Origin of the sequence: Maritimibacter alexandrii (assembly GCF_005871115.1) — a bacterium.
Classification (GTDB): domain Bacteria; phylum Pseudomonadota; class Alphaproteobacteria; order Rhodobacterales; family Rhodobacteraceae; genus Maritimibacter; species Maritimibacter alkaliphilus.
The window spans coordinates 1-225,880 of record NZ_SWKQ01000009.1 but is presented as its reverse complement, the minus strand read 5'-3'; the positions used below and the strand labels follow the sequence as shown (position 1 = coordinate 225,880).

At 63.6% G+C, this 225,880-nt stretch carries 215 protein-coding genes, 4 tRNA genes and 1 riboswitch (1 of these 220 cut by a window edge); of the genes, 136 read left to right on the top strand and 83 right to left on the bottom strand.

Features of this window, described 5'->3' with window-relative positions; genetic code table 11:
- Positions 1-798: the 5' portion of a YeeE/YedE family protein gene (locus tag FCT00_RS01865; RefSeq protein WP_138421618.1), read on the bottom strand. 267 nt of this gene lie to the left of the window's left edge; only the first 798 of its 1,065 coding nucleotides appear in the window; the start codon lies at positions 796-798; the stop codon falls past the left edge of the window.
- A 186-nt stretch (positions 799-984) separates the two neighbouring features.
- On the opposite strand from FCT00_RS01865, the gene FCT00_RS01860 reads away from it, so the two are divergent.
- Both FCT00_RS01860 and msrA read left to right on the top strand, forming a co-directional pair.
- A complete protein-coding gene (locus FCT00_RS01860; RefSeq protein ID WP_138421617.1) occupies positions 985-2,220 on the top strand; it encodes an MFS transporter in 1,236 nt (411 codons plus the stop codon).
- A 34-nt stretch (positions 2,221-2,254) separates the two neighbouring features.
- Positions 2,255-2,902, top strand: coding sequence for a peptide-methionine (S)-S-oxide reductase MsrA (gene msrA, locus FCT00_RS01855; RefSeq protein WP_008334522.1), 648 nt, complete (start codon positions 2,255-2,257; stop codon positions 2,900-2,902).
- A gap of 79 nt (positions 2,903-2,981) precedes the next feature.
- On the opposite strand, the gene FCT00_RS01850 is transcribed toward msrA, so the two are convergent.
- The gene (locus FCT00_RS01850; protein WP_138421616.1) at positions 2,982-3,419 is read right to left on the bottom strand and encodes a DUF1489 family protein; all 438 of its coding nucleotides are present in this window, start codon (positions 3,417-3,419) and stop codon (positions 2,982-2,984) included.
- 138 nt (positions 3,420-3,557) lie between these two features.
- Here FCT00_RS01850 and FCT00_RS01845 point away from each other — a divergent pair, with 138 nt between their 5' ends.
- The 8 genes from FCT00_RS01845 to FCT00_RS01810 all read left to right on the top strand — a co-directional run bounded on the left by FCT00_RS01845 (position 3,558) and on the right by FCT00_RS01810 (position 11,233).
- Complete coding sequence (locus tag FCT00_RS01845; protein ID WP_138421615.1) at positions 3,558-5,837, top strand: adenosylcobalamin-dependent ribonucleoside-diphosphate reductase; 2,280 nt, start codon at positions 3,558-3,560, stop codon at positions 5,835-5,837.
- A gap of 85 nt (positions 5,838-5,922) precedes the next feature.
- On the top strand, positions 5,923-7,257 hold the full coding sequence (proS, locus tag FCT00_RS01840; protein ID WP_138421614.1) for a proline--tRNA ligase: 1,335 nt from the start codon (positions 5,923-5,925) through the stop codon (positions 7,255-7,257).
- Positions 7,254-7,742, top strand: a complete 489-nt coding sequence (locus FCT00_RS01835; protein WP_138421613.1) for an HXXEE domain-containing protein — start codon at positions 7,254-7,256, stop codon at positions 7,740-7,742. The genes proS and FCT00_RS01835 overlap by 4 nt, the downstream gene beginning before the upstream one ends.
- Before the next feature lie 54 nt (positions 7,743-7,796).
- Positions 7,797-8,291, top strand: a complete 495-nt coding sequence (locus tag FCT00_RS01830; RefSeq protein WP_040885229.1) for a DUF2937 family protein — start codon at positions 7,797-7,799, stop codon at positions 8,289-8,291.
- Positions 8,292-8,302: 11 nt separating this feature from the next.
- Positions 8,303-8,692 carry a hypothetical protein gene (locus tag FCT00_RS01825; RefSeq protein ID WP_008334535.1) on the top strand — a complete coding sequence of 130 codons (390 nt, stop codon included), beginning with the start codon at positions 8,303-8,305 and terminating at the stop codon, positions 8,690-8,692.
- 72 nt (positions 8,693-8,764) lie between these two features.
- Entirely contained in the window at positions 8,765-10,012 is a 1,248-nt protein-coding gene (locus FCT00_RS01820) for a lipoprotein-releasing ABC transporter permease subunit (protein WP_008334536.1), read from the top strand.
- A complete protein-coding gene (locus FCT00_RS01815; protein ID WP_138421612.1) occupies positions 10,005-10,688 on the top strand; it encodes an ABC transporter ATP-binding protein in 684 nt (227 codons plus the stop codon). The genes FCT00_RS01820 and FCT00_RS01815 overlap by 8 nt, the downstream gene beginning before the upstream one ends.
- Before the next feature lie 71 nt (positions 10,689-10,759).
- A complete protein-coding gene (locus FCT00_RS01810) occupies positions 10,760-11,233 on the top strand; it encodes a L,D-transpeptidase (RefSeq protein ID WP_235888921.1) in 474 nt (157 codons plus the stop codon).
- 155 nt (positions 11,234-11,388) lie between these two features.
- Here FCT00_RS01810 and FCT00_RS01805 read toward each other — a convergent pair whose 3' ends face one another.
- From FCT00_RS01805 to FCT00_RS01780, 6 genes are all read right to left on the bottom strand, one after another.
- Positions 11,389-11,832 (bottom strand): DMT family transporter, encoded by a 444-nt coding sequence (locus FCT00_RS01805; RefSeq protein WP_008334539.1) that lies wholly within the window; start codon positions 11,830-11,832, stop codon positions 11,389-11,391.
- On the bottom strand, positions 11,829-12,197 hold the full coding sequence (locus FCT00_RS01800) for a PaaI family thioesterase (protein ID WP_235888920.1): 369 nt from the start codon (positions 12,195-12,197) through the stop codon (positions 11,829-11,831). Before FCT00_RS01800 ends, FCT00_RS01805 begins: the two co-directional genes overlap by 4 nt.
- Before the next feature lie 75 nt (positions 12,198-12,272).
- Positions 12,273-12,872, bottom strand: coding sequence for a PAS domain-containing protein (locus FCT00_RS01795; protein WP_171042852.1), 600 nt, complete (start codon positions 12,870-12,872; stop codon positions 12,273-12,275).
- Between the two features lie 75 nt (positions 12,873-12,947).
- On the bottom strand, positions 12,948-15,521 hold the full coding sequence (locus FCT00_RS01790; protein WP_138421609.1) for an HWE histidine kinase domain-containing protein: 2,574 nt from the start codon (positions 15,519-15,521) through the stop codon (positions 12,948-12,950).
- Positions 15,518-16,096: a heme oxygenase-like domain-containing protein gene (locus tag FCT00_RS01785; protein ID WP_138421608.1), complete on the bottom strand. Its 579-nt coding sequence runs from the start codon at positions 16,094-16,096 to the stop codon at positions 15,518-15,520. Before FCT00_RS01785 ends, FCT00_RS01790 begins: the two co-directional genes overlap by 4 nt.
- An 82-nt stretch (positions 16,097-16,178) precedes the next feature.
- Entirely contained in the window at positions 16,179-16,766 is a 588-nt protein-coding gene (locus FCT00_RS01780) for an exopolysaccharide biosynthesis protein (protein WP_235888919.1), read from the bottom strand.
- A gap of 126 nt (positions 16,767-16,892) precedes the next feature.
- Between FCT00_RS01780 and FCT00_RS01775 the strand changes: the two genes are divergently transcribed.
- Entirely contained in the window at positions 16,893-17,414 is a 522-nt protein-coding gene (locus FCT00_RS01775; protein WP_008334554.1) for a pyridoxamine 5'-phosphate oxidase family protein, read from the top strand.
- Between the two features lie 30 nt (positions 17,415-17,444).
- Here FCT00_RS01775 and FCT00_RS01770 read toward each other — a convergent pair whose 3' ends face one another.
- Both FCT00_RS01770 and FCT00_RS01765 read right to left on the bottom strand, forming a co-directional pair.
- Entirely contained in the window at positions 17,445-18,014 is a 570-nt protein-coding gene (locus FCT00_RS01770) for a hypothetical protein (RefSeq protein WP_171042851.1), read from the bottom strand.
- A gap of 89 nt (positions 18,015-18,103) precedes the next feature.
- The gene (locus tag FCT00_RS01765; RefSeq protein ID WP_008334556.1) at positions 18,104-18,499 is read right to left on the bottom strand and encodes a hypothetical protein; all 396 of its coding nucleotides are present in this window, start codon (positions 18,497-18,499) and stop codon (positions 18,104-18,106) included.
- Between the two features lie 114 nt (positions 18,500-18,613).
- Here FCT00_RS01765 and FCT00_RS01760 point away from each other — a divergent pair, with 114 nt between their 5' ends.
- Positions 18,614-19,009 carry a c-type cytochrome gene (locus FCT00_RS01760; protein ID WP_008334557.1) on the top strand — a complete coding sequence of 132 codons (396 nt, stop codon included), beginning with the start codon at positions 18,614-18,616 and terminating at the stop codon, positions 19,007-19,009.
- Between the two features lie 46 nt (positions 19,010-19,055).
- On the opposite strand, the gene FCT00_RS01755 is transcribed toward FCT00_RS01760, so the two are convergent.
- The 7 genes from FCT00_RS01755 to FCT00_RS01725 form a co-directional block, all read right to left on the bottom strand.
- On the bottom strand, positions 19,056-19,352 hold the full coding sequence (locus FCT00_RS01755; RefSeq protein ID WP_138421605.1) for a hypothetical protein: 297 nt from the start codon (positions 19,350-19,352) through the stop codon (positions 19,056-19,058).
- A 439-nt stretch (positions 19,353-19,791) separates the two neighbouring features.
- On the bottom strand, positions 19,792-20,433 hold the full coding sequence (locus tag FCT00_RS01750) for a hypothetical protein (RefSeq protein WP_138421604.1): 642 nt from the start codon (positions 20,431-20,433) through the stop codon (positions 19,792-19,794).
- A complete protein-coding gene (parE, locus tag FCT00_RS01745; protein WP_138421603.1) occupies positions 20,430-22,382 on the bottom strand; it encodes a DNA topoisomerase IV subunit B in 1,953 nt (650 codons plus the stop codon). The genes FCT00_RS01750 and parE overlap by 4 nt, the downstream gene beginning before the upstream one ends.
- Before the next feature lie 535 nt (positions 22,383-22,917).
- Positions 22,918-23,691, bottom strand: coding sequence for a tRNA pseudouridine(38-40) synthase TruA (gene truA / locus FCT00_RS01740; RefSeq protein ID WP_138421602.1), 774 nt, complete (start codon positions 23,689-23,691; stop codon positions 22,918-22,920).
- Positions 23,691-24,767: a 5-(carboxyamino)imidazole ribonucleotide synthase gene (locus FCT00_RS01735; protein ID WP_138421601.1), complete on the bottom strand. Its 1,077-nt coding sequence runs from the start codon at positions 24,765-24,767 to the stop codon at positions 23,691-23,693. The genes truA and FCT00_RS01735 overlap by 1 nt, the downstream gene beginning before the upstream one ends.
- Entirely contained in the window at positions 24,760-25,248 is a 489-nt protein-coding gene (gene purE, locus FCT00_RS01730; RefSeq protein WP_138421600.1) for a 5-(carboxyamino)imidazole ribonucleotide mutase, read from the bottom strand. Before purE ends, FCT00_RS01735 begins: the two co-directional genes overlap by 8 nt.
- Positions 25,249-25,291: 43 nt before the next feature.
- Entirely contained in the window at positions 25,292-25,510 is a 219-nt protein-coding gene (locus tag FCT00_RS01725; protein WP_138421599.1) for a YdcH family protein, read from the bottom strand.
- 189 nt (positions 25,511-25,699) lie between these two features.
- Here FCT00_RS01725 and FCT00_RS01720 point away from each other — a divergent pair, with 189 nt between their 5' ends.
- Together FCT00_RS01720 and FCT00_RS01715 are read left to right on the top strand one after the other, a co-directional pair.
- Positions 25,700-26,113, top strand: a complete 414-nt coding sequence (locus FCT00_RS01720; protein WP_008334565.1) for an Hsp20 family protein — start codon at positions 25,700-25,702, stop codon at positions 26,111-26,113.
- Positions 26,114-26,175: 62 nt separating this feature from the next.
- Positions 26,176-26,403, top strand: a complete 228-nt coding sequence (locus tag FCT00_RS01715) for a DUF1150 family protein (protein ID WP_008334566.1) — start codon at positions 26,176-26,178, stop codon at positions 26,401-26,403.
- A 64-nt stretch (positions 26,404-26,467) separates the two neighbouring features.
- Here FCT00_RS01715 and FCT00_RS01710 read toward each other — a convergent pair whose 3' ends face one another.
- Positions 26,468-27,091, bottom strand: a complete 624-nt coding sequence (locus FCT00_RS01710) for a hypothetical protein (protein ID WP_138421598.1) — start codon at positions 27,089-27,091, stop codon at positions 26,468-26,470.
- Positions 27,092-27,215: 124 nt separating this feature from the next.
- Here FCT00_RS01710 and FCT00_RS01705 point away from each other — a divergent pair, with 124 nt between their 5' ends.
- Complete coding sequence (locus FCT00_RS01705) at positions 27,216-27,800, top strand: rhodanese-like domain-containing protein (protein ID WP_171042850.1); 585 nt, start codon at positions 27,216-27,218, stop codon at positions 27,798-27,800.
- 124 nt (positions 27,801-27,924) lie between these two features.
- On the opposite strand, the gene FCT00_RS01700 is transcribed toward FCT00_RS01705, so the two are convergent.
- Both FCT00_RS01700 and FCT00_RS01695 read right to left on the bottom strand, forming a co-directional pair.
- On the bottom strand, positions 27,925-30,003 hold the full coding sequence (locus FCT00_RS01700) for a bifunctional sulfate adenylyltransferase/adenylylsulfate kinase (protein WP_138421596.1): 2,079 nt from the start codon (positions 30,001-30,003) through the stop codon (positions 27,925-27,927).
- 124 nt (positions 30,004-30,127) lie between these two features.
- Positions 30,128-31,216 (bottom strand): 2OG-Fe(II) oxygenase, encoded by a 1,089-nt coding sequence (locus FCT00_RS01695; protein ID WP_138421595.1) that lies wholly within the window; start codon positions 31,214-31,216, stop codon positions 30,128-30,130.
- 186 nt (positions 31,217-31,402) lie between these two features.
- On the opposite strand from FCT00_RS01695, the gene FCT00_RS01690 reads away from it, so the two are divergent.
- Together FCT00_RS01690 and FCT00_RS01685 are read left to right on the top strand one after the other, a co-directional pair.
- A complete protein-coding gene (locus tag FCT00_RS01690; protein WP_008334579.1) occupies positions 31,403-31,966 on the top strand; it encodes a fasciclin domain-containing protein in 564 nt (187 codons plus the stop codon).
- A 140-nt stretch (positions 31,967-32,106) separates the two neighbouring features.
- Entirely contained in the window at positions 32,107-32,595 is a 489-nt protein-coding gene (locus tag FCT00_RS01685) for a hypothetical protein (protein WP_138421594.1), read from the top strand.
- 87 nt (positions 32,596-32,682) lie between these two features.
- Here FCT00_RS01685 and trxB read toward each other — a convergent pair whose 3' ends face one another.
- Positions 32,683-33,669: a thioredoxin-disulfide reductase gene (trxB, locus tag FCT00_RS01680; RefSeq protein WP_138421593.1), complete on the bottom strand. Its 987-nt coding sequence runs from the start codon at positions 33,667-33,669 to the stop codon at positions 32,683-32,685.
- Between the two features lie 181 nt (positions 33,670-33,850).
- Between trxB and FCT00_RS01675 the strand changes: the two genes are divergently transcribed.
- From FCT00_RS01675 to FCT00_RS01660, 4 genes are all read left to right on the top strand, one after another.
- Positions 33,851-34,351 carry an Lrp/AsnC family transcriptional regulator gene (locus FCT00_RS01675; RefSeq protein WP_008334582.1) on the top strand — a complete coding sequence of 167 codons (501 nt, stop codon included), beginning with the start codon at positions 33,851-33,853 and terminating at the stop codon, positions 34,349-34,351.
- Positions 34,352-34,448: 97 nt separating this feature from the next.
- The gene (locus FCT00_RS01670) at positions 34,449-35,018 is read left to right on the top strand and encodes a CAP domain-containing protein (RefSeq protein WP_138421592.1); all 570 of its coding nucleotides are present in this window, start codon (positions 34,449-34,451) and stop codon (positions 35,016-35,018) included.
- Positions 35,019-35,281: 263 nt separating this feature from the next.
- Positions 35,282-35,998 (top strand): L,D-transpeptidase, encoded by a 717-nt coding sequence (locus FCT00_RS01665; protein ID WP_138421591.1) that lies wholly within the window; start codon positions 35,282-35,284, stop codon positions 35,996-35,998.
- 96 nt (positions 35,999-36,094) lie between these two features.
- Positions 36,095-36,937: a glycoside hydrolase family 25 protein gene (locus FCT00_RS01660; RefSeq protein ID WP_040885242.1), complete on the top strand. Its 843-nt coding sequence runs from the start codon at positions 36,095-36,097 to the stop codon at positions 36,935-36,937.
- A gap of 458 nt (positions 36,938-37,395) precedes the next feature.
- Here FCT00_RS01660 and pgeF read toward each other — a convergent pair whose 3' ends face one another.
- Genes pgeF through lgt form a run of 3 tightly spaced genes read right to left on the bottom strand, consistent with a single transcriptional unit; the run spans position 37,396 to position 40,096 of the window.
- Complete coding sequence (gene pgeF, locus FCT00_RS01655) at positions 37,396-38,154, bottom strand: peptidoglycan editing factor PgeF (protein ID WP_138421590.1); 759 nt, start codon at positions 38,152-38,154, stop codon at positions 37,396-37,398.
- Entirely contained in the window at positions 38,151-39,209 is a 1,059-nt protein-coding gene (locus FCT00_RS01650) for a class I SAM-dependent methyltransferase (RefSeq protein ID WP_138421589.1), read from the bottom strand. Before FCT00_RS01650 ends, pgeF begins: the two co-directional genes overlap by 4 nt.
- Complete coding sequence (gene lgt, locus FCT00_RS01645) at positions 39,206-40,096, bottom strand: prolipoprotein diacylglyceryl transferase (RefSeq protein WP_138421588.1); 891 nt, start codon at positions 40,094-40,096, stop codon at positions 39,206-39,208. The genes FCT00_RS01650 and lgt overlap by 4 nt, the downstream gene beginning before the upstream one ends.
- Positions 40,097-40,233: 137 nt before the next feature.
- Here lgt and FCT00_RS01640 point away from each other — a divergent pair, with 137 nt between their 5' ends.
- The gene (locus FCT00_RS01640) at positions 40,234-40,500 is read left to right on the top strand and encodes an accessory factor UbiK family protein (RefSeq protein WP_040885244.1); all 267 of its coding nucleotides are present in this window, start codon (positions 40,234-40,236) and stop codon (positions 40,498-40,500) included.
- A gap of 29 nt (positions 40,501-40,529) precedes the next feature.
- Entirely contained in the window at positions 40,530-40,967 is a 438-nt protein-coding gene (locus FCT00_RS01635) for a CAP domain-containing protein (protein ID WP_171042849.1), read from the top strand.
- 83 nt (positions 40,968-41,050) lie between these two features.
- Here the strand turns inward: FCT00_RS01635 and FCT00_RS01630 are convergent, their stop codons facing one another.
- Together FCT00_RS01630 and FCT00_RS01625 are read right to left on the bottom strand one after the other, a co-directional pair.
- Positions 41,051-41,857, bottom strand: coding sequence for an SseB family protein (locus tag FCT00_RS01630; protein ID WP_138421587.1), 807 nt, complete (start codon positions 41,855-41,857; stop codon positions 41,051-41,053).
- Positions 41,854-42,447 carry a uracil-DNA glycosylase family protein gene (locus tag FCT00_RS01625; protein WP_138421586.1) on the bottom strand — a complete coding sequence of 198 codons (594 nt, stop codon included), beginning with the start codon at positions 42,445-42,447 and terminating at the stop codon, positions 41,854-41,856. Before FCT00_RS01625 ends, FCT00_RS01630 begins: the two co-directional genes overlap by 4 nt.
- Positions 42,448-42,637: 190 nt before the next feature.
- On the opposite strand from FCT00_RS01625, the gene FCT00_RS01620 reads away from it, so the two are divergent.
- From FCT00_RS01620 to FCT00_RS01595, 6 genes are all read left to right on the top strand, one after another.
- A complete protein-coding gene (locus FCT00_RS01620; protein ID WP_138421585.1) occupies positions 42,638-43,714 on the top strand; it encodes a Hint domain-containing protein in 1,077 nt (358 codons plus the stop codon).
- A 75-nt stretch (positions 43,715-43,789) separates the two neighbouring features.
- On the top strand, positions 43,790-45,088 hold the full coding sequence (locus tag FCT00_RS01615; protein WP_138421584.1) for a Na+/H+ antiporter NhaA: 1,299 nt from the start codon (positions 43,790-43,792) through the stop codon (positions 45,086-45,088).
- A gap of 195 nt (positions 45,089-45,283) precedes the next feature.
- The gene (locus FCT00_RS01610; protein WP_008334614.1) at positions 45,284-45,943 is read left to right on the top strand and encodes an ABC transporter ATP-binding protein; all 660 of its coding nucleotides are present in this window, start codon (positions 45,284-45,286) and stop codon (positions 45,941-45,943) included.
- Positions 45,921-47,720, top strand: coding sequence for a capsule biosynthesis protein (locus FCT00_RS01605; protein WP_171042848.1), 1,800 nt, complete (start codon positions 45,921-45,923; stop codon positions 47,718-47,720). The genes FCT00_RS01610 and FCT00_RS01605 overlap by 23 nt, the downstream gene beginning before the upstream one ends.
- A gap of 139 nt (positions 47,721-47,859) precedes the next feature.
- Positions 47,860-49,173, top strand: coding sequence for a mechanosensitive ion channel family protein (locus FCT00_RS01600; RefSeq protein WP_138421583.1), 1,314 nt, complete (start codon positions 47,860-47,862; stop codon positions 49,171-49,173).
- A 64-nt stretch (positions 49,174-49,237) separates the two neighbouring features.
- Positions 49,238-49,312: transfer RNA gene (locus FCT00_RS01595), tRNA-Gln, on the top strand.
- A gap of 180 nt (positions 49,313-49,492) precedes the next feature.
- On the opposite strand, the gene FCT00_RS01590 is transcribed toward FCT00_RS01595, so the two are convergent.
- From FCT00_RS01590 to FCT00_RS01575, 4 genes are all read right to left on the bottom strand, one after another.
- Positions 49,493-50,080, bottom strand: coding sequence for a hypothetical protein (locus tag FCT00_RS01590; protein WP_138421582.1), 588 nt, complete (start codon positions 50,078-50,080; stop codon positions 49,493-49,495).
- Complete coding sequence (locus FCT00_RS01585) at positions 50,080-52,065, bottom strand: glycosyltransferase (protein WP_138421581.1); 1,986 nt, start codon at positions 52,063-52,065, stop codon at positions 50,080-50,082. The genes FCT00_RS01590 and FCT00_RS01585 overlap by 1 nt, the downstream gene beginning before the upstream one ends.
- An 8-nt stretch (positions 52,066-52,073) precedes the next feature.
- Complete coding sequence (locus tag FCT00_RS01580; RefSeq protein ID WP_138421580.1) at positions 52,074-53,234, bottom strand: HlyD family secretion protein; 1,161 nt, start codon at positions 53,232-53,234, stop codon at positions 52,074-52,076.
- Positions 53,235-53,337: 103 nt separating this feature from the next.
- On the bottom strand, positions 53,338-54,366 hold the full coding sequence (locus tag FCT00_RS01575; protein ID WP_235888959.1) for a glycosyl hydrolase family 8: 1,029 nt from the start codon (positions 54,364-54,366) through the stop codon (positions 53,338-53,340).
- 147 nt (positions 54,367-54,513) lie between these two features.
- Here FCT00_RS01575 and FCT00_RS01570 point away from each other — a divergent pair, with 147 nt between their 5' ends.
- The 3 genes from FCT00_RS01570 (at position 54,514) to FCT00_RS01560 (ending at position 57,792) form a co-directional block, all read left to right on the top strand.
- Complete coding sequence (locus FCT00_RS01570) at positions 54,514-55,584, top strand: cache domain-containing protein (RefSeq protein ID WP_138421578.1); 1,071 nt, start codon at positions 54,514-54,516, stop codon at positions 55,582-55,584.
- 150 nt (positions 55,585-55,734) lie between these two features.
- A complete protein-coding gene (locus FCT00_RS01565) occupies positions 55,735-56,631 on the top strand; it encodes an MBL fold metallo-hydrolase (protein WP_235888918.1) in 897 nt (298 codons plus the stop codon).
- A 138-nt stretch (positions 56,632-56,769) separates the two neighbouring features.
- Positions 56,770-57,792, top strand: coding sequence for a TRAP transporter substrate-binding protein (locus FCT00_RS01560; RefSeq protein WP_138421577.1), 1,023 nt, complete (start codon positions 56,770-56,772; stop codon positions 57,790-57,792).
- A 226-nt stretch (positions 57,793-58,018) separates the two neighbouring features.
- Here the strand turns inward: FCT00_RS01560 and FCT00_RS01555 are convergent, their stop codons facing one another.
- Together FCT00_RS01555 and FCT00_RS01550 are read right to left on the bottom strand one after the other, a co-directional pair.
- Positions 58,019-59,947, bottom strand: a complete 1,929-nt coding sequence (locus FCT00_RS01555; RefSeq protein WP_171042847.1) for a TRAP transporter large permease — start codon at positions 59,945-59,947, stop codon at positions 58,019-58,021.
- Between the two features lie 117 nt (positions 59,948-60,064).
- Positions 60,065-60,994, bottom strand: a complete 930-nt coding sequence (locus FCT00_RS01550) for a VOC family protein (protein ID WP_138421575.1) — start codon at positions 60,992-60,994, stop codon at positions 60,065-60,067.
- A 112-nt stretch (positions 60,995-61,106) separates the two neighbouring features.
- On the opposite strand from FCT00_RS01550, the gene FCT00_RS01545 reads away from it, so the two are divergent.
- On the top strand, positions 61,107-62,039 hold the full coding sequence (locus tag FCT00_RS01545) for a LysR family transcriptional regulator (RefSeq protein WP_138421574.1): 933 nt from the start codon (positions 61,107-61,109) through the stop codon (positions 62,037-62,039).
- A 66-nt stretch (positions 62,040-62,105) separates the two neighbouring features.
- Entirely contained in the window at positions 62,106-63,233 is a 1,128-nt protein-coding gene (locus FCT00_RS01540; protein WP_138421573.1) for an FAD-dependent oxidoreductase, read from the top strand.
- A gap of 45 nt (positions 63,234-63,278) precedes the next feature.
- On the opposite strand, the gene FCT00_RS01535 is transcribed toward FCT00_RS01540, so the two are convergent.
- The 3 genes from FCT00_RS01535 to FCT00_RS01525 are packed head-to-tail and all read right to left on the bottom strand — an operon-like array spanning position 63,279 to position 65,323.
- Positions 63,279-63,758, bottom strand: a complete 480-nt coding sequence (locus FCT00_RS01535) for a DUF3237 domain-containing protein (RefSeq protein WP_235888917.1) — start codon at positions 63,756-63,758, stop codon at positions 63,279-63,281.
- A complete protein-coding gene (locus FCT00_RS01530) occupies positions 63,740-64,672 on the bottom strand; it encodes an alpha/beta hydrolase (protein ID WP_138421572.1) in 933 nt (310 codons plus the stop codon). The genes FCT00_RS01535 and FCT00_RS01530 overlap by 19 nt, the downstream gene beginning before the upstream one ends.
- A gap of 3 nt (positions 64,673-64,675) precedes the next feature.
- The gene (locus tag FCT00_RS01525; RefSeq protein WP_008334697.1) at positions 64,676-65,323 is read right to left on the bottom strand and encodes a TetR/AcrR family transcriptional regulator; all 648 of its coding nucleotides are present in this window, start codon (positions 65,321-65,323) and stop codon (positions 64,676-64,678) included.
- A gap of 153 nt (positions 65,324-65,476) precedes the next feature.
- Between FCT00_RS01525 and FCT00_RS01520 the strand changes: the two genes are divergently transcribed.
- The 5 genes from FCT00_RS01520 (at position 65,477) to FCT00_RS01500 (ending at position 71,110) form a co-directional block, all read left to right on the top strand.
- Positions 65,477-66,352 carry a shikimate dehydrogenase gene (locus tag FCT00_RS01520; protein ID WP_235888916.1) on the top strand — a complete coding sequence of 292 codons (876 nt, stop codon included), beginning with the start codon at positions 65,477-65,479 and terminating at the stop codon, positions 66,350-66,352.
- A gap of 21 nt (positions 66,353-66,373) precedes the next feature.
- A complete protein-coding gene (dctP, locus tag FCT00_RS01515; RefSeq protein WP_138421571.1) occupies positions 66,374-67,348 on the top strand; it encodes a TRAP transporter substrate-binding protein DctP in 975 nt (324 codons plus the stop codon).
- A gap of 65 nt (positions 67,349-67,413) precedes the next feature.
- The gene (locus FCT00_RS01510; RefSeq protein ID WP_008334700.1) at positions 67,414-67,935 is read left to right on the top strand and encodes a TRAP transporter small permease; all 522 of its coding nucleotides are present in this window, start codon (positions 67,414-67,416) and stop codon (positions 67,933-67,935) included.
- Positions 67,928-69,223: a TRAP transporter large permease gene (locus tag FCT00_RS01505; protein WP_008334701.1), complete on the top strand. Its 1,296-nt coding sequence runs from the start codon at positions 67,928-67,930 to the stop codon at positions 69,221-69,223. Before FCT00_RS01510 ends, FCT00_RS01505 begins: the two co-directional genes overlap by 8 nt.
- A gap of 3 nt (positions 69,224-69,226) precedes the next feature.
- Complete coding sequence (locus FCT00_RS01500) at positions 69,227-71,110, top strand: bifunctional sugar phosphate isomerase/epimerase/4-hydroxyphenylpyruvate dioxygenase family protein (protein ID WP_138421570.1); 1,884 nt, start codon at positions 69,227-69,229, stop codon at positions 71,108-71,110.
- A gap of 3 nt (positions 71,111-71,113) precedes the next feature.
- Here the strand turns inward: FCT00_RS01500 and FCT00_RS01495 are convergent, their stop codons facing one another.
- The gene (locus FCT00_RS01495; protein ID WP_138421569.1) at positions 71,114-71,536 is read right to left on the bottom strand and encodes a Fur family transcriptional regulator; all 423 of its coding nucleotides are present in this window, start codon (positions 71,534-71,536) and stop codon (positions 71,114-71,116) included.
- A gap of 174 nt (positions 71,537-71,710) precedes the next feature.
- On the opposite strand from FCT00_RS01495, the gene FCT00_RS01490 reads away from it, so the two are divergent.
- The 4 genes from FCT00_RS01490 to FCT00_RS01475 are packed head-to-tail and all read left to right on the top strand — an operon-like array spanning position 71,711 to position 75,205.
- A complete protein-coding gene (locus FCT00_RS01490; protein WP_138421568.1) occupies positions 71,711-72,616 on the top strand; it encodes a metal ABC transporter substrate-binding protein in 906 nt (301 codons plus the stop codon).
- An 11-nt stretch (positions 72,617-72,627) separates the two neighbouring features.
- The gene (locus FCT00_RS01485; RefSeq protein ID WP_050771997.1) at positions 72,628-73,521 is read left to right on the top strand and encodes a manganese/iron ABC transporter ATP-binding protein; all 894 of its coding nucleotides are present in this window, start codon (positions 72,628-72,630) and stop codon (positions 73,519-73,521) included.
- A complete protein-coding gene (locus FCT00_RS01480; protein ID WP_138421567.1) occupies positions 73,518-74,378 on the top strand; it encodes a metal ABC transporter permease in 861 nt (286 codons plus the stop codon). The genes FCT00_RS01485 and FCT00_RS01480 overlap by 4 nt, the downstream gene beginning before the upstream one ends.
- Entirely contained in the window at positions 74,378-75,205 is an 828-nt protein-coding gene (locus FCT00_RS01475) for a metal ABC transporter permease (RefSeq protein WP_138421566.1), read from the top strand. The genes FCT00_RS01480 and FCT00_RS01475 overlap by 1 nt, the downstream gene beginning before the upstream one ends.
- Positions 75,206-75,216: 11 nt before the next feature.
- Here FCT00_RS01475 and FCT00_RS01470 read toward each other — a convergent pair whose 3' ends face one another.
- Positions 75,217-76,968: an alpha/beta hydrolase gene (locus FCT00_RS01470; protein ID WP_138421565.1), complete on the bottom strand. Its 1,752-nt coding sequence runs from the start codon at positions 76,966-76,968 to the stop codon at positions 75,217-75,219.
- 164 nt (positions 76,969-77,132) lie between these two features.
- On the opposite strand from FCT00_RS01470, the gene FCT00_RS01465 reads away from it, so the two are divergent.
- From FCT00_RS01465 to FCT00_RS01455, 3 genes are read left to right on the top strand one after another with little or no spacing between them, the layout of a single operon-like run.
- A complete protein-coding gene (locus FCT00_RS01465) occupies positions 77,133-79,271 on the top strand; it encodes a caspase family protein (RefSeq protein ID WP_138421564.1) in 2,139 nt (712 codons plus the stop codon).
- Positions 79,272-79,291: 20 nt separating this feature from the next.
- Complete coding sequence (locus tag FCT00_RS01460) at positions 79,292-80,314, top strand: S1 family serine peptidase (RefSeq protein WP_138421563.1); 1,023 nt, start codon at positions 79,292-79,294, stop codon at positions 80,312-80,314.
- A complete protein-coding gene (locus FCT00_RS01455; RefSeq protein ID WP_138421562.1) occupies positions 80,301-83,711 on the top strand; it encodes a CHAT domain-containing tetratricopeptide repeat protein in 3,411 nt (1,136 codons plus the stop codon). Before FCT00_RS01460 ends, FCT00_RS01455 begins: the two co-directional genes overlap by 14 nt.
- A gap of 134 nt (positions 83,712-83,845) precedes the next feature.
- Here the strand turns inward: FCT00_RS01455 and FCT00_RS01450 are convergent.
- Positions 83,846-83,919: transfer RNA gene (locus tag FCT00_RS01450), tRNA-Cys, on the bottom strand.
- 156 nt (positions 83,920-84,075) lie between these two features.
- Here FCT00_RS01450 and FCT00_RS01445 point away from each other — a divergent pair.
- The 3 genes from FCT00_RS01445 to FCT00_RS01435 all read left to right on the top strand — a co-directional run bounded on the left by FCT00_RS01445 (position 84,076) and on the right by FCT00_RS01435 (position 87,315).
- Positions 84,076-84,729 carry a protein-L-isoaspartate O-methyltransferase family protein gene (locus FCT00_RS01445; protein ID WP_138421561.1) on the top strand — a complete coding sequence of 218 codons (654 nt, stop codon included), beginning with the start codon at positions 84,076-84,078 and terminating at the stop codon, positions 84,727-84,729.
- A gap of 30 nt (positions 84,730-84,759) precedes the next feature.
- The gene (locus tag FCT00_RS01440; protein ID WP_138421560.1) at positions 84,760-86,220 is read left to right on the top strand and encodes a TolC family outer membrane protein; all 1,461 of its coding nucleotides are present in this window, start codon (positions 84,760-84,762) and stop codon (positions 86,218-86,220) included.
- Between the two features lie 111 nt (positions 86,221-86,331).
- Positions 86,332-87,315, top strand: coding sequence for a hypothetical protein (locus FCT00_RS01435; protein ID WP_138421559.1), 984 nt, complete (start codon positions 86,332-86,334; stop codon positions 87,313-87,315).
- A gap of 26 nt (positions 87,316-87,341) precedes the next feature.
- On the opposite strand, the gene FCT00_RS01430 is transcribed toward FCT00_RS01435, so the two are convergent.
- Positions 87,342-88,790: a cobyric acid synthase gene (locus FCT00_RS01430; RefSeq protein ID WP_138421558.1), complete on the bottom strand. Its 1,449-nt coding sequence runs from the start codon at positions 88,788-88,790 to the stop codon at positions 87,342-87,344.
- A gap of 83 nt (positions 88,791-88,873) precedes the next feature.
- Here FCT00_RS01430 and FCT00_RS01425 point away from each other — a divergent pair, with 83 nt between their 5' ends.
- Together FCT00_RS01425 and FCT00_RS01420 are read left to right on the top strand one after the other, a co-directional pair.
- Positions 88,874-89,728 carry an arsenate reductase/protein-tyrosine-phosphatase family protein gene (locus FCT00_RS01425; protein WP_138421557.1) on the top strand — a complete coding sequence of 285 codons (855 nt, stop codon included), beginning with the start codon at positions 88,874-88,876 and terminating at the stop codon, positions 89,726-89,728.
- Entirely contained in the window at positions 89,725-90,402 is a 678-nt protein-coding gene (locus tag FCT00_RS01420) for an aquaporin (RefSeq protein ID WP_138421556.1), read from the top strand. The genes FCT00_RS01425 and FCT00_RS01420 overlap by 4 nt, the downstream gene beginning before the upstream one ends.
- A gap of 60 nt (positions 90,403-90,462) precedes the next feature.
- Here the strand turns inward: FCT00_RS01420 and FCT00_RS01415 are convergent, their stop codons facing one another.
- Complete coding sequence (locus FCT00_RS01415; protein ID WP_008334725.1) at positions 90,463-90,783, bottom strand: DUF6280 family protein; 321 nt, start codon at positions 90,781-90,783, stop codon at positions 90,463-90,465.
- A 218-nt stretch (positions 90,784-91,001) separates the two neighbouring features.
- On the opposite strand from FCT00_RS01415, the gene efp reads away from it, so the two are divergent.
- Positions 91,002-91,565, top strand: coding sequence for an elongation factor P (efp, locus tag FCT00_RS01410; RefSeq protein WP_008334727.1), 564 nt, complete (start codon positions 91,002-91,004; stop codon positions 91,563-91,565).
- A gap of 56 nt (positions 91,566-91,621) precedes the next feature.
- Here the strand turns inward: efp and FCT00_RS01405 are convergent, their stop codons facing one another.
- The gene (locus tag FCT00_RS01405) at positions 91,622-92,428 is read right to left on the bottom strand and encodes a fructosamine kinase family protein (protein WP_138421555.1); all 807 of its coding nucleotides are present in this window, start codon (positions 92,426-92,428) and stop codon (positions 91,622-91,624) included.
- Positions 92,416-93,165: a CAF17-like 4Fe-4S cluster assembly/insertion protein YgfZ gene (ygfZ, locus tag FCT00_RS01400; protein WP_138421554.1), complete on the bottom strand. Its 750-nt coding sequence runs from the start codon at positions 93,163-93,165 to the stop codon at positions 92,416-92,418. Before ygfZ ends, FCT00_RS01405 begins: the two co-directional genes overlap by 13 nt.
- A 61-nt stretch (positions 93,166-93,226) precedes the next feature.
- On the opposite strand from ygfZ, the gene FCT00_RS01395 reads away from it, so the two are divergent.
- Both FCT00_RS01395 and FCT00_RS01390 read left to right on the top strand, forming a co-directional pair.
- Entirely contained in the window at positions 93,227-93,901 is a 675-nt protein-coding gene (locus FCT00_RS01395; RefSeq protein ID WP_138421553.1) for a glycosyltransferase, read from the top strand.
- A gap of 52 nt (positions 93,902-93,953) precedes the next feature.
- Positions 93,954-95,147, top strand: coding sequence for a pyridoxal-phosphate-dependent aminotransferase family protein (locus tag FCT00_RS01390; protein ID WP_138421552.1), 1,194 nt, complete (start codon positions 93,954-93,956; stop codon positions 95,145-95,147).
- Between the two features lie 2 nt (positions 95,148-95,149).
- On the opposite strand, the gene FCT00_RS01385 is transcribed toward FCT00_RS01390, so the two are convergent.
- Together FCT00_RS01385 and FCT00_RS01380 are read right to left on the bottom strand one after the other, a co-directional pair.
- The gene (locus tag FCT00_RS01385; RefSeq protein WP_138421551.1) at positions 95,150-95,548 is read right to left on the bottom strand and encodes a hypothetical protein; all 399 of its coding nucleotides are present in this window, start codon (positions 95,546-95,548) and stop codon (positions 95,150-95,152) included.
- The gene (locus FCT00_RS01380; protein ID WP_138421550.1) at positions 95,545-96,576 is read right to left on the bottom strand and encodes an alkane 1-monooxygenase; all 1,032 of its coding nucleotides are present in this window, start codon (positions 96,574-96,576) and stop codon (positions 95,545-95,547) included. Before FCT00_RS01380 ends, FCT00_RS01385 begins: the two co-directional genes overlap by 4 nt.
- Positions 96,577-96,692: 116 nt before the next feature.
- On the opposite strand from FCT00_RS01380, the gene FCT00_RS01375 reads away from it, so the two are divergent.
- Positions 96,693-97,319 (top strand): lysoplasmalogenase family protein, encoded by a 627-nt coding sequence (locus tag FCT00_RS01375; RefSeq protein WP_171042846.1) that lies wholly within the window; start codon positions 96,693-96,695, stop codon positions 97,317-97,319.
- Between the two features lie 53 nt (positions 97,320-97,372).
- Positions 97,373-98,734, top strand: a complete 1,362-nt coding sequence (ftsY, locus tag FCT00_RS01370; protein WP_138421548.1) for a signal recognition particle-docking protein FtsY — start codon at positions 97,373-97,375, stop codon at positions 98,732-98,734.
- 3 nt (positions 98,735-98,737) lie between these two features.
- On the opposite strand, the gene FCT00_RS01365 is transcribed toward ftsY, so the two are convergent.
- Positions 98,738-99,256 carry a hypothetical protein gene (locus tag FCT00_RS01365; protein WP_138421547.1) on the bottom strand — a complete coding sequence of 173 codons (519 nt, stop codon included), beginning with the start codon at positions 99,254-99,256 and terminating at the stop codon, positions 98,738-98,740.
- Positions 99,257-99,541: 285 nt separating this feature from the next.
- Between FCT00_RS01365 and FCT00_RS01360 the strand changes: the two genes are divergently transcribed.
- From FCT00_RS01360 to FCT00_RS01350, 3 genes are read left to right on the top strand one after another with little or no spacing between them, the layout of a single operon-like run.
- Entirely contained in the window at positions 99,542-100,084 is a 543-nt protein-coding gene (locus tag FCT00_RS01360; RefSeq protein WP_138421546.1) for a hypothetical protein, read from the top strand.
- Between the two features lie 9 nt (positions 100,085-100,093).
- A complete protein-coding gene (locus FCT00_RS01355; RefSeq protein ID WP_138421545.1) occupies positions 100,094-100,996 on the top strand; it encodes a DMT family transporter in 903 nt (300 codons plus the stop codon).
- A 42-nt stretch (positions 100,997-101,038) separates the two neighbouring features.
- Positions 101,039-101,680: an inner membrane-spanning protein YciB gene (locus tag FCT00_RS01350; protein WP_138421544.1), complete on the top strand. Its 642-nt coding sequence runs from the start codon at positions 101,039-101,041 to the stop codon at positions 101,678-101,680.
- A gap of 17 nt (positions 101,681-101,697) precedes the next feature.
- Here FCT00_RS01350 and FCT00_RS01345 read toward each other — a convergent pair whose 3' ends face one another.
- From FCT00_RS01345 to FCT00_RS01335, 3 genes are read right to left on the bottom strand one after another with little or no spacing between them, the layout of a single operon-like run.
- Positions 101,698-102,825, bottom strand: coding sequence for a hypothetical protein (locus FCT00_RS01345; protein WP_138421543.1), 1,128 nt, complete (start codon positions 102,823-102,825; stop codon positions 101,698-101,700).
- Complete coding sequence (locus FCT00_RS01340; RefSeq protein WP_040885257.1) at positions 102,822-103,523, bottom strand: glutathione S-transferase N-terminal domain-containing protein; 702 nt, start codon at positions 103,521-103,523, stop codon at positions 102,822-102,824. The genes FCT00_RS01345 and FCT00_RS01340 overlap by 4 nt, the downstream gene beginning before the upstream one ends.
- Positions 103,524-103,543: 20 nt before the next feature.
- Positions 103,544-104,398 carry an alpha/beta hydrolase gene (locus FCT00_RS01335; protein WP_171042845.1) on the bottom strand — a complete coding sequence of 285 codons (855 nt, stop codon included), beginning with the start codon at positions 104,396-104,398 and terminating at the stop codon, positions 103,544-103,546.
- A gap of 123 nt (positions 104,399-104,521) precedes the next feature.
- Positions 104,522-104,600: riboswitch (SAM riboswitch) on the top strand.
- 42 nt (positions 104,601-104,642) lie between these two features.
- Between FCT00_RS01335 and FCT00_RS01330 the strand changes: the two genes are divergently transcribed.
- The 3 genes from FCT00_RS01330 to FCT00_RS01320 all read left to right on the top strand — a co-directional run bounded on the left by FCT00_RS01330 (position 104,643) and on the right by FCT00_RS01320 (position 107,996).
- Entirely contained in the window at positions 104,643-105,821 is a 1,179-nt protein-coding gene (locus tag FCT00_RS01330) for an aminotransferase class I/II-fold pyridoxal phosphate-dependent enzyme (RefSeq protein ID WP_138421541.1), read from the top strand.
- Between the two features lie 81 nt (positions 105,822-105,902).
- Positions 105,903-107,006 (top strand): GTP cyclohydrolase FolE2, encoded by a 1,104-nt coding sequence (gene folE2 / locus FCT00_RS01325; RefSeq protein WP_008334763.1) that lies wholly within the window; start codon positions 105,903-105,905, stop codon positions 107,004-107,006.
- Positions 107,007-107,030: 24 nt separating this feature from the next.
- On the top strand, positions 107,031-107,996 hold the full coding sequence (locus FCT00_RS01320; protein WP_138421540.1) for an NAD(P)-dependent alcohol dehydrogenase: 966 nt from the start codon (positions 107,031-107,033) through the stop codon (positions 107,994-107,996).
- Positions 107,997-107,998: 2 nt separating this feature from the next.
- Here the strand turns inward: FCT00_RS01320 and FCT00_RS01315 are convergent, their stop codons facing one another.
- Positions 107,999-109,600 carry an FMN-binding glutamate synthase family protein gene (locus FCT00_RS01315; RefSeq protein ID WP_138421539.1) on the bottom strand — a complete coding sequence of 534 codons (1,602 nt, stop codon included), beginning with the start codon at positions 109,598-109,600 and terminating at the stop codon, positions 107,999-108,001.
- Between the two features lie 157 nt (positions 109,601-109,757).
- On the opposite strand from FCT00_RS01315, the gene FCT00_RS01310 reads away from it, so the two are divergent.
- Positions 109,758-111,206, top strand: a complete 1,449-nt coding sequence (locus FCT00_RS01310; protein WP_008334767.1) for a TrkH family potassium uptake protein — start codon at positions 109,758-109,760, stop codon at positions 111,204-111,206.
- The gene (locus FCT00_RS01305) at positions 111,206-112,312 is read left to right on the top strand and encodes a cystathionine gamma-lyase (RefSeq protein WP_138421538.1); all 1,107 of its coding nucleotides are present in this window, start codon (positions 111,206-111,208) and stop codon (positions 112,310-112,312) included. The genes FCT00_RS01310 and FCT00_RS01305 overlap by 1 nt, the downstream gene beginning before the upstream one ends.
- A gap of 53 nt (positions 112,313-112,365) precedes the next feature.
- Here FCT00_RS01305 and FCT00_RS01300 read toward each other — a convergent pair whose 3' ends face one another.
- Complete coding sequence (locus tag FCT00_RS01300) at positions 112,366-114,120, bottom strand: serine protease (RefSeq protein ID WP_235888915.1); 1,755 nt, start codon at positions 114,118-114,120, stop codon at positions 112,366-112,368.
- A gap of 147 nt (positions 114,121-114,267) precedes the next feature.
- Here FCT00_RS01300 and FCT00_RS01295 point away from each other — a divergent pair, with 147 nt between their 5' ends.
- The 10 genes from FCT00_RS01295 to glmM all read left to right on the top strand — a co-directional run bounded on the left by FCT00_RS01295 (position 114,268) and on the right by glmM (position 126,527).
- The gene (locus tag FCT00_RS01295) at positions 114,268-115,206 is read left to right on the top strand and encodes a glycine--tRNA ligase subunit alpha (RefSeq protein ID WP_008334770.1); all 939 of its coding nucleotides are present in this window, start codon (positions 114,268-114,270) and stop codon (positions 115,204-115,206) included.
- Positions 115,203-115,694: a DUF6446 family protein gene (locus tag FCT00_RS01290; RefSeq protein ID WP_138421537.1), complete on the top strand. Its 492-nt coding sequence runs from the start codon at positions 115,203-115,205 to the stop codon at positions 115,692-115,694. Before FCT00_RS01295 ends, FCT00_RS01290 begins: the two co-directional genes overlap by 4 nt.
- 57 nt (positions 115,695-115,751) lie before the next feature.
- A complete protein-coding gene (locus FCT00_RS01285) occupies positions 115,752-116,627 on the top strand; it encodes a DUF1206 domain-containing protein (RefSeq protein ID WP_138421536.1) in 876 nt (291 codons plus the stop codon).
- Between the two features lie 106 nt (positions 116,628-116,733).
- A complete protein-coding gene (gene glyS / locus FCT00_RS01280; RefSeq protein WP_138421535.1) occupies positions 116,734-118,962 on the top strand; it encodes a glycine--tRNA ligase subunit beta in 2,229 nt (742 codons plus the stop codon).
- 84 nt (positions 118,963-119,046) lie between these two features.
- The gene (gene ppdK, locus FCT00_RS01275; RefSeq protein ID WP_138422531.1) at positions 119,047-121,614 is read left to right on the top strand and encodes a pyruvate, phosphate dikinase; all 2,568 of its coding nucleotides are present in this window, start codon (positions 119,047-119,049) and stop codon (positions 121,612-121,614) included.
- Positions 121,615-121,792: 178 nt separating this feature from the next.
- The gene (locus FCT00_RS01270; protein WP_138421534.1) at positions 121,793-122,440 is read left to right on the top strand and encodes a cell wall hydrolase; all 648 of its coding nucleotides are present in this window, start codon (positions 121,793-121,795) and stop codon (positions 122,438-122,440) included.
- A gap of 153 nt (positions 122,441-122,593) precedes the next feature.
- Positions 122,594-123,238 (top strand): cell wall hydrolase, encoded by a 645-nt coding sequence (locus FCT00_RS01265; RefSeq protein WP_235888914.1) that lies wholly within the window; start codon positions 122,594-122,596, stop codon positions 123,236-123,238.
- Positions 123,239-123,295: 57 nt separating this feature from the next.
- Positions 123,296-124,216: a dihydroneopterin aldolase gene (locus FCT00_RS01260; RefSeq protein WP_008334780.1), complete on the top strand. Its 921-nt coding sequence runs from the start codon at positions 123,296-123,298 to the stop codon at positions 124,214-124,216.
- Positions 124,213-125,178, top strand: coding sequence for a dihydropteroate synthase (gene folP / locus FCT00_RS01255; protein WP_138421533.1), 966 nt, complete (start codon positions 124,213-124,215; stop codon positions 125,176-125,178). The genes FCT00_RS01260 and folP overlap by 4 nt, the downstream gene beginning before the upstream one ends.
- 2 nt (positions 125,179-125,180) lie before the next feature.
- Positions 125,181-126,527: a phosphoglucosamine mutase gene (gene glmM, locus FCT00_RS01250; protein ID WP_138421532.1), complete on the top strand. Its 1,347-nt coding sequence runs from the start codon at positions 125,181-125,183 to the stop codon at positions 126,525-126,527.
- Here the strand turns inward: glmM and FCT00_RS01245 are convergent.
- The 3 genes from FCT00_RS01245 to FCT00_RS01235 all read right to left on the bottom strand — a co-directional run bounded on the left by FCT00_RS01245 (position 126,524) and on the right by FCT00_RS01235 (position 129,855).
- Complete coding sequence (locus FCT00_RS01245; RefSeq protein ID WP_008334785.1) at positions 126,524-127,447, bottom strand: DMT family transporter; 924 nt, start codon at positions 127,445-127,447, stop codon at positions 126,524-126,526. The genes glmM and FCT00_RS01245 overlap by 4 nt on opposite strands.
- A gap of 95 nt (positions 127,448-127,542) precedes the next feature.
- On the bottom strand, positions 127,543-128,565 hold the full coding sequence (gene ilvC / locus FCT00_RS01240; RefSeq protein ID WP_040885859.1) for a ketol-acid reductoisomerase: 1,023 nt from the start codon (positions 128,563-128,565) through the stop codon (positions 127,543-127,545).
- Between the two features lie 153 nt (positions 128,566-128,718).
- Positions 128,719-129,855 carry a Hint domain-containing protein gene (locus FCT00_RS01235; RefSeq protein WP_138421531.1) on the bottom strand — a complete coding sequence of 379 codons (1,137 nt, stop codon included), beginning with the start codon at positions 129,853-129,855 and terminating at the stop codon, positions 128,719-128,721.
- Between the two features lie 187 nt (positions 129,856-130,042).
- Here FCT00_RS01235 and FCT00_RS01230 point away from each other — a divergent pair, with 187 nt between their 5' ends.
- Together FCT00_RS01230 and FCT00_RS01225 are read left to right on the top strand one after the other, a co-directional pair.
- Positions 130,043-130,501, top strand: coding sequence for an Lrp/AsnC family transcriptional regulator (locus FCT00_RS01230; protein ID WP_235888913.1), 459 nt, complete (start codon positions 130,043-130,045; stop codon positions 130,499-130,501).
- On the top strand, positions 130,498-130,953 hold the full coding sequence (locus FCT00_RS01225; RefSeq protein WP_008334793.1) for an Lrp/AsnC family transcriptional regulator: 456 nt from the start codon (positions 130,498-130,500) through the stop codon (positions 130,951-130,953). Before FCT00_RS01230 ends, FCT00_RS01225 begins: the two co-directional genes overlap by 4 nt.
- Before the next feature lie 7 nt (positions 130,954-130,960).
- Here the strand turns inward: FCT00_RS01225 and FCT00_RS01220 are convergent, their stop codons facing one another.
- On the bottom strand, positions 130,961-131,977 hold the full coding sequence (locus FCT00_RS01220) for a DUF2125 domain-containing protein (protein ID WP_138421529.1): 1,017 nt from the start codon (positions 131,975-131,977) through the stop codon (positions 130,961-130,963).
- 59 nt (positions 131,978-132,036) lie between these two features.
- Between FCT00_RS01220 and FCT00_RS01215 the strand changes: the two genes are divergently transcribed.
- The 3 genes from FCT00_RS01215 to FCT00_RS01205 all read left to right on the top strand — a co-directional run bounded on the left by FCT00_RS01215 (position 132,037) and on the right by FCT00_RS01205 (position 135,672).
- Complete coding sequence (locus tag FCT00_RS01215; RefSeq protein WP_138421528.1) at positions 132,037-132,570, top strand: gamma-glutamylcyclotransferase; 534 nt, start codon at positions 132,037-132,039, stop codon at positions 132,568-132,570.
- Positions 132,571-132,651: 81 nt separating this feature from the next.
- On the top strand, positions 132,652-133,818 hold the full coding sequence (locus tag FCT00_RS01210) for a biopolymer transporter ExbB (protein ID WP_138421527.1): 1,167 nt from the start codon (positions 132,652-132,654) through the stop codon (positions 133,816-133,818).
- Positions 133,819-135,672, top strand: coding sequence for a peptidoglycan -binding protein (locus FCT00_RS01205; RefSeq protein ID WP_008334800.1), 1,854 nt, complete (start codon positions 133,819-133,821; stop codon positions 135,670-135,672). It abuts the gene before it with no gap.
- Positions 135,673-135,675: 3 nt separating this feature from the next.
- On the opposite strand, the gene FCT00_RS01200 is transcribed toward FCT00_RS01205, so the two are convergent.
- The 4 genes from FCT00_RS01200 to gloB all read right to left on the bottom strand — a co-directional run bounded on the left by FCT00_RS01200 (position 135,676) and on the right by gloB (position 140,644).
- A complete protein-coding gene (locus FCT00_RS01200; RefSeq protein ID WP_138421526.1) occupies positions 135,676-136,656 on the bottom strand; it encodes a M23 family metallopeptidase in 981 nt (326 codons plus the stop codon).
- 30 nt (positions 136,657-136,686) lie between these two features.
- The gene (locus FCT00_RS01195; RefSeq protein ID WP_138421525.1) at positions 136,687-137,280 is read right to left on the bottom strand and encodes a 2-hydroxychromene-2-carboxylate isomerase; all 594 of its coding nucleotides are present in this window, start codon (positions 137,278-137,280) and stop codon (positions 136,687-136,689) included.
- Positions 137,281-137,398: 118 nt separating this feature from the next.
- The gene (gene clpA / locus FCT00_RS01190) at positions 137,399-139,723 is read right to left on the bottom strand and encodes an ATP-dependent Clp protease ATP-binding subunit ClpA (RefSeq protein ID WP_040885264.1); all 2,325 of its coding nucleotides are present in this window, start codon (positions 139,721-139,723) and stop codon (positions 137,399-137,401) included.
- Between the two features lie 153 nt (positions 139,724-139,876).
- Entirely contained in the window at positions 139,877-140,644 is a 768-nt protein-coding gene (gloB, locus tag FCT00_RS01185; protein WP_138421524.1) for a hydroxyacylglutathione hydrolase, read from the bottom strand.
- 89 nt (positions 140,645-140,733) lie between these two features.
- On the opposite strand from gloB, the gene FCT00_RS01180 reads away from it, so the two are divergent.
- From FCT00_RS01180 to FCT00_RS01155, 6 genes are all read left to right on the top strand, one after another.
- A complete protein-coding gene (locus FCT00_RS01180) occupies positions 140,734-141,516 on the top strand; it encodes a class I SAM-dependent methyltransferase (protein WP_138421523.1) in 783 nt (260 codons plus the stop codon).
- 231 nt (positions 141,517-141,747) lie between these two features.
- Positions 141,748-142,308, top strand: a complete 561-nt coding sequence (locus FCT00_RS01175; RefSeq protein WP_138421522.1) for a F0F1 ATP synthase subunit delta — start codon at positions 141,748-141,750, stop codon at positions 142,306-142,308.
- A 4-nt stretch (positions 142,309-142,312) separates the two neighbouring features.
- Positions 142,313-143,854 (top strand): F0F1 ATP synthase subunit alpha, encoded by a 1,542-nt coding sequence (atpA, locus tag FCT00_RS01170; protein WP_008334813.1) that lies wholly within the window; start codon positions 142,313-142,315, stop codon positions 143,852-143,854.
- A gap of 28 nt (positions 143,855-143,882) precedes the next feature.
- Complete coding sequence (locus FCT00_RS01165) at positions 143,883-144,761, top strand: F0F1 ATP synthase subunit gamma (RefSeq protein ID WP_008334815.1); 879 nt, start codon at positions 143,883-143,885, stop codon at positions 144,759-144,761.
- Between the two features lie 20 nt (positions 144,762-144,781).
- Positions 144,782-146,206, top strand: a complete 1,425-nt coding sequence (gene atpD / locus FCT00_RS01160; protein WP_008334816.1) for a F0F1 ATP synthase subunit beta — start codon at positions 144,782-144,784, stop codon at positions 146,204-146,206.
- 51 nt (positions 146,207-146,257) lie between these two features.
- Positions 146,258-146,668, top strand: coding sequence for a F0F1 ATP synthase subunit epsilon (locus FCT00_RS01155; RefSeq protein WP_138421521.1), 411 nt, complete (start codon positions 146,258-146,260; stop codon positions 146,666-146,668).
- An 81-nt stretch (positions 146,669-146,749) separates the two neighbouring features.
- Here FCT00_RS01155 and FCT00_RS01150 read toward each other — a convergent pair whose 3' ends face one another.
- Together FCT00_RS01150 and FCT00_RS01145 are read right to left on the bottom strand one after the other, a co-directional pair.
- The gene (locus tag FCT00_RS01150) at positions 146,750-147,298 is read right to left on the bottom strand and encodes a hypothetical protein (RefSeq protein ID WP_187432407.1); all 549 of its coding nucleotides are present in this window, start codon (positions 147,296-147,298) and stop codon (positions 146,750-146,752) included.
- A gap of 78 nt (positions 147,299-147,376) precedes the next feature.
- Positions 147,377-148,084 (bottom strand): DUF1194 domain-containing protein, encoded by a 708-nt coding sequence (locus FCT00_RS01145; RefSeq protein ID WP_138421520.1) that lies wholly within the window; start codon positions 148,082-148,084, stop codon positions 147,377-147,379.
- Positions 148,085-148,209: 125 nt separating this feature from the next.
- On the opposite strand from FCT00_RS01145, the gene FCT00_RS01140 reads away from it, so the two are divergent.
- The 3 genes from FCT00_RS01140 (at position 148,210) to FCT00_RS01130 (ending at position 150,280) form a co-directional block, all read left to right on the top strand.
- Complete coding sequence (locus tag FCT00_RS01140) at positions 148,210-148,578, top strand: hypothetical protein (protein ID WP_138421519.1); 369 nt, start codon at positions 148,210-148,212, stop codon at positions 148,576-148,578.
- Positions 148,579-148,645: 67 nt separating this feature from the next.
- A complete protein-coding gene (locus FCT00_RS01135; RefSeq protein ID WP_138422528.1) occupies positions 148,646-149,866 on the top strand; it encodes an MFS transporter in 1,221 nt (406 codons plus the stop codon).
- A gap of 63 nt (positions 149,867-149,929) precedes the next feature.
- The gene (locus tag FCT00_RS01130; protein ID WP_040885266.1) at positions 149,930-150,280 is read left to right on the top strand and encodes an H-type lectin domain-containing protein; all 351 of its coding nucleotides are present in this window, start codon (positions 149,930-149,932) and stop codon (positions 150,278-150,280) included.
- 19 nt (positions 150,281-150,299) lie between these two features.
- Here the strand turns inward: FCT00_RS01130 and FCT00_RS01125 are convergent, their stop codons facing one another.
- Entirely contained in the window at positions 150,300-151,313 is a 1,014-nt protein-coding gene (locus FCT00_RS01125; RefSeq protein WP_138421518.1) for a ribose-phosphate pyrophosphokinase, read from the bottom strand.
- Positions 151,314-151,420: 107 nt separating this feature from the next.
- On the opposite strand from FCT00_RS01125, the gene FCT00_RS01120 reads away from it, so the two are divergent.
- Both FCT00_RS01120 and FCT00_RS01115 read left to right on the top strand, forming a co-directional pair.
- Positions 151,421-152,020 carry a 2-hydroxychromene-2-carboxylate isomerase gene (locus tag FCT00_RS01120; protein ID WP_138421517.1) on the top strand — a complete coding sequence of 200 codons (600 nt, stop codon included), beginning with the start codon at positions 151,421-151,423 and terminating at the stop codon, positions 152,018-152,020.
- Entirely contained in the window at positions 152,020-152,838 is an 819-nt protein-coding gene (locus FCT00_RS01115) for an alpha/beta fold hydrolase (protein ID WP_138421516.1), read from the top strand. Before FCT00_RS01120 ends, FCT00_RS01115 begins: the two co-directional genes overlap by 1 nt.
- Here the strand turns inward: FCT00_RS01115 and FCT00_RS01110 are convergent.
- Positions 152,835-153,884 (bottom strand): threonine aldolase family protein, encoded by a 1,050-nt coding sequence (locus tag FCT00_RS01110; protein ID WP_138421515.1) that lies wholly within the window; start codon positions 153,882-153,884, stop codon positions 152,835-152,837. The two genes, FCT00_RS01115 and FCT00_RS01110, sit on opposite strands and share 4 nt — an antisense overlap.
- Complete coding sequence (locus FCT00_RS01105) at positions 153,884-154,336, bottom strand: YcgN family cysteine cluster protein (protein WP_008334834.1); 453 nt, start codon at positions 154,334-154,336, stop codon at positions 153,884-153,886. The genes FCT00_RS01110 and FCT00_RS01105 overlap by 1 nt, the downstream gene beginning before the upstream one ends.
- A 142-nt stretch (positions 154,337-154,478) precedes the next feature.
- Between FCT00_RS01105 and FCT00_RS01100 the strand changes: the two genes are divergently transcribed.
- The gene (locus FCT00_RS01100) at positions 154,479-155,675 is read left to right on the top strand and encodes an EAL domain-containing protein (RefSeq protein ID WP_138421514.1); all 1,197 of its coding nucleotides are present in this window, start codon (positions 154,479-154,481) and stop codon (positions 155,673-155,675) included.
- Positions 155,676-155,805: 130 nt separating this feature from the next.
- On the opposite strand, the gene FCT00_RS01095 is transcribed toward FCT00_RS01100, so the two are convergent.
- On the bottom strand, positions 155,806-156,483 hold the full coding sequence (locus FCT00_RS01095; RefSeq protein ID WP_083783431.1) for a sugar transferase: 678 nt from the start codon (positions 156,481-156,483) through the stop codon (positions 155,806-155,808).
- A 254-nt stretch (positions 156,484-156,737) separates the two neighbouring features.
- The gene (hpaR, locus tag FCT00_RS01090) at positions 156,738-157,211 is read right to left on the bottom strand and encodes a homoprotocatechuate degradation operon regulator HpaR (RefSeq protein ID WP_138421513.1); all 474 of its coding nucleotides are present in this window, start codon (positions 157,209-157,211) and stop codon (positions 156,738-156,740) included.
- A gap of 122 nt (positions 157,212-157,333) precedes the next feature.
- On the opposite strand from hpaR, the gene FCT00_RS01085 reads away from it, so the two are divergent.
- Genes FCT00_RS01085 through FCT00_RS01055 form a run of 7 tightly spaced genes read left to right on the top strand, consistent with a single transcriptional unit; the run spans position 157,334 to position 163,561 of the window.
- On the top strand, positions 157,334-157,720 hold the full coding sequence (locus FCT00_RS01085; RefSeq protein WP_138421512.1) for a 5-carboxymethyl-2-hydroxymuconate Delta-isomerase: 387 nt from the start codon (positions 157,334-157,336) through the stop codon (positions 157,718-157,720).
- A gap of 11 nt (positions 157,721-157,731) precedes the next feature.
- On the top strand, positions 157,732-159,243 hold the full coding sequence (gene hpaE, locus FCT00_RS01080; protein ID WP_138421511.1) for a 5-carboxymethyl-2-hydroxymuconate semialdehyde dehydrogenase: 1,512 nt from the start codon (positions 157,732-157,734) through the stop codon (positions 159,241-159,243).
- 35 nt (positions 159,244-159,278) lie between these two features.
- Positions 159,279-160,133: a 3,4-dihydroxyphenylacetate 2,3-dioxygenase gene (gene hpaD, locus FCT00_RS01075; protein ID WP_138421510.1), complete on the top strand. Its 855-nt coding sequence runs from the start codon at positions 159,279-159,281 to the stop codon at positions 160,131-160,133.
- A gap of 9 nt (positions 160,134-160,142) precedes the next feature.
- A complete protein-coding gene (gene hpaD / locus FCT00_RS01070) occupies positions 160,143-161,123 on the top strand; it encodes a 3,4-dihydroxyphenylacetate 2,3-dioxygenase (protein WP_138421509.1) in 981 nt (326 codons plus the stop codon).
- 10 nt (positions 161,124-161,133) lie between these two features.
- Positions 161,134-161,991, top strand: a complete 858-nt coding sequence (locus tag FCT00_RS01065; protein WP_138421508.1) for a fumarylacetoacetate hydrolase family protein — start codon at positions 161,134-161,136, stop codon at positions 161,989-161,991.
- A complete protein-coding gene (gene hpaH / locus FCT00_RS01060) occupies positions 161,988-162,791 on the top strand; it encodes a 2-oxo-hept-4-ene-1,7-dioate hydratase (protein ID WP_138421507.1) in 804 nt (267 codons plus the stop codon). The genes FCT00_RS01065 and hpaH overlap by 4 nt, the downstream gene beginning before the upstream one ends.
- Before the next feature lie 11 nt (positions 162,792-162,802).
- Complete coding sequence (locus FCT00_RS01055; protein WP_138421506.1) at positions 162,803-163,561, top strand: aldolase/citrate lyase family protein; 759 nt, start codon at positions 162,803-162,805, stop codon at positions 163,559-163,561.
- A 1-nt stretch (position 163,562) separates the two neighbouring features.
- On the opposite strand, the gene FCT00_RS01050 is transcribed toward FCT00_RS01055, so the two are convergent.
- Complete coding sequence (locus FCT00_RS01050) at positions 163,563-164,225, bottom strand: SMP-30/gluconolactonase/LRE family protein (protein WP_328591396.1); 663 nt, start codon at positions 164,223-164,225, stop codon at positions 163,563-163,565.
- A 3-nt stretch (positions 164,226-164,228) separates the two neighbouring features.
- The gene (locus tag FCT00_RS21775; RefSeq protein ID WP_328591390.1) at positions 164,229-164,405 is read right to left on the bottom strand and encodes a hypothetical protein; all 177 of its coding nucleotides are present in this window, start codon (positions 164,403-164,405) and stop codon (positions 164,229-164,231) included.
- A 104-nt stretch (positions 164,406-164,509) separates the two neighbouring features.
- Between FCT00_RS21775 and FCT00_RS01045 the strand changes: the two genes are divergently transcribed.
- On the top strand, positions 164,510-164,995 hold the full coding sequence (locus FCT00_RS01045; RefSeq protein WP_040885271.1) for an RrF2 family transcriptional regulator: 486 nt from the start codon (positions 164,510-164,512) through the stop codon (positions 164,993-164,995).
- A gap of 65 nt (positions 164,996-165,060) precedes the next feature.
- Here the strand turns inward: FCT00_RS01045 and FCT00_RS01040 are convergent, their stop codons facing one another.
- The gene (locus FCT00_RS01040; RefSeq protein ID WP_138421505.1) at positions 165,061-166,206 is read right to left on the bottom strand and encodes a S1C family serine protease; all 1,146 of its coding nucleotides are present in this window, start codon (positions 166,204-166,206) and stop codon (positions 165,061-165,063) included.
- A gap of 206 nt (positions 166,207-166,412) precedes the next feature.
- On the opposite strand from FCT00_RS01040, the gene FCT00_RS01035 reads away from it, so the two are divergent.
- Positions 166,413-167,084 carry a winged helix-turn-helix domain-containing protein gene (locus FCT00_RS01035; RefSeq protein ID WP_138421504.1) on the top strand — a complete coding sequence of 224 codons (672 nt, stop codon included), beginning with the start codon at positions 166,413-166,415 and terminating at the stop codon, positions 167,082-167,084.
- Complete coding sequence (locus FCT00_RS01030; protein ID WP_212747987.1) at positions 167,074-168,417, top strand: sensor histidine kinase; 1,344 nt, start codon at positions 167,074-167,076, stop codon at positions 168,415-168,417. The genes FCT00_RS01035 and FCT00_RS01030 overlap by 11 nt, the downstream gene beginning before the upstream one ends.
- Before the next feature lie 159 nt (positions 168,418-168,576).
- On the opposite strand, the gene FCT00_RS01025 is transcribed toward FCT00_RS01030, so the two are convergent.
- From FCT00_RS01025 to FCT00_RS01015, 3 genes are read right to left on the bottom strand one after another with little or no spacing between them, the layout of a single operon-like run.
- Positions 168,577-171,705, bottom strand: a complete 3,129-nt coding sequence (locus tag FCT00_RS01025) for an efflux RND transporter permease subunit (RefSeq protein WP_138421502.1) — start codon at positions 171,703-171,705, stop codon at positions 168,577-168,579.
- Between the two features lie 6 nt (positions 171,706-171,711).
- Positions 171,712-172,929, bottom strand: a complete 1,218-nt coding sequence (locus FCT00_RS01020; protein WP_235888957.1) for an efflux RND transporter periplasmic adaptor subunit — start codon at positions 172,927-172,929, stop codon at positions 171,712-171,714.
- Between the two features lie 11 nt (positions 172,930-172,940).
- Entirely contained in the window at positions 172,941-173,360 is a 420-nt protein-coding gene (locus tag FCT00_RS01015) for a GbsR/MarR family transcriptional regulator (RefSeq protein ID WP_235888912.1), read from the bottom strand.
- Between the two features lie 289 nt (positions 173,361-173,649).
- Between FCT00_RS01015 and ilvD the strand changes: the two genes are divergently transcribed.
- The 3 genes from ilvD (at position 173,650) to FCT00_RS01000 (ending at position 179,481) form a co-directional block, all read left to right on the top strand.
- Positions 173,650-175,491, top strand: a complete 1,842-nt coding sequence (gene ilvD, locus FCT00_RS01010; RefSeq protein ID WP_138421499.1) for a dihydroxy-acid dehydratase — start codon at positions 173,650-173,652, stop codon at positions 175,489-175,491.
- A 199-nt stretch (positions 175,492-175,690) separates the two neighbouring features.
- Positions 175,691-177,472: an ABC transporter transmembrane domain-containing protein gene (locus tag FCT00_RS01005; protein ID WP_138421498.1), complete on the top strand. Its 1,782-nt coding sequence runs from the start codon at positions 175,691-175,693 to the stop codon at positions 177,470-177,472.
- Positions 177,473-177,582: 110 nt separating this feature from the next.
- Entirely contained in the window at positions 177,583-179,481 is a 1,899-nt protein-coding gene (locus FCT00_RS01000; RefSeq protein WP_138421497.1) for an acyl-CoA synthetase, read from the top strand.
- 61 nt (positions 179,482-179,542) lie between these two features.
- Here FCT00_RS01000 and FCT00_RS00995 read toward each other — a convergent pair whose 3' ends face one another.
- The 3 genes from FCT00_RS00995 to FCT00_RS00985 form a co-directional block, all read right to left on the bottom strand.
- On the bottom strand, positions 179,543-180,193 hold the full coding sequence (locus FCT00_RS00995; RefSeq protein WP_138421496.1) for a HupA family protein: 651 nt from the start codon (positions 180,191-180,193) through the stop codon (positions 179,543-179,545).
- Between the two features lie 255 nt (positions 180,194-180,448).
- Positions 180,449-181,036, bottom strand: coding sequence for an acyl-homoserine-lactone synthase (locus FCT00_RS00990; RefSeq protein WP_138421495.1), 588 nt, complete (start codon positions 181,034-181,036; stop codon positions 180,449-180,451).
- A gap of 82 nt (positions 181,037-181,118) precedes the next feature.
- Positions 181,119-181,730 carry an autoinducer binding domain-containing protein gene (locus FCT00_RS00985; protein WP_008334892.1) on the bottom strand — a complete coding sequence of 204 codons (612 nt, stop codon included), beginning with the start codon at positions 181,728-181,730 and terminating at the stop codon, positions 181,119-181,121.
- A gap of 271 nt (positions 181,731-182,001) precedes the next feature.
- Between FCT00_RS00985 and FCT00_RS00980 the strand changes: the two genes are divergently transcribed.
- Complete coding sequence (locus FCT00_RS00980) at positions 182,002-187,167, top strand: coiled-coil domain-containing protein (RefSeq protein ID WP_138421494.1); 5,166 nt, start codon at positions 182,002-182,004, stop codon at positions 187,165-187,167.
- A gap of 48 nt (positions 187,168-187,215) precedes the next feature.
- On the opposite strand, the gene FCT00_RS00975 is transcribed toward FCT00_RS00980, so the two are convergent.
- A tRNA-Thr gene (locus FCT00_RS00975) sits at positions 187,216-187,290 on the bottom strand.
- An 86-nt stretch (positions 187,291-187,376) separates the two neighbouring features.
- Here FCT00_RS00975 and FCT00_RS21370 point away from each other — a divergent pair.
- The 15 genes from FCT00_RS21370 (at position 187,377) to FCT00_RS00905 (ending at position 196,454) form a co-directional block, all read left to right on the top strand.
- Entirely contained in the window at positions 187,377-187,526 is a 150-nt protein-coding gene (locus tag FCT00_RS21370) for a hypothetical protein (protein ID WP_171042843.1), read from the top strand.
- Between the two features lie 9 nt (positions 187,527-187,535).
- Positions 187,536-188,801: a UDP-N-acetylglucosamine 1-carboxyvinyltransferase gene (gene murA / locus FCT00_RS00970; RefSeq protein ID WP_138421493.1), complete on the top strand. Its 1,266-nt coding sequence runs from the start codon at positions 187,536-187,538 to the stop codon at positions 188,799-188,801.
- Positions 188,798-189,277 (top strand): DUF2948 family protein, encoded by a 480-nt coding sequence (locus FCT00_RS00965; protein ID WP_008334896.1) that lies wholly within the window; start codon positions 188,798-188,800, stop codon positions 189,275-189,277. The genes murA and FCT00_RS00965 overlap by 4 nt, the downstream gene beginning before the upstream one ends.
- Positions 189,278-189,281: 4 nt before the next feature.
- Positions 189,282-190,586, top strand: a complete 1,305-nt coding sequence (gene hisD, locus FCT00_RS00960; RefSeq protein ID WP_138421492.1) for a histidinol dehydrogenase — start codon at positions 189,282-189,284, stop codon at positions 190,584-190,586.
- 72 nt (positions 190,587-190,658) lie between these two features.
- Positions 190,659-191,135, top strand: a complete 477-nt coding sequence (locus FCT00_RS00955; RefSeq protein ID WP_040885274.1) for a UPF0262 family protein — start codon at positions 190,659-190,661, stop codon at positions 191,133-191,135.
- 6 nt (positions 191,136-191,141) lie between these two features.
- Positions 191,142-191,600 carry an arsenate-mycothiol transferase ArsC gene (locus FCT00_RS00950; RefSeq protein WP_138421491.1) on the top strand — a complete coding sequence of 153 codons (459 nt, stop codon included), beginning with the start codon at positions 191,142-191,144 and terminating at the stop codon, positions 191,598-191,600.
- A gap of 1 nt (position 191,601) precedes the next feature.
- Positions 191,602-192,045, top strand: coding sequence for a nuclear transport factor 2 family protein (locus FCT00_RS00945; RefSeq protein ID WP_008334904.1), 444 nt, complete (start codon positions 191,602-191,604; stop codon positions 192,043-192,045).
- The gene (locus FCT00_RS00940; RefSeq protein WP_008334905.1) at positions 192,042-192,440 is read left to right on the top strand and encodes a nuclear transport factor 2 family protein; all 399 of its coding nucleotides are present in this window, start codon (positions 192,042-192,044) and stop codon (positions 192,438-192,440) included. The genes FCT00_RS00945 and FCT00_RS00940 overlap by 4 nt, the downstream gene beginning before the upstream one ends.
- A complete protein-coding gene (locus FCT00_RS00935; RefSeq protein WP_138421490.1) occupies positions 192,440-193,027 on the top strand; it encodes a GNAT family N-acetyltransferase in 588 nt (195 codons plus the stop codon). The genes FCT00_RS00940 and FCT00_RS00935 overlap by 1 nt, the downstream gene beginning before the upstream one ends.
- 24 nt (positions 193,028-193,051) lie before the next feature.
- On the top strand, positions 193,052-193,930 hold the full coding sequence (locus FCT00_RS00930) for a carbon-nitrogen hydrolase family protein (RefSeq protein ID WP_235888910.1): 879 nt from the start codon (positions 193,052-193,054) through the stop codon (positions 193,928-193,930).
- Positions 193,931-194,008: 78 nt separating this feature from the next.
- Positions 194,009-194,227 (top strand): translation initiation factor IF-1, encoded by a 219-nt coding sequence (infA, locus tag FCT00_RS00925; RefSeq protein WP_007205486.1) that lies wholly within the window; start codon positions 194,009-194,011, stop codon positions 194,225-194,227.
- Positions 194,211-194,807, top strand: coding sequence for a Maf family protein (locus FCT00_RS00920; protein WP_138421489.1), 597 nt, complete (start codon positions 194,211-194,213; stop codon positions 194,805-194,807). The genes infA and FCT00_RS00920 overlap by 17 nt, the downstream gene beginning before the upstream one ends.
- Entirely contained in the window at positions 194,804-195,829 is a 1,026-nt protein-coding gene (locus tag FCT00_RS00915) for a ribonuclease E/G (RefSeq protein WP_138421488.1), read from the top strand. Before FCT00_RS00920 ends, FCT00_RS00915 begins: the two co-directional genes overlap by 4 nt.
- Before the next feature lie 83 nt (positions 195,830-195,912).
- Positions 195,913-196,107 carry a DNA gyrase inhibitor YacG gene (locus FCT00_RS00910; RefSeq protein ID WP_138421487.1) on the top strand — a complete coding sequence of 65 codons (195 nt, stop codon included), beginning with the start codon at positions 195,913-195,915 and terminating at the stop codon, positions 196,105-196,107.
- Positions 196,108-196,379: 272 nt separating this feature from the next.
- A tRNA-Phe gene (locus FCT00_RS00905) sits at positions 196,380-196,454 on the top strand.
- A 298-nt stretch (positions 196,455-196,752) separates the two neighbouring features.
- On the opposite strand, the gene FCT00_RS00900 is transcribed toward FCT00_RS00905, so the two are convergent.
- The 3 genes from FCT00_RS00900 to FCT00_RS00890 all read right to left on the bottom strand — a co-directional run bounded on the left by FCT00_RS00900 (position 196,753) and on the right by FCT00_RS00890 (position 201,642).
- A protein-coding gene (locus tag FCT00_RS00900) for an IS5 family transposase (RefSeq protein WP_235888909.1) occupies positions 196,753-197,710 on the bottom strand; the annotation gives its coding sequence in 2 pieces (ribosomal slippage) (positions 196,753-197,370 and positions 197,372-197,710; 957 coding nt in all).
- Between the two features lie 247 nt (positions 197,711-197,957).
- Positions 197,958-200,021: a Hint domain-containing protein gene (locus FCT00_RS00895; RefSeq protein ID WP_138421486.1), complete on the bottom strand. Its 2,064-nt coding sequence runs from the start codon at positions 200,019-200,021 to the stop codon at positions 197,958-197,960.
- A gap of 1,261 nt (positions 200,022-201,282) precedes the next feature.
- Positions 201,283-201,642, bottom strand: coding sequence for a hypothetical protein (locus FCT00_RS00890; RefSeq protein ID WP_138421485.1), 360 nt, complete (start codon positions 201,640-201,642; stop codon positions 201,283-201,285).
- Positions 201,643-202,015: 373 nt separating this feature from the next.
- Here FCT00_RS00890 and FCT00_RS21725 point away from each other — a divergent pair, with 373 nt between their 5' ends.
- The 7 genes from FCT00_RS21725 to FCT00_RS00860 all read left to right on the top strand — a co-directional run bounded on the left by FCT00_RS21725 (position 202,016) and on the right by FCT00_RS00860 (position 210,192).
- The gene (locus FCT00_RS21725; RefSeq protein ID WP_268920894.1) at positions 202,016-202,138 is read left to right on the top strand and encodes a hypothetical protein; all 123 of its coding nucleotides are present in this window, start codon (positions 202,016-202,018) and stop codon (positions 202,136-202,138) included.
- 926 nt (positions 202,139-203,064) lie between these two features.
- Positions 203,065-203,607 (top strand): hypothetical protein, encoded by a 543-nt coding sequence (locus tag FCT00_RS00885; RefSeq protein WP_138421484.1) that lies wholly within the window; start codon positions 203,065-203,067, stop codon positions 203,605-203,607.
- Positions 203,608-204,318: 711 nt separating this feature from the next.
- The gene (locus FCT00_RS00880; protein WP_138421483.1) at positions 204,319-205,833 is read left to right on the top strand and encodes a hypothetical protein; all 1,515 of its coding nucleotides are present in this window, start codon (positions 204,319-204,321) and stop codon (positions 205,831-205,833) included.
- 415 nt (positions 205,834-206,248) lie between these two features.
- Positions 206,249-206,944 (top strand): hypothetical protein, encoded by a 696-nt coding sequence (locus tag FCT00_RS00875; protein ID WP_138421482.1) that lies wholly within the window; start codon positions 206,249-206,251, stop codon positions 206,942-206,944.
- A 1,187-nt stretch (positions 206,945-208,131) separates the two neighbouring features.
- A complete protein-coding gene (locus FCT00_RS00870; protein WP_138421481.1) occupies positions 208,132-208,806 on the top strand; it encodes a phosphatidylserine decarboxylase in 675 nt (224 codons plus the stop codon).
- A 10-nt stretch (positions 208,807-208,816) separates the two neighbouring features.
- Positions 208,817-209,554: a CDP-diacylglycerol--serine O-phosphatidyltransferase gene (gene pssA / locus FCT00_RS00865; protein ID WP_138421480.1), complete on the top strand. Its 738-nt coding sequence runs from the start codon at positions 208,817-208,819 to the stop codon at positions 209,552-209,554.
- Positions 209,555-209,574: 20 nt separating this feature from the next.
- On the top strand, positions 209,575-210,192 hold the full coding sequence (locus tag FCT00_RS00860; protein ID WP_138421479.1) for a class I SAM-dependent methyltransferase: 618 nt from the start codon (positions 209,575-209,577) through the stop codon (positions 210,190-210,192).
- Positions 210,193-210,322: 130 nt separating this feature from the next.
- Here the strand turns inward: FCT00_RS00860 and FCT00_RS00855 are convergent, their stop codons facing one another.
- Entirely contained in the window at positions 210,323-211,435 is a 1,113-nt protein-coding gene (locus tag FCT00_RS00855; RefSeq protein ID WP_138421478.1) for a HAMP domain-containing protein, read from the bottom strand.
- A gap of 330 nt (positions 211,436-211,765) precedes the next feature.
- On the opposite strand from FCT00_RS00855, the gene FCT00_RS00850 reads away from it, so the two are divergent.
- From FCT00_RS00850 to FCT00_RS00840, 3 genes are all read left to right on the top strand, one after another.
- Positions 211,766-212,749, top strand: coding sequence for a response regulator (locus tag FCT00_RS00850; protein WP_138421477.1), 984 nt, complete (start codon positions 211,766-211,768; stop codon positions 212,747-212,749).
- The gene (locus FCT00_RS00845; RefSeq protein ID WP_138421476.1) at positions 212,746-213,072 is read left to right on the top strand and encodes an Hpt domain-containing protein; all 327 of its coding nucleotides are present in this window, start codon (positions 212,746-212,748) and stop codon (positions 213,070-213,072) included. The genes FCT00_RS00850 and FCT00_RS00845 overlap by 4 nt, the downstream gene beginning before the upstream one ends.
- A gap of 409 nt (positions 213,073-213,481) precedes the next feature.
- Positions 213,482-213,892 carry a response regulator gene (locus tag FCT00_RS00840; RefSeq protein WP_138421475.1) on the top strand — a complete coding sequence of 137 codons (411 nt, stop codon included), beginning with the start codon at positions 213,482-213,484 and terminating at the stop codon, positions 213,890-213,892.
- Between the two features lie 27 nt (positions 213,893-213,919).
- Here FCT00_RS00840 and FCT00_RS00835 read toward each other — a convergent pair whose 3' ends face one another.
- On the bottom strand, positions 213,920-214,729 hold the full coding sequence (locus FCT00_RS00835) for an acyl-homoserine-lactone synthase (protein ID WP_235888908.1): 810 nt from the start codon (positions 214,727-214,729) through the stop codon (positions 213,920-213,922).
- Between the two features lie 204 nt (positions 214,730-214,933).
- Between FCT00_RS00835 and FCT00_RS00830 the strand changes: the two genes are divergently transcribed.
- Both FCT00_RS00830 and FCT00_RS00825 read left to right on the top strand, forming a co-directional pair.
- Positions 214,934-216,322 (top strand): sensor histidine kinase, encoded by a 1,389-nt coding sequence (locus tag FCT00_RS00830; protein ID WP_138421474.1) that lies wholly within the window; start codon positions 214,934-214,936, stop codon positions 216,320-216,322.
- A 921-nt stretch (positions 216,323-217,243) separates the two neighbouring features.
- Complete coding sequence (locus FCT00_RS00825) at positions 217,244-217,591, top strand: helix-turn-helix domain-containing protein (RefSeq protein ID WP_138421473.1); 348 nt, start codon at positions 217,244-217,246, stop codon at positions 217,589-217,591.
- 20 nt (positions 217,592-217,611) lie between these two features.
- Here FCT00_RS00825 and FCT00_RS00820 read toward each other — a convergent pair whose 3' ends face one another.
- Positions 217,612-218,589: a site-specific integrase gene (locus FCT00_RS00820; protein WP_138421472.1), complete on the bottom strand. Its 978-nt coding sequence runs from the start codon at positions 218,587-218,589 to the stop codon at positions 217,612-217,614.
- 326 nt (positions 218,590-218,915) lie between these two features.
- Positions 218,916-219,179, bottom strand: a complete 264-nt coding sequence (locus FCT00_RS00815) for a PAS domain-containing protein (protein ID WP_235888907.1) — start codon at positions 219,177-219,179, stop codon at positions 218,916-218,918.
- 396 nt (positions 219,180-219,575) lie between these two features.
- Here FCT00_RS00815 and FCT00_RS00810 point away from each other — a divergent pair, with 396 nt between their 5' ends.
- The 4 genes from FCT00_RS00810 to FCT00_RS00795 all read left to right on the top strand — a co-directional run bounded on the left by FCT00_RS00810 (position 219,576) and on the right by FCT00_RS00795 (position 224,834).
- On the top strand, positions 219,576-220,553 hold the full coding sequence (locus FCT00_RS00810) for a hypothetical protein (protein ID WP_138421471.1): 978 nt from the start codon (positions 219,576-219,578) through the stop codon (positions 220,551-220,553).
- 134 nt (positions 220,554-220,687) lie between these two features.
- A complete protein-coding gene (locus FCT00_RS00805) occupies positions 220,688-221,191 on the top strand; it encodes a hypothetical protein (RefSeq protein ID WP_138421470.1) in 504 nt (167 codons plus the stop codon).
- A gap of 237 nt (positions 221,192-221,428) precedes the next feature.
- Positions 221,429-222,127, top strand: coding sequence for a hypothetical protein (locus FCT00_RS00800; protein ID WP_138421469.1), 699 nt, complete (start codon positions 221,429-221,431; stop codon positions 222,125-222,127).
- Between the two features lie 1,399 nt (positions 222,128-223,526).
- Positions 223,527-224,834: a hypothetical protein gene (locus FCT00_RS00795; RefSeq protein WP_138421468.1), complete on the top strand. Its 1,308-nt coding sequence runs from the start codon at positions 223,527-223,529 to the stop codon at positions 224,832-224,834.
- A 268-nt stretch (positions 224,835-225,102) separates the two neighbouring features.
- Here FCT00_RS00795 and FCT00_RS00790 read toward each other — a convergent pair whose 3' ends face one another.
- On the bottom strand, positions 225,103-225,528 hold the full coding sequence (locus FCT00_RS00790) for a helix-turn-helix domain-containing protein (protein WP_138421467.1): 426 nt from the start codon (positions 225,526-225,528) through the stop codon (positions 225,103-225,105).
- Positions 225,529-225,880 lie beyond the last annotated feature (352 nt).

The following is a 225,880-nucleotide window of genomic DNA, read 5'->3' as shown; positions in this document are numbered from 1 at the left end:
CACCACACCGGGGACAAGTCCGATGTCGAACTCCAGCGCCGGGTTCGGCTCCAGAAAGAACATGAGCGTATTGGCCGAAGGGCCGGTGAACGTGGCCGAGGTGACCGTGACCGGATCGAACGCCACCTGACTGAGCGAAAAGGTCAGCACCCATCCCAAAGCGACGGCGAAGCCGACGCCGGAGGCGAAGACGAGGCGCGCAGCGCCGATCTGGTTGCGCCGCGCCACGACCAGAGCGAGCACCGCGAGCGCGAGGCCAAGGGCGAAGCCCGACCAGTCCGGCAGGCGGAGCGTGTGCAGCAGGTTCACGTTGGTCCCGCCTTCGGTCATCCAGACACGCGCAAGGCGGTCGCGCAGCGGGGCGAGCGAGCCGTGCAGCGACATCTGCGCCACCACGGCGAAGATCAGGCCGGACACGACCGAGCGCAGGTTGCCCGTCGCCGCCAGCACCAGAAGCCGCCCCGAACAGCCACGGGCCAGCACCATGCCGACCCCGAACATCAACCCGCCGATGATCGCTCCGGACCATGACCCGGTGACGGCCATCATCCGGGCGTCCTCGACCCGCATCCATCCCAGAAGCGACGCGCCCTGAACCCAGGCCAGCGCGGTCGAAAAGGTCAAGAGCCACACCGCGACCGACGGCCCCATCCGGCGCCGCGCGAATTCGACCGTCGCGGCGCGCAGGCAAAAGCGCGAGCGTTGGGCCGCCACGCCGAAGACGATCCCGGTGACGAGGCCGAACAGCGCCCCGGTCTGGGTCTCTCCAATCCAGTCTATGAGCGGAACGATATCCATCGCGCGTCCTCCTGTTCGCCGTGTCTTGTGTCACGATCCCGCCCGGCGAGCCTTGATTTGGATCAGACGCATTCGCGGCACTGCATACGTCTCCTGTGCGCGGATGGCTCGGGTCAGCGTCGCACTGTGCGGGTCCGAACAGGGATCGGGTCTCGCCAGAGCCTATGTGCGGCCCTATTGAGGGACATGCGATTTCACAAAGTCACTCTCGAAGAAGCCAAGAGCCTGCCGATCTGGCGCCAGCCCATCGCGCTTCTGGTGGTGACGGCGGCGGCGATGCCGATCGCCTTCGCGACGTGGAACGCGCTTCTCAACAACTTCGTCATCGAGGTCGCCGGTTTCACCGGGGTCGAGATCGGGTGGCTGCACTCGGTCCGTGAAATCCCCGGCTTCCTCGCCATCGGGGTCATCGCGCTCATCATGTTCGTTCGGGAGCAGGTTCTGGGCCTCGTCGCGCTGTTGCTGCTGGGCGCTGCAACGGCGGTGACCGCGTGGTTCCCGTCCTTGGGCGGCATCCTCACCATCACGATGCTCTCGTCGATCGGGTTCCACTACTACGAAACCGTGAACCAGTCGCTTCAACTGCAATGGATCCCGCGAGAGCGCGCGCCGCAGGTGCTGGGCTGGCTGGTGGCCGTGGCCTCTGCCGCGTCGCTCGCTTCCTACGGGTTGCTCGTGCTGACGTGGAAGGCGTTCGATCTGAGTTACAACTTCGTCTATCTCGCGGCGGGCGGGATCGCGACGCTCATGGCGATCGGTGCGCTCATCGTCTTTCCGCAATTCGAAAGCCCGGAGCCGCAGCTCAAGACCTTCGTGCTGCGCCGGCGCTACTGGCTTTACTACGCCCTACAGGCCATGTCGGGTGCGCGCCGCCAGATCTTCGTCGTCTTCGCCGCGTTCATGATGGTCGAGCGGTTCGGCTTCGAGGTGCACGAGGTCACGGCGCTGTTCATCATCAACTTCGTCGCCAACATGCTCTTCGCGCCGCTCATGGGTCGGGCCGTGGCGCGGTGGGGCGAGCGGCGGGCGCTCATGTTCGAATACGGGGGGCTGATCCTCGTCTTTCTCGCCTATGGCGGCATCTATTACTTCGGCTGGGGCGTGATGCTGGCGGGTGCGCTTTACGTCATCGACCATCTGTTCTTCTCGCTGGCCTTCGCGATGAAGACCTATTTCCAGAAGATCGCGGACGTGCCCGATATCGCGCCGACGGCTGCCGTGGCCTTCACCATCAACCATATCGCGGCGGTGTTCCTTCCGGCGCTTCTGGGGTATCTCTGGGTGCAGTCGCCGGGCGCGGTGTTCGGGCTGGCGGCGGGTATGGCGGCGGCCTCGCTGATGTTGGCGATGCTGATCCCGCGGCACCCGGAAAAGGGTCACGAGACCGTGTTGACCGGCACCGCGATCTCGCCCGCCGAGTGATCCGAGCCTATATTGCCGGGCAAAGGAGGACGCGATGTTTGGATTTTTCAAAGACCCCGAGATGGTGACGGCGGCGGATGCGCTGCCGGGCCGCGACCATGCGATCCCCACGGCGGACGAGCACGCGGTGTTCGGTCGGCCCCTGACGATGGACGTGCCCGAGGGCATGGAGGTCGCGATTTTCGCGATGGGTTGCTACTGGGGCGTCGAGCGCAAGTTCTGGCAGGTGCCGGGCGTCTGGCTGACCATGGTCGGCAACGCGGGCGGCCACACGCCGAACCCGACCTATGAAGAGGTCTGCACGGGCCGCACCGGGCACGCCGAAGCGGTGCGCGTGGTCTACGACCCCAAACAGGTCAGCTATGAGGAGCTGCTTCAGGTGTTTTGGGAGGGTCACGACCCGACCCAAGGGATGCGGCAGGGCAACGACCGGGGCACGCAGTATCGTTCGGCGATCTACGCCGTGAACGACGCGCAACTCGCCGCGGCCAAGGCCAGCCGCGAACGGTTCCAGCCGCGCCTGTCCAAGGCAGGCTATGGCAAGATTACCACGGATATCGAGATGGCCGGACCGTTCTACTGGGCCGAGGACTATCACCAGCAATACCTGCACAAGCACCCGAACGGCTACTGCGGGCTGGGCGGCACCGGGGTCACCTGCCCGGTGGGCACAGACGCCTGAGCCGGGGCGGAAACCTGAAACGACAAAGGCCGCGCGGGTTCTTGCGCGGCCTTTTTCATTCGTTCGCGGCGTGCGGGGCTTACAGAATCCCGATCTCGGCCAGCGCGGTTTCCAGCTCTCGCGGCAGTTCGCTTTCACCTTGGCGACCTTTCGGCAGATCGCGCGGCGCGTCCTCGGGCTTGAGGTAACGCCAGCCCTGAAACGGGCGCCGGGGCGCGGCGTGGGTGCGCACGACCTCGCGGTCCAGCACCAGACCGCAGCGGCGGATGCCGTCCTCGCGCACGACCTCGTCCAGCCGCACGACCCGCTGGCGGGCGAGAATCACGCCCTTGAAGACCCAGTAGAGCGAGCCGCCGTTCAGCAGTTCCTCCTCGCGTTTCGGCCACATGCGGGTGACATGGCGCGGCTCGTAATCCGGGTCGCCCCCGGCGCGCATCTTTTGCCACGCGGTCAGCTCATCGACCGCTTCCGCGCCGACGCAGAGTTTCACCAGATTGATATGGCTCACCGTGTTCACCTCTTGTTCATCCCCCAAAATCTAGTGGTTGGGGATGACTCGCACCCATCATTGGCGTAATACTAGGTCTCCCCCGCTGACTGATTCAACCGGGGGCCGCCGCTTAATCCGCCACGCTGAAGATCAAAAGGCCGTGCCATGACCCGTTTCGCCGCCCCCATCGCAGAACAGATCTGGGATATGAAATACCGGCTCAAGGAAGCCGACGGGACGGCGGTGGACAAGACCATCGAGGATACGTGGCACCGGATCGCTGATGCGCTGGCGGAAAGCGAGCCGGAGCGGGCGGGGGAGTTCTATGCCGCCCTCGAGGATTTCAAATTCCTGCCTGCGGGCCGGATCACGGCGGGCGCGGGCACAGCGCGCAACGTGACCCTGTTCAACTGCTTCGTCATGGGCACGATTCCCGACAGCATGGCGGGCATCTTCGACATGCTGAAAGAGGCTGCGCTGACGATGCAGCAGGGCGGCGGGATCGGCTACGATTTCTCGACGATCCGGCCCAAGGGGGCAGGGGTCAAAGGCGTGGCCGCCGATGCGTCGGGGCCCTTGAGCTTCATGGACGTGTGGGACGCGATGTGCCGCACCATCATGTCGGCGGGCAGCCGCCGCGGCGCGATGATGGCGACGATGCGCTGCGACCACCCGGATATCGAGGATTTCATCACCGCCAAATCCGACGCGGCCCGCCTGCGCATGTTCAATATGTCCGTGCTCGTGACCGACCCGTTCATGGAAGCGGTCAAATCCGGCGGCGCGTGGGATCTGACCTTCGACGGCACGACCTATCGCACCGTCGAGGCGCGCGATCTGTGGAACAAGATCATGCAGGCGACCTATGATTATGCCGAGCCGGGCGTGATCTTCATCGACCGCATCAACCAGATGAACAACCTGGCTTATTGCGAGACGATCGCGGCCACCAACCCCTGCGGCGAGCAACCCCTGCCGCCCTATGGTGCCTGTCTGCTCGGGTCGATCAATCTTGCCCGACTGGTGGAGCACCCGTTCGAGGAGGCCGCGACGCTCGACTACGATGCGTTGAGCGACCTCGTTACCACCGCCGTTCGGATGATGGACAATGTGGTGGATGCCTCGCGCTTCCCGCTGGAGCAGCAGGCGCGTGAGGCCGAAGCCAAGCGCCGGATCGGGCTGGGCGTCACCGGGCTGGCCGATGCGCTGCTGATGCTTGGGCTGCGCTATGGCTCGGACGAGGCTGCCGCGCAAACCGAGGTCTGGATGAAGGCCATCGCGCGGGCCGCGTACCTCGCCAGTGTCGAGCTTGCGAAGGAGAAGGGTCCGTTTCCGCTGTTCGATGCCGAGGCCTATCTGGCCTCCGGTTCGCTTCAGCATATGGACGACGACGTGCGCGAGGCGATCCGCGAACACGGCATCCGCAACGCGCTGCTCACGTCGATTGCGCCCACCGGGACGATCAGCCTTTACGCGGGCAACGTGTCGTCGGGGATCGAGCCGGTGTTCGCCTATGCCTACACGCGAAAGGTGCTCCAGAAAGACGGAAGCCGGACCGAAGAAGAGGTCGTGGATTACGCCGTGCAGATGTGGCGCGACAAGTTCGGCGACGCCGATCTGCCGGATTACTTCGTGAACGCACAGACGCTGGCCCCGATGGACCACGTCAAGATGCAGGCGGCGGCGCAGAAATGGGTCGATTCGTCGATCTCCAAGACGATCAACTGCCCCGAGGACATCAGCTTCGAGGGGTTCAAGGACGTCTACATGGAAGCGTGGGAGACGGGTTGCAAAGGCTGCACCACCTATCGCCCGAACGATGTAACGGGGTCGGTTCTATCGGTGAGCGAAGAAACGTCGACCGCCCCCGAAATCGTCGCCACCACCGACGCCGAGCCGCGCCAGCCGCATGGCGACGTGGTCTATATTTCCGAGCCGCTGGATCGGCCGCAGGAACTGGACGGCTCGACCTACAAGCTCAAGTGGCCGGACAGCGAACACGCGATCTACATCACGATCAACGATCTGATCGTGGGCGGGCATCGGCGCCCGTTCGAGGTGTTCATCAACTCCAAGAACATGGAGCATTTCGCCTGGACCGTGGCGCTCACCCGCATGATCTCGGCGGTGTTCCGGCGCGGGGGCGACGTGACGTTTGTGGTCGAGGAACTGAAAGCGGTGTTCGACCCGCGCGGCGGCGCGTGGATGCAGGGCAAGTATATCCCCTCGATCCTCGCGGCCATCGGCGGCGTGATCGAGAAGCACATGATCGCCACCGGTTTCCTTGCCGGCGAAGGTATGGGGCTGAAGTCCGACCCGCAGGCCGACGTGGTCAACATCGGTCATCGCCCCGGCCCGGCCTGCCCGTCCTGCGGCCAGTACACCATGCAGATGATCGAAGGCTGCATGACCTGTTCGTCCTGCGGTCATTCCAAGTGCGGCTGAGCGCGACGCGTTCAACGTAACGACCGCACTTGTCGCCTTGGGGGCGGCGCGATAGGGATGCGCCACGATATCACGTGAGGTTTCCATGCGCCTGTCCCGCTACTTCCTGCCCGTTCTCAAGGAGACGCCGTCCGAGGCGCAGATCGCCAGTCACCGCCTGATGTTGCGGGCCGGGATGATCAAACAGCAGGCGGCGGGGATCTATTCGTGGCTTCCGCTGGGCTACAAGGTGCTCAAGAACATCGAGCGGATCGTGCATGAGGAGCAGCAGCGCGCGGGTCACATCCCGATCCTGATGCCGACGCTGCAATCGGCTGATCTGTGGCGCGAATCCGGGCGCTACGACGATTACGGGCAAGAGATGCTGCGCATCACAGACCGTCACGGGCGCGATATGCTCTATGGTCCGACGAATGAGGAAATGGTGACGGATATCTTCCGCGCCCATGTCGGCAGCTACAAGGATCTGCCGCTCACGCTTTACCACATCCAGTGGAAATTCCGGGATGAGATCCGCCCACGGTTCGGCGTGATGCGGGGCCGCGAGTTCTTCATGAAGGACGGCTACACCTTCGACCTGACCCGCGAAGATGCGCTGCATGCCTATAACCGCCACCTCGTCAGCTACCTGCGCACCTATGAGCGCATGGGGCTTCAGGCGATCCCGATGCGGGCCGACGGCGGGCCGATCGGCGGCGACTACACCCACGAATTCCTCGTGCTGGCCGAAACCGGCGAATCCGAGGTGTTCTATGACAGCGAGATCACCGATCTGAAATTCGGCGACCGCGAGATCGACTATGACAGCGTCGAGGCCTGTCAGGCGGTGCTGGAAGAGTTCACCTCGCGCTACGCCCGCACGGACGAAACCCATGACGAGGAGCTGTTCAACGAAATCCCCGAAGAGCGCCGCCGCGTGGCACGTGGCATCGAGGTCGGCCAGATCTTCTACTTCGGCACCAAGTATTCCGAGGCGATGGGGGCCACGGTGCAGGACAGCGACGGGAACAAGGTTCCGGTCGAGATGGGGTCGCACGGGATCGGCGTCAGCCGCCTTGTCGGGGCGCTGATCGAAGCGAACCACGACGACAAGGGCATCATCTGGCCCGAGGGCGTGACGCCGTTCCACTGCGGGATCGTCAACCTCAAGCAGGGCGATGACGAGGCCGACGCGGCCTGTGAGGCGCTTTACAAGGCGCTGACCGCCGCCGGGCTCGAGCCGCTTTACGACGACCGCAACGAACGCGCGGGCGGCAAGTTCGCGACGATGGACCTGATCGGTCTGCCGTGGCGCATCACCGTGGGGCCGCGCGGGCTCAAGAACGGCGTGGTTGAGCTGACCTCGCGCCGCACGGGCGAGAGCGAGGAACTGGCCTTCGAGGCCGCCGTCGCCAAGGTGCGCGAGATCTACGGGGTGTGATTTCGCGGCGCGAGGTCACCGAGCCGCAAGGGCTGTTTCATCCCTGCCGGGCCTACAGCTACGCGGCCATCGCGTTCATGCTGCATTCGATCGAAGAGCTGGAAGGGCTGGCGGCGTGGGTGGCCGCGCGGAACCTGCCGGTCGTCATCACCGCACCGCAACTGTCGCAGGCGATCACGTGGCTCGCCATCGCGGTTCTGGGTATCCTGATCGTCGGGCGGACGGTGACGAACCGCCCGGTGCAGATCATCGTCGCGGGCGTCGTCGGCGCGCTTTTGGCGAATGTGGCCAGCCATGTGGGCCTCAGCCTCGCGACCTGGACCTATATGCCGGGAACGGGCTCCGCGCTGGCGCTGGTTCTGCCCGCCTGTCTTTGGCTTTATCGGCACATGGCCCTGGCTGACCCGGCGCGGCTGGTGGCTGCGGGCATCGGGGTTCTGGCCATGGCGCCGGTCACGTGGGTCGCGCTGGCGCTTGCCGCGTGACTTGACCGACGCCGCGCCAACGCCCAGACTCGCACCCAAAAAGGAGTGGAGCAGATGCGTATTCTGGCCCTTGCGGGCGGCATCGTCGGTGCGCTTGGCCTGTCGCAGTTTCCCGAGTTCTCGCAGCAGTATGTCCAGCGCCTGTCCGGCGCCGTGGATGAGTTGCGCGCTGTCACCGTCGTGTTCGATGGGGCGGCCAGTGCGGCCGGCCTGACACGTGAAGAGGCGTTGCGCGAAATGCAGTCGGGCAATTCCGGCCTTGTCGCCAGCGTGGGGTCGGGGATCGGCGAGCGGATCGCGCGGTATGAGCGGCTCAATGCCGATTACGAGGCGCTGGCACCCGCCACTCCGGTCGCGCGGCTGGCGAACGTCTGGCGTTTCCGTGATGAGGAACTTGTGGAGCGGACGTGGGAGCATTATCAACCCGCCGTGCCGGTCACCGTGGATGGCGCCATCACGGCGGGGATCGGGTTCGTCGCCGGATGGGCGGTTGTCGGCGGTCTGATCGCGCTTCTGCTCAGACCCTTCCGCCGCCGCCGCTACGCCTGAAAGGAATTGCCATGCCCATGCAGATGCGCTTCGCGCTGATTTCCGCGGGACTTTTGTTCGTCATGCCGCTGCTCGCGGGCATCCTGAAAGCCAGCGTGTTCTGGTGCCTCGCGATCTACGCGGTCTTCATCCTGAACGCGGCCATCGGGGCCAAACGGGTCGGACGCGAAGGCGGGCTGAAATCGATGCAGACGATCCTCATCACGCAGGGCGTGATGATCCTGATCTTCTATCTCATTGGCCGCTTCATCAACCTGATCGCCATGTCGGGCGACCGGGTGGACCTGACGCCGCTGCATTACGGGATCTTCGCCGTGATCGCGCTGGCGGCCATCGGGGCCGGTCTGATCGCGTCGAAAAAGCCCGCGACGCCCGCCGAAACGGACACCAGCGACGCCTGAGGGCACGCCGGTTTCAGATCAGAAAGCCCGACCGTGGCCAACCGCACAGCCCCGTTTTCCCGTTTCGAATGGATGATCGCCTGGCGCTACCTGCGCGCGCGCCGGGCCGAGGGGGGCGTGTCCACGATGACGTGGATATCGCTGATCGGCATCACGCTCGCCGTGGCCGCGCTTATCATCACGCTGGCCGTGCGCACCGGGTTCCGGGCCGAATTCGTCGACACGATCCTCGGCGCGAACGCCCATGTCACCGTCTATACGGCGGGTGAAGTCACGGCGCAGGGAAACCTCGACCGGACGCTCAAGGATTATGACGCATGGGCCGACCGGATCGCCGGGGTCGAGGGCGTCACCCGGGCCGCGCCTCTGGTCAAGGGTCAGGTCATGGCCAACAACCAGGACCGTAACATCGGGGTTCAGATCTTCGGCATCCGCGCCGATGACCTGAAGACCATCCCCGGTATCGTGAACAACGAGACCTCGACCGGGAATATCGACGATTTTCAGGACGGGGTCGCCATCGGCCTTGGCGTCGCGCGGGAACTTGGGCTGGGGCTGGGCGACAAGATCCGCCTGATTTCCCCCAACGGGGTCAAGACGGCGTTCGGCACCAGCCCGCGCGTCAATGTCTACGACGTGAAGTATATCTTTTCCGCCGGCCGCTACGACATCGACGCCACCCGCGTCTACCTGCCCTTCGAAGAGGCGCAGTCCTATTTCAACAAGGAAGGGTCGGCGGACGAGATCGAGGTCATGGTCGAGGACCCGGAAGAGATCAACCGCTATGTCGGTGCGGTGCTGGCGGCGGCTGGCGACGGTTCGCTCGTCTGGACGTGGGAGGACAGTGCGGGGTCGTTCCTGCGCGCGCTTGAGATCGAGGACAACGTGATGTTCATCATCCTGTCCGTGCTCGTGCTCATCGCGTCGATGAACATCGTCTCGGGCCTTATCATGCTGGTCAAGAACAAGGGGCGCGACATCGGCATCCTGCGCACCATCGGGCTGACCGAAGGGTCGGTCCTGCGTGTCTTTTTCCTGTGCGGGTCGGTCACGGGCATCGCGGGAACCGTGTTCGGTGTCATCCTCGGCTGCCTGTTCGCGATCTATATCGACCCGATCTTCGCCTTCGTGAACTACCTGTCGGGCGGCGGGGTCTGGGATCCGTCGATCCGGGGCATCTATGCGCTGCCCGCCAAGCTGCAACTGGGCGACGTGCTGTCGGCCGTGGGCATGTCGCTGGGCCTGAGCTTCATCGTCACGATCTTTCCGGCCCGGCGTGCCGCCCGGATGAACCCCGTGGAGGCGCTGCGCTATGAGTGATGTGCTGACGCTGGAAAGGATCGAAAAGGTCTACAACGCGGGCGAACCGGGCGAGGTCTCGGTGCTGAAAGGTGCGGATATCGCAATCGTACCCGGTGAGGTCGTGGCCCTCGTCGCGCCCTCGGGCGCCGGGAAATCCACGCTCCTGCACATCGCCGGTCTGCTCGACACGCCATCGGCGGGCCGCGTCGCCATCGGGGGCGAGGACGTGACTGATCTGGGCGACCGCCGCCGCACCGCTCTTCGCCGCTCGAAGATCGGGTTCATCTACCAGTTCCATCACCTGCTGCCGGAGTTCACGGCGGCCGAGAACATCATCCTGCCGCAGCTTGCGAACGGGGCCGCGCAGGGCACCGCGAAGGCGCGGGCGGCGATGCTGCTCGACCGTGTGGGCGTCGCGCACCGTGCCAGCCATCGCCCCGCCGAACTGTCGGGCGGCGAGCAACAGCGCGTGGCGTTCTGCCGGGCGCTGGCGAATGCGCCGGAGCTTCTGCTGGCCGACGAGCCGACCGGGAACCTCGACCCCGAAACCTCGGACCGGGTGTTCGGGGCGCTCATGGATCTAGTCCGTGAAACCGGGCTGTCGGCCCTGATCGCGACGCACAATCACGACCTCGCCGCGCGGATGGACCGGATCGTGCACCTTGATGGTGGGATGGTCACACCCAAGACGTGATACGACACATACCTCTTGCCGAATCGAGGTGACCCCCCAATCATTGAGTCGTATTTAGGGGGATACACCATATGTTGCGTAAACGACTTTCCATGCTCGCGCCGATCCTGGCCGCGACGATATTTTCCACGACCACGGCGCCTGCCAGCGCGGAAGAGGTCTTTTCATCATCCAACCAGGCGAACCAACGGATCGTGGTCCGCGTCGACGTGTCGGAGCAGCGGATGACCGTGATCCAGGGCGGTCAGAGGCTTTACGACTGGGATGTGTCGACGGCGCGCGTGGGGAAATACACGCCGCGCGGCACGTTCCAGCCGCAGTTCTTTTCGCCCAATCACCGCTCGTCGAAATACGGCGGCGCGCCGATGCCGTGGTCGGTGTTCTACGACGGCGACTATGCGATCCACGGCACCGATGCGATCAGCCGGCTCGGCGCACCGGCCTCGGCCGGGTGCGTGCGGCTGCACCCGGACAATGCCAAGCTCCTCTACGCGATGATCTTCGAGGCCGGGAAGGCAGAGACCTTCATCGTCGTTCAGGACTAGGTCCGGTTCGAAAACTGTGCGGGCTTGCGCCCGCGCAGGTCTTGCGCCGCCCCGCCTTCGACGGGTCGTCGCGGTTGGGGGAGGCCAGCCTCCCCCGTCTCGCCCCTCGGGGCGAGCCTCCCCCTCCGAGGTATTTGAAGACCGAAGAAGCCGGATCAGGCTTTCTGGGTGAGCCAGACCCCGACCGCCATGAGGGCGATGCCCGCGGCACGGGTCAGGCTGATCGGCGAAATGCGCGCGCCGAAGAGGCCGAACTGGTCGATCAGGGCGGCGGAGACGAGTTGCCCCAGCAGAACGAAGAACACCGCGTTTCCGACGCCGAAGCGGGGCGCGACGAAGGTGATCGAGAGCACGTAGAAGGCCACGAAGAACCCGCCGGTGAGCAGCACTTTCGGTGCATCCCCGAGCCGCGCGATGGCCGAGGGTCCGGTGAGGAGCGCGGCGATCAGGCCGATGGTGAAGGCGAGGCCGAAGGTCACGATGCCGGTGGCGAAGGGATTGCCGATCTTCTGACCCAGCTGCGAATTGATCGCGGCGAAGACGGGGATGCCGATCCCGGCGATCAGCATGGTCAGGGCGTAGCCGGTCGTGCCGTTCATGGGACCATGTAGGTTGCGGTGGCCGTGGCCACGGGTTTGTCGGAGGGTTCCGCGATCATTGTCGCATCGGCGAAGAGCACGGCCTTTCCTGCCCGCACCACGCGGGCGTGGCAGGCGATCCGCTCGCCCGCGCCGGGCCGAAGGAACACCGTGTCGAGGTTGGTGGTCGCCACAGGTTTGAATTCGCCGTAGTGGCCGATGGCGGCGAAGACCATCGCGGTGTCGGCCAGCGTCGCCAGCGCCTGACCCGAAACGATCCCGCCGACGCGGGCGATCTCGTCCGTTATGGGGATAGACAGGGTCGCGCCGTCCGGCCCGATCGCGTCGATGCGCATGTCGAGCGCGCGGACCCAGGGGGCGAACATGTCTGCGAGGATTTTTTCGGCGGTTTCAGGCGTCATGGCGGCCACAATGTCCGTAACGCCCGCGCCGATCAAGCCTCAACCTGCGGAGGTTTCGCTGTCGCGGTCTATGAGGCCGCGCAGATCGTCGATCGCCGCGCTCGCGCGGTCCGCCGCGCCCCCGAGGTCTTCGGCGATCTGGGCGGTCATGTCCTGATCCAGCCCGCGTTTCATGAGCCGGGCGGAGGAGGCCGAGACGTTGGCGAGATTGGCGAAGGCGTGCAGTGCGCTGGGCAGGGCCATCACGATGTCACGGTCGTGTGCGCCTGCGTCGGAGGTGAGGGCGAGGACGGTTCTGACGCCGCTGCCCTCGGCCATCAGGGGCAGGGTGCGCACGGCGCGCGGTTCGTCTTCTCCGGCCAACTGCCCGGTGAAGGTCGCGGTGGCCCCGTCGAGCGCCTGTTCCAGCGCGGCGCGTGCCTCGGGCGCCGTGTTCTGCGCCCACAGGGCCGACCAGGATGCGCCGCAGATGTCTTCGGCCTGCTTTCCGATCAGGGCGGCGCCCCGGCGGTTCACGGCGACCACTTCGCCCGCCTCGTCGACGAGTTTGGCGCAGATGCCGGCCGCGTCTGCAAGAAGGTCAATCAGCGCGTGAAGCACCGATGCGTCGATCGCATTGGATTTGAAGACGAGATCCAACTTGTCCTCCTTGGGCAATAAGTCGGAGCCTCAGTATCGTTTGAGGTGACTAATGACAAGCTTGACGCGAAGATATCAGCGCGACATCGCCTTGGCAAAAGCACCGCGCAGGCTTTCGTTCGAGAAGGGTTTCTGAACGACGGGACAGGGTGGATAGCTTTCGATCAGTTCCGGGGTCTCACCATAGCCCGTGGACAGCACGAAGGGGACGCCGAGTTCCGCCAGCCGTTTGGCCACGGGCACGGATTGTTCGTCACCGAGATTCACGTCGAGCAGCGCGAAGTCGAGTTTGTGGCTTTCGACGATATCGAGCGCCTCTTTCACCGAGGCGGCGATCTTGACGGTCTTCGCCCCGAATTCTTCGAGGATGCCCTGCGCGTCCATCGCGATGATGAGCGTGTCCTCGACGATCAGGCCGACCCCCTGAAGCGTGAGTTTCTGCGCGGCCTTCGACGGGGGCGGCGGCGCGACGGGCGCGTGGTCTTCTTCCTGCACCCCGGCGATGTGGCCCTTGGGAATGTGGAAATGCGCTTCGACGCCGGAAATCTTGTAGTCGATCCGCGCCTCGCCCTTAAGCTCGTGCGGGATGGACAGCTCGATGATGGTGGAGCCGAAGCCCCGGCGGCTCGGCGCCTTGACCGGGGGGCCGCCCGCCTCGCGCCAGTCGATCGAGATTCCGCCCTTGGCATCCTCGGTGATCTGGATCGTGACCGTGCCGGACTGATCGCAGAGTGCGCCGTATTTCATCGAATTCGTCGCCATCTCGTGAACCACCAGCGCGACGTTCGTGAAGGCGGTGGGCGACAGGAGCGCATCGGGGCCGTTCACGATCACGCGTTGCGACTTGGCCTCGGCATAGGCCTCGAATTCGCAGCGGATCAGTTCCTTCAGCGGCGCCGGCTCCCACCGGTCGCGGGTGAGCTGGTCGTGGGCGCGCGCGAGGGACTGGATTCGGCCATCGAGGCGGCTGGTGAAATCCGCGACGCTGCCGGTGTCGGACTTGGTCTGAGACACCAGCCCCTGCATTAGGTTGAGGATGTTGCGCACGCGGTGATTGAGTTCGGAAATCAGAAGCTGTTGCTGTTCCTGAGCGCGCTTGCGTTCCTCGGCGGTGGCGTCCGTCACCTTGAGGAAGATCTCAAGCAGCACGACGCGAAGCTGGTCGGCGGCATGTTCGGCGTGATCGGTCCAGGCCTCGGACTTGCCCTCGACATCCTGTTGCCACGTCTCGAAGCTCTTGCGCGGGGTCAGGCGGGTGCCGTTGGGGCCGACCTCGACCGCCTTGGTCGGGTCTCCGGCCCAGTTCACCTTTTCCGTCACCGGTCGGCGGCACAGGACAAGGTAGTCGCGCGGAAAGCGCGACACGGGAATGGCAAGGATGCCCGCGGCCCGGTCGACGAAGGAGGCGGAAGCGGGCAGGATACGCGACAGGTCTTCGGTGGAGAAGATGCCGGGGGTCGGCGCATCGTCCAGCAACTTGGCGATATGCTCGAATTCCTCGGCGGTGGGGGTCGTCCCCGTCGCACTGAATTCGCCGTCGTGATAGAGCACCATGCCGTCGTGCGGGATCACGCGCTGGATGTCGGGAGAGAGCGAGAACAGGCTTTCGTCAAGCGCCAGACCATCGGCCATATGCGCCATGATCCGGGTCTGAAGCCGCGCGGTATCGTCCTGCGCACGCGACCGGATGCGGGCCTGATATTGACCCAGTTCGAACGAAAAGAGGTGCGCGAACAGTTCGACCGCCGTGCGCCGTTCATAGTCGATGTAGCGGGGCGAATTGTGGTGGCAGGCGAACAGCCCCCAAAGCTCGCCGTCTTTCATGATCGACACCGACATCGAGGCTTCGATGCCCATGTTGTGCAGGTATTCGATATGGATGGGCGATACCGCGCGGGTCACGGCGAGGGACAGGTCGACCGGCTTGCCTTCGGCATCCACACCGGGACGGATGACCGATCCGGGGTCTTCGACATCCGCGATCAGGCGCAGCAGCGCGCGTTTGTATAGCGCACGGGCCTGCACGGGGATATCCGAGGCCGGGAAATTTAGACCCAGATAGCGTGTTTCGCCATCGGACCGGCACTCGCCGATCACGCGGCCCGAATGGTCCGGCTGGAATTCGTAGACCATGACGCTGTCGAACCCGGCGATCTCGGCAAGGCCACGGGCGGCGTCGTCGGCCAGTTGCGCGAGATCCTTGGTCGTGTCGATGTTCTGGATGAGGGGATAGACCTCGCTCATCACATCGCTGCCGCGTTCGGCGGCCTTGGGTTCGAATTCGAGGATCAGGTATTGGTCGCTCTGGTGCAGCGACAGGTCGAACAGTCGTCCGTTGTTCTTGAGTTCGACGCCGAAAAGGCGGACCGCGGTCTGGGTGATGTCGCCCCGCGTCATGGCGGTGCTGAGGCGGGCGATGGCGCTGGCGTCGACGATCTCGTCGATGTTCTGGCCGATCACCTCGCCGTCGTGGTGGTCGAGGATCGTCCCAAGGTTTTCCGAGGCGTGCTGGATGACCCAGTCGGGCGACAGTGCCACGAGCGCGCCGTAGGACTGGACGCGACCGAGCAGGTGGATCGGCTCACGGTCGCAGTTGGTCAGGTCGACGGGCGTGCCGGGATCGATGTGGCGGATGGTGGGTTCGTTCACGTTGCCGCCTTTGCAAAGGTAAGCCTGCCCGCTTGCGCATAAAGCGCATAGCCTGCCCGGGTGTCGTCGATCAAGCGCCTTGCGGCGTCGCTGTCAGGGTCCACATCGCCCAGCTTGGCGCAGACCGCCGCCCATTGGCTCCGGCGGTCGGTCGGCTGGAAGAACCGGGGGAGGGGGGCGATACCGGCCCGCGTCGCGCGCACACGCATCGCGTCCACGCCCATCTGCGAGCCGAGCACGAGATAGGCACCGGCCAGTCCCGACAGCGGTCGCGTTGCCTGCACCGCGGGGGCGCGCTGGCTCAGATCCGCACAGTCTTTGGCGAGGCGGTCGATCAGGTCGGGCAGAATCACGGCGATCTCGCGCGCGTCGGACCGCGCGGTGGCGTCGCGGATGGCCGACAGCGCGGCATGCTGGGCCGCAAGGAACGGCGCCATGTAGGCCCCCGGATCGTCCATGAACGGGGCGAAGAGCCGCTCGGAAGCGTCATGGTCCTCGCGCGTCATCTCGCGCAGGGTCACCCGGAACGAGCGACGGGACGGTGCCTCGGCCGCTACCTTAGTAAGACTGTTCATATCGGGTAGATGTATCCCAAATCCACGACTTCCCCAAGACCAAGCCGCAACAAATGTTATTGTTCCATCCCAAAATCAAAAATTAGGCGAGCAGGTATTGGCCGAGTGCGAAAGCGCCCACGATCGTCGATAGTCCGAGGAGCACCAAAAGCCCGTCCCGCGTCACCATCGCGACCGCCATGACGGCCACCGCGAAGCCGAGAAGGGACGATGTGAAGGGCACAAGCTCCAGCATCGGCATCATCGCCCCGGCCAGCAGGCAGATGATCTGCGGCACGATCAGCAGCGGCGGCTCGACCAACATGCAGACCCGTTGCCGGGTCACCCGGTCGAGGAACAGCGCGGGCGGGCAAAGCCAGTCGAGCGCCTTGCGGATGCGCTCACGTGGCGCGTGGCGCCGCATGATCCAGTCGGGCAGCCAGACGTGATCGCGCCGGGCGATCATCTGGAACGCGATCAGCGCGATCGAAATGCCGCAGATCGAGGACAGGCCGGGGATACCGCTCGCCGGACTCGCCACGATCATCGCGGGCAGCATCAGAAGCGGTGCGAAGGACGCGCGCCCCATCGCTTCGACCACATCGCGCACCGACACCTCGTCCCCGTCCAGCGAAAAGCGCGCCCGGTTGAGGATTCCGGCGACGCTTTCGGGCCGGGTTGTGGGGGTCATGTTCGTGTCTGCGGTCGTCATAGATGCCTGCCTTGTCCGGGGAGTTAACGCCGCCCGCCCGGAACGGTTCCCCCTTGCGGAACCGGCACGACGGCGCGGCGTTGGGACATCGAAAGGAGACATTCGATGTCAGAACTCAAGAAAGCCAAGACCGATCCGACCGACGTTTTCTGGGGCACCGCCGAGGACACGCGCTTTGGAATGCTGGGCCTCAAGGGCAAGGATCAGCACCTTCAGCCCATGACGCATTTCGTGGATCGCGACACCAATTCGCTGTGGTTCATGACCAGCCGCGACACCGACCTCGCAAAGGCCGCGGGCGAAGGCTGGCAAACCAAGATGAGCGGTGACGGCACCGAAGCGTGGTTCATCCTCGTGTCCAAGGGGCAGGACGTGCAGATCTGCTGCAAGGGGCGGCTGCACTATTCCGACGAGATGGAGAAGCACAAGGAACTGTGGAACCCGGTCGCGGGCGCATGGTTCGACGGACCCGAAGATCCGAAGCTCGCCGTCTATCGGCTGGAACTGGAAGAGGCCGCGATCTGGGCCTCGACCGATTCCAGCTTCGTCTTCGCTTGGGAAATCGCCAAGGCGCACGCCAAGGACGAAGACCCGGACGTGGGCACGCATACCGTCATCAACTTCTGAAAACGCGCCCGCGCGCGCAGGGCCGATCCGTTACTGAAACGGGTCGGCTTTTTTCGAGTTTCCACCGCCCTCGAAGGGGTCGGACCGCGATCCGACCGCGTCGAGGTAGCTTTCGGTGCAGGACATGACCTCGTTCATCGCCATGTTCGTGCCGCGCAGGGAAAAATCGCCCAACTCGGTGCCGCGATAGGTCCAGACCATGTGGTTCGACCGCTGGAACTCCCGAACGAAATTCCCGGCGCTGTCCGAGGTGGCGGGGAACAGGTTGTAAAGCCCCCGTCGCCCGTCGACATCGGTGCCGTACATGGTGATGTCCCAGGGCGGGCGGCGGTCGAAGCGGACGACGAGCTGATAGGCTTCGTCCACCGCGATGGAATCCCAGTGGTGGTTGAGGATCGCGATCCGCAGCCCCAGATCGTTGGTCGAGGTGTCCAGACCGAAGAAGACGAAACTGTCGTTGTCGTATTCCGCGATGGCCGCGCAGGCGCCGTAAGCCTCGTAAAAGTTGACGTCCCACCAGCCGATCGTTTTCCACGTGATGACGTCTTGGGCGGCGGCCGGCGTGGCGAAGACGGCAAGGGCGAGGGCAATGGCGCGCATCTGTAGCTCCCGATGGACAAGCGTTTCCATCAGGTTAGCAAGAGTTCGCCGAATCGCCAAACCCGCTGAACGCGGGTCTGGCGGGTGCGTCAGTTGAGCAGGTTCGACACGATGCCGATCGCCTCGACCACCGTCTGCGTGTCGCGGATGATGCTGTAGATCTGGTCGCCCTGACGAACGTAGATCTGGTTCGAGGGAAGCGCGGGGAGGCCGTAGGTCGTGGGCTGTTCGATGATCGTATAGTTGCGGATCACCGTCACGTTTTCCTCGCGGATGATCGTGACGTCATCGTCGTCGTGGCGCTCGCGCTCATAGACGACATCGCCGCCGTTGCGGCAGCTTTCGATCTTCTTGCAGTGACCCGGCGGGATCTTCCCGACGCCCCAGCCAGTGCCGTTGTTGTGGTTGTTCGGTTTCGCCGCGAGCGGGGCGGCCATCGCGACGGCGCAGACGGCGGCGAGCGCGGATTTGGTGAGTGTGGACATGCTGTCCTCCTTTTCCTTTTCGTCTGTTTAACGCAAGGTGGGGCCGAAGGGTTCAGCGGGTGTCCGCGTATGGCGAGGGACCGCCGATGAACCGGGACGGACGGGAGAAGCGACATGAAACCAATGCTTTGGCTGGTCCCCGTGGCGATGTTCGTCGCGGGGTGCGAGATGGACGGGACGGCGGATGGAGCGAAATCCGGCGCCCAGCTTTACGGCGAATACTGCGCGGCCTGTCACGGCCCGTCGGGCACCGGGGGGTTGGACGTGGGCGGCAAGACGACGCCCGACCTGACCATGCTCGCCAAGAACAACGGCGGCACCTTCCCGATGACCTACGTGATGTCGACCATCGACGGCTATGCCCGCGACGACACGCACGGGCCGATGCCGCGCTTCGGTGACCTGATCGACAGCCCGGTGGTCAACTGGGTCGATGAAGAGGGCACACCGACACCCACACCGCAGGCGCTGATCCGGCTGGCGGAATACGTCGAAGGGCTGCAAGACTGAGCCGATCTCGGGCGCGCGCTGTGCGGCGTGAGTTATCGTTGTCTCGTCACTGGGTGACGACGGTCCCCCTGGGCGTCAGGACCGAGGCATTGGCCCGCGCCATGCGGTAGATGTGATCGTCGAACTGCACATACATTTCATGCGCCGAAAGCGGCGGCAGACCATGCGCGGCGGGGTTCGCGATGATGCGGTAATCCTGCTGCGCGACACCCAGCGCCACCTCGGTCGGTTCAGTGGGCCGCTCGGTCGTGTCCTGCGCGGTGGCGGGGATGCCCACGAGAAGCCCGAGGCCCGACAGGCCGAGGCTGAGGGCAATGGCGGAGACGGCGATGGTATTGGTCATGGCTCTTGTCCTGTTGGCAGCGTTTGAGTGCTAACGCCTCGCGGACGGTGAGCGGTTCCATGCCGAGGGGGAAACAATCGGGGCGTGGGGTTTGGGTGACGGTGGGGGCGACGTGCACGACGTGACAGCCTTCAGTGGCGCCAGTGGTGACGCTTCGCCCTTGCCACCCCGTCACTTGTCGGCTTGCCGACAAGTGAGCGCCCGAACCGTCCCCACGGGGCGGGCGCTTCTCGCCCACCCCGTCGGTTCGGGCGGAAGAACTGTATCGCCGACGGTTGTTTGTACCGAAAGAGCTGCGGAACAGTTCCGGTGTTGTGCGACATTTGATTAACGCGACGTACGCGAGGTGTTCTCCAACGCAACAGCAACGATTGGATGATAGAGTGCCAACAATAAATCGCTTGAGAACGTCAACTGGGAGACGTCTATGAAACGAAAGCTATCGCCCTTGCTTACGCTGGAAAGGGTCGCCCTTTTTTGGATCGGCTGTTTTTGGATCAGTTTTTTTTGTAGGCTCTTCGCGCGCCTCTTGGGCATTGAGGGGGCGGCTCTCGAATAACTCCCCGTCCCTCCAGCGGTCATATAATTCATCCGCTGTTACCACACCCTCCATCGCACCAAGAAAGCCCCCGCCAGCCATACCAATTATCCAAGCCAATTTCGTGACAACCTGGATCGCGCCCTTTGGATTGGCTTCCTTACTTGCCGCCGCTACGGCCCTACCTAGGACTGGGTTTATGGCGGAAGCACTGACTTCTAAGCTGGCAGGATCTTTGTTCTTCTTAACCTTGCGCTCAAAGCGTTGTAACTGCTTTTTCGTTAGGTTGGCATCCTTAAGTGTTTCGTAAGTCTTAATAAAGAAGTCGTAAGTGCCGTCTATAATTCTAGCTGCTTCTCCACAGTTCGGGCACGAAACACTTACGTTCTCAAAATTAATACGTCGGTTCTTGGACGCTGATTGAAAGGGAAGCTTCGTAAAGAAATTATTTCCACAATTTTGGCAGATAGCCGGATAGTCAGGGCCGGCTCCACCGAGGTTCCCTACGAACGAGATGCCCTTCATTTGAAAGGTGTCACTCAAACATCCAACTCCTCAACAAACCTAGCATTCTCCTGAATATACTGGAACCGTAGCTCCGGCTTCTTGCCCATCAGGCGTTCCACCAGATCGCCGGTCTCGCCGGGTTCGTCTTCGTCGATGGTCACGCGGATGAGTTTCCGGGTGCTCGGGTCCATCGTCGTCTCTTTCAGGTCCTTCGCGTCCATCTCGCCCAGACCCTTGAACCGCTGGACGTCGATCTTGCCCTTGCCGCCCAGACCCTTGGCCATCCACGCATCCTTCTCGGCATCGTCGGCCACGTAAAGCCGCTTGGCGCCCTGCGTGAGCCGGTAAAGCGGCGGGCAGGCGAGATACAGGTGGCCGTGGTCGATAAGCGGGCGCATCTGGCTGAAGAAGAACGTCATCAAGAGCGCCGCGATATGCGCGCCGTCCACGTCGGCGTCGGTCATGATGATGACCTTGTCATAGCGCAGGTCGTCGACGCGGAATTTGGTGCCCATCCCGACGCCGAGCGCCTGACACAGGTCGTTGATCTCTTGGTTCTGGCCCAGCTTGCTCGACGCCGCGCCGAGCACGTTCAGGATCTTGCCCCGAAGCGGCAGGAGGGCCTGTGTCTTGCGGTCCCGGCCCATCTTGGCCGAGCCGCCCGCGCTGTCGCCCTCGACAAGGAAAATCTCGGTGCCTTCGCGGTTGGTGGCCGAACAATCGACCAGCTTTCCGGGCAGGCGCAATTTCTTGGTGGCCGATTTGCGCTGCGTCTCTTTTTCCTGCCGCCGCCGCAGCCGTTCTTCGGCCCGAAGCACGAGGAAGTCGAGGATTGCGCCTGCGGATTTCGTATCCGCCGCCAACCAGTTGTCGAAGTGGTCGCGCACCGCGCCCTCGACCATCTTGGCGGCAGCCTCGGTCGACAGCCGATCCTTGGTCTGGCCGACGAAGGCCGGGTCCGCGATGAAGGTCGAGACCAGCGCGCAGCCGCCCGTGAGCAGGTCGTCGCGGTTGATCTGCGCGGCCTTCTTGTTGCCGACCAGTTCGCCGTAGGCCTTGATTCCCTTGAGGATCGCGGCCCAGAACCCCGCGACGTGGGTGCCGCCCTCGGGCGTCGGCACGGTGTTACAGTAGGACTGGATGAAGCCGTCGCGCGCGGGCGTCCAGTTGATCGCCCATTCGACATAGCCCGGTTCGCCGAACTTCTCGCGGAATTCGACTTTGCCCGCGAACCCGGTGTCGGAATAGGTCGAGGCGGTTCCCAACACCTCCTTCAGATAGTCCTTGAGACCGCCGGGAAAGTGGAACGTCGCCTCGGTCGGCGTCTCGCCGTCGTCGATGGCCGATTTCCAGCGAATCTCGACGCCGGAATAGAGATAGGCCTTGGAGCGGGCGAGGGTGAAGAGCCGCTTGGGCTTGAACCGATGCGAGCCGAAGATCTGGTCGTCGGCATGGAACGTGACCGAGGTGCCGCGCCGGTTGGGCGCCGCGCCGACCTTTTCCACGGGGCCAAGGGGCAGCCCGCGCGAAAAGCGTTGCTCGAACAGCTCCTTGTTCTTGGCGACCTGCACCACGAGGCTGTCGGACAGCGCGTTCACCACCGACGAGCCGACGCCATGCAGGCCGCCGGAGGTCTGATAGGCCTTGCCGGAGAACTTGCCGCCCGCGTGAAGCGTGCACAGGATCACCTCGAGCGCCGATTTGCCCGGGAACTTGGGGTGCGGGTCGATCGGGATGCCGCGCCCGTTGTCGGTGACGGTGACGGAATAGTCCCCATGCAGCTCCACCTCGATCCGGGTGGCGTGGCCCGCCACGGCCTCGTCCATAGAGTTGTCGAGGATTTCCGCGACCATGTGGTGCAGCGCCCGTTCGTCCGTGCCGCCGATATACATGCCGGGGCGCTGACGGACGGGTTCGAGCCCTTCGAGCACCTCGATGGATGAGGCGTCGTAGTGGTCGGACGGATTGGTGAGGAGATCGCTCATGTGCCGCTGCTCTTTTTGTCGGTTTGTTGCCGGGCATTATGGCAGGGGTGCGGGCCGGAAAAAAGCGGGAAGCGTGATTCGGGTTTGGGCGCCGGATGGTCCGGTTTTCCGTAGTAAGGTTAGCCATACCTGAACACTCCATTTCGGCAGGCGTGGATTGTCGCCGGTTCGCGGATAACGGCGATGCAAATAAGGATAATTTGGGGCAAACTTGCGCGTTTTCGTTGACCGGAGGGGGGCGAAAATGGCACAACACAGGTGTCGCGACGGCTGGCTTGGGGGCTGGCTCGGACCGAAGCGAACGCAGCCTGGTCAGGGGTGCGTGCACATGGTCAGCGACGTTTCCGCGTCAAACGATCCGATCCAGCGTCCCCAGGACGTAAGCCGGCCTTTGGTCAGGACCCGGCACCGGAAAAGGTCGTGCGGAATGACAAGTCTGGTGATTTGGGCAATTTGGCGGTCAGGGGTGTCCGCCGGGGGAGCCCAAGGGGGGAAAGACCGGGGTAGGGGTACCCCGGTCTTTCTTTTTGTAAAATCAGGTATTTGAGAAGGGGTCGACCGGGTATCCGACCCGCGCGAGGTACAGCCCGTCGGGCGGGCAGACCGGGCCGCAGGCGGCGCGGTCGCGTGCCTCGAGCGCGGCGGTCACGTCATCCGGCGACCACGATCCGGCACCGACCCGTTCCAGCGTCCCCACGAAGCTGCGAACCTGATTGTGCAGGAAGCTGCGGGCGCGGACGTGGAAGCGGTATTCGGTTCCGCCCGGGTAGGGCAGGGTTTCGACCCGCAATTCGTCCAATGTCTTCACCGGGCTGTCGGCCTGACACATGGTCGAGCGAAACGTGGTGAAATCATGGCGACCGATCAGGCGGTCGGCCCCCGCCTGCATCGCGCCCGCGTCAAGCGCCTGCACCACGCGCCACGCGTTGCCCCGGTCGTGAACCAAGGGTGCACGGCGCGAAATCAGGCGGAACAGATACTGCCGTTCGATGGCCGAAAACCGGGCGTGAAACCCGTCATCCACGAGCGCGCAATCGACGATGGCGACGGGGTCGGGTTTCAGGTGGTAATTCAACGCCTCGGACAGGCGAAACGGTGTCCAGTCCTTTTGCAGGTCGCAGGTCGCGACCTGTCCCAGCGCATGAACCCCGGCATCGGTGCGGCCTGCGGCGGCGATGGAGGGCACGTCGGCCTCCAGCTTGCCAAGCGCGGCCTCGACAGCGCCTTGGACTGACGGCTGATCCTTTTGCCGCTGCCATCCGGAAAAGGGCCGCCCGTCGTATTCGATCTTGAGCGCGTAGCGCGGCATCAGCCTGCGGGACCGGTGACTCGGTTCACGTGGCCCATCTTGCGGCCCGCCTTGACCTCGGACTTGCCGTAGAGGTGGATCGCATTGGCGCTGTCTTGGGCAAGGTCCGGCACTTTGGACACGTCGTCACCGATCAGGTTCGTCATGACCACGTTCGTATGATGCGTCCCATCGCCCAGCGGCCAGCCCGCCACCGCGCGGATGTGCTGTTCGAACTGGTCGATGGCGCAGCCGTTCTGGGTCCAGTGCCCCGAGTTGTGGACGCGCGGGGCGATCTCGTTCACGACGAGGCCCTGCTTGGTCACGAAGAGCTCGACCCCCATGACACCCACGTAGTCGAGTTTTTCGAGGATGCGGGCGGCCATGCCTTGCGCCTCATGCATCGCCTGCACGGACAGGCGCGAGGGCACGGTGGTCGTGTCGAGGATACCGTCCTTGTGCACGTTCTCACCCGGCGTGAAGCTGGCGAAATCGCCGTTCAGCCCGCGCGCGCCGATCACCGAAACCTCATAGTCGAATTTCACGAAACCTTCGAGGATCGCGGGTGCGCCGTTCATGTCGGCGAAGGCCTGTGCGATGTCTTCCGGCCCCTTGAGCCGCGCCTGCCCCTTGCCGTCATAGCCGAAGCGACGGGTCTTGAGGATCGCGGGCGTGCCGATCTCGGCCACCGCTTCGGTCAGGTCGATCTCGTCATCGACAGCCGCATAGGGCGCGACGGCGAGGCCGAGATCCGCAAGGAAGGATTTTTCCGTAAGACGGTCCTGCGACACGCGCAGCGCGGTGCGCCCCGGACGGACCGGCGTGATCGCTTCGACGATGTCGAGCGCCGAGGTCGGGATGTTCTCGAATTCGTAGGTGATGACGTCGGCGGCTTGCGCGAACGCTTTCAGCGCGGCTTCGTCGTCATAGTCGGCTTTGTGATGGTAATTGGCCACGTGACTGGCCGGGCAATCGCCACCCGGTTCGAAAATGACGGTCTTGAAGCCAAGGCGCGACGCGGCGACGGCCAGCATACGGCCAAGCTGGCCACCACCGAGAATGCCGATGGTCGCGCCGGGGGCGAGGGGATCACTCATCTTGCGGCTCGTCGGGGATGGAAGCGGACAGGGCCGCGCGCCACGCGTCGAGGCGCTGGCCGAGCGCGGCATCGGAGGTGGCGAGGATTCCGGCGGCCATCAGACCCGCATTGGCGGCGCCCGCCGCGCCGATGGCCATGGTCGCGACCGGGTAGCCCTTGGGCATCTGCACGATGGAATAAAGGCTGTCGACACCGGACAACGCCTTGGTCTGGACCGGAACGCCGATCACCGGAACGCGGGTCTTCGACGCCATCATGCCGGGCAGGTGGGCTGCACCGCCTGCGCCCGCGATGATGACGGACAGGCCCCGTTCGACGGCGGACTTTCCATAGTCCCAAAGGCGGTCGGGGGTGCGGTGCGCCGAGACGATCTTTTTCTCATAGGCGATGCCCAGTTCGTCCAGAATGTCGGCGGCGAGTTTCATGGTGGGCCAGTCCGACTGGCTCCCCATGATGATTCCCACTTTCACGTCGGTCATACGGCTCTCCCTCAGGAATGGCCGTTATAGACCCTTCAGGGCCTCATGCAATGATGTCGGGGAGGAGGACGTCTTCGATCCGGGCGATCTTGTCCTTCAGCAGCAGTTTCTGCTTCTTGAGACGCCGGATGGTGAGTACATCGGCCCGTCCCTCGCCCTCCAGTGCCGTGATCGCCTCGTCCAGATCGCGATGTTCGCGGCGCATGACCTCAAGCTCGACACGAAGCACGTCCTCATGCTTCATCTCGTAGGAATTGCTCATGGGTTTCGAGTCGTCCTTCATCGCGCGACCAATTTAACCCCTCGGTGGGTTTTCTCAAAGCTTTTCGCGCGGGTTCGCCTTTGGGCGCCAAGGTCTTGCGCCGATATGCCCCGCCACCCATATTGAAGCTGTGGGTTGCCGCTTCGGGGCCCACGACCTGCACATCGCTTTCAAGGCAAAGGACGTGTGATGACGAAGATGACGCTGGGGGCCCACCCGTATTTTCTGGGCTTCGATCAGCTCGAACGCATGATCGAACAGGCCGCCAAGAGCGGCACGGAAGGCTACCCTCCTTTCAACATCGAACAGGTGAGCGAATTCGCTTACCGCATCACACTCGCCGTGGCGGGGTTCTCGGAGGACGATCTGGCGATCACCATCGAGGACCGCAAGCTGGTCGTGCGGGGGCGTCAGCCGAAACCGGACGACAGCCGCGTGTTCCTGCACCGGGGCATTGCCGGGCGACAGTTCATGAAAAGCTTCGTGCTGGCCGATGGTGTGGATGTGGTCGGCGCGCGGACCGAGAACGGTCTGCTGCATGTCGATCTCGAGCGGTCGGAGCCCGATCCGGTGGTGCAGACCATCCAGATCACGAAAGGCTGAGGGATCATTTCCCTGCCGCGACGCGTTGGGGACGAAACGCCCCCACAGGAAAGGAGTGCGTCATGGATACGAAATTCGAGCAACTGAGCGAGACGCCCGAGACCATCGTCTACGTGCGGGAGGTGCTGGTAGCCGACCTGCCGTCCGATATTCAGGACCAGGTGGAAGGGGCCGAGAAGCTTTACGCCGTGCACTCGTCCGAGGGCGAACGCCTTGCCTTGGTGGGGGACCGCAATCTGGCCTTTACGCTGGCGCGGCAAAACGACCTCTCGCCGGTGGCGGTGCACTGAACTAAGCGCAGGGGCCCATCGGGGCCTCTGTCCTCTGGCCGAGGGCTTCGGCCGTTTCCCAACATTACAGGTCGGGCCAATTCCCTGCGAGCCGCGCCGCCGCGCGGTTTGCGCCGTCGCGGTCGGGGCGTGATTGAAGCGCACCGGGATCGGCGAGGGGCGTCATCTTGCGCCGCGCGGCCTGGACGCTTGTGATGGCCGGGAGATGTGCCGAAATCCACACATCATCCGCACCCCAAGCGTCTGGGGGTGGCTCCGGGATGGCGCGCGCCAGCGTAGACGGGATCAGCGCGCCCGCGAACCCTTGCAGGACCGTTCCACGATAGCCGATGCGGCGGGCATCCCACGTCGAGGCGGCGAGGGCGCCGGTGGCGGTGGCGCGGGTGGCGAGGAACGTCGCGGCCCACTCGGGCGCATAGAGCCAATCGTCGTCGCAGATCAGGATATCCCCGTCGAACTGTTTTGCCGCAGGGAGGAGCTTGCCGATCGGGCCCATGTCCGTCTCGGTCTCGATCAGCGTGACGCCGAAGGGGATAGCGGGCAGGGGTGCAGGGTCGAACCGCGCCCAGTCTCTGGGGATCGTCAGGAAAACCGTGGCCGGGGCCGCCGTCTGGCCGACCAGCGCGGCGAGCACGCGGGGGAGCGTGGGGAAGCGCGGCGGAATGGTCGTCAGCGAGATCGCGTACATGGGGCGAACAGACCCGAAATCACGTGCCGCCGCAACGCACCCGCACACTCGCGCGAATAATATTCCATTTCATGAATATTACGTGCTAGCGTGGCCCCGAACGGTCATGGAACGGGAGGGTATCATGCGAATTCTGACAGTGGCATTTCTGGTGGCGGCATCGACGGCAGGGGCGGACCCGGTGGGGATCACGCCCGACATGATGAGCGTCACGGTGGACACGGCATCCGGCCCCGTCGAGATCATGCGCGAACAGGACAACGACGTGGTGATCGAAGGCGACTTCGCCCGCATCGCGCGGCCCTGCCCGAATTTCTGCATTCAACCCATGGTCCCCGCACCCGGCGTGACGCCGGTCGGGGAGTTGGAAATGCTCGGGTTCCTGACCGACCCGGACGTGGTGGTGATCGACGGCCGCGTGCGCCCCGACTTCGAGACGGGCGCGATCCCCGGCGCGGTCAATGTCCCCTACACCGAGGCCGCCGACCGTCTGGGCGAGTTGGGCTGCGAGCCGGATTTCGACGGCTGGATCTGCGACGGCGAGGGGGTAAAGTCGGCCGCTTTGTACTGCAACGGCCCGTGGTGCGGCCAGTCCCCGACGGCGGCGCGGCGCATGATCGAAGCCGGGTTCCCTTCGGAGAAGCTCTACTACTACCGCGGCGGGATGCAGATGTGGCGGATGCTGGGGCTGACGGTTACGGGGGAGTGAGGGGGTAAGGCCCTGAACGGACATCCAATCCAAATGCGGCGAACGTCCGCCCTCAGCCAATCCCGAACAAAAAACCGGGACCCTTCGGCCCCGGTTTCCATTCTTCCCTAACTCACCGCAGAGCTTACTGCCCCGCGATCAGCCCCATGCTTTCGAGCTTCAGGATCACCTGATGCGCGCAGTTGTCGACGTCGACGTTCTCGGTCTCGACGCTGAGTTCGGGGTTCTGCGGCACGTCGTAGGGGTCTGAGATGCCGGTGAACTCCTTGATCTTGCCTTCACGCGCCAGCTTGTAGAGGCCTTTGCGGTCGCGGCGTTCGCATTCTTCGATGCTGGTCGCGACGTGCACTTCGACAAAGGCGCCGTACTGCTCGATCTCTTCGCGGACGTGGCGGCGGGTGGCCGCATAGGGCGCGATGGGCGCGCAGATGGCGATGCCGCCGTTCTTGGTGATCTCACTCGCCACGTAGCCGATGCGCTTGATGTTCAGGTCGCGGTGCTCTTTCGAGAAGCCGAGTTCCGACGACAGGTTCTTGCGCACGATGTCACCGTCGAGCAGCGTCACGGGGCGGCCGCCCATCTCCATCAGCTTGACCATGAGCGCGTTGGCGATGGTCGATTTGCCGGAGCCGGAAAAGCCCGTGAAGAACACGGTGAAACCCTGCTGCGAGCGCGGGGGTTTGGTGCGGCGCAATTCGCGGACCACTTCGGGGAACGAGAACCACTCGGGGATTTCCAGACCCTCTTGCAGGCGGCGGCGCAGTTCGGTGCCGGAGATGTTGAGGATGGTGACGTTGTCCTTGTCCTCGATCTCGTCGTTCGGCTCGTACTGGGCGCGTTCCTGCACGTAGACCATGTGTTTGAAGTCGACCATCTCGATGCCGATTTCGTCTTGATATTCGCGGAACAGGTCCTGCGCGTCGTAGGGGCCGTAGAAATCCTCGCCCGCTGAGTTTTTGCCGGGGCCGGCGTGGTCGCGACCGACGATGAAGTGGGTGCAGCCGTGGTTGGCGCGGATCAGGCCGTGCCAGACGGCTTCGCGCGGGCCGGCCATGCGCATGGCGAGGTTCAGAAGCGACATGGTGGTCGTCGACTGCGGGTATTTGTCAAGCACCGCCTCGTAGCAGCGCACGCGGGTGAAGTGGTCGACGTCGCCCGGTTTGGTCATGCCCACGACCGGGTGGATCAGCAGGTTGGCCTGCGCTTCCTTGGCGGCGCGGAAGGTGAGTTCCTGGTGCGCACGGTGGAGCGGGTTGCGGGTCTGGAACGCGACGACGCGGCGCCAGCCCATCTTCCGGAAAAACGCGCGCATTTCGTTGGGCGTGTCGCGGCGGGCGCGGAAGTCGTAGTGCACGGGCTGCTGGATGCCGGTGACGGGGCCACCGAGATAGACCTTGCCGGCCGTGTTGTGCAGGTAGTTGACCGCCGGGTGCGCGTCGTCATCGGCGCCGAACACCTTTTCGGCCTCGCGCGATTTGTTCGGCACCCAGTTGTCGGTGACGGTCATGGTGGCGAGGATCACGCCTTCCTGATCGCGCAGCGCGATGTCCTGACCTTCGGTGAGGTTGGCGGCGAAATCCTCGGACACGTCGAGCGTGATCGGGATCGGCCAGAGCGTGCCGTCGGCGGTGCGCATGTTTTCGACGACGCCGTTGTAATCCTCTTCGGACAGGAAGCCCTTGAGCGGGTTGAAGCCCCCGTTCATCAGAAGCTCGAGGTCGCAGATCTGGCGCGGCGTCAGGTCCCAGGACACGAGGTCGGCGGCTTCAACCTTCAGTTTCTGGGCACTTTCGTAGGATACGTAGAGTTCCGGGATCGGGGCGAGGTTATTCAGCATCAGAGTACTCCTGTATTTAATGGGGGTCGGGCCGGCGGGCGTGCCGGTGAGTTCGGCGTGAAGTGCGGCGTATTCGGTGTATTTGCGCGCGAGAAACGGGTCGATGAGGCGGGCTTTGGTGGCCGCGCCACGGGTGGTGAGGGCATAGACGAAACGCTGGCGCCGATCCGGCCCCTTGCGATCGGTGATCTTCACCAGCCCCGCCTCGGTCGCCGCGCGAAGCTGGGCGTTGAGCGAGCCGAGCGAAATGCCGAGCGCCGCCGCCGTCTCGCGCTGCGAGGCTTCCGGTGCAGCGTCGAGTTGACGGAGCAGCAGGAAAAGCTGGTCGTCCTCGGGCAGGTCGGGAAGGGCAGGGGCGGCGGTCATGGCGTGTCGGGTTCAAAGTGTGTTCACGCGTGAACGCATAGGAGATTTTGCAGGTGCAGAAAAGAGGAAATGCGGCGCTAACGTCCCGAATTTCGGGTGTGGCGTGGGACGTTGTTTTGGCCTGTCAGCCCTGCGCCTCGCCCACGAGACCAGCGTTCTGGTTCCGTATCGCCGCCGCGGCGTCGTCGTAGAGGAACGGAAGGAACGCATAGCGGCTGCCGCGCGTCACCGTGGAGACGGCGTGCAAGAGCGAGCAGGAAAACACCACCGCACCGCCCGGCGGGGCCTTGAAGCTTTGCGGGCCGTATTCGGGAAAGCTCACCTCGCCGCCCTCGAAGTCGTCATTCAGGTTGATCGAGACGGCGAACCGGCGATGCGCCGTGCCGGAGGTGGTGTTGTCGCGATGCGGGTTGAAATGCCCGCCTTCCTCGGCGCCGTAGCAGGAGACGATGTAACGCTCCATCCGCGTGACGTGGAACTGATGCACCTTGGCGATCTCGGGCGCGACGCGGTTGACGATGCGGTTCTGGATCGTGCCGATCAAAGCCTCGTCCGTCAGGGTGATGTCGCGCCGGACTTTGTGGCTGGCGTCCTGTTTATAGACGGTGCGCCCGTTTTCCTGCGTCATGAAGCCTGAGCTTTGCCCGCCGGTTTCGTCGAACAACTCGATCAGCCGCGTGCACAACTCCGGCTCGAACACGCGGGGCAGGTAAAGCACGGGGGCCTGCAAGGGTATGCCCGCGAAGCGGTCGGGCGGAGGTTGCTGGGCGAGCAGGTCGAGCGCGGCCTCGTGTCCCGCGCCGTCCGGTCCGAACCGAAGCGAGGCGATCACGCGCAGGGTCGGGTCGATCAAGACCCAGAGGCCGCGTTTGTCGCCGTTGTCGTTGGCGGCGCCGTAAAGGCGGCTGATCGCGAGGTCGAAGTCCCAGAACTGCCGATAGCCCGGAAAGCGGTGGGATACGCGGCCCTCCGCCTCGTCCGCCGGGGAGGTGCTGACGCCAAAGAAGCTGGCGAAGCGGTCGTCGAACAGGTCGGGGCGATCATGGGCGGCCGCCAGCGCGGCGCGGGCGACCGGGTGTGCCGCGTCGTGAAAGAAACACAGCACCAGATAGCGGCCCGCGGAGGTGTCGAAGGTGAAGCGCGGGTTGCGGGTCGAGCGGGCCTTGAAGAACGGGGCGGGGTACCCCGGCCCCGGCGACATGAATTCGGTCACTCAAATGTCCTCGCACTGCCTGCGTATGATCTTGGCGCAACGCGCGGGTCTGTCAATTGCGACGCGCGGGGTCCGGTTTTGGGGCAGGGTCGCTCACGACAGCGTGATGAAACCGCCGCAACTCTTCGCCGTCGGCTGCGTGGCTACAGGCATCGAAACCGAAACAGACCAACTGGAGGAAAACAGATGTTCAAGACAACCGTTGCCGCCGCCGCGCTCGCCGCCATGACCGTTCCGGCGCTTGCCGCAAGCCACGAAGAAGGCGGAAACCCGATGGTAGGTGGCGCTGAAATGTTCGCCGACAAGAACATCGTCGAGAACGCGATGAACTCGGCCGACCACACCACGCTCGTCGCTGCCGTGCAGGCCGCCGGACTGGTGGAGACGCTTCAGGGCGAAGGCCCGTTCACCGTGTTCGCACCGACCAACGCCGCGTTCGAGGCTCTGCCGGAAGGCACGGTCGAAGACCTGCTGAAGCCGGAAAACAAGGAGCAGCTTACGAAAGTACTGACCTGTCACGTGGTCGCGGCCGACGCGATGTCGGACGCCATCAAGGGCATGATCGACGACGACGGTGGCGAGCACCCGGTGCCGACCGTGGGCGGTTGCACGCTGCAAGCCACCTATGACGGCGACGAAATCATGATCGAGGACGAAAACGGCAACGTCGCCAACGTCACGATCGCGGATGTCGACCAGTCGAATGGCGTGATCCACGTGATCGACAAGGTGCTTCTGCCCGCGATGTAAGCCGCGCAGCCCACGCTCACGGCTTAACGGAAGGTCGCCCGGATTATTTGGTCCGGGCGGCCTTTTTCGTTGGTGGCGCCGTGGCGGCGCCGGGCCGAGGGGGCCAAATTTTCGCCACGCTTTGTGACTATGCGTTCACCATGACACAGGTTTCGCATCTTCCCGACGCTTTCGGCCCCGCTCCGCTCAGGACATGGGGATTCTGGGCGATCGTCACCGGCGCGCTGGCCGTCATGGTCGTGTGTTTCTACATCTACGGCCCGACGCTGGAACCGCAGCCCTCGGCTGCACAACAGATCGGTGAAATCGCGGGAGAGATGAAGCGGGCCGCGTGGCGCGCCTTCCTCGGGATGGAGGCGGAAGCGGCTGCACCTGCGCCGGAGCCTTCGCTTTTCATGCGCTACCTGCCGTTCGCCGGCCCTGCGCTTGGGCTTGTCGCGGTCGTGCTCTCGGCGGTCTCGCTTATCCGGCGGGAGGACCGCAAACTTGCCGGATATGGTGTCGCGCTGGGTGGCGGGGCCGTGCTGTTTCAGGTGTTCTGGTGGTTCGCCGCGCTGATCGTCTGCGCGATCCTTTTCGTGAAAATCATCGAGAATCTCGACGGCTTCTTCAGCTTGCCGTGGGACTGACGGGGGCCTGACCGCCGCCGCCCGCGACGAAAAACGCCCCCGCAGAGGATGCGAGGGCGTTCGTGATGTCGTGTCTTTCGCGGGGCGTCAGACCGGGGCTTTTTCCGCTTCGACCGCAGCGGCGGGTTCCGCCTCTTCATGCTCGGCGAGGAATTTCTCGGCGTCGAGCGCGGCCATGCAGCCCATGCCCGCGCTGGTCACGGCCTGCCGGTAGATGTGATCCGTCAGGTCGCCCGCGGCGAACACGCCGGGGATCGAGGTGCGGGTGGTCCCCGGCTCGACCTTCACGTAACCGCCGTTGTGCAACTCGAGCTGGTCTTTCACCAGCTCCGATGCAGGCGCGTGGCCGATGGCGATGAACACGCCCTTGGCGTCCAGTTCGGTCACCGCGTCGGTCTTGACGTTACGGACCTTCACGCCCTCGACGCCCAGCGGCATGTCGGTGCCGGTGACCTCTTCGAGCACGTGGTCCCACATCACTTCGATCTTCGGGTTCTTTTCGAGCCGGTCGATCAGGATCTTCTCGGCCCGGAATTCGCCCCGGCGATGGATGACGGTGACCTTGGAGGCGAAGTTCGTCAGGAACAGCGCCTCTTCCACGGCGGTGTTGCCGCCGCCGACCACGATGATTTCCTGCCCGCGATAGAAGAAGCCGTCGCAGGTGGCGCAGGCGGAAACGCCGAAGCCCTTGAACTTCTCTTCCGTCTCGAGCCCCAGCCACTTGGCGCGCGCGCCGGTGGCCAAGATCACCGCCTCGGCCTCATAGGTCGCGCCGCTGTCGGCCTTGGCCACGAAGGGCCGCTTGGACAGGTCGAGGTCGGTGATGATGTCGGTGATGACCTCGGTCCCCATCGCTTTGGCGTGGGCTTCCATGTTGACCATGAGTTCGGGGCCCTGAATCTCGGTGAAGCCCGGATAGTTCTCGACCTCGGTCGTGGTGGTCAGCTGGCCGCCCGGCTCCATCCCCTGCACGAGGATCGGTTTCAGCATGGCGCGTGCGGCGTAGATTGCGGCGGTGTAGCCCGCCGGGCCCGATCCGATGATCAGGACGCGGGTGTGATGAGTGCCGGACATGACGAATCCCTTCGAATTTCTCGTTTCCCAGCATATAGGGGGAGGGACATGGTGCCGAAACCCCTTGCGACACCTTGCCGGATCGGCGCGCGGGCCCGACAGGATATTGCGCAAGTGCGAAATATTATTGCGCAGCCGGGGCCGTAGCGGTAAGGTTCGCGAAACCGCAGGGGAACGGCACATGGCGCATTCAAAACTCGACCCGATCGACCGGATGATCCTGGCCGAGTTGCAGGCCGACGGACGCATGACCAACGTCGAACTGGCCAAGCGCGTCGGGATCTCGGCGCCGCCCTGCCTGCGCCGTGTGCGCACGCTGGAGGAGGCGGGTTACATCAAGGGCTATCACGCCGACGTGGACAGCCGCGCGCTGGGCTTCGAGGTTCAGGTGTTCGCGATGGTCGGACTTGTCAGTCAGGCCGAAGCGGACCTGTCCCGGTTCGAGCAGCGCTGTCGCGACTGGCCGCTCGTGCGCGAATGCCACATGCTGAACGGCGAGGTGGATTTCATCCTGAAATGCGTGGCACCGGACCTGTCGACCTTCCAGAGCTTCCTGACCGAGCAACTGACGGCGGCCGAGAACGTAGCGAGCGTAAAGACCTCGCTGGTGATCCGCGACGCCAAGGACGAACCGGGCGTGCCCTTCGACGTGCTGGAAGCGCGGATGACGGCGCAGGCGTAAAAGCCACAGGCGGCGATTTGTCCGCAGCTTGCGACTTGTGAGATTGAACGGTCCGGTTAAGGTCATCTGCGGGACGAAGCGCAGAGGGGAACCTGCCTTGAAGAAACTTGTTCGTAATCTGGCCTGCGTCGGTGCCGTCGCGGCGCTTTCGGGGTGTATGGGAACCGGAACTACGTCCGTTACTACCGTAAACAATATTGGCGAGATTTTTGACCCGAATGCGCCAGCTTGGGATCTCAATTCTTACCTCCCAGACCCCAATGAAAACACCGCAGCCGTAACAAACTCGTTTCAGGACACGTCCTTCAAGACCATTTTCGACGGCGTGAGATCTGCGGACAACAAGGCGGTCCTCACTTGGAACGACAAGTTGGATCAGGTTGCCCAATCCTATGCAGGCTACTTGGTGGATACAGGTCAGTTTACCCATCGAGGTGGCGCCAGCGACATTGCCTCACGTGTGACTGCGTCGGGTTACTCGTACCAAAAGGTTGGAGAGAATTTGGCGCGTGGTCAGCAAACTGAAGAGGCCGCAATGACGTCCTGGCAGAATTCTCCGGGGCACAACGCGAACCTACTCGACCCTGCATTTGAGGAATTCGGTTTGGGAGTGTCAGGCACGGGGCAGGATATCACTTGGGTGCTGGTCCTCGCCGATCCGCTGTAACGCGGGCCGCGCGTCAGTAGGCTGATCCAAGGACGATGAGGATGGACGGGTCGGGTTCACGGCTGGCCCATCCCGCCCGTGCGCTCCCTCAGATGTGATCGCGGCGCGTTGCCCCACGAACACGGATTCGGGCGTCGAGGCGAGATTCTTTGGCCATTGCCATTGAATTTCTTAGGCTATTCCCCGTTAACTGGCACGCGGAGAACAGTTTTTTTCGCGCGAGTCGCTCTGTCAGGCGGCGGGCTTATCCGGGGGATGTTGAATTGATTGGCAAGCGTATCGTGAAACTTGTGGCCGGGCTTGCGCTGGCCGGGGTCCTCGCGGCCTGTGAAACCGTGCCCACGGAAACCGCCGTCACCTCGAATGGCGAGGTGCTTCCGTTCGTGTCGCCGCGCACGTTGTCGATGTATCGCGAATTCGACGACGGCCAGTTCGTCGTGCCCGCCGTGCCGCGCCAATACCTGTCGGAAGAGGTCGCGCGGCAATACGTGCCGTATTACTCGCCCTATGCCGAGGGCACGATCGTGGTCGATCCCTACGCCTTCAAGCTCTACCTGATCTCGGGCCCGAACGAGGCGATGCGCTATAGCGTGGGTGTCGGCAAGGCGGGCTTCGGGCTGACCGGCGAGGCGCGGGTCAACCACCAGAAGGATTGGCCCTACTGGACGCCGACCGCCAACATGCTGCGGCGCGAGCCTGAAAAATACGGTCCGGTGCGTGGCGGTATGGAGGGCGGCCTCGACAACCCGCTGGGCGCACGGGCGCTTTATCTCTACCGCGGCGGGCGCGACACGCTTTATCGCATTCACGGCACGCCTTACCCGTGGACCGTGGGCGGACAGGAATCGGGCGGGTGCATCCGCATGTTCCATCAGGATGCCATTCACCTTGCCGCCAATGTCGAGAACGGCACGCGGGTCGTCATCCTGAGCCAGAACCAGACCGGCATGTACACGGTGGCCGAGGACGTGGCCTCCTGACAGCGGATCGCCGCCGGACCCCACGCGAACGTGCGTGCGTGATGGTGGGACTCTGTGTATGATCTGCCGCAAAACATAATGCGAGCAGGCAACCCTATGACACGACCCATCCGGCGGCGCGCCGCCGTCACCCTTTCCTTGTGCGCCGTTCTCGTCCTGGCGGCCTGCGGGTCATCCTCGACACGCGGGCGCATGGCGAACCCAAGGCCGCTTTTACCCGAAAACTATCAGGCTGCGGGCATCCCGTCGCAATTCGGCGACACCGACCCGATCGACTGGACCGAACATGACATCCGGCCCTCGGCCTATCCGGTGCACGGGATCGACGCCTCGCGGTATCAGGGCGACATCGATTTCGCGACGGCACGGGCGAACGGGGTGAACTTCGCCTGGCTGAAGGTGACGGAGGGGGGCGATCACCTCGACCCCGGATACGAGATCAACGCGCCGCGCGCGAGGGCGGCGGGCGTGCCTGTGGGCGGGTATCACTTCTACTACTTCTGCCGGACCCCGGCAGAGCAGGCCCGGTGGTTCATCAAGAACGTCCCGCGTGTGGCGGGCGACCTCCCCCCGATGCTGGACATGGAGTGGAACCACCAATCGCGGACCTGCAACCGTCGCCCGGACGCCGAGACCGTGCGCGACGAGATCCGGCAATACGCGGCCATCGTGACCAGCCATTACGGCACGCCCCCCGTGATCTACGTGACACCCGATTTCTATGCCGAGAACGAGCTGGGCAAGCTTGCCGGGTACGAGTTCTGGCTGCGCTCGGTCGCGGCACATCCGTCGGAGCGGTATCCCGACGAACGCTGGACGTTCTGGCAATACTCCGGGACCGGGGTCGCCAAGGGCGTGAAGGGGAACGTGGACCTCAACGCCTTCGCGGGCAGCGTGGAAAGCTGGGTCGGCTGGCTTACGGGGCGGCGTCAGCAGTAGGCGCGTGGCGCGGCGTGTCGGTGCGATTCAAGATACTAGAATCCTAGTATTCTAGTATCTTTGGCGGGGCATTTTCGGATTTTAAATCAGCGAGTTGCAGCGAAATTCCGCCCGTTTGCTTGGCAAGAAACAAAAAAAGCCGCCCCATGCCGGGGCGGCTCTTTCATCGATATCGACCGCGTCAGGCCGCTTTGGCCCGCAGGCGCACCTGCTTGCGGTTGCCGCGATGGAACGGGAGATCGATCTTCTCCGTCTTGGCGGTTTCGACAATCGACTTGATCCAGCGTTGCTTCGACATATTCGGCCTCTCGTCTCTCGCGGGGTCGGCGCCCCGGCGTGTTTCGTTTCGTTGAGACCATGAAGCGCCTGAAATTGGGCGAGTCTGGGGCAGGTTCGGGGAAAGATACGGCCCGTTTGGGGGCCATTTTGGAAACAATCGCGCCCGACTGTTTCGACTGTCAGAGGCGGATCGCGGAAATCAGGCGGCCGTAGTCGGCCTCGTTCCGGTGAACCGACCGGCGATAGGAATAGAACCGGGCCGGGTCGGCATAGGTGCAGTGCTGGGTCCATTCGGCGTGGCCCACGCCGGCCTCGCGCAAGCGGTGGAGGCCGAAGGCGGGCAAGTCGAACTGCACGCGGTCGCCCGCGCCGCCCGCGAAGAAGCGACCGTTTTCCGGGTCTTCGTCCATGAAACGCTCCATGAACTCCGGCCCGACCTCGTAATTCGGTTGGCTGATGGTGGGGCCGATGACGGCATGGATGTTCTCGCGCTTGGCCCCCAGCGCGACCATCGCATCGACGGTCGCCTCAAGCACGCCTTCGATGGCGCCGCGCCATCCGGCATGGGCGGCACCCACGACGCCAGCCTCGCGATCCGCGAACAGCACCGGCTCGCAATCGGCGGTGAGCACCGTCAGCACGATGCCGGGGGTGTTCGTCACCAGCCCGTCCGCCTTGGGCCTGTCGCCGTGCTGCGGTTCCGTCACGGTCACGACATCGGGGGAGTGGACCTGATGAACCCCCGCGATGTCCACGGGCTCAGCCCCCATGGCCGCTGCCATGCGCGCGCGGTTCATCGCCACGGCGTCGGCCTGATCGTCGGACCCGCCGCCGCAGTTCAGCCCGGCATAGACGCCCGACGACGCGCCGCCCTTGCGGGTGAAGAACCCGTGGCGGATACCGTCCAATGCGCTTGCGGTGATGATTTCGAGGTTCATGTCTCGAGCCCCGGCAACATGGCTGCCCCTTCCGGCACGAATGCGAGTGTCTTGAACAGGGTTCCCATTTCATCGGGGTGCGTCAAGCGGCGATGCGCGGCGACATGGCGGGTGAGCGGTTCTCCCTCCAGCCGGGCGGCGAGGGCTTGGGCGCGCGCCGTGATGCCGAGCCGTTCCAGAAAGACCCCCTGTGGCGTGAGGCGGGAATGGGTGAGGCGGGGGGCGGCCAGCGCCAGTGCCTCGAAATCCACATGTGCGGTCAGGTCCGTCGCGCCGGGATTGGCGAGCGGTTCGGCGGCTTCGTGCTTGGCGACGGCCTGAAGCGTGTCGCCGAGCGAGTGCCAGTCGCCGTAGTCGATGACGAGGGCGGCACCGCCCTGCGCGGCGATACGCCGGTCGATTTCCGCCATGACGGCATCGGCTGCGGGACGCAGTTCGACGAGGTCGCCCGGTTGTGCGTCGGTCCACCGGTCGAGTGGCGCATGGGCGGTCGGGCCGCCGAGGCCGAAGGTGAGCGCACCGTCTTTCAGCCCCACCTGCCGCTCGCGCCAGTCGTCCGCGTCGCGCTGGAACTGGCGCACGGGCAGGGCGTCGAAGAATTCGTTGGCGACGAGGAAAAGGGGGCCGTTTGGCGCATCCTCCAAACTGTCCACCCACGTGACGCCATAGCCCGTGAGCGTCGCCTGTTGGCGTTCGCGCAGACGGGGCGAGGCTTCGACCAGCACGATCCGCGCGGCGTCGTGAAACCCCGGCACGCCCCGCGTGGCACGCAGGATGTCGGCCAGGAGGGTGCCGCGACCGGGGCCAAGCTCGGCCAGAACGAAGGGGGTGGGCGATCCCTGATCCATCCAGCCTTGTGCCAGACACAGCCCGACCAGCTCCCCGAACATCTGCGAAATCTCGGGCGACGTGGTGAAATCGCCCGCGGTGCCGAAAGGGTCGCGCGTCGTATAATAGCCGTGCTCGGGATCGAGCAGGCATTCGGCCATGAAATCGGCCACGCTCATCGGCCCGGTGCCTTCGATCCGGGCGCGGAGTTTGTCGGCGAGGCTCACGTCCGGCTGCGGCGGGCCGCCCAGATCAGGGTGGCGATGCCGACGAGGATCATGGGGGTGGACAGAAGCTGGCCCATCGTGATGCCGAAGGAGGGCGAACCGATGACGTAACCCATCGGATTGTCCAGCGTGATGAACTGCGCGTCCGCCTGCCGGAAGAATTCGACGATGAACCGGGCAAGGCCGTAGCCCAGAAAGAACAGACCTGCGAGCATGGCGGGGCGTTTCAGCCAGCCGCGTTTGAAAGCGAGGTACAAAAGAACCGTGCCAAGGATCACGCCTTCGAGAAGCGCCTCGTAAAGCTGCGAAGGATGGCGGGCACAGACCTCGCCCGCCGTGGCGCAGGCCTGTGCGGCGGGGCCGGGGAAGACCACGCCCCAAGGCGCATCGGTCGGACGGCCCCAAAGCTCGCCGTTGACGAAATTCGCGATCCGCACGAGGGCGAGGGCCGGGGGCGTGGCGATGGCCAGAAGATCGGCGACGGAGGCGGTGACCAGACCGTGCTTGCGCGAAAACAGGATCACGCCGACGACCACGCCAAGAAACCCGCCGTGGAACGCCATGCCGCCCTGCCAGATCTTGAAGATGTCGACCGGGTTCTGAAGGTAGTATCCGGGTTGGTAGAACAGCACGAACCCAAGCCGTCCACCAAGGATGATGCCCGCCACCATCCACGTCACGAGCTCTTCGAGCTGGGCGCGCGTCATGGCGGGGTTTTCGTCACGCCACAGCGGCGGGCGCGAGATCGCCATGCGGATGATCCACCACCCGATCCCGATGCCGACGATATAGCCCAGCGCATACCAGCGAATCGCGAAATGCAGTCCGAACAGATCGAATGCGAACGCCTCTGGCGACAGGTTCGGAAATTGGATTGCAGCCCACATGGCCGTTTGGTGCGCCGGTCGCGCGGCAGTGTCAACCTGTCACGCTCTGTTGAGAATCGCGGCCATCTTGCCCATATAGTGAACAAGCACCGGCCCAAGGGCGTTCATTCATGAGGGCCGGGCAACAGGAGATCGAAATGCAGACGCGAAACAAGGTGCTGGACGACCTGTCTCAGCTCATGACCAATGCAATGGGCGTGGCGCAGGGGGCGCGGACCGAAGCCGAGACGGCGATGAAAAGCTGGATGGACCGCTGGCTCGCCGACCGCGATTTCGTGACTCGCGAAGAATTCGACGCGGTGCGCGCGATGGCGCAGAAGGCCCGCGAGGAGAACGAAGCCCTGAAGGCCCGCATCGAAGCGATGGAAGCGGGGGCTGCAAAAAAGCCCGCGGCGAAAGAGTGATGCCTTACGTCACGGCCCTGGTTGCGGCCGTGGCGATCAGTCTTTCGGCAACGGTCGCTTCTGCCTGTAACCTTCCCCCCAATGCGGCGAGCCTTATGGCCGACGCCGGATCGCAGATGAATTCCGTGCGATCCGCGAACGGGCGCGCGACCCTGAGACGGGATGCGCGGCTGGACCGCGCGGCCCAGCGCCACGCCTGCTGGATGTCCACGAACGGCACGTTTTCGCATCAGGGCGGCGGCAACTCGAGCCCGAGCGACAGGATCGCTGCGACCGGGTATCCCGCGCGCATGACCTCCGAGAATATCGCGCAGGGCCAGTCGTCCGGGTCCGAACTCATGTCGGACTGGATGATGTCGCAGGGCCACCGCGAGAACATCCTGCGCCGCGCCGCGCAGGATTACGGCGTCGGCGTCGCGCTTCTGAGCGGGCGCGTGGTCTGGGTCATGCTCTACGCCGCGCAATAGCCCGCGTTTCACGAAACCCGCATTCGTCAGGCATACTCCGTCGCTTTGAATGCCGTGGCTTGGCTTTTTTCGATCCCGAGCTTCTATTTCAGGATCGGGGGCTTCGACGGGTCGGACCCCGGAGCTTTGCGCTCCACGGGTTCGGGCGCTTCGGGTTCCGGCATTTCGAAGCGCAGGCCGACGCGGGCCAGCCGTTCCGCGACCGGATCGGTTGCATCGAAGAAAGCCACGTCCAGCCGCTGATCGGCCCCGGAAAACGTCATCGCCTCCTGCGCGGCGCGGGCCAGCGGTTCGTGAGCATCCGGGTCGGCGTCGATGAACGCGAGAACCAGCCCCTGGCTGTCATCGTCATACAACGCGCGGGCGAGCGTCGCGTGGTCGCAGAACCGGCCCGCCGCCGCAAGCTTGCCCTGTAGCCCGGTGATGAGCCGGTCGGTCAGACCCGTGGGCGGTTCGAGCGCGCGGACCTGGCTTTCCACCTCTTCCGGTGCGGGGCCAAGCGTCTGGGCGAGCCAGTCGACGGCGGCAGCAGGGATCAGGATGGAGGATGGGGCGGCGCCGAGGTTGACGCCCAGACCGATGCCAGACCCCGCGATCATCGCCGCGACGACGCGACCGGGCAGGGCGGCATAGGGCGCCGGTCCTTCCGAGAACGTGGACAGCCGATCCTCCCGGTCGAACACCAGCACGTAGCGGTCGGGCGGCTCGCCCTCGGCCGCTTCCAGTTCGAAAATCTCAGGGTTCACAGAGTCGCCCCGCGATTCTTCCTTGAGCAGCAGGAACAGTTCGTCATCCGCCAGACGCTCGTAAAACCCGAGCCGGGCGGCATCGTCATCGAGGTCGGCCTGCATCGCCGCATGCGCGATATCGAGCGGTGTCTCTTCGGTCATGGGTTCAACGCCTCCGCCACACGGGTTCTGAGGACCGGAAGAAGATCGGCCTCGAACCACGGGTTTTTCCTGAGCCACCCGGTATTGCGCCACGACGGATGAGGCAAGGGCAGTATGCCCGGCAGATGGTCGCGCCAGCCGCGCACCGTGTCGGTCAGGCTGGCGCGCGTGCCAAGATAGCGGCGCTGGGCATAGGCCCCGACAAGCAGCGTCAGGGTCGGTGCGAGCGTGGCGTCGACCGCGTCGTGCCATGTTTCGGCGCAGACCCGAGGTGGGGGAAGGTCCGACCCACGCGCGTCGTAGCCGGGAAAGCAGAACGCCATCGGCGTGATCGCGATGCGTGCGCGGTCATAGAAGGTGTCGCGGTCCACGCCCATCCAGTCGCGCAGCCGGTCGCCGGACGGGTCATTGAACGGAATCCCGCTTTCGTGAACCCGCAGTCCCGGCGCCTGTCCGATCACGCGCAGGCGCGCGGACGGGTCGAACCACGCCACGGGGCGCGGCTCATGCCCGGTCGCCGTCGCGCGAAATGCGGCGGCGCAAATGCGGCATTTCCTGATCTGATCCGCGAGGGGGTCGGTGCCTTGCATAACAGGAGGTTAAGCGTGACGAGCCGCGTCAACAATACGCCGGACACACACAGAACTTTTCACGAATTGTCCACCGTCGTGCCCCAATTCGGTCCCTAAGGGCAGGTTATCCATAGTGCGTGCCGTCCCGACGGGGTCGGAATTCGTACGAGTCTTTGGGATCGGTTTACCCCCAGGATTTGAGGGCAAAATGGCAACCAGCAGGCTGAGCGCCTATTACATCGGCACCTATGCCGATCTGGACCTCGCAGAGGGCGACACGGTTGCAAAGACCGCCGGTCGGCTCGTGGGGTTTCGGCTTGGCGATGCCCAGCACCCGGCGCATTCCCGCGAAAACACGTTGATCCTGACCGATTGCGGCGAGGATCGCGCGGACACCCTGACCTGGGGTGGACGCAGCGCCGACATGCTGGCTTCGCTCCACATCTCGGTGAAGCTGACCTATACGGATCGTAAGACCGATACGACGTGGATGATCGTGTTGCAGGACGATGCGGGCCGCGTGTTCCTGACACCGTTCGCGGACGGGTCCGAGTTCTCCGAAGCCTTCGTCGAGAAGCCGATCCAGACCATCGAAATCGAGACGATCACGGGCGAACATTACCGCGCGGCGGTCAAGAAGCTGGCCGATCAGGGTTACGTCTGTTTCGGCTCGGACACGCGGATCGAAACGCCTGACGGACTGCGCAAGGTCGTGCGCCTGAAGCCCGGCGATCTCGTGAACACGGTCGACCACGGCCCGCAGCCGATCCGCTGGGTCGCGATGCGCCGTTTGGGGCCGCTTGAACTGCGCGCCAATCCGGCGATCCGCCCGATCCGCGTCAAGAAGGGCGCGCTGGGCCACGGCTTGCCGGAGCGCGACGTGCTGCTTTCGCCGCAACACCGGGTTCTGGTGCGCTCGCGCCTTGCCATGCGGATGTTCGGGACGACCGAGGTGCTGGTCGCGGTGAAATCGCTTCTGGGCCTGCCCGGTTTCGAGGTGGCCGAGGATGTGGGCGGGGTCATCTACGTTCACCTGCTGTTCGACGATCACGAGGTCATCATGGCCGATGGCGCACCGATGGAGAGCCTGTTTCTGGGGACCGGTGCGCGGGAAGCGGTCGGGCAGGAGGCGCTGGAGGAAATCCGCGCGATCATGCCCGAACTGGTCGATATGATGGTCGCCGGAAACGGCAGCCCGGCCCGCCCGTTGACCGACAGCGACCGGGCCGCCGAGATGGGGCAGATCCACCGGCAAAGCGACGTCGCGCTGATCGCGGGGTTCTGAGGCGACACCGGGCGGCATTGAGCCTGACCTGACGTTTCGCTACACGGGCTGAAACCCTGTGGAGACGTCACGCGCATGTATCGGGTCTGGAACTTCATCGCCAATTACTCGGTCCTGCTCGTCGGCGGCGCGTTGATCGCGCTCGTCTGGGCGAACCTCGACACCGAAAGTTACCGCCATTTCATTCACTATCCGCTGTGGTTCAACGGCTGGATCGGTCTCGACCTGCATGCATGGGACGCGGCTTTCGGGCCCGAAGCGGGTCGGTTCGAAACCGGCGATGTCGAGAGCGTGCTGACCGTACAGGGGCTGGTGAACGATTTGCTCATGGCGTTTTTCTTCGCTTTCGCGGGCAAGGAGGTGTGGGAGGCGCTGATCCTGAAACGCGGCGCCCTGCGGGGGCGCAAGGCCGCCACGCCCTTGATCGCGACCCTTGGCGGGATGCTTGGACCGATCGTCGTCTTTCTCTCGTTGGCCACGCTCATGGGGTCCGACATCTATGACGCGGTGGCCCGCGGCTGGGCGGTTCCGACCGCTTCGGACATCGCGTTTTCCTATGTCGTCGGGCGGGTCGTGTTCGGGGCGGGGCACCCGGCGCTCAGGTTCCTGCTGCTTCTCGCCATCGCCGACGATGCGGGCGGGCTCGTCATCCTCGCCCTGTTCTACCCGCCGGGCAATTTCGCGCCGGAATGGCTTGCCGTGTCGCTGTTCGCTTCGGTCTTCGTCTATCTCGCCTTCAACCTCATCCCGCGTCGGATGGATCGGGGCGACCAGACGCGGGCGCGGTCGACATGGGTGCGCCTGCACCTCAAATGGTATCCCTACGCCATTGCCGGGATCGTCAGTCTGCTCGCCTTCACGCAGTCGGGTCTTCACCCCGCGCTCGGGCTGCTGCCCGTCATTCCGGCCATTCCCCATGCCGACCGGGCCTTCGGTATCTTCGCCGAGGCCGAGACGCATCTGCACGACATCCTGAACCAGATCGAACATGCGCTACAGATCCCGGTCGAGTTGATCCTGTTCCTGTTTGGGCTGGTGAACGCCGGGGTGGCGTTCGCGGCCTTGGCCGAGCCGACATGGCTGGTTCTGGGCGGGCTGGTCATCGGCAAGCCCGTCGGCATCTTCCTGTTCGGGCTTGTCGCGGCGCGGCTCTTGCGGCTCGGCTTGCCCGAAGGGATGCGCGTGGCCGATCTTTTCATCGTCGGTATCGTCGCCGCGATGGGGTTCACGGTGGCGCTGTTCTTCGCGGCAGCCGCCTTCGACCCCGGGCCGGTGCAGGACGCGGCCAAGATCGGCGCCTTCTTCAGTCTGGGGGCCGCGATCCTTGCCATTGCACTGGGTAAATTGTTGCGGGTCCAGAAACGCCGGACCTGAATCGGGCGCGTCGTGTACGATCCGGACCAAAGATCACCGGGTATTGTGCCGTTTTCCGGCCCAATTCCGAGACAAAGCGTTGTATTGAAGGCGTTTGATCCGACATAATGACGCCAGATTGGCCTAATATAGCGTATCCTTAACGCGGCCCGGACTACACCGGGCCCTGGGGCAGCAGCAGTCACCGGGGTTCGAATGATCGAATTCGACAATGTATCCAAGTCCTTCTGGACCGGAAAACAGCGCAAGGTCATCCTCGACCATGCGTCGTTCCGGGTGGAGCTTGGCAACTCGCTGGGGATTCTCGCACCCAACGGCACCGGTAAGACGACGATCATTCAGATGATGGCGGGGCTGGAGAAGCCGGACGAGGGCGAAGTGCGCCGCACCAGCCGGGTGTCGTTCCCGCTCGGGTTCATGGGCGGCGTTGTGCCCAAGCTGTCGGCCAAGGAGAACGCGCGCTACATCGCGCGGCTCTACGGGCTGGACCCCGACTATATCGAGGCCTTCACGCGCTGGCTCTGCGGGCTTGAGGAATATTACGACTTCCCGCTCGGCACTTATTCGTCGGGCATGAAGGCCCGGTTCACGTTTTCGCTGCTTCTGGCGCTCGAGTTCGACATCTACCTGATCGACGAAGGGATGCCGCAGACGACGGATGCCGAGTTCAACCGCAAGGCGGGGGATGTGCTCAGGCAACGACTGGAAAATTCGACCGTCGTGGTGGTGAGCCATCAGGCGCAGACACTTGAGAAATTCTGCCGCTCGGCAGCGGTGCTGCACAATGGGCAGCTTTTTATGTTCGATACCTTGGAAGAGGCGAAGCAACTGTATGACTACTCCACCCAAGGCTAAGAAATTCCGCATCCGCCGCCCCGGATCGGACGCCCCGCGTGAGGCGTCCCCCGAAACGCAGCCGAACGCGCAGGGCGCACCGCAACCGCCGCGCGCGCAGGCGCAGACGCTTCGCCCCGCCGGCCAGCAACCGCAGCGCCCGGCCACGCCGCAGGGTCAGCGTCCGCCGCAGGGCGGACAGCCGCAGCCGCGCCAACCGCGCCAGTTGAACGCGATGGAAGAGGCCGCGCTGTCACCGCAGGAGGATGGCTTCGGCGGCGCACCCTTCCCGGGGTCCGCCGCAGCCGACCGGGGTGGGCAGGCCGCGCCGACACCATCGCGGCGCGAACCGCCCGAGGTCGAAATCGGACGCATCAAGCAAGAGGGCCTGACGGGCCGGCAACTGCGCATGGCGCGCCGCGTCGCCCAGAAACACGGGCTTCCGGCGACGTCGGACTATGACGCCGTGCGCCTGTTGCGCAAAGCCGGGATCGACCCGTTCCAGACCGCGAACATGCTGCAACTCGTCTCGTCGGAAGAGGGCGGGGCCAAGCCGCAGCCGCCCGAGGGCGGGGCGCGGGTGCAGCTTCCGCAGACAATCCAGCCGCAGCAGCAGCAATTGCCTTCGACGCAGGTGATGGATGCCGCCGATCGTGCGAAATCCATTCAGGAAATGCAGAACCAGATCGTTCGGCGGCGACGCAAGAAACTCCTGCTACTGGCCACGCGACTGGCCGCGCTGGTGCTTCTGCCGACGCTCATCGCGGGCTGGTATTTCTATGTCGTGGCGACGCCCATGTATGCCACCAAGTCGGAATTCGTGATCCAGAAGGCCGAAAGCGGCGGCACGGCGATGTCGAGCCTGTTCGCAGGCTCCGGTCTGGCGACGTCGCAGGATTCGATCACGGTCCAGAGTTACCTGTCGTCGCGCGACGCCATGCTGCGGCTGGACGAGGAATTGGGGTTCAAGGCTCATTTCTCGAATCCCGAGATCGACCCGATCCAGCGGCTCGACGCGGATGCCTCAAACGAGGAAGCCTACAAGACCTATACGCGCAACGTGAAGATCGGCTTCGATCCGACCGAGGGCATCGTGAAGATGGAAGTGATCGCGGCTGATCCGGCGTTCTCGCGCCAGATGTCCGAGGCGCTGATCCGCTACGCCGAACAACGGGTCGACAACCTGACAAGCCGTCTGCGCGACGACCAGATGGCGGGCGCGCGCGAAAGCTATGAAGAGGCCGAACAGGCGATGCTCGACGCGCAGGCTGAGGTTCTGCGACTTCAGGAAAGTATGGGCATTTTCGATGCCACCTCGGACGCGACCTCGATCATGGGGCAGGTGAACACCTTCGAGACGCAGTTGCAGCAGAAGCGGCTTCAGCTTCAGCAGCTTCTGGACAACCCGCGCCCCAACCAGGCACGGGTCGAGGGCGTTCGGGGCGATATCGCGCGGCTGGAACAACTCGTCGCCGACCTGCGGGCGCGGCTGACGGAAGACGGTCAGCAGGGCGGCGACAGCCTTGCCTCGGTGTCCGGTCAGTTGACCATCGCGCAAACGAACCTTCAGACGCGGACCGCGCTGATGCAGCAGGCGCTGCAACAGCTTGAAACCGCCCGGATCGAGGCGAACAAACAGACGCGCTATCTCGAAATGGGCGTGCATCCCGTGGCCCCGGACCGCGCGACCTATCCGCGTGCGTTCGAGAACACGCTGCTTGCCTTCCTCGTCTTTGCGGGCATCTACCTGATGATCTCGATCACCGCGGCAATCCTGCGCGAGCAGGTCACGAGCTGACCTGACGGGCACGCCGAGTTCGGAACGGGCGCAACCGGGCGCCCGTTTTCATGTCCGGGTGCGGGCAAAGCCCCGGTTTCGGGGGTTCCCAAAAGTCGATGCCGCCGGATACTCTGGGAAAAAATTCCCGGGGACGGACATGATATTTCTAAGACTACTGGCGCTTATCCTGTGCCTCGGCACGCCCGTGCTCGCACAAGAGGGCACCATCACCTCGGGCAACGGCACGAACGCCGAACAGGGTCAGGCCGACGCGGCCATGGCCACGCGCATCCGGGACATCCTGCACGAACTCGACGGGTACGAGGACGTCACCGTGACCGTCAAATCCGGCATCGTCACGCTCCGCGGCACGACGCTCGACCTCGCCCAGTCCGAGGCGCTCGTCGGACTTATCGGTCGGGTCGAAGGGGTCGTTGCGATCGAGAACGAGGTGACGATCTCGACCGACGTCAGGCGGCGGCTGATGCCGATGGTCGAACGTTTTCAGCTGAGGTTCTGGCAGGGCATCGCGTTCCTGCCGCTCGTCGGGATCGCGCTCTTCGCCTTCGGGATCGTGGTCTGGATCGGGTTCTTCATCGCGCGGCGCAAACAGCCGTGGGACCGGATCGCCCCGAATGCCTTCATCGCCGACATCTTGCGCGCCGTCATACGGATCGCCGCGATCATCGCCGCGATCGTGGTGGCGCTGGACATTCTGGGGGCCACCGCGCTCCTGTCCACGATCCTCGGCGCGGCGGGTATCATCGGTCTGGCCATCGGTTTCGCGGTCCGTGACACGGTCGAGAACTTCATCGCCTCGGTGCTCCTGTCCGTGCGCCAGCCCTTCGCGCCGAACGATGCGGTGAAGATCGACGGGCATGAGGGCAAGGTGATCCGACTGACCTCCCGCGCGACGATCATCCTGTCGTTCGACGGCAACCACATCCGCATCCCGAACGCGACGGTCTTCAAGTCGACGGTCATCAACTACACCCGTAACCCGGAACGCCGCTTCGATTTCGACATCGGGGTGGGCTACGGCACCGATCTGGCGGCGGCCAAGCTGCTGGCCGAAGAGACGGTGAAGGGTTTGCCCTTCGTTCTGACCACGCCGTCGGTCTCGTCCTGGACGACCGAACTCGGCGGATCGGACGTGGGCATGAAGGTGACAGGCTGGATCGATCAGCGCGAAACCGGGCTTCTCGCGGCGCGGTCCGAGGCGATCCGTCAGGTTCTGATCGCCTTCGAGGAGGCGGGAATCGAGATGCCGGAACCGACCTATCGCCTGCTGATGAACGAGGCCGGCACACAGGAAGCGGCACCCGCGCCAGCCAAGCCGAATGTCGCCGAAGTCAGCCATGACGTGATGAACGTCGAGGCCACGACGGAACACGAACTCGAGGATATCGTTGACGCCGAGCGCGATACCGAGCGGCAGGATCTGCTTCGTCAGGACGCAACCAAGGAATGAACCGACAGCCCGGATTTTTTGGCTTGCAGCCCACCAGCCGTTTGAGTAGGAACACGCGCACCGTTGGGGTGTAGCCAAGTGGTAAGGCAGCGGTTTTTGGTACCGTGTATCGTAGGTTCGAATCCTACCACCCCAGCCACGCTTTCCGCAGATTCTCGAAAGACGTGCGTCCCCTGCCAATCGGCAGGCCGGTTCGGCACCCGCATCAGGCCTTCTGTACCATGCGAGTTATCGCGTGACGTCCGGTCCCTCGCAGTGGCCCCGCGAATGCAGGCCGCCCGAAGTGGTCGTCGTCGCCGCCCGCGTTCACTCCGCCGCGCTAGAACGTGTTGAGCGAGACCCCGGCGAACACCTCGCGTGATTGAAACCGGTAGCCGAGGCGCAGCCGGGTCGCGTTGTTGGGTAAGCCGTAGGTGGCCGCGATGGATTGGTCGAAATACCCGTCGTCGTCGCCCTGAACCGTGAACTCGAAATCGATGTCGGGCTCGTTGAACCCCACGGTCAGCAAGCCGAAGTATCCTGTGTCGATGGATGTGAACTCACCCAAAAGAAAGACGTGTCCGAACGTTGTGGGGCGGTAGTGTTCGGCGATGACGCGGACGCCGAATTTCGGGGTCGCGAGTCCTTCGTATTGAAAGGCGGGACCGATCCGGAACGTGACGGGGGCCGCATCGCCAAGGACGAATTTGTAGGTGAGCGAAGCGTTCAGATCCGCCCCACCCGTGTAGCCGCTGAGGCTCGTCGCATAGGACAGATTTCCGCGCTCGACGGACAGGACACCCGTCGTCGTGGTCCGCGACGCGTCGAGTTGCGCGAACAGGCCATCCGACAAAGCGGCAGAGGGCAACAGGGCGAACGCCGACATCAGGGATACGCGAAGGAACGCGCGGAGAGGGGCGCGGTTCATCAACCCCGTCCTTTCGTGTTCGAACTGAAGGTAAAGCGCCGGGCGACATCGCGCAGCATGGCGCTCATCCTGACATTGGAGATCCCCGGCGTGTTGTCCTCGGTGTAGAAGCGCAGGAGGAGTGCGGCGCGCTGGGTGTCGTCGGGCAGAAGTTGCAGGCGCACGCCGTCGCGCGACTTGGCGCTGACGTATGTGGCGACCGCCCCGACGTTTTCCAGTTCGATCGTGCCGCGCGTGCCGATCTCGAACTGGCGCCCCCGCAGTCGGGCATGGTCGAGCGTCAGGTTCGTCATCCAGAGGTCCATCTGTTCGCCCCCGAACGAGACGCGGACCTGTTCCGGCGCATCGGCGACATGGCGTTCGCGGCGCGGCAGTTCCACGCAGGCGACCAGCGTCACGGAGAGGACGACAAGGTTGTAGAGCGTCCAGAACAGGATGACCCATTTGCCGTCGCCCGCATCGAAAAAGGCGAACCTGTCGAACAGCACGCCCAGCACGAGACCGCCCAAGGTGATGGCGAGCAACAGGGCGAAGGGCACCATCATGCGCCACTGGACGACGATCTTGCTGCGATCCCCGCCCTTGGCCGTGACGCTGAACGGATGGCCGTAGGGCTTGATGAGACCCGTGATGGCCGAGCGCGCGATGGGATAGGCGCCGATCAACTGGCTCACGTCGTTCAGAACCGGCACGACATGCCCGCGCGACAGAAGGTTCAGGGTCAACAGAATCCACAGGTAATACGCCCCGAAATAGGACACCACATCAGCAAGCTGGGCATTCACGACGGTGATGTTTCCGTACCAATAGAGCAGGGGAAACACGAGCGCGGCGAGGCGGAAGGTGAATGTCGTGAGCCAGTAGAACACCGAGTCGAGGACGCTCCAGCGATCGCGAAGGCGCAGGTTGTTCGTGGCGAAGGGGCCGAGCGACCCGCGCGCGATCTGCATGAGGCCCAGACACCAGCGGGCGCGCTGGGTGACGTATTCCTTCAGACCTTCGGGGGCGAGCCCTTCTGTCAGCGCCTCGTTGAGATAGACCGTTTTCCACCCGCCGTTCTGAAGCGCGAGGGTCAGCATGAAATCCTCGGTGATGCTCTCGGTCGGGAAGCCTCCGATGTCCTGCAAGGCCGGGAAGCGGATCACGGACGAGGTGCCGCAGCAAAAGGCGATCCCCCATGCGTCGCGCGAGGGCTGCATGTGGTCGAAGAAGAACCGCTGCTCGTCCGGGTAGGACCGGCTGACGCCGAGGTTGTGCTGGATCGGGTCGGCGTTGAAAAAGTGCTGGGGTGTCTGGACGAGGCCGACATCGGGGTCGTGGAACAGGGCGAGCGAGCGGCGCAGGAACCCGCGGTGCGGCACGAAATCGGCATCCAGCACGGCGACGAAATCAGGGGGCGTGTCCCATTCGGCGAGTCGCGCGAGGGCATGGTTGATGTTGCCGGCCTTGGAATCCTTGTTGTCGGGTCGGCGCAGGTATCCGACCTCGGCGCTGGCGCAATAGTCGCGCAGCCAGTCGCGGCGCCCGTCGTCCAGCACGATCACTTCCTTGTTCGGGTGCTTGAGCGCCTTGGCCCCGATGATCGACCGTTCGAGGACGTCGAGTTCCTCGTTATAGGTCGCGATCAGGAGCACGACGGACGGGTCCGGGCGTGGCGCCCACCAGTTCGCGTTTTCCGTCGCCTCGTCGGAGCGGGACTTGACGCGCATCATGATAACGAAGGCGCTGAGGGACCCGATCAGGGCGAGCAGTTCCAGCAACAGGAGCGCCCAGCTTGCCGCCCAGTCGAGCGTGAAGCCAAAAGGCGCAACGGTTTCGGTCGCCCGCCAATAGATGTAGCGCAGGGCAAGAACCATCGCGATCGAAAGCATCACGACCCGATGGCTGGTCTTCGATTTGTCGAAGACGAAGGGGATCACCACCGCGATCCCCAGAATGAGGGCCAGTTGGTTGAAGCTCGACCCGAGTTCGCTGGGATAGATCATCGACCGGCCTAGTTCAGCAGCCGGCGCAGCGGGTCCAGGGGCCGGTCCTGAAAGAACACGCGGCCGGTCCGCCCGATGGCGCAGCCGCCCGACATGTCGGCACCGCGCAGATCGGGCACGATGAGCGTCACGTCGTAGCGTTCCAGATGTTCCTTGCTGGGTTTCACGGCCATGTCGTCGTAGACGGTCGCGGCCCCGGCACCGGCGAGCCGCGAGATCGTGCCCTCCAGCGCCATATCCGCGCCGGAGAACCGGAAAATGGCCGGGTCGCCCGTGCGCAGGCGGTTGTAGACGATCTCGGACACGCTGAGCGACACCACCGCCGCCGAACAGTCGGCGACCTTCATAATCGTGTCGCCGCGCTGCACGTTGATCCCGTCACCCACCATTCGTTCCCAGATGATCCCGTCGACCGGCGAGGCGATGTCGCCGCCCGTCAGCCGGATCATGCGCACACGCTCGCGGGCGATGCGGTCGTCGATGGAGGTCGCGATGGCCTGAGCCTCCGCCAGTTCCGCCTCGATCCGTGCGAGTTGCTGGCGCGCCGTGCCGGACCAATAGGCGTAATTCCAGGCCGCTCCCGCCGTGTCGTCGAGAAACAGATCCGTGCGGGCGGTGTCGAGTTGAAGCGCCTTGAGCGACGAGAACGCATCGGAGGCTTGTGCCGAATCTCCCCCGGCGTTGCCGTCCACATTGCTCGCGTTGCGGGCGGTGTTTTCCAGATCCAGATCCTCGAGCTTTTCGGGGTCGGTCAGATCGGGAAGCGGGGCGACCGGGTCTTCGGTCTGGAACGCGAGCTCGCGCGTCCTGGCCGCCGCATAGGCGTCACGCATTTCGGCAAGCCAGACGCTGTGATCTTCCAGCACGGCCTTTTCCGCCTTGAGGCGTTCGACATGGGACAGCGCCAGATCGTGTTCGAGGATGAGGTCGTCCAGCCGGACACCATCGGCGCGGACGTCGCTGATGCTGAACAAGACCGTGTCGGTCGAGACCTGCATCCCGACGGTCCGCGACGGCATTTCGATGTCCCCGGCGACGGGTGCGCGCACCGTGACGATCGGTGCGTTGACGAAGGCGTTGGAACTGGCACCGGTGACGTGTTCAGCCACGAGGACGTAGAGCGCCCCGATGATGACGATGGACCCGATGACGAGGCGAAGATACCGCACGATGTGCCTCCTGCAAGCGCCCACAGCTTCCGAGCTGTGAAGTTGTTTTTTCCATTAACCTTAACACATCAAGACATTGTCGAAAGTATGGAAACACATGCGCTCAACAAAGGCCGCTCTCGCGGCGTGCGACGCTGGACATAAGGCCGAGCGTGGCGGGGTAGTAGGGCTCGCCCGCATCTTCGACGGGGTCGTTCGGGCCGCATCGGATCAGGTCCGCGACGGCGCGGTAGCCCGGATAGGTGCTGCGTTCGAGAACCTCGCCTTGCGGCGTCAACACGACCGGCACGCGCGCCTCGTCCGTCCATATCTCTTGCTTTTGGGTCCGCGCGGGGTGTGCCGCATTGCCGGACCAGTGAAGATAAAGGGCCACCCGTATCGCGTCGTAGCCGTGGTTCGCGCCGAAGCCCTCGGCAGGTCTGAACCCATCCCGCGTGACCAGAACCCAATCCGGGACGAGCCCCGTTGCGGCGAGTTCGGCAAGGATCGTCTCGCCGTGATCGGCGGCACGGATCAGGGCTTCGCGTTCCGTGTAGAGGCCCAGTTCCCGCAAGGCGCGCGGCATGATGTAAGACGGGTTGAACAGGACGCGGTCGGGTTCGCTCATGGCCTCCGCACCGGGGGTCAGGATCGGCTCGTCCGGCGCGCGCGGGTCAGGTTCGAGGCAAAGCGCGGCAAGGGCGTTGGCGATGGCTTCGACCGTGCCGCGTCTGTCTCCCCAGCCTGAAAACACCTCGGCCCGCATCAGCGCCCATGCGCGAAACAGGTCGCCGTCGGTCGCGGTATGCCAGTCGTTCCCTGCCAGTGCGTCATCACGATTTCCCGCGGGCGACCAGCGCCACGCCATCAGGGCATCGTCGCGGATCAGCAGGTGTTCGCGGGTCCAGCCTTCGATGGCGTCGAACGCCTCGCGATCCCCGAAGGCCTGTGCGAGCAGCAGCCCATAGCCCTGACCCTCGGAATGGCTCACCCCGTTCTGAAGGTGGTCGATCACCCGCCCGTTCCCGGCCAGAAACCGGGACTTCCACAAGTCCCAGGCGGCGCGTTCATCGGCGCGAACGGGCGTGAGGAAGGCCATGGGCAACGCACAGCCGGTCAGCGTGGCGATGAGCCTTCGGCGGGTCAGTTTCACGGGCAAGGGTGGCTCCGGGCAAGAGGGGCCTGAGCCGGGAACCGACCGTCAGATACGCGACACCCGCGAGGCGAGAGTCCAAGTCTTGCCTTATTCCTGCCAAAGGTATCTGGCAGATCATGGTTAATATTCCTGCGAGTAACGACCATGTCCCACACCGATCACGATTCGAACCATCCCCGCATCATAAGCACCCTGTTCGCAAGCGCCGGGATCGCATTTCTTCTCGCCATCGTCGTCTTCATCTTGCCGTTCCAGCGGAAGGTCGAGGATGTGGCGATCCGTGCGCAGGGCGATGTGGCACGACATTCGGCGCAATCCATCCAGCTCGCGGTCTCGGCCCTTGTAGAGAGGGAATGGGACAGTCTCGTCGGTTTCAGCGCCTATGTCGATCTCGATGACCATGACGGAATGCGCGTGCTTACGGACGCGGCGGCCATGGCATCGGAGGGCATCACATGGGCCGCTGTCGTGGGGCTGGACGGCACCGTCATGGCCTCGACGCTGGGCAAGAATCAGGGTGCGGACGTTTCGACCGCGCCGTGGTTCAATCAGGGGCTCCGCGGTGACACCGTGCAGACGGCCTCCTCCGGCGAAGGCAGCCGGATTTTCCTGTCCCGGCCGGTTCGGGACGCTTACGGACAGGCGATCGGTCTGGCTGTCTACCAGCTTCAGGGTGCCTGGCTCGACCGGGTGGTTCAGAGCGCAGCCGCGCGTCTGGAAGTGGACGTGATGGTGCTCGACACCAATTCAGAGCCGCTGTTCGCCTATGGCGACTGGTCCAAAGCGGGGCCGTCCGCGTTGATCCGGTCGCGGGCCGAACTGGGCACCGAGTTTGAAGTCATCGTCTCGTCCCATGACGACGCACCGACCGTGTCCGGGGTGTTTCCCAACGTGATCGAGGGCAGCATGCCGCCGTTCGGATGGTCGCTGGTGGTTCAGGTTCCGGTAACGACGGGCGCGACCGCCATGGGCTCGGCAATGTCCTCGCTGATCTGGACGCTGGCCGGGCTGTTCGCCGCAATCGGTGTTCTGGCCATCGTGTTCGCCTATCGCTACCTGCAACCTCTGGCAAATCTCGCGCGGGAGGCCGCGCAGATTGCGAATGGTGAATCGATTTTCCCGTCGGAAGCGACCCGCACCTATGAGGCCGAGCAGCTGTCAAATGCTCTGGCCCGGTTTCAGGCGCGGATGCACCGCGAGCAGGGGGCCGGGTGACCGGCCCCTCCGACGGCTGAAGTCTAGGCGGCCACGCGACATCCTGGCTAAGGCATTCGCGCGATGAATGCGTGCGATTGGTCATCGGAATTTTCCGAATGCGTCACCCCCTGATACCGTCGCGCGACGACGCGCAGACGGAGGCACGCTTTGGATCACTCGACCACATTCGTCACCTTGGGGACCGCCGGCGGGCCGATCCTGCAACCCGGCCGGTCGCAGCCTGCGCACCTGTTGAAGGTCGGGGATCAGGCGATCCTCATTGACTGCGGCGAGGGTGCGCTGGGCCAGTTGACGCGGGCCGAGGTGCCGTTTCGCGACATCCACACCGTCGTGTTGTCGCATCACCATTTCGATCACATCGGCAGCCTGTTCGCTTTGCTCGGTCTGAACATGATGACGCAGCGCAACCAGCCGCTCCGCATCTTCGGCCCGACCGGAACCGCAAGGATCGTGGCCGGGCTGACCGATGCCTGCGACGTGCCCAACGAGATCGGATTTGGCGTGCCGGGCCAGACGCTCCCCCATGCGCGCGATTTCGTCGAGGTGCGGGAGATCAATCCGGGCGACACCGTCGAGATCGGGGAGGTGACGCTGACCTGCTGTGAGAACACGCATTATCGCGGTGAGGCGGACCATGGCAGCGGGTGGTATCTGTCGCTGTCGCTTCGGTTCGACACGCCGGACCGCTCGGTCGTGTTCACCGGTGACACCGGGCCGTGCAAGGCGGTGGAAGGACTCGCGCAGGGCGTCGACCTGCTGGTGGGCGAACTCATGGATGTGGACCTGACGATGACGCGCGTGCGCGAGGCGAACCCCCAGATGCCCGAGGCGCGAATCCGGATGATCGGCGCGCACCTCGCCGACCACCACCTGAGCCCCGAACAATTGGGCGACATGGCCCGCCGCGCGGGCGCGAAAGAGCTGGTCGCCGTGCATTTTTCGCCGGGGATGATGACGCCGGCGCGCGCGCCGGAATACCTTGCGCGGATCAAGGCGGTCTTCGACGGCCCCGTGCATTTGAGCGAAGATCTGGGACGGTATTGAGGGTCGCGAGATCACCCGGTGCATTCAGCGGATCAATTGATGTCATTCATCCAATTCAATTTTCAAACCCATCGGGCGGTGCCTACACTCGCGTAAGCCCGCGACATCTCCGGGTTTGATATCCATAGGGAGGATACCATGGGAAAACGACTTCTGGCCGGCGCGCTTGCCGCCGCCACGGCGCTGACGCCGCTTGCGAGCTTTGCCGAAACGCTGGTCTTCGGGACCGGCAACGTACCGATGCACCCGATCAACAAACTGATCATGGAGCCTTGGGCGGCTGCGGTGAATGCCGACGGGGGCGACGCCGTTCAGGTCGATCCGCGACATGGCCCGGCGCTGGTCAGCCCGAACAACTACGTCGACCGGGTCATGGACGACGTGGTGCAGATGGCCTGGGGCATGCTCGCCTTCGATCCGGGTCGCTTCCCACGTTCGCTGGTCGCCACCACGCCGTTCATCGACGGCTCGGCGGAAGCCATCGCGATGGGGTTCTGCGAACTTTACGAAGCGGGCACGATCGGTGACGAGCTGGCCGATTACCACCCGCTGTTCTTCGTGCCGTTTCCGCAGACCAAGGTGCACCTGAACGGCTCGCCCGCGACCTCGTTCAAGGATCTGGCGGGCAAGAAGATCGCGACAGGTTCGCCCGTGGCGGCGGCCATCGTGTCGGCCAATGGCGGCACGCCGCTGTCGATCATCCTGCCGGAGCAGTATCAGGCGCTTCAGCGTGGCAACGCGGACGGCACTTTCATGAGCTACACGGCATTTCCGGGCTTCAAGCTGAACGAGGTGACGACAGACCACCTCGACGCGCCGCTGGGCGGGGCGATCGGGATGGTGTTCATGCTCCAGTCGAAATACGACGCGTTGTCGGACGAGGCGAAAGCCGTGCTCGACGCGCATTCCGGCTGCGACGTGACGCGCGAGATGGGCAAGATCGTGGATCAGTGGGAAGCGGATTCGAAGGGATTCGTGCAGGCGCAGGGCGATCACACGTTCAATACGCTTCCCGATGCCGAGTTCGAGGCGATCAAGACCAACCTGTTCCCGGTCATCGTCAAGGGCTTCGCCGAGCGCGTGCCGGGCGGCGAAGAGCTGGTCAACGAATGGAAAGCCGCCGTGACCGAGGCGCAGGAACAGATCGACAGCGGGTCGTAATACGCCTGAACGACATTGAAGGCGAAGGGCCGGTCGGGGGTGCCCCGGCTGGCGTTTTTGCTGTTTTGGCGTGATCGGGGCGTGGGTGTTTGCGGTTTTATTTCAGCGGCTTACCGCCAAAGTCCTGCTCCAGAATCCTAGTATCCTAGTATCCTGGTATCCTAGAATTCTGGAGGCCGCGTTCTCCGGCCCGCCGCAGCCCAGAACCCACACTGAACACCCAGCCCTAATTCATCGTCGAAGGCAGCCAGAGCGACAGGGCCGGGAAAGCGATGATGAGGATGATCTTGACGATATCCGCGATGATGAAGGGAAAAACCCCTTTCATCACCGTGGTCAGGCTGATCCTGGGGTCGATGTTCTTGATGATGAACAGGTTCATCCCGAACGGCGGCGTAATCATCCCGATTTCGACCACCACAAGCATGAGCACGCCCCAGAACAGCATGTCGTATCCGAGGTGCAGGATGATCGGCGTCACCACCGGAAGGGTGATAATCATCACGCCGAAGCTGTCCATCACCGAACCGAGCGCAAGATAGATCAGCACGAGGATCGCGAGAACGATCACCGGCTTTGCGTCGATCCCCGAGACCCAGGCGGCAACGAGGTCGGGCGCCTGGCTGAGATTGACGAAGAAGGCGAACATCAGACCGCCGAAGATCAGCGCATAGATCATGGCGACGGTCGTCGTCGTCTCCGAAAACACGCGCAGAAGGGTGGTCCGGTTCAGCCGTCCGCGCAGGATCGCGAGCGCAAAGGCGCAGACCGCTCCGACAGCGGCGCTTTCCGTCACGGTGAACAGGCCCGAATAAAGCCCGCCGATCACGATGGCGAACATGCCGACCACCGGGCCGGCACCGACAAAGGCCGCGCGGATTTCAGAGAATGGCACGCGGGCGGCGGCGGGCACCGTATCCTTCGAGAACGTGACGGTCGCGAAGACCGCGCAGAAATAAAGCACGATGGCCAGCGCCGCGGGGATCATCGCCGCGACGAACAGCGCGCCGATGCTTTCCTCGGTCAGAAGGGCGAACAGGATGATGACGCCCGACGGCGGCACCAGCGCGCCGAGCGTGCCGCCTGCGGCGACCGTCGCGGTGGCAAGCGTGGGCGCGTATTTCAGCTTCTGCATTTCCGGAAGCGCCATGCGCCCGAAGGTGGCCGAAGTCACGACCGAATTGCCGGACACGGCACCGAACCCGGCACAGGCCGCGATGGTGGCATAGGCAAGGCCGCCTCTGAGCGGGCCGAGGATCGCGTTCCCCAGTCGAAACAGGTCGTGCGACACCCCGGCGGCGACCGAGAAGGCCCCCATGATGAGAAAGAGGGGCAGGGTCGCCACCTGATCGTTGCGCAGGAAATCGGCGGAATCGCCGCCGAAGGTGTTCACCGCCGCGTTGGGGCCAAGCACCGCCAGCGCGCCCACGACGCCGATCACGGCGGTGACCGAGGCGAGAGGGATCTGAAGAAACACCCCCAGCCACAACAGCGCGAAGGCGGCGAGTACGGCAAGGCCCGGACTGGCGTACATGAAGTTCGTGACGCCATCCATGTCGGTCACCATCCAGTAGAGGATGCCCAGACAGATCCCCGCGAACAGGGCGGCGAGCACCACGACGATCCCACTCGATCCCGCGTCCTTGGGTGTCGCCACGGCGGCCCGCGTGTCGTTGACGACGTGAAGCAGTTGCACGGCGGACGACGCCCACATCGAAAGCGAAATGACGAAGTAGGCGGGGGCGAGCGGCACTTCGAGCAGCGCGGTGGCGCGGGCCTGCGTGTGATAGCGCAGACCTAGGCCCCAGATGCTCCACGCCAGCATGACGAAAAAGGCCAGCAGCACGACGGACCCGACGACGCTCAGCCATGCCGTCATCCGCGCGCCGGTCAGCGGGGCGAGCAGGTCGATCTTGAGGTTCACCCGGTTCGCGGCGCCCGCCGGAAAGGTCGCGGCGACGGCGACGGCGAAGACCAGCGACATCACTTCGTTCAACGCGAAGACCGAATGGCCGAACAACCATTTGCCCAGCACGTCGGCGACGACGACGCCCGCACCCAGCAGGATGCCGGCGATGGCGACGACGGCGATCCCGCCCGTGGTGTTCCGCATCCAGCGGTCCGCCGCGCGCGGGGTGTCCAAGATGTCCTGCATGTCCTCTCCTCCCATGTCCCGTCCCTGACGCGGAGCGGTTCCCGAGGGGGGCCGCATACCGGTGCCGGACACCTGTTCGACCGGCCCTCTCACGCTGCGCGCGACGGGCCTTCGCGCTTACGACTTGCCCGGCGGGGGGCCACCCGGCGACCACTTTTCGACGTTCTCGAACAAAAACATCTGCGAGGCCTCCGCACTCATCGGCGTTTCACGCATGACCCAGTCGCCATCGTGCAGGTCCATGTCCGCATCGTATTCGATGTTCACGCGCAGCGGTGAGCTGAAATACCAGAACCAGTTGGAGCCGAATTTGTGGCGCCCCGGTCCCCAGAAGGACTCGTAGCCCTTCTTGATCATGCGCGACCCGGCCAGCATCAGGTCGGTCGGCCCGGACATATGGAAGGCGAGGTGTTCGATGCCCTGCATGTATTCGGGCGTCTGGATCATGAACAGCACATGGTGATCGAGGTTCGCCTGCGGGCGCAGGAACGGCCCGGTGTTCGTGAACTTGTCGGTGATGACGAAGCCCAGCCGGTCGATGTAGAAATTCGCCATCCTGTCCATGTCGGGAACGAAGTAGACGATATGGCTCAGGGTGCGGGGGGCGGCCGTGGCCGCTTCGTCGGCGCCGACATGGTTCGGGGCGCGCCCGGGTTTGGCGCCGGGGGCGTTTATCATCTCGGCGGGCATGTCCAGCGTGACGCGGCGCGTGATGCGAAAGGCGATCTGAAACCCTGCGTCGTCCTTGCAGGACAGCGTGCCATCGGCGGCCTTTGCGACGTCGCGGTCCTTCGACAGCTCGGTCTCGATCGCGTCGAGCGTGGCCTGATCCTCGACCCCCCAGATCGTCTGGCGTAGCCAGGAATTGGTGGGCAGGGGGGCAGGCAGGTCGGGGTCGTCGGTGGCGCACAGGCGGATCGCCGTCTTGTCGAGCGCCTCGAACCGACCGTCTCCGGTCGCGGTCAGTCCGAAGTCCGTCAGAAAGGCTTCGCAGGCGTCACGGTTGTCGACGCCAAAGACCAGTTCGTCCGGCCCGATGATGCGCATGTCGGTGTCCTCCTTGCAGCTTCGGGGACCGTATGGGACTTCCAATCATTCGGAAAATGGATATTTTTTATGTTATCCATTGATTCTGAAAATGCACCGAAGAGGGTTCTGCATGCGGTTCAAGAAGCTCGATCTCAACCTGCTGGTGGCGCTGGATCACATGCTGGAGCACCGCTCGGTCACCGAAGCGGCGGGGCGGATGTTCATGTCGCAATCCGCGATGTCGAACGCGCTGACACGGCTTCGCACCTATTTCGACGATCCGCTGCTGGTTCAGGTGGGTCGCCGGATGGAGCTGACCCCGCGCGCCGAAGCCTTGCGGCCCGCGATCCGCGACGTTCTCGTGCGCGTAGAGGCCGCGATCGACCGGGGTCCGCAGTTCGAGCCGGACCAATCGGACCGCACCTTCAACCTGCTGTTGTCGGACTACAGCCTGAGAGTGCTGATGCCGACCATGTTCCGGCTCGCCGATGACCAGAATGCGACCGTGCGGTTCAACCTTCGGGCGCAGGAAATAGCGCCCTACAACCAGATCGAACGGGGTGAGGTCGATCTGTTGATCGCGCCAGAGCCTTTCGTGTCGCCCGACCATCCCTCGACGCTTCTGTATGAGGATCGTTATGTCGTGGTCGCATGGGCCAAGGGAAAATACGGCACCGGCCCGATGGACAGCCGCGCCTATGAGGCCGCGGGGCATGTGGTGATGGTGCCGCCGCAACAGGCCCAGACCGTCGATGGGCGTCTGATTGCGGGGGGCGGGCTCACGCGACGGGTCGAGGCGACGACCTTTTCGTTCGCCTCGCTGCCTTACCTCATCACCGGAACCAATCGGATCGCGACGGTCCACGGACGGCTCGCGGCCCTGATGAAGAACGAGGCCGACCTCGTGTCCTACCCGCTGCCGGTCGAAGCGCCGCCGCTGCGCCAGATGATCCAGTGGCACATGCTGCGCGATGGCGACCCCGGCCTGTCATGGCTGCGCGATCTGGCGCTGGCTTCGGCCGCGACCCTCGACGGCATTGATGCGATGGATGCATTGAATTAAACCTGTCAATTTTCCAAATACCTCAACCCTGCCTAGGGTTCACCCCGAACAGGGAGGAAACGGGTCATGAAGGTAGACAAGGCACTCGTCGTTGGCGGCGGGATCGGCGGGCTGTGCACCGGAATCGCGCTGCGGCAGAAAGGCATCGAGGTCGAGATCATCGAACGCGACCCGGAATGGACGGTCTATGGCGTCGGGATCATCCAGCAGATGAATTCGATCCGCGCGATGCACCAGCTTCAGGTGCTCGACGACTACCTCTCGCGCGCCTGGGGGTTCGACAGGACGACCCTGTTCGTCGGGCCGCAGGGGCACAAGGAAGCCGAGTTCGACGCGCCGCGTCTGGCGGGGCCCGACTATCCCTCGAACGCCGGAATCCTGCGCCGCGACCTGCAAAAGGTGCTGGCCGACAAGGTGGCCGAGGTCGGTGCGACCGTGCGCCTTGGGATCACGGTGACCGCGATGGCGGATGACGGCGACCGGGTCGACGTGACCTTTTCCGACGGCGGCACGGCGCGATACGACATCGTCGTCGGGGCCGACGGCGTGTTCTCGTCCACCCGCCGCATGATCCTGCCGGACGCGCCGCAGCCGCGCTACACGGGGCAATGGGTCTGGCGGTACAACCTGCGCCGCCCGCCCGAGGTCGAGGGCATCCACGTCTTCGCCGGTCCCTGCAACGCCGGGCTGACGCCGCTGAACGAAGACCTGATGTATATGTTTCTTCTGTCGGAGGAGCCTGAGGGGTTCAAACTTCCCGTCGAAGGCTCTGCCGCCGCGATGCGCGACCGGGCCTTGCGCAGCATGGCGCCGCCCCAGATCGCCGCATACCTCGACCAGATCACCGAGGATGCCGAGGTGGTGGCCCGCCCGCTCGAGGTCATCTTGCTGGAGGACGATTGGCACAAGGGCCGCGTCGTCCTGATTGGCGATGCCGTTCACGCGGCGACGCCGCATCTGGCGCAAGGCGCGGGCATGGCGATCGAGGATGCTTTGGTTCTGGCCGACGAACTGGGCAAGCACGACACCCCGGACGAGGTGTTCGCGGCCTTCCGCGCGCGCCGTATGCCGCGCGTGGCCCATGTCGCCAAGACATCGATCCTGATCGGCGACGCCCAGATGGGCAAGGTGCCGCCCGTCGATGTGGGGGCGCTGAACGGTCAGACGATGGGCATGATGGCCCAACCGATCTGACCGCGCTTTCGGCCTATGGGGCCAAGCCCGAAAGGATCGGCACGCTCAGGTGACGATGTAGACGTCGATCCGGATTGTGCGGCCCATCGGGGCGAGAGAGCAGATGAAAAGCCGTTCGGTCAGCCAGCGGTGCGGGCCGGATGGTGCGTCGAACACCGGGGCGGCGCGCATGTAGAACTCAGACGGCTCGACGGTCTCGCCCGACCGAAGCCGTGTACGCACGTCGTCGGATGAAACGCGCAGCCCCTTGTTCACCACGTAGATCGGCGTTCCGTCCTCGGCTTCGATCGTATACCGCGCCTCGATCCGGCTGGTGCCGTCCGGCGCGATCACCGGCCAATCCGACCCGCCCGGCAGGACGCGCCCGGTGAGGCGGGGGCCAACGACCCGGCCGCCGGTGATCGGGATGTGGAGCCGCTCGCCATCGGGCGAGGTTCCTGCCGAAAGCGGCGCGTCGATCTCGGCCTCGATGGTGAAGGCGAGGTCGAGACCGGGCGTGGCGGGTTTCATCGGGCGGCGAGCCATTCGGTCATCTTGCGCAGCTTGGCCTGCGCGTCGTCGCAATATTCCATCGACCGCAGGTAGCCGTGAATCAACCCGTCGCCCTTGTCGAGCACGACGGGAACCCCGGCGTCCTTGAGCTTTTCGGCGTAGATCACGCCACTGTCGTAAAGCGGGTCGTTCTCGGCCACAGCGACGAAGGCGGGGGCCGCGCCTGAGTGATCGTCGGCCACGTAGGGCGCGCAACGCGGATCGTCGCGCAGCATGTGCTCGTTCTCTTCGCCACCCACGAACATCCGGTTGTTCGCCGCCATCCCCTTGGTCTGTAGCAGCGGCGCGTTGGCGTTGGCGATCATCGACGGGCGTTCGAGGTCGAACTCGGTGACGGGATAGATCAGGAGTTGGGCGATGAACGGAAACTCGTCCTTCATGGCGAGCGCCGTGGCCGCGGCCAGATTGCCGCCCGCGCTATCGCCGCCGACGGCGATGCGGTCCGGGTCGATCCCCAGCAGGTCGGCGTTCGCACGGCACCACCGCGCCACGTCGCACATCTGGAGGAACGCGGTGGGAAACGGGTGGTCGGGCAGAAGGTAGTAATCCACCGATACGACCGTCTGCTTGTTCCACGACGCGATCCGCGAGGTGATGTCGGCATGGGTTTCGGGCGAGCCCTGTACGAACCCGCCGCCATGGGCGTAGATCAAACAATCCTGCGTGCCGCCAGAGGTGTGGCGATAGACGCGCACGCGCACCGGGCCCGCCGCGCTTTCGATATGATGCTCGGTCGCATCATCCACGTCCTCGGGCTTGGGCAACGCCATGTTCGCGGCCACGCCTTCGAAATGCGCCTTGCGTTCGGGCAGGGTCGCGCCGGGCTTGAGCGAGGCCCATTCGGACGTCCATTTCGCCATGAAGGCGTCGATTTGGGGATTGAGCATGTTTCACCTTTTCAGAACGTCGCCAAGAACCATCGACACGGCACGCTCGCGCAGCCTGTCCTGTCCTTCGCGGGTGTAGAGAGATTTGCCGAACAGCGATGAAAACGTCGGCTTGTTCGACACGTTGAAAACGGAGAGCGCCGAGATCTGCCAGTGCAGTTCGGTCGCATCGAGTCCTTCGCGGAAATCGCCGGACGCTTCGCCACGGGCGATGAGCGTTTCCAGTCGCGCGATGGCTTTCTTGTTCAGCCCGCGGATCACGGTCGAGGCGTTCAGGTAATCCGCGTGGTGGACGTTCTCGATCATCACCATACGGATGAAATCGGTGTTCTTGCGGTGATGGTCGAAGGTGAACGACACGAGCCGTTCAAGCGCCTCGACTGGGGGCAGAACGTCCAGATCCAACTTTTCCTCGCCCTGTCGGACCTTGGAATAGGCTGCTTCGAGGGCGCGCATGTAAAGCGTCTCTTTGTCCTCGAAGTAGTAGTAGATCATCCGCTTCGAGGTGCTCGTGCGGGCCGAGATATCGTCGATCTTGGCGCCGGAAAGGCCGTTCTGCGCGAACTCGGCCATCGCCGCTTCGATGATGTCACGCTTGACCCGCTCCGGGTCCTGCTTCCAGCCAGACTTTGGTTTCGTATTTTTTTCCAATGACTTGGCCAATTTTCTCCTCCCCGTTTCAGACAGGGTTAGCACGTCAATAATTAAACCCCAAGTTAAAAGTGATTGACAGATTTAAACCGCGATTCCATTTTGGCGCCATGCCCGGACGACTCGTTCGCCGGGCGAGGGAGGATGACTGGAATGAAGCTTGGCTCGGCCGAGACAGCGCAAGACGCGCCGGATGCGACTGCACGCAAGGTGCAGGTCGGTCTGATCGGTCGCGGTATCCAGCTATCGCGCACACCGGCCATGCACGTCGCTGAAGGCAAGGCGCTGGGCCTCGACTACGCTTACGACCTGATCGACCCGGACGCGATGGAAAGCGCGCCCGACCTGAGCGCCTTGATCGACCGCGCCGAGGCGGACGGATTCGCCGGTTTGAACGTGACCTTTCCCTATAAGCGCGAAGTGATGGCGCTGCTTGACGAGCTGTCACCCGCCGCGACCAAGGTGGGGGCCGTGAACACCGTCGTGTTCCGGGACGGCAAGCGCCGCGGTCACAACACCGATTTCTGGGGCTTTGCCGAAAGCCTGCGCCGGGGTCTGCCGGATGCGCCGAAAGAGGCGGTTCTGCTTCTGGGCGCGGGCGGTGCCGGCGGCGCGGTGGCCCATGCCCTGCGCGATGTGGGTGTCGAAACCCTGTTCATCTACGACGCGAACACCGAGGCCGCCGCCGCACTTGCGGATGCGGTCGAGGGCCGCGCGATCACCGACCTCGCCGCTGCGGCGGCCGGGTCCGACGGCATCGTGAACGCCACCCCGATGGGCATGGCGAAACTGCCCGGCATGGCGATCCCGGCCGATCTGATCGAGCCGCGCCACTGGGTCGCCGATATCGTTTATTTCCCGCGTGAGACCGAGCTTCTGGCCACGGCGCGCGCGCGGGGGTGCCGGGTGCTCGACGGCTCCGGCATGGCCGTGTTTCAGGCCGTGCGCGCCTTTGAACTGTTTTCGGGGCTGGTCCCCGATCCCAACCGGATGCGGGCCACGTTCGAGGCCTTCACCGACCCAAACTGAACGCGAAAGGGAGGATTACCAATGCGTTTCACTACCACCATCTCGGCTCTGGCCATCTGTGCGGCCGGTGCTGCGTCCGCGCAGGACGTTGTCGAACTCACCTATTCGGATACCGTGCCGGAAACCGATCCGCGCTCGGCCATCCTGAAGGCCGAGTTCGGCGATTGCCTTGGCGACGGCTTCAACTTCCAGCCCTACCACGGCGCGACCCTGTTCCAGCAGGGCACCGAGCTGACCGCGATGCAGCGCGGCAACCTCGACATGGGCAACCTCGCCATCTTCGACTTCTACAACCAGGTCCCCTCGACCAGCGTTCTGGGCACCCCGTTCCTGTTCCGTGACTACGAGCACATGCGCGCCGTCTACGACAGCGACGTTCTGGCCGATCTTGAAGCCGAGATCGAAGAGAAGGCCGGGGTCAAGATCCTCGCCTATCCCTACATCGGCGCCCGTCATCTGGGTTACAAAGGCGACAAGGAATACATGACGCCCGCCGATCTCGAAGGCATGAAGCTGCGGATGCCGGGCGGCGAAGGCTGGCAGTTCGTCGGTCAGGCCATGGGCGCGACCCCGGTCCCCGTCGCCTTCACCGAGGTTTACACCGCGCTTCAGTCCGGTGCGATCGACGGTCAGGACAACGGCTTCCCGGCGACCGCGTCGATGAAGTTCCACGAGGTCATCAACTACATCGGCACCACGTCCCACCTGATCGCGGCGAACGAGTTCACCATCTCGCTCGACAAGTGGAATTCGATGAACGAAGAGCAGCAGGCGAAGGTGCAGGAATGCGCCGACAACTTCGAAGCCGCGCTCGACGCCTCGACGCTGGAGCTTGAAGAAAGCAAGCGCGCCGAGATCGAAGCCGCCGGCGTGACCGTCTACGCCCCCGACAACGCCGCCTTCCAGGAGCACGTGCTGGGCGTCTATGCCGACAGCAAGTACTCGGCCGATTGGCCCGAAGGGCTGGTCGAGGCCATTCAGGCCGTCGGTCAGTAAGCACACCAAACGCGATACGGGCAGGCGGGGGAAACCTCGCCTGCCTTCACGAGCCGGAGGGGCATATGGAACAGGCGAAGACCATCTGGAACTGGCTGGGCAGGCGGGCCGAGAACATTCTCGCGCTGCTCCTGTTTTCCATGTTCGTCACCTTCATCCTTCAGATCGTATTCCGGTACTTCCTGAGCCTTCCGGTGGGCTGGACCGTGGAATGGGTGACGATCGCGTGGCTCTGGGGCATCCTCTTCGGTTTCGCCTTCGTGGTCCGCGAAACCGATATCATCCGGCTCGACATCGTCTATTCCGTCATGCCGCGCGGCATCCGCCGGGGCATGGACGTGGTGGTGGGTCTGACCATCGCCGCGATCTTTCTCTACACGCTGCCCGCGTCGTGGGATTACATCGACTTCATGATGCGCGAGCGCACGGCCTATATCCGCGTGCCGTTCTTCTGGGTCTTCATCATCTACATTCCCTTCGCGATTTCGGTCGCCGTGCGCGGCCTGATGACCGCGTGGGCGGGCATTCGCGGCACCGGGCCGACCTTCGACACCGAAACGAGCGCGGAGACGCACGACTATGATTGATCCCTTCACGCTCGCGCTGATCCTGATCGTGGCGTTGACGCTCATGGGGGCGTCGGTCGGACTTGCCATGATCGCGGGCAGCTTCGTCTACCTGATCTTCAAGGGCTTCGATCCGTCGATCGCGTCCGAAACGCTGCTTCAGGGCCTCTTCAACAACTACACGCTGCTGGCGATCCCGCTCTTTATCCTCGCCGCCGACATCATGAACATCGGGTCGCTGGCCGACCGTCTGCTCAGGTTCGCGCAGGCGCTGGTGGGCCGGTTCCGCGGCGGGCTGGGGCACGTCAACGTGGTCTCGTCGCTGATCTTCTCCGGCATGTCCGGGTCCGCCGTCGCGGATGCGGTCGGCATGGGCAAGATCATCATCAACTTGATGACGCGCGACGGGAAATACTCGAAAAGCTACGCCGCCGCGATCACCGCCGCCACCGCGACCGTCGGCCCGATCATCCCGCCGTCGATCCCGATGGTGCTCTATGCCATCGTGTCGGACCAATCGGTCGGCTTCCTGTTCGCCGCCGGGATGCTGCCCGGTCTACTCATGGCCCTGATGATGGGCGTGATGAACTACATCATGGCCCGCCGCCACGATTTCCCGGTGGACGAAGTGGTGCCGATGCGCGACCTGCCCGGCATTACGTGGAAGGCGCTTCCGGCCCTGATGCTGCCCGTGATCCTTCTGGGCGGCATCTACGGCGGCATCATGACCCCGACCGAAGCCGCCGCCGTGGCCGCGTTCTATGCGCTGCTCGTCTCGGCGCTGTTCTACCGCTCGGTGTCGTTCAAAGACTTCTATCAGGCGCTTCTGGGGTCGGCCCGGTCGACCGCGAGCGTCGGGGTGTTGGTCGCCGGTGCGATCACGTTCAACTACGTCATCACGCGCGAAAACCTTCCCGTGTCGATCAGCGAATTCCTCGGCCAGTACGAACTCAGCCGCTTTTGGTTCCTGATCGTCATCAACCTGCTGTTCCTCGCCTTGGGCATGGTGCTGGAAGGGGGCGCGATCCTGCTGATCATCGTCCCGATCCTGATCCCGTCCGTGCGGGCCATGGGCATCGACCTTGTCCATTTCGGCGTGATCGTCGTGGTGAACGCGATGATCGGGCTGATTACGCCCCCTTACGGATTGTTGCTGTTCATCACCGCGAACATCACGCAGCAGCCGGTGGGGCGGATCATACGTGATGTCTGGCCGTTCATCATCGCGCTGCTCGTGGCGCTGATGGTCATCACCTTCGTGCCGGACTTCGTGCTCTTCCTGCCGCGGCTTCTGGGATACCAAGGGTAAGCCATGAAAACCTCCATCGCGACCGTCTCGATCTCTGGCTCACTGACGGACAAGCTGGAGGCCATCGCGGCGGCGGGCTACGACGGGATCGAAATCTTCGAGCAGGATTTCATCGCCTTCGACGGTTCGCCCCGCGACGTGGGCCGGATGGTGCGCGACCACGGGCTTGAGATCACGCTGTTTCAGCCGTTCCGCGACTTCGAAGGGTTGCCGGAACCCTACCGTTCCAAAGCCTTCGACAGGGCCGAGCGCAAGTTCGACCTGATGGGCGAGCTTGGCACCGATCTGGTGCTCTATTGCTCCTCCTGCCATCCCAAGGCGCTCGGTGGGATCGACCGGGCGGCGGACGATTTCGCCGAGTTGGGCGAACGGGCGGGGGCGCGCGGGATGCGGGTCGGGTATGAGGCGCTGGCTTGGGGCAAGCATGTCAGCGACCATCGCGACGCATGGGAAATCGTGCGCCGGGCGGATCATCCCAACATCGGCCTGATCCTCGACAGTTTCCACACGCTCGGGCGCGGCATCGACCCCGAGACGATCCGGCGCATTCCCGGCGACAAGATCTTCTTCATCCAACTGGCCGATGCGCCGAAGATCGACATGGACCTGCTTTATTGGTCGCGCCACTTCCGCAACATGCCGGGCGAAGGCGATCTGCCTGTCAAGGCCTTCATGCAGGCGGTCATGGCGGCCGGATATGACGGGCCGATCAGTCTGGAGATTTTCAACGATCAGTTCCGGGGAAGCTCCACGCGGCAGGTGGCGCAGGACGGATACCGCTCGCTCGTCGCGTTGATGGATGACGTGCGCCGGGCCGAGCCGGCGCTGGACATCGACCTGCCGCGCATTCCAGCCCGGGTGCCCAGCCACGGGGTGAGCTTCATCGAATTCGCGACGCGCGGGGACGAGGCCGACAAGCTCGAAGCGCTTCTGGCGACATTGGGTTTCGCGCCCTCCGGCACCCACCGCAACAAGGCGGTCAGCTTGTGGAGCCAAGGCGGCGTGCGGATCGTGCTGAACAAGGAGACCGAGGGACACGCCGCGACCGCGTTCAACGCGCGCGGCACGACCGTCTGCGATATCGGGTTGCGCGTGGAGGATGCCCAAGCCGTCGTCGACCGGGCCGGGGCGCTTGGGATCGCGCCGTTTTCCCAGCCCATCGGGCCGGGCGAGATGGACATTCCGGCCATTCGCGGCCTGTCCGGTTCGGTGCTGCATTTCATCGACGAAGGCACCGGGCTCGAACACGTCTGGCAGGTCGAATTCGGGCAGAGCGAGACACCGGCGGGCGCGGGGATCACGGGCATCGACCACATCGCGCAGACCATGAGTTACGAGGACATGCTGTCGTGGACGCTGTTCTATACCTCGGTCTTCGACATGCGGAAATCGGCCATGGTCGATGTGTTCGACCCGGACGGGCTGGTGCGCAGTCAGGTGGTCGAAAGCCCGGACGGGGCGCTCAAGATCACGCTCAACGGGGCCGACAGTCACCGCACGCTTGCGGGGCGCTTCCTATCCGAAACCTTCGGTGCCTCGGTTCAGCACGTGGCGCTCGCGACCGACGACATCTTTTCGACGCTCACCGACATGACGGCGCGGGGGTTCGAGCCGTTGCCGATGCCGCAGAACTATTATGACGACCTCGCGGCCCGCTTCGATATCGCGCCGGACCTTCTGGCGCGGATGCAAGAGTTGAATGTCCTTTACGATCACGACGAAAAAGGCGCGTTCTTCCAGTGCTATTCCAAGGCTTTCGCAGGCGGATTGTTCTTCGAGATCCTGCAACGCGATCCGGGTTACACCGGCTTCGGCGCGCCCAATGCCCCGTTCCGCATCGCCGCCCAGAAAAGGCAGGTGCGGGGGCGGGGGATGCCTGCCCGCTAGCGGCTAGTCCTTGATCCGCCGGACGTAGAGTTCAAGCTTGTGGCTCACGATCTCGAACCCGTGCTGGCGCGCAATGTCTTCCTGCAACCGCTCGATCTCGTCCGACACGAACTCGATCACGTCGCCGGTGTCCACGTCTATGAAATGGTCGTGGTGGTCGGTGGGCGCGGGTTCGAACCGGGTGCGTCCGTCCTCGAACGTATGGCGTTCGATCAGACCACGCTCGGCCAGCGTGTTCATGGTGCGATAAACGGTGGCGATGTTCACGCCCGGCTCGATCGCGCTGACGCGGCGGTGTAGTTCTTCAACATCCGGGTGGTCGGTGGCGCCTTCGAGCACTTCCAGAATCACACGGCGTTGCCCGGTGATCCTGAGGCCGCTTCTTCGCGAGCGTTCTAGGAGTGTGTCGTCCTGCGAACCGGTCATGTCTCGGTCATATACGTCTGGGGCGGGGCCGCCCATGGCAAAATGATCTCGGGTCACCTTGTTGCAAATGATTTGCACTTGCAAGACGCTTGAGAATCTGTATCCCTAGTTGCAATTCATTCGCAACTGGTGGCGCGCTGGCCGCGCACAGGGCAGCGACGGAAAGGATAGAGGATGAGAACGCGGATAATCGCTTTCGTGGCTGGTGTCGCGGCAAGCGCCCTGATGGGCTCGGTCGCCACGGCTGACGAACACCGGATGAAGGTGGTGACCACCTTCACCGTGCTGGCTGACATGGCCGAGAACGTGGCGGGGGAGGCGGCCGAGGTGGTGTCTGTCACCAAACCCGGCGCCGAGATTCACGGGTATGAGCCGACCCCCCGCGACCTTGTCGGCGCGCAGGACGCCGATCTGATCCTGTGGAACGGGATGAATCTGGAGCTCTGGTTCGAGCAGTTCCTGCGCAATCTGGGCGACGTCCCATCGGTGACGCTGACGGATGGGATCGAGCCGATCCCGATTGCGGAGGGCGCATATGAGGGCAAGCCGAACCCCCATGCCTGGATGGGGCTCGACAATGCGATCGTCTATATCGACAACATCGCCGCCGCCTTTGCGCAACATGACCCGGACAACGCCGCGACATATGAGGCCAATGCGGCCGCCTACAAGGACGAACTCCGCGCCATTCTCGAACCGCTGCGCGAAACGGTCGCCGAGATTGCCGAAGACCAACGCTGGCTCGTCACCTGCGAAGGGGCGTTCAGCTACCTCGCCCGCGATTTCGGTCTGCGCGAGCTGTATCTCTGGCCGATGAACGCCGACCAGAACGGAACGCCCCAGCAGGTGCGCAAGGTGATCGACGGGGTGCGTGACAACGACATTCCGGTGGTCTTCTGCGAAAGCACGGTGAACACGTCGCCCGCCGAACAGGTCGCGCGCGAAACCGGCGCAGCCTATGGCGGCGTGCTGTATGTCGACAGCCTGTCCGAGCCGGACGGCCCGGTGCCGACCTACCTCGATCTTCTGCGCGTCACCGCCGAGACGGTCGTCAAAGGCCTTGCATCCAACGGGGGCTGAGGCGCGTATTCATGCAGGCAGACAAGGCAGCGGGAGTGATGAACGTGGAAGCGCAGACCGCCGGCATAACCGCGCGTGACGTCACCGTGACCTACCGCAACGGTCACACCGCGTTGCGCCATGCGAGTTTCGCGATCCCGCGCGGCACGGTGACGGCGCTCGTCGGTGTGAACGGTGCGGGCAAGTCCACGCTTTTCAAGGCGATCATGGGGTTCGTGCCGGTCGCGGGCGGCGAGATCGAGCTTCTGGGCATGTCCGTCCGCGAGGCCCTGAAGCGCAACCTCGTGGCTTATGTGCCCCAGTCGGAAGAGGTCGATTGGTCCTTTCCCGTGCTGGTCGAGGATGTGGTGATGATGGGTCGCTATGGCCACATGGGGTTTCTGCGCCGCCCGTCGAAAGCCGACCACGCCGCCGTCGCCGCCGCGCTCGACCGGGTGAACATGGGCGACTTTCGCCACCGCCAGATCGGGGAACTGTCCGGCGGGCAGAAAAAGCGCGTCTTCCTGGCCCGCGCGCTTGCGCAGGACGGGCAGGTGATCCTGCTCGACGAGCCATTCACGGGCGTGGATGTGAAAACCGAGGAACAGATCATCGCCCTGTTGCGGGAGTTGCGCGACGAGGGCCGGGTGATGCTGGTCTCGACCCACAACCTCGGCACCGTGCCGGAGTTCTGTGATCGCACGGTTCTGGTCAAGGGCACGGTCCTGAACCACGGCCTGACCGAGACGACCTTCACGCGCGCGAACCTCGAAGCCGCGTTCGGCGGCGTGCTTCGCCACTTCACGCTGGGCGGCACCGACCTGCATGACGACGAGGACGCGCGCCATATCTCGATCCTGACCGACGACGAACGCCCCTTCGTCCAATACGGCGACGAGACAAGGGTGACGGAGCGCAAGGAATGAGCGTGCTCTTCGAGCCTTTCACCTACGGCTACATGACCAACGCGATGTGGGTCTCGGCGCTCGTCGGTGCGGTCTGTGCGTTTCTGTCGTCCTACCTGATGCTCAAGGGCTGGTCCCTGATCGGCGACGCGCTGTCGCATTCGGTCGTGCCGGGAGTTGCGGGGGCCTATCTGCTCGGCCTGCCGTTCGCGCTGGGGGCGTTCCTGTCGGGCGGGCTGGCGGCGGCGGCGATGCTGTTTCTGTCGGATCGTTCCGGGCTGAAGGTCGATGTCATCATCGGGATCATCTTCACCTCGTTCTTCGGGCTGGGGCTGTTCATGGCTTCGGTGAACCCGATGGCGGTGTCGCTTCAGACCATTACCATGGGCAACATCCTCGCCATCTCGCCGGATGACACGCTGCAACTGGCCATCATCGGCTTCGTCTCGCTCGCCGTTCTGATCGCCAAGTGGAAAGACCTGATGGTGGTGTTCTTCGATGAAAGCCACGCGCGGTCGATCGGGCTGCGCCCCGGTCTGCTGAAGGCCGTGTTCTTCATGCTCCTCTCGGCCAGCGTGGTGGCCGCGATGCAGACGGTCGGCGCGTTTCTTGTCATCGCGATGGTGGTGACGCCGGGGGCGACCGCCTATCTGCTCTGCGACCGCTTCCCGCGGCTCATCCTGACCTCGGTGGCCATCGGCGCGGTGACGAGTTTCGTCGGTGCCTATGCGAGTTACTTCCTCGACGGCGCGACGGGCGGCATCATCGTCGTGCTGCAAACCGTGATCTTCCTCGTCACCTTCCTCTTCGCACCGAAACATGGGCTTCTCGCGGCCAGACGCAAGGCGCGTGCGGCACTGGACGGGGAGGCGGCCTGATGGACGTGCTTCTCATGCCGTTTCAGTTCCCGTTCATGCAGAACGCGTTTCTGATTTCCGCGATCGTCGCGGTGCCGACCGCGCTTCTGTCCTGCTTCCTCGTGCTCAAGGGCTGGGCGCTGATGGGCGATGCGATCAGCCATGCGGTCCTGCCGGGGATCGTGCTCGCCTATGTGCTGGGCCTGCCCCTGATCCTCGGCGCCTTCGCGGCCGGCATGGTGACGGCAGCTGCGACCGGGTATCTGTCCGAGAACAGCCGGGTGAAACAGGATACCGTGATGGGTGTCGTCTTTTCCGGCATGTTCGGGCTGGGGCTGGTGATCTATGTCTCGCTCAACACCAACGTCCACCTCGACCACATCCTGTTCGGCAACATGCTGGGCGTCGGTGCCGAGGATCTCTGGACGGCAGGAGGGATCGCGGCGGTCGTGGTCGTGGCACTGCTGGTGAAATGGCGTGACCTCATGCTTCATGCCTTCGATCCGGCACAAGCGCAGGCTTCGGGTCTGCCGGTGGGGCTGCTCCATTACGGGCTGCTCACGATCCTGTCGCTGACCATCGTCGCGACCCTGTCGGCTACCGGGCTGATCCTTGCCGTGGGTCTGCTGATCGCGCCGGGGGCGACGGCGTTCCTGCTGGTGCGCCGGTTGGGCGCGATGCTCTGGGTGGCCGTGGTCGTCTGCCTGATCTCAACGCTGGGCGGCACCTACGCGAGTTTCTTTCTCGACAGTGCACCCGCGCCCACGATCATCCTGATCCTCACCGCTTTCTTCGTCGCGGCCTTCGTGCGCCGAACCATTCTGGTGCGCCGGGCCACGCTGGCCTGACACCGCGCCGCCTAGTGCGCCATCAGGCGTTCCAGCACGGGGGTCAGGCTGTCGAGCAGGAGCGGGTCGCGCACGGTCTGGGTCAGGATCTTCTCGGCGGCGTCCAGACTGGTGACACGGGCCTTTTGCAGATGCGTCATTATCTCGACCAGCGTGGTGTCGTCGCAGGCGCCCGCCTGATAATGCCAAAGCGTGAGCGTCCCGGCCTGTGCGGCACGCGGGGCCAGCCCGCAGCGTTGCGACGGGTCCGCGTTGCGCCAGAACAGCGTGACCAGATCGGCCAGCGCGGAACTGTCGCTTGCGAAATAGGTATGGGCCAGCATGTCGTCGCCAAGGTCCGACATATCCACGCTGTCGAGGTTCGGGTCGGCCAGCAACAGGTCTCCGGCCTGACCCGCACGCGGTGCGCTGCCATGCAGACGGCGGGACGTGGCGAGGGCGAAGTCCCGGTCCGAGGCATAGAGCGTCAACCGTTCGGCCACCGGGCGGATCGTCGGCAACATGCCCGAAAACAGCCCGGCATCCACGTCGGGTGCGGCGAAGACCACCTGAGAAAAGACCGGATCGTCGCCCGTTTCGATGTCGTTGCGCAACGCCATCAACTCCAGCGCATCGGTCAGCGCCCGGTTGCCCATGCTGTGCGCTACGATGTGGATCGTGCCTGCGCCGGACCGGGCGACGAGGTCGTCGAGGAAGTGGGTCAACCGCCGGGCCGACACCCGGACCGACGCCTCGTCCGCGGCATAGGCGAAGGCGCTGCCGCGCGAGGGCCATGAGTAAAGCACGGGGACACCCGGAAAGTTCATGTCATGGGCCATCTGCGCGGTGCGGCGGGCGGCCCTGGCGAACGGCACGTTGAAGCCGTGCACGAAAACGAACAGGTCGTCGGCGGCCCGATCCTCAAGCCGCGTGCGCATCGTGTCGTAGAAGTCGCCGGGTTCGACCGGCACGACGCTGTGAAGCACCACATGCTTCGCCGGGTTCGGCCCGAACTCCAACCGCCAGATGCTCGGCGCTTCGACGAGCGCGGGGGTATGGTCCGGCGGAATGCTCACCATAGCGATGCCGAGTTCCAGCGCGTCCCCCCGCATGCCGGAATAGAAGGTCGACGGCTGGCTTTCATCCCCCCGCGCGCGGTCCGTCGCATAGAAGACCTCGACCTCGTGAAAGCCGCCGTCACCTTCGCCACGGGTGGACCCGAAGCCAGAGGCCGGGGCGGTGGCGGCGAAGTCTGCGGAGGCCGCATAGCTTTCGGCGGCTGCCTCGTCGCCCGCCAGCCGGGCCAGATCGGCCAGACGCGCGAAGGTGGCGGACAGGATATCGCCCGACCGCCCGGAATCGCGCTGTTCGTCAAGGATGCCTTGAACCATCTCAAGCGCGGCGGCGGGATTGCCCGCCTGCACGAACAACGTCGCTGCGGTGTCGTAAAGCGCGACGGGGTCTTCCTCCAGTACCTGACGTTCGCGGGCGGCAAGGGCGCCGAGCTGGGCATAGAACCGCGCGGCTTCTTCGATCCGTCCGGCTTCGACGAGCAGTTCGGCCTTGGCCATCCCGAGGTCGAAGGTGATGCGCGGATCGGCCAGACCCGCCCCGGCAAGCGCCGCATCCACGCGGGCGAGTGCCTCGTCGACCGGCAGCGTCGAAAGGTCGGCGAGTTCGAGTTGCAGCCGCGCAAACGCACCGTCGGTCTGGGCGTTTGCCGGTCGCGGTGCGCTGGTCATCAGGATCGCGACGATCAGAAACGAAAAGCGCAGAAACGACATGATGAATCCCGGTTGCCGAACGTCGGGACATGCTATCGGCTGGTCCGTTTCTGTAAAGCCGTCGAATTGGGTCGTTTGGGAAATGGGCGAAATGGGCGTAGGCTCGGTTCGATAATTTCTCGAATCACAATTGCGCCAAAGTTTCTTTCGGTGGGGGAAGACCCGTGAAAACCGTCGCGCTCGTCATTGCGATCCTGATCGCGGCCCTGTGGCCGAGGTCAAGCCGTGCCGAGGTATCCGCCATTCTGGTGGGGGTTGCCGACTACACCATCGAATCCGGGATCAGAGATCTGAAGGGGCCGCCGAACGACGTGCGGCTTCTGGCGGATGCGCTGACCGGGCGCGGTGTCACCGACATCACGCTCCTCGCCGATCATCTGGAGGGCGGGACGCGACCGACCCGGACCGCGATCCTGTCGGCATTGGCAGAAAAGGCCGCGACCGTCGGCGCGGGCGATTTCGTCTTCATCCATCTCAGCGGCCACGGCACGCGGCAGACCGACCGGGACGGCGACGAAACCGATGGGCTGGACGAGGTGTTTCTGCCTGCCGATGCGGGCCGGGCTGCCGAGGGCACGGGACTGATCGCGAACGCCATTCTGGATGACGAGATCGGGGCCGCCGTCGATGCGATCCGCGCCACCGGCGCGAATGTCTGGCTTGTCATGGATAGCTGCAATTCGGGCACCGGCCTGCGGGGTGTCGGCTCGAACGTCGCCACCCGATTTGTCGATCCCGCCTCGCTCGGCGCCTCGACCGAACGCGGCGCCCGGCGCGAGGATCGTGATGACGCGGGCAGCGCCGACCTGCCCGGTGGGATCATCGCGTTCTATGCCGCGCAAAGCTCCGAGCCTGCGCGCGAAGTCGACATGGGCGGCGAAGATCGGGGGGAGGACTGGTTCGGCGTCTTCACCTCACGCCTTGCCGCGCATCTGGTGGGCGAGGCGACCTACACCTTCCGCCAGCTGTTTCAGGCGGTTCTGTCCGACATGAACGACCAGAGCGTGCCGGGCGCGGCCCGCCTGCAAACCCCGCTATGGGAGGGCGATCTGATCGACGCGACCGTGTTCGGCGATGCGACCACGATCGGGGTGCGGCGCTTTCCCGTCGATGGCGAGTTGATCGGGGCCGGGCTGGTGCACGGGATGACGGATGGCACGCTCGTCGGATTGGTCGACGCGGCCAATGCCTCGTCCGGCGATTTCACGGGCCTCGCCCAGCTTGAAGCCGTGGGGGCGACCGACGCACTCCTTCGACCCGTCGCACCGGATTGCGTGCCGATGGAGGCGGAGTTGTGCGACCTTGCCGGGGAATTGCCGGAAACCGCCCGCTTCGCCGAGATTCTGGCGCGCCCCGTAGACCTTCGTGTCGGCTTCGCGCCGCCGGTCGATCTGGCTTCGGGCGAGCCGCTTGCACCCGACCACCCTGCGGTCGTGGCCCTGAGTGCTGCGATGGGCGATCCGGCCTTTGCCCTCAGCCTGTCCAGCGAAGCCTATGAGGTCGAGACGGTGTGGGACGGCACGGCGCTGTGGTTCGGTCCGCGCGCCACGGTCGGCGGCTTTCCAATCGGCCTGCGCTGGGCACCGGACGACGGGCCGCTCGGCCCGATCGTCACCCGCATCGCCAAGGCCGAAACCGCCGCACGGCTGTTCGGATCGCTTGCCGGGGCGGCCTCGATCCTGAACCCGAGCCCGGTCGATGTGAAGACCGAGGTGCTCGCGGTCAACGCCGCCGACCTGCAACCGGCGGATGCCGGTGTTTCACCCCAGGCCGAATGCCGGGCTGCAATCGGGCGCGCCAATGCCACGCCGTTGCCGCTCGCGCCTCACTCCGAACTCAAACAATGCGACGGGCTGACGGTCTCGGCGCGTGGTGTCGTCGGCGGGGCGCGGGACGTGAACCGCATCCACATCGATTCACACTATTGCATCAACGCCCGCTATGCCCGGATCGAGGATGCGACGGCGGCGCAAAGGGTGGGCGAGGGGATGTTCCTGTGCTCGGACTGTCCGGGCGGCTACGGCGCCGGGGAAGAGCGCATGTTCGTCATCGTGTCCGAAGCGATGGCGAATGCGGAACCCCTGAACCTCGAAGGCCTGATCGAAAACTGCGGGGCTGCCGATGCCGCGACGCGTGGCGGGCCGCAGGTGACGGCGGTGAACGACTTTCTGTCGGGCCTGTCGTCGGGCCGCGTCACCCGTGGCGCCATGTCGGCCGCAGGCGTGGCAGACGTCTGGGTCGAAAGCTGGCGCTGGACGGTCGTGCCCAAACCGGTGGCTTTTCTGGAACTGGAATCGAATTGACCCTTTAGGAGGACGGACCCTTGAAACGACTTCTGATCCTTGCACTCGGCGCTGCGACGCTTGGTGCCCCGGCCCTGTCGCAGGGCCTTGACGGGGGCGAGCGCGCCCGGAGTGTCGACAGTTTGCGCGACTACATCCTCGCCCGGCGGGCCGAAGCGGGCGAACCCGGCGATACGCGCATCGTCGGCGGGCGCCCGGCGGACGAGGGCGAATGGCCCGCCGCCGTGTCGCTGCACGACACCGCCACGCTCGACGAAACCGGCGGCGACTTCTTCCTGTCCGAACTCTGCGGCGGCACGATCATCACGCAGGACTGGATCCTAACGGCGGCGCATTGCCTCGTGGACGAGGACGGTCAGGTGAAACCGCCGGACTCGCTCGTGGTCCGCTCGGCCTCGAACTCGATCTACGACGGCAACGTGAACCTCGCCGCCGAATTCGTCGTGCACGAGGACTACGATCCCTGGACGCTGGACAACGACATCGCGCTCATCCGGCTTGCACAGCCGATCTATGGCGGGGCGGGAACGGATACGATTCCGCTCATCCCGCAGGGGGCCGTGATCCCGAACGCGCCCGCGATGGTCGTGGGTTGGGGGATGCTCGACGACGGCACCTTTCCCCCGGTCCTGATGGAGACCGACATCAACGTGGTTCCGAACGCGACCTGCGATACCGGTATGGCCGAGGAGGCCCGGAAGCAGGTGGGCGGCGTGCTGCTCGACCTCGGCGACATCAACAACATCCCGATGGATGCGCTGGAACAGGCGTTCCAGATCCTCGCCAGCAACATCGGGCCGGCCTTGTCGCAGAACATGATCTGCGCGGGCATTCCATCCGGCGCACGCAGTTCATGCAGCGGCGACAGTGGCGGCCCGCTGATGATGCAGGCGACCGATGGAACATGGGTGCAGGTCGGCATCGTCAGCTGGGGGCGCGAGGCGCTGGATGCCGAACATCGGTGCGCCCATCCGAACCTCTATGCCGTCTACACCCGCCTGTCGAACTACTTCGATTGGATCGCGGGGCATGTCGAAGGCTAGGTCGGCACTGGCCGTCGCGCTTGCGGTTCTTCTCGCGCTTCCCGCGGCGGCTCAGGACCTCGACGCCCTGAACGCGCAGGCCATCGCGGCCTATGGCGCGGGCGATGTCGAAACGGCCCTGTCTCTGACCGAGGACGCCGTGGCGGCGCCACCGGATGTGGCCGAGGCCAATCCGACGGCCTATCTTCTCGCGCTCAACAACCTGACCTTTCTGGTCATGGGGCAGGCTGACGCCCCAAGGGCCGATGACCTGAGCGTGCGGGCCGTGGCTTTCGGCGAGGGGCATGAGATCGACGACCCGGGGGTGCTGGGCACCGCTTTTCTTCAACGCGCACAAGTGCTGGGCCGGAGCGACGGCGCCGGACCCGCGACCGAGATGCTGCGCCGGATGATGCAGACCACACGTGACACGCCCGCGCATGGTTTCGCGGCCAGCGCGGCCGGCGATCTTGCCTTCGACCTCGAACGGTATGTCGAGATGCTCGGCTACTACCGCGAAATGGTGGCGGTGACCGGGGGCTGGACCAGCGCGCATGGCATCGACGCGTTTTACGACCGGCAGTTGGCGCTGGAAGCCGAGGGCGACATCGCGGCGGTCGCCGCGCTGATCGACACGCGCATCCTGCTCGTCGAAACCGCACAACCCCGACTGGCCGAGGAGTTCGCCCACAGCGCCCTCTGGACCAAGTTCTACATGCACTACGAGGCCGAGAATTTCGGCGAAGCGGCGGATGCCCTGACGCTCTGGGCAGGCGTCGGCACGATGACCGAGGACGAGCGCGAAAGCCTGACCGAGATCGCGGTAAATATTCTTGAGCGCACGCGACGCGGTGAACATGCGGAACGCAGCGCGGTTCAGCTTGGCTATGCCGAACTCGCGGTCGCGCTGGCGCGGATCGTCTATTCCGCGAACGATCCCCGCATCGGTGTCGCGCTTCGGGAACGGGCGGATGCGGAAAGCCGCCTTGGCCTTTACGCCCGTGCGGCGGCGACCTTGCAGGAGGCTTTGGCTTATCCCGAAGGCGGACGTGCCGCGATGGGCGAGCGGACCTTGTTGCTGGAAGACCTTGCCAACAACGCATGGCAGATCGGGGCCTATGACCAATCGCGCGCGCTCTATGAACAGGCCGAGGTGTCCTACAACGCCGACCTTGCCGCCGGGATGGCGCCGTTCGCGCCCTTCGACCGTTCGGTGCTGGCCACCAACCGGGCCAAACTGGCGCTCGAAACCGGAGACATCGAGGCGGCGACGGCGCTGCGGGGGGAGGCGGACGCGCTGCTGGGTGAGGCCCGCGCGGCGGGTCTTGGCGACGCGCAAGACCTGCGGCAACAGGTCGAGATCGCCGAGATCGACGCCTATCTCGCCGCCGCGACCGGGCAGGATGGCGTCGCGGCGACCCTGCACTGGGTCGACCTGGTGCGCCGCGGCTATCCCGATGTCCATGCAGATCGGGCGCAGAAACTTCACAACGCCGCCGATCAATTGATGGTTCTGGGGCGTTCCGACATCGCGCTCGACCTTCTGGCCGAGGCTCAGGTCATCGCGGCACAGGCGCTGCCGCCGACCGCACCGCTGGCTGCCGAAATCGCCTTCCGGCAGGCGGTCGATGCCGTCATGCGGGGGAATCGTGACGCGGCCCGGACCTTCGCGGCCCGCACCGTCGCCGCCTACCGCGCGCCGGAGAACCGCGACGAACTCCGGGCGAACCGCTGGACCTTCGACATCTACGCCTGGCTTCTGCTCGATCGAGATGACCCGCCCCCTGATGACATCGACGCGGCATTGGCGGCCGTTCAATGGACGCAGGTCAACCGCGCCGCCGAAGCCGTGGACCAGATGAACGCACGCATGATGATCGAAGACCCGGCGCAGGCCGTTGCGATCCGGGCGCGGCAGGACGTGGTCGAGGCCCTGACCCGCTCCCGCTCGGCCCTGACGACCGCCTATGCGCAAGGTGAAGACCCGGCCCCGCATCTCGAACGGCAGGCCGCGCTGTCGGACGCGCTATCGCGGACCGAGGCCGCGCTGGCCGATGCCGGGCTGGCCCTCACCGGGCAGGCCCCGATCACGCCGCTGACGGTCGCTGACATTCAGGCTTTGCTGACACCCGGCGAAGTCCTCGTCACCTTCCTGCTTCCGGGCCTGAAACCCGACGCGGTGCCGGGGCTCGGCCAAAGCTCGAACAAGGTGATCGCGATCGCGCGGGACGAGGTGCGGATCGCCCCCATCGCCGAAGCGGGGCGCGGCAGCCTTGTCGCGCGAGTCGCCGCCTTCAGGTGTGAAATGGCCGTCAGCGACGGCGCATGTGGCGTTACGACCGGCAGCGCCACGGTGCGCGGCGCCATGCTGTCGCTGGACGAAAATGCAGAGCCGGCGACCCCCGTCTTCGATTGGAACGTCGCCTACGGCCTTTACGCCGATCTCTTCGGCGGCGTCCAAGACGTTCTGAACGGGGCCGATCACCTTATCATCGCGCCGCCCGGCGACCTTCTGAACCTGCCCTTCTCCGCGCTGGTCTGGGCGCCGGGGCCGCATGACCTCGCCTCCGCGCCATGGCTTGTTCGCGAGCACGCGATCTCGGTCCTGCCGTCGATCCCCGCCCTTTCGACGCTTCGGGCGCCGCATGAGGATCAGACCGAGGGCTTTCTGGGTATCGGTGACCCCATCGTCGGCGCGGACGCGGACATTGACTGCGCCGAAGTCGGCTTGGGGCTACTGCGCGGCGGACAATCATCGAATGGGACGGTTCTGGGGTTCGACACAGGCGGTCTGCGCCTTGCGGACCCGCAAGCCCTGCGCGCGTATGCCCGCCTGCCGGACACGCGCTGCGAGCTTGAGGCGATGCAGGATGCTTTCGGCGGGGGCGACCTGATCCTCGGACCTGCCGCCACCGAGACGACGTTGAAACGCCTCGACCGGGAAGGCGCGCTTGCGCGTTATGGCGTGGTCGCCTTCGCGACCCACGGCCTGATCTCCGGTGAGGCCGGAGCGATTGCGCCCGGCCTCCTCCTGACCCCGCCCGATGCGCCCGGCGTGACGGACGACGGCCTCCTCACATCCGCGGAAATCGCGACGCTCGACTTGAACGCGCGTCTCGTGATCCTGTCGGCCTGCAACACGGCCGCGGGCGAAAACCCGGGGCAGGAGGGCCTGTCGGGCCTCGCCGGCAGTTTCTTCCACGCCGGTGCCCGCGCGTTGATGGTGACCCACTGGTCCGTCTTCAGCGACGCCTCCGCCCGCGTCGGATCCGGCATCGCCACCCGGATCGCAGCCAAGCCCGACCTTTCCAACGCCGAAGCCCTGCGCGAAACCGTGCTCGACATGTTGGACGGCGCGCAAACAGATTTCGAACGCCACCCCGCGTATTGGGCGCCTTTCGCGATCATCGGCGGGTGAGGGGATCGCAGCAAGCGCCGCTTCTGGGGGTAGGGCGCAAACGATCATGCGTCGCGCTTCGCTTGCGGGGATTGTGAGAACTGGCCATTCGAGGCGGTCAGGGGCGGGGGACCGGGCAGTTCGTGGGGAGGTATTGGAGGCGAGTACCGGAATCGAACCGGTGTACACGGATTTGCAATCCGCTGCGTCACCACTCCGCCAACTCGCCGAAGGGTGCGGGGGAGATAGCCCAAGGGGCGGCGTGGTGCAAGGGGGTAACGGGAGGGGAGCGCGCGGGCTGCCGAAGGGTCGCGCACCGTTGCGGCCCCCGGGGTTCTGTGGCAAGACCTTGGCCAAGCCGAAGCGCCACACAGGACGGGATCCCATGAGCGATTTTCAGACCCGCCGGACGATGATGGTGGATACGCAAGTCCGCCCCTCCGACGTCACCAAATATCCGATCATCGACGCCATGCTGACCGTCCCCCGCGAGGACTTCGTGCCGGACGACCAGCGCGAGGCGGCCTATACCGAAACCCAGATCGAACTGGCGCCCGGGCGTGTGATGCTCGAGCCGCGCAGTTTCGCGAAAATCCTCGATGCCCTGTCGATCCAACCCACCGAGCTCGTCCTGACGGTCGGGGCCGGGCTGGGCTACGGTGCCGCGGTTCTGGCGCGGCTTGCCGATTTCGTCGTGGCTGTCGAAGAGGACGACGGGCTGGCGGGCGAGGCAGAGGGCCGTCTGGCCTCGGACGGTGTCGACAATGTCGCCGTCATTAAGGCGCCTTTGGTCGATGGCGCGGCCAAACACGGTCCCTACGACGTCATTCTGATCGAAGGTGCGGTGGAAACGCTTCCCGCGACGTTGACCGATCAACTGCGTGAAAATGGTCGCATCGCCGCACTTTTTACCGAGGGCAACCTTGGAATCGTGAAGGTGGGGTACAAGATTGACGGAGCCGTGAACTGGCGGTTCGCCTTCAACGCCTCCGCGCAGGTCCTGCCGGGGTTCACCAAAACCAAGGATTTCGCGCTCTGACGCGATGACCAGAACAGGGACGGGCACCGGATGACACAGAAGCTGACGCTGAAGCAACGGGTGGCGGGGTCGCTCGCGGCCATGACGGTTGCCTTGTCGCCGCTGGCCGCCGGGGCCGAAACGCTGTCGGATGCGATGGTCTCGGCCTACAAGACCTCGGGCCTGCTGACACAGCAGCGCGCGCTTCTGCGTGCCGAGGACGAAAACGTCGCGGTCGCCGTGTCCGCGTTGCGCCCTGTCATCTCCTATTCCGCCCAGACCAACCTCGGGTATAGCGATCCCGATCTGCGCCGCACGTCGCCCACCGGCCTCCCGTCCGAGACGTGGAGCGGCACGCTGGCCCTGTCGGCGCAGCTTCTGCTGTTCGATTTCGGCGCGACCGACAAGCGGATCGAGATCGCGCGCGAAAACGTCATGATGGCGCGCGAGGCGCTGGTCGGGGTCGAGCAGAACGTGCTGCTGAACGCCGTGACCGCGTATCTCAACGTGCTGTCCGCCAACGAATCCGTGGCGCTTCAGGCCAATTCGGTGCGTCTCATTACGCAGGAGTTGCGCGCCGCGCGGGACCGGTTCGAAGTGGGCGAGATCACCCAGACCGACGTTTCGCTGGCCGAAGCCCGCCTTGCGGCCGCGCGGGCGGCGGAAGCCTCGGCACAAGGCAACCTGATGGTCGCGCGTGAGGCTTACAAGGCCGCGACGGGGCATTACCCCGGTCGTCTGTCGCCCCCGCCGGCACCGCCTAGCATCCCGTCGACGGTTGAGGCTGCCAAGGCGCAGGCGCGCGGGCGTCATCCTGATATCCTCGCCTCGCAGCGGGCGGTGAGCATTTCGGACATGTCGGTGGAACTGTCCAAACTCAGCACGATGCCGACGCTTACCGCGAACGTGACGGCGCAGACCGGCGTCAGCACGACGACGACCTATGCCCCGGCACCTGTCGGAACGACGACGTCGAACCGCAATTCGGCGGGTGTCTCCGGCGGCCTCACGCTGTCCGGCCCGATCTATTCCGGGGGTCGCCTGTCCGCCCTCTATCGGCAGGCGCTGGCACAGTCCGAAGCATCGCGGGCCGCATTGCTCGTGACCGTGCAGGGCATCGAACAGACGGTCGGCAACGCCTGGGCGCAACTGTCGATCGCGAGTGCGAGCCTTCAGGCCACCGACCGTCAGATCCGGGCGAGCCGGGTGGCCCTGCGGGGCGCGCGGGAAGAGGCGACGCTGGGTGCGCGCACGACGCTCGACGTGCTGAACGCCGAGCAGGAATTGCTCGACGCGCTTGCGAGCCAGATTCAGGCCCGCTCCGACCAATACGCCGCGATCTACAACCTGCTTGCTGCCATGGGCCTTCTGACTGCCGAGCATCTGCGGCTGGGGATCGCTACGTATGACCCGTCGGCTTACTACAACGCCGTGCAGGACGCGCCGTTGCGCGTGGTCAGCCCGCAGGGCGAAAAACTCGAGCACATTCTGGAAGCTCTGGGAAAACGCTGAGTTTTTAAGGGTTTCCTAACTGAAGCATGGGTTAATGCCGTCCAGCGGATTGCCCGAAGGGCGTCGGGTGGGTATTCTTGGGGCCGAGGCTGATCGAGGCAGAACGAATCCATGTCGGAACCGGTAACCAACGCTGAAATCGAAGACGTGCTGTCCGCAGTGCGCCGGCTCGTGTCGGAAAGCGGTGCGCCGCGGCGTGAGGAACGTCGTCGTGAGCCGGTCGGAAAACTCGTGCTTACACCGGCTTTCCGCGTCGATACGGTGGCCGATCCCGTCGCGACGGACAAGGCGGACCCGGCGGATATGGCCGATGCGCAAGGGAACGAAACGGCCGAGGCCGACACATCGCAGCCTGTGGAAAAACCGATGGCTTCGGTCGAATCGCTCGTTCAGCGTGCCGTGTCCGCCGCACCCGAGCCGGTGGACCAGGACACGGATGAGGACTGGGACGAGCCGGAGGTGGCTTTGTCGTCCGATGAAAGCCAGCCGGTCGAGGACGATGTGCCCGAGGCCGGGTTCGTCGAATTGAACGATGAGGACGAACTCGTCTCGTCGCTCGAAGACCGGATCGCGGAACTGGAATCCGTGGTGACCGACAGCACGACGCAGGATTGGGAACCCGATGGCTCGGAAGAGCAGGACGCTCCGGCGACCGTGATCTTCCGCCACGCCGGGGCCGCCGCAGGACCGCGTTTCGACGAACCGGACCACGCAGAGCCCGTGGACGAGGAGCCGGAGGTCGATCTGCCGGACCCCGACCCGATGGGCGTTGCCGAGGCCGCCGAGATCGACGTGCAGGAGTGGGAGGATGTCGATGACACGCCCACGGCCTATGCGGTGCCCGATATCGACGAGGACGAAGACGATTACGATGCGCCCTATGCGGCGGAACCAGAGCAGGTCATGGGCGACTATGAGATCGGCGAAAACACCGCCGACGACATGGTGATCGACGAGGACATGCTGCGCGAAATCGTCGGACGGCTGGTTCGCGAGGAACTGCAAGGCACGATGGGCGAGCGCATCACGCGCAATCTGCGCCGCATGGTCCGCCGTGAAATCGCACGCGCTATTGCGCTCAAGGATTTCGACTGAACGACGTCATCCTTTCGAGGTAGGGATCAACGCGCCAGCGCGAAGAGGGCGCTGACGTCGAGATGCGTTTCGAGGTGATCGGCCAGCGCATCCAACGTCGCGTCTACCGCTGCGCCGTAGGACATTTCCGATGTCGGCGCCCCGAGTCTCGCCAGAAAAACCCGGCGGAACGCGTCTGAATCGAACATTCCATGCAGGTATGACCCGCGAACCCGGCCCGTCGCATCGGCGGCGCCCTCGGCGTTTCCTGACACGATCAGCCAGCCGCGCGACGTGTCGGGCCCCTCGGTCTTGCCCAGATGGATTTCGTAGCCCGTCAGACCGATCCCGCTTTCGCGGTCGACCGCCTCGGTGAGCGCAAGGCGTTTTTCCGGCTCCAGTGTCGTGACCACGTCGAGGTGCCCCAGCCCCTCGACCTCCCCCGGCGGACCTTCGATCCCGTCTGCGTCCACGATCCGCCGCCCAAGCATCTGATACCCGCCGCAGAGGCCCAGAACGTGACCACCGCGCCGGATGTGGGCGGCAAGGTCGATGTCCCAACCCTGCGCCCGGAAATGGGCAAGGTCCGCGATCGTGGATTTCGAGCCGGGGATCAGGACGAGGTCGGCGTCGCCGGGCAGGGGTGTTCCCGCCGCTATGATCTCGACCGTGACGCCCGGTTCGGCCGCCAACGGGTCAAGATCGTCGAAATTCGCGATGCGGTTCAGGCGCGGCACCACGACCTTGAAGGTTCCGCCGGGGCGGGGGGAGGCGAGGTCCATGATATCCTCGGCAGGCAGACGCCACGCCTCGGCGAACCACGGCACCACGCCCAGCGACGGCCATCCCGTGTGCCGCGTGATCTCGACCAGCCCATCGTCGAACAGCGTCGGGTCACCCCGGAACTTATTGATGAGGAACGCGACGATCCGGTCGCGGTCGGACGCGGGCAGGACGGCATGGGTGCCGACCAGTTGCGCGATCACGCCGCCCCGGTCGATGTCGCCCGCCAGCACGACGGGCACGTCGGCGGCTTCGGCAAAGCCCATGTTGGCGATGTCGCCCGCCCGCAGGTTCACCTCCGCCGGGCTGCCCGCCCCTTCGACCAGCACAAGATCCACATCGGCCCGCAGACGCTGAAAGCTGTCCAGCACGCGGGGCATCAGGTCGCCCTTCATCCGCCCATAATCACGCGCCTTGACGGTGGCAAGACGCTGTCCCTGCACGATCACCTGCGCCCCCGTGTCGGTTTCGGGCTTGAGGAGCACGGGGTTCATGTCGACCACCGGATCGCGGCGCGCGGCCCTTGCCTGCAAGGCCTGCGCCCGCCCGATCTCCCCCCCGTCGACGGTGACGGCGGCGTTGTTCGACATATTCTGCGGCTTGAACGGCGCGACCGATATGCCGCGCCGGACCGCAGCGCGTGCCAGACTCGCGACGAGCATCGACTTGCCCACGTTCGAGCCCGCGCCCTGGATCATGATCGCCTTTGCCATACCCCCGGTTAGCGCGTCCTCGGCGCAAGGGGAAGCATGTAGAATCGCTTGACAGGAATCAAAATATCGGGAAATCCAGAAATATGGATACAGCCCGCGCCACAACCGCCTTTGCCGCCCTGTCGCAGCCGCTTCGCCTCGACGCGTTCCGCCTTATCGTCGCGGCAGGTCCACAAGGCCTGCTTGCCGGTGAGATCGCCGAAGCGATGGGGGCCAAGCAGAACACCATGTCGACCAACCTCGCCCAATTGCGCGATGCTGGGCTTTTGGTGTCGCGCCGCGAGGGGCGGGGGGTGCGCTATGCCGCCGACCTCGTGGCGGTTCAGGGGCTCGCCGGGTTCCTGCTGGATGAGTGCTGCGGGGGGCAGCCGGAGCTATGTGCGCCGGGCCGACCGAGCGAGCTGGGTCGAATGGAGGGCTATGCCATGACCGACAAGAAGAACGTGCTGTTTTTGTGCCACGGCAATTCGGCGCGCTCGCTGATCGCCGAGACGATCCTGAACGCCGAGGCGGGTGACAAGTTCCGCGCCTTTTCCGCCGGGGCCGAGCCGAAATCCGGCCCCCATCCCTACACCATCGACCTGCTCAAGACGCTGGGCCACGACGTGTCCGGCCTGCGCTCGAAAAGCTGGGACGAGTTCGGGCTGGCCGAGGCGCCGGAAATGGATTTCGTGTTCACCGTCTGCGACAAGGCGGCGGGGGCCACCTGCCCGGTGTGGCCCGGCCAGCCGATGAGCGCGCATTGGGGGGTCCCGGACCCGGTCGGGGCACAGGGCAACGAAGCCGAAAAGCGGCTGGCCTTCTCCGACGCATACCGGATGCTGCGCAATCGCATTCTGGCCTTCACCGCCCTGCCGCTCGAAGCACTGGACAGCCTGTCGCTCAAGCGTGAACTCGACGATATCGGAGGCATGGGGGCCGAGGAGCGCGCCACGTGACGCCCGACGTGCCACGCAAGCTTGTGGCCGAGGCGCTGGGAACCGCGCTTCTGGTCGCGACCGTGGTCGGCTCGGGGATCATGGCCGACGCGTTGAGCCCGGATGATGCGGTCGCGCTGATCGGGAACACGCTGGCAACCGGCGCGATCCTCGTCGTGCTCATCACCGTCCTCGGCCCGGTGTCCGGCGCGCATTTCAACCCGGCGGTAACGTTGGCCTTTCTGGTGCGCGGCGGGATCGACCCGAAACTTGCCGGGGCCTATGTCGCGGTCCAGATCGCGGGCGGGATCGTCGGGACGGTTCTGGCCCATGCGATGTTCGAGCTGCACCTCGTGCAGGTGGCGACACAGGTGCGCGCAGGCCCGCCGCAATGGCTGGCCGAGGTCGTGGCGACCTTCGGGCTTCTCATGGCGATCCTCGGCGGGCTCAGGGCCCGGCCCGATGCCGTCCCCGCGCTGGTCGGACTTTACATATCCGCGGGCTACTGGTTCACGGCGTCGACATCTTTCGCCAACCCCGCCGTCGCGATTGCGCGCAGTCTGACCGATACCTTCGCGGGCATCCGCCCGGTCGATCTGCCGGGTTTCGTGGTGGCCCAATGCACGGGCAGCCTGATCGCGGTGGCACTGTTCGGATGGCTCTTGGCGGACCGGCCCCGCGCGAACGCCGTGTGACAAACAGAAAAGCGCGCCCCCCCAGGGACGCGCTTTTCTCGTAGCCGATGATCGTTCGGATCAGGCGGCTTCGGCAGCTTCCGCAGCGTGGCGACGCTCACTCTCTTCACGCGAGAGGGCGACCGAGGTGCGCACACCTTTGCCCACGAATTCCATCAGTCCCGAGACGACGCGTTCGTTCGGGTCGATGCCGGCGCAGGACAACACTTCGCGCCCATCGCGCGAGCGGGCCCAGCGGGCGATCTGCTCAGGACCATTGCCGTATTTCTTGTCATCCGCGATCGCGTCATCGAGCGCGGCAAGAACCACCGCCGCAAACAGTTTGCGTGCCCGGTTCCCTTGTTCATGATTGAAGGCAGTACCGTCGACGTTGTCGAGCATTCCCAGTCCTTTTGTTGTTCTTGTCTTGCACTTGCTGGCGTGCTGGCCAATATGCGGTTTTGTATCCGATTCGATATGGACCTCAGCGCATGGCTGCCATGCGTATAGCGCATACCTTGCCATGAGGACACACTAATTCTAGTCGGCTTGCAGGCAGCCAGTCCCCCGGATATAGGTGCCGCCAAATCTTCGTCAACCTTTTGCCACGGTTTCGCCACATGCCCAAAATCAACGGAAACGAAATTCGTCCCGGTAACGTGCTGGAGCACAACGACGGTCTTTGGGCCGCCGTGAAAGTCGATCATGTGAAGCCCGGCAAGGGCGGCGCCTTCGCTCAGGTCGAACTTCGCAACCTTCGTAACGGGTCAAAGCTTAACGAACGGTTCCGCTCTGCCGACAAGGTCGAGCGCGTGCGTCTTGAGCAGAAAGACATGCAATTCCTGTATGAATCCGACGGGATGCTGACCTTCATGGACACCGAGACCTTCGATCAGGTCGAGCTTCCGGCCGAGATCCTCGGCGACCGTCGCCCGTTCCTTCAGGACGGCATGACCATCGTGGTCGAGTTCCACGATACCGAGGCGCTGAACGCGACCCTGCCGCAGAAAGTGACCTGCACCATCGAAGAGACCGAGCCGGTCGTCAAAGGTCAGACCGCCGCCAACAGCTTCAAGCCCGCGCTGCTCGACAATGGCGTGCGCATCACCGTGCCGCCCTTCGTCGGTCAGGGTGAAGCGATCATCGTGAACACTGAAACCATGGAATATTCCGAGCGCGCCTGACGCGACGGAATGCACGGAATTGAGCGGCCCCGGCACCCTCCGGGGCCGTTTTGCGTTCAGACGCCCAGTTCTTTCAGCAGCCTGTCGACCATGCCGCGATAACTGGCGCCGAACAGTCTGAGGTGCACGAGAGCCGGCCAGAGCGTGTAGACCGTGCGCCGCGTTTCCCATCCCGGTTCGAGCGGTCCATAGGCCTCGTCGAACCCGCGACCGGGGCTTCCGAACAGGTGAAGCATGGCAAGGTCGACCTCGCGGTCGCCGTAATAGCACGCCGGGTCGATAAAATGGACGCCGCCCTCGGGTCCGAAAAGCAGGTTGCCGGTCCACAGGTCGCCATGCAGCAGGGCAGGGCGCGGCGCGGCCGGCAGAAGATGCGGAAGACGTTCGGCCAGATTTGCCAATCGCGGCGCGACCCCGCCGGGCAGATAGGGCGCATGGGCAAGCAGGCGGCGCGAGGCCCAGAAATCGGGCCAGTCCGTCGTTTCGGAATTCGAAATTTCGACGTTGCCGAAGGCGTAGTCCTCATTCCAGCCATAGTTCGCGCCGGTCGCGCCATGCATCTGAGCAAGCGCCTCACCCGCCTTCGCCCAGGCGGTCGGCTGGGGTGCGCCTTCGTCCAGTGCTTCGATCAACAGAATGTTTCGCGCGACCCCGACCACATCGGGCACGGGCGCGCCGGTTTCGGCCATCGCGGTGAGCATCCGCGCCTCGCGATCCACCAGCGGGCCGGACTTGGCGACGACGCGTCCGCCGCCTTGTAGCGTGACGAGGGTGACCGCCGACAGATCGCCGCCATGAAGGGGTCGGCGGGCCGCAATGCGGTCGCCGGTCAGGTCGAGGACCGCGTGGTCTAGCGCGTCCATGTGACGGTCGCGTCACCGGCGGCCATCGGCCGCTCGGCCCGGTCGAACCGCAGATACGCGATGGCCCGGTCGCCCGCACGGGTGTGGAGCACACCCGCCGGTTTCCCGTCGTCGGTCGTGATCTCGGTCCCCGGTTCGGCCTCGCCGTCGACCGCCACGGTCACGAACCCTTTGCGCAGTTCCGTCTTGTGTTTCATACGCGCGGTGACTTCCTGCCCGACGAAGCACCCTTTCTTGAAATCCACGCCGTTCAGCCGGTCGAAACCGGCTTCCAGAATGAAGGTGTCCGGCGTCAGCTCCGCGCCAGAGGCGGGCACGTTCAACTCGACCCGCAGCGCCTCCCAGTCCGTTGTGGGGGCGTCGCCGGGCGTGTCGGAATAAAGCCGCCAGCCAAGCGCCGCGTGGCGCGGGTCGGGGAAGGCACCCTCGGGCATATCCTTGCGCCCGCGCAGCGCGAATAGCTCGGTCGGCTCGATCTGCACATCGGCGCGCAGCTTGTACATCGTCAGCCGCTGGCCCAGCGTCTGGGCAAGGTCGCTGTCCACGTCGATGAGCAGCGCGTCGCCCACATCGACCATGAAGAAATCGGCGATATACTTGCCCTGCGGCGTCTGAAGCGCGGCATAGGCAATGCCGCCGGGTTTGACGTTGTTGGTGACGAGATTGTCCAGAAATTTCACGCGGTCGGCGCCGGTGATCCTGAAAATCTTCCGGTTTTCATGGGTTTCCCCGGTCATCGCTTTCCCCTGTCGGTGTTGCGGTTAATATAGGCGCTCCACCGTCAGGCGAAAGGCCCCGATGCGCGCGCGACTATCCATCGTGATCCCGACCTTGAACGCGGAAGCCACGCTGCCCGCCGTCCTGATCGCGCTCATGGAGGGGGTCGAGGCGGGTCTCGTGCGCGAGTTGATCGTGACCGATGGCGGGTCGCAGGATGCGACGCGCGCGATCGCCGAGGAGGTCGGGGCGATCTGGATCACAGGCGATGCGGGGCGCGGCGGGCAACTCGAACGCGGTTGCGCCAAGGCGGGCGGCGACTGGATGCTGGTGCTGCACGCCGACAGCGTTCCGGGGCCGGGCTGGGTCGAAGCGGTCGAGCGCGGCATGCTGCGCGGCGGGCCGGGATATTTCCGCCTGCGCTTCGCCGCACGGGGCCTCGCCCCACGCCTGACCGCCGGTTGGGCCAACCTGCGGTCCGCCCTGTTCGGTCTTTCGTTCGGGGATCAGGGATTGCTCGTGTCCCGGGCCAACTACATGGCGGCGGGCGGCTATCCCGATGTCCCGCTGATGGAGGACATGGCGCTCGTGCGCGCACTGCCACGCCCGCGCCCGCTGGATGCGTGGGTCGAAACGAGTTGGACGCGCTATCGGGGCCGGTGGCTGGCCCAAGGAAGTCGAAACCTGATCCGTCAGGCGCGCTTCCTCGCAGGGGCCGATCCGGCCAAACTCGCCCGCGGCTACCGGACCGATTGACCTTGCCCGATGCCGGGGCTACCGATTTGGCCTCGGAAAACCGGAGCCTGCCATGAACCTGTCATTCGGCCGCGATTACCTTGCCATCCCCGGCCCCTCGGTGTCCCCCGAGCGGGTGCTGAACGCGATGCACACTTCTGCCCCCAATATCTACGAGGGCGCCTTGGTCGATATGGTGGCCGACATGGTGCCGGACCTGAAGGCGGTCGCGCGGACCCAAGGCCATGTCGCGATCTACATCGCCAACGGGCATGGCGCATGGGAAGCGGCCGCGATGAACCTTCTCGCCCCCGGCGACATGGCGCTGGTGCTCGACACCGGGCGGTTCGCGGGCATCTGGGGCACGGTCTGCGAGAGGCTGGGCGTCAAAACGCAACTCATCGACTTCGGCAAGAAATCCGCCGTCGTCCCGGAGCGGGTCGAGGCCGCGCTTCGCGCCGATACCGAACACAAGATCAAGGCCGTGCTGACGGTGCAGACCGACACCGCCACCGGCGTGCGCAACGATATCCCCCTGCTGCGCGAAGCGATCGACGCAGCCGAGCATCCCGCGCTTCTCATGGTCGATTGCATCGCCTCGCTCGCCTGCGACGTCTACGAGATGGACGCGTGGGGCGTCGATGTGACGGTGGCCGCCAGCCAGAAAGGGCTGATGACGCCCCCCGGTCTGGGTTTCGTGTTTCTGAACGACAAGGCGCGGGCGGCGCAGAACCCGAATGTCAGCTATTACTGGGACTGGGCTCCGCGGATCGAGCCGGAGCGGTTCTACCAGTTCTTCGGGGGCACAGCGCCCACGCATCACCTGCTGGGCCTGCGGGCAGCCCTCGACCTGATCGCGGACGAGGGCGGGATCGAAGCGGTCTGGAAACGCCACGCCGTGCTCGCCCGCACGGCTTGGGCCGCGTTCGAGGCTTGGGGACTAGGCGGACCGATGGAGATCAACGTGGCCGACCCCGCCATGCGCTCCCACGCGGTGACGGCGTTGAGCCTTGGCGCCCATGACGGCAGCCGCCTGCGCCGTTGGGTGCAGGACAACGGCGGCGTGACGCTGGGCATCGGGCTTGGCATGTCGGCGCCGGGCGATCCGAACGGCGACGGGTTCTTCCGGCTCGGGCACATGGGTCACATCAATGCCCACATGATGCTGGGCGCGCTGGGCGTGATCGAATCCGGGCTCAAGGCGCTTTCCATCCCGCATGGCGACGGCGCCTTGTCCGCCGCCGCGCAGGTGATCGCCGAGGCCTGAGGTCAGACGCCCACTTCGGGGCCGAGGCAGAGAAGCGGTTCTTCGCTTTCCCCGGTTTCGTAAAGCTCTTCGTATTCCGGGTTGTTCTCGAACCGGGCGACCAGTGTCGAGCCACGCAGGAAGAACGACCAGCACTGCGGCTCGGGGTTGTCCTCGTAGATGAAGCAGATTTTGCCGTCGTCGGGATACCAGTGCCCGGACTTGCAGCGCCCGTCGAGAAAGGACCAGCGCACGGTTCGACCCGGCAGGTAATCCTCTCCGCCGTAGTTCTGCCCGTCGAAGCCGTACATCAGCGTCTTGCCGGTCACGTATTCCTCGAACTGCTGCGGGGTGAGGCGTTCGCTTTCCGCGGCGACGGCTGTCAGCGGCAGGCAGAAGGCGAGCAGGGCGGCGCGGATCATGCGGGGCGTCCTTTGTATCGGGCGAGCACCGGGTTCATCACCCGACGCCAGAGTTTCGGAAACAGCGCGAGCGCGGCCATCGCGGGCAACGTCGACGGCAGGGTGGGCGCATCGTCGTGGGCGGCCAGCGCCGGGTAGGGCCGCGACGGGTGCGCGTGGTGGTCGGAGTGGCGCGGCGCGTTCAGCATCAGGTGGCGCGAGAACCAGTGGCCGGCGTTCCAGCTGTGCTGCGGGCCGACTGGCTCCAGCTTGCCATTGTCCCGTGTGGCGCGCGTCAACCCGTAGTGCTGGACGTAATCGGACAGAAGAAGCTGGGTGGTCGCATACCACGACAGGAGGAGATGCGCGCCCAGCCCGGCCCAGCCCCAGACGATCGCCGAGGCCGCGACGAAGGCCAAGGCCCCGGCGCAATAGGTGACATAGGGGTTGATCCCGCCCGTGCCCCGTCGGGCGAGGTCGGCCTTTTCCGCGCGATACCCTTCGACGAAGCTTCCGAGCCACGCACGACGCGAAAACGCATAGAACCCCTCATTCTCGCGCGCCGAGTTCGGGTCTTGCCGTGACGCGGCATACCGATGATGCACCTTGGTATGCGCCGAGGTGTGGTGCCCGAACAAAAGCGAGATATAGACCCATTTCCCAAGCTCGAAGAGCGGGCGCCGGGTCCGGTGGATCAACTCATGCGCGTTCGAATTGGACACCTGCCCGAAGAACAGCCCCGCGGCTGCGAACAGCGCGAACCAGGTCGCCGGATGAAACCCGCCGATCGCCAGCGCCCGGATGACCAGTGCCAGCAGCACGAAATGCAGCATGGCGAGCAATGCCGACAGCCCGTCGGCGGCGGGCAATTCGCGGGTCGGGTCGGCGGGCGGGTCCATCGCCCGGATCAACTGATCCATGCCGAAGGTGAAAAGCGTCATGTAAAGGAAAGCGGCCCAGACCCATGCCCCGCCCGCGACCGCGCCGACCGCGATCAACACGACCGGGGTCAGGGTGGCGAGGGCATAGGCACGGACCGGATGGTTCATGCCCAAATGATACCGCCCGTGCCGCGCTGCGGAAAGAGCCTGTTGGGACTGCGGCAAATGAAACCTTGACCTGTGGCGGCCTCTCGCCATTCTGCCGCGCGGGGGAAGGAGACGTCATGATCGCACCTCTGCTCGTCTGGACCGGCATCCTCGCGGCACTGGTCTATCTGCCGATGACCGAGGACGAGCCGAACTGGCCACGCACCGTGGTCAAGGCTCTGCCGCTCATATTCTTCGCCTATGCGGCGTGGCAGGCCGGGAACACCGCCTTTCTCGTCGCGGGGCTGTTCCTGTCGGCGCTGGGCGACATGGCGCTGTCGCGGACCGGGCGTCAGACGTTCCTGTTCGGTCTCGCCGCCTTCGCATTGGCGCACCTGCTTTACGTGTTTCACTTTCTGGTGCTGTCGCAGTCGCCGCTGTGGGAGGCCTTCGTGCTGAACACGCCGATGGCGGTCTTCCTCGTGGCCTACGCGCTGGCGGCCGAGGTGTGGCTCATCCCCTACACGATGGAACTCAGGTGGCCGGTGCGCGCCTATGTCGTGCTCATCACGCTCATGGGCCTTGCCGCGCTGACCATGCCGATGGGGACCGCCTTTCTGGGGGCCGCGTTCTTCATCGCCTCCGACACGCTGCTGGCGTTCCAACTCTTCCGGCTGGACGAGGACAATCCGCTGACGGGCCGGATCGGTTGGGCGATCTGGATCGCCTACATCGCGGGACAGGCGATGATCCTGTCGGCCTGAGGCTTCCATATCGGCGAAATCGCGATTAGGTGAAAACGAACTGCGGAGGCGTCATGTCGTTTTTTTCTAAACTCAAGGACCGGTTGACCAAATCCTCGTCCAAGCTGGAACAGGGGCTTGAGGCGATCGTCGAGGATGGCGGGGTCGAGGAAGAGGCCGTTTCGGCCCAGCCCGAACCGACGCCGCCCCCCGGTCCGACACCGGCGCCCGGGCCGGGGCCGGATGCGGAACCGGAGCCTGCGCCCGAGTCGACCCCGGAACCGGAAAACGTGCCCCAGCCCGATCCGGTGACCCCGCCGACCGAGCCGACGCCGGATACGCCGCCCACCGAGATTCCCACCCCGGACAGCGACCCTGTGCCCGACGCGCCGACCACACCGCCGCCGGGGCCGTCCGAGATTCCGCAAACGCCCGACGTGACGCCGAACCCGACGCCGCTGGAGACGCCGCAACCGGCGGACCCGAAGCCGGACCTCACGCCGATGGAAATTCCCACGCAGAGCCCGGACACGGACGAGGCGCGGGGCGAAAAGCCGGGGTTCTTCGGACGCCTCATGGGGCGCGGCGCGGCCAAGACGACCGTGGTGCGCCGGGTGCTGGACGACGACATGCTTGAAAGCCTCGAGGAACTCATGATCGCTTCGGACATGGGTGTGGACACGGCCTTGCGCGTATCGGCCAACATCGCCGAGGGGCGACTGGGCCGGAAGGTTTCCGTTGAAGAGATCAAGGAAATCCTCGCCAAGGAGATCGCGCGGGTGATGGAGCCTGTGGCCAAGCCGCTGCCGCTTTATCCGAACCGCCCGCAGGTCGTGCTGGTCGTCGGCGTCAACGGCGCGGGCAAGACCACGACCATCGGCAAACTCGCCTCGCAGTTCCGCGCGGCTGGCAAGTCGGTGGTGATCGCGGCGGGCGACACGTTCCGCGCCGCCGCCGTCGAGCAGCTTCAGGTCTGGGGCGAACGCGCGGGCGTGCCGGTGCTGACCGCGCCCGAAGGGTCCGATCCCGCCTCGCTCGCCTTCGATGCGCTGATCAAGGCGCGGGCCGATGGTGCGGATCTGTTGATGATCGATACGGCGGGGCGGCTCCAGAACCGCGAAGACCTGATGGCGGAACTGGCCAAGATCGTCCGCGTCATCAAGAAGATCGACGACAGCGCGCCGCACGACACGCTTCTCGTGCTGGATGCCACCACCGGGCAGAACGCCCTGAGCCAGGTGCAGACCTTCCAGAAACTCGCCGATGTCTCCGGGCTGGTCATGACCAAGCTCGACGGAACGGCGAAGGGCGGCGTGCTGGTCGCGCTGGCCGACAAGTTCGGCCTGCCGATCCATGCGATCGGCGTGGGTGAGCAGATCGACGATCTGGCACCCTTCGACCCCGACGATTTCGCCAAGGCGCTGACCGGGTTCTGACCCTTACGCGTCCTCGGCCGCGAGGTCATGCACCTCCTGCCGCAGGGCCCGCGTGGTGTCCGGGTCGAGCTTCATTTTGCGGGCGAGCCAGTCGACCGCCTTGTCCCGGTTCACAGTGCCATAAAACTCACGCTCGTCCTTCAGCCCGTTGAGCTGTGAATAGATGACGAACAGACGGTGCAGCATCAGCATGGCGAGGTTCGGCACCACCACGGCGACAAGCCCCTCTTTCGGAACGTTCTCATAGCTGCGCCGCTCCATCGCGACCCGCGCGGCATCGCTGGTGCCGGCCTTCACGAACCGCAGGTTTCCACCGTCGATGATGGCGGGAAGGCCGACTTCCATGTCCGGCTCTTCGCCGTTCAGAATGCGTTTCCAAGGGTCGAGCATGTCACGATTGGAATAGGGGGCCGAGACGAGGATATGGATGACCTTGGCGGATTTGAGCAGCCTGAGTTTGTGTATCGTTCGGCTCCTGACGCAAATGACGGGGCGGACGGTCGAACCGGCACGCCGTGACAATAATACTTCCAGTATACATGGGCGCCCGATCACGCTGAATGTTTATCTTGCGTAAATCTTTTGAATCCGAAGGGCGGAATAGCCGCGCGTTTCCCGGCGTGACCATAGGACCAGGCGGGCGTCGGCGGCGGGGATCGGCGCGGGATTTCCCTTGTTAACCGCTTTTCCCGGCGACGCAAAAAAACCGGGACTTCTGCCCAATTGTTTTCAAATTCGACGGCTATGTGCGATATTGTCATCATCACAAGTCAGGTTTTCCTGACCACAACGAGCAGATTTCAGGGCATGGCCCGACGCAGAGCAACAGAACCCACGCTCCTTCTGAAAGGAACCCGCACCGCGATGTCCTTCGTCGCCGAGGCGCGGCGGCTTGCGATTTCCGATCCCTATCCCGAAGACGGGCAGGCCGGGTATTCGGTCATGGCCGACGTGCTGGCGCGGGCCGTCCTGTTTGCGAACTGGGAGGTGGTGGGCGCGGCCGCGCTGATCCGGGCTGGCGATACCGTGCGCGTGGCAGAGGCGGGGCTGATCGGGGCGTTTCGCACCGACGAATACATGCGCCGGCTGACCTGGCGGATGCTGGCGGACGCCGCCCACGAACTTTCCGATACGGTCGAGATACAGGATGCCTGGCGCGAGTCGCTGGATATCGCGCCCTTCATCAACCGCCGCCGCGTGAACCGGGCCGAAGACAAGGCGGCGCGCCCCATGCCGATAGGGCGGCTGACCATTCCCATGGATGCGGCGATGGCCGCGCGTCTGGCCGACAGCGAGCGTCAGGGCAGGGGCCGCGGAATCCCTCGTGCACCTCGGGGAATGTCGCTGTAATCAGCGCGGATGAGCGAATGGATTCGCGGTCTCGAAGGCACCGAGGCCGGACATACGGCGGCCCTCGCGCTCGCGATACTCGCGGCCCTGCTTCACGCCCTTTTCGGTGCGCTCCAGAAGGGGCGGCATGATCCGTGGCTGTCGCGTGGGGCGATAGATGCCTCCTACGGCCTGATGGCCGCGCCGTTCGCGCTTTTCGTCGTGCCGTGGCCCGATCCCTCGCTGATCCCGCTTTTCGCGCTGATCATGGTGATCCACATCCTCTACAAGATCGCGCAGGGCGTGACCTATACGCTGGGAAGCTACACCGTGGTCTATCCGGTCGTGCGTGGCACCGGCCCGCTGTTCACCGTGATCGGGGCGGGTATCCTGTTCGGCGAGCATTTCACAGCAATACAGTGGCTGGGCGTCGCGCTGCTCGTCTCGGCGATCTACGGCCTCGCGCTATACAACCTGAAGCACTGGCAGGTGGGGCGCGACAAGCTCAAGCCCGCGCTGGCCATGGCGGTGGTCACCGGGTTGTTCGTGGCGCTCTACACGACCGTCGACGCCTATGGCATCCGCGCCACCCCCGATCCGTTCACGTTTCTGGCGTGGTTCTTCATGCTCGACGGCATCACCTTCGCCGTCGTCGCCGCGATCCGCTATGCGCGCATGTCCGACCGCCCCGCGCCCGGCCCTCTCGCGCTGCGGGGGCTGACCGGCGGGGTGGTCGCCTATTTCTCGTTCGGGTCCATCATGCTCGCCACTCGGCTCGACGAAGTGGGCGAGGCGGCGGTGCTGCGCGAAACATCGACCGTTTTCGCGGCCCTGATCGGCTGGCTGGTCTTGAAAGAGAGCACGGGGCCGCGACGGGTCACACTCATGGGTTTGATCGCACTGGGGGCTGTAATCGTCGAAATGGGGGGTTAAATAGGCGGTGATCCATCCGAGGCACAAGGGCGCGAACCAACCATGGCCGACATGACCGACACCAACACCCAGGACACGGCTGAGAAAAAGGTGAACCCCTGGCTCAGGGCCGCGCTCGAATACGGGCCGATCATCGCTTTCTTCGTGGGCTACATGCTCGTCCGCGACATGAGCTTCACCGTGGGCGGGCGCGAATATCAGGGCTTTCTTGCGGTCACCGCCGGGTTCATCCCGTTGCAGGCGATCTGCACATTCCTGCTGTGGCGCGTGACCGGCAAGATCTCGGCCATCCAGATCGCGACCGTGGTGCTGGTCGCGGTGATGGGCGGTATCTCGATCTGGCTCAACGACGAGCGGTTCATCAAGATGAAGCCGACGATCCTGTATGTCTTCTTCTTTCTCATCCTGATGTTCGGCATCCTGCGCGGCCAGAGCTACATCAAGATGATAATGGATCACACGGTCCCGATGAGCGACGAGGGCTGGATGATCATCACCAAGCGCCTCGCCATGTTCTTCGCGTTGCTTGCGGTGTTGAACGAGGTGGTGTGGCGCACGATGTCGACCGATATGTGGGTCAACTTCAAGACCTTCGGCCTGCCGCTCGCGATCTTCGTCTTCTTCATGACCCAGTCCGGCGTGTTCCAGAAATACGGCACGGAAGAGGATAAGGCGGACGCCTGACAGGGCGCTGAAGCGGGCTAACCGCCAGACGTTTCTTTCGAGCGCAAAAGCGCCTTGATGCGTGCAGCGAAGCTGCGCTCCGTGCGTGCGCGCTCATGCGGCTCCGGCGCCAGTTGGGCGAGGTAAAGCGCGGCCAGTTTGCGGCCCGGACCTGCCCCTTGGGGCAGGGTCAGACCGGCCTTGGCGACCAATCCGTCCAATCGCACAACCGTTTCAGGGGCAAGCTCTCGCATGATTGGGTCGAGGGGCGCGGCGGTCATGTCGGGCCGGAACGGCGCAACGCCGGCGCGGTAGTCGATACCCGTGTTGGTCGCGAGCCAGTCGAGTTCCGCGTCCAGCCTGTTCGGGTCGATGCAGGCCACGGGCGTCGCGAAACGCGGGCCGTCGATGTTCTGTTTCAACAGGCGCAGGAACCCTTTGCGCGCCTCGGCAAGGCGCGGACGGCCGGTCGAGACGGGCATGGCATCGTTGAAGATCCACAAAAGCCGTGTCACCTCGGCATTGAGGCTTTCGTTCCGCCGTTTTTCTTTGAAAGCATCGGGCGCGATGCGGCAATGCGCGGCGAAGTCCTGCACGGGAGAGCCACCCGCCAGCGCCTCGGGTCGAAAGTCCCGCAAGGTGATCCGCTCGCGCGGAAGGCGGTCGAGCCATGGCTCCAGCCGTTTTCGATACTGGAACGGGTCGAAGTCGCGGGGCAGGCGGTCGAAGAGCTTCAGCCGTTGTTGCAGCGCCGATCCGCAAAGCCCGATGGGTTCACGCACATAGGCAAAGACCTCCAGCCTGCGCCCCGACGCCTCGATCCGGTCCGCGAGCGCGTGGAGTTTGTCGGGCAGCGCGTTCGATATGACCTCGGCGGACAGAACCAGCGTGGGCGTGCGTCGTGCGAGTTCCGTGTCGAACGCCGCATCCCAGCGGGCGCGCCGTGCCTCGACCTGCGTCGGCGAATGCCCCCGGTTCAGGTGCTGGCGCATCCGGGCTGGATCGTCGGACAGAAGCGTCGCGAGCGGCAGGTTGTGAAACAGGGTCTCACCGAACCGCACCACCCGCACCTCGCCCGTGTCCACGCCCGACAGCGACGCCTGTATCGACGACGAGCCGGTCTTGGGCAGGCCGATGTGCAGGATGACGCGTCTCGGCGGCGTCACCGCTTGAACAACACCTTCTGCGCGTCCTTGTCGTCTTGCAGTTTCGACCGTTTCTCGGCACCCACGGCCATGCCGGCCTTCACCGCCTCACGCGCGCCCACCGTGTCCAGCCAGCGGGCGAGGTTGGGTTTGTCGTCCAGCGTCTGTTCCTGACGCTCCCACAGAGACGCCCAGCCATAACAGGCCATGTCGGCGATGGAGTAGAAGTCGCCGCCCAGATATTCGGCTTCGGCCAGCCGCCGGTCCATCACGCCATAGAGCCGCCCGGTTTCGGCCCGGTAGCGATCCTTGGCGTAGGGCAGGTCGTTGGGCGGGTCCATCGCAGGGGCGTAGGTCAGGAAATGGTGCGCTTGTCCCGCCATCGGGCCAAGGCCGCCCATCTGCCACATGAGCCACTGGTCCACGGCGATGCGGTCGCGCTCGGTCGGGCCGCAGAACTGCCCGGTCTTGCGGGCGAGGTATTGCAGGATCGCGCCGCTTTCGAAAATCGAAACGGGCGCGCCGTCCGGCCCGTCCGGGTCCACGATGGCGGGCATCCGGTTGTTGGGCGCGATCTTCAAAAAGTCCGGCTCGAACTGCTCGCCCTTGCCGATGTTCACGTAGTGCACGTCGTAGGGCAGGCCCATTTCTTCGAGCGCGATGGTGATCTTCCAGCCGTTCGGGGTGGGCCAGTAGTGGAGTTCGATGGGTTGTGTCATGTGAGCCTCCTTGTCGGGGGTCAGGATGACGTATTCCAAGCGAAGGGCAAGAGGTGGGCGCGGGAGTGGGTCGGTTCGCCAAGCCACGCAAACGGCAGGTCGCCGCGGATCACGGCGGCGTAGAGTGGGAACAGGCCGGGGCGCAGGTAAAGGCTCCAATGGCAGATTTTTCGTGAGGGCGCGCCGATGCGGTAGCCAAAACGGGCGAGCCGTGCGCGCGTCGCAGGGGTGTCCACGGGCAGGTCGGTCCAGCCTGCGAGGCCGGGAAGCCCCGCACCCAGAGCGCGACCGCGAAAACCCATGACGGCCTCCAGCATCAGGTCGAAGACCGCGTTCTCGCCGCTCGTGACGTTCAGCACATCCGCCAGCCGCCCTGCGGGCGAAGCCATCGCGGCCCTCGCGCGCGACCGCAGCTCGGCCCCCGCGATCAGCACCAGCCGCCCGATCCGACCGGCCGGGGCATGGGCGGTGGCCGACAGCGCGACGCGGGCGCCAAGCGAATGGCCGAGCATGTGAACGGGGCGGTCGAGCGTGGCGATCAGCCCTGCGAGCGCGCGCCCCGCGTCGCCCGCGTTGCGATAGGCCTGCCAGATCGACCCGATGGCGTTCCAGCCGAACGCGATGACCAGCCCTTCGGCCCGGCCTCCGATGCCCAGATGCCGGGGCCACGAGATGACCTTCCAGTTTCTGCGCGGGGCCCGTTCGGCGAGGATCGTCCGATGCGGGCAATGCCCCTCGGTGCCGGGGGCGTATTTGTAGCCGTGGATCAGGATCACGATCGGGGCGTTCGGTGGCAGATCGGCCAGCGCCCGGGACAGCGCGGCGCGGTCGTACTCCAGCCCGTTCTGCCCGGCGTTGACGATGACCTGCACCATGGACCCATGCCCGGTTGCCTCATTCCGCCCCAGAATGCTGCACCTGCGTAAAGGCCCCATGACCCGCGCGTAACGGTGCTGTAAAACATCGGCCACCTTGACCTGACGCGGGTCTGGGGCTATCGCGATTGCCGTGGCGATTTGTCTTCCGGATTGCGGGCCACGTTAATCACTCCGCTAAAGAGGTCTGGGACGATGAACGCCCCCGGCTTTCCGGTTGGGCGTTTTTTGTTGGAGAGGCGACATGGACAAGTATTCGAAACGCACCCGCGCCGTGCACGGCGGCATCCGGCGCAGCCAGTATGGCGAGTTGTCCGAGGCCATGTTCATGACGCAGGCCTTTTCCTATCCCTCCGCCGAAGCCGCCGAGGCGCGGTTCGTGGAGGCAGGCGATGACGAATTCATCTATGCCCGCTACGGCAACCCGACCAACCGCATGTTCGAAGACCGCCTCGCCCAGATGGAAGGGACCGAGGATGCCTTCGCCTGCACCTCGGGCATGGCGGCGGTGAACGGCGCGCTGATGGCACTGACCAAGGCGGGCGACCATGTGGTGTCGAGCCGCGCCCTGTTCGGATCGTGTCTTTATGTGATCGAAGAGGTGCTGGGGCGGTTCGGGGTGGAAATCACGCTGGTCGACGGCACCGACAACGCGGCGTGGGAGGCGGCGATCCGCCCCGACACGCGGCTGGTGTTCCTTGAGTCGATCTCGAACCCGACGTTGGAGGTCATCGACCTGAAACACGTGATCGACGTGGCGCACAGGAACGACGCGCTCGTCATCGTGGACAACGCGATGATTACGCCGGTCTTTTCCTATGCGGCGGATCTGGGCGCGGACCTGATCGTCTATTCCACGACCAAGCACGTGGACGGGCAGGGCCGGATGCTCGGCGGTGCGATCTGCGGCACGAAAGAACTGATCCGTGGCCCGATCGAAACCTACATGAAGCACACCGGGGGGGCCATCAATCCGTTCGCGGCGTGGACGCACCTCAAGGCGCTCGAAACCATCGACCTGCGCGTGCGCGCACAGTCCGACACGGCTTTGTTCATCGCGAACGCGCTGGCCGACCATCCGAAAATCAGCCGGATGAGCTATCCGTTGCACCCGTCGCACCCGCAATACGAGATCGCCAAGGCTCAGGCGCCGTCGGGCGGCACGGTGCTGGCGTTCGAGGTGAAAGGGGGCAAGGACGGGGCGTTCAGGTTCCAGAACGCCTTGGAATTCATCATTATTTCCAACAACTTCGCGGATGCCAAGTCGATCGCCACGCACCCGGCGACGACGACGCACCAGCGGCTGCCGCAGGACCAGAAGGATGCGCTGGGCATCACCGACGGGCTGATCCGGTTTTCCTGCGGGCTGGAAGACCCCAAGGACATCCTGTCGGATATCGAACAAGCCCTGTCGGTGATCTGACGCGACACGGCAGACGTAAACTGGTAAATCCCTGAAGCGGACCCCACATATGGGGCCGCGGACAGTCCGGGAGGGCCTGCCATGAACCATATTCCGTCCAAGGTGCTTGCCGCGCCGGAACTCGACGATGCCAAGGCTGCGCTGGAGACGTTGCGCGACTGGGCGCGCGGCGCGACACCGGAAGAGGTGGCCGCACTGGACCCCGCGATTTCGCGGCTTCTGCCCGGTGGCGAGGTGTCGAACTATCCGGCGCTGTCGCGCACCTACGATCCAGACTTCGAGGCGGATGCGGATTACAAGGCGACGCTCCCCGATCTTCAGAACGGTCCCGCCTCGCTCATCCAAGGCGAACGGCAGGACATTCAGCATGTCGGGATTTCGAACTTCCGCCTGCCGCTGCGCTACCGCACCCGCGACAATGGCGATCTTCAGCTCGAAACCTCGGTCACCGGCACGGTGAGCCTTGAGGCCGAGAAGAAGGGCATCAATATGAGCCGCATCATGCGCTCGTTCTATGCTCATGCTGAAAAGACGTTCTCGTTCGAGGTGATCGAAGCCGCTCTGGACGATTACAAGACCGATCTGGAAAGCCTCGACGCGCGGATCGAAATGTCGTTTTCCTTCCCGATGAAGGTGAAAAGCCTGCGGTCGGGGCTGGAAGGCTATCAGTATTACAACATCGCGCTTGAACTGGTCGAAACCAAGGGCGTGCGCCGCCACTTCATGCACCTCGACTATGTCTATTCGTCGACCTGCCCCTGCTCGCTGGAACTGAGCGAGCACGCGCGCCAGACCCGCGGCCAGCTTGCCACGCCGCATTCGCAGCGGTCGGTCGCGCGGGTGTCGGTCGAGGTCGCGCCGGGCCAGTGCTGCCTGTGGTTCGAAGACCTGATCGAGCTGTGCCGCGCCGCCGTGCCGACCGAAACGCAGGTGATGGTGAAACGCGAAGACGAACAGGCGTTCGCAGAACTGAACGCCGCCAACCCGATCTTCGTGGAGGACGCCGCGCGGCTTTTCACCGAACAGCTCAAGGCTGACGACCGGATCGGGGATTTCCGCGTGGTCGCGAGCCATCAGGAAAGCCTGCACAGCCACGATGCCGTGTCGATCCTGACCGAGGGCGAGACGTTCCGCGCCCAATCGCTCGACCCGCGCCTCTTCTCAACCCTGATCCATCAAGGCTAAGGTCTGTCCCGGGGGAACCGGGACATGAAAGCAGCATTCGCGCCGAAATACGGACCGCCGGACGTGGTGGAAATCCGGGACATGCCACGCCCTGTCGCGGGGGCGGGCGAGGTTCTGGTGGAAATTCATGCCACCACCGTGACGCGGACCGACCGCGAAACCCTTCGTGGCCACCCGTGGTTCGCGCGCCTCGTCACCGGGCTGACCGGCCCGAAACACCCGGTGCTGGGCATTGACTTCGCCGGCGTCGTCGTCGAGGTCGGCCCCGGCACCAGCCGGTTCGCCATCGGCGACCGCGTCTTCGGCCTCGCGCCATCGCGTTATGGATGCCACGCCGAATGGGTGGCCGTGCCCGAGGACGGCGCGATTGGCCACATCCCCGACAAGCTCGCGTTTCACGAGGCGGTGGTGGGCGAGGGCGCGTGGTACGCGCACAGCAATCTCGAAGCCTTCGGGCTCGCCCCCGGGCAGAACGTGATGATCTACGGCGCGTCAGGGGCCATCGGCACGGCAGCGGTCCAACTCGCCAAGGCGCGCGGTGCGCGTGTGACGGCGGTGGTCGGCACGCGCCACACGGACCTCGCGGCCGTGCTGGGGGCCGATCTGGTCGTGAACTACATGACCGAGGATTTCACGGCCCGGCCCGAACGCTACGACCTTGTCTTCGACGCCGTGGGCAAGACGACCTATCCGGCCTGTCGCAAGCTGTTGAAACCCCATGGCGCATATTACGCCTCGGACCTCGGCCCTTGGGGGCAGACCGTCTGGCTGTCGCTCTGGTCCGCCATCACACGCTCGCGCCGCGTGGTGATCGGGATGCCGCGCGACCCGCGCGAGGTCATCGGGTTTCTGGGCGACATGCTGGCGGACGGGCGGTATCGCGCGGTCATCGACAGTCACTATGACCTAGACGACATTTCGGCGGCCTACGCCCATGTCGCCACCGAGCAAAAGACCGGGATCGTGGTTATAGACGTGAAGCCGCGCTGACCTCAGATGGCGGCGGCGAAACTGTCGGCGCGGGCCATGTCCCAGAATTTCGCGAAGGCCGGGTGGGTCACGTTGTGATCCAGCAATTCCCCCGGCTCGACCCAGTCGTATTGCGAGCGTGCCGAGCGCACTTCGCGCGCGTTGATGCGGATCATCAGGTGGTCGGGCTTCAGGTCTTTGGGATGCGTCAGGCCCGAGGCCCCGATCGTCTCGGCCAGCGCCTTCAGCGTGTTTTCGTGGAACTGATAGACCCGCGCGGCCTTGTCGTTCACGTCCAGCGCCCGGTAGCGGCCCGGATCCTGCGACGTGACACCCGTGGGGCATTTCCCGGTGTGGCAGGTCTGGGCCTGAATGCAGCCCAATGAGAACATATAGCCGCGCCCCATGTTGCAGGTGTCGGCCCCAAGGGCGAAGACCCGCGCCATGTCGAAGGCCGAGATGAGCTTGGCGGAACAGACCAGCCGGATCTTGTCGCGCAGGCCGAGGCCGACGAGCACGTTCTGCACCAGCATCAACCCCTCGCGCAGCGGCGCGCCGATGTGATCGGCGAACTCGGCGGGTGCGGCTCCGGTCCCGCCTTCCGATCCGTCGATGGTGATGAAATCCGGGTGCTCGCCGGTTTCGACCATCGCCTTGCAGATCGCGAATACCTCCCACGGGTGGCCGACGCACATCTTGATGCCCACGGGCTTGCCGCCGGACAGGTCGCGCAGCTTCGCGATGAAACCCATCATCTCGACCGGGGTGGAAAAGGCCGAGTGCGCGGGCGGGCTCAGGCAATCGACCCCGATGGGAATGCCGCGCGCCTCGGCGATGTCGGCGGTGACCTTGGCGCCGGGAAGGATGCCTCCGTGGCCCGGCTTGGCCCCCTGCGACAGCTTGATTTCGATCATCTTCACCTGATCGGCGGTCGCACGGGCCGCGAAGGCATCGGGCGAGAAACGCCCAGCTCCGTCCCGGCATCCGAAATACCCCGACCCGATCTGCCAGACGAGGTCGCCGCCATGTTTGGTATGGAACCGGCTGATCGAGCCTTCGCCGGTGGTCTGGGCGAAAGTCCCGCGTTTGGCGCCGATGTTCAGCGCCTCGACCGCATTGGGCGACAGCGCCCCGAACGACATGCCGGAAATATTCAGCACGCTCGCCGAATAGGGTTTGTCGCACTGCCCCCCGCCGAAGGTCACGCGAAAGTCGTGGTCGGTGAGATGCCGCGCCATGAGCGAATGGTTGATCCACTCGTGCCCGACCTGATGCTGGTCGCGAAGCGATCCGAACGGGCGCAGCCCTTCGAGCCCCTTGGACCGGCGATAGACGAGCGCGCGCTGCTCGCGCGAAAACGGCACCTCTTCGTGATCGCTTTCCAGAAAATACTGCCGGATTTCGGGCCGGATCGATTCCAGCAGGAACCGGATGCGTGCCAAGACCGGATAGTTCTTGAGCACCGCGCGCTTGCGCTGGACAAGGTCGTAGGTGCCGACCGCCGCCCCCACCGCGCCGAGCGCGGCGATGACGCCGCCCCAGAACGGCATGGCGAAGGCCAGCGCGATACCCGCCGGGATGGCGAGGACGAGAAGCGCGTAGGGCAGATAGCGGATGTTGGACATGACAGGCCTCCATTGCCTCGTCCCCCAGCCCGGACGCGACACGTTCCTCCCCTGTCCGAGATGAGCGTCGCAGGGGGTGCGACAACTTGTCAAGCATCCCGCGCACGGGCGTTCGCTCTCGCTTGACAGTCCTCGCGGGCAAGGCCAGTGCTTTCATATGTTCGATCTGCGCCCCGTGGTCTACGTCATTGGTTTGGTCGTCGCCGTGCTCGGGGTGACGATGCTGCTGCCGATGATGGTCGATCTGTTCTTCGGTCGCCCGGATTGGACGGTGTTCCTGCAATCCGCGATCATCACGGTGACGTTCGGCGCGGCTATGTCCATCGCGACGGCGAACGGTGTGGGCGGGGGGCTGTCCGTTCAACAGACCTTCCTGCTGACCACGCTGATCTGGGTGGCGCTCCCGCTGTTCGGCGCGCTCCCCTTCATCTTCGGCGAGATTCAGGCGCGCCCGGTCGACGCGATATTCGAGGCGATGTCGGGCCTCACCACCACCGGATCGACGGTGTTTTCGGGGCTCGACGCGATGCCCGAGGGACTGCTCGTCTGGCGCTCGATGCTGCAATGGTTCGGCGGTATCGGGATCATCGTCGTCGCGATGGTGTTCCTGCCGGAACTGCGCGTGGGCGGGATGCAGATCTTCCGCTCGGAGGCCTTCGACACGATGGGCAAGGTGCTGCCGCGTGCCGCCGAAATCGCGGGGCGGATCACGTGGATCTACCTTGCCCTGACGATCCTGAACGTGCTCGCCTATCTGCTCGTCGGCATGACGCCCTTCGACGCGATCAACCACGCCTTCACCACCATGTCGACCGGAGGGTTCTCGACCCATGACGCCAGTTTCGGCGTCTATCAGGGCGCGCCGGAATACGTCGCGGCCGTCTTCATGATCCTCGCCTCGCTGCCGTTCGTGCGCTACATCCAGCTTGTCGCGGGCACGGCCCAGCCGCTGTTTCGCGACAGCCAGATCCGCGCTTATCTGGGCACGATCCTTGTCATCACGCTGGTCATGACGATCTACCGCCTCGTGGCCAATGGCGACCATTTCGAACATGGCTTTCGCGAGGGCGTGTTCAACGTGACTTCGATCATGTCCGGCACCGGCTATGCCAGCGTCGACTACCAGCTCTGGGGCACGTTCCCAATCGTCGCTTTTTTCTTTCTGGGCCTGATCGGGGGCTGCGCGGGGTCGACCGCCTGTTCGGTCAAGATCTTCCGCTACCAGATCCTGATCGCGGCGATCCGCGCCCGGATCATGCAGATCCTCGCGCCCCACGGCGTGTTCACCCCCCGGTTCGAGGGGCGGCCGATCTCCGAGGCGGTGCTGTCGTCGGTCATGGCGTTCTTCGTCATGTTCGTCGTCTCGCTCGGCATTCTCGCCGTGCTTCTCAGCATGACCGGGCTGGACATGGTGACTTCGCTCTCCGGGGCCGCGACGGCGATCGCGAACATCGGGCCGGGTCTGGGCGATACCATCGGGCCGTCCGGCAATTTCGCGACGTTGAACGACACGGCCAAGTGGCTCCTGACCGCAGCGATGCTGGTCGGTCGGCTTGAGCTTCTGTCGGTCTACGTTCTGTTCACCATGCGGTTCTGGAGGGGCTGATGTCCGACGAAAAGCGCGCCGCGCGCCTGCAACACCTGCGTGCCGAAGGGCTGGCCAAGGGCGATCCGCTCGCCCTGCCGCTCACGATGGCGTCCATGTTCAACCTGCCTGGAAACCCCGAGCCGGGGGTGGCGGGCTATGGCCGGATGGACAACCCGGTCTGGGACGCGGTGGAAGAGGCATTGGCATTGATCGAAGACGCGCCGGTCCGCGTGTTCCCCTCGGGCATGGCGGCGATCTCGGCGGCGCTGTTCGCGGTCTTGAAGGCGGGCGACCGGATATTGGTGCCGTCCGACGGCTATTACACGACGCGGCTTCTGGCCGACCGTTACCTTGTCAAGCTGGGGGTCGAGGTCGTCGAACGTCCGACCGTCGCCTTTTCCGGAGGCGGTTATGACGGCTTCGCCCTCGTGTTCCTCGAAACCCCCTCCAACCCCGGTCTGGACGTGATCGACCTTGCCGGGGCCTGCGCGGCCATTCGTGCGGCGGGCGGGGTGAGCGTGGTCGACAACACGACCATGACCCCGTTCGGACAGCGCCCGCTGGACCTTGGCGCCGACGTGGTCGTCGCCTCCGACACCAAGGCGCCCGGCGGGCATTCCGATGTGCTCATGGGGCATGTGGCGACCCGCGATGCGACGCTGCTCGACGAGGTGACGCAGTGGCGCAAGCTGTCGGGCGCGATCCCCGGCCCGTTCGAGGTGTGGCTCCTGCATCGGTCGCTGGAGACTCTGGAGGTCCGGTTCGACAGGATGTGCGTGAACGCTCAGGTGATCGCCGAACGGCTGGCGGATCATCCGGCGGTCGGGCAGGTGCGGTTTCCGGGCCTTGCAGGCGATCCGGCCCATGCCGTCGCGGCGAAACAGATGACGCGGTTCGGGTTTCTGATCGGTCTGACGCTCAAGGACGAGGCGGCGGCGGAAGCCTTTATCAACGGCTGTGCGATGCTCGCGCCGACCACGTCGTTCGGGGGCACCCATTCGACGGCCGAACGGCGCGCGCGCTGGGGGGATGACGTGGCGCCGGGGTTCGTGCGCCTGTCGGTCGGGATCGAACCCGTGGACCCGCTCTGGCAGGCCCTCGACACCGCGCTTTCGGCGCTCTGATACGAAAAACGCGCCCCGGAGGGCGCGTTTTCCTGTTCAAACGGCGGCGCGCCTCACTCCCAGCAGCTGACCAGCACCGACATATCGGCGGCCTTCACCGCAAGCGCGTGGGGCGACAGGGACGACGCCGGGATCACAGGTTCCGTGACCACGCCGTTCGCCTCGAGGAACGCGGCCAGCGCCGGGGCCTTGGTGGCGAAGGACACTTCGTCGGGGAACTGGCGGCTCCCGTCGCTGTCGGATTTCAGCATACCCAGCACCATGCCGGCATTGTCCACGATCGGACCGCCCGCATCGCCATCCTGCGCTTCGAGGTCGAGCCGATAGACATTGTCTTCGCCGTCCAGCCCCTTGATGTCCGCCAACTGGCCGAAGGTGAGCGTGGCCGAGGACAGCCGCCCGCCGAACGAATAGCCCGCGACCGCAAGGTCCGACTTGATGCGCGGCTCGCCCGAGGACAGCGACGCGACCGCAAGCGGGGCAAGCGCCTGTTCCGGCTTCACGATGGCCGCGCCGAGCGCCTCGTCCGTCGCGACGACGCTGGCCGGGTAGCTTTCGTCCAGCGTGATCTGGGAACATCCGGCGACCGCTTCGGTGGTGGTCAGCACGGTGCCGTCGCCCGCCACGTAGAACCCGGTGCGCGCCCGGTCGGCCCGGCGGATTTCCAGACCGGACACAAGGTCCACGCTCTGCATGGCCTCGTCCAGCCCGGCGTTGTCGTCGAGTACGGTCGGCCCGGTGGACGCGAACCCATCCTTCATCGCCGACAGCGCGATGTTGCGGCGCTTTTCGTCGCCGGTGGGCCAGATCAGCATGTAACCCTTGACCGCCCCGTCCACGACCTCGGCATAGGTGTAGCTGACGATGTCGCGGTTTGATCCGGTGATCTCGAAGCTGTTCTCGCCGCGCGAGCGTTCGCCCTGCGTCGGCACGACTTCGAGCGATTGGAGGATGTCGTAAAGCCCGTAAAGCGTCGACTGTCCGCCGGACTGCGAAATCAGCACGACGCGCACGCCCTGATCGCCCTCATAATGGGCGAAGGGGGCCTCGTAACGGTCGAAGTCGACCATGGCCGTCGGCATGATAAGTTCGATGCCCGCGTCCTGATCCATGACCGAGGCGAGCGCGAGGCTGTCGAACACGGCGTTGTAGTCGCCGATCAGTTCGTCGCGCTGTCGGGTCGTCAGAATGCCGGTCGCCTCGTATCCCTTGGCGTCCTGCCAAGCCGCCATCGCGCCGCGCGTGCCGGGGCCGAAGGCGCCGTCGATGCCGGAAGTGTAGAAGCCCTCGAACTGAAGGGCGATCTGAAGCGCCTCGCGCGCTTCGCGGTCAAGCTGGGCTTCCGACTGGCGCGCTTCCTGCGGGGTTTCTTCGGGGATAATCGGCTCGGGTTCCGGCTCCGGCTCGGCCACGATCACCGGCGCTTCTGCCTGCGTTTCCGTGACCGCGGGCGTTTCGTCCGCCTCGGTCCGGCTGTTCGCGCCGACGGGCCAGAACTGCTGACCGAAGGCCGCGCCGTCCGACACATAGGCATCACCCGGCACCGCGCCGCTGCGGATCAGATCGACGAGCACGGCGGCAGCCTCGGTCTCGGAATAGGGGCCGAGCGCGGTGGCATACCAACCGGAGGCACCGAGGCGGAAACCCACCACATCGTCGAGCTCCGCATCATAAAGCCGCGTGGCATTCTGCGCTTCGGTGAGGGTCGTGTTCGCCTCGACCTGAACCCAGAAGGTATCCTGAGCGAAAGCAGACGTGCTTCCCATGAGTCCCGCAAATAGTGTGATCGCCCCGGTGAGCCGCTTCATATGTCCTCTTTGCCCCTTCGGGGCCCCTGCAAATTTCATTCGGATCAGTAACACATGACCCATCCGGCGAGGTCAATATCGGCCCGGTCGATTGACCCTGACCTGTGGCAGTCCTATTGAGACGCGGACATCGCGCGAGGTGACGAAATGGCCGAATTCACGAAACCGAAGAGCTTTCAGGAAATCATCCTGCGGCTTCAGACCTATTGGGCGTCCAAGGGCTGCGCGATCCTGCAACCTTACGACATGGAGGTCGGCGCGGGCACGTTTCACCCGGCCACGACGCTGCGCGCGCTGGGGTCGAACGCTTGGGCTGCGGCCTATGTCCAGCCATCGCGCCGCCCGACCGACGGGCGCTATGGCGAGAACCCGAACCGGCTTCAGCATTACTATCAATATCAGGTGCTTATCAAACCGTCGCCGCCGGATTTGCAGGCGCTTTACCTCGGCTCGCTCGAAGCCATCGGGATCGACATGGCGCTTCATGACATCCGCTTCGTCGAGGACGACTGGGAAAGCCCGACGCTGGGCGCCTGGGGTCTTGGGTGGGAGGTCTGGTGCGACGGCATGGAAGTCAGCCAGTTCACCTATTTCCAGCAGGTCGGCGGGCACGACTGCCGCCCGGTCTCGGGCGAACTGACCTATGGCCTCGAACGCCTCGCCATGTACGTGCTCGGCATCGATCACGTTATGGAGATGCCGTTCAACGACCCGCAGTCGCCCATCCCCCTGAGCTATGGCGATGTGTTCCGGCAGACGGAAGAGGAATACTCCCGCCACAACTTCGACGCGGCGGATACCGAAAAGCTGCTGCGCCATTTCGAGGATGCGGAACGCGAGTGCCAGTCGATCCTGTCGCACGAAGCCGAAGACCCCAAGACCGGCAAGCGCATCGTCATGGCGCACCCGGCCTATGACCAGTGCATCAAGGCCTCCCACATCTTCAACCTGCTCGACGCGCGCGGCGTGATCTCGGTCACCGAACGTCAGGCCTATATCGGCCGCGTCCGCGCGCTCGCCAAACTCTGTGCCGACGCCTTCGTGCAGACCGAGGCGGGCGGGTTCAGCGCGGAGAGCGCGGCGTGAGCGGAAAACTTGTTGCGGGGTTCATCGTCGTGGTCACACTCATCTTCGGGATCGTCCTCTACTACACGCAGGTCTACGCCTATTACGACCGGGTGAACGCGGAAGAGGTGAGCTTCACGATGGTCAACATCTCGACCGGTCTGGCCGAGCCGATCATCGCGGATGACATCGAGGCCATCGACGGCTCGTCCAGCCCGATCCGGTTCCGCGCCTGTTTCACCGCCGGCATGTCCAGCCCGACGATGCAGGAGACATACGTGGCCTATCCCGAGCCGACGCCGCTCAACGCGCCCGGCTGGTTCGATTGCTTCGACGCGCAGGAAATCGGCACCGATCTGGAGGACGGTCAGGCGGTGGCGTTTCTCAGCGAAAAGAACATCCACGACGGCGTGGATCGCGTGATCGCGGTCTACCCCGACGGTCGCGCCTTCGCGTGGCATCAGCTCAACGAGAAATTCAACGACGAGGGCAGCGAGCCGATCCAGTGATCGGAACTTAACGCCGGGGCAGGGGATTGGGGTAGCATCCTCAATCGGAGCTGCCCCATGTCCACCACCCTCGATCTCGACCAACCGCCCGGCTGGGTCGTGCCGCTGATGCGGTTCGGTTACGCCGCGCGCGGCGTCACCTATGTCATCCTCGGTGTCCTCACCTTCCTCGCAGCCTGGACGGGCGGCGAAGCCGAAGGCACCTCCTCCGCCCTCGCGAGCCTTCGCGACCAGCCGTGGGGCGTGCCGCTCCTCTGGGTCGTGGCGGCGGGTCTGCTGGGCTATGCCATCTGGCGCTTCGTCGCCGCGTGGTGGGATCTCGAACTTCACGGGACCGGGGCCAAGGGCCTGATCGCGCGTGCGGGTCTATGCATCACCGGCGCGATCCACGCGGGCCTCGCCGTGTCGGCGGCCCGTCAGGCCATCGGGTCGAGCGGCGGGGAAAGCGACAGCGTGAAAACCCTCGCCTCATGGGTGCTGCAACAGGAGCCGTGGGGCAAATGGGTGCTCATCGCGATCGGCGCGGCCACGGTCGGGACCGGGATCTACTACGGCTACAAGGGGTTCAAGGAGAAATACAAACGCCACATGCGCCAGTCGCCGCGCTCGCAGGCATTGGACCCGGCGATCAAGTTCGGTCTTGTTGCGCACGGCGTCGTCATCGCGATCATCGGCTTTTTCTTGATCGGCGCGGGCTGGACGGCGGACCCGTCGCAGGCCGGCGGGCTGGGTCAGGCGTTCGAAGCCGTGCGGGCGCAGCCTTTCGGGCGCATCCTGCTGGGCGCGCTGGCCATCGGCCTTGTCGGCTTCGCGATCTACTGCTTTGCCGAGGCCCGCTACCGGATCGTGCCGCGCTGCGCGAGCCCGGACACCAAGACGCTCGCAGGCCGCTTCGACACCACGTTCGAACGCGCCATCGCGCGGGTAAGCTGACCCAAGCGGACGTCCCGGGGCCCGCTGCCTCTGGACGTCCCATCCCCCCTTCGGTAACACGGCCCGGACCCCGCCTGATGGCGCCAACAGACCGTGGAAGACCGATATGGCCGATCTCCTGATCGAACTCTTTTCCGAGGAAATCCCAGCACGGATGCAAGGCCGCGCTGCCGAGGATCTCAAGAAACTCGTAACCGACGGTCTGGTCGAGGCGGGTCTGACCTATGGCGGGGCGGCGGCTTTTGCCACGCCGCGCCGTCTGTGCCTGACGCTCACCGATCTGCCCGCCATGTCGCCCGACACGCGGGAAGAGCGCAAAGGCCCGCGCACCGACGCGCCCGAAAAAGCACTGGAGGGGTTCCTGCGTTCGACCGGGCTGACCAAGGATCAGCTTGAAGCGCGCGACGAGAAGAAGGGGCAGGCCTGGTACGCCGTGATCGCAAAAAAGGGCCGCCCGGCAGCCGACATCGTCGCCGAGGTGCTGGAAAAGACCATCCGCAACTTCCCGTGGCCCAAGTCGATGCGCTGGGGGGCGGGCAGCCTGAAATGGGTGCGTCCGCTGCATTCGATCCTGTGCATCCTGTCGGACGAGGGCGGGGCCGAGGTCGTGCCGCTCGACATCGACGGGATCGTGGCGGGCGACACCACGCAGGGCCACCGCTTCATGGCGCCGGGGTCGTTCAAGGTGTCGTCCTTCGACGACTATCAGGCCAAGCTGAAAAAGGCCTGCGTTGTGCTCGACCCGGCCGAGCGGGCCGAGACGATCTGGCATGACGCCGAACAGGCCGCGTTCGCGGCGGGGTTCGAGCTGGTCGAGGACAAGGGGCTTTTGTCCGAGGTGGCCGGGCTGGTCGAATGGCCCGTGGTCCTCATGGGAGACATCGGCGCCGACTTCATCGACCTGCCCCCCGAGGTGCTCCAGACCTCGATGAAGGAGCACCAGAAATTCTTTTCGGTGAAGAATCCCAAGACGGGCCGGATCGAGAAATTCGTGACCGTCGCCAACCGCGAGACCGCCGATGACGGCGCGACGATCCTTGCGGGCAACCAAAAGGTGCTGGCCGCGCGTCTGTCGGACGCCAAGTTCTTTTGGGAAAACGACCTGCGCACGGTGGCGCAACACGGCATGACCTCGATGTCCGAAAGTCTGACCAATGTGACCTTCCACCGCGAGCTGGGCAGCCAGTCCGAGCGGATCGAACGGATCGCCGCATTGGCCCGGCGGATCGCGCCGATGGTGGGCGCGGAACCGGACGAGGCGGTGCTGGCGGCCAAGGTGGCGAAAGCCGACCTCGCATCGGAAATGGTCTACGAATTCCCCGAATTGCAGGGGATCATGGGGCGGTATTACGCGAAACGTGCGGGTCTGTCCGATGCCGTGGCCGATGCCTGCCGCGACCACTACTCGCCCCTCGGCCCGTCCGACGACGTGCCGACCGCCCCGGTTTCGGTCGCTGTGGCGCTGGCCGACAAGCTGGACACGCTCACGGGCTTCTGGGCCATCGACGAAAAGCCCACCGGGTCGAAAGACCCCTATGCGCTGCGGCGCGCGGCCCTTGGTGTGATCCGGCTTGTGCTGGCGAACGACCTGCGCCTGAATCTGGACCCCGTGTTCGACATGCAGCTTCTGCGCCTCAAGGGCGCGCGGGAAGCGGCCCTGCCGAACGATGGCGTCGCTATGATGATCGACGAGATCGCCGACCACGGCGTATTCGCCGCCGCGCTGGAAACCGTTCTGGATGCGTTCAAGGATCGCGACGGGGCCGAAGCTCTGGCCGGGCTCAAGACGGCCGTGCCGGACCTGTCCGACGACCTTCTGGCCTTCTTCCACGACCGGCTCAAGGTCCACCTGCGCGACGAAGGTATCCGCCACGATGTGATCGATGCCTGCCTGAATATGCCGGGCAACGATGACCTGACGCTGCTGGTCAAACGCGCCCGCGCGCTCGCCGCCTTCCTTGCGACCGAGGATGGGGCGAACCTGACACAGGGCTTCAAACGTGCTAACAACATCCTCACGCAGGCCGAGGAAAAGGACGGGGTGGAGTATTCGTTCGGGGCCGATGTGAAATTCGCGGAAGCGGCCGAGGAAAAGGCGCTGTTCGCCGCGCTCGACTCAGCCGCCGGACCGCTCAAGACGGCGATGGAGGCCGAGGATTTCGCAGGTGCGATGTCGGTCATGGCGGACCTGCGCGCCCCGATCGATGCATTTTTCGAAGCCGTTCAGATCAACACGGAAAACCAGATCGTTCGGCGCAACCGTTTGAATTTGCTGGCACGAATTCGCGATATATGCATGAGTGTTGCAGATTTGACGCGGATCGATGGTACGTAAAAACCCGTAGGTCATTAGGACGATATTGTAAGTGGACGTGCTAGGACTATGTTGGAGCCATCAGGAGATGCTGCAGTGCAGAATATGGTGCTCAACAAGGGCTTTGTCGAAATCACGCCGACCGCTTCGATCGACGTGAACCGGCATGGCGGCCGTGCCAAATGCCTGCAACGCTTGATCCGTCTTGAAATGCCGGTGCCGACGACCGTCGCGCTGGATTTCGCCACCGTCCACGACATATCGCAGGGCACGCTGCCCGACATCGGCATGATGCTCGCCTCGTTCGGCGACGCACCGCTTCTGTCCGTGCGCCCCTCGTCGGAAGACCCGGATTGGGGCGGACCGTCCGCGATCCTGAATATCGGGATGAACGACGCGACCTACGAGCGGCTGATCGGCACGCATGGAGAGGTTGCGGCGACCGCGCTTTATCTGCGCTTCATCCGTTCCTACGCCATCCACGTCGCCCGCCTCGACCCCGACGAGTTCGAGATCAAGGCCCCGATGGACCCTGCCGCGATCAAGCGCGCGCAGGCGATCTACGAAGAAGAAACCGACGAACCGTTTCCGCAGGACACGGCGACACAGCTTTCCAACGTCCTGCGCTCGATGGCGCGGGCGTGGGAGGGGACGACGGCCCGCCTGTTGCGTGAGGCGCGCGGCGCGCCGGCGGATGCGGGGCTCGGTCTGGTCGTGCAGGCCATGGCCATCGGGTTCGGGCGCAATATGTCCGGCTCCGGCGTGATCCAGTTCGTCAACGGCCAGACTGGCGAGCGGCAGTTGCGCGGGCGCTATCTGTGCCAAAGCCAGGGGCGCGACGCGCTGGGCGACCCGGATGCGCGGGCGATCATGTATCTGGCCCGCGACGACCGGGGGCGGTCGATCGAGGACGAGCTGCCGCAGGTGTTCGAAGACCTCAAGCGATACGGCGACCTGTGCCGCAACCGCTTGCGCGAAGAAATGCAGATCGAATTCACGCTGGAGAACGAGCGTCTTTATATCCTCGATGCGGTCCGCGTGCAGCGCACGTCGCGCGCCAACCTGCACATCGCCGTGCAACTCGCACAGGACGCGATCATCTCAGAGAACGAGGCGGTGATGCGCGTGCCCCCGCGTTCGCTGACCGAGCTTCTGCACAGCCAAGTCGATCCGGACGGCCCGCGTGACGCCTTTGCCTCCGGCATCGCGGCCAGTCCCGGTGCCGCCACCGGCAAGGTGGTGTTCTCGTCGCGTGCGGCGCAGGCCAGCGCCGCGCAGGACGAGCCATGCATCCTCGTCCGGCGCGAAACCACGCCGGAGGACATTCGCGGGATGCACGCTGCCGAAGCCGTGCTGACCGAACGGGGCGGCATTACCTCGCACGCGGCCGTGATCGCCCGTGGTCTCGGCCTACCTTGCGTCGTGGGCGCATCGAACATGAAGCTCGATGCCAAGAAGCGTGAGATCGTTGCCGCCGATGGCCGGGTGATCCGCGAAGGCGACATCATCACCATCGACGGCTCGGCGGGCGAGGCGCTTATCGGCACCGCCCGGATGCTCGAACCCGAACTGGGTGACGCGTTCCAGACCCTTCTCGCCTGGGCCGACAACGCGCGCGACATCGGCGTGCGCGCCAATGCCGACACGCCGGCGGATGCCGCCAAGGCGCGGATGTTCGAGGCCGAGGGGATAGGGCTCGCCCGGACCGAACATATGTTCTTCGACCACGACCGCCTTCTCGCCATGCGCGAAATGATCTTTGCCGACACGGCCGAGGATCGGCGCACCGCGCTGGAACGGATCGAGCCGATGCAGCGCGCCGATTTCCGCGAGTTGTTCAAGATCATGTCCGGCCTTCCGGTCACCATCCGGCTGTTCGACCCGCCGCTGCACGAGTTTCTACCGCAGGGCCGCGAAGGCATGCGCGAACTGGCCGATGCGTTGGACATTCCGGTCTCCGACGTCACACGACGGGTCGAGGCGTTGAGCGAATTCAACCCGATGCTCGGGATGCGGGGCGTGCGCCTTGGCATCACCGTGCCGGAAATCTACGACATGCAGGCCCGCGCGATCTTCGAGGCCACGATCGAGGCCACCGACGAAGGCGGCGCACCCGTGGTGCCGGAAATCATGATCCCGCTGGTCTCGGCCAAGCGCGAAGTGGAACTGGTCAAGGCCCGCGTCGATGCCGTGGCCGCCGCCGTGCGTATCGAGCGGGGGGTGGATTTCACCTATCGTCTCGGCGTCATGGTGGAAACGCCGCGCGCCGCCCTCAGGGCGAGCGAGATTGCCCAGCATGCCGCGTTCCTGTCCTTCGGCACCAACGACCTGACACAGATGACCTATGGCCTGTCGCGCGACGATGCGGGCCGGTTCATGGGCCGCTACGTGCAGCAACAGGTCTATCCCGAAGACCCGTTCCACATGCTCGACGTGGAAGGGGTGGGGGAGCTTCTTCAGATGGGGGCCGAGCGTGGCCGGTCGGCCAACCCCGATGTGACGCTCGCGATCTGCGGCGAACATGGCGGCAACCCGGAATCCATCGCGTTCTGCCGCAAGGCGGGGTTCGATTACGTCTCGTGCTCGCCCTTCCGGGTGCCCGTCGCGCGCCTGGCTGCCGCGCATCTCGCCATCCTCGACCGAGGGGTGGGGCGTGCGCGCGTGACCCGCTGATTTCACTTGGCAATCCCGAACTTGTCCACACCTTGTGGATAAATCCCGCGCAATGCCAATATGTTGCGTGACGAAGCGAATTTTTCCAAAAACTGGACCGACGGCGGAATTTGGCGTATGACCACCCCCGATAATGAGCGGAAACAAACTCCGCCGAATGGGGGAAGGGGGACGTCTGATGTTACGCAATCTGATCTTCGCCATGTGCGCCGCACTGGCCTGTGCACCGACCGCGCGGGCCGAGGCCGTGTTCAACCCGGCCGAAGCCCTGAACGCTCTGGTCGGTCAGGAACGTGCGAGTTTCGAAACCCTCTCGCCCTCCCGCATCGAGGAAATCACGCGCCTTGCGCCGCAGCGGTCGCTGTTTCCCCGCCGCAAGCCCGCCGCACCCGCCGCGCAGCCCGATGAGGTCTGGCTTTCCAAACAGCCCGTCGCGACCGGCGGCGAACAATGGCGCTGCTTCACCGAGGCGCTCTATTTCGAAGCGCGCGGCGAAACGCACAAAGGGCTTTTCGCCGTGGCCGAGGTCATCCTCAATCGTGTCGACAGCGCGGCCTTTCCCAACGACCTGTGTGGGGTCATCTCGCAGGGAACCGGGCGCAAGCACGCCTGTCAGTTCTCGTTCACCTGTGACGGCTATCCTGAAACGATCACCAACCGCGCCGCGTGGGACCGGGTCGGCAAGGTCGCGCGGGTGATGATGGACGGCGCGCCGCGCACGTTGACCAACGGCGCCACCTATTACCACACCATCCGCGTGTCGCCCGGATGGGCCCGGCGGCTTGCGCACACGGCGCAGATCGGCGTGCACAAATTCTACCGCTAGGCGAAAAAGCCGATCCGCGCGGTGCCCGATCGGCGGAGATATGACGCTTCCGGCCTGATCTTTCCCTCAAAGTGGACTCGCGACCGCTTCTTTTTTACGGCGTCCCGGATTTGACAACCCGCCGATTCGGCAGGGACAACCTGGGACTGACACATGAGGACTATCATCTGCGCCGCCTTCGCGGTGTTCTGTGCTGCGTCTTCGGCCAACGCCGGGATGGACATGCAATCGCTTTCGCCGCTTATGCAAACCGAACGCACCGGGGGCCTGTCGCGGGTCGCGTTGGAACCCGGCGAGCCTGCCGACCACTCTCTGCTCGCGCCCTCCCGGTCGATCCGCCCCAAGGATCGGCCCAAGGCGCTCAAGCAACTCGATGTGATCTTTTCGTCCAAAGGCGGCGCGCCGGAGGAGGAAGACCCCGAGTGGTATTGCCTGACCGAGGCGATCTACTTCGAGGCCCGCGGCGAGTCCTTTCAGGGTCAGGTGGCCGTGGCCGAAGTCATCCTGAATCGTGTCGACAATGATCGCTGGCCGGATACAATCTGCGGCGTGGTCAATCAGGGCACCGGCGAACGCTATCGGTGCCAGTTCTCCTATACCTGTGACGGCCTGCCCGACACGGTGACCGATCAGCGGGCGTGGGATCGGGCCGGGCATTATGCGGCGGCGATGATGAAGGACGGGCCGCGCATTCTGACCAATGGCGCGACCTTTTATCATGCGACCTACGTCGACCCCTACTGGGCGCAGGAATTCGCCATCACGGCGAACATCGGGACGCATCGGTTCTACCGCTGAGTTTCGGCTTTCCATTCGGACCCCCTTGGGGCATTTTCCGCCGCCAAGGAGACGTGCATGAGTTCTGAAACCCGTCTTGCCTTCGAGCACCCCGAGGCCCGCTCCGAAGCGCACGGTCAACCGGCCGCGCCGCCGGATCGGATTTCCCTGCGCGATCACGTGGTCGAGGCCGAAATCGGTGCGTTTCAGCAGGAGCGCGGCACGACCCAACGCCTGCGCTTCAACATCGTGGTCGAGGTCGCGGCCCCCGAAGGGCCGGTGGCGGACGATGTGGACAAGATCCTGTCCTACGACACGATCACGGAATCCATCGCTTTCGAACTGGCCGCCGAACGCCTGAACCTGCTAGAAACGCTGGCCGAACGCGTGGCGGACCGCATCCTTGCCGCGCCACAGGCACAACGCACCTTCGTGAGGATCGAGAAGCTCGACCGTGGCCCCGGCGCCCTTGGGGTCGAGATCGTCAGGACACGCGGGCAAAGCGCGCCGGTCGCCATGTCCGGCGCCGAGATGCCGCATCCCGTGGTGGTTCACCTGTCCAACGCGGCCATCGCCGCCCCCGAACTGATCGGCCTGCTCGACACGCTCGAGGCGTGGAAGGCCCCGGCGATCCTGACCGTGGGCTATGCGGACCAGCCCGTGCCGGTTGCCAATCGCGACCTGCCGCAACGGCGGATCGACCTTCTGTCGCTCGAAATCAATGCGTGGCTCCTTGCCGCGCGCGACCGCCGCTGTGTCGTCGTGGGCACGCGCACCGAACTCGACTGGGCGATGAAACACGGCCAGATCTGCGTCTGGGCGCCGTCCAAGATCGTGCTGGATGCAGTCGATGGACACGACGCAGACGTGACCGACCCGCTGGCCCTGACCGCGTGGTTCGCACATCAGATGCAGGCCCAGGAAATCCTTTCGGTCGGGGGCGCTTTGCCCGAGACCGACATTCCCGCCCGCGCGCTCGGCATCGGTGAGGCGCCTTGAGTCGTTCGGAGCCCATCGCGCGCCGGGGTTCGCGCCCCGACACCGCGCTTCCCCTCGCCGGGCTTCGGGGGGCTTGGTTCGATGAGGTTCTGGGGCCTGACGATGCCGACGTTCGTGCCCGGCTGTCGGCGCTGCGCCCTGATCTTTGCGGCCTGACCCTCGACCGGCCCCGCGTCATGGGCATTCTGAACGTCACCCCCGACAGCTTCTCGGACGGCGGCGACCATGCCGGATTCGACGCGGCGGTCAAACGCGGGATCGCGATGGCGGGCGAAGCCGACATCATCGACATCGGCGGCGAATCCACGCGCCCCGGCGCGGAAGAGGTGGCGGTGGACGAAGAGATCGGCCGGACGGCCCCGGTGATCGAAGCCCTGCGCGCGGCGGGGGTGACCACGCCCATCTCGATCGACACGCGCAAGGCGCGGGTGGCCGAGGCCGCGCTGGACGCAGGCGCGAACATCGTCAACGACGTGTCGGCCTTCGAGTTCGATCCCGAACTCGCCGATCTGACCGCCGAACGCGACGTTCCGGTCTGCCTCATGCATGCCAAGGGCCTGCCCGACACGATGCAGGACAACCCGAGCTACGAGGATGTCGTGGGCGAGGTGATGGATCACCTCGAACGGCGTATCGGCTTTGCGGTGGACCGGGGTGTGAAGCGTGACCGGATCATCACCGATCCCGGCATCGGCTTTGGCAAGACGCTCGAGCACAACCTCGAACTTCTGCGCCACCTGACGCTTCTGCACGACTTCGGCCTGCCGGTGCTGCTGGGCGTGTCGCGCAAGCGGTTCATCGGCACCATCGGCCATGCGCCCGAGGCGAAGGATCGGCTGGGCGGCTCGCTTGCCATCGCGCTTCACGGTGCGGCGCAGGGGATGCATATCATCCGGGTGCATGACACGCGGGAAACGACACAGGCGCTGGCCCTCATGGCCGCGCTGGATGGAGAGGTCTGAGCATGGCGGAAAAACTCTTCGGCACCGACGGGGTGCGGGGGCTGGCCAACAGCCACCCCATGACCGCCGAAATGGCGCTGAAACTCGGCGCTGCGGCGGGGCGGTTCTTTCGCTCGGACGGCAAGAACGACCACCGGGTCGTGATCGGGAAGGACACGCGCCTGTCGGGATACATGCTGGAAAACGCGCTGACCGCGGGCCTGACCTCGACGGGGATGAACGTGCTCCTCCTCGGCCCGGTGCCGACTCCCGCCGTGGGGCACCTGACCCATTCCATGCGCGCCGATCTTGGCATCATGATCTCGGCCAGCCACAACCATTTCACCGATAACGGGATCAAGTTCTTCGGCCCGGACGGCTTCAAACTGTCGGACGAGGCCGAGGCCGATATCGAACGGATGGTCGATGAAGGGGTGGAACTGGCGCATCCCGAAAACATCGGTCGCGCCCGGCGGATCGACGAAGGGCGGCATCGCTACGTCGAATTCATCAAGACCACTTTCCCGTCGGATCACCGTCTGGACGGGCTGAAGGTGGTGATCGACTGCGCCAACGGGGCCGCCTACCGCGCCGCGCCCGAGGCGTTGTGGGAGCTTGGGGCCGAGGTGATCGAGGTCGGGGTGAAGCCGACCGGCACCAACATCAACCTCGAATGCGGCTCGACCGACACCCGCACCGCCGTGAAGGCCGTGCTGGATCATGGCGCGGACGTGGGCATCTGCCTCGACGGGGATGCGGATCGCGTGATGATCATCGACGAAACCGGGCGCGTGGCCGACGGCGATCAGATCATGGCGCTGATGGCGGGGCGATTTGCGGAAAAAGGTGCGCTGCGGGGCGGGGCGCTGGTCGCGACGGTGATGTCGAACCTCGGACTTGAGCGGTATCTTGGCGGCAAGGGCCTGCGGCTCGAGCGCACCAAGGTCGGCGACCGTTACGTGGTCGAGCGGATGCGCGAAGGCGGCTTCAATCTGGGCGGCGAGCAGTCGGGTCATATCGTGATGACCGACTACGCGACGACGGGCGACGGACTGCTGGCCGGGCTTCAGTTTCTCGCCGCTATGGTCGAGACGGGGCAGCGCGCCTCGGACCTCACGCAGGTCTTCGACACCGTGCCGCAATTGTTGAAAAACGTACGGTATCAGGCAGGTCAGACGCCGCTTGACGATGAAAATGTTCGCAAAGTGATCGCGGCGAGCGAGCAGGATCTGACCGGCAAAGGCCGCCTGCTGATCCGCAAATCGGGAACCGAGCCCCTGATCCGCGTCATGGCCGAATGCGAGGATGAGACGTTCCTCACGCAGGTCGTAGACCGGATCGTGGCCGAAGTCGAACGCGCGACCGCCTAGGCCCGCAGGCGCTGGGCCACGCGCACCAACCCCTCCCACTGGCTGATCGCCATGCCGCTGAGGATCGCGACGAGGGCAAGCAGCATGGTCGGCGGCAGCGCCTCGTTCAACAGCGCCGCCCCAAGCGCGACCGAGACGAGCGGGACGATGTAGTTCACGAGGCTGAGGAACGTCGGGCCAGCCGACCGGATCAGCACCGTGCGCAGAAAGTTCGCCGCCGCCGTCGGGATCAGACCCAGCACCGCCAGCGCGATGAAGGTGGTCCGGTCCGGCATCGGCGGCGGGCCGTCCAAGGCGAAGGCGACCGGCACCGTGCCCACCGCACCGACGATCATGATCATCGCCGACAGGCCCAGCGGGTCGATCGGCGGCAGACGCCGCATATAGATCGAGCCGACGCCGTAACACACCGCCGTTCCGAACACCGCAAGACCGCCCCAGAGCGCCATGGGGTCGCTTTGCGCGGTCAGTGTCTCACCCCCGATCAGGATGACGACCCCGGCGAACCCGATCAGGAACCCGATGGTCGAGCGCAGCCGCATCCGCTCGCCGGGGACCATGAAATGCGCCATCGGCAGCACGATGAAGATCATCGACGCCATGGTGACGCCCGCGAAGGCCGATGTGACGTATTGCTGGCCCCATGGCAGAAGCAGGAACGGAAAGGTCGCGGACAACAGGCAGACGAAGATCAGCAGGCCCCAGTCACCGCGCGTCGGTTTGCTTTCGAACAGGCGAAAACCGTTTGCGGCCCAGACCGCGAGCATCAGGATCGCGGCGAAGACAACGCGCGCGGCCGAGACCCAGCCGGGGCCGACGCCCCGAAGCGCGATCTCGACGATCAGGAAGGTCGATCCCCAGACGACCGCAAGCGTGGTGAACATGGCCCAGCTGGCCGGTGTGATGCGCGGTGTCGTCATGCGGTCCTCCGAAAGACGAAAAGACCCCGGCGCAGGGCCGGGGTCAATCAATCCATCGCATTGGCAATACGGCGAAATTCGCCGTTGCCGCCGGATCAGTTCTTCTCTTTGTCGACCATCTTGCCGGCCGAAATCCACGGCATCATGCCGCGCAACTTGGCGCCGGTTTCTTCGATCTGGTGCTCGTCGTTCAGACGGCGGGTGCCTTTGAAGAACGGCTGGCCGACGGCGTTTTCCTGCATGAAGTCACGCACGAACTTGCCGGTCTGAATGTCGGTCAGGATCTCTTTCATCGCCTTCTTGGTCTGCTCGTAGGGCAGAACGCGCGGGCCGGAGACGTATTCGCCGTATTCGGCGGTGTTCGAGATCGAGTAGTTCATGTTGGCGATGCCGCCTTCGTAGATCAGGTCCACGATCAGCTTCACTTCGTGCAGACACTCGAAATAGGCCATCTCGGGCGCGTAACCGGCTTCGGTCAGGGTTTCGAAGCCCATGCGGATCAGCTCGACGAGACCGCCGCAAAGCACGGCCTGTTCACCGAAGAGGTCGGTTTCGCACTCTTCACGGAAGTTGGTCTCGATGATGCCCGAGCGGCCGCCACCGATGGCCGAGCAATAGGACAGGCCGATTTCCAGCGCCTTGCCGGTCGCGTCCTGATGGACCGCGACAAGGCAGGGCACGCCGCCGCCCTTGACGTATTCACCGCGCACGGTGTGGCCCGGACCCTTGGGGGCCATCATGATGACGTCGACGCCCGGCTTCGGCTCGATCAGGCCGAAGTGCACGTTCAGACCGTGCGCAAAGGCGATGGCAGCGCCTTCTTTCAGGTTGTCGTGGACGTATTTCTTGTAGGTCTCGGCCTGAAGTTCGTCGGGCATGGTGAACATGATGACGTCGCACCAGGCGGCGGCTTCGGCGATGCCCATGACCTTGAGCCCTTCGCCTTCGGCTTTCTTGGCGGACGGCGAGCCTTCGCGCAGGGCGACGACCACGTTCTTGGCGCCGCTGTCACGCAGGTTCAGCGCGTGGGCGTGACCTTGCGAGCCGTAGCCGAGGATCGCGACCTTCTTGTCTTTGATGATGTTCACGTCGCAGTCGCGATCGTAGTAAACGCGCAGGCTCATGGCATGCTCCTTCAGTTATCGTTCGGCGGGCATACTAGAAGCAGATGCGTGTTTGTTCGTGCGAAATCGCGATATTTGAAGCCAAGTGTCGATAAATCATTCGTATTTCAGCGGTGATGTGAAAGATCAATGCGTCGGGTCCGCGCCTCAGGCCGCGGCGCTCTGTGTCCGACTCGCCGATTGGCCGTTGCGCGCCAGATGCAGCAGCGCCCGTGCCTCCGAGACCGACAGGGCGGGGCGGTTGAGGCGCATTCTGGCCAGTTCCGTCTCGCTGACCAGCCCGCGAAGCTCCGCGCGCGCCTCGTCGCCAAGGGCCTCCAGCGCCATGGTTCCGGTGAACAGGCTCTCGCTGGCCAGCCCTTCCGAGAACACCATTTCATGCCGGGCAAACAGCAGGTGAACGTAATGCGCCGTGCGGGTCGGCGCCAGAACGATGGAGCGGTCGTCGACCAGCGACTTTGCGGGCACCAGCACGTCGGTATGGCCGTAGTAGAACTCCGCCATGGCGGCGCGGACCAGGATGCGGTGGTTCGGTGACACGCAAAGCGCGCGCCGATTGCCCAACGCCCCGGCCTTCAGCCGGACGGGTGCAAGCGGCCCGTCGCCCGGCACGGTGCTGTGCCCGACCCAACGCAAGGGTTGAAGCCCGTGGTCGAGCGTATGGACGAGATCACCCGGGCGCAGCCGTTCCACCGGCTTCGTGCCCGAGGCGACGTCGATCCGGGTGCCTGCCAGAAAGCACGGCACGGCGATGTCCAGAATTTCGACCGGATCGACCCCGCCCGATGCGTCGAACGTCGACTCGCCCCGCACATACGAAAGCGTCGTTCCGGCGGGCGGCGGGCTTCCCACGAACGCCACGCCGACCACGGTGGTGGTGTAGCCAACGGTGATCGACACGCCGATCATGTTGTAGGCGTTGCCCTGATCGTCAAAAAGCGAGACCTGAAACTCGTTCTCGACAAAGGTCGCGCCCTGCCAGCGCACATCGGTCGCCGAAGGGGTAAAGGTCGTGCCCCCGATGGTGACGGGCTGGGTCAGCAACTGGTCCGTCACGGTGTTGCCGGAATAGGGATTGTCTTCGATGATACCGTCGGAATCCTCGAACGTCACCGCGACCGGGCTGCCCGAGAACGTGAACGCCAGATCGTTCGGGTTTTCCCAACTGAAAGAATTGCCGTGTTGCGCGGAATTCAGAAGGTCTGAATTCCGGGTCGGACTTCCATCGGCGTGCGTGATGGACACGTCCGCCGTCGCATAGACGTAAATCGTCTGCTCTGCCATGCTCTGCCTGCAATGTTCGCGGTCTGCGCCGCTTCTGCTCAACTAACCAGAACGTTAACAGGTTTTCGGGCGCGCGGCTAGCATGGAGCGGCCCTCAGTTTCCGCCTTTGGACCGCCATACAAGTTGACCTGATTTGCTTGGAATGCGATGGGGTCATGCGCGAAATCTGCGCTTAGTGAGGAATTCATGCGTATCGACGATACGGACCGCCGCCTGCTGCGCCGCCTGCTGGCCGATCCCGAGCTGAGTTCGGGTGCGTTGGCCGATCTTGCCGGCGTCACCCCCGCGACCGCATCCCGGCGGATCGACAAGATGACGCGCGAGGGTGTCATCCGTGGGCAGTTCGCCGTGATCGACTGGTCGGCGCTTGGCTATGACGTGCAGGTCTCGCTCCGCTTCACCATCGACAAGACAAATCCGCGCGCCTTCGACGAATTTCTGGCGGCCGCGCGGGAGGTGCCGGAGGTGACCGAGATCCAGACCTTCCTCGGCAAGGTCGACGTGCGCCTGCACGTCATCGCGCGTGACATGGGGCATTATCAGCAGATTTACCGGGACCGCATCCTGTCGCTCCCACACATCGCGGAAATCGAGGCGCTGATGCAGGTGGCCTCGATCGCCGAACGCGGGGCATTGCCGCTATGACCGAGATCGACGACACCGACCGCGCCTTTCTGCGTGCGCTCAGCGCCGACGCCACCTTGTCGGCGGGCGAGTTGGGGCGGCGGTTCGGGCTGTCGCAACCTGCGGCGTGGCGGCGGGTCAAGCGGCTCTCCGACGCAGGCATACTGGCCGGGCGCCGCGTCGAGATCGACCACGAGGCGCTGGGTTTCGGCGTGACGGTCTTTCTCGGCGTGAAACTCGCCGCGAAAGGCCGCGTGAGCCTTGAGGATTTCGAGCGTGCGGTGGCCGCGATCCCCGAAGTACAACTCGTCCATCACGTCCTTGGGCTATACGACTACCGCTTGCGGATCGTGGCCCGCGACCTGTCGGATTTCGAGCGTATCCTGCGCCGCCGCATCATGACACTGCCGGGCGTGGGCGAGGTCGAGGCGAATGTGCTTTTGTCCGAAGAACGCCGTCCGGGTCCGATCTGACGCCCGATCAGGGGAGTCGGATCACCGGGGCCGCGCCGATGGGGATCGGCCCCAGAAACGCGCGACCGTTCTCGAACTTGAAGGTGGCATCCAGCGTTTCCGGGTCGCCCGACATTCGCGCCAGCATTTCGCCCGCGCGGGTCAACGCGCCCACCAGCATGTCCGGGATCGCCCCTGCCGACTGGGCAATGGTGACCATGTCGCGCCAGTTCTCGGCCTTCACGTCCACCTCGCCATCCGCCACGCCATTGGCCCCGACGACCAGAACCCCGGTGGCGTCCAGCGTCAGCGCGCCCCAATCCACGGTGACCCGCGTCAGTTCGATCTCGCGCGGTTGGGGGCGGGCGCGTTCGATGGCGAAGCGGTCCCATGCGTTGTCGAACCGGATGGTCGCACGCAGATGCGCCCATTCGATCGTGTCCGACACCGCGCCGGAATCGCGGGCCGACGCGATCAGCGACGGGTCCAGGCGGATGCCCGAGGCGGTGACATCGACATCGTAGACATGGCCCTGCCGCCCCGGCGTTTCCCGCATCGAAAGCTGCGCCGCGTCGATTTCCGTCGTCCCGCGCTGGGCTGACACGATATCCGCCGCAGCCAGTTCCAGAACGCTTTCGGTGATCGGCAGTTCGACCGAGGGGGTCAGGCTGGCCGAGGCGCGGAACGTCTCGGCGGTGATGCTGATGCGGTCGTCGCGCGTCGCGAACACCTGCTCGCCGGGGAAAACCGCGATCACGCGGGTCGGGGCATAGCTCAGCGACAGCGATTGGAAAATCGGTGCCGACCACGCGATGCCCGTCTCGGGATCGGCAAGGTTCAGGTCGGTGATCGTCGTGTCGAAGCGGCTGGGAAACCCGGCGGTGTCGAGCGAGGCATAATCGGCCGTCCACCCCTCGGTCCGGCGATCCTCGAACCAGCTTGCCAACACGCGTTCCGTGGCGCGCGAGCCAATGACCCAGTAACCGCCCCATCCCACGAAGACGAGCACGATCAGGCTGATGATGATCTGGGGTGCCTTGCGCATGACGACCTCTCTGATACCGTCCCCCCTTCTAGCCAGCGCATGTGACAAGGGGAAGCGGGATGGAGGACGACCTGTGGGTCTTCGGCTACGGATCGCTGTTGTGGAATCAGGGGTTTGTGCATGTGGAGCAGGTGCTTGCGACGCTGTCGGGCTACCACCGGTCGTTCTGTATGCGCTCGATCCACCATCGCGGCACGGATGAGAACCCGGGGCTGGTGCTGGCGCTCGACGCGCAAGAGGGGGCAAGCTGCCGAGGCGTCGCCTACCGTGTCGATCCCGACCACCACGAACCCACCATGGCCTACCTGCGCGAGCGCGAGTTGATCTCGTCGGCCTATCTCGAGCGTGTCCTGCCGCTCGACCTTGCCGACGGGCGGCGGGTTCAGGCGGTCGCCTACATCATCGACCCGGAGCACGTTCAGTATTGCCATCTCGACCTCGACGAACAGGCCCGGATCATCGCGCAGGCGGTCGGGGGCAGGGGGCCGAACACGGAATACCTGTACAACACCGCAGGCCATCTGACCGAAGTGGGGATCGAAGACCCGGACCTGACGTGGCTCGCCCGCGAAGTGCGCCGGATCACGGCCTGACCCCCCATTCGTTCCTTGGCATGACGCCCAGCAAAGACTAACCTTTCCGCAAAACAACACATCCGGAAGGAGCTTGTCCGCATGGACCAGCCGGATCACGGGGCCGAGCCGAAGTTTACCCGCCCGTTGCGTCAGATCCTGACGATGCTCATCGTTCTGGGCCTCGTCGGCGTCGGCGTGTTTTTCGCCCTGCCGCAGGTGCTGCCGGTCTTTCTGGCGAACCTTTACCTGAACGCCTTCATCGGGCTGGTGTTCGTGATCGGTCTCGTCGCCTGTTTCTGGCAGGTGGTTCAGATCGCCAATTCGGTCGGCTGGATCAAACGCTTCGCGTCGGGCGAGCAGGACGGCAAGGGGGCGCCCCGGCTGCTCGCGCCGCTGGCGGCCCTGCTGCGCACGCGGCGCGACCGGATGCAGATCGGCGCCTCGTCGGCGCGCTCGATCCTCGACAGTGTCGCGACCCGGATCGACGAAGAACGCGACATCACGCGCTACATCACCAACCTCTTGATCTTCCTCGGCCTGTTGGGGACGTTCTTCGGCCTCGCCACCACGGTTCCCGCGGTCGTCGAAACCATCCGTTCGCTCGCCCCCGCCGATGGCGAAGCCGGGGTCGAGGTGTTCGACCGGCTCATGACCGGGCTCGAGGCGCAGCTTGGCGGCATGGGCACCGCGTTCTCGTCCTCGCTTCTGGGGCTTGCCGGTTCGCTGGTCGTCGGCCTGCTGGAACTCTTCGCGAGCCATGGTCAGAACCGCTTTTACCGCGAGCTCGAGGAATGGATGTCGTCGATCACCAAGGTCGGGTTCAGCCCCGGCGACGACGGGCAGGGCGAGGCGGGGATGGCCGCATACCTCACCTATATGGCCGAGCAGATCGAAGCCTTGCGCCAAGCCGTCGCCACCGCCGAGGACGGGCGCGCCACCACGGATGCGCGGCTGTGGCAACTGGTCGACGGGGTCGATCGGCTTGCCCGCAACATGGGCGAACAGCCCGATCTCGTGCCCTATTTCGAAAGCATCGCCGATGGTCAGGCCCGGATGGTGGACGCGATCGAAACGCAGAGCATGGCTTCGCCCACGCAAGCCGCCGAAACCGAGGATGCCGAGGCCCGGATGCGCCTGCGCTCCATCGACGTGCAGCTTCTGCGCATCCTCGAAGAGATGTCGGCCGGACGGCAGGAGACGATGGCCGAACTGCGCTCCGACATCAACGCTCTCACCAAGGCGATCCGCGCGTTAGGGGGGCAGTAAATGGCCCTCGCCCGACGCTCTGTCCGCAACGTCTCAGGCACCATCTGGCCGGGGTTCGTCGATGCGATGACAGCGCTTTTGCTGGTGCTCATGTTCGTGCTGACGATCTTCATGGTCGTGCAATACGTGCTGCGCGAGCAGATTTCCGGGCAGGCGACGGAACTGGACGAATTGTCGATGCAGGTCGCGGGGCTGGCCGACGCGCTGGGGCTGGAGCGTCAGCGGACCGCGCAACTGGGCGAAGAGGTGGGAAGCCTGACCGCCACGCTGGGCGACATGCGCACGCAGAGCGCGGCGCAGCAGGCGATGATCTCGGAATTGACGGAAGAGACCGAGGCACAGGCGGAACGCATCGCCGGATACCAGAGCCAGATCGCCAGCTTCGAGGAACAGGTGGCGAGCCTGTTGTCGCAACGCGATGCCATCATCCTCGAACGCGATACGGCGCAGGCCGATCTTGCCGAGACCGAAGGCGAACTGGACGAGGCGCAGTCGCAGGCGGTTCAACTGCGCGCCAGCATCGACGAACTGGAAGACGCCCAGTCGCGCCTGATCTCCGAGAAAGAGGCTTTGCAGATCGCCCTCGCACAGGCGCGGGACGAGGTCGATGCCGAGGCCGAAGCGGCCCGCCTCGCCGCCGCGCGTCGCGAAGCGGTCGAAGCGTTGTTGGCCGATCTCAGGGCGTCGGCGGCGGAAACCGATGCGGCGCTTGCCACGGCACAGGCGACCATTGACGAGCGCACCGCCGCGCTGGACGAGGCGCAATCCACCATCGAAAGCCAGCAGGCCGACCTCGACGCAGCGCAAGCTGCCGCGCAACAGGCACGCGAGGAGCTGTCGGACGAGGAAGCCGCCCGTCTGGCCGATGCCGCCGCCCTTCAGGCCCTGCGAGAGCGTCTGGCGAATGCGGATGACGAGATCACCGCGATGACCCTTGCGCTGGAAGAACAGCGCCGCAAGGCCGAGGAAACGCTGACCCTGCTGGCCGCCGCCCGCGCCTCGCAGGACGATCTCGAGGCCGCGCGCGATCAGGCCCTCAGCGAAGCCGACCGTCAGGCTGCCCTGCTGGCCACGGCGCAATCCGCGCTGGAAACCGAAGAGGCCGCGAGCGCCGAGGCGCAACGCCGTGTCGCGCTGCTTAACGAACAGATGGCTGCTTTGCGTGAGCAGTTGGGCAACCTAGAAAACGTGCTGGACGAGGCCGAGGCGCGCGAGGAAGAGGCGCAGGTGCAGGTCGAGGCGTTGGGATCGCGGCTCAATTCTGCGCTCGCGCAGGTTGCCGCCGAACAGCGGGCGCTGGCTGCCAGTCAGGCGGCTTTGGCCGAAGAGGAACGCGCGCGGGCCGAACTGGAACGGGCCGAGGCCGAACGTCTGCGCGCCGAAGCCGCCGATCTGGAAAACTATCGCTCGGAATTCTTCGGCCGTCTGCGTCAGGTTCTGGGCGACCGGGATGGTATCCGGATCGAGGGCGACCGGTTCGTATTCTCCTCGGAAGTGCTCTTCCCGGTGGGCGGGGCCGACCTGTCCGCCGCCGGGCGTCAGCAGATCGCGCGGGTCGCCGGCACGCTGCGCGATGTCGCGTCGGAAATCCCGCCCGAGATCAACTGGATCCTGCGCGTCGACGGCCATACCGACAGCCAGCCGTTCCGGGGCAACGCGGAATATGCCGACAACTGGGAACTCAGTCAGGCCCGCGCCTTGTCGGTCGTGCGCTACATGCAGGATCAGCTCGGCTTCCCGCCTGACCGGCTTGTCGCGGCGGGCTTTGGCGAATGGCAGCCCATTGCCGAGGGCGACAGTGACGAGGCGCTGGCGGCGAACCGGCGCATCGAGTTGAAACTGACCGAGAAATAGGGGCTAGCGACCGACCCAGACTTCGGTCTCGATCCGGTCGAGCACCTCGCCGCCGCGTTCCAGCGTCACCTCGACCGCGTATACCCCGTCCGGCCAGCCAGCCTCCGGCAGCCGTTTCCCGGCGGCCCGGAAGTAAAGCACCTGTTTCTTGTCGATCAGGGCGCGGGACCGGACCAGTTCGCTGCCGTCAGGCCGCATGATCGCGATTTCCATGACGTCGGCCTGCTGCCCGCCGTAGGCGAAGCCCCAGGCCACCAGCGCGGGGGCCTCCGCCGAAAACTGCTTGCCGCCCACGCCCCCGCGTTTCACGTCCTCGTACTCCGGCACCTCGGTTCCGACCCCGACCGAGATCAGGCCGCCGCCGGTATAGGCCGGGCTCTCGGCCCAGAGATCGTCCTCGTCGCCGTCATCCTCGCCGCAAGCCGTGATCTCGTCGGTGTTGAACGGGTCCACGACGCGCCCGTCCTGACGGATGCTGACGTGAACGTGCGGGTATTGCGTCCGGCCGGAGTAACCGACCTGACCCAGCACGGTTCCCATACCGACGCGCTGGCCGTTCGTCACCGCGACCGACCCCTGCTTCATGTGGCACATCTGGGTCTCCCAGCCGCCGCCGTGGTCGATCAAGACACCATTGCCGCAATCCTTGCCCTCGAGGATCTCCGGCGGCGTGTCGTCGAACCCGGTGTCGGGCATTCCGTCGCGCACGCCGCGCACAACGCCGGGGGCGGGGGCTAGGACATCCACGCCCGCCTCCATCGCGTCGAAGGTGTAGAGCGCGAAATCGGTGCCGCGATGCCCGTCATAGGCCATGGGACCGCAGGTGTAATCAGCCGCACCCGGACCGGGATCGGCATCGGTGTATTGCAGGATGAAACAGTCCTCGCCCAAGGTGCAGTCGATGGGCAGGTTCAGGATCGGGTCGCGGGCAAGGGCGGGCGTGGCGATCAGGACGGCGGAAATGCTCAACTTCAGGGCGTGCATGATGCGAGATTACGCGACCTGCCGGTGTGTTCAAGCGGTTCGCCGCGCCCAGTCGATCGCGTCGTCGAGCCGGTCGTCACCCCAGAAGATTTCATCCCCCACGGCGAAGGTGGGCGAGCCGAAAATGCCCAGCCGCATGGCGGTCTCGGTCTCTCGTTGCAGCCTGTCGTCGATCCGTGGCCCGCGCGCCTCGCTCAGAACCCGCGCGGGGTCGGCCCCGGCGTGGGTGATGGCGAGCGTGAGGTTCGGTTCCTGTCCTGCGGGTTCGTCCATTTCGAACCAGAGGCGATAGGCCTCGCGCGTATAGGTTTCGCACCATCCTTCCTCCACGCCCAGCGTCGCCACCTGATTGGCGAGCACGAGGCCGGGCAGGGGATAGGGCGCGGGCAGGCGGGGTGACAGGCCGAAGCGGTCGGCGCGGCGCGCGATGTCGCGCCACATATAAGCGGTCTTCACCGGCTTGTCCTTGAACGGGATGTTGTTCTGCAAGGTCATGACATGGCGCACGTTGAACGGGCGCCAGTTGAACGTGGCCCCGGTGCGTTTCGCGACATCGGCAAGACGCATCACCGTCAGGTAGCTGTAGGTCGATCCGATGGAATACCAGAAGTCGATCGGTGCCATGCAAGCCTCCCTCTCATCTTGGGAGAGGGTACCATCGGCATGCCGGCGAGTCATTTGGCTTGAGGCCAAAGAAAAGGGCCGACCAAAAGGCCGGCCCGATCCGTTGTGGTTCAGGGGCTCAGTCCGCCGTCAGAAGCGGAGGCTTCTTGCGCGAAGTGATGCGCGGCGACCCCGGCTCTTCGATGCGAAGGTCGATCTCGCCGTCCTTGACGCCGACCTGCACCAGTCCGCCCTTGGCGAGCTTGCCGAAGAGCAGTTCCTCCGCGAGCGGCTTCTTGATGTGCTCCTGAATGACGCGGCCCAGCGGGCGGGCGCCCATCTTGTCGTCATACCCCTTGTCGGCCAGCCATTCCGCCGCCGCCGGGGTCAGTTCGATGGACACGTTGCGATCCATCAGTTGCGCTTCGAGTTGCAGCACGAACTTTTCGACCACCTGCGTGATGACGTCCTTGCTGAGGGGCGCGAAGCTGATGACGGCGTCCAGACGGTTGCGGAATTCCGGCGTGAACGTGCGTTCGATGGCCGCCGTATCCTCGCCCTCGCGCCGCGCACGACCGAAACCGATCGCCTCTTTCGCCTGTTCGGTGGCGCCCGCATTCGACGTCATGATGAGCACCACGTTGCGGAAGTTCACCGTGCGACCGTTGTGGTCGGTCAGCTGCCCGTGGTCCATCACCTGAAGCAGGATGTTGTAGACGTCCGGGTGCGCCTTTTCCATTTCGTCGAGCAGCAGCACGCAATGCGGGTGCTGATCCACGCCATCGGTCAGAAGCCCGCCCTGATCGAAGCCGACATAGCCCGGAGGTGCGCCGATCAGGCGGCTGACAGCGTGCTTCTCCATATACTCCGACATATCGAAGCGCAGGAGTTCTACGCCAAGCTGGCTGGCAAGCTGGCGCGCCACCTCGGTTTTGCCGACGCCCGTGGGCCCGGCGAACAGGTAGTTGCCGATGGGCTTTTCGGGGTCGCGCAGACCGGCGCGGGACAGTTTGATCGCGGACGACAGCGCCGTGATCGCATCGTCCTGACCGAAGACCACGCGCTTGAGCGAGCCTTCCAGATCGCGCAGAACCTCCTGATCGTCCTTCGAGACGGACTTCGGGGGGATGCGGGCGATCTTGGCGATGATCGCCTCGATCTCTTTCGTGCCGATGGACTTGCGCCGTTTCGAGGCGGCGACGAGGTGCTGGGCCGCGCCCGCCTCGTCGATCACGTCGATGGCCTTGTCGGGCAGCTTGCGGTCGTTGATGTAACGGTCCGAAAGCTCGACGGCGGTCTTGATCGCGTCGTTTGTGTATTTGATCGCGTGATGCTCCTCGAAGTAGGGCTTGAGGCCCTTGAGGATTTTCACGGTGTCGTCGACCGTCGGCTCGTTCACGTCGATCTTCTGGAACCGGCGCGACAGCGCGCGGTCCTTTTCGAAGTGCTGGCGGAATTCCTTGTAGGTCGTCGAGCCCATGCAGCGCAGTTTGCCGCCCTGAAGCGCGGGCTTCAGCAGGTTCGAGGCGTCCATCGCCCCGCCCGAAGTGGCCCCGGCACCGATCACGGTGTGGATTTCGTCGATGAACAGCACCGCGTCCGGGTGGTTTTCAAGCTCCGACACGACCGCCTTCAGACGCTCTTCGAAGTCGCCGCGATAACGCGTGCCCGCAAGCAGCGCGCCCATGTCGAGCGAGAAGATGGTGGTTTCCGAAAGCACTTCCGGCGTTTCGCCCGCTTCGATCTTCTTGGCGAGGCCTTCGGCGATGGCGGTCTTGCCCACGCCGGGATCGCCCACCAGAAGCGGGTTGTTCTTGCGGCGGCGGCAGAGCACCTGAATGCAACGCTCGACCTCTTGATCGCGACCGATCAGCGGGTCGATGTCGCCCTTGCGCGCCTTGGCGTTCAGATCGACACAGTACTTCCCGAGCGCGGAATCCTTGGCCTCTTCTTCCGGGGCCTCGTTGGTCGCTTCCTCGAAATCCGGGGTGCCGGAAACTGGGCGGGTTTCGCCATAGGACGGGTCTTTGGCCACACCATGAGCGATGTAGTTCACCGCGTCGTAGCGCGTCATGTCCTGCTCTTGCAGGAAATAGGCCGCGTTGCTTTCGCGTTCCGCGAAGATCGCGACCAGCACATTGGCCCCGGTCACTTCGGTCCGTCCCGAGGACTGGACGTGGATCGCGGCCCGCTGGATCACGCGCTGGAATGCGGCGGTCGGAACGGCTTCCGACCCTTCGATGTTCGTCTCGAAGGCCGACAATTCCTCGTCGATGTATTTCAGCAGCGTCCCCCGAAGGTCTTCCAGATCCACGCTACAGGCCTTCATCACACGGGCCGCGTCGGGCTCGTCGATGAGTGCCAGGAGCAGGTGTTCCAGCGTGGCCAGCTCATGCTGTCGTTCATTGGCATGAGCGAGTGCGGCATGGATGGCCTGTTCAAGCGTGTTGGAAAAGGATGGCAAGTGGTTCACTCCTCGTTTCCGGGGTCGCTGGACGGAGTGTGGCCCGTCCATTCGACCGTGGCCTCATAGTATTAAGGATCGGTTTTCCCAGCGGTTCTTCAAGTGTTTTCTGGCAGGAAAACGCTCACAGCCGGGTGATCGTTGCACGAAGGCCTAGAAATTATCCTTGGCCCGGCGAATTGCGGCGAAAACCTCGGCATCGCCGTCATGTTCCATATCCACGGCCTTCTTCATCTCCGGCAGCCCGGCGCGAAGGAACGGATTGGTCGCTTTTTCGAGCGACAGCAGCGACGGAACGGTGAATTCGCCGTTCTCGCGCAGTTTCGTCGTCTGTTCGGCGCGGTGGATCAGGTCGGCATTCTGCGGTTCGACCGACAGCGCGAAGCGGGCGTTGGCCGCCGTGTATTCGTGGCCCGAACAGATCAGCGTGTCGTCTGGCAACGCCATCAGCCGCGACAGGGTGCCCCACATCTGCTCCGGCGTGCCCTCGAACAACCGGCCGCAGCCAAGCGCCATCAGGCTGTCGCCGGTGAAGGCGGCTTTCGCGTCGGGCATGTAGAACGCGATGTGGCCGATGGTGTGACCGTCGGCGGCGAACACCTGAACCTCGTGACCTGCGAAACTCAGCGCGTCGCCGGGTTCGACCGCCTTGTCGAGCGCGGGCAAGCGCCCCGCATCGTGTTTGCCGCCGACCACCCGGCAGCCGTAGGCCGCGCGCAGATCGTCCACGCCTTCGATGTGGTCGCCGTGATGGTGCGTGATGAACAGATCGGTCAGCGTCCAGCCCCGCGCGTCGAGTTCGGCCTTGATCGGCGCGGTTTCGGGCGCGTCGAACAGCGCCGTCTCGCCCGTCGCCGCGTCATGGACGAGGAAGGCGTAGTTGTCGGAGCGGCAGGGGATGGTGATGAGTTCGAGCGTCATGTCGAGATGAATATGGGGGCCGGGGGGCGCTGGCTCAAGAGGGGATTTGCCCCCTGTTCACGGGGCGAGGATCGTCTAACCTGCGCCATATGCATCTGGACGCACAGGATCTTCGCGCATTCTACTACCGTTCGGCCCTTGGCCGCGTGGCGCAGAAGAACATCCGTGACGAGGTTTGCCGGCTCTGGTCCGGTTCCGCCAAGGGGCAGACCGTGCTTGGTTATGGCTTCGCCGCACCGCTGTTGCGCCCGTTTCTGGCCGATGCCCGCCGCGTGATCGCGCTGATGCCCGCGCCGCAGGGGGTCATGGCATGGCCTGCCGGAATGCCCAACGTGTCGGTTCTGTGCGAAGAGGTGCTTTGGCCCATCGACACCGGCGTGGCCGACAAGCTCATCATGCTTCATGGGCTCGAGACCTCGACAAACGCGCCCACGCTCTTGGACGAGGCCTACCGCGTCCTCGGCCCCGGTGGGCGCGCGCTGTTCATCGTGCCGAACCGCGCCGGGCTGTGGTCGCGGTCGGACAACACGCCCTTCGGCTATGGTCGCCCCTATTCGACCGGGCAGCTCGAACAACAGCTTCGCGACCACGGGTTCGCGATCGAGCGGCATTCTGCCGCACTCTACCAGCCGCCCACCCATCGCCGTTTCTGGCTCAAGACCGGGCCGATGTGGGAAAAGGTCGGGGCAGGGGCCCCGCGCATGGCGGGGGGCGTTCTGCTGGTCGAGGCCTCGAAACAGGTGAAGGCGCAGCACCGGCCGGGGCTGCCGGAGGCGGTAAAGCGCCCACTCAGCGTGCTGGAGGGGCTTGGCGCGCCCGAGCCGGGGCGGCAAGCTGGCCGGACGGCCAAGGGATTCGGTCCCTGTCCGTGAACATCCGGTCCGAAGGCCTGACAATCACAAGCCGGACGCCCTATTTCGCACGCACCCACGCCTACTTTCTATATGTTGGCGCAAAACCCCGTCATGCGTATTGCGGGCTTGGGATTGCTCTGCTAGACCCCCGCTGAATTTCAGATCGCTCGCAAAAATGCGGCATCGAGAGGCCGCCCCTGACTGCGCTCGCAGCCAAAGGATGGGGCTAAAGACATCGGAAGGGTGGACGTGTCCGAACCAGCTTCGATCACTTCTGGGATTGCCCAGCGTTACGCGACGGCCGTTTTTGAACTGGCCAAGGAAGAGAACTCCCTCAAGGCGGTGGAAGGCGACCTCGACCAGCTCGACGCCGCCCTCGCCGACAGCGCCGACTTCGCGCGCCTGATCCACTCGCCGGTCTATGGCCGCGACGCTCAGGCCGCCGCGATCAAGGCGCTTGCCGACAAGATGGGGCTTTCCAAGCAGATGACCGGCGTGCTCGCCGTCATGGCGCAGAAACGCCGCCTGTTCATCCTGCCGCAACTCATCGCCAAGCTTCGCGAGATGATCTCGGAAGACAAAGGCGAAGTCGTGGCCGACGTGACCGCCGCCAAGGCGCTCACCAAAGCCCAGCAGGACAAACTTGCCAAGGCGCTCAAGGCGTCGGTCGGCAAGGACGTGAAAATCAACATGGCCGTGGATGAAAGCCTCATCGGCGGCCTTATCGTGAAAGTCGGGTCCAAGATGATCGATAGCTCGATCGCTTCGCGCCTGAACGCACTCCAGAATTCCATGAAAGAGGTCGGATAAGAGAATGGGTATCCAAGCTTCCGAGATTTCTGCGATCCTCAAGGACCAGATCAAGAACTTTGGCCAGGAGGCCGAGGTGGCCGAAGTCGGTCACGTGCTCTCCGTCGGTGACGGTATCGCCCGTGTCTATGGCCTCGACAACGTGCAGGCCGGTGAAATGGTCGAATTCCCCGGTGGTATCCGGGGCATGGCGCTGAACCTCGAAGCCGACAACGTCGGTGTCGTGATCTTCGGTTCGGACCGTGACATTAAAGAAGGCGACACCGTCAAGCGCACGAACTCGATCGTGGACGTGCCGGTCGGTGACGCGCTGCTCGGCCGCGTGGTCGACGGTCTCGGCAACCCGATCGACGGCAAAGGCCCGATCGAAGCGAAAGAGCGTGCCGTGGCCGACGTGAAAGCCCCGGGCATCATCCCGCGTAAGTCGGTGCACGAGCCGATGGCGACCGGCCTCAAGTCGGTGGACGCGATGATCCCGATTGGCCGTGGCCAGCGTGAACTTATCATCGGCGACCGTCAAACCGGCAAGACCGCCGTGGCGCTCGACACCATCCTGAACCAGAAGTCGTACAACGACGCCGCTGGCGACGACGAGTCGAAGAAGCTCTACTGCGTCTACGTCGCCGTCGGTCAGAAGCGTTCGACCGTCGCCCAGCTCGTCAAGAAACTGGAAGAGACCGGCGCCATCGAATACTCGATCATCGTCGCCGCGACCGCGTCGGACCCCGCGCCGATGCAGTACCTCGCCCCCTACACCGCGACCGCGATGGGCGAATACTTCCGCGACAATGGCCGTCACGCGCTGATGATCTACGACGATCTGTCGAAACAGGCCGTCGCCTACCGTCAGATGTCGCTGCTTCTGCGTCGTCCGCCGGGGCGTGAAGCCTATCCGGGTGACGTGTTCTACCTTCACTCCCGCCTGCTGGAGCGTTCGGCGAAGCTGAACGAGGACTTCGGTGCCGGTTCGCTGACGGCTCTGCCGATCATCGAAACGCAAGGCGGCGACGTGTCGGCGTTTATTCCGACCAACGTGATCTCGATCACCGACGGCCAGATCTTCCTTGAAACCGAACTGTTCTATCAGGGCATCCGCCCGGCCGTGAACACCGGTCTGTCGGTGTCGCGCGTGGGTTCGTCGGCTCAGACCAAAGCCATGTCGTCGGTCGCGGGTCCGGTGAAACTGTCGCTCGCCCAGTACCGCGAGATGGCCGCTTTCGCCCAGTTCGGCTCCGACCTCGACGCCGCCACCCAGCAGCTGCTGGCCCGTGGTGCCCGTCTGACCGAGCTGATGAAGCAGCCGCAGTACTCGCCGCTGACCAACGCCGAAATCGTCTGCGTGATCTACGCCGGCACCAACGGCTTCCTCGACAAGCTGCCGGTCTCGGCCGTGGCGAAGTTCGAAAGCGGTCTTCTGAACCACCTGCGTTCGAAACATGCTGACCTGCTCAAGGACATCACCGAGAACGACCGCAAGGTGAAAGACGATCTGGCGGACAAGATCAAAGCCGCCATCGAAGAATTCGCAGCGGGCTTCACGGCCTGATCCCGGTTAACTTCCTGAGGAGGCAGTCATGCCAAGTCTTAAGGACCTGAAAAACCGGATCGACACCGTCAAGTCGACGCGGAAGATCACCAAGGCCATGCAGATGGTCGCGGCGGCCAAGCTCCGCCGCGCCCAGGAAGCGGCCGAGGCGTCGCGCCCGTACACGGAACGGTTCAACGCCGTTCTGGGCGGGCTCGCCAAGGCGTCGGCAGGGTCCGACGCCGCGCCGATCCTTCTGCGGGGCACGGGATCCGATCAGGTGCAGCTTCTCGTCGTCATGACCGCCGAGCGCGGTCTGTGCGGCGGCTTCAACTCGTCGATCGTGAAACTGGCCAAGCAAAAGGCGGAAACGCTGAAGGGCGAAGGCAAGACGGTCAAGATCCTGACGGTCGGCAAGAAAGGCCGCGAACAGCTCAAGCGTGATTACGGCGATCTGCTGATCGGTCACGTCGATCTGTCCGAGGTCAAGAACATCGGCTACGCGAACGCGCAGGAGATCGCGAACGATCTGCTCGCACGTTTCGATGCGGGTGACTTCGACGTCGCGACGATCTTCTACAACCGTTTCGAAAACGTGGTGTCGCAGATTCCGACCGCCGTTCAGGTGATCCCGGCCAAGTTCGACACCCCGTCGGAGAGCGACGAGACCGGCTACGTCTACGATTACGAGCCGTCCGAGGAAGAGGTGCTCGCTACGCTGCTGCCCAAGGGCGTGGCAACGGCGATCTTCTCGGCGCTGCTCGAGAATGGCGCGTCCGAACAGGGCGCACGCATGTCGGCGATGGACAACGCCACGCGCAACGCGGGCGAGATGATCGACAAGCTGACGATCGAGTACAACCGCTCGCGTCAGGCCGTCATCACCAACGAGCTGATTGAAATCATTTCGGGCGCCGAGGCGCTCTAAGGGAACCGGAGAAACACAAGATGGCAAACGCAAAAGGCAAAGTGACCCAGGTCATCGGCGCCGTCGTCGACGTGCAGTTCGAGGATCACCTTCCGGCGATCCTTAACGCGCTTGAAACTGATAACAACGGCAACCGTCTCGTCCTCGAAGTGGCGCAGCACCTTGGTGAGAACACCGTGCGCACCATCGCGATGGACGCCACCGAAGGTCTCGTGCGCGGTCACGAAGTGGCCGACACCGGCAAGCCGATCTCGGTTCCGGTGGGCACCGCCACGCTGGGCCGCATCCTGAACGTCACCGGCGACCCGGTGGACGAAAAGGGCCCGATCGAAGCCGACGAATACCGCCCGATCCACGCGGACGCGCCCGACTTCGACGAGCAGGCGACCGAGGCCGAAATCCTCGTCACCGGCATCAAGGTCATCGACCTGCTGGCCCCTTACTCGAAGGGCGGCAAGATCGGCCTCTTCGGCGGCGCCGGCGTGGGCAAGACCGTTCTCATTCAGGAACTCATCAACAACATCGCCAAGGTGCACTCGGGTCTGTCCGTGTTCGCCGGTGTGGGTGAGCGGACCCGTGAAGGGAACGACCTCTACCACGAGATGATCGAATCCGGCGTTCTGACCCCGGACAACCTGCCGGACTCGAAGATCGCTCTGGTCTACGGCCAGATGAACGAGCCGCCGGGTGCCCGTGCCCGTATCGCGCTGACCGGCCTGACGCTGGCCGAGCAGTTCCGCGACGCGACCGGGACCGACGTTCTGTTCTTCGTCGACAACATCTTCCGCTTCACGCAGGCGGGTTCGGAAATGTCTGCGCTTCTGGGTCGTATCCCGTCCGCCGTGGGCTACCAGCCGACGCTGGCCACCGACATGGGCGCGATGCAGGAACGCATCACCTCGACCAAGAACGGTTCGATCACCTCGATCCAGGCCGTGTACGTGCCCGCGGACGACCTTACCGACCCGGCACCGGCCACGACCTTCGCCCACCTCGACGCGACGACCGTGCTTAACCGCGCGATCTCGGAACTCGGCATCTATCCCGCCGTGGACCCGCTCGACTCCACCTCGCGTCTCATGGACCCGCTGGTGATCGGTGACGAGCACTACAAGGTCGCCCGTGACGTTCAGGGTATCCTCCAGCGCTACAAATCGCTGCAGGACATCATCGCCATTCTCGGCATGGACGAACTGTCGGAAGAAGACAAACTCACCGTGGCCCGCGCCCGTAAGATCCAGCGTTTCCTCTCGCAGCCGTTCGACGTTGCGAAAGTGTTCACCGGCTCGGACGGCGTTCAGGTTCCGCTCGAGGACACGATCAAATCGTTCCGCGCGGTTGTGGACGGCGAATACGATCACCTGCCCGAAGGCGCCTTCTACATGGTCGGCGGCATCGACGAGGTGATCGCCAAAGCCGAGAAGATGGCCGCGGACGCTGCGTAATCAGTCCTCCCCCGGCCCACGCCGGGGGGCGGCTCCTATCAGGAGACATACATGGCTGACATGATGCAATTCGACCTGGTGTCGCCGGAACGCCGCCTGACCTCGACCGAGGCCAGTGCCGTGCAAATCCCCGGCGCCGATGGCGACTTCACGGCGATGGCGCAACACGCGCCGACCATCGCGACCCTGCGTCCGGGCATCGTCACGGTGCAGGGCGCTGGTGGTGAAGAGAAATACGTCGTGACCGGCGGCTTCGCCGAGGTTACGCCGGACGGCACCACGGTTCTGGCCGAGCGTGCCATGCCTGCAGGCGAAGTGACGCAGGACATCATCGACGACTTCGTCGCTACCGCCGTCGCCGCGCGCGACAACGCGACGCCCGAGATGCTGGACCAGCTGTCCAAGCAGGTGGGCGACATCGCCCTCGTCGCGTCCGAGCTGGGCCTGCAAAGCAAAGCATAAGAAGAACCCGAACGACCGGGGGACAGTAAAGGCCCTGCATCTGCGGATGCGGGGCCTTTTCTTTGCGCAACCGTCGCCCGGTTAGTGCGGCTGTCCCATCATCCGCTCATGCACCGCCATCATGCCCCGCTCGGCCATGTCCGAGACTTCGGCGGCATGGGTGTGGAGCGCGGCCACCAGTTCGGGATCGTCCGAGGTCTGCACGACGACGATCCCCGCGTCGGTCACCTCGATCTCGGTTTCCAGCGCCTCGGCCCGTTCGAAGAAGATGTCGAGCGTCGGGCTCTGGATGATGATGCGCGGATCGTCCTTGGCATCGACCCGGCCGATCATCCCGACCACATGGCTGACCAGCACTTCCATCACTTCGGGGTCTGACGACCGCGTGACGCTGCGGATGCCGTTCGGCAGGTTCTCAACCTCCCGCGTGATCGTCTGGAAGTTCCGAAACATGACCGCAAGCTCGGCGCTTTCCTCGGGCGTCGCGTTTTCGCCGAAAAGGCCCGGCATGTTCACTTCGTCATGCCCGGTCCCGTCGGCACCGTGCATGTGGGACATGCCGCCCATATGCCCCTGCTGGGCCAGCGCGGGCGTGGACAGGCAAAGGGCTAGGGCTAGGGCAGTGGACATTCGGAACATGGTGATCTCTCCCAAGACTGGTTGAAAGAGTTATATGCAAGAAAACGAATGCAGGAAATGACGTTTGCGCTACCCGCCCTGCGGACCCGTGGGGAGGCCAACGTAGCTGAACGCCCCCAATTCGCGCAGCAGCTTCCGGCGCATCGCCTCTTCGTAGTCGTTATAGCTGTTCGTCGGTTGCACGAAGGCGCCGGGGCCTTGGATTACCGATTGCAGATAGTATCGGACCACGGTCGGATCGCCGTCGGTGATGACCAGACCGTTCACCGTGACCAATGACATATCGTGGGCGACATAGGCGCTGGCCGGGGGGAAGCCGTCGTTGTTCACACCGTCGCCGGATACGTCGATGACCTGGCGATCGCAGGTCTCCGGCGCGGCCTTCAACAGGTTCAGCGCATGTCCCAGCGCATAGCCGAGCGACGTCGGGAATTCCGCCACCTGCCGTGGCGTGGCCCGCAGCTCCCCCGCGACGGCGGCAAGCGCCGCGCCACCCGCGACGAATGTCCACGGGAGTTGTTCATACTGATGGCGTGCACCGCTCCACTCGAAAATCGACAGCCAGATGCCGCCCTGTGCCTCGACCGCGCCCACGACCTCGGGATCGGTGAGGGCCCGCGCCAGACCTTCCTGCTGCAAGTCGTATTCCCGCGCATCGACCGAGGCCGACACATCGAGCGCGAGGACCAGCGCCAATTTGCAAGCCGCCGCCGGGGCGGCGGCAAGGGCCAGCCCGGCCGTCAGGGCCATGCGGCGCAGGAAAGGTCGCGGTGTCATGGCGCGATAGTAGCACGACCTGCGAAGCGCACCAAAAATTTGCCGATCGGGGTCGTGCGCGGGTCACGAAATGGCCCGTTTCGGATGGCAGGATCTGGCGTGTTAAATGGTTTCGGAGACTCGCCATGACGGTCAAGGCCTTCACGTTCTTCGCACTTTTCGCGATTCCCCTGCCGGTTCAGGCGCAACCCTATTCGACCTCGATGGCCCAATGCGCGGGGCTTTACGACGCGCTGACCCGCCTGATGACCAGTGTCGACAAGCAGGAATCGCTTGCGGTGGCGGCGTCCAGATACCTCGGTTCCGCGCGCGCTCAGGCGATGCGCGAAGGGCGCAGTGACGCGGAAAAGTCGGTCGAGGCGACGTATTCCTCGACCCGCGACGAATGGATCGCCAAGGGCGCCCGCGTCGTCTTTTCGCAGGAGTTCCATGACTGGGCCGCCTATTGCCGGTCCTTCGCGCAGGATCAGGGCATCGACCTTGGGTTGTCCTGAGCGGCACAGTCGCGGCGGCACGCCCCAAAATTGTTGATCCGGCACGGGCATGGCCCTAGCAAAAGCCATGTCGAACGACCGCGCCCTCTGGTTCATCCTCGCCACCATCCTGATCGACGCGATCGGGGTGGGGCTGATCTTTCCGCTCATGCCGGACCTGATGGACCGCGTGGGCGCCGGAGGCGCGTCGAACGGCGCCGTGCTGGGCGGTATCCTGATGGCGGCCTATGCGGCGACGCAGTTCCTGTGCGCGCCCGCCGTGGGGGGATTGTCCGATGCCGTCGGTCGCAAGCCAGTGCTGCTCGTCGCCCTCGCCACGCTGGCCGTCGACTATGTCATCATGGCGCTCGCGACGAGCTTTTGGCTGCTGCTCGCGGGCCGGCTCCTCGCCGGTGTCGCTGGTGCGACCTACATCACGGCGACCGCCTATCTCGCCGACATCTCGACGCCTGAAAAGCGGGCCGCGAATTTCGGGCTGATCGGCGCGACCTTCGGCATCGGCTTCGTCCTTGGCCCCGCACTCGGCGGTCTGCTCGCCGGTATCGACGTGACCGCGCCGTTCTGGGTCGCCGCCGCGCTGTCGGCTGCGAATGTCGCCTTCGGCCTCGCCGTCCTGCCTGAAAGCCTCGCCCCCGCCAAACGCCGGGCCTTCCGCGCCAGCGACCTCAACCCGTTCGGTGCGATCCGCGATGCGTTCCGAATGCCCGCGCTCGCGCTGCCGCTCACCTGCATGTTCGTCTTCGAATTCGCCAACATGGTGTATCCGACCCTTTGGGCTTTCTGGGGGCGCGAGGCGTTCGGCTGGTCCGCGACCATGATCGGCGGCACGCTTGCGGCTTATGGGGTCGGGGTCGCGCTCACGCAGGGTCTGGTCCTGCCCGCGCTCCTGAAACGGATGAGCGAGCACGGCGTCCTCACCTTCGCGCTGTTGACCGGCACCGTCGCCGCCTTCGCCTTCGGTTTCACGACCGCGCCTTGGCTGGTCGCGGTGATCCTTCCCATCGCCTGCCTGTCCGACATGGCCCCGCCGACCATGACCGCGATCATGGCGAATGCGACGGACGAGGATCGGCAGGGCGTGCTGCAAGGTGTCATCGCCTCGCTCGGCTCGCTCGCCGCGATCTTCGCGCCGCTTCTGATGACCCCGCTCTTTCGCCACTACACCGGCCCCGACACGCCGTTCCACATGCCGGGTGCCCCCTTCCTGTTCGCGGGCTTCCTGATGCTTCTCATCTTCCCCGTTGTGAACCGGATACGCCTGCGCACGGAAACCGCCTCAGGGGCTTGAACGATTTGCGCTTTTCGGGGCACCCTGCGCCCGGGCGGGCGAAAAAAGAAGCAGGTTTCGCACATGTGGCGTATCAGAACCCATCGTATGGGCATCGACAGCGGATCGAAGGTGTTGTTCTCGGACTTCGTGACCGATGGCGCCATGTGGACGGGCGAGGGGGATCGCGAGATCCGGATGCTCATCCCGTTCTCGGAAAAATTCGTGACCGCGCCTGCGGTGATGGTCGGGATGTCGATGTGGGACATCGACGCCGAGACCAACTCCCGCATCGACATTTCGTCGGACAACGTGACGCCAGAGAATTTCGAGATCGTGTTTCATACGTGGGGCGACACCAAGGTCGCCCGCATCCGCGCCGACTGGATCGCCTTCGGCGAGGTCGGTGACGAAGACGACTGGGACGTGCCCTAGGTCGTCTCCGAGAAGCCCGTTAGCTGTAGAGCGTTTCGTAGAGCGGCTGGAGCGTCTCGTGCTCGAACAGCGACGAGACCGACGTGCCGCCCCAGATGTTCAGGATGGCCTGCGCGAAGATCGGGGCCAGCGGCACGATACGGATGTTCGGCGCGGCGGACACTTCCGGCGTCGCGGCGATCGAGTCGGTCAGAACGAGGCTTTTCAGCTTCGACGCCGTCACCCGTTCGACCGCCGGGCCGGACATGACGCCGTGGGTGATATAGGCGTGCACCTCGGCCGCGCCGCTGTCCATCAGCACGTCGGCGGCCTTGCACAGCGTTCCGGCGGTGTCGCAGATGTCGTCGACGATGATGCAGCGTTTGCCGGTCACGTCGCCGATCACGTTCATCTCGGCCACTTCACCCGCCTTCTCGCGGCGCTTGTCCACGATGGCCAGCGGCGCTTCGATACGCTTGGCGAGTTCACGGGCACGGGCCACGCCGCCCACGTCGGGCGAGATCACCATGACGTCGTCGAGGCAGTCCTTGAAGTGGTGGCGCACATCCAGCGCGAAGACCGGGCTGGCGTAAAGGTTGTCCACCGGAATGTCGAAGAACCCCTGAATCTGCGTCGCGTGCAGGTCCATGGTCAGAACCCGCTCGATCCCGGCCTGCGTGATCATGTTGGCGACCAGCTTGGCGCTGATCGGCGTGCGCGCCTTGGTGCGGCGATCCTGACGGGCATAGCCGAAATACGGAATAACGGCCGTGATCCGGCCCGCCGACGAGCGGCGCAGCGTGTCCGAGATGATGAGCAGTTCCATCAGGTTGTCGTTCGCAGGGCGCGAGGTCGACTGGATGATGAACATATCCTCGCCGCGCACGTTCTCGTGCACCTCGACGAAAACTTCGGCGTCGTTGAACCGTTCGACGCGGGCATCGACCAGCTTGACGGCCGATCCGCGATGGATCGACATCCGCCGCGCGACCGCCTCGGCCAGTTTCAGGTTGGCATTGCCCGAAATGAGCTTGGGTTCGGTGAGTGCTGGCATGGAGGTATCCCCGGCTGTCCATGTAACAGAATCGCGACCGCTCGCGTTGACTTCGCTTAACACCGGGCTAGGGTCATGGCCACAGGCGGCACGGGCGAGGGGGCGATATGCCGAAAATAGACTACTATTTCAGCACGATTTCACCCTACACCTACCTCGCCGGCCCGCGATTTCGCGCGATTTGCGAAGCGCACGGGGCCGAGGTGAACGTCAAACCCTTCGATATCGTCGGGATGTTTCCGCGCACGGGCGGCAAGCCGCTGGCCGAACGGCACCCGTCTCGGCAGGCCTACCGCCTCGTCGATCTGGAACGGCAAGGCAAGAAGGCGGGTCTTCCGATCCACGTCCAGCCCGCGCATTTCCCGACCAATGCCGCGCCAAGTTCCTACGCGATCATCGCGGCGGCGAAGGCCGGGGGCGGCGACATCCTGTCGCTGGTGCAGGGCATCCTCGCCGCCTGCTGGGCCGAAGAAAAGAACATCGCCGAAGACGACGTCATCAAGGCCTGCCTTGCCGGCGCGGGCTTCGACCCGTCGATTGCCGACACCGGGCTTTTCACCGGGGCCGAGGTCTATGGCCGCAACCTCGAGGACGCGATCAATGCCGGGGTCTTCGGCGCGCCGTTCTTCATCGTGGACGACACCGAGAAATTCTGGGGACAGGACCGATTGGAGGATCTGGACCTGTTCCTCAAAGGAGACCTGTGATGGAGGGTGGGCCACCGCTCACCACCGTCGCGGGGCATCCGACCCACGTCGTGCGCGTCGGGTCCGGGGTGCGGCGCGCGCTGTTCATCCATTGCTCGCTCGCCCATTCCGGGGCCTGGACCGGGGTCGAGGCCGCGCTTCTGGACAAGCTTCAGATGACCGCGTTCGACCGGCCCGGGCATGGCCGCTCGGCTCCGTGGCTGGGGGGCGAGGATGGGGCGGCGCTTCATACCCTCGTCACCAATATCGCCGGAAAACTGATCGACAAGCGGGCCGATGTCATCGGCCACAGCTACGGCGCGACGGTCGCGTTGCGGCTCGCGATGGAATGGCCCGAGCATGTGCGCAGCCTCGTCATGATCGAACCGGTGTTCTTCGCCGCGATCCGGGGCACGCCGGAGTATGACGCGGCGAAGGGGATGATCGACACCCTGCGCGGCCTGATCGCCAAGGGCGACCGGATGCAGGCGGCGCAGATTTTTCACGACGCGACCAACCCGGATCTTCCGTTCACAAGACTGTCCGACGATCGGCAGAAGCGCCTTGCCTCGCGCATCGACATCGTGGTCGAGGAAAGCCCCGCCACCTTCGACGACACCGCAGGGATGCTCGATCCGGGGCGGCTGGAGAAGATCAAACAGCCCGTTCTGCTTCTGGAAAGCGCGAACCCGCCCGTCGGTGTGCGCGCGGTGCACGAAGCGCTCTGCGTCCGTATCCCGCAGACGCAGCGGGTCATTATCGCGGGCGCCGGTCACATGGCGCCACTCACGCACCCCGAAAACGTGGCGGGCGAGATCGCGGCCTTTCTGAAAATCTAGCCGCGCAGAACGGTCAGGAACTTGTCGAGCGCCGCATCGCTCATCGACCAGTCGCAGACGAGCCGCGCGGTCAGCCTGTCGTCCGCCGCCGCCCCTTCGAGGTCGCCGTCCCACATATAGTAATAGGCGCCCGCATCGAAGAGCCGCCGATGGTCCGCCACCCGCATCGTCGGAAACATCATGTTGCCCGACGGCGCATAGGCGAAGGTGATGTCGTTCATCCCCTCCATCGCGTCCTGCAACCGCTGGCGCGATGCGTTGGCGCCCCGTGCAAGCTCAAGCCAGCGCCCACCTTCGAGATAGGGCAGGAACTGAGCCGCGAGATAGCGTTGCTTGGAAAACAGGTGCCCGCCCCGCTTGCGCCGAAGCTCGAATTCCCAGGCCTTCTCGGGGTCGAAAAAGACCACGGCCTCGGCCCCCATCAGCCCGTTCTTGGTGCCGCCGAAGCTGACGACATCGACGCCCGCCTTCCACGTCATCTCCGCCGGGCTGCATCCCAGCTCGACCAGCGCATTGGCGAAACGGGCCCCGTCCAGATGCACGGGGAGGTCGTATTCCTTCGCCACGGCGCAAAGGTCGCGCAGATCGTCGAGGGCATAGATCGTTCCGCGTTCGGTGATCTGGGTGATCGACACAGGCCCGCGCTGCGGCCCGTGAACGCCGCGCGTTTCCTCGCCCGCGATCACCCGGCGCAGATCCTCCGCCGTCATGCGCCCGTCGGTCGTCGGCACCAGCGTCAGCTTGGCCCCGCCCGTGTAGAATTCCGGCGCGTTGCATTCGTCCTCATGGATATGGGCGGTATCCGTGCAGAAAACGGTGTGGAACGGCTGCGCATAGGTGGCCAGCGCAAGCGCGTTGGCCGCCGTCCCCGTCGCGACGAAATAGACGGCGGCCTCGGGGGCTTCGAACACCTCCCGCACGGCCGCGACGGCCCGCGCGGTCACGTCGTCGGCACCATATCCGCCGGTATAACCTTCGTTGGCTTCCGTCAGGGCCTCGATCACGCTCGGATGCACAGGGCCACCGTTGTCGGACGCGAAAAACATCACAGCTCCTCTTCGATCACGTAGTCTTCCCAGTCCTCTTCCGGGACTTCGAATTCGGGCACGGTCCAGCCGCGCACCGATTGACCGGCCTCGTGCGTGCTGTCCGGGGTGCCGGTCAGCAGCGGGTGCCAGTCGGGCAGGGGCTTGCCTTCGTGCCGCAGGCGATAAGCGCAGGTGCGGGGCATGAAGTAGCCGACCTTGTCCATGTTGTCGGGCCGCAGCACGATGCATTCGGGCACGAACTGCAACCGGATGTCGTATTGCGCGCAGCGGCAGGTGTCGTTGTCCAAAAGGCGACAGGCCACGCTGGTGAACACGACCTCGCCCGTCTCGTCGTCTTCCAGCTTGTTCAGGCAGCACTTGCCGCAGCCATCGCACAGCGCCTCCCACTCTGTCGGGGTGAGGCTGTCGAGCGGCAGGGTCCAGAAGTTCTTGCGCAGGCGAGTCGTCATCCGGCGACAGTCGCGCAGCGGTGCGGGAATGGAAAGGGGCGGAACCGCCTGCGGCGGGCGATCGCCTTGTTAGGGGCGTCGCAAGATTTCGGAATAACAACTTAAGGTAGAAATTTGCCTTGCGCCCTACCGGGAGTTGAATATGCTTTCTGGCACACAAGGGAGGCGCGAATTGATCCTGAGCCACATGCGAAACGCGCAGGTTGCTGAAGGGGTCCGCGCCCAGATCGACCTGCATCTCGACCGTGTGCGGCGCAGGCTTGGCTTCGACTTGGTTTTCGTGGCCCGCGTGGCGGGTGGCGAACGGCGGATCGAGGCGATGTCGGCGGCTCCGGGGTTCCCCACGGACCACAGGGTCGGAGAGGTGCGTGCGCTGCGCGATTGCCCGGTGGTTCTGGCGGCAGCACTCCGCGACCCGGCGGCCTTCGCGGGCCAGATCTCGGAGGCGGATGCGGGGCGCGACACCTTAGACCCGGTGGTGGGTGTGGCGCTTCATGCCTCCAACGGCAGCCTCTTCGGCGCGCTCGGGGGGATCGTTTCGGCACCCGTGGACATGGCCGCCATCACAACGGCAGCCGCCGCGATGGCGGTCAGCCTCGACCTGTTGCATGACCACGCCGTCGCCGCGCAACGCGTTCGCGGCTTGCTGCACGAGGTCATTCGCGAGCGGCGGTTCTACCCCGTGTTCCAGCCGATCATCGATGTCGCGACCGGAGACGTGATCTACCGCGAGGGCCTGACACGGCTCGACACCACCGACGACACGAGCGTGCCGCAACTGCTTGCCGCCGCGCATTCCGTCGGCATGGGGCCGGCGCTGGAGCTTGCTTTCGCGCGCGCCATCATCGATGCGGATGAGGGTTGGGGCGACAATGCCGGGATCGCCGTCAACCTGTCCGAGACGACCTTGCACTCCGCCGAATTCGACAGGTTCCTGACCCAAGTCGAACCGGGCCTGACCGTCGAACTGACCGAGTATGAGCCTGTCAGGGACTACCGCGCGCTTGCCGGTGTCGTTGCACGGATGCGGGCAGCGGGCCTCAGCCTCGCCATCGACGATGCGGGGGCCGGCTATACCTCGCTGCGCCATATCCTCGACCTGAAGCCCGACGTGCTCAAGATGGACGCGCAGCTCTCGACGCGGGTCGACACGGACCCCGAAGCGATCGCGCTGTTCCGCACGCTTCAGACCTACTGCGACGAAACCGGCACCGTTCTGGTGATCGAAGGCGTCGAGCGGCACGAACAACTGGTGGCGCTGCAATCGGTCGGGGTGCGTTATGTGCAGGGATTTCACCTTGGCGAACCCGAGCCGCGCCTTGGCGCCCAGAGGGGCTAGGCAGCGCATGTCGGGTGGTCTGAACCTTGGGAAACACAGGGGCGTTCCGAACGGCCGGAGCGCCTTGAAAATAGGCGACCCGACCACGGAAAAACTGCGTAATTTTTGGGCTTTAGGTCCGGTTCGGACCTTACATGCCGTGGCGACCGAAGATGGTGCGGAAGGTCATGGCGATGATCCGCAATTCCATCCCGAAGCCCGCGTTGCGGATGTAGTTCAGGTCGCGCAACGTCTTGGCCCGCGTGGCGTCGATGCCGACCGCGTATCCCAGCGTGACCTGAGCCAGACCGCTGATCCCCGGACGCACCGAGTGACGTTCGGAATAGCGCGGGATTTCAGCCGCGAATTCGCAGGCATGGTCGAAGGTGTCCGGGCGCGGCCCGATGACGCTCATTTCGCCCATCAGCACGTTCAGGGCCTGCGGAAGCTCGTCGGTCCGGGTCTTGCGGAGGATCTTGCCGAGCTTCGTGATCCGGTTGACTTCCAGAGGGTCCTTGGCGCTGCGCGTCGGGGCGGCCGCCTTGGTCATCGTCCTGAATTTCAACACTTTAAACGGCTTGCAGTCCTGGCCCATACGCTCCTGCCGGAAGAACAGGGGGCCCGGGTTCAGGAAAGGATTAACGATGAGCAACAGAAGCGCGACAACCGCGCCGATGCTCAACAGAACAAGACTAAACAAAATGTCGAAAATCCGTTTTGCCGCCCAGAATACGGGCGATCCACCGCGAAACCCTTCGCGCTTTAATTGCGCAGGTCTCGACTCATGAAAAGGCTCAAAACGAAACCCGACGTTCGGATCCGCTGACATGGTTACCCCCAGTGCTCAATCCGCCGCAATCAATCAATTTTTGGGATTTTGGCAGCCCACGTCGTCAATTTACTGCGCTGCGGCAATTTGTATAGGGTCTATTAAGCTATTTCTCCAAAACCGCTTTGGGTCGGCAAGAAATGGCGAGTCGGCGCTTAGAAATTGGGCGTTGGTGGGGGGAATCCGTGCGCAAAATCCAAGCTTATGGTTAACGCTATCGGAATTCGGGTGCAGGAATCGGCGCGCGGAGAGACTCAGTCGGCCGTGTCCGGGCCGGATTCGCCAAGCACTTCGGTCAGGGCGTCGAGTTCGCGCAAGAGCGCCTGCGTGCGTTCCGTTCCGAATTCCGCGTGGATCGCCGCGAACACCGCCGCACTGTCGTCGGCCGCCGATGCGATCAGCGTCGCACCTGCCGGGGTGAGCGAGGCGAGGCTCCGCCGCCGGTCGTCCCGGTCGCGGCGCACGTCGATGTAACCGACTTCGCGAAGGGTCTTGAGGATGCGCGTCAGGGACGGGCCGAGGATCGCGGCGCGTTCGGCCAGGGTCGAGACGTCGAGCTCGCCCGACTCCTCCAGCACGCGAAGTACGCGCCATTGCTGCTCCGTCACACCGATCTGCCGCAACATCGGCCTGATACGGAACATCACCGCTTCCCGTGCGCGCAAGAGCATGATGGGCAGCGACTTCCGCGTCGGGCTGAACGTCTGGCGTTCGACGTCTTCTGACATCCACAGGGCTCCTAATCCGGTCCGACACACATTAGGCGAGAGTTTCTGCCTGTAAAAGACGATCCCTTGCGCCTATAAAGTTAACGTGTTAAATAAATGCGCAAGAGAGGAGAATCGCACCCATGCCGCACCTGATCGTCGAGTATTCGCCGGGTCTGGAAGACATCGTCGACATGCCCGCCGTTCTGGCGTCGCTGCATGACACGCTCCTGTCGCTCGACCCGTTCCCAACCGCTGGCATCCGCGTGCGCGCCTACCGCGCCGATCACGCCATCGTGGCGGACGGGCATTCCGACAACCACTTCTGCGCGCTGACGATGAACGTCGGCCACGGGCGCGAGACCGAAGTGCTCAAGGCGGCGGGCGATACCGTGTTCGCCACCGCGCAGGCCGCGTTCGCCGTCCCCCTCGGTCAGCCGCACTTCGCCCTATCCCTCGAAATCCGGGTCATCGACCCCGTCCTCACATGGAAAGACACGCCGATCCACGGCCGTCTCTCCAAGACCTGATAGGAGCCGACATGAGCGTTCTCGACGACAACATCGCCAAGGCACAGGGGTTCATGGCGCGGTTCCGCAAGGACGGCGTGATGAACCATATCGACGGGCAGAACGTCCCCGCCATGTCCGGTGAGACCTTCACCACGATCTCGCCTGTCGATCTGAGCGAGCTTGCCCCGGTCGCCCGTGGCGGCGCCGCCGACATCGACAACGCGGTCGCGGCGGCCAAAGCGGCGTTCCCGGCATGGTCGAAGACGCCTGGGGCCGAGCGGCGCAAGATCCTCATCAAGGTGGCCGAAGCCATCGAGGCGCGGGCCGAGGAAATCGCTTTCACCGAATGTATGGACACCGGGCAGGCGCTCAGGTTCATGTCCAAAGCCGCCATTCGCGGCGCCGCCAACTTCCGGTTCTTCGCCGATCAGGCCCCGACCGCCGAAGACGGGCAGGCGCTGCGCAATCCGACCCAGATGAACGTGACCTCGCGCCGCGCCATTGGCCCGGTCGGTGTCATCACCCCGTGGAACACGCCGTTCATGCTGTCGACGTGGAAGATCGCCCCGGCGCTCGCCGCCGGATGCACGGTCGTCCACAAGCCCGCCGAGTTCTCGCCGATGACCGCCAAACTTCTGGTCGAGATCGCCGAAGAGGCGGGGTTGCCGAAGGGCGTGTTGAACGTGGTGAACGGGTTCGGTGAGGATGCGGGCAAGCGCCTGACCGAGCACCCCGACATCAAGGCCATCGCTTTCGTCGGTGAAAGCCGCACCGGGTCGATGATCATGGCGCAGGGCGCGGCGACGCTGAAGCGCGTGCATTTCGAGCTGGGCGGAAAGAACCCGGTCATCATCTTCGACGATGCCGATATCGACCGCGCCGTGGATGCGGCGGTCTTCATGATCTACTCGCTCAACGGCGAACGCTGCACCTCGTCCTCGCGGCTTCTGGTGCAGGACACGATCTATGACGAGGTGACGCGCCGCGTGGCCGAGGCCGCGGGGCGCATCAAGGTGGGCCACCCCCTCGACCCCGACACCGTGGTCGGCCCGGTGATCCACCCGGAGCACGAAGAAAAGGTCATGTCCTACTTCGCCAAGGCGCGGGAAGAGGGCGCGACCATCGCCGTGGGCGGCGCCAAGGTGGGCGAGCAGGGGTGCTACATCGCGCCAACGCTGTTTACCCATGCCACGAACGACATGGCCATCGCGCAGAAAGAGATTTTCGGCCCGGTCCTGACGGCCATTCCGTTCAAAGACGACGCGGATGCGCTCGAAATCGCGAACGGCGTGCAATACGGCCTCGCGGCCTATCTGTGGACCCGCGACCTCGACCGGGCGATGCGCATGACCGATGCGCTCGACGCGGGTATGATGTGGGTGAATTCGGAAAACATCCGTCACCTGCCATCGCCCTTCGGCGGCACCAAAGCCTCCGGCATCGGGCGGGACGGCGGCGATTGGTCCTTTGACTTCTACATGGAGACGGTGAACGTATCGTTCCCGCGCGCGGACCATAAAATCCCGAAACTCGGCGGGTGAGGCGCCATTTCGCATGACCGGAGGAGAGATGCGTCATGGGTGAAATCGTTCTGGCGGCCAAGATGACCCACGTTCCGACGATGCAGATGTCGGAGCAGGACGGGCCTATCAAGGGCAAGCGGCAGGCCGCGATCGAAGGCCACTATGAAATCGCGCGCAGGGCCAAAGCGTTGGGCGCGGAAACCGTCGTGATCTGCGACACGCACTGGCTGGTGAACGCGGGGTTTCATATCAATGCCAACGACAGGTTCGAGGGGCTTCTGACCTCGTCCGAGTTTCCGCAATTCATCCGCGACATGCCCTATAGCCACGCGGGCAACCCGGCGCTTGGCGATGCGATTGCCGAGGCCGCGTGCGAGATGGGCGTCTACACGCTCGCCCATCATCTCGACAGTCTCGACCTCGAATACGGCTCGCTCGTCCCGCTGTCGTTCATGAGCCGCGAACATGAGATGAAGGTGGTTTCCATCGCCGCCTTCTGCACGGTCCACGACCATGACGAGAGCCGTGTGCTGGGGCAGGCGATCCGCAAGGCGGTCGACGCCTCGGACGACAAGGTGTTGCTCGTCGCCTCCGGCAGTCTCAGCCACAAGATCTGGTCGAACAAGGATTATGCCCCGAACAACGGCACCTTCACGATCAGTTCCGAGTTCAATCGGCAGGTCGATCTCATGGTGCTCGAGATGTGGAAGCGCGGCGATCACGCGACCTTCCTCAAGATGCTCGGCGACTATTCCCTGCATTGCTCGGGCGAGGGCTCGATGTACGACACCGCCATGCTTTACGGTGCCCTCGGCTGGGATGCCTACACGGGCGAATGCGAGGTCGTCACCGACTATTTCCCATCCTCTGGCACTGGCCAGGTCAACGTCATCTTCCCGGTGCAGTAAGGAGCCCAGATGCCCATTCCCGCCCCGAACCTTTATCCGCCGTTCAACATCATCCGGCTGTCCCATGTCGATTTCGGCGTGCGCGATCTGGTGGCGTCCAAGGCGTTCTACGTCGATACGCTGGGCCTTCAGATCACGGACGAGGACGAGAGCACCGTCTATCTGCGCGCGATGGAGGAGCGGGGGCATCACTGCATGGTGCTTCACAAATCCACCGAGCCGCACGTCAAGGCGCTGTCGTTCAAGGTCTTCGACGAGGGCGAATTGGACAAGGCGCACGACTGGTTCAAGGCGCAGGGTCACGGGGTCGACTGGGTCGAGCGCCCCTATCAGGGTCGCACGCTCGCGACGCACGATCACCTCGGTATGCCCATCGAATTCTATTTCAAGATGGAGCGGTTGGAGCCGATCCACCAGAAATACGCGCTCTACAAGGGTGTGAAGCCGCTGCGCATCGACCACTTCAACTGCTTCGTGCCGAACGTGGACGAGGCGGTGGGGTTTTACAACGAGATCGGCTTTCGCGTGACCGAATACACCGAGGATGAGGAAAGCAAGCGGCTTTGGGCGGCTTGGACCCACCGCAAGGGCGGGGTCCATGACATCGCCTTCACCAACGGGACCGGCCCGCGCCTGCACCACACGGCGTTCTGGGTGCCGACACCTCTCAACATCATCGACCTGCTCGATCTGATGTCCACCACCGGCTATGTATCGAATATCGAACGCGGACCGGGGCGCCACGGCATTTCCAACGCGTTCTTCCTGTACATTCTCGACCCCGACGGGCACCGGATCGAGATTTACTGCTCCGACTATCAGACCGTGGACCCGGACCTCGAAGCGATCCGGTGGGATCTGAAAGACCCGCAGCGTCAAACGCTCTGGGGCGCGCCTGCGCCGAAGTCGTGGTTCGAACATGGCTCGGTCTTCGAAGGGCTCGACGTCAGCGAGTCGAACCTCGGCGCATCGCCGATCATCGCACCGTGAGGAGGGCATCATGAGCAATCGCATCGCGGCCTTCCGGGCCGATGGCACCACCCGCTACGGCGTCGTCACCGACGAGGGCCTCATCGACCTGACCGATGTGGCGGGCTACGCGGATCTTCAGGCGGTCGTCGTGGACGGCGCTCTGGAAAAGGTGATCGCGTTGGCCGAAGGACGCACGCCGACCCATGCGGCGGATGAGGTCGAGTTCCTGATCCCCATCGCGCGGCCTGAGAAAATCCTCTGCGTCGGCGTGAACTTCCCCGACCGCAATGCCGAATACAAAGACGGTTCGGCTCAGCCCAAGCATATGTCGCTGTTCCCGCGCTTTCCCCGCAGCTTCACGGGCCACGGCCAGCCGCTGATCCGCCCGCCGGAAAACCACACGCTCGACTACGAGGGCGAGGTGGCCATTGTCATCGGTAAGGGCGGTCGCCGGATCGCGGCAGGGGACGCCTATGACCACATCGCCGCGCTCACCATCGCGAACGAGGGGACCATTCGCGACTGGGTGCGCCATGCGAAATTCAACGTCACGCAAGGCAAGAACTGGGACAATTCTGGCGCCATCGGCCCGTGGCTCGTCCCCTTCACCGATCCGGCGCAACTGGACGATGCCCACATCGTGACGCGCGTGAACGGCGAGGTGCGGCAGGACGACATGCTGGCCAACATGATGTTCCCCATCCGTGAAGAGATCGCCTATATCTCGACATTCACCACGCTCATGCCCGGCGACGTCATCATCACCGGCACGCCGACCGGCGCGGGCGCCCGGTTCGATCCGCCGAAATACCTTGTCCCCGGCGACGTGGTCGAGGTCGAGGTGAACGGCATCGGCACCCTGACCAACACCGTGGCCGACGAATGACCCTGACGGACGCCCAAGTCGAACAGGCGGCTGCCGACCTTTTGGCCGCCGAAGAGAGCCGCAGTCAGATCGGCCTCCTGTCGCTCCGCCACCCCGACATAACGCTTGACGACGCCTACCGCATCCAGTCGGCCCAGATGGCGCGGAAACTGGCGGCGGGGCGGCGGATCGTCGGGTGGAAAATCGGCCTGACCTCCAAAGTCATGCAGGAGGCGCTGAAGATCGACACGCCGGACAGTGGCGTGCTTTACGACGACATGATCTTTCCGAACGGCGGGACGGTGCCGGCAGGCCGGTTCATCCAGCCGCGGATCGAGGCAGAGATCGCATTCGTGATGAAAGCGCCCCTGTCGGGTGAGGTCAGCCGCGACGACGTGATCGCGGCGACGGATTACGTCACCCCCTCGCTCGAAATCCTCGACACCCGCATCCTGCGCGCCGATCCCGACACGGGGACGCCCCGGATCATCACCGACACCGTGTCCGACAACGCGGCCAACGCGGGCATCGTGACCGGGGCGGAGCGGAACCCGCCCGAAGCCTTCGACCTGCGCTGGACCGGCGCGATCCTGTCCAAGAACGACGAAGTGGTCGCGACCGGCCTTGGCGCCGCCGTTCTGAACGACCCGGTGACGGGCATCGTCTGGCTCGCGCGGCGCATGGGGCAATACGGGCAGCGGATCGAGACGGGGCAGGTGGTCTTGTCCGGCTCGTTCATCGCGCCTATCGAATGTCCATCCGGCACCCGCATCGCCGCCGACTTCGGCGCGTTCGGGTCCGTGGCGATCAACTTCGACTAGGGGAGGGGCCGATGCCCGCACCGACCAACCACTTCAAGGCGCGGCTCAAGTCCGGCGAAACGCAGATCGGCCTCTGGGTCTCGATGGGCGATGCGTCGGTTGCGGAACTCTGTGCACAAGCGGGGTTCGATTGGCTGGTGATCGATGGCGAACACGGCCCGAACGACCTTTTGTCGATCCGCGATCAGCTGCGCGCGGTCGGCACGACGACCTCCGCCGTGGTGCGCGCCCGCGACGACGACCGCGCTTTCATCAAACAACTCCTCGACGTCGGCGCGCAGACCATCCTCATTCCGATGATCGAAAGCGGCACGCAGGCGCTCGAGGCGGTGCGCTCGATGCTCTACCCGCCGCACGGCGTGCGCGGCATCGGGGCGGCCCTGGCGCGCGCGTCCGCCTATAACGCGATCCCTGATTACCTGCACACCGCGAATGACGAGGTCTGCCTGCTGCTTCAGGTCGAGAACCGGGCAGGCGTCGCGGCGCTGGACGATATCCTCGCGGTCGAAGGCGTCGATGGCGTGTTCGTCGGCCCCGCCGATCTGGCCGCCGACATGGGCTTCATCGGCAATCCCGGCGCGCCCGAGGTTCAAGCGGTTGTGGTCGACGTGCTCACCCGTATCCGGGCGGCGGGCAAGGCGGCGGGCATCCTGACCTCGGACCGGGCGCTCGCGCAGAGCTATGCCGACATGGGTGTCGAATTCCTCGCCGTCGGCACGGATGTCGGCACGCTGGTCGGCGGGCTCAAGACCCTGCGCGGCGCGTTCTGACCTACAGGACCACGCGGTATTCCGGCAGTCCCGGCACCTCGGCCTCCTGCGCGAAGACCACGCCGTCATCGGGTGACGGGTCGTCCAGACCCATCCGCGCCGTTCCGACGAACAGGGTTTTCAGATCCGGCCCGCCCAGAGCCGGACAGGTCGCGCGCCGCGCCGGAACCTCGACGGCATAGTCGAACCGCCCGTCCGGCAGATACCGGGCCACGCGGCCCATGTTCCACTGGGCGTTCCAGATCGCACCTTCACTGTCCACGATGGAGCCGTCGGGCAGGGGGCGTTCGCAGCTCAGATCGATATGCACGCGTGCCGTGCCTGTGGGCCAGCCGTCGGCGTCCAGCGGCAGCGCCATGATCTGCCGGGTGGGCGTGTCGGTGTAGTAGGCCGTGCGACCGTCCGGCGCGAAGCAGATGGAATTGGATACGGTCACCCCGTCGACGATCCTGCGCAACTCGCCACGATAATAGCGGAAGATCGCGGCCACGCCCGGCTCGAATTTCTTGCCCATCGTGCCGATCCAGAACCCGCCGTGCGGATCGGCGCGCCCGTCGTTCGAGCGGGTCGCGGGGTTATCGGCATCCAGTTGGACGACGGTGTTCGCCACCGCCGTCTCGACATCGAACGTGAAAAGCTGTGTCTCGGACGCTACAAATAGCAGATTTCACGACACCCAGCCCGCCGCCGAGACCGCCTCGTCGAACGACCACTCGCGCAGGCCGTCCGGGCCCCGCGTTAGCAGCTTCCGGCCCAAAATATCGAACCAGTACAATTGTTTGGACAGCGGGTGCCACAGCAACCCCTCGCCAAGCGCACAGGCCCGAGTATCGAATTGGTACATTTCGCGGCGTTCCTCCCCGCTAGACGAAAAACATTTATCTGATCTATGTCAAATCGCCGTGTGAACCGGGTGGTTACATTACGAAAACGCTAGGGGAGAGCAGAATGCGTCTGACACTGAGAACGAACCTTGCCGCACGGGTCCTCATGTTCTGCGGTGTGAACACGGATCAGACCGTTCGCTCGTCTGAGATCGCCGAGGCGACCAATGCTTCGGGCAATCACCTGAGCCAAGTGATCCACAAGCTTCAGCAATTCGGATATGTCGAAACCCGGCGTGGGCGCGGTGGCGGCCTCATGCTGGCCCGCAAGCCCGAAGCCATTTCGATCGGTGCGCTGTTTCGCGATTTCGAGGCGGAGGTGCCGTTCACCGAGTGCTTCGACGCCGCCAACAACAACTGCCCGCTGATCGAGACCTGCCGCCTCAACACCTATATCAAGAAGGCGCTCGACGCGTTCTATTCCGAACTGGATGAGGTGACGCTGGCCGATCTGGTCAAGGACAACTGCGGCCTGATCGAGCTTCTCGACCTGAACCCCGCCAACGGGGTGTCCTGCGACCGCAGCCGTCAAGCCTCGGCCGCCGAGTAGATACGAAAAGGCCGCCGGGAGGGGACAGTCCCGACGGCCTCCTCAGAAGCGAAGTGCCAGGGAGATCAAGCCGGCTCGTCTTCGCTCCGTTCGCCAAGGGTCACGTTGAACGTCTGTTCCTTGCCTTTGCGCAGCACCTTCAGTTCGACATCCGACCCCGGCATGTCACCGGCGATGGCACGGGTCAGGTCGCGGGGGCCGTCGATGGCCTTGCCGTTCACCTCGGTAACGATATCGCCCGCTTGCAGCCCGGCCTCTTCGGCAGGCGTGCCCGACATGACGCTTTGCACCATCGTGCCGTTCGCCTCTTCCAGACCGAGCGCGGCGACCACGTCTTCGCTGACCGGCGCGATCTGAACGCCCAGCCAGCCGCGGCTGACTTCGCCGTCGTCCGACAGGTCCGCCACGATCTCTTTCACCATGTCCGCAGGCACGGCGAAGCCGAGGCCGATCGAACCGCCGGTGGGCGAGATGATCGCGGTGTTCATCCCGATCACCTGACCGTCGGGGTTCAGAAGCGGACCGCCCGAGTTGCCCCGGTTGATCGCGGCGTCAGTCTGGATGAAGTTGTCGAACGGACCCGCGCGCAGGTCGCGACCGATGGCCGAGACGATACCCGTGGTCACGGTGTTGCCAAGGCCGAACGGATTGCCCATCGCGATCACGTTCTCACCGACCTGAAGATCGGCCGAGGTGCCGAATTCAAGCGCGGGCAGGCCGGTCGCATCGACCTTGAGAACGGCGATGTCCGTGGCGGCATCGACGCCGACCACCTCGGCGGTCATCTCGCGCCCGTCCTCGAGCGTCACCTTGACCTCATCCGCGCCACGCACGACGTGGGCGTTGGTCACGATCTGACCGTCCTCGGACACGATGAACCCGGTGCCCGCGCCGCGCATCTGGCGGTCCGGCATCTCGCCGCGCGGGTCGCCCTCGGGCATCGGCATGCCGAAGCGCTTGGAAAACTCCTCGAACGGCGTGCCTTCGAATGGGTCGCCCTGTGCGGGCTGGGCCGATGCGTTGCGCGAGGTTTCGATGGTCACGACGGCGGGCGCCACCTGTTTGACCAGATCGACATAGCCACCCTCTACCGGGGCGGCGGCGAAAGCGGGTTGGGTGGTGTTGGTGATCGCGGCGACACCGCCACCGGCGAGAAGCGCGCTGACCGCCAATGCGGGGGCCACGCGGTTCATGATGGTGTTCTTGGGCATGAAGCATCCTCTTTTGACTGCGAGGGGCTTGGTCGCCCCCTTCGGATGACACGAAGATGGACGTGGCGAATTGCAGCGCCACATCGGCAGGATTGCATCTGCGTAATCTTCGTCACGGCGGCGTGAAAAGGGGTGTTTCGACCGGTTGAAACCTGCAAAACAAGGGGAAACCGCCTATGTTGTAGGCGAGTAACCGGTAGCGACCCATGAAAATTCTTGTCGTAGAAGACGACCCGACCACAGCAGATTTCATCGCCCGCGGCTTTTCCGAAGAGGGGCATTCCGTCGACCGTCTGGCCGATGGGCGCTCGGCGCTCGGGCAGGCGATGCAGGGCAGTTACGACGTGCTTGTCGTCGACCGGATGCTGCCGGAACTCGACGGCCTGTCGCTGGTCAAGGCGTTGCGCGCGGCCCGTGTCGCGACGCCCGCGATCTTCCTGACCTCGGTCGGTGGGGTCGAGGATCGGATCGCGGGGCTGGAAGCCGGGGGCGACGATTACCTCGTCAAACCCTTCGCCTTCGGGGAACTCTCCGCACGTGTCGCCGCGCTGACCCGCCGCCCGCCCTTGCAGGCCGAGGAAACGACGCTGAAGGCGGGCGATCTGGAGATGGATCTCGTGCGGCGTGAGGTGCGCCGGGCCGGGCGGCCCATCGACCTTCTGCCGCGCGAATTCGCGCTGCTCGAACACCTGTTGCGGCGCAAGGGGCGGGTGCAGACTCGGACCATGCTTTTGGAAAACGTGTGGGACATCCATTTCGACCCCGGCACCAACGTGGTCGAAACCCATATCAGCCGCCTGCGGGCCAAGGTGGACAAGCCCTTCGACCACGAGTTTATCCGCACCGTGCGTGGCGCGGGGTATCGCATTGACGACTAGGGCCCGCCGCTCGACCCGGATCATGCGCTCGACGCCGGTGCGTCAGGCGGTGTTGCTGGTGGCGGTCGTGGCTCTGGTCAATCTGGCCTCGCTGGGCGTGGCGTGGCTGACCCAGCGCGCCAACACACTTCAGGACCTGCGCGCCGATCTGGACCGCGAGATGGCGAGTTTCGAGATTTCGGCAAGCCCGTCGGCCCTGCGCACGCTGGTCGAGGCGCGCGCCCGGGTGACCGACCCGCGCGACACGGTGTTCGTGTTTCTGGGGGACGACCGCCGCAGCACCGGGAATGCGCGCGCCGTGCTGAACGGGGTCGATGTGGGCTTCACCGCGCTGGAGGACACACGGCCCCTGTCGGACGAAGGCTATATCGACGATGTGCGGCGGCTGTCGGGCGGGGTGCTGATCGTCGCAAAAAGCCTCGAACCGCTGGCGCGTCTGGGCGAGACCTTTCTCGTGCTGCTGCTGGTGTCGACGCTGCCCACGGTTCTGATCGCGCTGGGCATCGGCGCGGTGATCGCCCGCGCCTCGGCCCGCCGCGTGGAGCGGATCGAAGGTGTGCTCGACCGGATCGCCTCCGGCGACCTCGCGGCCCGGTCTCATGAGACCGGCGACGGCGACGACCTGTCGCGCATCGGGGCGCGGGTGAACCGGATGGCCGTGAAGCAGGAGGCCGCGACCGAGGCGCTGAGGCAGGTCACCACCGACATCGCCCATGACCTGCGCACGCCCTTGCAGCGCATCGGCGTCACGCTTCAGGATCTCGAAGACCGTCTGCCGGAGGGCGAGGCGCGCGACCTCGCCCAGGCGGCAGGGGAGGAGGCCGAACGCGCGGTGTCGGTCTTTCGCGCCCTGCTCCAGATCGCGCAGATCGAAGGGGGCAGCGCCAAGGACCGGTTCCGTCCCGTCGATCTTGGCGCGGTGGCGCTGCGGATCGCGGAGCTTTACGAGCCCTCGGCGGAAGACCGCGAGGACCGATTCACCGTGGACGTGCCCGACACGCCCGTCATGGTGCGCGGCGATGCCGACCTGATCGGTCAGGCGCTCGCCAACCTGATCGAGAACGCCCTTCGTCACACGCCGCCCGGCGGCGAGGTTCGGGTGCGGGTCGGGCCGGACGGCACCCTGAGCGTGGCCGACAGCGGCCCCGGCATTCCCGAGACCGAGCGCGACAAGGTCCTGCGCCGTCTCTACCGTCTCGAACGCTCGCGCACGACGCCGGGCAACGGCTTGGGCCTCGCCCTCGTCGCGGCGATCGCGGAGAGCCACGGCGCGGCACTGGACCTGGGCGACGCCGACCCGGGCCTGATCGTCACGTTGCGCTTTCAGGGGTAGGGTTTCCAAGCGGCGCGCGGGCAAGCCCGCGCACAGGGTTTGCGCCGTCCCGCCTGCGGCGGGCCGTCGCGGTGGGGGGAGGCCAGCCTCCCCCCGGATTTGCGGGCAAATCCGTCCCCCTCCGAGGTTTTTTGAAACAGAGAAGGGGGACGGGTGTGGTTACTCCGCCGCGGCGTGCACGTCGTCGGGGGCCTTTGGCGTGAAGCGCGAGGCGAAGCGGCCGATGGCGTCGGTGTAGGTGAGGATCACCGGCACGACGACCAGCGTCAGCAGCGAGGACGAGATCAGGCCGCCGATCACGGCATGGGCCATCGACGCGTTCTGCCCGGTGCCGCCGTGGATGTTGAGCGCCAGCGGCAGCATGCCGAAGATCATCGCGAGCGTCGTCATCACGATGGGCCGGAACCGGGTGCGCCCGGCGATGACCAGCGCATCGTAGAGATTCAGCCCCTCGTCACGGACATGCTGGTTGGCGTTGTCCACGAGCAGGATCGCGTTCTTGGTGACCAGACCCATCAGCATGATGAACCCGATGATCGACATGACGTTCAGCGTCGAGTCGAACACCAGCAGACCGCCCAGCACGCCGATCAGGGCCAGCGGCAGGGACGACATGATCGCAAGAGGTTGCAGGAACGAGCCGAACTGCGAGGCGAGCACGAGGTAGATGAAGATGATCGCCAAGGCCAGCGCGGCGGCGGCGGCGAACCCCAGATCCTGCATGTCCTCGACCTCGCCCCCGGTGCCCTGACTGTAGCCCAGCGGGTAGTCGAGCGCGGCGGCGGCCTCCTGCACCGCGGCGGTCACGTCACCGGGGCGCACGCCGCTTTCGAGGTTCGCGGTGACACGGACCGAGCGTTCCCGGTCTTCGCGGTTGATCTCGCCCGGTCCTTCGGACTGGGTGATCGTCGCCACCTGATCGAGCCGGATCACGTCGGACGACCCGGTCGCGCCCGATTGCGCGATGGGAAGCGCGCCCAGATAGGCCGCGTCGTTTCGCGCGCTGTCGGGCAGGCGCACCACCACGTCGAGGCTTTCGCCGCGCGGGCTTGTCCATTCCGACACCGTCTGGCCTTCGAGCATCGAGGACAGGGTGTCGCCGACGGAGGCGAGCGAGACGCCGAGGTCGAAGGCCGCATCCCGGTCGACCTCGATCCCGATGGTGGGCTGCGGGTCGTCGAGCGTGGTGTTGATGTCGACCAGCCCTTCGATCCCGGCCATGTCGTCGGCCAGTTCGCGGGCCAGCTTTTCCAGGACGCGCAGGTCGGGGCCGAAGATCTTGATCTCGATCGGTGGTTCCACCGGGCCCATGCCGCCCGAGGCGCCCACCGAGAATTCGGCGCCGGGGATGGCCTTCAGCGCGTCGCGCACGGGGCTTGTCAGATCCTGCGGGGACCGGCTGCGTTGATCCGAGGGCACGAGGATGCCGATGATCGTGGCGTTGTTGTCGCCCGACGAGGTGCCGGAGTTCACCGTCGCGTAGGTGCTTTCGATTTCCGGGAACCGGTCGTGCAGGAGAGCGTCCACCTGCGCGATCTTGTCGGCCGTCCGGTCGAGCGAGGTGCCCACCGGCGCCTTGAGGTCGACCTGGATTTCCCCTGTGTCGGACGGCGGAATGAACTCGCCCCCGATCAGGGGGAACAGGGCGAAGGCGCCGACGAAGGCGGCGAAGGCCACGCTCAGCGTCGTCTTGCGGAACTTGAGCGCCTTTTTCAGGAGCTTGCCGTATTGCTCGCCGATCCAGTCGAACAGGCGGTCGAACTGGCCCACGGCGCGGCCCACGATGCCGCGTTTGCGGTTCGGGTCGGCGGCCGGGTCGTACCACACCGACGACATCATCGGGTCGAGCGTGAAGGACACGAAGAGCGAGATCAGGACGGCCACCGACACGGTGATCCCGAACTGGAAGAAGAAGCGGCCGATGATCCCTTCCATGAACGCCACCGGCAGGAACACCGAGACGATGGAAAGCGTCGTGGCGAGCACGGCGAGGCCGATTTCCTTGGTCCCGTCCAGCGCGGCCTGAATGTGGGATTTGCCCATATGCAGGTGTCGCACGATGTTTTCGCGCACGACGATGGCGTCGTCGATCAGGATGCCGACCGACAGCGACAGCGCCATGAGTGTCATCATGTTGAGCGTAAAGCCCATCGCGTAGATCGCCGTCATCGTCGCGATGATCGAGATCGGCAGGGTCAGGCCGGTGATGACCGTCGAGCGCCACGAATTGAGGAACAGGAACACGATGATCGTGGCGAGGATCGCGCCCTCGACGATCATCGACTGGACCGAGTGGAAGCTTTCGATCACGGGTTCCGAGTTGTCGCGCAGCACCGAGATTTCGATGCCCTCGAACTGAGGGTCCTCGTTCATCTTGTGCACTTCTTCGACCACACGTTCGGCCACGTCCACGGTGTTCGCGCCCTGCGTCTTGAGCACGTCGATGGCCAGTGCATCCTGCCCGTTCAGCATGGCGAGGCTGTCGCGTTCGGCCAGACCCGTGGTCACGTTCGCCACGTCGCCCAGCCGGATCGGCTGACCGCCGCGCCGGGCCACGATGATGTCCTCGAAGGCGCGCAGGGTTTCGATGCGGCCTTCGACCTGAACCGACTGGCTTTGTCCGCCGGAGGTCACGGCGCCTGCCGGCACATCCTGGTTTTCCTGTGCCACGGCGTTCGACACCTCGGCGATGCCCACGTTCAGGGCGGTCTGCCGGTCCGGGTCGATCTCGATCAGCACTTCGCGCGGGCGTCCGCCCACCACGTCGGCATTACCGACACCGCGCAGGTTCGAAATGCGCTTGGCGATGTAATCCTCGGTCACCTGCGTCAGCGTGCCGATGTCGAGCTCGTCCGAGCTGACCCCGATCGACAGGATCGGCAGGTCGGACGGGTCGAACCGCAGGATGCGCGGATCGTCGGCATTGTCGGGCAGAAGCGGTCCGATCTGGCTCACCCTGTCGCGCACGTCCTGCACGGCGGTGGCGCTGTCCACTTCCAGATCGAACTGAATGATGACCAGCGACGAGCCGGTGAGAGCGGTCGACTGGATGTTGTCGATGCCGGCGAGGGTCGAGACGCTGTCCTCGATCGGCTCAATGATGTCGCTTTCCACCGCTTCCGGCGTCGCGCCGGGGTAGGAGGTGACGACGGCGACGACCGGGAAATCCACGTCCGGGAACTGTTCGACCGGAAGGCGGGAGTAGGAGAACGCGCCCACGACCATGAGCGCGATCATCACCATCGTGGCAAAGACCGGCTGGCCGACGCTGATGCGGGTCAGGAACATCTGGGCTTACTCCGTGATCGCGAATTTCTGACCGGCGCGAAGCTCGGGCAGGGGGGCCGACACGACGGTATCGCCGGGCTCCAGACCTGAAGCGATTTCGACCTTGGCCCCGTTGTCCCAGTCGCGCGCGACCTCGACCGCGCGCCGTTCCAGCGCCTCGCCGTTCGCGGTCAGGACGAATGTGCCCTGTGCATCCTCGCGGATGGCTTCGACGGGCACCCAGAGCGCACCGGATTTCTCTTCCAGCGTGATGCGGCCCGTGGCGAACATGCCGCCGCGCAGGGCGCCGTTGGTGTTTTCAAGCGCGATATAGACCGGAAGCATCCGCGAGCCGGAGATGGCCATGGGGTTCAGACGCTCGACTTCGCCGGTGAAGGTCTGGTCCCCGAAGCCTTCGACGCGCAGGGTGACGATCTGGCCTTCGGTGATCTGGTTCGAGATCGACACGGGCGCGGTCGCCTCGACTTCCAGCGAAGTCAGATCGACGATGGTGAACAGCGGCGACCCGGTGGCGACGAACGCGCCCGGATCGACCTGACGCTCGGCGATGACGCCATCGAAGGGCGCGGTCACGCGGGCCTTTTCCAGCGCGGTTTGCGCGTTCTGGACCGAGGTTTCCTGAGCGGCGACCTGAGCGCGAAGCTGATCCAGCCCCGACTGCGCGTTCTCGAGCGCCGTGGGCGCGGCAAGGTCACGCTCCACAAGCGTCTGGGTGCGCTCGAAATCGCTCTGGGCCTGCGCGAACTGAACGCGCGTCGCTTCGGCATTGGATTGCGCCTGAGCGAGCTGGTTTTCCAGCGATACGACGTCGAACTGGGCCAGAAGCGCGCCTTCCTTGACCGAGTCGCCTTCGCGCACGGTCACGTCGAGCAGCCGGGCCGATACTTCGGCCGACAGATGCACCTGACGCGACGGGGTGAGAGAGCCGGTCACGCGCAGGGTTTCGGACAGATCGCCGGGTGCCACTTCGGTGACTTCGAACGGGGCGAGGCGCACGATCAGTTCGGCGGGTGCTTCCGGCTCGACCGGGGCGGCCTGCTCCGGCGGTTCAGGGATCAGGCCGTTCTGGTCGGCATAGTAATATCCGCCGCCAGCGGCCACGACGAGAACCAGAAGAACCAGCCACGGCCATTTGCGCCGCTTCGGTTTCTCGCCCTTGGCGATGGCCTCGGCGCGCGCTTTCTCGCGCTTGTTCATCGCCCAGTCGGGCTTGGGGTTATGCATATTCACGTCTCTCACTCCGTGTCTGCCATCTGGCGTTGGGCGCGTTCGGTCCATTCGTCGAGGAAGTCGGCGGAGGTCCGGAAGAATTGTGCGAAGGTTGTGACCCGTGCGCGGGCTTCGGCACGGCTGTCGGGAAAACTGGCGGCGGCATCTTCGATGCTGCGGGCGCGGGTGCGAAAGCGCGCGGCCATGCCGGCGAGCATGTCCTCGGCCGGGTTGGTCACGGCCATGTAGCTGTCGGCGCGCGACCCACGCGTCGCCACGCGGGTCAGGATGCCCTTGTCGGCAAGCTGGCGGCAATTGGTCGAGGCCGAGGCTTTAGAAATCGAAAGCGCCGCGGTGATCTCGGCCAGCGTGCGCGGCTCGCCTTCGACCAGAAGGTAGCCGAGGACTTGCCCGGCAATGCGCGGCAGGCCGTCTTCCTGGGTCATGAAACCCATCTGTTCGATGAAATGGTCAATCGGGTCACGGTTCATGGGTGGCCATATAGGTCTGTCCGGTTCATCGTTCAATTCAAATTGAACGTATTGAACGCAATAATTCCGCACTGCGGCGAGATTTGGGCGCGCAGGGCAAGAAATCGGGGCGGCAAGGCGGGTGTGTGCACAGACGCGTGCATGGGGCGTGGGGGTGCAATGCGTGGCCGGTCACGCGCCTTTGTCATTGCCCATTCGGCCTTTGGGGCTTAGGTAACGCACGTCCCGCGCGAAGGAGAGAGACATGGCATTTTACCGTTCCCGCCGCTCCACCCATGGCCGCAACATGGCCGGTGCCCGTGGCCTCTGGCGTGCCACCGGCATGACCGACGAGGATTTCGGCAAGCCGATCATCGCTGTGGTGAACAGCTTCACGCAGTTCGTGCCGGGCCACGTCCACCTCAAGGATCTGGGCCAGCTCGTCGCGGGCGAGATCGAAAAGGCAGGCGGTGTCGCCAAGGAATTCAACACCATCGCCGTCGACGACGGCATCGCGATGGGCCACGACGGGATGCTCTATTCGCTGCCGTCGCGTGAAATCATCGCGGATTCGGTCGAATACATGGTGAACGCGCATTGCGCCGACGCGATGGTCTGTATCTCGAATTGCGACAAGATCACCCCCGGCATGATGATGGCCGCGATGCGCCTGAACATCCCGGTGATCTTCGTCTCCGGTGGTCCGATGGAGGCCGGCAAGGTCAAGGTCGGCGATCTGGAAAAGGCGGTCGATCTGGTCGACGCCATGGTCGCCGCCGCCGATGACCAATACACGGACGAACAGGTTCAGGCCTTCGAAGAGAACGCCTGTCCGACCTGCGGCTCGTGCTCGGGCATGTTCACCGCGAACTCGATGAACTGTCTGGCCGAGGCGCTGGGCCTCGCGCTGCCCGGCAACGGCTCGGTGCTGGCCACCCATGCCGACCGCGAGCGTCTGTTCCGCGAAGCCGGACGCCGGATCGTCGAGATCACCAAGCTGCATTACGAGGTCGAGGACGAGGGCTATCTGCCCCGCGAAATCGCCACCTTCGAGGCGTTCGAAAATGCCATGTCGCTCGACATCGCGATGGGCGGCTCGACCAACACGGTGCTTCACCTGCTGGCCATCGCCTATGAGGGCAAGGTCGACTTTACGATGGACGACATCGACCGACTATCCCGCAAGGTGCCGGTGCTGTGCAAAGTCGCGCCTGCCAAGGACGACGTGCATATGGAAGACGTGCACCGCGCGGGCGGCATCATGGGCATTCTGGGCGAAATGCTGCGCGGCGGGCTGATCCACGGCGACGTGCGCACCGTTCATTCGCAGAGCATGGCCGAGGCGATCGCCAAATGGGACGTCATGGTCGCCAACGACCCGGACACCGAGGCGTTCTACCGCGCGGCCCCCGGTGGCGTGCGCACGACGCAGGCGTTTTCGACCGAGAACCGCTACAAGGAACTCGACCGCGACCGCGAGGGTGGCGTGATCCGCACCGTCGAATATGCGTTCTCGCAGGACGGGGGCCTTGCGGTCCTGTTCGGCAACATCGCCGAGAACGGCTGTATCGTGAAAACCGCGGGCGTGGACGACTCGATCCTGAAATTCACCGGCACCGCGCGGGTTTACGAAAGCCAGGACGCCGCCGTGAACGGCATCCTCAAGGGCGAAGTGACCGCGGGCGAGGTCGTGGTGATCCGCTACGAAGGGCCGCAGGGCGGGCCGGGGATGCAGGAAATGCTCTATCCGACGAGCTACCTGAAATCCAAGGGTCTGGGCAAAGCCTGCGCACTGCTCACCGACGGTCGGTTCTCGGGCGGCACGAGCGGCTTGTCCATCGGGCACGTCAGCCCCGAAGCCGCCGAGGGCGGTCTGATCGGGCTGGTCGAGACCGGCGACATGATCGAGATCGACATTCCGGGCCGCACCATCAACCTCGCCGTGCCGGACAACGAACTGGCCGCGCGGCGCGAGACCAAGGGCGCGCTGCCGTGGAAGCCGGCCGAGCACCGGACCCGCGCGGTGTCGACCGCGCTCAAGGCCTATGCGCTGCTCGCCTCCTCGGCCAACCGGGGCGGCGTGCGGATCCTGCCGGGCGAAGAGTAAGCGGAGCGGGCTGCGCCCGCGCTTTGGGAGCCGTGAAATCCGGTCCCCGGATTGCACGGCGGCGGGGGGCCAGCCCCCCGTGAACCCATTCGCAGGCGAATGTGTCCGGCCCCCCGAGGTTTCCCGGAAACGAAGAAGAGACAGGTTGCCCGGAAGTCGCGAGGGGCTTATCTGACCTGCGGGACGAAGGGGAGCCGACATGGCGGACAACTCGGAAGACAGGGCCAAGTCGAAACAGGTCGGTGCGCTGCGCGGGCTGTGGCCGTTCATGCTGCCCTACAAGGGTCTGCTGATCGCCGCATTGCTGGCGCTGGTCTTTACCGCCGGAATTTCGCTCGTCATGCCGCTTGCGGTGCGACGGGTCATCGACGGGTTTTCGAGTTCGGCCGACGCGCTTCTGGACAAGTATTTCCTTGCCGCGATGGGTGTCGCGGTGCTGCTCGCCCTTGGCACGGGCCTGCGCTATTTCCTCGTCACCCGGCTGGGCGAACGGGTGGTGGCCGATATCCGCGAGGCGGTGTTCGACCGCGTGATCGGCATGAGCCCGGCGTTTTACGAAAAGATCATGACGGGCGAGGTGTTGAGCCGCATCACCACCGACACCACGCTGATCCTGTCGGTCATCGGGTCGTCGGTCTCGGTCGCGCTGCGCAATGCGCTCATCCTGATCGGAGGCACGATCATGCTCTTGTTCACATCGGCCAAGCTGACCGGCCTCGTGCTGCTGATCGTGCCGGTGGTGATGATCCCGATCATCGTGCTGGGTCGCCGGATGCGGGTGCTCAGCCGTGAAAACCAAGACTGGATCGCGAAATCCTCCGGCAAGGCGTCCGAGGCGCTGCTGTCGGTTCAGACCGTGCAGGCCTTTACCCACGAAGACCCGTCGCGCGAGACGTTTCGCGAGGTGACCGAGGAAAGCTTTCGGTCGGCCCAAAAGCGGATCACGACCCGTGCGCTCATGACGATGATCGTCATCACGCTGATCTTCTCGGGTGTGGTCGGCGTGCTCTGGATCGGGGCGCGTGACGTGCGGGCCGACGAAATGTCGATCGGCGCATTGGTGCAGTTCGTGATCTACGCGATCATGACGGCGGGCGCGGTGGGCGCTTTGTCCGAGATTTGGTCGGAGCTTCAGCGCGCCGCCGGGGCGACCGAACGGCTGGTGGAGCTTTTGCGTGCCGAGGATGCGGTGAACGACCCCGAGGCGCCGAAAACGCTGGCCAAGCCGGTGCGCGGCGCGATCCGTTTCGATGACGTGACCTTCCGCTATCCGGCCCGGCCCGAACATATCGCGCTGGATGGCGTGACGCTCGACGTGCAGCCCGGTGAAACGGTGGCGCTGGTCGGCCCGTCAGGGGCGGGCAAATCGACGATCATCCAGCTTCTCCAGCGGTTCTACGATCCGAACGCCGGATCGGTGAGCATCGACGGCATGGATTTACGTGACCTCGCGCGGGACGATTTCCGGCGTCACGTCGCCCTCGTCCCGCAGGACGCGGTGATCTTTGCCGACACGGCGCGTGAGAACATCCGTTTCGGTCGGCTCGATGCCACCGATGCCGAGGTCGAGGCGGCGGCCAAGGCCGCGGCGGCGCATGAATTCCTGACGAAACTGCCCGAAGGATACGACAGCTATGTCGGCGAGCGCGGCGTCATGTTGTCAGGCGGGCAGAAGCAGCGCATCGCCATCGCGCGGGCCATTCTGCGCGATGCGCCGATCCTGCTCTTGGACGAGGCGACGAGTGCGCTTGACGCGGAGAGCGAGCGGGCGGTGCAATCGGCGGTCGATACCATGGCGCACGGGCGCACCACGATCATCATCGCGCACCGGCTTTCGACGGTGAAAAAGGCCGACCGCATCGTGGTCTTCGAGGATGGCCGGATCGTGGCCCAGGGCACCCATGACGAACTGGTGGCCGAGGGTGGGCTTTACGCGCGTCTCGCCCGGCTTCAGTTCACCGACGGGATCGCGGCGGAGTAACGCTGCGACGCGCTTTTTGGTTGACCCCCACGTCAATCTTGCGACCTGCCGGGAAAACCCCCATTTTTGATGGAAACATCGCCGGGAATCCGGCTCTCAGGGGAGGAACCATGGGACGCTACGAATTCAGCTCGCTTGCTGCACGCAACGACATCGAGGCCGAGAAGCCGTGGAGCGAGCGGCGCGTGCCGACGACGCTTTACGAGTTGCTTTCGGATACCGTCAGCAAGTTCGCCACGCGCGATGCGCTGTCGTTCCAGATCGAAAGCGGGCCGACCGACAAGAAAGAAACTCTGACCTGGCAGGAGTTGCACGACAAGAGCGTGCAGACCGCGAACCTGTTTCGCTCGCTGGGTGTGGGGCAGGGGGACGTGGTCGCCTATGTCCTGCCGAACTCCAACGAGACCGTGATGACGCTGCTGGGCGGTGCGATCAACGGGATCGTGGCGCCGATCAACCCGCTGCTCGAGCCCGAGCAGATCGCGTCGATCCTGCGCGAAACCGGGGCCAAGGTGGTCGTGACGCTTCAGGGCTTCCCCAAGACCGACGTGGCCCAGAAGGTGCACACCGCGCTGGAAGATGCGCCCGACGTGAAGCACGTGCTCGAAATCGATCTCAACCGTTATCTCACGCCGCCGAAGAAGTGGATCGTGCCGCTGATCCGGCCCAAGGTGCAGCCCAAGCATTCGGCCAAGGTGCAGAACTTCAACAAGGCCATCGCGAGCCAGCCCAAGACGCTGACCTTCGAGGATGAAAAGATCGACCGGGTGGCCGCCTATTTCCACACCGGCGGCACCACGGGGATGCCCAAGGTCGCACAGCATAAATACTCCGGCATCATCTATAACGGCTGGCTCGGCGCGAACCTTCTGTTCGACGAGACCGATGTTCTGATCTGCCCGCTGCCGCTGTTCCACGTCTTCGCGGTGCATGTGGTGTTCATGGCCGTCATGACCTCGGGCGCGCATGTGGTGTTCCCGACCCCTGCGGGCTATCGCGGCGACGGGGTGTTCGACAATTTCTGGAAGCTGATCGAACGCTACGGCGTGACCTTCGTCATCACGGTGCCCACCGCGATCTCGGCGCTGATGCAGCGCAAAGTGGATGCGGATGTCTCGACATTGAAGGTGGCCTTCTCCGGCTCCTCTCCGCTGCCGCGAGAGCTGTTCAATCGGTTCGAAAAGGCCACGGACGTCAAGATCGTCGAGGGCTACGGTCTGACCGAAGCGACCTGCCTTGTCTCCTGCAACCCCACGGACGGGGTGAAGAAGATCGGGTCGGTCGGCATCCCGTTCCCCTACACGGACGTCAAGATCTACGACTGCGGCGCGGACGGCACGATCAACAAGGAATGCGGCGTGGACGAGGTGGGCGAGATCTGCGTGTCGAACCCCGGTGTCTATGTCGGCAAGACCTATACCGAAGAGGCCAAGAACAAGGGTCTCGTCGCGGGGGACAAGTACCTGCGCACGGGCGATCTGGGCCGGATCGACGAGGACGGGTATCTGTGGATCACGGGGCGCGCCAAGGACATCATCATCCGGGGCGGCCACAACATCGACCCGGCTGAGATCGAAGAGGTTCTGGCGGGCCATGATGCGGTCGCCTTCGTCGGCGCGATCGGCCAGCCGGATGCCGTCGCGGGCGAATTGCCTTGCGTCTTCGTCGAACTGGTCGCCGGGGCGAGCGTGACCGAGGACGAGTTGATGGCCTATGCCAAGGAGCGGATCACGGAACGTGCGGCGGTCCCGAAATACATCGAGATCGTCGATGAACTGCCGAAGACCGCCGTGGGCAAGGTGTTCAAACCCGATCTGCGAAAAAGCTCGATCATACGGGTTTATAACGCCGCTCTTTCGGAGGCCGGTCACAAGGCCGAAGTCGTCGAAGTGGTCGAGGACAAGAAACGCGGTCTCGTGGCCAAGATCGAGGCCAAGGGCGATGTGGGTCGCGCGGCCGTCGAAAAGACGCTGGGCGAGTTCACCCGGCCGTTCGACTGGATCAACTGATCGGCGACCTGCCTGAGCGAAGAAAAAAAGGGCCGCCCGCTGAGATGCGGGCGGCCTTTTTTCAGTCGGTCACCTGCACGGCGCCGTCGAGGGTGGCGGATGCGGTGGCGCCATTCAGCGTTACCACCATGGCGTCGAACGCCCGTGCGGTATCCCCTTGCAGCCGGACCGCTTCCGCATCCGGGCCTTTGAACGTGCCAGTGATCGACCCTTCGGTGCGGATCGTGTCGCCGCTGCTGGTGACCGTGCCCGCGATGTCGGCGACAAGATCGCTGCCGACAAAGAACCCTCCCGTAATGTCGATATCACCCGTCGCGTCGCTGAATGTGTCAAGCACAGCCTGATACTGGGCCGGGCTGCCGACACCGGGGTGGTTCAATGTCATCCAGTCCGAGCCGGATGCGTCCCGCTTGCCCTGAATGTCGCTGATCTGCCCGGTCAGGGAACCTGCCGCGAAATCGGCGTCCAGCGTCGTGCGGCCTACGAGCATGTGGTCGGGGTCGTCCGGCCTGCCGACCGTCACGATCGATCCGCCTTCGTAACTCGCGGTTCCTGTCGTGGGCATGGTCGCCGTATCGGCCAATGGCCCGACCTCATCGAAGGACTGATAGACCAGTTCGCCCAGCGTCAGGCCGGGGGTCGTGCCCAGACACCCACTGAGCGCCGATGCACAAATGAGTGCCGCAACTGTCTGAATTGCATGATGTTTCATACTGGTCTCCTCGTCTTCAAGTTGTATGGAATCGTCGCACGGGCGGTAAGTAAGTCATATATGACTTAATGCCGCACGAAATGGGACGCGGCGGATCATTCCGATGGAACGTGGGTCCGTCGTGGCGGTCTGATTTCGAGTTTTCAGGAAGGTCTTCGCATCCGCAGCGCGTGCGAATGTGGTGGCAAATGGTCCCCGCTCCCCGTGACGCCTTGGCGTCGCGACACCCCCAGTGTCAGGCGGGACCTGTGCCGGTCAGTGCAGCTTGGTCGTCAGGTCGATCGAGACGACCTGGTTGTCGACCCCGTCGATCTCCATCACCCGCCCCGCCGCGTCGATGGACAGGCCGCAGCGTCTGGCCCACCGGGGCCAGTTGGCGGGGATCAGGCCCAGCACATGCGCCGCGCCGAGGTCGCGCGCGGTCTTGGTCATCTCGGTGATGAGATGGGCATGAACCAGACGGCGGATGCGCTGCGGCGTGTCGTGCGCCACGAAGACACGGCTGCTTTCCCAGATGTGCTCGTCCACCGGAGCGGTGTCATACAACAGATCCTGCGGGATCGAGGCGAGCAGCCCGCGCTGGGCGTCGCGGATCATGTAGGAGTAGACCCCGCAGCGTGCCGTCGTTGGTGTCAGCCTGATCCCGGCGAGAATCCGGCCAAGCTGGTGGACGGCGACCCAGCGGCTCGCCGGGGTGTCGTACTGGTCGTATTCCATGCCCATCGCTTCGGGCAGATCCCACTTGTTCTGCACGATGAACGACTGCCGTCTAGCGCGAAAAAGGTTCGCCATTAACTCGCCATGGTTGTGCATGTTGGCGAAAGAGAGCGTGGTGGTCTGCATAAGGAGCCTCCTTGTCAGGTGTTGATTGCAGATATCCGCCAGCCCAGGGCAGGCCCCGTTCTCGACGCAGCGATGTGGCCCTTCAGATCAGCCGGTAATCCTTGGCACGCTGAAGGGCTTCTGCCGTGGTTCTGGCGAATAGCTTGCGCCGCGCCGCCGAGAGGCGCGCCTTGAAGGCGCTCTCGGATATGCCGAGCCGTGCGGCCCCGGCGGCGTAGCGATCCCCGGAGGCAATGACCAGAAGCGCCTGTTTCTCGGCCTTCGTCAGGTGGTCTGGGGGTTGGGTTTCGTGGTGCAATCGCAGGACACAGCCTGTGACCGCCGACATCTCTTCTTCGTTGAATTCCCGATCGCCCCGCGCGACGCCTGCGACGGTGCGCGATGTCATCGGCCCGCAGGACACGCAAACGCCGTAGACAAGGCCGAAGCTCGCGGCCTCGGCCATGATCCCGAACGGGTCGGGCAGGTCGATGTCGCTCCACCGCGTCGCGCCGCTGCGCGAGATGCCCCAGGCCACCATCGGGTCGCGCAGGGCATAGGCGTTGCGGGTGTAATGATCGGTCCAGGCCGGGTTATAGGTCTGGAACATCATGAGGGGGGCGGCGAACCGAATGTGCAGCGCCAGAAAGTATCCGGCGGGCGCCACGCCCCCCAGTTCGCTCAGCAAATCGTCTATGATCTGATTCCGCCCCATGACTGAAATTAGAAACGAGTGAGCGGGACGCACAACTCATAATTGATCTTGCTAGACAGTTTTGGCGAATTGACCGGGTGCGGACACGCCTAGCGGGAAAAGCATCGCGGCCTTGTGCGAAATGCGAAGATTTAGCCCGGTCTCGGCCCGCGGGTGAGTGAAGACTCCCATCGAATCGGCAGACGCCGTTATGATTGACGTAACGAAAGGACGTCGATCGTGGGATGATCGTAGGACATAGGCGCAGCCCCAAGCGGACGCGGGGCGAGGCATGATCCGGACTGTCGGGAAACTGGTCGTCGTCTTCGCGTTGTGGCTCTTCGTCGTCGCCTTGCCGCCCGCGACCGCGCAAACCGACGCCGGGCTGGCCGGCGCTCCGATCCGCGCCGATACGTTCCGCACCATCGACAAATACGGGACCATCTGCCCCAAGTGCAGGGCTGAACAGACCGCGTTCCATGCCGCCGTCGATAGATACGATGCGCAGCGCGCGGAATACGACCGGCTGGCCGAAGAGGTGCGGCAGGCCGCCGACCGGTTCGTCCGGCAACGGGATGAGGTGAAGCGGCTGGAACAGGCGCTGGCCGACGCCGATGCCTTCTGGGACGAAATGCGGGCGGAGGATGCCTATCTGCGTGACGACTACGTCCCGACCGAAGAAGCGGCGCGGCGCGCCATCGCAGCCATCGACCCTTATTACGATGCCAAGGATGCGCTGCCCGGCGTGCGGGCCGAGCTTCAGGCCGCCTTCGACGCGCTGGAGGCCCAACGCATCGTCACCGTCGAAGCGATGGGCGCGGCATTGGCCGCCGAGCGGGCCATGTTCCGGTGCGAGACCCAGTGCGAGATTTCCGAACTTGATCTGGACGAGCGCGATCCGCCACCGCCGCCACCCGAAGACCCGGCCCTGATCGACGCGAGCCAGGTGCCGCAGCCCGAGAATTTCGTGGGCATCGTCGCGGCCTGTGCCGAATGCCTGCCCCTGTCCGAGCGCGTGAACCAGATCCGTTCGCACCGGCGCAGCTTCGCGGTCGACGCCTCGACCACCTATGACAGCATGGTCAACAACCAGCGCACGCTGGAGCGTGTGACACGGGAACTCGCGGCACTGGATGCGCAGGAGCGCACGCTCTATCGCAACATGGCCGAATGGTTCAAAGGGGCGGAGCCGCCCGAAGGCTCGGACCCCATCGACTTCATCCTCGACGAAGTGGACCAGCGCGAAACGGCTGACATGCTGCGACAGATCGCGGCGCGGCGGGCCCAGTTGCAGGGCGACATGGCGGGGCTGGCCCAGACGATCCAGACCCAGTTTCGCGGTCTTCTGCAGGCCATCGCGAATTACCACGCGCATACGGCGCTGCTCGAAGCGGCGCAGAAGGCGTTGGAGGACTGCGAAAAGAACTGCCCGCCGCCGCCGCCCGACCCGGCGGACGACCCGTTCACCGACCCGAATTACCCGATGCAGGACAATATCGACCCGCTCGTCGCGAAGTGCTGGGAGTGTCAGCCGCTTGCGGATGCGCTGATAAAGTCGCTGGTGGAGCGGCGAAGCGTGGCCGGGGATATCCAGTCGGTGGTCTGGCTCATCAAGTCCCGCCGCGCCGAGATCGAACGCAAGGACGCGCGGCTGGATGAGCTTCGGGCCGAAGAGCGCCAGATGGGCGAGGCGCTCAGGATCGGGTTGGACGCGAATGCGGATGTCTCACGCGTGTTGTCCGAGCTTTGGGATATCGAGAACGAGCAGACGCAGCTTCTGCAAGACGTGCTCGCCGCCGAGCAGGAAATACCGCAGTACGAAGCCGACCTCGCGGTGCTCATGGCCCGGCACGAGGCGCTTTCGCGGCTGATCGAGGAACAGCAGGCCGCGCTCGACATCTGCGAATACAACAAGTGTCAGCCTGAGAACGGCGAGCCGCGCATCAGCCTGACACCGCCCCTGACCGACCCGGCCTATCCGATCCCGCGGCCCTTCACCTATGTGGCGACCGACTGCCTGTCCTGTCAGCCCATCGTAGACCAGATCAACGCCAAGCTTCTGGACCGCTACGTACTGGCGGGGCGCATACAGGCGACGGCGGCGGAACTGACCCGCCTTGGCGAAACCCTGACCGCGAAGCAGGCCGAACTGGAAGCCGCGGGCCGTGAACTTGGCGAACGCGGTATGGAATATCACGGCGCCGAGGGCGACGCGGCACGGGCCGCCGCGCTCGTCGCTCTGGATGCGGTCATCGACCGGGAACGGGCGCTTCAGGACGAGATCACGGGTCTCGAAGACCTGATCCGGGGAAAGCGGCAGGTGCTTGCCCGTATGCAGACGCGCTATAGCCAGATCGAAGGTGAAATCCTGACCCTGTCCAATCGTCTGGCCGATTGCGAACGCAACTGCGCCGACCCGGACGAACCGGAAGAGGATATTTTCCTTGCGGGTCAAGATCCCTTCGTCACCACCGATTGCGAGCCCTGCCTCGTCCTCGCCTCGCGCGTCAATGATGCGGTCGGTTCGCTGATCGGGGCGCAGCGCGACCTCGCGGCGGCGAAAAAGGCCGAGGCCGATCTGGTCGAGCAGGCCAAGGCGCGGCGCGACCGGCTGGCCGAAATCGACGAGGCCCTGAACGGCCTGTCCGAGATTTGGCTCACCACCTACGAAAAGCCGGGACGCGAGGCGGAGTTCCGCGCAGCCGACGACGCGATGACCGCACTCGACCGTGAGAAATCGGACCTCGAAACCGAACAGGGGGGCGAGGACGAGGCGGCGCAGGCGGCGCGTGATGCGGTCGATGCGGCGCAAAGGCGCGTGGACGATCTGCATGTGCTCATCACGAACCTCAAGGCCGAACTGGCCGAATGCGAAAAGCAGTGCCAGCCCCCGGACGAAGACATCGCCTTGGACGAGTCGCCCTTCGTGGCGACCGATTGCCCGCCGTGTCAGACCCTTGCCAGTATGCTCAACGACGTGATCGGCAGCCAGATCTCGCTCAAGCGGCAGGTGGCCGAGGGCGAGGCCGAGCTTGAACGGCTCAGGGGGCAGACGGCCACGCTGGAAAGCGCCGTGGGCGACGCGCGTGAGGCGCTCGACGCGATCAACGACGCTCTGATCGACCCGGCCAATGCGGATCAGGCCCGTGATCTTGCCTTCGACAGTCTCGACGCGGAAGGCGATGTCATGGATGCACGCAATGCGGTGCGCGACAACGCCTTCGCCATCGAGGCGCTGGTCCAGAAGATCGCGGGGCTGAAGGCGCAGATTGCGATGTACGAGGCGCAGGAACCCGGGCTTCGCGCGCAACTGGCCGAGTGTGAGCAACAGTGCCAGCCGCCTGAAGAGGGGACCGAGACGGCCTTGCCCGAGACACCTTTCGTCAACACGGATTGCGAAAAGTGCTTGGTCCTCGCCTCGATGGTGAACGACGCGGTCGGGTCGCGCATCGGGGCCGAGCGGCGGCTGGAGGACGCGCGCGCGGCGCGCGCGGCGGAAGCTGCGGCGTCGGAGGAGCGTCAGGCCAAGATCGCCGAGCTTCGCGCCAAGCTGCACGACAACCGTCAGGCACGCCTGAACGCGTCCGACATGGAGGAATACGAACCGCTCTTCGACGAGGGCGAGGCGCTCGGCGACGAACTCCTCCCGCTGTTGTTCGAGGAAGAGGACACACCCGGCAAGCTGGAACAGATGGACGCCGACATCGCCGCGCTCGAGGCCGAGATCGCCCGGCTCGTTCAGCAGGAGGCCGACCTCAAGGCGCAATTGGCGGAATGTGAGCGGACCTGCAACGACCCTGACGAAACGGCCATGGGGGATGAAGCGCCCAATCCCTTCGTCACCACCGACTGCGAACGGTGCCTGACACTGGCCTCGATGGTCAACGATGCCGTCGGGACGCATATCGGGGCTGAGCGCGCGGCGCAGGAAATCCGCGATCGCATGGCCGGGATCCGCGACGAGATCGCCGAGAAAGAAGCCGTGCGCGACGGGGATGGCGACGAAGCGGACAAGCTTTTCATCGACGACGAAATCTCGATCCTCGAAACCGATCTGGAATTCGCCGGCTTCGATCTGGAGAAGGCCGAAGACCGCGTCGCCGATCTGGCGCGGCAGGTTGCGGCGCTGAAGGGGCAACTGGCGGAATGTGAGCGAAATTGCGATCCGGGCGCGACCCCGGAGGAAACCGCGACTGCGCCTGAACCCGATCCGCGGTTCGCGCGCACCGACTGCGAGCCCTGTGCACAGATCGTGGCGACCTTGAACGACGTGATCGGGTCGCGCATCGGGGCAGAAGAACGTCTGGAGCGCGCGCAATCGGAATACGACCGGATCAAGGCCGCCGACGACCGCGTTCAGGCGGCCATCGACGCGGCGGAAGAGGCGTTCACGCAAGCCGCCGTCGAAAAGGCGCGGCTTGAAAGGTCCGGGCGGGATGCCTCGGCCCAGCAGGCCGCGCTGGATGCGAACCTCGACCGTGCGGCGGACCTGTCGTTCGAGGCGGATGACCTGTTCATGGCGTTGCAGGAGGCCGAAGATGCGCTGAACGAGGCCAAGGCCGCGCTCGAACGTCTTCAGGCCGACGAAGCCCGTCTGCGCGCGGCACTGGCCGAATGCGAACGTCAATGTGGCGGCAGCGAAACCGCTGGCATGGTGCCCGATGTGCTGCTCGACAAATTGCAGGATGCCGGATGCCGCGCCGGGGGGGCTTGCACCTTTACGCTCGGTGTCACCAACCAATCGGACGGCCCCTATCGCGGGCCCCTGTTCCTGTCTGAAACCGGGCGTGTCGATGCGGGCGCCAACGGGGCCCTGTTCGACGGCTGGCATTGTTCGCCTGCGGCCGGGGCCAATTCCATCTGCCTGCACGAGGGCGAAATCGGTGCGGGCGAAAAGGTCGGTCTGTCGATCCCGGTGCGCTTGCCCGGCTACGTGGCGCCGGGGTCCGAAAACTGCATCCGGGTCGAATTCGCCGTCGATCCCCGCAAACTTCTGCAACTCATTCAGGTCGGCCTCGCCGCCCGTGGGCTGAACCCCGGTGTCGCCGACGGCCTGATGGGTCCGCGCACCCGCGCCGCGATCGTCGCGCTGGGCGAGGCGTCGGGGCAGGAGGTCGATCCCGGCGATCTGGAGGCGGTCTATCGCCTGATGTTCGGCACGAACCCATCCCCGGCGAGCGCGACGGATCAGTCCGCCTGTATCGAGATGGAGGTCGAGAACCCGCCGCGCACGGCCACGCCGCGCCCGCCTGCCCAGAACGTCACCTCATCGACCCCCGGCCAGTCGACGCCGCAGGGCACACCACAGGGCACGCCGCGACCGCAGGTCCAGATCGGGATCGGGCTGGGCTTCGAACAGCCGCGCGCGCCCACCGAGCAGGAGCTCGAGACGGGCGGCGCCCGCCCCGGCGGGCTATCCATCGGCGGTATCGGTCTGGGCTTGTCCTTCGGAGACTAGTCCATACGGCCACCCGAAGGTTTCCCGAAAATCACGCTGTCGGAGAGATGGTGCCGCAGGGGAGGATTGAACTCCCGACCTCACCCTTACCAAGGGTGCGCTCTACCACTGAGCTACTGCGGCGAACCGTGGCGGGTGATTAGACGCAATTCGCCATTGGTGCAAGCGCAATCTGGACGGTTTTTTCCGGCTGCGTTAAGGAGGGCGGCATGAGCAGGAAACCCGACCTTTCGCCCAAGGAGAAGGCCGCGCAGGAGCGCGAAGATCGCCTCAAGGCCGCGCTCAAGGCGAACATGGCGCGGCGCAAGGCACAGGCCCGCGCGCGCGACGGCGGGTCAGATGAAAACACGGACGAATAGAGGACAGGCATGGACAGCATCGTAGTTACGGGCGGCGGGCCGCTCTCGGGTGAAATCCCGATCGCCGGGGCCAAGAACGCCTGCCTCGCGCTGATGCCCGCGACACTTCTGTCCGAAGACCCGCTGACGCTGACCAATGCGCCGCGGCTGTCGGACATCAAGACGATGACCACGCTCCTGCAATCGCTGGGGGCCGAGGCGACCGGGCTTCAGGATGGTCAGGTGCTGGCGATGTCGTCGCATGACCTCACTTCGACCCGCGCCGATTACGACATCGTGCGCAAGATGCGGGCTTCGAACCTCGTGCTCGGGCCGCTCATCGCGCGGTTCGGTCATGCCGAGGTGTCGCTGCCCGGTGGCTGCGCCATCGGGGCGCGTCCAATGGACCTGCACACCTTCGGGCTGGAAAAGCTCGGGGCCGAGATCGACCTGCGTGACGGTTACCTTTACGCAAAGGCCCCGAACGGGCTGAAGGGCGCCGAGATCCCGCTGAAATTCGCCAGCGTCGGCGCGACCGAGAACATCGTCATGGCCGCCACTCTGGCCAAGGGCACCACGGTTCTGACCAACGCCGCGCGCGAGCCCGAGATCGTGGACCTCGTGAAATGTCTGCGTGCCATGGGGGCGCAGATCGAGGGTGAGGGGACGAGCCGGATCGAAATTCAAGGCGTCGATCGCCTGCACGGCGCCACGCATCAGGTGGTCGCGGACCGGATCGAATTGGGCACCTATATGCTCGCCCCGGCGATTGCGGGTGGCGAGGTGGAATGCCTTGGCGGTAAGCTGGACCTCGTCGCGGCATTCGTCGAGAAGCTGGACGAAGCAGGGGTTGCCGTCGAGGAAACCGAACGCGGGCTCAAGGTCAGCCGCAAGAACGGGCGGCTCAAAGCGGTCGATGTGACGACCGAACCGTTCCCCGGTTTCCCGACCGACCTTCAGGCGCAGTTCATGGCGATGCTGTGCACGGCAGACGGCACCAGCGAGTTGAACGAAACGATTTTCGAGAACCGCTTCATGCACGCGCCGGAGCTGACGCGCATGGGGGCCGAGATCGAGGTGCACGGGGGCCGCGCCCGCGTGACGGGCGTGGACAAGCTGCGCGGCGCGCCGGTGATGGCGACCGACCTGCGCGCGAGCGTGTCCTTGATCCTCGCGGGTCTCGCCGCCGAGGGGGAAACGGTGGTGAGCCGCGTCTATCACCTCGACCGCGGCTATGAGCATGTGGTGCGCAAGCTGCGCGGCGTGGGCGCACAGATAGAGCGGGTGAAGGCATGAGCGAAGACGCACGGTTCGAGGACGGGGGCGAAAAGCCGCTCCGTCTGATGGCGCTGGACGCGGACGATCTTCAGATCGTCTCGGCGTTGACGCAGGACGCGGTCTTTCCCGCCAACGAAATGGCGTGGCGGGTGCGGGCGCGGGAGTTCGCGCTGCTCCTCAACCGGTTCCGCTGGGAAGATGCCGAAGCCGCAGCGAAACGCGGGCGGGCCGTCGAGCGGGTTCAATCGGTGCTTGTCTTTGGCGATGTTCTGAAAGTGCAATCTCAGGGCGTCGAAAAGGGCGATCCGGATACGGTAATGTCACTTTTGTCCATCTCGTTCGAGCCGGGTGAAGACGGCACCGGGCGCATCGTCCTGACCCTCGCGGGTGACGGGGCCATCGCGCTCGACGTCGAGACCATCGACGCGAAACTTCAGGATGTGACCCGTCCCTACGTCGCCCCCAGCCGCAAGACGCCTGACCACCCGGAGTGACCCGATGCCGGTTTTCCTGAACACCTCCGACGCGGATTTCGAGACCGCTTTCACCGCGCTGCTCTCGGCCAAGCGTGAGGATAGCCCGGATGTGGACGACACGGTGGCAGGCATCATCGCCGACGTGCGCGCGCGCGGCGATGCGGCGGTGCTGGACCTCACCTCGAAATTCGACCGTCTCGACCTGACCGCCACGACCATGCGTGTCTCCGAGGACGAGATCGAGGCGGAATGCGCCAAGGTGTCCGAGGCCGAACGGCAGGCGCTGGAAACCGCCGCCGAACGCATCCGCGCCTACCACGCGCGGCAGGTGCCCGAGGATGCGCAGTGGACCGACCCGGAGGGCGCCACGCTGGGCTGGCGCTGGACCGCCGTGTCCGCCGCCGGTCTTTACGTGCCCGGTGGCCTCGCCTCCTATCCGTCGAGCGTTCTGATGAACGCCGTGCCCGCCAAGGTGGCCGGGGTTGGGCGGCTCGTCGTCACGGTGCCGACGCCGGACGGGGTCATCAATCCGCTGGTCATGATGGCCTGCAAGGTCGCGGGCGTGGACGAGGTCTATCGCATCGGCGGGGCGCAGGCGATTGCCGCGCTGGCTTACGGGACCGAGACGATCGCGCCGGTCGACAAGATCACCGGGCCGGGCAACGCCTTCGTCGCCGCCGCCAAACGCCGGGTCTTCGGCAAGGTGGGCATCGACATGATCGCGGGGCCGTCGGAAATTCTCGTGATCGCCGACAAAGACAACGCCCCCGACTTCCTCGCCCTCGACCTGATGAGCCAGGCCGAACACGACGAGAGCGCGCAGTCGATCCTCATCACCGACGACGCCGGTTTCGGTCGGGCCGTGGCGGAGGCCGTTGACAAGCGGCTCGAAACGCTCGAACGCCGCGACATCGCAGGTGCAAGCTGGCGCGACTTCGGCGCGGTCATCACCGTGCGCGACATGGACGAGGCGGCGAGACTGAGCGACCGGATCGCGCCCGAGCACCTGGAATTGTGCGTGGCCGACCCCGAGGCGCTGTCGGACAAGATCACCCATGCGGGCGCGATCTTCCTTGGCCAGTACACGCCCGAGGCCATCGGGGATTATGTCGGCGGTCCGAACCACGTTCTGCCGACCGCACGTTCCGCACGGTTTTCGTCCGGTCTGTCGGTGCTCGATTTCATGAAGCGCACGACCCTGTCCAGAATGACGCCCGCCGCGCTCAAAGCCATCGGGCCGGCGGCCGAGACGCTGGCGAAATCGGAAAGCCTCGAGGCACATGGGCTGTCGGTGCGGGCGCGGCTCGACCGGCTGAACCAAGGCTAGACTCCCAGTCCCATCGCGATTGTGCGGTCCACCCGGTTCCGCTATCCCTGACCCAAAGACGGGATGGGACGGATGAACCGCATCAGCAAGATCGACATCGACGACACCGGGTTGGCCGCGCCGACCCCGGCTATCGAACAGGAACGCAAGGTCGCGGTGTTCGACCTGTTGGAAGACAACAGCTTCACCCCGCTGGGGCGCGAGGGGCAGACGGTGCCCGAAGGCCCGTATGAACTCGGCCTCGCGATCAAGGAAAAGCGCCTCGTGGTGTCGGTCGCGACCGAAGGCGGGGAAGAGGCGGGTGAGATCCACCTGTCCCTCGGCCCGTTCCGGCAGGTGGTGAAGGATTACTTCCAGATCTGCGAAAGCTATTTCGATGCGGTCAAGAAACTGCCCCCCGGACAGATCGAAGCCATCGACATGGCGCGGCGCGGCATCCACAACGAAGGTGCGCGGGTGTTGATGGAACGGCTGGAGGGCAAGGCCGAACTCGACATCGATACCGCGCGCCGGCTTTTCACCCTCATCTGCGTCCTGCACTGGGGCTGAGGGACCGTGCCGGCCAGCCTTCCTCAATCCGTGCTTTTCTGCTGCGACCACAACGCGGTCCGCTCCCCGATGGCCGAGGGGATGATGAAGAAATACTACGGCGACCACGTCTATGTGCAGTCCGCCGGGGTGAAGAGCGAATTGGATGTCGACGGGTTTTCCGTCGCCGTCTGCGAAGAGATCGGGGTGCCGTTGTCGAACCACCGGTCGCGGAGTTTCGACGAGATGCAGGAGTGGGGCGACGACCTGTCGTCCTATGACCTCATCATCGCGCTCAGTCCGGCGAGCCAGCGCAAGGTGCTGGACCTGACCCGGTTCCACCACCTCGACGTCGAATACTGGCCGGTCATGGACCCCACGGGATTAGGAACGATGCGGGACGAAAAACTGGTTGCCTACCGGCAGGCACGCGACCAGATTCGGGATCGTATGATTTCGCGGTTCGGCCCGCCGCAGGAAGGTTGAGATGGACCCGCAAGCAGCACGAGACGTTATCGCGAAGGCCTGGCATGCGATCGACGTGGCCGACTGGGACACGCTGCGCGCGCTCGGGCACAAGGACTCCGCGATCCGGTCCGGCGCGACCGAGTGGCACTATGGCCCCGATGGCATCGCGGCGCTGTTCGCCCATTACCGCGAGAACTACGACCTCGACATGCGCGACTATCGCACCATCGTCATGGGCGACAAGGCGGCGGTCGAGACGCGCCTGAAACTGACCTATCGCACGACCAAGGCGGGCTTTCCCGAAGCGCGGGGCCAAAGCACGATCGTGCCGGTCGGTTCGTTCATCACGTTTCGCGACGGGCTGTTCTTTCGCACCCAGATGATCCTGTCGATCGACGACTGGATGCGGGTGTTCACGGCCGATCCCGACCCGGATTTCGCAGGGCAGGAGGGCGCGGGATGACCGAAGACGACATCCTCGCCATCGACGACATCATGTTCACCGCGGTCAACTACCGCGACTGGGAGAACGTGCTGAGATATATCGGCCACGACACGCTGATCCAGATCGGCCCGTTGGGGGAGCTGCGCGGCAAGACCGGGGCCGATGCGGTCATCGCCTATTTCGACAAGCACTACGACTACAGGTTCCTGAGCTGGCAGCACGTCGTCGAAGGCAACGAAAGCTCGACGCTCGCCGTGGCGCGGCTGACCTATCTCGAAACCATCCACGGGCTTCCCGAAGCCACCGGGCAGGTGGCCGAGGTTCCGGTCGCCGTGTTCGGGACATGGGACAACGGGAAACTGACCCGGCTCCGCTTCATCATCTCCTTCGTCGATTTCATGAGCGCGGTCTGATGCCCCTGCGGTTCGCGCCGCTGACCGGGCCGGATCTGATCGCGCGGCTCGACGATGTGGCACGGCTCAGGATCGAGGTGTTTCGGGAGTGGCCTTACCTCTACGACGGCGATCTGGAGTATGAACGGGGCTACCTCGCAGCCTATCGGGACAGCGCCGAGGCGATTGTCGTCGGGGCCTTCGACGGCGACCTGCTGGTCGGTGCCGCGACGGGGTCGCCCCTGTCGGACCATGCCGAGGAATTCGCGGACGCGTTCCAAGGTCACGACATCGACATCGACGAGGTGTTCTATTGCGCCGAGTCGGTCCTGCGCCCGGCGTATCGGGGGCGGGGGGCCGGGCACGCGTTCTTCGACCTGCGCGAAGCACATGCACGCGCCTTGGGGGCGCGTTACTGTGCCTTCTGCGCGGTGGTGCGACCGGACGATCACCCGGCCCGCCCGGCGGCGTACCGACCGCTCGACGGTTTCTGGCGAAGGCGGGGATACGACAAGCTGGAAGGTGCCTTCGCCCGATTTTCGTGGCGTGATGTTGGAAAAGGAGAAGTGGATGAGAAGCCGCTTCAGGTCTGGCTCCGTGAACTCTGAGCCGGGACAGGCGAGGGCGGGGGCATGGTGAGGGTGGCCGCCGCGACCTATCCCGCAGGCGCGCCAGAAAGCTGGTCCGCGTGGGAGGATGCGGTCGAAGGCTGGGTCGCCGACGCCCAAGCCGATCTGCTCGTCTTTCCCGAATACGGCGCGATGGAGCTTGCCCATCTGACGCGGGCCGAAGGACTTTCGGACCAGATGGCGGCGGTGGCGGATGCGCTGCCGCGGGCATGGGATCATTGGGCCCACCTTGCCGCGACATACGGTGCCCACATCCTCGCCCCGTCCGGTCCGGTGCGTGAGCCGCAGGGCTACGTCAACTGCGCGATGTTTTTCACTCCGAACGGCGAACGGCAGGCGCATGACAAGCAGGTCATGACGCCGTGGGAACGCGACCCGATGGACATGCGGCCGGGGGCCGCGCCGGTGTTGATGGAGACGTCTCTGGGCCGGATCGGTGTCCAGATCTGTTATGACGCCGAATTTCCCTTTGCCACTCGCGCCATGGCCGAAGCCGGGCTCGATCTGCTTCTGGTGCCGTCGCAAACCGAAACACCGGCCGGGTTCCACCGGGTGCGGATCGGCGCGCAGGCCCGTGCGCTCGAGGCGCAGTGTTTCGCCGTGCAATCGCCCACCCAAGGCGTGTCGCACTGGTCCGTCGTTCTTGACGAAAACGCAGGTACCGCAGGGGTTTACGCGCCGCCAGACCTTGGCTTTCCCGATGATGGCGTGGTCGCACGGGGCGTGATGAACCAGCCCGGCTGGACCCGCGCGACGCTCGATCTTGCGCATCTGAGGCGTATCCGCGAAGGTGGCGGGGTTCAGGGCCGCGCACATTGGCCGGAACAGTTCGGCGGCGACAGCGTTGCCCTACCGCGCATATCCGTTGTGGATATGCGCTGAATCGCTCTTGATAATTTGGGCGTTTGGGACCATTTAAGGGCACCCGCGACATGGCGGGTGACCAAATACGGAGTGAACATGGCCAAGGAAGAACTGCTCGAATTTCCCGGTGTCGTGAAGGAGCTCCTGCCGAATGCGACGTTTCGGGTCGAGCTGGAGAACGGCCATGAAATCATCGCGCATACGGCAGGCAAGATGCGCAAGAACCGCATCCGCGTCCTCGCAGGCGACAAGGTTCAGGTCGAGATGACCCCCTATGATCTGACGAAGGGTCGGATCAATTACCGCTTCAAGTAAGCCCCGCCTCATCCTCGGGTCCGGATCGCCACGGCGTGCTGAACTGATCGGCACGCTGGGCATCAAAGCGGACGAGGTGAGGCCCCCCTACATCGACGAAACGCCCTTGAAGGGCGAGGAACCGCGCGCCTACTGCCGCCGCGTCACGCGGGCAAAGGCCGAGGCGATGGTCGTGGCCAAGGGCGAGATCGCGCTTTGCGCCGACACCACCGTCGCGCTGGGCCGCCGCATCATGGGCAAGCCGGAAGATGCGGGGGAGGCGGCGCAATTCCTGCACCTTTTGTCCGGGCGTCGTCATACCGTCATCACCTGCGTCGCGGTGCGCACGCCCGCGCGCGTGCTGGAGCGCGAGGTGGTCACGGTCGTCAAGATGAAGCGGCTATCGAACGAAGAGGTGAACGCCTACCTCGCGTCGGGCGACTGGCAGGGCAAGGCGGGTGCCTATGCCATCCAAGGCCCGGCCGGCGCTTTCGTGCCGTGGATTCAGGGCAGTTATACGGGTGTCATGGGCCTCCCGGTCGCTGAAACCGCCGCGCTTCTCAATGCCGCGGGCTATCCCGTCTATGGAGGCTGGGCATGAAGGGATCGGTGATCGCGCTGGACGAGATCGGCGGGCGCAGGGCCGCCGCGCATGTGGTCGATGGCGTGCTCGAAGATTTCCTGATCGACCCAGCCGAAGACACCGGCCCCGCGCCGGGTGCGATCTATCGTGGCATCTGCGAACGGCCCATGAAGGGGCAGGGGGGCATGTTCCTCGACCTCGGCGGCGCGCGCGGGTTCCTGCGGCAGGCCAAGGGCTTGGCGCCCGGCACGCCGCTGCTCGTGCAGGTCTCCGGCTGGGCCGAGGCGGGCAAGGCGCCCCCGGTCGCCACCAAGGTTCTGTTCAAGTCACGCTATGCCATCGTCACGCCGGATGCGCCCGGACTCAACCTGTCGCGGCAAGTGCGGGACGAGGATGAGCGCGTTCGTCTTCTCGACATCGCCGACGCGGTGATGGAGGGCTCGCCCCATGGCCTGATCGTGCGCTCCAGCGCCGAAGGCGCCGATGACGGCGCGGTGGCCGAGGACATCGCGGAAATGCGCACGTTGGCCGAGGCGGTTCTTGGCGATGCGCAGGGCAAACAACCCGAACTGCTGGTCGACGGCCCCGACGCGCATCTGACGGCCTGGCGCGACTGGCCGGAGCCCGACGTTTTCGCCGAGGCGCCCGGCGCGTTCGAAGAACACGGAATCCACGATCTGCTCGACCGGGCGCTCGCCGCCCGTCAGCCCCTGTCCGGCGGCGCCTATGCGTTCATCGAACCGACCCGCGCCCTTGTCGCCGTGGACGTAAACACGGGCGGCGACACGTCGCTTGCCGCCGGGCTAAAGGCCAATATCGCGCTCGCCCGCGACCTGCCGCGCCTGTTGCGGGTGCGCGGTCTTGGCGGCCAGATCACCCTCGACCTCGCCCCGATGCCGAAAAAGGATCGCGCGGCCTTTGAACAGGTTCTGCGCGCGGCCTTTAAACGTGACGGGACCGAGACGGTTCTGGCCGGGTGGACGCCGCTTGGGCACTTCGAGCTGCAACGCAAACGGGATCGCCTGCCGGTCACGATCTGAGGATCGGGCGTCGGGCACCTTGCGATGGGCGCCCGCGTTCTGCATGTTGGGCGCCGACCTCGACCCAACCCCGTGGAGACCTGATGTCCTGCCCGATCTGCGCAAAAAACACCGACCCAGCCTACCGCCCGTTCTGTTCCAAACGCTGCGCCGATGTCGATCTGGGGAAGTGGCTGAACGGATCGTACCGCATCCCTTCCGAAGACCCCGAGGATCTGGAGGAACTCGTGGACGAGATCGAAAGGGAAATCTCGGACCGCCCGGATCGCCCGCATTGAGCGCGGGCGGATGCGTGCGGAAGCTTGCGGGGTGACACAGGCGGCGGTCGTGTGGTGGCCCACGATTGGCTCGGACGTCAGGGTGCTTGACCCTGCGTGGTGCGAAGACGCCAAACGCGGCGAGGAAACCGTGCGAAGAGCGCCCGACCGACGCCGGCAGCACATGCAGGATGCCCTGCGCAAAAACCCCGAAAATTTTGCCCCAAACCCTCTGGACACGCCGCCGGACCGCGACTAGAACACGCCGACCTGAACGCAAGACGTTCACCCGTGCCCGGGTAGCTCAGGGGTAGAGCAGTGGATTGAAAATCCTCGTGTCGGCAGTTCGATTCTGTCCCCGGGCACCACTTCACGATCATTTGCGATTATGGCGAACACCGCCGGTCACTCGCCCATTTCTTTTAAACGCCTCTTTCGGCGTTTTAATCTGACTTGCCGATCGCCTTCTGACCATTATCTTGAGGCAGCCGGATAATTAAAAGCAGGTGAGATCAAGTTATTGAGGAAAGTCTGAACAACGTTTTGGATAAGGTCGCGTAAGCGGAGTGAGCGAGTAGAGCGACGCTTTGGCCGGCTGATCGTGGTTTTCGCCGTTCTTTTCTTTCGGTTCCCTGGCGTCTCGACCTGCTTCGGACAGACTCGTTCTCAGGCCATCAGACGTCTTCGCACCTGGAAGAGGTTGCCGAGCGCGAACAGCGTGAACAACTGGGCGCGGTTCTTGGCGAGCCCGCGATAGCGGGTCCGGGTGTAGCCGAACTGGCGTTTGATGACGCGGAACGGATGCTTGACCTTGGCCCTAACCTTGGCGATCAGCCGATTGATCTGCTCGTCGACGGGATGCAACCGGCCACCCGCGGGCGCCTTGCGCATCACGCCCCAGAACTTGCCGGGTCCCTCGAAGGCGGCCCGCCGTGCAGTATTGACGTAGCCCTTATCGGCCCAAACGGTATCCTCATCGCCGTGTAGTAATTCGTCCCACACTTGGCTGTCATGCAGCTTGGCAGTCGAGGTTTCCAGGCTGTGGGTGATGCCGCTGTCGGCATCGGCGCCAACATGTGCCTTCATGCCAAAACACCAGTCGTTTCCCTTCTTCGTGCTCGTCATCTCCGGGTCACGCTTGCCGGCCTGGTTCGTGGTAGAGGATGGCGCGTCGATGATCGGCGCATCCACCAAGGTGCTGGAGCGCAGCGTGATGCCTTTGCCGGCAAGGTGGCCATTGACCTCGGCGAAGATGGCCTCGGTCAGCCCATGCTGATCGAGCAGCATGGCGGAAGTTCAGGATGGTGGTCTCATCGGAGATGCGATCATCGCACAGTTCGATCCCGGTTAACCGGCGCATCGCGTCGCTATCATAAAGCGTCTCCTCCGCCATTGGATTGCGCAACGCATACCAATTCTGGAGGAAATAGACCCGCAGCATCGTTTCCAGCGGCATCGGCGGGCGCCCGCCCTTCGGCCCAGCCTTCGGATAATGCGGTTCGATCAGCGCCAACAATCGGCTCCAAGGAACCACCGCTTCCATCTCTGCCAGGAACTGCTCGCGACGCGTCACCTTCTTCTTCATCGCATCGCGCAGACCGGGAAAAGCGAGTTGCTTTGGCATCGGCAGCGCTCCTAATCGCGTTGCCGACACCCTATCACATCAGGCCGAAACGGGCAGGTTTTTCAGACGTTCCTTGAGAAGCGGGACAATCGCATAATACTCCTTTTGAAGACGGAGGAGCCCGGGTCAAGATCCAAGGCCATGGCGCGCCAATAGGGTATGAACGAGCCAGCGAATTGAAAAATCTCTCGTCCAGCCTTCGATCTGTTGTTCGCGCCCCTATGTGTGGCAAGAAAGAACCTTGATCTTAGTGCGACGTTGCCGCGTGTAATCCCGGGATTTCCCTTTGGGTCGCCATCGGACGGCATCGAGGCCCGAACCATTTCTCTATGTCCTTTTCGCATTCCACCTTCTTCAGGTCTGGGAATGAACGCAGGAGTTGGTCATGGCACTTTGGTTCGAGCATCCGCATTGCTTGTATGACCGGATAAAAGCTTTCGCTGGGAACTCCATTAGAAAATATTACTTCATGCTTAGATAGCATGATGTGGAAATAAACAGCTTTTCGTTTTCCGTGTGCAACTCTTACGCCTCGAACGTGCTTGGAAACGTGACCGGCGCTGGCTAGAAAATCCTGGTGAATCAACAATGCGTGGTGTCGTGATACGAAGAGTTTTCTCGTCGCACCAAACACACCTTCACTTATCAAGACAGGACGAAGTTCATCTTGTGCGGCCATTTCTTCCTTTGATACCTCCCTCGACCCGATCCAGGCAATTGGCTGCATCCCGTTGTCGAGTGTTGAAACTAAATCACCTACCCGTAGTCTCTCGACTGGTGTTTCACCTTTCGGCGTGGAAATCATCGTGCCTTTCAAAAAGCATATGATGCCAGTGTTGTCATAAGAGAAACTGTTTCTATCGGTGTTTTCCATCCTCAGACTAGAGGTGCCGAAAGATTTGTTGTCGCTATAATCGGTAGCGCGCCCCTCATCATCAAAGGCGTTGGACTGGTTAAGTAATCCATCGTCGGCGATGTCTCCCCGAAGTTCACCGAGGCTGTCATAGTGCTTTGAAAGGTCTATGAAATCGTTGTTCTCCCTGATTCCATCTCCAATAGTCCCAGAATTTCCGTTCCCAAAATCTGTGATCCTGTCAATTCCCTCGGATACTTCAAATACATCGTTTCCGAGCCCCCCGGTAAGAACGTCGTTGCCTTCTCCTCCTGTTAGTCTATCGTTTCCCGCACCTCCATAAATTATGTCATCTCCGCGACCACCATCGAGATGGTCGTTTCCACTGAAACCATTAATCGTATCGTGACCGACTGAACCAATTATCTTGTCTGTGTTTTCCGTCCCGATGATTTCATCTACGCCGATGAGTGTGACGTCGGTGAAATCAAAGTCCGCACGGTCGTCTCGTGTTCCCAATTGTTCACCACGAGCGTTCCGTCCGTCAATGATTTCGAAACCGCTCGATGCGGAGAAGTCACCTTGCACGCGGTATGTGACTGTCCCTCCGTCAAGTATAATTCTGTCCGTTTCTGTGGCATTTGTCCCTGAATCAATCAAGGTGTTGCTACGTGCGTCATCCTCGTGATGGAGATATACGTAGTCACTGCCTTGCCCTCCATCCACTTGATCTGCCCCAGGGCCGGTGTGAATGTGGTCGTCACCAGCTCCACCCAGAATTGTATCGTCGCCTGTCCCACCGTAGATTACGTCTGAACCATCTCCTCCCAGAAGGTAATCGTCACCGGACCCACCATGGATCAGATCACTGCCTGTTCCTCCGTCGATCTTGTCGTCACCAGCCCCTGAATCAATCGTGTCGGCTCCCGAGCCGGTATTGATGCTATCAGACCCAGATCCGGTAGTGATAGAATCGCTTCCTGCTCCACCTGAGACAGTTTCGGCGGTTGTGCGTGTCGAGGAATACTGATCATCCCCTGCAATCAGTTCGTATGGGATGCGATCTGCATTTGCATCATCGTGAGAGACGACCGTCAGCTCGGTATCTGGGGGAGGAGGCGGACTGGCAAACGCGTAGTAGTCCCTGTCTGTGCCTTCGAGCTCAATCTCGTAAAGAGTGTATTTGTTTCCAGATGCGTCTTCGACCACGTTAATCGCGTCGACGTAAATATTGCCCTCAAACTCGAGCTGACCATCTTTGAATATCTTTCCTATCTGCGTATGGTCGTCGGCAGTGGAGGGCGAGATTGTATCCCCTTCTAGGTTTGCATCGTCGTCAACAACCTGAAAAGCCCGCGTTACATCGCCATCAGGCACGCGTATTTGGTCGCCTGCATTGATTGCGGTTTTGGTGGTAAGATCGCTTTCGATGTATCCCGAAAAAAGGTGGATCGTCATTTTGGCCTCCCTTTCTCTAATAGAAAACACAGAAACAGTGTCTTTTTTATGTATTGATTGGTGCGATATTGGGGCCAATCACCCTCTTCGCTGACGTAGTCCGTCTCGGAACCGCGGCAAAGGTGGGTCAAAATGGCTATGTTTCGGACCTCGGCCTGGTGGTCGACGGTGCGCTATTGGGATCCGCGAACGGAATCATCGAGCATTTCCGGCAAGTGATTGCGGTTCGAAATGGCGTGTCTCCGAGCATCGATGGCGAGGCTGCGCTTCAGCCGATCGCTTGTTGTTATCAGATAACCCCTCGCGAGTAGTGGTCGAGCACTATCGCGAGGTAGAGCCAGCCCTGCGCCGTCCAGATGTTGATGATGTTGGCGCCCCATTTCCGGTCCGGCTGGTCGGTCTCAAAGCTCTAGGAGAACAGGGTGGGTGCGACGGACCAAGCGTGTTCGCTGTCCGTGGTCCGCTTGAACAGACGCTTTTGTCGCGCCACGAGGCCATTCTCCCGTATCAACGGGGCCGCGCAGAGCCAACCAATCCCATGGCTGTCGCCCACGAGATCGCGGTGCATCAGCGGGTTTTCGTAGGTGCCGTTCGAAAAAGCGGAGGCCGTAAGGATATGCCCAAGGTAGTCCATAACCTGCCACCAACGCTGGCAGGCCGGTCGGCCGCGTCCGACGAAGTAGCCGCTCTAGCTATTTCCCAGAGCACGGCACATTCGAAGAATCTGGAAGCTCGCCTTCTCCGCTTCGATGAAGGCTCAGATCATCGACTTGGGTCTTTCGCGAAGAAGGCGCTCGTCCATTGTCCTCGGACCAATGGCGGATAATAAGCTCGCCTATTTTTTTGGGATGTCGCGCTCATGTTTCAGGACCTCGTCCTCCCGACGCGGTCGCTTTAGTTCGTTCCACAGTTCGGGCTGTTCCTCAAAAGCCATTTCGGCATCACGATCCTGGCTCAACCACCGCGTCAACGTTGAAAGACCAACCCCGGGATTCTCTACAATTTCACGACTAATGCGCCCGTTCGTCATCGCCAGTCGCCCCTCTTCACGCCGAAATGCCGGCGCCGGTAGTTTCCCTTTCGATATAGAACACCTCCTGATTTCTCGGTTGGTGCTCTCCAAATTTCCAAGGCGAATCCAGTCTATAGTAGAAACCACACCGTGCCTTGGACACTCGTGCAACGAGTCAAAGGCCAATCGTGCAGCTACTTGCAATAGGGACCGCTCGGGTCACGCTAACCAAAGTCCATTCTGTCGCACTCAATGCGTGTCACGCCTGTCACATCCCACTAGTGCCATCGCCGCGAAGCTTGTAACGACCAGTGCAACATCAAGAAACGAAAGGTCGAAGCTGCTCGACAAGAGCAGAGATATGCCAGCGATGGACGCGATCATCGCGACAGACAAACCCGCGTCTGAAAGAATTGCTCTTGAAATATAACTTTCGGTCCACCTCCGCTCCGTGGCCGGGATATTGAAGGACTGGTGCGCATCTTCTATGTCCTCCTTCCAGGCCGGGTCTTCAAGTGCAAGGAGCACGTCGTCAGACGCATCTGTCCGTCGCATTTCTTTCGCAGGAGTAGAGGCGGCTCCTGCCGAAAATACTTTATCCTTGGTCATTCAGTTGCCTCGCAATTGTGAACGATGTGTTGCTTGATAACCTAGCAGCACCAACTGGATTTATCTTGCCCTCCATGAGGAATCATTGGGGCAAGAATTGTCAAGGCGACTGGACTAAGGCAATCGCGCCATTTTTTGTCGCCAGAAGAATGCGGTGCAATAGGATACTGAACGTAAAGCAAGGGCACCTGTGAAACTTATTATGTGCCGATTTTAGGGGATTGTAGAGTGCAGGTTGCCGATTTTTGGGAGTGGCGGCCATTGTTTCCAAGGACTCCAAACTTGACTTACCGAAATGTGTCAGTGCGACGGCGTGAATGGCGCCGTTTACCGTGGACGCCTTCTGTGCTGGTTTTGAGGCAAGGCGGCCTTGATGAGCGGCAAGTTCAGCGATGATTTCAAGCGGAACGCAATTGCGCAGATCACCGAGCGGGGTTGTAAGATTACTGCAAGCTATATGTTGAACTTCTGGAGCAAGGTGAAAGCATCAGCCTGAACCTTGTTGCCCGGCTGACCGGCCTGGCCGGCGTCAACGCGAAGATCGGCTACAAACGTAGAGCAAGAAAGAGTGGCAGGATGTTTTCGGGGGTTGCCGACAACGCGCTCGATGGTAGTTCGAGTTGGCAACGCCAGATTCTGCCTGGGTTTTGCGTTTTCCTGAGCGGTGGGTCGTGCCACAAAGCAAGGAGTGGGGAGAAAACTTTTGCCATCGCAAATGCCGGTATGATTTGGCCTAAGATGCTTGAACCGCTTGGGGTGCGAAGTCCACCTTGGGTCACTCCCTGCAGAAGACTCCGTCACCCACTGTTAAGGGGAGAAAGGCTGGCGCTCCTCCGCTAAATTGGGTTCGCCTTGGCGTCGCTAGCAGCGGAGCGCAGGCGTTCGCGTGCTTCGCGCGGGTAGCAAGCGAGGGGTGCGAACAGGTTCAATTCGGTGCTTTGCTTGTCGGAGTCAGGTAACCGAGGAACGATGACGGAGGTCTTGCGGACAATGGCACTGAACCTAACGCCATCAATCATCAATCATCAATCATCGATCATCAATCGGCCATCCAAGGATCCGACGTCAGCCGGGGATTTCTATCGGAAGCCCCCTTTAAGGCGTAACCTCGCCTTCTAGGACTTCGTGTAATCACAACAAAGCAGACCGCTCCGATCGGCGCGGGTCTAGCCTTTCCCGATTCCCGGCAGGGCGCGAGAGAGGGGGTGTCCAGTGCTCAGATGCCCCTCAGAGCCCCGGAGCGGGCGGCCAGGGGTGCTTTGATGTGATTTCCGGATGGGGGGCCAATACCAAGAGAAGGGGGTTCAAGGGCGGATCGGTGAGATTTGAGGGCGAAGCATCGGGACGGGTCCGATGCAGCATCGGCCGCCAGTAGACGCAAGCGCTCCATGCATAGTATCGTTTTACGCAGGAGATTGATTGATGCGAAAAATCCTGCTCGTCGTCTTGACCTGTTCTTGGTCCCAGTCCGCGATTTCACAGGCCGACGCCAACCCGGACGCTGGCAAGTTGATGCGGCTTGTATGCTACGGAGTGAGCAAGCCAGGCGCAAAGGAGACACGCAAACCTGATCTGGTCATCGTGATTACCCAATTGTCCTCTGACAAGGTTGACGCCTCATACCTGGTTCCGGGCAACGCGAATTTTTCAGAGAAATACCCTGCCGAACAGCATTTTGAATTGAAAGAGTTCAGGGATCCAGCGGAAAACAATTACTCCACAGATCCAACTGAATTGTCTGAACATCTACTCAACACCGAGGCTGCCGCAACGCTGAAGGTCTTTGGTGGAAGAACAAGGAACGACTTTGTTTGGGACTTGAATGGAGAGGATAACCCCGGGGGCGCTCTGTTCTGGTATCCAAATAATATGACTGGCAGCAGCTATAGGACGCGCGGCGATATTCCTTTTCATTCGAGCATTATTTGCTTCGACCCTTTCGGGGTGGAAAGTGTATCAGATTGAACGCTCTAGCACGGCAAAAACGAAACTCGGACGGGGTTTTCGTCGAAGGGTGCCGCAGTGCTTGAACTCGGCGATTGGAACCTCCCGACCCCCTATGCCTAGACCATCAAGCATCCGTTGTGGTATCCTTTCGAGCGATACGAGTATCGTGCACAATGTTCTCACGTTCGTCCGGGCTGTCACGCTTGCCCGACATTCGGTCTCGAAGCCTGAGTTGGCCCTGACGCCGGAAATCTGATGTCGGTGCTCCGCGCAACATAGGTTTGAAACGGGCTTGGGGCGCGCGAAGCTCGTGCTCTATTGCGGTCGTTCGGAAGCTACCTGCTGATTATTTGGGTGAATCGTGTTTCGAGGTGGAAAATGAACACTATTCAGAGGTTCTCCTGCGTCGGAAATCCCTTCATTCATTCCTTTGATGTGGCCGGCCGCTCCTATGGTCCGGGGAGTAACCTGAAAGCCGCAAAGTTCCTTTCAAATCAGGGGGAGATTTTTCTTGGAGAGCGCCGCCTGAGAAAATTCTTCGATAATCGCGAGGCCAATAAGAAAATTAACAGATGGGATCCGAGCTCTATGAGGAAATATAAAGATAAATAAATTATTCGGAATTTACGTGCCGCCTTCAATGGCTGCATCCGTTTCTTGCGACCTGTGGCGCGGTTCGTTGAAGGAGGATGCCGATGGTAAGAATCTCCAAGAGAGGAAATACATCCCATGTCGTTTCGCTTCTTTCCCGGTGTTTTGCGCCGGTTTATTGCCCCGATGGGCGCCCTGCTCATAGCTTTTTCGACCCAACTGGCAGCTGCCGAGCCGTCATGTGACCACAGCACCTTAATGACAACGAAGACCTACACCGTCACCGAATACATGCGGGCAAGGTTCATTGATACAAGTTCGGAGCTAGCATTCCAGAATGACATTCGAGGTGTAGTGTCATACTCTCCGATCAAGGAAGCGAATGGTTTTGCCTCAAATTCGTGCCAAGACGAAGAATTTTTTGCGTCTTTGCTCCAGGCAATGTCCGACGCATTGGTGGCGCTGCCCATCCCAGATGACTATTATTACTCTCGGGCGCACCTAGGTGGAGTGAACGAGCATATCGCTAATCCCGCCCTGGAAATGCATATGTTGGGTTATCCGGAACCTTTGCAGTCCCTTCTGGCCAAATTGAGAGAGATGCGGGATGCAGGAGATCCGCGTGCGGCCTCGGCCCTCGCGCACTTGGGTATTCTGCCGCCGGGTGGCCTTTACAGATCACTGGCGTATTTTGCGGAAAGTGCAGCGAATAATTTATCAAGCGCGCGATTGGATGGCGTCGTTCCAGCATTGCAGGATCATGCGAAATATTCCGAAGAGCGTGGTTATTTCGGCATGAGTCAGGTCAAGGTAACTGATCCGGAGCTCTTGGCTCTTCAGAATGAGATTGCCGCAAGTAGCAACAGAAATCGTGATTTGGCTGTCGCAGGAGGATCTGTTGGCGCATCGATTTTGCATCTCCAAGAAGATGGCCTTGGCGCTGGAGTCTTGCTTAGTTCGATCTGCCCATCTCCGGACACCCAATTCAATTACGCACAGGTGAGGGAACGCTTCGGGCAATTCAAAGATCCAAAGCTGGTTGTTGCGAAAATGGTGACCTTCGTCTCCGACTTCGCGGAAGCCGAGGGGCGCGAACACAACGGCTTGACCGCGCAGGACGTCGCCTTGGTCGCGGCTCAGTTGGCATCCGACTGTGCCTTTGGACCGTTCGCCGCACGCGACAGCTACGGTATCAATGACATGGATTTGGCAAGGCAAGCCGTTCGGGCGGGCCTACTGGTTTCGAAGAAGGCCGCATTCGTTAAGCGACCGTTGGCATTGGCGGCGTCCCTCGGCATCGAGACGGGTCCGGAGTTCGACTTAAAACATATGGCGGCCGCCCGTTTCTTGCTGCTCGGGAACCCGTATTGGACCGAAGTTTCAGGCGAGCGAGACTACGATGCAGTTGTTAAGAGACTGTCCCGAGAAACCATCTCAGAAGCCCAAAAGCTCCTTTCTGACGACGGCCTCTACGACTCGGGTATCGATGGTGTTGCGGGGCGCGGCTTTAAAGAAGGGATGCGCAAACTCGGAGGCGGCAGCTGCCTTCAGGCGCCCGACAATTACCCGAACATTTGCAAGCCAAATGACGTGAGTGGCATCCTCGCCACGGATTGGGGAAAGGCATATTTCGATTCGCTGGCAATGAGATGATCCAATGACAGGTCAAAGGACAAGATCACGCGCCCATTCTGAAGTTGGGTCTTCAGGCTTGGCCCTGAACTCGCGTGGGTGCGCTCCGCTTGCTGTCCGCTCGGAGGAAGTGACCTTTGTGCGATGAGCTCCATCAATCCAAGCATAAGAGTTCCTTCGGGCTAATGCTCCAAGGGACCGCCGACACCGCCTGGCTTCCAACATTCTGGCTTGGTCAACTGATGCTGCCATGCAGTCCCATATGTTAGGCATCAGGGAAAGAGCAGTTAAATGTGGGCTGGCTGAACGCAAATATCTTCATCTATGCAGGGCACTAGGACCTTGATAGACTTTCCGGGAACGTTTGGCAGGCTTTGTCCAAAAGCGCAGGCGCGGCATAGTTCTGGGCGCCAAGATCTCATAAGGAGGGGGTGACATGAAAATATGGGTTGGTATTTTCACTCTGTTAGGTGTGGTTATTGCCGGCGCATCTGTCGAAGCAAAGGATGTCGCGCGGATCGTGTGCTATCAAAAGGATGAAGGCACGAGCACGAGCGTATTCATTGCCACGCAACATCCAGAAGATCCGAGCGAGCCTGAATTGGTGGCTGCAGTCTTGAATGCCAGCGTCAGCCCGGAACAATATCGCCCAGTTAAATTCGGCGGAAGCTCAGCATACGAAGATTTCCATCCTCGCTTTGAAATCATGGTATTTCCAGATATTGCCCCAAGCAGAATTGACCCGTCGCAGATCGAGGATGTGGTTGGCTTTTCCAATGATGTTCTGAGTGGCAAGATCAGAAACTTTTCACCCAGGAAACCATACAGCGCCGAAGCACGGGCAACGCTTGCGGTGACGCTACGAAAGGAGAACTCAACAAGGATGTTTTGGGATGACGCGCTGCATCGTGTTCTTGGCTATGAGACGCCAGCATTGGTCCCCAATGCCAAGAAGGAGCAGTATCTTTCCTCCCGGAAGTCTGCTGGTTTGAAGTCGCCGGATGAGAACGGCATGGTGCCGGACGCCGGGTCTTTCAGGGCAACGAAAGACGGAGTTTTTGTTCGCGGTGTGCATGTGGGGACCTACTTGGACTGTTACCCGGCCTTCATATTGGATGTCCCGGACACGTGACGGTGTCACGGCTCGCCAGAGAGCCCATCCGGTCATCGCGGATTTCAATGATATTCTCTCTTGGGTGTCCGAGAAGCGGCATGCCGACCTGAGGCTTGAGTGATGTGTTGAAGTGTCGGCAAGAAATCCACCATACAAATAGCATTGTAATCTACTCAAGCGATCGTTGGTCGGCCATCCAAGAACCCGTCGCCAGGCGGTGATTTCTATCGGGATCACCATCTAAACTGTTTGCCAGCCTACTAAGACTTCGTGCAACCGAAATGGTCATTGAAAGCGACGTGGCATTGAAGGGCAGGCTCGGGTCTAACCTTTCCCGATCATCGGCGCCATCCAATGCAGGGGCATGTGGCGCTATTGATGCCTTTCAGAGTCCCGGAGCGGGCCGCCAGAGGGCCTTGGATCGTTCCTGGCGTTCCTAGCCAAGATCGTGTAGCGGCGTTCTACGGGCCGCTCCAAGGAAATTTCGAGTTTTCGTTTGCAAAGGTTAATAGCGGTCTTAGCGAAGACGACCGCCCCTGGAAGGATGTGCGAAACGCCGACAATGGCGCTGAGGTCCGTTTTCGGCGGTTGGATGGTAATTCTACTCGCCAGATATACGGCCCCGATTAACGCATACCCTGCGGCAGTGCCCACTGAAGGTCCAGGGCAAGTGGCTGCCCTCGCCGCAAGCGACCAGCGCGAGTGTCGGACCAAGTCAGGTCACCCTGCCACCCCGGCGCCGTGTGGAACCACTCGAACAGCCGCACCTCTCCATGACCAAGAACCGGGACCACCAAATGCTCGAACTTCCTGACGCTTCCTCTGACGTGAATATGAACCTCTCTCATTGATCCGCGCGATGGCAATTCATTTGCGATCGTCGCTCCATTTGGCGCATTTCGTCCTAGCGTCCACCGCTCAAGACACGCCAAAATTGACTGCCACGGAACACGGGGTATTCCAGTTCCCAAGTATTTGCCCCCTGTCTGTTGCAAGGGAGGCCCACGAGGACTGCGCAAGCTTTCGCGGCATGGCAGGCTGGTCTGGGTCTGGCTGGCTACGGGCTAGCGCTTGAACGACCGACGTGCTTGCGAGCCCTTCCATATGATGTGAATAGAAGCCATCGGTCTTTCCTAGTTTGATTCATTCGGTGCGTTCGATAACTCTATCGACTTGCCCGGTATCGCCCCGGAGGAGCCTCGCCGATGCGCATGCGCGACACATTCATCAAGCCGATGCATCCCGAGGGTCGGCGGTTCGTGGCGATCTTCGCGGTCGTTACGGTGGGTCTGTTCCTGATCTCGGGGTTTCTTGGCTGGATCGGCGTCGGGCTGACCGTCTGGTGCTATTACTTCTTCCGCGACCCGGAGCGGGTCACGCCGCTGCGGCCGGGGGTCGTGGTCAGTCCGGCCGACGGCATCGTCTCGCTGATCGAACCGGCCGTCCCGCCCGCCGAGCTTGGTATGCCGGACGTTGCGCTAACGCGTGTGAGCGTGTTCATGAGCGTGTTCAACTGTCACGTGAACCGGGTGCCGGTGACGGGTGAGATCGCTGCCATCGCCTACCGCCCCGGTAAGTTCTTCAACGCCTCGCTCGACAAGGCCAGCGTGGACAACGAGCGCAGCAGCCTGCGCATCCGTATGACGGACGGGCGGGATCTTGCCGTCGTTCAGATCGCCGGACTGGTGGCGCGGCGCATCGTCTGTTTCGTGAAGGAGGGCGATAGCCTAGCCACCGGCGAACGGTTTGGCCTGATCCGTTTCGGGTCGAGGCTGGACGTATACCTGCCAGAAGGAATCGAGCCGATCGTTGCGCTGGGACAGACGATGATCGCAGGCGAATCCGTGATCGCAGAGCTGACGCAACCAAATGAAGGGTAGGGGACAGCACATGCCTGACACCCCGAACAAAGCGCCGACCGAGTTCGCGCTTATCCAGCTTCTTCCAAACATGCTGACCATCGTCGCGATTTGTGCGGGCCTGTCGGCGATCCGGGAGGGGTTTCGGGGCGACTACGCGACGGCGGTGCTTCTTATCCTTGCCGCCGCCGTGCTCGACGGCCTCGACGGTCGTATCGCGCGGCTCTTGGGCAGCGACAGCGCGATTGGGGCCGAGTTGGATTCCCTTGCGGATTTCCTGAACTTCGGTGTCGCCCCTGCACTGGTTCTTTACTTCTGGATCTTGCAGGACCTGCCAAGCGTCACATGGCTTGCCGTGCTCGCCTATGCGGTCTGCTGCGTGATGCGCCTTGCGCGGTTCAATGTCAGCGACAAAGTCAAGGAGCCGACTGCCGACCGCGCGTATTTTGTCGGTGTGCCGGCCCCGGCCGGCGCATTCCTTGTCATGCTGCCGATGTTCGTATCCTTCGCGTTCGCGGACGTCCCTCTGGTGCCCGGCTACGTGATCGCGGTCTACATGACCGGGATCGGACTCCTGATGATCAGCCGCATCCCAACCTGGTCCTTCAAGAAGACCAAGGTGTCGCGCCACAATGTGAAGTTCTTTCTCGTGGGGTTCGCCGTGCTCTCGGCTGCGCTGTTGATCGAGCCGTGGGTTTCGTTGGTCGTGATTTGCCTTGCCTACATCGGCATGGTCATCTGGGCCTTGCTGGATCGCAGGACACGCTGAAACACACCGGGAGCGGGGCATTGGACATCAAGGCCGTCAAGACATCCTACGCCCGTTGGGCGCCGGTCTATGATCGGACATTCGGAGCCATCACCAACACTGGGCGGCGCCGGGCGGTGGCGTTCGTGAACGGCCTTTCGGGACGGGTCCTTGAGGTCGGCGTCGGCACGGGACTTGCATTGCCGCACTATCGTCCCGACCTCGAAGTGACCGGCATCGATTTCAGTGACGAGATGCTGGCCAAGGCCCGTGCGAAGGTGCGGGACATGGGCCTGAACCACGTGGTGGACCTGCGCCAGATGGACGCCCGGACGCTGGATTTTCCCGATGCAAGTTTCGATACGGTGGTCGCGATGCACGTGCTTTCGGTGGTGCCGGACCCCGAGAAGGTCATGTCCGAGATCGCGCGTGTGTGTAAACCCGGTGGGCGCGTCGTTATCACCAACCACTTCAAACGCGACGATGGCCTGTTGGCGGTGGTCGAACGAGTTGCCGCGCCGCTGTCCAATGTTCTCGGCTGGCACTCGGATTTTGAGATCGAGACTGTTTTGCAGGAGGATGATCTGGCGGTCGAGGAGAAGCGGCCGTTGCCGCCCATGGGTATGATGACCTTCCTCGTTCTCCGCAAGTCCGCCTGACCGAACAACTCGCGCGGTTCAGCCGCTTAGTGCGGCTTCGCTGGCTGCCAGCGCCGGGTTCGTGGGCGGTGGACATGGCAAGCTCGGAGCCTTCGTGGACTGTGGGGCCACTCAGCCACAACGTATGCGTTCAGTCGGAGGCCCTCTTTTTCGTGCCGCGAGCCGAAAAAGCGAGGGCTTGCAGGTTCGTCTGCAAACGTGCGAGCGCACTCGACAATACGGCGGCCTCGTATGACGTGTCCGACTCGATTGGATAGGCAGAGTCACCTTTTGCTATGGCATCAGCCGTTTCGATCAGGTCGACAAGTGGGCGTAGGAAATGACTCGCAAAGATGTATGCAACAACGCCGATGATTAAGAAGGCACCAATTCCGATGGACGTGAGGGAGTTCCATGCGATTCCCAGAATGCTTTCCGACGGTGTTGCTGGGAGGCGGACGACCATGCTCCAGCCGAACTCTGGGAGATCACCAGTTACCAGACTTGGAAGGATTGCAGCTACATACTGTGTATTGTTGGCACCTCCGGTTCTGGTGCGCGCTGATCCAAGATCTGCGAGACTGGATATTTTTTCTGGCAATTGGGGCAGTTCAAACCTGTTACTTTCAACCAGCTCATCACCCGCGCGATCAAACAGTGTCAAGTCGACGTCCAACGCTTCGGAGCTCTCAAAAAGGTAATCCGCAACCCAATCGAAACGCATCGAATAGACCGCCACACCAGTTGGTGTGCCATCTTGATTGACGATGGGACGAGACATGTTGAAGAGCCTGCCTTCAGGGTTATCTGTAATACCCATTTTCGGTGAGTAAACATTCCCAATTCTGGTTCCGTGCAGACCGCTTAGAAACCACTGCCTGCCAGAAACATCTTCCCCCTCTCTTTCACCATCAGTTCCAGCCAGAACAACTCCGTCCAGTCCGACAATCCCAGCCCAATAGATGCCTTCGGACGCACGTTCCGCCGCGTCTGCGATCTGACGGGCTGACGATATGTCTTTCATGTTAACAAGCTCACCGAAACTCCCCAGGCTTTGCCATTCACGAGAGAGCAAAGCGGAAACAGACAACTGGAGGGACTTTGCTGCGTGTTCTGCTGCTCTTTCCTGTGTCTGTAGCTCAAGTCGCACCAATTTGGATTTCGTCGGCAACGCCAAGATCACGACAATAAGAAAGAAAGCGACACCAGCGCTTGCTAGCAAAGCGTTGAAAATCCGTGGGTGAGCTCCGAGTGACTGGCGCATCCTTCCTCCATGGCGACGTTGCCCTAGGTGTACTTTTGCTCAACACTTGGGCAATAGTTTGGCGGAGTTGAGGAAACCAAGATCCTTAGCTCGCATCAGCAATGGGGGCAATAAACCGCGTCACGCACGTTCTAGAATTGCACAGTTGAATGAACTAGATAGTATATTTTTGCATTGGGACAACGTCGAGAGGGTATGGAAAACCATGCCCTAGATCAAATTGGTGAGTTGGTTCCATAATATTTCACGCCCGAAAACCGCATTTTTCAACTTTAGGACGATAGGGCGCCTCATTTCGGCCTTGATTGCTTCGTTTCCTGTCTACGAAACATGAACGAAAGGGCCAATGTCATGAGATTGTTGGCAGTTGATGACGATCCAATCATTCTCGAGCTGCTGGATGAGATCATTCGGGCGACCAGTGATCATGAGCTTTTGACAGCTTCAAGCGCAGAAGAAGCCATTGAGGTTCTCGGTCAACACTCGGGATCATTGGTTGACTGTTTCCTGCTGGACATCGAGATGCCGGGAATGAATGGGATCGAGCTATGCCAAGCGTTGCGGGCCACGGAAGAGTTCCGCACCACTCCCGTTGTTATGCTCACTGGCCGTGGCGAAAAGGAATACATTGATTGCGCGTTTGCTGCGGGCGCGAATGACTACCTTACGAAACCGTTCGAAGTATCAGAGATCAATCGTCGGCTGGAAGCCACGCGACTAAGGGCAGACCAGCTTACAGCGTTATCCACGTCCGAACTACTGGCAGAGGTGCCGTCGGAAATCGGCCTTTTTGAGCCAATCAAGATATTCGATGTCGACAATGTTGTCGATTATTTCTCTCTTGAGAACTACTTACCTTCGCTGCCTCGGCAATCGCTTTTTGGAGCGGTTTGCTTGGGTATCCAAGTCCGGCGTGTTCAAGAAATACACGAAATGGTGTCTGGCTACAATTTTTTGGGGCTGATCGAGGATGTCGCGGAAACGATTTCGGATGCACTCCGCGACTACGAATGCCTGATAGCCTATGCCGGAAATGGGACTTTTGTTGTGGTCTTCGACTCCAAGGGCATGCCTAAGACGAGTGCTTTGACTGATCAAATGAATTTAATGCTGCAGAAGAAGGGCACTGATGCAATCTTCGCGGCCGGGCGGAAGATACGCTTGATTTGCGGGGACTTTGTGAGGGTGATGAGCAACAATAGCGAGCGGGTTCAAGACAGTTTGATCCGAGCGCAGTCCAGTGCAGACAAAGCGGCGACAGAACGGGAGCATAACCTCGACAAGTTCTGGTTTATGGGGCAGGTGGCGCAATGAGGACGCTCGACGTTGACGCGGTGCTGCACAAGGTCCGGGAGAACTTTTTGCGCCTCCTGACTGAGCGTACTTTGGTCGTTGAAGCGGTTCTTGCGAAACGTTCGCTGGAACCGCGTGATTTAGAGCAGGTTCTATTCGTGGTGCACAAGGTCGCAGGAACTGCTAGCACGCTTGGATTCAGCCACCTCGGTGAAGCGGCACGCGCATGTGAAGAAAGCCTACGAGGTGATCAAGCGAGCGATGGCGTCCTGTCGCCGCGAAGCAAGCAATTGCTGGCGGGTTTTGTCTGCCATTCGTATCAGATGTTAGAAATGTCAGAGTGATCTCTACGCGTTCATCTCGCCGAGCGAGACACTGCTGGTTTTCCTTACTTGCATCAATGATTCTAAGTGGCGCGATCCGCACTTGACAGAACCACCCCATCCGTTCGTATACATCTGGTGGAGAATTAACAGAAAGGTCCAAAGTGCGAGGGCTGGGTGTAGGTTTCTCCGCGCATTTGCGGGCAACGGAGGGAAGTGCCCTTCAGTCGTTCGAGAAGTAGCGGGAAACGGAAGGGTTTTTCCTCAGAAATTGACGAAATTTTTCCCAGATGCTGCCTCCGTTGTCTTGCATGGTGGTATGGCGCAGGAGCATGACATTCGAACGTCCAGGTATGCAGCAAGTCAATGGACGGTGACCTTCAAGAACCTCGAATAGCAGATTTTTGACGAAATAGGAGCGGAGAGAGCAGTGACCGTAGAGAACCCACTCATTTTGCACGTAGATGATGAAGAAGACATCCTGTCCGTTACCCGCCTTGCGCTTGAAATGATAGGTGGGCTGACGGTGGTTCAATGCAACAGCGGAAAAAGCGCGATCGACCTAGCTGCAGAGCGTGAACCTGACCTTTTTCTTTTGGATGTCATGATGCCCGACATCGACGGACCTGAAACATTGAGGGCCTTGCGCGGTATGAGCCAGTTCGAGAACACGCCTGCCATATTCATGACGGCGCGGGTTACACAGGCTGACGAGGCGATGTTGAAAGCTTGCGGCGCGGTCTCCGTTGTGAAGAAACCATTCGACCCGATGACCCTAGCTTCTGAGATCATTGCCATATGGAACCAATCGTTTCAGCAAGAACATGTTGCGCGGATCTAGGCTAAGATAATTAATCCGCAGAAATGATCATGCGGCCCTGATTGAATGCGCGATGTTTTGATCCTTTTCGCCCGGATCTGCCCCTACATCCTGTTGCGAAACCATCATTAAGGCAGCCTGTACGCGGTCACCGTCAATGACTTTTGTCGGTCCAATGGCCGTTGCAGCAAGATCAATCCGACTCAGCCACCGTCGGAAGACCGCAGGGACGATGCCGATGACTTCAGTTGCGCCGACTGCTCGTGCGGCCTTTGACATTTCTTGCATGAGCGCTTTCTGAACGGAAAGCCTCCGGTCCGCATCGACTTTTTCAGAGACGAATAAACGTGTGGCCTCCCAAATGTGATGCGCCACAGGCGCCTCATCGTAGAGTATGTCGTCCGGAATATCCCCAAGTAATCCAAGCTGAGCATCCCTTAGCATGTAGCTGTGTCTTCCACATTGCGACGTCGTCGGTAGCAGTCGGATGCCGGCAAGGATCGCTTCTTTGTCATGCACCACGATCCATCGAGCGAGCGGAATATCATACTGGTCGAACTCCATGCCATCTGCTTCGGGCAAATGCCAACCTTTCTCTACTATGAAGACATCGCGCCGAGCTTTTAGGTATCGCAAAAAGAGGTCACCATGTTCGTGCAAGTTTCGGACGGAAAGCGTCGTGCAGGAGAATCCTTGTTTCGTTTTCCGAGCCACATTCTCAGATCGGTATGGCTCGCGACCTTGGTGTTTAAACCAATAGCCGGACATGTGCGCGAACGAGACTGTGCGCTTTCCTCGTCCGGAAAACTCGTTCTGCGACATAAGAGTCGGGAATACCTCAGCGGCCTTGCCGTTCATTTCTTGTTCTTAACCTGCTCACTTTGTGTCCAGCGTGTAGTTTCCATACTGTGCACAAAAAGTTGTTATTTCTCTCTTTAGACACAATGCTGCCACCTTAAGGTGATCAAAACAAGATGTAAGTTCAATTCATGGCATGCGGTGGGTCTTGTTGTATAGGCGCCTCCAGCATCTAGTCTGTTCTGCGAAAAAGGGACCATCATATTGAGTTCACCTTGGAAGAAGAAGTTCTTTATCGCGGTGCGTCCAGATTGGTTTGCCCGCCAGATCCGCGACTATTGCCAAACCGGACGTGACTTGGTGGTGCAAAGGCAGGTCATTTTCATCGCAGCGCTTCTGCTTGCTGCCTATTACTATAGCGCTTCACTGGCTCTGGTATTGTTGGCGCTCACAATTGCAACCGAAACATTCGATTTCTTTGTCTTTCGTCGAGTATTGGCCTCCAACGATACCAGCATACAAGCTTCCAAGAGGTTTGCGCGCCAAATTACAATCAGCACAATCGTTAGTTCGTCTACAATTGCCGCCTATGCTATTGGAATTGCGGCGATTCAAGGTCCAACCACCCATTTCATGTCAATGTTTTTTTTGTTTGCAGCAGGGATTTTTGCCGCGATGAACAATCATCAGTTGCTTCCAATATTGCTAATCCGCATCACCATTTACGGAGCTGCGTTTCTCTTCATCCCGCTACGAGACATAGTTTTAGTAGGTGCCGATCTTAGATCGGAGCTTTGGGCGCAGTTCTTTGCAAGCATCTTTGTGTTGTTCTTCCTTGTCGACTGCGCGCGAGTCTATATCCAACTCTACCGCTCGCATTTGACGCAGCTGTATGCTCTCAGGGAAGAGCACGACAAAGCGCAAGTCGCTTATATTGCGAAATCGGAATTTGTCTCAACGATGAGCCATGAACTTAGAACGCCACTTACGGCGATCAAGGGATCCATCGACATGGTGCGATCTGGGAAACTTGGCGACCTTCCTGATCAGGTAGAGTTCGCGATAAGTGTTGCGCAACGAAACAGCGATCGCCTGCTTAGTCTAATCAACGAAATCCTTGATCTGCAAAGCGTGGAAAACCATGAGATGAAGTTTGAAATGAGTGAGACAAGGATCAAAGGAATTGTCGAAGATGCCATAGCTGACAACGATCCGTATGCGGCGAAACTGGACATCCGCCTCGTCTCGCTAATGGGTGAAGAAGACGCTATCGTGAAAGTTGACAAGAAACGGCTTGGTCAGGTCTTGTCGAATGTCCTCTCAAACGCTGCAAAATTTTCGCCCGCCCATAGTGAAGTGACCGTATCTCTGGTCGTAGGCGAAGATGACGTGTTTGTAATGGTTTCGGATTCTGGAATTGGATTGTCGGAATCGGATGAGGCTAAGGTCTTTGAACCTTTTACTCAGCTGGACTCATCATCAACTCGCAAGATCGGGGGCACTGGTCTAGGCATGAACATATCAAGAAGAATAATGGAGGCTTTAGGAGGTGCCATCTACTATAAGAAGAACCAAGGTGCCGGAACTACGTTCGTGATCAGGCTTCCAATCCAATCAAAGCCCTGTTCCCAGGAGCAAGCTGCCGCAGGCTAATGTTGTTAAGGACGGGAGTGGAAGAACTAGCCAAGATTGGGGATCCTAAGTCCCATTTGGCCGCTTGCGCGTAGGTCGGCTTGGCAATGTCGCTGCATCTTGAGTTCGAGACTTGAAAGCGGCTAGTGTTCGAGCTATTATTTGTGCTTTGAAGCCGAAGAGCTTCATCCCGAGCATTCGGCTCACGCCGCTGAGCGCGCCCCTGCGTTTGGCGGCGTTTTTACGACCCGTTCCGCCCTAGACGAATGGGCTGCATCGGTGACTGCGCAGTCCGAAGCCGATTGGGTGGGCACTTTCGGCCATAGTGGATACTCGCGCGCTCCGAGCCGAGCTAAAGGGCATGAAGTGAGTTGCGCATCATGCAAAGTGAAATTACCTTGGGTGCGCTCGCCCACTGCCCAAGTTGGTGAGAGGGCTGTTGGGGCGTCCTAGGTGCCCTGACAGCCCAGATAACAGCGCAATCTTCGTTCGATTAGGACTGGCCTCATCCGCCTCGCGAAAACCGGCAGTACTTGGGTCGAAACTGAAGGCTGGTGCCACTAGGTTGGATAGGCGGGAGGTTGTCTTGCGCCCGGAATGTCAAGTTGGGAGGAAATGGCGCTCTTTGCCTTGCCATGCGCCGTGAGACCGGTGGAAGACGTCAGAAGCGGTATTTTCTACAGAAAATCTCGACTTTGCCGCGCAGCCATTGTTCTCGAAGGAATTGGAAGCCAGTGGCCATCGAAGGGGCGTTCTGCGTGGGGAACCCAGTGCAACGCAGCGGTCCATTTGGCACATGATTGCGAAAAGGCGCCTCGAGTAGAGCATTTGTTGACCCCGAATCTGGACGGCCTGAGTTGAGGCCGATCTGAGTGAAGATACGGAGAGATGCCCCTAGAAAGCGCTTCCTCGTTTCGCCCAAAGGTAGTATAATGACACCTTATGGCACATCCTATAGACGTATTCATTGGGCGACGCGTTCGGGAGGAGCGTGTCAGGGCTGGCCTAACTCAGTCGGAGTTGGCCGCCAAAATCGGAATCCGATTTCAGCAGCTTCAAAAATACGAAATGGCTGCCAACAGGGTGTCTGGATCACGCATGTGGATGATAGCGCAAGCGCTAGATGTGCCTGTCGAGACCTTTTTCCCGGATGCTCTAGAACCTCGACGCGTCCTCGAGCAACCGGAAAATGACGGAGATGTTCGTCTCATGCGCGCCATTCGCAGACTCGAACCTAGAGCCAAGAATGCTATGGTGAACCTTCTTTGTTCGCTCTCCTTGAAGAACTAAGCCGCGTTAAATCAGAATTTCTAATGCGCTTCGTGTGCCGACGCCACTCTTGCGGCAGCTGACCTTGACACAAGTAGCCGCCGCCCGTAGCGCGCCGGCATTTCCGGAGATGTCCATCGTCCTGCAACCATTATAGAGGAGAGGTCGCAGCCGAGCTGTAGAGCATCTTGAACTCCACCAACCCTGGTGCTGTGAGCGGAGACGTCCTCGCGTCCTGTGCAGCGCTTCATGATCCTAGAGATCGTCGCCGGATCAAGTGGTGCGATGGTCGCTCGGACTTGGGACTTCGTAATCAATGGGTCGTGTGGTCTTAGGCCGGCCATCTTTACCCAGGCTAACACGGCTTGCGAGCCATTCCGAGAGAGGTAGGCGTAGTCGCCTTCGCCATACGGGTCGGTTTTCGATCTCGTAATGTGCAACAGGCTCGAACCATCACCTTGCGGAATGACATCACGAACCTTCAGGCCAACGATCTCTGATGCGCGGCACCAGCTGTCCGACGCCACCCACAGAACGGCCTTATCCCGGATGGCCAATCGACCATCTCCCAGCTTCCTTATCGCTTCTAGGATTTCACGTTTGCTTAAAGGTGGGGCCTGCCTAATGCTAGCGCCGAACTTCCGTTTCACCGATTTTAAGGCGAGGTCGACGATCGGATGAGTGCACGGTGTTGGCAAGAAGCTGGAGCGGTGCAGTTCGCTGATGGCCCAAAGTCGTGTCTCGATCGTGGTTGGTCGGATTATGCCGGCCATCGCATCGATGTAGGCGACCACCGTCAGCGGGCTCACAGGTGGGGTTGGGTCCAAGGATTGGGTCGCACACCAGGTTCTGAACATTTTCAGGATTTGTAGGTAGTTCCGCCTGGTCGTCGGCGCAAAGGCTTCGAGTTGGCGCCGTTTGTATTCGACGATCAGTCGATCTCGATCTTTCGCATCGGCCGAAAGGATCTCATAGATCGTGTGTTGCCGATCGGTTTCTTTCACGTGTTTGTCGATCATAGCTACGCCCAATGGTCAAATACGCCCCATTGAAGACTACCACGTTGCAGAGGAGATAGGCGTCTCCAAACGTGATGGAGACGTTTCTCATGATAGGTTCACCCACGGGATCGCTGAGAAGGGCGAGGCTGAACATGTTCAATCCGGGGGCGGTAGAAGTGCGGTGGCGGCCCCAGTGCAAGTGTGGACGGTGAACCCGTTTACGTGCGAAAGTCCTGAATGGGCCGTTTTCGATGGATTAATGTTCCATCTGTCCCTTCAGGCGGTCGCGTGCTGAGGGTCTGCATCATACGGCATTCCAACAGTTCCAAGTCACCAGAAACGCGTCACCACTTCGGCCGCTTCATCAGGCGTTCGTCCCAATGTCGTCCTGAGGTCTTCATCTTGTCGGGCAGCGTGTCGCCGATATGATCGAAGTCCTGCACAGAAGGATAGAGCAGTTCGAGCGACTGGCCGCGCAGGTCACGGTCTCCGTAGCCGAACGTCTCCTGAAAGCGGTCATTGTAGTCGACGATGACGCGATGCTCCGACATGAGAATCCCGATCGGCGCGTATTGGAACGCTAGGCTCGTCGGGCAGTCTTTTTCCATTCGCATCTCCCTCGCGTCGCCCCCCCCCCCCCCGTTCAATGAACGCGTCTGGGGGTCCTGATCAAGTCGCCGGTGCAAGGGCGCTTCTGCACAGGGACTATTCGCGGCCACCCAAGGATCGGCCATCCAAGGTTCCGCGGTATTCCGGCGATCCTCCTCGACACCCCCCTGTTAGAGGGCCATGGGCCATCTAGGACATCCTGCAACCGCGCGGTGACACGGTGCATCTCCGTGGAACGACACCCTCAGGTAGGTAAATGTGCAGCCTTTCCTAAAAACCGGCGACTGGAACAGAAATGGTAGCCAGTAGAAGAAAAATACGAAAATAATTCGAAATAGGGCTTGCGGGGACTAAGTAGACAACATATACCTATTCCCAGAACAAAGGAGAAATCGATGCAAGCCGAATCCCCCACACTGGCAGACCAAGCCGAAGACCGCCTCTCCGAGTTCCGCGAGGACTTCGGCGGGGACGGGCAGTTCGAAGTGGGCATCGTGAAGGGCGTGCATGCGATCTCGGATGTGTGCGGCATCTTCTTCGGTCCTGAGGCCACGGATGACGGGCTCGACACGATGTTGCGCCATCGTCTTGGCGAGGTCGTCGACCACCACGGCTGGCGCGGCGCGCTTGAGGAAGAGGTGAACGGTCTCTATAGCGAGTTGCCGATCGGCGGGCTGTTTCACGACCTGCACGCCTATGCGGATTACGGTGTCTATGCGGGAGTCGCGACGGATACTGAGGCGCGCCGTGGCCGGATCTCCGAGATGATCGAACAGGCATCAGAGTTCCTGCGCCTCATTCCAGTGGACGGGTGGGGGCTTGAAGACACCCAGACGGTCGACATCGCCCGCAAGGCCATCGCGCGTTGGCGGCTTGAGCAGGGCGACCCGATCACGGGGCCTGATCTGGTACTCTTGAGCGGCAAGGCCGAGCAGACCGTGCGCAACGAGCTTAGCAAGAAGAAGGACGGGCTTGCTGGAAACTGGAAGGAGGTGCCGGCCAGTGCCGCTCTTGCGTGGCTCGAGACCAAGAGCTTCCTCGCCTCGATCTGGCAGCACCAAGACGACACCGAGCTCCTCGAGCAGGTCAACGAGCCGCTGACGGACGTGTGCTTCGTGCCGATCGCAATGGACGGTTCGATGTTCCATCCGGGTCTCAAGAAGGACGGGGTCTACCTCCTCGGCGGAGAGGGGCGGGAGCGCGCTGTCGAAGACTTTGACGAAGCGCTCTCCATCCTTGCGACGATGGACATCCCCACATGGCGGCGCCCGACGTCCGGGGGCATCTGGACCCGCGTCCGCGGCAACACGAAAGAGTTTCGACGGATCGAGCGGAAGAACCTTGAAGCGATGGCCAAGGCCGACACCAGCTAAGAGTCCGACCGAGCCCAATCCGGCATCGGCAACCTGACCTCCTGATGGAGGGTTCACCTCGGAGAAGAAGACATCACGCTGAGCGATCGCCGCTCAGTGAACGGATCAACATTGCAAACCAAGAAAGAGACCAAATGACGAATGTCATCTTTGAAACCTTTGCCCGGCGTTACGTGACCACGCAGGGCGTTGCTTGGCCCATGCCGCACCGGATTGAGCTCCGCGCATTCGAGGGCACCGTCGATGGGTCGCGCCTCGAACTGAACCTCGGTCGGCACTATGGTCGTTATGACTTCGACTCTTACGAACGTATGCGATTGGGAAAACGCCTTTCCGCTGCATCGAACTTCGGATGCGCTGCAGAAGCCTGCCCAACGCTTCAGAAAGCGCGGCTCATTGTCTTCGGAGATGATATTGAAGCGGCAGATGGCAGCCGCGAGTTTCTCATCGGTCTCCTGACTTCGGACAGGCCGGCTCTGACGCCGCTCTTCTTGTCGCGGGACACGGCGAAGAAAATTGCTAGCGTGATTGAGTTCGACCCGGCGTTCAGTTCGGAGGCTCGGATGAAGCAGGTCCTTGAGCGAGCGCGTCGGCAAGCGGAGGAGAACGTATTCGACTGGGAGGATTTCGAAGACTGATGCTTCAGACGTTCTTTCGACAATGGTGATCCACGTGGACTGTGGCCGATCGGTTCGAGCCGCTGTTAATCCGACTGAGTTTGGCGTGCCCTGAATTGGGAGCACCATTCTCTTCACTCATCGACTGATCGGGCAATTGAGTTGCGCGCGATCACGGATCCTGCGGGGGGCTCACTCCTGCAGGACCCGCTTACCTCCACCTCCACTTCTCACGTCTCACAGACACGGACCCAATCCATGCCCCGTCCTGCAACCAACGTCTTCGCCTCTGCCCGACGTCGCGCTGGCGAGAAAATCGACACACCGCCGTTTCTTGATGCGCGGCGTCGGATGTTTCTAGCCAAGCATGAGAACTGGGCGCTGAATCCACTTTATAAGAACCGCTTGAAGTCAAACCTAGACAAAGAGTGGGGAGATCCACGCTACGACCTCCGTCGCGGTTCGGAGCTGGCGATGATCGTCGTCGGGCGCAGGTCGCCGGAAAAGCATGACATGAAGCATTTCCACCTGCAGGATTACATCCCGATGGATGTCGAGCTTTTCTCAATCAACAGCTTGACGCGCCGGGCTTATGAGCATCCGCATTTCATGAAGTATGGTCCCAAGCTCGTGCCGGAAGTGGTGTTCAAGACCCTCTCATCCTGTCTGGTGGCCAAGCTCGTGGTCTACCCGAAGGGCGGTCACTGGAGGGCACTGCCATCGGCGCGGGAGATCGCTCAGATCTGGTATGTGCTCTTTGGCGAAGAGGAGTCGTCGGAGGCGATCCGCAGCCGTCTGAGATACTGCGCGCAGCTGGTGAGTTGGTCTATGAAGCCGCATCCGACCTCATACGGACCCACACGGCGTTATCTGCCGAAACTGTGTCGCGCGATCATCAAGTCTACCAGGCCGCGAAAGAAGCGGGCGAGGATCGCCGCCAGATCGCGCTCCGGATGATGGCGGGCGCGGTATGGATTCAGCGGTGAACCGGGGGCAAACATCCACACACAATATCCGGGACCCCAGAGATCGCCGGGACCGCATTTCCTCAGGATTCCCGCCAGCTCGGACAAATCAGGGTCTGAAAGCGGTGTGGTTACCACGGCACCAGATGTAGGCGTCTGAGGTGAATCCTTTCGGTTCCGGGTCCATATCTCGTATGCTTGAGCTGCGCTTTCCGAGGGACGCCCCCTTTTTAGAAGACTCCCGAGAGAAGAGAGTGAGATGAAGGATAGAGAATAAATGGTTCTGTGTAGATACAGTCTCTCTGACTCATGGAAGAGAAGAAAAGAGGGGGCCGAACTCGCCGGATCTGCTGGATGACGGATCGAACGAGGGTCGCGGGATGCGTCTGATGGCCCCGGGGTGCGAGACCGGGGGCCAGGACAAGCATGTTCGGTGCGGCTGAGAGTCGGGGTCACTTTCGGGGGCAGAATGTGCGACACGGATCATGCGGAGATCGGATGCCTCTCAGAGCCCCGGAGCGGGCCGCCAGAGGGCCTTGAGCTCGTTCCCGGTAGCCCGGAGCCAAGATCGCGGAGTGACGTTCTACGGCCCGCTCTGTGAGATTTTTGGGTGAGGGTCGGGGTCGGGTGAAGGTGAGGGTTCCGGACGCAGTCGAGACTATGTCCCGGACCAGACATCGCTTGGCGAGACAGCGCTTACATGCCGGGTGGCTGGCCAGTGTCAGGGACGTGAGAACTGGTCTCCGTGACGCGGCAGCAAGGCGAGAGTAGGCGCTCCCCGCCCCGCTGCCACGCTTCTGCCCAAGGTCACGCGGCGCGACCATGGCACATAAGTTTACGTTCGGTAAGATTGTAGTATGTGATCCGCCCGCCCCGAAAGGGATCTAGGCCAAACTGACAGGGAGTGCGGTGCTTGGAGCGTGCAAGCTCGACGGCAAGAGGGACATCGTCATCGGAGCCTGCACGCGGATCCACGATCACGCCGGGTCAGAATAGATGATGGAAGAGGGCGCGGCAAACGTTGGGGGCGACTGTCTGATATTGCGGTCGCCGTGACCTTGGACAGAATTGTCTGCGAGGACATCTTGAATGCGCTCTGACGAGACACAGATCAGTCAAACCTGCGGGGCGACCAATGGCGACCGGACTTCGTGATGCGGACCGGACGCAAGGGCAGAATCATGACATGACAAGACGACTGGCTGCGGCTCAAAGTGTGTGCGCTCAGATGACCCGTAGAAGGCAGTTCGTTTGTGGTGGCTGTTTGGGTGCCGAAGAGCGTTACATGCGCCCAGTGGTTCGCTCCGTGGCTCTACGGGGCCGTTGGGAATAGGAGGTTGGTCGGCAAAGAGAAATGGCCGGTCAGGTTTCAACTCCATCAAGGACCTACTGTGACATTCAGCAATTACCGAACTTTCCCGCTGACTTTCTCCGACCCGGACTATTGTGTCGGCATCGACCAAGGCGCGCTTAGCCTGGCCTACCGCGTAATCCCGAGCCCCGGGCGCCAAAGGGTGCAGACTGGTCGCTTTCTGGTAGATCCGGACATCGACCTGAACCAATACGAATACGAAGCCGTGTTTGACTGGCTTGAGATCGGCTTCCGGACGAGGGACGTGCATCAGTCCCGGAACGTCCAGAGCTACGCAGCGAGAGAACTGGCCAAAATCGGATCGAAGTCGACGATTTTCGCCAGCGGAATGGCGAGGAAGAGAGGGTATCTAGGCCAGAACCACGTGCTGAGGGTCTTCGACCCGAATCCTCATGAGATTCAGGCCATAGTGGCGGCACTTGATCGCAAATATGACATCTTCCCGGCCTCAGGCGAGGCGCGGTTCACTGTTCCGGGCTTTGAATTGTCGATTGACATCTATCCGAAGCGAAACGTCGGATACATGGACGAGGCAATCTTCGTTCGTCGGGTCCGAATGACACAGCTGATCCGGAACCATGTCTATGTCAGCCCGGCCTTCTTCGTGGAGGAGATAGACCGACCACGCATAGAAAGCCTGCGGGGAAGTTTCCCACTAGTGGAGCCGGTAAAGAACGCGCACCGCCATGTGGTTGCGACGGCAACAAAGTTGGGGGTTGAGCGCCGAGAGTTGAGGGGGCTGGATCCGAAGGCGCACAACAAGCCGGACATCGATGGCACCTTTTACGTTGGGCGTAGGAACAATGAGATCCATTTCCGTCTGCAGGACAAGATCAGTGATCGTAGGTCTGGGCACAGCGCGGAACAGCTGAAGCCGAATGAGACCCGGACGCGGATTGAGGTGACGTGCATGAAGACCGACGAAGTTACGATTGGGGGTCCTGCATCTATCGGCATCAACTCTATCGAAGACTTCTTCGGCTTTCGGTTCGACAAGTTCCTTAGCGCTAGCAACAATGGAGCGGAGAAGGCCGAGAACTTGAGGAAGATCTTGTTCGACTTCCATCTTCCCACGATCTCGGCGGATGGCAAATCAGAGAATGGGTGGAATGAAGACGAGCTTGAGATCTTCGGCAAGACTGGATGCACCGGGCTTGAATGCCATCAGCGTGCGAAGCAAGTCATCATGAAGGCGGAGGGAGTCATTGTAGGTGCCGAAGCTAGGTTCGATACGAAGAACGGGAAGGGGTATCGGCTCGCCTACAGGGGTTTGAATGAGCGGGTGCAGAAGAGGCTGAAGAAGCTGAGCAGTGACTGGGGTGCGTGATCGTCCTGATGCTCGTTCATGTTGGCACGCCGCGACTATCGCTTCCCATTGCAGTTAATTGTCGGCCTTCCACCACTTCTCCTACCCCCTCAGGCTCTGATGTGTCCGGGGAGTGTTGTCTTCGAGTTAATAGGCGCCACGCGGACGACATTCGTTGGTCAGCGTTCGCTTCGCGTCCAATGTCGAACCCATAAAGGCCAGATCCGACCTGAGGGGTTCCGCAGTCGTCAGCAGACATGTTGCAACGCGTGGCGCAAAAAGTTGACACTCAGCCGTTCGCCGCCGCCTCGAACTGCACGAGCCAGATGAGGCGCAGGATCTTCGCGATGAGCTCGCTTACGTCCTGGGTCATGGGGAGCGTCGATCCGGCGAAGGCGGTGCGGTAGATCGTGATCAGAATCAGCTCGTCGTCGGAGAGACCGATCTCATCGGCGGCGATGACGGCAAAGACCTCGGGGTGATACTCGCGCAGGGCGATCTCGAGGAACTCGTCCGCGTCGGCGCCGAGGGCTTCCGCCAGTGCAGGGATGCGGTCGATCGGAACCTTGGTGGCGCCGAGCTTCATCATCGAGATCACGTTCGGCTTGGGGAAACCTGCATCCTCGGCGATCTCCTTCTGCGTGCGGCCCGAGGCAGAGATTGCGTGATCGAGGAAGATGGCGGTCGGCGACGGGGTCTTATGGGGTTTGGTCATTACGTGCTCCTGTGCATGTCTACGTTTCGCATGTGCGATACGTGTTGATAGACACGCGATTGAGAGCCTTGCGCTTGGGTTGGTCGCCCTACCAGAGTTCGTGAAAATATCCTGACCCACAGAGTGAACCCGCCGCGGTGGCACGTGGAAACTGGTAGGGCGCCGGGAGATCAAACGCGGCGGAAGCGCCAACACGTCCGCATCGGTGCTGGGGTGCGCGCCAGATGTCAATCGGCATTGAAGTTTGACCCCCTATCGGCATCCAATATTGACCCCCTTGGTGGTGAGCAGGCCCGGCGCTGCGTAGCCCTCACATAGCGCAGCGGCGGCGGGCCTGCGGGGTTTCGGGTTG

What these genes read in the sequence shown, in the direction of transcription:
- FCT00_RS01860 (WP_138421617.1), top strand. Translation starts at nt 985, where the DNA reads ATGCGATTTCACAAAGTCACTCTCGAAGAAGCCAAGAGCCTGCCGATC.
- msrA (WP_008334522.1), top strand. Translation starts at nt 2,255, where the DNA reads ATGTTTGGATTTTTCAAAGACCCCGAGATGGTGACGGCGGCGGATGCG.
- FCT00_RS01845 (WP_138421615.1), top strand. Translation starts at nt 3,558, where the DNA reads ATGACCCGTTTCGCCGCCCCCATCGCAGAACAGATCTGGGATATGAAA.
- proS (WP_138421614.1), top strand. Translation starts at nt 5,923, where the DNA reads ATGCGCCTGTCCCGCTACTTCCTGCCCGTTCTCAAGGAGACGCCGTCC.
- FCT00_RS01830 (WP_040885229.1), top strand. Translation starts at nt 7,797, where the DNA reads ATGCGTATTCTGGCCCTTGCGGGCGGCATCGTCGGTGCGCTTGGCCTG.
- FCT00_RS01825 (WP_008334535.1), top strand. Translation starts at nt 8,303, where the DNA reads ATGCCCATGCAGATGCGCTTCGCGCTGATTTCCGCGGGACTTTTGTTC.
- FCT00_RS01820 (WP_008334536.1), top strand. Translation starts at nt 8,765, where the DNA reads ATGATCGCCTGGCGCTACCTGCGCGCGCGCCGGGCCGAGGGGGGCGTG.
- FCT00_RS01815 (WP_138421612.1), top strand. Translation starts at nt 10,005, where the DNA reads ATGAGTGATGTGCTGACGCTGGAAAGGATCGAAAAGGTCTACAACGCG.
- FCT00_RS01810 (WP_235888921.1), top strand. Translation starts at nt 10,760, where the DNA reads ATGTTGCGTAAACGACTTTCCATGCTCGCGCCGATCCTGGCCGCGACG.
- FCT00_RS01805 (WP_008334539.1), bottom strand. Translation starts at nt 11,832, where the DNA reads ATGAACGGCACGACCGGCTACGCCCTGACCATGCTGATCGCCGGGATC.
- FCT00_RS01800 (WP_235888920.1), bottom strand. Translation starts at nt 12,197, where the DNA reads ATGTTCGCCCCCTGGGTCCGCGCGCTCGACATGCGCATCGACGCGATC.
- FCT00_RS01785 (WP_138421608.1), bottom strand. Translation starts at nt 16,096, where the DNA reads ATGAACAGTCTTACTAAGGTAGCGGCCGAGGCACCGTCCCGTCGCTCG.
- FCT00_RS01780 (WP_235888919.1), bottom strand. Translation starts at nt 16,766, where the DNA reads ATGACCCCCACAACCCGGCCCGAAAGCGTCGCCGGAATCCTCAACCGG.
- FCT00_RS01775 (WP_008334554.1), top strand. Translation starts at nt 16,893, where the DNA reads ATGTCAGAACTCAAGAAAGCCAAGACCGATCCGACCGACGTTTTCTGG.
- FCT00_RS01770 (WP_171042851.1), bottom strand. Translation starts at nt 18,014, where the DNA reads ATGCGCGCCATTGCCCTCGCCCTTGCCGTCTTCGCCACGCCGGCCGCC.
- FCT00_RS01765 (WP_008334556.1), bottom strand. Translation starts at nt 18,499, where the DNA reads ATGTCCACACTCACCAAATCCGCGCTCGCCGCCGTCTGCGCCGTCGCG.
- FCT00_RS01760 (WP_008334557.1), top strand. Translation starts at nt 18,614, where the DNA reads ATGAAACCAATGCTTTGGCTGGTCCCCGTGGCGATGTTCGTCGCGGGG.
- FCT00_RS01755 (WP_138421605.1), bottom strand. Translation starts at nt 19,352, where the DNA reads ATGACCAATACCATCGCCGTCTCCGCCATTGCCCTCAGCCTCGGCCTG.
- parE (WP_138421603.1), bottom strand. Translation starts at nt 22,382, where the DNA reads ATGAGCGATCTCCTCACCAATCCGTCCGACCACTACGACGCCTCATCC.
- truA (WP_138421602.1), bottom strand. Translation starts at nt 23,691, where the DNA reads ATGCCGCGCTACGCGCTCAAGATCGAATACGACGGGCGGCCCTTTTCC.
- FCT00_RS01735 (WP_138421601.1), bottom strand. Translation starts at nt 24,767, where the DNA reads ATGAGTGATCCCCTCGCCCCCGGCGCGACCATCGGCATTCTCGGTGGT.
- purE (WP_138421600.1), bottom strand. Translation starts at nt 25,248, where the DNA reads ATGACCGACGTGAAAGTGGGAATCATCATGGGGAGCCAGTCGGACTGG.
- FCT00_RS01725 (WP_138421599.1), bottom strand. Translation starts at nt 25,510, where the DNA reads ATGAGCAATTCCTACGAGATGAAGCATGAGGACGTGCTTCGTGTCGAG.
- FCT00_RS01720 (WP_008334565.1), top strand. Translation starts at nt 25,700, where the DNA reads ATGACGAAGATGACGCTGGGGGCCCACCCGTATTTTCTGGGCTTCGAT.
- FCT00_RS01715 (WP_008334566.1), top strand. Translation starts at nt 26,176, where the DNA reads ATGGATACGAAATTCGAGCAACTGAGCGAGACGCCCGAGACCATCGTC.
- FCT00_RS01710 (WP_138421598.1), bottom strand. Translation starts at nt 27,091, where the DNA reads ATGTACGCGATCTCGCTGACGACCATTCCGCCGCGCTTCCCCACGCTC.
- FCT00_RS01705 (WP_171042850.1), top strand. Translation starts at nt 27,216, where the DNA reads ATGCGAATTCTGACAGTGGCATTTCTGGTGGCGGCATCGACGGCAGGG.
- FCT00_RS01700 (WP_138421596.1), bottom strand. Translation starts at nt 30,003, where the DNA reads ATGACCGCCGCCCCTGCCCTTCCCGACCTGCCCGAGGACGACCAGCTT.
- FCT00_RS01690 (WP_008334579.1), top strand. Translation starts at nt 31,403, where the DNA reads ATGTTCAAGACAACCGTTGCCGCCGCCGCGCTCGCCGCCATGACCGTT.
- FCT00_RS01685 (WP_138421594.1), top strand. Translation starts at nt 32,107, where the DNA reads ATGACACAGGTTTCGCATCTTCCCGACGCTTTCGGCCCCGCTCCGCTC.
- trxB (WP_138421593.1), bottom strand. Translation starts at nt 33,669, where the DNA reads ATGTCCGGCACTCATCACACCCGCGTCCTGATCATCGGATCGGGCCCG.
- FCT00_RS01675 (WP_008334582.1), top strand. Translation starts at nt 33,851, where the DNA reads ATGGCGCATTCAAAACTCGACCCGATCGACCGGATGATCCTGGCCGAG.
- FCT00_RS01660 (WP_040885242.1), top strand. Translation starts at nt 36,095, where the DNA reads ATGACACGACCCATCCGGCGGCGCGCCGCCGTCACCCTTTCCTTGTGC.
- pgeF (WP_138421590.1), bottom strand. Translation starts at nt 38,154, where the DNA reads ATGAACCTCGAAATCATCACCGCAAGCGCATTGGACGGTATCCGCCAC.
- lgt (WP_138421588.1), bottom strand. Translation starts at nt 40,096, where the DNA reads ATGTGGGCTGCAATCCAATTTCCGAACCTGTCGCCAGAGGCGTTCGCA.
- FCT00_RS01640 (WP_040885244.1), top strand. Translation starts at nt 40,234, where the DNA reads ATGCAGACGCGAAACAAGGTGCTGGACGACCTGTCTCAGCTCATGACC.
- FCT00_RS01630 (WP_138421587.1), bottom strand. Translation starts at nt 41,857, where the DNA reads ATGACCGAAGAGACACCGCTCGATATCGCGCATGCGGCGATGCAGGCC.
- FCT00_RS01625 (WP_138421586.1), bottom strand. Translation starts at nt 42,447, where the DNA reads ATGCAAGGCACCGACCCCCTCGCGGATCAGATCAGGAAATGCCGCATT.
- FCT00_RS01620 (WP_138421585.1), top strand. Translation starts at nt 42,638, where the DNA reads ATGGCAACCAGCAGGCTGAGCGCCTATTACATCGGCACCTATGCCGAT.
- FCT00_RS01615 (WP_138421584.1), top strand. Translation starts at nt 43,790, where the DNA reads ATGTATCGGGTCTGGAACTTCATCGCCAATTACTCGGTCCTGCTCGTC.
- FCT00_RS01610 (WP_008334614.1), top strand. Translation starts at nt 45,284, where the DNA reads ATGATCGAATTCGACAATGTATCCAAGTCCTTCTGGACCGGAAAACAG.
- FCT00_RS01605 (WP_171042848.1), top strand. Translation starts at nt 45,921, where the DNA reads ATGACTACTCCACCCAAGGCTAAGAAATTCCGCATCCGCCGCCCCGGA.
- FCT00_RS01600 (WP_138421583.1), top strand. Translation starts at nt 47,860, where the DNA reads ATGATATTTCTAAGACTACTGGCGCTTATCCTGTGCCTCGGCACGCCC.
- FCT00_RS01590 (WP_138421582.1), bottom strand. Translation starts at nt 50,080, where the DNA reads ATGAACCGCGCCCCTCTCCGCGCGTTCCTTCGCGTATCCCTGATGTCG.
- FCT00_RS01585 (WP_138421581.1), bottom strand. Translation starts at nt 52,065, where the DNA reads ATGATCTATCCCAGCGAACTCGGGTCGAGCTTCAACCAACTGGCCCTC.
- FCT00_RS01570 (WP_138421578.1), top strand. Translation starts at nt 54,514, where the DNA reads ATGTCCCACACCGATCACGATTCGAACCATCCCCGCATCATAAGCACC.
- FCT00_RS01560 (WP_138421577.1), top strand. Translation starts at nt 56,770, where the DNA reads ATGGGAAAACGACTTCTGGCCGGCGCGCTTGCCGCCGCCACGGCGCTG.
- FCT00_RS01555 (WP_171042847.1), bottom strand. Translation starts at nt 59,947, where the DNA reads ATGCAGGACATCTTGGACACCCCGCGCGCGGCGGACCGCTGGATGCGG.
- FCT00_RS01550 (WP_138421575.1), bottom strand. Translation starts at nt 60,994, where the DNA reads ATGCGCATCATCGGGCCGGACGAACTGGTCTTTGGCGTCGACAACCGT.
- FCT00_RS01545 (WP_138421574.1), top strand. Translation starts at nt 61,107, where the DNA reads ATGCGGTTCAAGAAGCTCGATCTCAACCTGCTGGTGGCGCTGGATCAC.
- FCT00_RS01540 (WP_138421573.1), top strand. Translation starts at nt 62,106, where the DNA reads ATGAAGGTAGACAAGGCACTCGTCGTTGGCGGCGGGATCGGCGGGCTG.
- FCT00_RS01535 (WP_235888917.1), bottom strand. Translation starts at nt 63,758, where the DNA reads ATGGCTCGCCGCCCGATGAAACCCGCCACGCCCGGTCTCGACCTCGCC.
- FCT00_RS01530 (WP_138421572.1), bottom strand. Translation starts at nt 64,672, where the DNA reads ATGCTCAATCCCCAAATCGACGCCTTCATGGCGAAATGGACGTCCGAA.
- FCT00_RS01520 (WP_235888916.1), top strand. Translation starts at nt 65,477, where the DNA reads ATGAAGCTTGGCTCGGCCGAGACAGCGCAAGACGCGCCGGATGCGACT.
- dctP (WP_138421571.1), top strand. Translation starts at nt 66,374, where the DNA reads ATGCGTTTCACTACCACCATCTCGGCTCTGGCCATCTGTGCGGCCGGT.
- FCT00_RS01510 (WP_008334700.1), top strand. Translation starts at nt 67,414, where the DNA reads ATGGAACAGGCGAAGACCATCTGGAACTGGCTGGGCAGGCGGGCCGAG.
- FCT00_RS01505 (WP_008334701.1), top strand. Translation starts at nt 67,928, where the DNA reads ATGATTGATCCCTTCACGCTCGCGCTGATCCTGATCGTGGCGTTGACG.
- FCT00_RS01500 (WP_138421570.1), top strand. Translation starts at nt 69,227, where the DNA reads ATGAAAACCTCCATCGCGACCGTCTCGATCTCTGGCTCACTGACGGAC.
- FCT00_RS01495 (WP_138421569.1), bottom strand. Translation starts at nt 71,536, where the DNA reads ATGACCGGTTCGCAGGACGACACACTCCTAGAACGCTCGCGAAGAAGC.
- FCT00_RS01490 (WP_138421568.1), top strand. Translation starts at nt 71,711, where the DNA reads ATGAGAACGCGGATAATCGCTTTCGTGGCTGGTGTCGCGGCAAGCGCC.
- FCT00_RS01485 (WP_050771997.1), top strand. Translation starts at nt 72,628, where the DNA reads ATGCAGGCAGACAAGGCAGCGGGAGTGATGAACGTGGAAGCGCAGACC.
- FCT00_RS01480 (WP_138421567.1), top strand. Translation starts at nt 73,518, where the DNA reads ATGAGCGTGCTCTTCGAGCCTTTCACCTACGGCTACATGACCAACGCG.
- FCT00_RS01475 (WP_138421566.1), top strand. Translation starts at nt 74,378, where the DNA reads ATGGACGTGCTTCTCATGCCGTTTCAGTTCCCGTTCATGCAGAACGCG.
- FCT00_RS01470 (WP_138421565.1), bottom strand. Translation starts at nt 76,968, where the DNA reads ATGTCGTTTCTGCGCTTTTCGTTTCTGATCGTCGCGATCCTGATGACC.
- FCT00_RS01455 (WP_138421562.1), top strand. Translation starts at nt 80,301, where the DNA reads ATGTCGAAGGCTAGGTCGGCACTGGCCGTCGCGCTTGCGGTTCTTCTC.
- FCT00_RS01445 (WP_138421561.1), top strand. Translation starts at nt 84,076, where the DNA reads ATGAGCGATTTTCAGACCCGCCGGACGATGATGGTGGATACGCAAGTC.
- FCT00_RS01440 (WP_138421560.1), top strand. Translation starts at nt 84,760, where the DNA reads ATGACACAGAAGCTGACGCTGAAGCAACGGGTGGCGGGGTCGCTCGCG.
- FCT00_RS01435 (WP_138421559.1), top strand. Translation starts at nt 86,332, where the DNA reads ATGTCGGAACCGGTAACCAACGCTGAAATCGAAGACGTGCTGTCCGCA.
- FCT00_RS01430 (WP_138421558.1), bottom strand. Translation starts at nt 88,790, where the DNA reads ATGGCAAAGGCGATCATGATCCAGGGCGCGGGCTCGAACGTGGGCAAG.
- FCT00_RS01425 (WP_138421557.1), top strand. Translation starts at nt 88,874, where the DNA reads ATGGATACAGCCCGCGCCACAACCGCCTTTGCCGCCCTGTCGCAGCCG.
- FCT00_RS01415 (WP_008334725.1), bottom strand. Translation starts at nt 90,783, where the DNA reads ATGCTCGACAACGTCGACGGTACTGCCTTCAATCATGAACAAGGGAAC.
- efp (WP_008334727.1), top strand. Translation starts at nt 91,002, where the DNA reads ATGCCCAAAATCAACGGAAACGAAATTCGTCCCGGTAACGTGCTGGAG.
- FCT00_RS01405 (WP_138421555.1), bottom strand. Translation starts at nt 92,428, where the DNA reads ATGGACGCGCTAGACCACGCGGTCCTCGACCTGACCGGCGACCGCATT.
- ygfZ (WP_138421554.1), bottom strand. Translation starts at nt 93,165, where the DNA reads ATGACCGGGGAAACCCATGAAAACCGGAAGATTTTCAGGATCACCGGC.
- FCT00_RS01395 (WP_138421553.1), top strand. Translation starts at nt 93,227, where the DNA reads ATGCGCGCGCGACTATCCATCGTGATCCCGACCTTGAACGCGGAAGCC.
- FCT00_RS01390 (WP_138421552.1), top strand. Translation starts at nt 93,954, where the DNA reads ATGAACCTGTCATTCGGCCGCGATTACCTTGCCATCCCCGGCCCCTCG.
- FCT00_RS01385 (WP_138421551.1), bottom strand. Translation starts at nt 95,548, where the DNA reads ATGATCCGCGCCGCCCTGCTCGCCTTCTGCCTGCCGCTGACAGCCGTC.
- FCT00_RS01380 (WP_138421550.1), bottom strand. Translation starts at nt 96,576, where the DNA reads ATGAACCATCCGGTCCGTGCCTATGCCCTCGCCACCCTGACCCCGGTC.
- FCT00_RS01375 (WP_171042846.1), top strand. Translation starts at nt 96,693, where the DNA reads ATGATCGCACCTCTGCTCGTCTGGACCGGCATCCTCGCGGCACTGGTC.
- ftsY (WP_138421548.1), top strand. Translation starts at nt 97,373, where the DNA reads ATGTCGTTTTTTTCTAAACTCAAGGACCGGTTGACCAAATCCTCGTCC.
- FCT00_RS01360 (WP_138421546.1), top strand. Translation starts at nt 99,542, where the DNA reads ATGGCCCGACGCAGAGCAACAGAACCCACGCTCCTTCTGAAAGGAACC.
- FCT00_RS01355 (WP_138421545.1), top strand. Translation starts at nt 100,094, where the DNA reads ATGAGCGAATGGATTCGCGGTCTCGAAGGCACCGAGGCCGGACATACG.
- FCT00_RS01350 (WP_138421544.1), top strand. Translation starts at nt 101,039, where the DNA reads ATGGCCGACATGACCGACACCAACACCCAGGACACGGCTGAGAAAAAG.
- FCT00_RS01340 (WP_040885257.1), bottom strand. Translation starts at nt 103,523, where the DNA reads ATGACACAACCCATCGAACTCCACTACTGGCCCACCCCGAACGGCTGG.
- FCT00_RS01335 (WP_171042845.1), bottom strand. Translation starts at nt 104,398, where the DNA reads ATGGTGCAGGTCATCGTCAACGCCGGGCAGAACGGGCTGGAGTACGAC.
- FCT00_RS01330 (WP_138421541.1), top strand. Translation starts at nt 104,643, where the DNA reads ATGGACAAGTATTCGAAACGCACCCGCGCCGTGCACGGCGGCATCCGG.
- folE2 (WP_008334763.1), top strand. Translation starts at nt 105,903, where the DNA reads ATGAACCATATTCCGTCCAAGGTGCTTGCCGCGCCGGAACTCGACGAT.
- FCT00_RS01320 (WP_138421540.1), top strand. Translation starts at nt 107,031, where the DNA reads ATGAAAGCAGCATTCGCGCCGAAATACGGACCGCCGGACGTGGTGGAA.
- FCT00_RS01315 (WP_138421539.1), bottom strand. Translation starts at nt 109,600, where the DNA reads ATGTCCAACATCCGCTATCTGCCCTACGCGCTTCTCGTCCTCGCCATC.
- FCT00_RS01310 (WP_008334767.1), top strand. Translation starts at nt 109,758, where the DNA reads ATGTTCGATCTGCGCCCCGTGGTCTACGTCATTGGTTTGGTCGTCGCC.
- FCT00_RS01305 (WP_138421538.1), top strand. Translation starts at nt 111,206, where the DNA reads ATGTCCGACGAAAAGCGCGCCGCGCGCCTGCAACACCTGCGTGCCGAA.
- FCT00_RS01300 (WP_235888915.1), bottom strand. Translation starts at nt 114,120, where the DNA reads ATGAAGCGGCTCACCGGGGCGATCACACTATTTGCGGGACTCATGGGA.
- FCT00_RS01295 (WP_008334770.1), top strand. Translation starts at nt 114,268, where the DNA reads ATGGCCGAATTCACGAAACCGAAGAGCTTTCAGGAAATCATCCTGCGG.
- FCT00_RS01285 (WP_138421536.1), top strand. Translation starts at nt 115,752, where the DNA reads ATGTCCACCACCCTCGATCTCGACCAACCGCCCGGCTGGGTCGTGCCG.
- glyS (WP_138421535.1), top strand. Translation starts at nt 116,734, where the DNA reads ATGGCCGATCTCCTGATCGAACTCTTTTCCGAGGAAATCCCAGCACGG.
- ppdK (WP_138422531.1), top strand. Translation starts at nt 119,047, where the DNA reads ATGGTGCTCAACAAGGGCTTTGTCGAAATCACGCCGACCGCTTCGATC.
- FCT00_RS01270 (WP_138421534.1), top strand. Translation starts at nt 121,793, where the DNA reads ATGTTACGCAATCTGATCTTCGCCATGTGCGCCGCACTGGCCTGTGCA.
- FCT00_RS01265 (WP_235888914.1), top strand. Translation starts at nt 122,594, where the DNA reads ATGAGGACTATCATCTGCGCCGCCTTCGCGGTGTTCTGTGCTGCGTCT.
- FCT00_RS01260 (WP_008334780.1), top strand. Translation starts at nt 123,296, where the DNA reads ATGAGTTCTGAAACCCGTCTTGCCTTCGAGCACCCCGAGGCCCGCTCC.
- glmM (WP_138421532.1), top strand. Translation starts at nt 125,181, where the DNA reads ATGGCGGAAAAACTCTTCGGCACCGACGGGGTGCGGGGGCTGGCCAAC.
- FCT00_RS01245 (WP_008334785.1), bottom strand. Translation starts at nt 127,447, where the DNA reads ATGACGACACCGCGCATCACACCGGCCAGCTGGGCCATGTTCACCACG.
- FCT00_RS01235 (WP_138421531.1), bottom strand. Translation starts at nt 129,855, where the DNA reads ATGGCAGAGCAGACGATTTACGTCTATGCGACGGCGGACGTGTCCATC.
- FCT00_RS01230 (WP_235888913.1), top strand. Translation starts at nt 130,043, where the DNA reads ATGCGTATCGACGATACGGACCGCCGCCTGCTGCGCCGCCTGCTGGCC.
- FCT00_RS01225 (WP_008334793.1), top strand. Translation starts at nt 130,498, where the DNA reads ATGACCGAGATCGACGACACCGACCGCGCCTTTCTGCGTGCGCTCAGC.
- FCT00_RS01220 (WP_138421529.1), bottom strand. Translation starts at nt 131,977, where the DNA reads ATGCGCAAGGCACCCCAGATCATCATCAGCCTGATCGTGCTCGTCTTC.
- FCT00_RS01215 (WP_138421528.1), top strand. Translation starts at nt 132,037, where the DNA reads ATGGAGGACGACCTGTGGGTCTTCGGCTACGGATCGCTGTTGTGGAAT.
- FCT00_RS01210 (WP_138421527.1), top strand. Translation starts at nt 132,652, where the DNA reads ATGGACCAGCCGGATCACGGGGCCGAGCCGAAGTTTACCCGCCCGTTG.
- FCT00_RS01205 (WP_008334800.1), top strand. Translation starts at nt 133,819, where the DNA reads ATGGCCCTCGCCCGACGCTCTGTCCGCAACGTCTCAGGCACCATCTGG.
- FCT00_RS01200 (WP_138421526.1), bottom strand. Translation starts at nt 136,656, where the DNA reads ATGCACGCCCTGAAGTTGAGCATTTCCGCCGTCCTGATCGCCACGCCC.
- FCT00_RS01195 (WP_138421525.1), bottom strand. Translation starts at nt 137,280, where the DNA reads ATGGCACCGATCGACTTCTGGTATTCCATCGGATCGACCTACAGCTAC.
- gloB (WP_138421524.1), bottom strand. Translation starts at nt 140,644, where the DNA reads ATGACGCTCGAACTCATCACCATCCCCTGCCGCTCCGACAACTACGCC.
- FCT00_RS01180 (WP_138421523.1), top strand. Translation starts at nt 140,734, where the DNA reads ATGCATCTGGACGCACAGGATCTTCGCGCATTCTACTACCGTTCGGCC.
- atpA (WP_008334813.1), top strand. Translation starts at nt 142,313, where the DNA reads ATGGGTATCCAAGCTTCCGAGATTTCTGCGATCCTCAAGGACCAGATC.
- FCT00_RS01165 (WP_008334815.1), top strand. Translation starts at nt 143,883, where the DNA reads ATGCCAAGTCTTAAGGACCTGAAAAACCGGATCGACACCGTCAAGTCG.
- atpD (WP_008334816.1), top strand. Translation starts at nt 144,782, where the DNA reads ATGGCAAACGCAAAAGGCAAAGTGACCCAGGTCATCGGCGCCGTCGTC.
- FCT00_RS01155 (WP_138421521.1), top strand. Translation starts at nt 146,258, where the DNA reads ATGGCTGACATGATGCAATTCGACCTGGTGTCGCCGGAACGCCGCCTG.
- FCT00_RS01150 (WP_187432407.1), bottom strand. Translation starts at nt 147,298, where the DNA reads ATGTCCACTGCCCTAGCCCTAGCCCTTTGCCTGTCCACGCCCGCGCTG.
- FCT00_RS01145 (WP_138421520.1), bottom strand. Translation starts at nt 148,084, where the DNA reads ATGACACCGCGACCTTTCCTGCGCCGCATGGCCCTGACGGCCGGGCTG.
- FCT00_RS01140 (WP_138421519.1), top strand. Translation starts at nt 148,210, where the DNA reads ATGACGGTCAAGGCCTTCACGTTCTTCGCACTTTTCGCGATTCCCCTG.
- FCT00_RS01135 (WP_138422528.1), top strand. Translation starts at nt 148,646, where the DNA reads ATGTCGAACGACCGCGCCCTCTGGTTCATCCTCGCCACCATCCTGATC.
- FCT00_RS01130 (WP_040885266.1), top strand. Translation starts at nt 149,930, where the DNA reads ATGTGGCGTATCAGAACCCATCGTATGGGCATCGACAGCGGATCGAAG.
- FCT00_RS01125 (WP_138421518.1), bottom strand. Translation starts at nt 151,313, where the DNA reads ATGCCAGCACTCACCGAACCCAAGCTCATTTCGGGCAATGCCAACCTG.
- FCT00_RS01120 (WP_138421517.1), top strand. Translation starts at nt 151,421, where the DNA reads ATGCCGAAAATAGACTACTATTTCAGCACGATTTCACCCTACACCTAC.
- FCT00_RS01115 (WP_138421516.1), top strand. Translation starts at nt 152,020, where the DNA reads ATGGAGGGTGGGCCACCGCTCACCACCGTCGCGGGGCATCCGACCCAC.
- FCT00_RS01110 (WP_138421515.1), bottom strand. Translation starts at nt 153,884, where the DNA reads ATGTTTTTCGCGTCCGACAACGGTGGCCCTGTGCATCCGAGCGTGATC.
- FCT00_RS01105 (WP_008334834.1), bottom strand. Translation starts at nt 154,336, where the DNA reads ATGACGACTCGCCTGCGCAAGAACTTCTGGACCCTGCCGCTCGACAGC.
- FCT00_RS01100 (WP_138421514.1), top strand. Translation starts at nt 154,479, where the DNA reads ATGCTTTCTGGCACACAAGGGAGGCGCGAATTGATCCTGAGCCACATG.
- FCT00_RS01095 (WP_083783431.1), bottom strand. Translation starts at nt 156,483, where the DNA reads ATGTCAGCGGATCCGAACGTCGGGTTTCGTTTTGAGCCTTTTCATGAG.
- hpaR (WP_138421513.1), bottom strand. Translation starts at nt 157,211, where the DNA reads ATGTCAGAAGACGTCGAACGCCAGACGTTCAGCCCGACGCGGAAGTCG.
- FCT00_RS01085 (WP_138421512.1), top strand. Translation starts at nt 157,334, where the DNA reads ATGCCGCACCTGATCGTCGAGTATTCGCCGGGTCTGGAAGACATCGTC.
- hpaE (WP_138421511.1), top strand. Translation starts at nt 157,732, where the DNA reads ATGAGCGTTCTCGACGACAACATCGCCAAGGCACAGGGGTTCATGGCG.
- hpaD (WP_138421510.1), top strand. Translation starts at nt 159,279, where the DNA reads ATGGGTGAAATCGTTCTGGCGGCCAAGATGACCCACGTTCCGACGATG.
- hpaD (WP_138421509.1), top strand. Translation starts at nt 160,143, where the DNA reads ATGCCCATTCCCGCCCCGAACCTTTATCCGCCGTTCAACATCATCCGG.
- FCT00_RS01065 (WP_138421508.1), top strand. Translation starts at nt 161,134, where the DNA reads ATGAGCAATCGCATCGCGGCCTTCCGGGCCGATGGCACCACCCGCTAC.
- hpaH (WP_138421507.1), top strand. Translation starts at nt 161,988, where the DNA reads ATGACCCTGACGGACGCCCAAGTCGAACAGGCGGCTGCCGACCTTTTG.
- FCT00_RS01055 (WP_138421506.1), top strand. Translation starts at nt 162,803, where the DNA reads ATGCCCGCACCGACCAACCACTTCAAGGCGCGGCTCAAGTCCGGCGAA.
- FCT00_RS21775 (WP_328591390.1), bottom strand. Translation starts at nt 164,405, where the DNA reads ATGTACCAATTCGATACTCGGGCCTGTGCGCTTGGCGAGGGGTTGCTG.
- FCT00_RS01045 (WP_040885271.1), top strand. Translation starts at nt 164,510, where the DNA reads ATGCGTCTGACACTGAGAACGAACCTTGCCGCACGGGTCCTCATGTTC.
- FCT00_RS01040 (WP_138421505.1), bottom strand. Translation starts at nt 166,206, where the DNA reads ATGCCCAAGAACACCATCATGAACCGCGTGGCCCCCGCATTGGCGGTC.
- FCT00_RS01035 (WP_138421504.1), top strand. Translation starts at nt 166,413, where the DNA reads ATGAAAATTCTTGTCGTAGAAGACGACCCGACCACAGCAGATTTCATC.
- FCT00_RS01025 (WP_138421502.1), bottom strand. Translation starts at nt 171,705, where the DNA reads ATGTTCCTGACCCGCATCAGCGTCGGCCAGCCGGTCTTTGCCACGATG.
- FCT00_RS01020 (WP_235888957.1), bottom strand. Translation starts at nt 172,929, where the DNA reads ATGCATAACCCCAAGCCCGACTGGGCGATGAACAAGCGCGAGAAAGCG.
- FCT00_RS01015 (WP_235888912.1), bottom strand. Translation starts at nt 173,360, where the DNA reads ATGACCCAGGAAGACGGCCTGCCGCGCATTGCCGGGCAAGTCCTCGGC.
- ilvD (WP_138421499.1), top strand. Translation starts at nt 173,650, where the DNA reads ATGGCATTTTACCGTTCCCGCCGCTCCACCCATGGCCGCAACATGGCC.
- FCT00_RS01005 (WP_138421498.1), top strand. Translation starts at nt 175,691, where the DNA reads ATGGCGGACAACTCGGAAGACAGGGCCAAGTCGAAACAGGTCGGTGCG.
- FCT00_RS01000 (WP_138421497.1), top strand. Translation starts at nt 177,583, where the DNA reads ATGGGACGCTACGAATTCAGCTCGCTTGCTGCACGCAACGACATCGAG.
- FCT00_RS00995 (WP_138421496.1), bottom strand. Translation starts at nt 180,193, where the DNA reads ATGAAACATCATGCAATTCAGACAGTTGCGGCACTCATTTGTGCATCG.
- FCT00_RS00990 (WP_138421495.1), bottom strand. Translation starts at nt 181,036, where the DNA reads ATGCAGACCACCACGCTCTCTTTCGCCAACATGCACAACCATGGCGAG.
- FCT00_RS00985 (WP_008334892.1), bottom strand. Translation starts at nt 181,730, where the DNA reads ATGGGGCGGAATCAGATCATAGACGATTTGCTGAGCGAACTGGGGGGC.
- FCT00_RS00980 (WP_138421494.1), top strand. Translation starts at nt 182,002, where the DNA reads ATGATCCGGACTGTCGGGAAACTGGTCGTCGTCTTCGCGTTGTGGCTC.
- FCT00_RS21370 (WP_171042843.1), top strand. Translation starts at nt 187,377, where the DNA reads ATGAGCAGGAAACCCGACCTTTCGCCCAAGGAGAAGGCCGCGCAGGAG.
- murA (WP_138421493.1), top strand. Translation starts at nt 187,536, where the DNA reads ATGGACAGCATCGTAGTTACGGGCGGCGGGCCGCTCTCGGGTGAAATC.
- FCT00_RS00965 (WP_008334896.1), top strand. Translation starts at nt 188,798, where the DNA reads ATGAGCGAAGACGCACGGTTCGAGGACGGGGGCGAAAAGCCGCTCCGT.
- hisD (WP_138421492.1), top strand. Translation starts at nt 189,282, where the DNA reads ATGCCGGTTTTCCTGAACACCTCCGACGCGGATTTCGAGACCGCTTTC.
- FCT00_RS00955 (WP_040885274.1), top strand. Translation starts at nt 190,659, where the DNA reads ATGAACCGCATCAGCAAGATCGACATCGACGACACCGGGTTGGCCGCG.
- FCT00_RS00945 (WP_008334904.1), top strand. Translation starts at nt 191,602, where the DNA reads ATGGACCCGCAAGCAGCACGAGACGTTATCGCGAAGGCCTGGCATGCG.
- FCT00_RS00940 (WP_008334905.1), top strand. Translation starts at nt 192,042, where the DNA reads ATGACCGAAGACGACATCCTCGCCATCGACGACATCATGTTCACCGCG.
- FCT00_RS00935 (WP_138421490.1), top strand. Translation starts at nt 192,440, where the DNA reads ATGCCCCTGCGGTTCGCGCCGCTGACCGGGCCGGATCTGATCGCGCGG.
- FCT00_RS00930 (WP_235888910.1), top strand. Translation starts at nt 193,052, where the DNA reads ATGGTGAGGGTGGCCGCCGCGACCTATCCCGCAGGCGCGCCAGAAAGC.
- infA (WP_007205486.1), top strand. Translation starts at nt 194,009, where the DNA reads ATGGCCAAGGAAGAACTGCTCGAATTTCCCGGTGTCGTGAAGGAGCTC.
- FCT00_RS00915 (WP_138421488.1), top strand. Translation starts at nt 194,804, where the DNA reads ATGAAGGGATCGGTGATCGCGCTGGACGAGATCGGCGGGCGCAGGGCC.
- FCT00_RS00910 (WP_138421487.1), top strand. Translation starts at nt 195,913, where the DNA reads ATGTCCTGCCCGATCTGCGCAAAAAACACCGACCCAGCCTACCGCCCG.
- FCT00_RS00895 (WP_138421486.1), bottom strand. Translation starts at nt 200,021, where the DNA reads ATGACGATCCACCTTTTTTCGGGATACATCGAAAGCGATCTTACCACC.
- FCT00_RS00890 (WP_138421485.1), bottom strand. Translation starts at nt 201,642, where the DNA reads ATGACCAAGGATAAAGTATTTTCGGCAGGAGCCGCCTCTACTCCTGCG.
- FCT00_RS21725 (WP_268920894.1), top strand. Translation starts at nt 202,016, where the DNA reads ATGAGCGGCAAGTTCAGCGATGATTTCAAGCGGAACGCAATTGCGCAG.
- FCT00_RS00885 (WP_138421484.1), top strand. Translation starts at nt 203,065, where the DNA reads ATGCGAAAAATCCTGCTCGTCGTCTTGACCTGTTCTTGGTCCCAGTCC.
- FCT00_RS00880 (WP_138421483.1), top strand. Translation starts at nt 204,319, where the DNA reads ATGTCGTTTCGCTTCTTTCCCGGTGTTTTGCGCCGGTTTATTGCCCCG.
- FCT00_RS00875 (WP_138421482.1), top strand. Translation starts at nt 206,249, where the DNA reads ATGAAAATATGGGTTGGTATTTTCACTCTGTTAGGTGTGGTTATTGCC.
- FCT00_RS00870 (WP_138421481.1), top strand. Translation starts at nt 208,132, where the DNA reads ATGCGCATGCGCGACACATTCATCAAGCCGATGCATCCCGAGGGTCGG.
- pssA (WP_138421480.1), top strand. Translation starts at nt 208,817, where the DNA reads ATGCCTGACACCCCGAACAAAGCGCCGACCGAGTTCGCGCTTATCCAG.
- FCT00_RS00855 (WP_138421478.1), bottom strand. Translation starts at nt 211,435, where the DNA reads ATGCGCCAGTCACTCGGAGCTCACCCACGGATTTTCAACGCTTTGCTA.
- FCT00_RS00850 (WP_138421477.1), top strand. Translation starts at nt 211,766, where the DNA reads ATGAACGAAAGGGCCAATGTCATGAGATTGTTGGCAGTTGATGACGAT.
- FCT00_RS00845 (WP_138421476.1), top strand. Translation starts at nt 212,746, where the DNA reads ATGAGGACGCTCGACGTTGACGCGGTGCTGCACAAGGTCCGGGAGAAC.
- FCT00_RS00835 (WP_235888908.1), bottom strand. Translation starts at nt 214,729, where the DNA reads ATGAACGGCAAGGCCGCTGAGGTATTCCCGACTCTTATGTCGCAGAAC.
- FCT00_RS00825 (WP_138421473.1), top strand. Translation starts at nt 217,244, where the DNA reads ATGGCACATCCTATAGACGTATTCATTGGGCGACGCGTTCGGGAGGAG.
- FCT00_RS00820 (WP_138421472.1), bottom strand. Translation starts at nt 218,589, where the DNA reads ATGATCGACAAACACGTGAAAGAAACCGATCGGCAACACACGATCTAT.
- FCT00_RS00815 (WP_235888907.1), bottom strand. Translation starts at nt 219,179, where the DNA reads ATGGAAAAAGACTGCCCGACGAGCCTAGCGTTCCAATACGCGCCGATC.
- FCT00_RS00810 (WP_138421471.1), top strand. Translation starts at nt 219,576, where the DNA reads ATGCAAGCCGAATCCCCCACACTGGCAGACCAAGCCGAAGACCGCCTC.
- FCT00_RS00805 (WP_138421470.1), top strand. Translation starts at nt 220,688, where the DNA reads ATGACGAATGTCATCTTTGAAACCTTTGCCCGGCGTTACGTGACCACG.
- FCT00_RS00800 (WP_138421469.1), top strand. Translation starts at nt 221,429, where the DNA reads ATGCCCCGTCCTGCAACCAACGTCTTCGCCTCTGCCCGACGTCGCGCT.
- FCT00_RS00790 (WP_138421467.1), bottom strand. Translation starts at nt 225,528, where the DNA reads ATGACCAAACCCCATAAGACCCCGTCGCCGACCGCCATCTTCCTCGAT.